This window comes from Algoriphagus aurantiacus, assembly GCF_035156405.1.
Taxonomy (GTDB): Bacteria; Bacteroidota; Bacteroidia; order Cytophagales; family Cyclobacteriaceae; genus Algoriphagus; species Algoriphagus aurantiacus.
Window position 1 is genome coordinate 1 of sequence record NZ_JAXRUT010000013.1, and the last position, 161,939, is coordinate 161,939.

Below are 161,939 nucleotides of genomic sequence, written 5' to 3' on the forward strand. Positions count from 1 at the left end.
CAAAATCTAATTAAAAGCGGGATTTACCAAATCGGTAGTTCCGCTTTTTTCATTTTGTACTATTCTAAGATTGCTGTTCTACCCTTGGTTTTTTACCCGGATGCCAGTAATAAAGAATTACAAAATTCTATAACAGCTAATTGTTTGAGCAGTCAGAAGTTAAATCAAAAATTGAATTCCACGATTTATTTGTATTTGCAACCCAAAACACAATTAAATACTATCTAGTTGATTTTTAGACTCTTAATAGAGTATCAGAAAGAAAGACAGCAAATCCAATTTTGACCCTATTTTTAAAATTATTACATAAAAATTCATGACATCTATTTTATTTAAACCCACGATTTGATAGTTTAACAGAAATTATTCAAATCAATTGGAAAATTTAAACCGACTTTTACTAATTACTATTTTTAGAGTTCAATTATAAGTAAAAGACCCATGTCCGAAAAAGTGTTAAACGACCAGGAGATCCTAGATAGAATCAAAAATGATGATCAATCCGCATTTATTGAAGTTTACGACCTTTTCTGGAAACGTCTGTTCAACTTTGGCTACAAAAAACTCGGTAAAAAGGAGATCGTGGAAGGAATCGTTCAAGAGGTATTTATTGATTTATGGACCAAGAGGACAAAACTCGAAATTCACACCTCACTTTCCTCCTATTTATTCACAGCAGTGAATTACCGGATTATCAACCAATTCAAATCTCAAAGTATTCGCGATAAATATTCAGAACAGGAAAAAACCAAAGGAGAACAAAACAGCTCATCAGTTGAAGAGATGGTCCTTTATAAGGACTTGAAATTAAACATCAAAAAAGTAGTTGGGGGATTTCCCCCACAGCGTAAAAAAGTCTATCAACTCCGCTTCAACAAAGGCCTGAGCTATATAGAAATCTCCCAAAATCTGGAAATATCTGTTAGCACTGTTGAGAAACATCTAATGCGAGCGCTAAAAGACATTCGGATCAGCCTGAGAGAGCTCACACTTTCAGCATTCACCTACATAGGGTTAGACTCAATTTTTGAAATACTAATTACAACCTCTTATTTCAACTAACCCTACCCCACCAAGCTTATTACACCTTATAGAACTAAGAGTGTTTCCTTGAGTAACTTTCGTAGAGTCATTTATTGCAAAAAATAAAATAGCAGGGTATAAAAAGAGACTATTTTTAACAAAATTATGCAGAAAATAAAAAAACTGGTTTTTTTTCAGTTTGCAATGGAGGATAATTCCACCTGAATTGACATATACAGTATAACACAGAAGTTATGACCGAAAACAATTCCAACTTATTTCAAGAAGAGAACACAGAGTCACATTCTGGGCTTAAAGAACCTTACGAACCTGACTTTATCGATCACCTCGGTAATGAAGATCAGCAAGCCTTGAAGAAAAAAATATTCACAGGAATAAAGTCAGGAATTAGAAAGAATGAGAAAAGAGCTAGAAGGAAAAAGAAGATTCTTCACCATGCAAAAATCGCCGCCTCCATTCTCTTAATACTTGCAGTAAATGTTGGGCTTTGGCAAATGATCAAAATCAAAGAATATAACTATCAAACTGGACCAAACGAAACACTACAAATAGAGCTACTTGATGGATCGACTGTCTTATTGAATTCCAATTCCACCTTGACCTTTTCCCAGACCTGGGCTTTAGGATTTGAGAGAAAAGTGGCGTTAATCGGAGAGGCATATTTTGACATAGCAAAAGATTCAGATGCCAAACGATTTGTAATCAATGAAGGAAAAGTAATGGAAGTAGAAGTCTATGGAACTGAGTTCAATTTAAAAAACCAGCATCCAATTCATAAACTTACTTTAATAGAAGGCAGCGTGAAATTAGGCTATCTAGATGAAGAAGGGAGCACCAACCGCATGGTGGTACCTGGAGAAACGATAAAACTTAATGTAGATAACAATCAAATAGAATCTAAAACTTTAACCGACCCTGAAAGGCTTCTTGCCTGGCAAGACAGAAAACTACGAATGCATAATGAAAGTCTTGAGGAGGTTTTAGGAATAGTCACTGAACTATATGATTTAGAAATAATTGATCAAAAAATACCATCAACCTACCAACTAATTTCAGGAAGCTTACCACTAACCGATAATCCACATGATGTGATCAATAATATCGAAGTACTATTCGATACGGAGATCAATCTAGAACAGAATTCAATTCGAGTACAATAGATTACCGCTTGCCTTTCGGCCGGATCGCAAGCAAAAGCTTTAACCATAGTAAAATTAGTTCGAGCAAAAAGCTCTGGTAAAGTCACCAGCAGCTAAAACATTACACTAGTGAGGTCTGGCTATCTACCATATTCAGACCTAGAATGATTAACAATTTGCCCAAAATAAACGCGAGTTATCATTCTAACCACTAACCTGTTAATCTATGCTCATCAAATTTACCCGTTATCTATTGGTTGCCGGGGTAACTGGAGTGCTAGCACTCCCAATCTCCGCAAAAGGCCAAAATTTCACACAAATTGCCAAAGGACCGACTTCCGGTGAGAAGTTGGATAGAAAAAATCTGGAATCCACTCTAAAAGAGCTGGAAGACTTATATGCAATATCCATTGCATATCCTTCTTCCCTAGTAGATTCTGAAACAAAAATCCCTGCTGCTATTAATTCCAAACTTACTGCAGAAGAGAACCTGCAACGGATTCTAAATGGAAGCCAGATTAATTATAGAAAAGGCGCTGGAGCCTTTTATATGTTGGAACAGTCAGAAACTAAAACAGCAACAGCTCCTGCTACGAATAACTTTACCTATCAAATACCAACTCCAACTGTTCAGAAAATAGAGCGGACCATTCAAGGAGTTGTATTAGACGAAGTCCAAGTTCCCATTCCAGGTGCTAGTATCTTGATTAAAGGGACGATGAATGGAACTGTCACCGACATCGATGGTAAATTCTCCCTAACACTCGATGATGAAAGTGCCGATGCAATCCTGGTCGTCTCCTTCATAGGATTCACCACTTACGAGACCAAAGTTGGCACAAACTCAATGTTCACTATCGAATTAGCTTCATCCGATTTGGCATTGAACGAAGTCGTGGTAACTGCATTTGGTCTTGAGCGGGATAAAAAAGCGCTTGGCTATTCCACACAAAGTGTAGATGGAAGCGCCCTTACAGAATCACGTCCGACTAACGTAGCCAATAGCCTTTCAGGAAGAGTGGCCGGTGTTCAAGTCACCGGAAACTCCATGCCGGGCAGTGGTGCTCATGTAGTAATTAGAGGATCATCATCAGTGGCTGGAAACAACCAGCCTCTTGTAGTCGTGGATGGCGTCCCTTTGGAACAAACCTCCAGTAGACAATATGGAAACGGTCTCTCTGAGATAAGTCCTGACAACATCAAGGAAATGACTATTCTGAAAGGTGCTACAGCAGCAGCCCTCTATGGTTCACGAGCTGCAAATGGAGTCATAATGGTGACTACAAAAAATGGCGCTGGGACCAAAGGACTAGGTATAGAGCTCAACAGCAACATGACTTTTGACAACCCGCTTGTTACTCCCGACTTCCAAAATACTTATGGAGGAGGCGCTGGCTATAGAACATGGTATGTGGATGGAAGAAATGGCTTTGACGCAGATGGCATCCGGGGAACTGCGGGTGTGGATGAAAGCTGGGGAGCACCGATGGATGGCAGAATGGTGCCGCTTTGGTATTCAGCTCCTGAGAAAGTCGCGCTGCTACCTCAGTCAGATAACTACGCTGATTTCTGGGAGACAGGTCAAAGCTTTTCCAATACAATCGCACTTTCTGGAGGAAATGAGCAAGGCAATTTCCGTGTAGCTATCGGTAGATTGGATCAGACCAGTATCATGGCTGATAACGATTATTTCCGAAACAATTTTAAGATAAACACCTCCTACAAATTTGTACCAAAGCTTCAAATGAGTGTAAATGCTGAGTATGTCAAATCAGGCTCGGACAATAGAGGGTTTACAGGCAGCCAAGATTTTATTTGGGCTCACAGACACACAGATTACACCAAGCTCAAAAACTGGGAGGACTATTATGATATCCAAAGACAAACATTCAGACCTGGTGATGATTATCCATATGCGAACTGGCAACACGAATACTTTTCAAATCCGTTTTTCAACCAAAAGTATTTGCCCAATTCTAACGAGAAAGACCGCTTAGTAGGAAGTATTGCTCTGAATTATGATATAAATGAGTATTTCAGCATCATGGCAAGATCTGGTACTGATTATTGGTCAGATACACGAATAAACATCAATAGCGCAGAAAGCTTTAAAAACAATGTCAAAAGATTTGGTTCATACTCAGAATCAGTTCTAAACAGCCAAGAAACAAATAGTGATGTAATTCTGACTTTTGACAAGGACTTATTGCCCAATCTTTCTCTTAAAATACAAGCCGGGGCCAATAACAGAGTCAACAACTATAAAAGCACCTCAGTCAATGTAGGCCAACTTACCATAGACGGACTATATAATTTAGGCAACTACGCTAGCCCAGTTACCCCTTCAAGTACCATTAGAAAGCAAGAAGTGAATAGTGTATTCGGTTCAGCACAATTCGGATATAACAACTACTTATTTCTGGATGTGACTGGTAGAAATGATTGGTCAAGTACCCTGCCTACTAACGACAATTCATTCTTCTATCCATCAGTGGCCTTGAGTGCTGTACTGACAGATATATTCGATGTACAGTCAGATTTCCTTTCATTTGCTAAAATTAGAGGAAGTATAGCACAAGTGGGTAACGATGCAGATCCATACTTGCTAAATCAAGTTTATTCTTCTGAAGGACTATGGGCGGGAACCACTCCTACTTACGCAGAATCGAATGAAATTGCCAATAGGTCTCTAAAGCCAGAGATCACTACGGGTAAAGAAGTTGGTTTGGACTTGAGGTTTTTTGAAGGCCGTGCAGGGATAGACTTTACTTATTATCACCAATCCACTGTAAATCAAATTCTAGCAGTATCTATTTCTACAGCATCAGGATATAGTAGTCAAATCCTAAATGCAGGTGAAATCACAAACCAGGGAATTGAGCTGACAATTAATGCCACACCTATTAATACTGCATCAGGATTTAGCTGGTACACTGCATTGAATTTTGCAAGAAACAGGAATAAGGTAGTAGAGTTGGCTGAAGGCTTGGAAAACTACATTTTAGGCACTCAAAACTCACTCACTTCAGAAGCACGTGTAGGCCAGCCTTATGGCTCTCTATATGGCAGAAGATACTTAAGAAGTCCTGAAGGAGAACTCGTTTACAACAATGGGCTTCCGGTATTAGAAGAAGGCACTTATACATTAGGCAATATTCAGCCTGACTGGATAGGCGGCTGGACTAACTCATTTACTTATAAAGGTCTTGAGCTTAACACCTTGATTGATGTAAAAATGGGTGGAGACATATTCGATGTGGGAACTGGTCTTGCCAGAAAAACCGGTCAATATGCTGAGACTGCAATTGGACGGGAAGAAGGAGTAATAGGCCAAGGAGTAATGAATGTAGGTACAGCAGAAGAACCGGTGTATGTACCAAACGATGTGATAGCAAATGCTGACACATTCTGGAATACTCAAAATCCACGTACTTATCATGAATCTGGAATTTTTGATGGCACGTTTGTGAAGCTTCGCGAACTGTCTTTAGGATATGTATTTCCAAAAAGCTTCTTCGGCAATAAGTTCATCCAAACCATGAAACTCTCTTTCGTGGGACGTAATCTGGCTATTCTCTATAAAAACCATCCTCACATGGATCCGGAAGTGGATATGAAAGGCGGCAACGGACAAGGATTTGCCTACGGACAAATGCCCACTACACGTAATCTGGGATTCAATCTTAACGTGACATTCTGATCTAATCTTCTACCTATTAAGAACTTATCATGAAAAGACTATACAAATCCACCATCGCAATACTCCTTTTGACATTCGGTACAATAACTTCTTGTACTAATGACTTTGAGGAAATCAATACTGATCCGAACAACCCAGTCTCTATTTCTCCTTCCCTGCTATTACCTAATGCAATTCAAGTTGTCGTGGATAGATATTGGGGGCATAGCACACGATATCAGCGCCTAAATATAGATGCAGCCATGTGCTGGATTCAGCATCTTTCCCGAAACATATACATCAATGCTGAGGGAGATAGTTATGAAATACCGCTCACGATCTCTTCAGGCACTTGGAACAACCTCTACAATGAATCACTGATCAATTTCGAAAGGGTCAAGATCTTGTCTGCACCTGGAGCAGCCTACGAAAATTCAAACTATGTCGGGATTGCAATGGTCATGCAGTCATTTACCTATGCTTATTTGACTGATGTTTTTGGGCCTATACCCTACTCCGAAGCATTGAAAGGTACTGATGAAGAAGCCATAAACTCTCCTAAATACGATTCTATGGAGGAAGTATATGCAGGAATTCTGGCTGATCTGATGGAAGCAAATGACAACCTTTCAACCAGTGGACCAGCAGTGGTCGGAGACATTATGTTCAATGGTGACATCATGAAATGGAAGCGCTTTGCCAATTCATTGGCATTGAGAATTGCTAATAGACAGGCAGCTAAAAAGCCAGCAGAATCGAAGGCGATAATGACTCAAATACTTTCTGACCCTGCAAAGTACCCGATTATAGAAAGTAACGACCAAGCGGCAGAGTTGATCCATTTTGATGTAATAGGCAGCAGAAACAAGATGTTTGATGTGTTTTCAACTCGATCAGATTGGAATATCAGCACTACGCTAATCGACAAACTGCTAGCTCTTGATGATGAGCGAATCACAGTGTATGCACAGCCATTGGAAGATGGTACCTACGCAGGCCTTCCTAACGGACTGACAGATGCGGCAGCCGGAAATTACAACGCTTCGAGAATTGGTCTTAAATATCTGGACCCTACTGCTCCAAGTGTTTTGATGACCTATTCGGAAGTAGAATTCATTAAAGCTGAAGCAGCATTAGACGGAGATATTGACGGTGATGCGGAAGAATTCCTTGAAAGTGCTATCAAAGCTTCATTTGAACAACAGGGTCTTAGTATGCCAAGTGATTACCTAAGCCGATTAGGTGGAGTGACGAAGGAAAGTATCATGACTCAAAAATGGATTGCTCTTTTCGGACAGGGAGTTGAAGCTTGGAATGAGTATCGACGCACAGGATATCCTGTGATGCCTGCTCCCAACCCAAACTCTGTGTTTTCGAATGACGGCATTCTTCCAACCAGAATTGAATATCCCACTTCGGAATATTCTCTTAACAAAGTAAATCTGGACGATGGTGTCAGCAAACTCGGTGGCTCCGACAATATGAGAACTCCACTTTGGTGGGTAGAATAATCAAAATCAAACTCCAATCATTCAACTGAAATTTATGAAAAAATCATTCAATATATACTTAGCTCTGGCAGCCTTCGCCACAATTGCTTTCACACAATCCTGTGTGGAAGCTGAAGACTTGGTTACACCAAATGTGGCCTCACCAGTTTTGGTTTTGCTTGAAGGGAACTCCTTCAGCGCAGCCGCATCCGTGACTGTAGGTTCCCAGTTTCTGGAATTAGACAAAACCTACATTCTTGACCATACCAAAGGAATAGACTCTATCCCAGTACCTAACCTTAACATTGCTGTCTTCATCAACAATACAAATGAAGTAGCAAAGTTGGTGACAGACTCAGAAGGAAGTGCTGACTTGGTCATTTCTTGGGCTGATCTAGGTTTACCTGAAGCAAAAAAAGGGGACCAAGTCCGGTTAGAATTCGCAGGTACCCATAAAAACGTGGCCTTTCGAAAATATCACACTGTCCGGGTTAATTAACACAGATCATTAATTATAAACATTAAAAAAATCCTCTAAAACTTTCTACAACCTTATTTAAAATAGCTATGAATCATTCAATTAACAGAAGAAATTGGATCAAATCCAGCCTTATGGCAGTGGGAACTATGGCAGTAGCTCCTGCTTTTGCCCTGCCAAAAAACAAAGCACTGGCTGCTTACCAGCCAGACTCTATTCTAAATGAGCACATCCCAGCTTTTCGATACGATGAGGCTCGTTTAGTAGCAAAACTAAATGCAAATGAGAATCCATATGGTCCTTCTCCAAAAGTGATCAAAGCCATTTCAGACTCCATTTCATTGGGTAACAGATATGGTCATGGCGAGGCTAAGGTGCTTATCGATATAATCGCCGAAAAAGAAGGTGTAAGCGCAGATCACATCATGCTATCTCCCGGATCATCGGATATTCTAGAAAAGACGGCATTTGTGCAATTTATGAACGGAGGCAATGTGGTATCAGCAGATCCATCTTACATGTCCTTAATGAATACCGCTCAAAAACTTGGGGCGACTTGGAAGCCTGTTTTATTGACAGGAGATTATCAGCATGATCTGGATGGAATGGCTAAAGCTGTGGACTCAGAGACTAACCTGGTTTACATATGCAATCCAAACAACCCTACTGGCTCTATTACTGATGCGAAGAAATTAAGAGCTTTTTGCTCTTCAGTTTCAGAAAAAACTCCAGTATTCGTAGATGAAGCCTACTTGGAATTCATGGAAAAACCAGAAGAAAGCTCAATGGTGGGTTTGGTAGCAGAGGGCAAAGATGTGATGATAGCCAGAACATTCTCTAAAGTCCACGGAATGGCGGGGCTTAGAATCGGATATTTAGTAGCACTTCCAGAGCGAATTGAAAGCATCACTTCTAAGGTAAGAAGCACCATGGGACTTTGCGTCACCTCATTAAACGGCGCTATAGCAAGCATGAAAGATCCTGGATTCATCACCAGCTGCAGAAATATGAATACCGAATGTAGGGAATATACCAAAGGTGAAGTCGCTTCTCTTGGGTACGACATCATCCCTTCCCATACAAGTTTCATGATTTTCCCACTTCGCATGGAAGGACAGCCATTTATGAAAGGCATGTACGACAGCGGGGTTGGTATCCGGGTATTCAATATTGACAAGAAACCTTGGTGCCGAGTGAGTATGGGTACCATGGACGAAATGGAAATTTTCGTCGACGCCTTCAAAAAAGTGACCGCCTAGTAAGTAGAGATTCGTATGAGTATTGCACTTCAGAAGACCCTATCGCTGCTTCTCTTGATAGTTATCGGGATATTTCTCCAGAAAAAACTACAAAATGAGGATCAGAAAAAGGGGTTAAAAACCATAATTCTAACCATAGCCTTACCGGCAATGATCTTTGTCGCTTTGTTGAAAATCGAAATCAATCCAGATCTACTGATTCTTCCGGTTTTGGCTTTGATATTTAATATTGTGATGATTGTCCTTACCAAGTTCTCCCTGCCATTCTTTGGCATCAAGGCAGATACTCCGGCTATGCGAACACTGATGTTGCTTCTCCCTTCTCTGGCTCCAGGATTGACATGCTTCCCGTTTATAGTAGAATACCTGGGAGATGATGTGCTAGCATGGGCAGCGCTTGCTGACATTGGAAATAAGCTATTTGTATTGGTTTTAGCCTATTTACTTGCCATGTCTTGGTATTACAAAAACCAAAAGATCAAAGCTAAATCCAATGGCCAGAAAGTAAAAGAACTGCTGATAGCCATGGTGAGTGAACCAATAAACCTTGTGATTTTAGTCGCAATAGTTCTGCTCAGCTTTGGATTCAACATGGAAAGTATGCCAGGATTCCTAAGCTCATCTATTCTAATGATGAAGGATATGATGACTCCCTTGGTTTTGCTTTTCATAGGGATAGCTGTGATTTTCAAATGGGATCAGCTACGTATGATTGCTTCAATTCTCACATTCCGAGCAGGATTTACCTTTCTGCTTAGCGGTCTATTTATCTGGCTTGTACCCATGCCCTCAGAAGCAGCAATACTACTTGCTGTGGTTTTCCCACAGAGTGCAGTGAGCTTCTGGCCATTTGCGCATATGTCAGCAATACGGAAGTTTGAATATGAAAATGACGCTCAGAAAGACAATCCAACCTTTGATCTTGAATTGGGAATCAATGTACTAGCCGTGTCCATGCCGTTTAGCACATTATTAGTTCTAGGTGTATTTACCTCTGGCAGCTATTTCACTTCACCCCTTCATGTTTTATCAGTCGGAGGACTATTAATAGGAGCAGCTTTAGTGCCTAAAGTTATACAGTGGATTAAAAGCTCTGATTTCAGCTTTGACGACTTGAGTGAAAAAGAGCTTAAAGACAGCTCAGTAGAATAATACACAGTAGGTTATTTGAATAACCGATAGGTCTGATCAGTTGAAAATGCCCGAGCGTTATGCTTGGGCTTTTTTCTGCAAGCTCCCTTGGAAGTCCCCGTGAGCTTATCACTCATGGAAAAGGGTTTATTGAAGATCAGTTTGCGAATATTCGCCTGCCGCCATCAGGTACGGAATAACGTATAACAGCCATAAACCTTGGCTGACGATTACTTTTTCATCTGTTTATAATTTGATTTTCAATGGTCATAACCTGTCCCGTCCCGATAGTTATCGGGATCGATTCGGTACCTGCCTACCGTCAGGCAGGGAATCTCTCATAGCAGATAATCATTTCTCCGTGTGTTGCTTTCAACATGCTCGATTTCATGTACATTTAGTCCTAATTCATGAATACTTTTTAGAAAAATATTGAAATCATCGAATTGGGTAAAACTCAATTTCCTTTTAAATTGAACATTCAAACTCTTTGCACTATGCACAAACTCAATTTTGTTTTTACGACTTTAGGACTTCTATTCTTAATTTCCTGCCAAACTAAGGTAGAAAAACGTCTTCCTGAGCTTTCTCCTGAATTCACTTCCATATTAGAAGCGCATGGCGACTGGCAAAAATGGTATAATGCCAAGGCAGAAAGCTATGCAATGATCCATGAAGGCGTCATGACTGAGGAGGATGCGTTTATCAATCTGGACAGTAGAAAAATCCGGCTTTCCACCTCAGAATTTGAGATTGGTTTTGATGGTAATCAAACTTGGATCAGCCCCAATAGAGATGCCTATAAAGGCAACTCTGTGAAGTTTTACCACAATTTGTATTTCTATTTTTTTAATATTCCTTATGTATTTACAGATTCGGGAGTAACCGTAGAGAAAGTAGCCGATAAATCCCTGAACGGTAAAAAGTATCCAACTTACCAAGCAAAATTTGACTCCAGCACTGGTTCCAGTCCAAATGATCAATATTTCATGTTGATCAATCCAGAAACTAATAGACTTGAATATTTACTTTATACAGTGACTTACTTCGGAAATGAAAACCCTCCTATTAGCGCCTTGAAATATGAAGACTATCGGAACTCTGACGGAGTCTATTTCCCACGCATTCTAACTGGTTACATCTTCGAAAACGACTCCACAAAGAATGTAAAGTACCAAGTCACCTTTGCAGATGCCTTACTTCTGGACGAAGAGTTTGATGCAGAAATCTTTGAAAAACCCGAAGATGGAGTTTTCGCTGATTAATCGATCCAGAATGTACCCCTATCCATTCTGAGTTTGACTTTGAGTTTGAGTTTGAATTACCTGATTATCTCTAATGGTGAAGAAGTTAGAATCAACTAAATTTGATATATCATTAATTTTTAATTGAAGGTTATCAAGGTATTCGTGTAGTCCAAATCCAATAATCTCCCCTACCTCGGCAAATTCCAATCTTGAGCGTAGCTCACCCATAGCTTTTTCGGATGAGTTCATATAGCCACTTCCCAAGTTACCTGAGATATTGTGGAGGCATTTTTCGGCTTCTTTAATACAGTAGTAAATAGATCTAGGAAAATATTTATTCAAAACCAGAAACTCCACCACACAGGCAGAATCAATATTCCCATATAATCTTCGGTACGTATTAAAAGCTGTTACAGATTTCAGTAACGCCATCCAATGAAGAAAATCCAGCGGAGTTCCAACTTGCTGGTCAGATGGCAATAAGATATGATATTTCACATCCAATATCCTAGAAGTCTTGTCCGCACGTTCTAAATACTGACCAAGTTGCCTGAAGTACCAGCCCTCTATTCTAGCTACACTGCTATCAGCAATACCATAGATCAATAGAATCTGGTTTTTCACCTTTTCAAAAAACGGTCTCGGATCTTCTTTCTTCCAAACTTTCTTTTCCAAACCATCCTGCATCATATAATAGAGTTCATTGACTTTCTCCCAAGTCTCCTTATTTAGATTTTCACGGATGATTCGTGCATTTTCCCTAGCATTTTTGATAGTACATAGCATAGAGTTCGGGTTTTCAGCATCAAATCCCAAAAAGAATAAAACCTGATTTCTCTCATAGCCTTTACATCTTGATTCGTAAAGCTTCAAGTCTCCCGTAGCGGCAATCAAAGGATGCCACTGCTCTTTAAGATCTACTGGTAAATCCTGCATCAAGTTAAAATTCACATCTATAAACCGGGCGTAATTCTCTGCACGCTCAAGATATCTTCCCAACCAATAAATACTATTCGCTACTCTACTTAGCATATTCTTTCTGTTTATTAATATAAAACCCAAGTATCCTTACTTCCTCCACCCTGGGAGCTGTTCACTACCAGTGAGCCTTTCTTTAGTGCCACTCGGGTCAATGCACCAGGAATTACTTCTATTTCCTTTCCATACAATATGTAAGGTCTCAAATCCACATGCCTGCCACTTATACCTTCATCAGTCAAAGTTGGGACGGTTGAGAGCGACAAAGTAGGCTGAGCTATGTAATTAGTTGGATTGTTTTTGACAAGCTCTCTGAATTTAGAATGCTCTTCTGGGGTGGCTTTCGGGCCAATAAGCATCCCATAACCTCCAGCCGCATTGGTTTCCTTCACTACCAACTCTTCAATGTGATCCAGTACATATTGTCTGTCCTTCTCTTCTCTACAGAGATAGGTCGGGACATTGTTCAAAATTGGTTCCTCGCCAAGGTAATACTTGATAATCTGTGGAACATAAGCATAGACTGCCTTATCATCAGCCACTCCAGTTCCTGGTGCATTTGCCAAGGCAATATTTCCGGCTTTGTAGGCTTCAAACAAGCCAGGCACGCCGAGCATGGAATCCGGATTGAATGTCTCCGGATCAAGGAAAGTATCATCAATCCTGCGATAAAGCACATCTATTTGCTGCAGTCCTTTAGTGGTCTGCATATAAACCTTTTTATTCTCAACGATCAAATCCACACCATTTACCAGTTCCACACCCATTTGCAAAGCAAGATAGGAATGCTCGTAATAAGCAGAATTGTAAATCCCTGGAGTCAGAACTCCTACCACTGGTTTTGGTTTATCCGAAAGATTCTGAAGCATGCGTAGCAGCTTCGTGGGATAATCGGATACCGGCATGACGCCATTTTGATTGAAAACATCAGGGTACACTCGCTTGATAATCTCTCGACTTTCCAGCATATAAGATACGCCAGAAGGACATCGGAGATTATCTTCCAAAATGTAGTATTCTCCATCTTTGCTTTTCACCAGATCAGTACCTGTAATATGGCACCAAATACCCTTTGGAGGTGTAAGGCCAATGCAAGGCGCTAGATAATCCTTACTTTTCAGGATAAGTTCTGAGGGAATAATTCCATCATTTAGGATCTTTCGCTCATTATAAATATCCTGAAGGAAAAGATTAAGTGCCTGAGTCCGTTGCTTTAATCCAGCTTCGAGTTTCTGCCATTCTGAATTGGGAATAATCCTGGGAATAATATCCAAATGCAGAATCTTCTCCAAGCCCTGATTGTCATGATAGACATTAAATGTCATACCCATTGATCGCTGCGTCTGGTTTGCAGAATGCTGAAGCTGGTTCATCTTTCTAGAGCTCGTCTTTTTCAGATGATGATAAAATTCATTGTAATGTTCTCTAATCTCTCCATGTTCAGAGATCATCTCGTCATAATGTTCTCCTGCGTTGTATCCTTCGGTCTTCATAAATTTATCTAACTAAAACAAGCCTCAAAAAGATAGATGAAAAAGTGTAATTGTCAAAAAAAATAATAGAATAGGTTCATATTTTTATCCAAATCTATATTTTGAGTGCACATAATCAAAAATACGATTCAATAATTACCAATTCTTCAATTTGATCAAGAATTATTTCACCCCTCTCTTCCCTCTTAAGGTAAGTATTTATTCTTGGGCTAGAAAAATTTATAAACAGAACAGTTGATTAAAAACCTCTATTTTCGACCCATGGTTAAGCGTCTATTAAAAATACAGGATCACTCACTAATAAAAAGAATTACGATTTGGAGACAAATCAAAGATGGGCTTTTCATCGCGATTGGTGTAGTGATGGCTAGTATTGGCCTTAAAGGATTTCTATTGCCAAATGGATTCTTTGATGGAGGCGCTATGGGCATGTCCCTGCTCTTGGAAATGCTCACTCCAGTCAATCTTTCTGTATTGATTATCCTAGTCAATTTGCCTTTCATCCTTTTGGGAGCTAAGCAGGTCTCTGTACCATTCGCCATCAAAAGTACAATTGCTATTTTCGGCTTGGCCCTTATGGTACACTTTATAACAGTCCCAGCAATTACTGCTGACAAATTGCTGATTGCTGTCTTTGGAGGATTCTTTCTTGGAAGTGGTATTGGGTTTGCAATTAGAGGAGGCGCTGTGATCGATGGTACTGAAGTCCTGGCGATTTCTGTCAGTAGGAAATCAAGCTTGACTGTAGGAGATTTCATCACTGTATTCAATGTGTGTTTGTTTATAGTAGCAGCGATTTTCGTGGATTTAGAAACAGCCATGTACTCCATGCTGACTTATTTTTCTGCTTCCAAAACAGTGGATTTTATCATCAATGGAGTCGAAGAATACCTTGGCGTAATGATCATGTCTTCGTATAATGAGGAAATCAAGCAAATGATTTCCTTTGATTTAGGGCGTGGTGTAACAGTCTTAAAATCCGATGGTGGCTATGGAGACAAAGCCAATCAGCTTCCAGACAGAAAAGTTCTATTTTGCGTAATCACCAGACTTGAAGTCACCAAAATGCTGGTAGAAATCGAAAAAATTGATTCAAAAGCCTTCGTGATCCAATACCCAATCAAGGATACTAAAGGCGGGATGATTAAGAAGAGACCGTTGCATTAGAATAATCAATGGACAATTATCAATTTGCAATATTCAAGGTGTGCTCTTACTTGATCTTTGAAACTTGAATTTGACCTTTGATGATTTATTGATTCATATTTTTCTTGGTATTGAAGATAATCTTCCCAAAAATTGCACAAAGCTCTTCAGGTTCCTTTAATAGCAATGCTCTATGAATAGCATTCCCGAATTCAGAATAAGTCAATATTTTCAATGTTGACCGGGATTCTTTTAACTCTTTTAGAACAATACCATTTTTGTGCACAAAATCTTTTTTACTCTCAGCACCTTGCGCTTCTCCATAATTAAGGCAGGCACCAGTAGAAGACCTGATCAATTGATTTCTCAAGTGATTTTCAGCAAAAGTATCTCCTAAAGAATTGCAAAACTTTATCGTCTCCCCTGCAAAACGCACCAGACGTTCTTCAAAATCATATTTCTTATCCATAAATCTCTTAAAAAAGCCCAATCGAATTTAATCCAATTGGGCTAACAGTTAAAAATCAACTCTCAATTTCCAAGTAGAGAGTTCCTTCACTTGATAATTGAACCTTGAATTTGAGTATTGAAAATTATGATATTGTCGATCCATTCGCAGTGCCTTCATGCGGTACCATCAGCTTGAGCTTTCCATCTTTGTCTTCAGCCATTAGGATCATGCCTTCAGAGTCTATGCCCATCATCTTACGCGGAGCAAGGTTGATCAACATCGTCACTTGCTTACCAATCAAAAACTCAGGCTCGAAGTGCTCAGCTACACCGCTAAGAACAGTTCTCTCACCTAAGCCTGTATCCACTTTCAGCTTCAGCAACTTCTTGGATTTCGGCATTTTCTCCGCATCCAAAATCGTCACCACGCGCATATCTAGCTTTGCAAAATCATCGTAAGTAATGATCTCTTTCATCACAGGAACGGGTGCATTTTCAGCTTCATTCATTTTCTTGGCATCAAATAGTTTTTGTACTTGTTTTTCTACAGTTTCATCTTCGATTTTATCGAAAAGTAACCCCATCTCTCCAAGTGAGGTACCAGCTTTCAATAGCTCTACCTCCCCAGCATCTGACCAGTCTATCTTATTCATCCCAAATAAATCCACCAGTTTCCTAGCAGTAAAAGGTAAAAAAGGCTCGGATACAATTGCAAGATTTGCTGCAATATTCAAGGCGACATTAAGGATGGTTCCCGTGCGGGTTTCATCAGTTTTGATGACTTTCCAAGGCTCCGTATCAGCTAGGTATTTATTTCCCAATCGAGCCAATTCCATCACTATACTAAGCGCCTCTCGGAATCTGTATCGCTCGATTGATGCGGCGATTTTCTCTGGAAATTCTGCCAAAGTATCCAATATCTCCTGATCATACCCAGTCAATTCACCTCGCTGAGGAATAATTCCCTGATAGTATTTATGAGTCAAAACCACCGCACGATTCACGAAATTCCCGTAGATCGCAACCAGCTCTGAGTTATTTCTTGTCTGGAAATCTTTCCAGGTAAAGTCATTGTCCTTAGTCTCAGGAGCATTAGCCGTCAGCACGTATCGAAGTACATCCTGCTTGCCAGGAAACTCTTCCAAATACTCATGAAGCCAAACTGCCCAGTTTCTTGAAGTAGAAATCTTGTCTCCTTCCAAGTTCAAAAACTCATTGGCAGGTACATTATCCGGAAGGATGAAATCACCATGAGTTTTCAGAATTGCCGGGAAAATGATACAGTGGAATACGATATTATCTTTGCCTATGAAATGAACCAACTTGGTGTCCTGATCTTTCCAGTAAGGTTCCCAATCTATACCTTTCTCGGCAGCCCATTCTTTAGTAGAAGAGATGTAGCCAATCGGCGCATCAAACCAAACATAAAGCACTTTACCCTCAGCATCCTGTAAAGGCACTTTTATTCCCCAATCCAAATCCCGAGTCATCGATCTAGCTTGCAGGCCCTCACCGGCTTCCAGCCAAGAGCGACATTGCCCTAGCACATTGTTTTTCCAATCCTCAGCATGATCCTCCAGAATCCATTTTTTCAGGAAATTCTGGTATTTCGCCAAATCCAAAAACCAATGCTTAGTCTCTTTCAAAACAGGAGTTCTTCCGCTCAGTTTTGACTTGGGATTGATGAGTTCTGTAGGGCTAAGAGAGCTTCCGCATTTCTCACATTGATCACCATAGGCATGCTCGTTGCCACATATAGGACAGGTTCCTTCTATATATCTATCCGCTAAAAATTGATTTGCTTCTTCATCATAATACTGCTCAGTACTTTGCTCTAGAAATTCACCTTTTTCATAGAGGTCCATGAAAAGGCCTTGGGCAGTCTCATGATGAATAGGCGCCGATGTACGGGAATAATGATCAAAGCTGATCCCAAATTCCTGAAAACTTCCTTTCATCATTTCATGGTATTGATCCACCACTTCCTGAGGAGTCTTTCCTTCCTTCTTTGCTTTGATGGTAATCGCTACCCCATGCTCATCGCTACCACAAATGTATGCTACATCCTTACCGTTGCTCCTCAAATAGCGAACATAAATATCTGAGGGAATGTAACATCCGGCCAGATGACCAATGTGAAGCGGCCCATTGGCATAGGGAAGGGCGGAAGTGACTGTATATCTTTTAAAATTTTTATGACTCATATGAGTGGAACTATTCGGGTTTTTGAAAGGTGATTTTCTACTGAAATGCGTTCAATATTGGCTGCAAAGATAGGAAAAACAGCTGAAGCAGGGGTTAGCCATTCGCAAATTCATTGCGTGCATCCTCTGTCAAAATTCCATTGTATATAATAGTGATCGCCTGATCGTAGATATCGGCGGGTGAAATCTTCATTCCCTTCTGTATGGGCTCTGGAAACTGCCTGGTGAATTTAGGATCCATAAGTGATTGTACCGCGGTGGCATAAAGCATGACCACCAAATTGATATTGACGGATGGCTTGACTAAACCCTCGCTTATACCCTGCTCTAGCAATTTCTTAAAACGTGTGTATGCAGATTCTTTGATGTACTGCTCCAGGTCTACCCAGATTTCGGGGGCATATTCCCTGAGGTCTTCAAAAAGTTCAGGATTGATCGGCCCCAGCAGGGAAGCCATTACGGTCAAAGTAGACTTCAATTTGAGGGGAAAAGAAATATACCGGTTCTCTAAGACAGCCTCAACTTTAGCTGTAAGCTTGGTTTTAGTCACTTCAAAAGAAGCCGCAAGCAATTCCAGTTTGCCTGGGTAATATTTGTAAAGTGTCTTTTTGCTCATGCCAAGGATTTGGGCAATATCATCCATGGTGGTATGACGGTAGCCTTTCTGTAGAAAAAGTTTGTATGCTGCATCCAAAATCTTGCTTTCAACACTCGCTTTTTTACTCATAGGAATTTAGGGAAATGGGGAAAACAAAGATTTAAAATAATGGGAGGATATACAATGAAAATAGTTCACGCAGCGGTGCGGTGGTGCAAAGTCGCAGTTTTGCTTACACATTAGAATCGATAGAATAAAAGAAAACTTTACAGCTTTCTCAGCGGAATCTTTGCTGCTTTGCGGTAAGTCCCTTTTTCGGCAATGAGATTATGTGATAGAATCTATGGAGACCTCAGAGAATTGATTATAATAAACTTTCATAAACTCTTACTGCATGTGAGAACATGTCCACTGAGGGTAAAAGTGCAAGAATACCAGACGAATTCTATAAACATTCGCTTACCGGATAGATTGGTTGTAGGAAATTGCTATTTTGGGACTAAGACTTTATTCAACAAATTAATACCCCCTATTTAAAGGTAAATGACAGTAACAGGTAAATTAAATAAGGTAAACTCAATTGTAATTCCTGTATTGATTATTTTTTTTCTTGGCGCAATGGCCTATTTCGTGGGCTTCCTTTCTTTCCTAGAAGTAGACAATGGGAAGGTGGATTCCATTTATAAAACACCAATCTACGGCAGCCTTATTCTAATTGTAGCAATTATCCCGACGGCCATATACTACATGAAAATGTTTAAAACCATTCATATAGACAGCAAAGGGATAAAGCTCAGCAACATATTCAAGACTGAATTCATCAAGTGGAGCGAAATTCAAAGGATAGAATTGATTGGTAAGAGTCAGGGTACAGCATCACCAAGTGACTCAGCAAACCTTATACTTCATAGCGGAAGGCATATTGACCTTATAGCTTCCTATTATGAGAACATGCCAACCATTAGAAAATCACTTGAACAAATAATTGAGTGTGTCCATTCCGGTAAACCGATCGAACTGAACCCAGAGATCGAAATGCCGAAAGTTGATCCTACTGGCTTTGTGAACCTCAGTGGAATGACGAAATACAGTGGCAATCATTTTCTATCCTTGAATGGACTAATGATTTATCTCTGGACTGCCTTCTCTATTTACTTATTGATGACCATCCACGTAAGCTCGTTCAATTCACTCCTAGGAATGATACTTGTGCTAATAGGTATGTTCGGGATCTTTTATGGCTTTTTAGGCTTTCAGCTTCATTATTTTTATGCAGACAGTAAATATCTGGTAATCAAGAACCATGTCTGGCCATGGAAAAAACATGTATACAGAATTGAAAACATCAAACAAGTTGTTATTGAAACGCCTTACAAAAGGTCAACTTCACTAAGAGTCATTACTAAAGACTACCACTCAAGGCTTTATCCAAGCGGAAGTTTAAGAGGTGGAACTTGGAAAGATTTAGTACAGGGGCTGGAAAACCTGAAGGTTAGCATTAGGACTGAAACTGCTTTTTGATTTTCAGTCACGAAGTAATCAACAGCACCACAATAATCACTTCGCCCCTTTCTTTGCGACCTCTGCGACTTTGCGGTAAGTATCTATTATTTTTACATACCCTAAATTTTTCTAAAAGACCATGAACCCACAGGAAGCCGAAAATCGAATTGCCCAACTACGCCAGGAAATCAACCACCACAACAACCTGTATTATCAGGAAAGCAATCCCGAAATCTCTGACTATGAGTTCGATCAATTGTTGGAGGAACTGATCCGATTGGAAACGGCATTTCCTGATTTGCTTGATCCTGACAGCCCAAGTCAGCGCGTGGGCGGGACGATCACCAAGGAATTCCAGACAGTGGAGCATGAGACCCGCATGCTTTCTTTGGGCAATACCTATTCTGTGGAAGAGCTTATCGCCTTTGATGAGCGTGTCGAAAAAGGTCTTGGGCATACGAATTACGAATATTTCTGTGAAATGAAATTCGATGGAGTGGCCATCAGTTTAGTTTATGAACACGGGAAATTGATTAGGGCTGTCACCCGTGGAGACGGAACCCGAGGAGATGATGTCACCGCCAATGTGCGAACGATCAGAAACATTCCTCTATACATCCAAGGCGATGAAGTCCCAGCCAGATTCGAAGTGCGTGGAGAGATCTTTTTGCCTTTGAAAGAATTCCTGAAAATCAATGCTGCGCGTGAAGAAGCTGGAGATGCTCTGCTAGCCAATCCAAGAAATGCAGCTTCCGGAACACTGAAGATGCAAGACTCTTCTGTCGTAGCCAAACGAAGATTGAATTGTTATTTCTACCAGTTGCTAGGGGATGAACTCAGTGTAAACACACATTCGGAGTCCATGTCACTGTTAGAAAAATGGGGCTTCAATGTCTCCCAAACCTATAGAAAAGTTGAAAATATCCAGGAAGTAATCCAATACATAGAAGACTGGAAAGAAAAGCGATTCTCGCTACCTGTAGATACCGATGGGATAGTTTTGAAAGTCAATAATTACGATCAGCGTGAGGAGCTGGGCTTTACCGCAAAAAATCCCCGCTGGGCTATTGCATACAAATACAAAGCAGAAAGCGCAGAGACGGAATTACTATCTGTGACTTATCAGGTTGGACGGACAGGTGCGATCACGCCTGTGGCTAACCTTTCTCCTGTGAGTTTGGCTGGTACGACCGTGAAGCGGGCTTCCCTACACAATGCCAACGAGATTGAGCGTCTGGATCTGTACGAAGGTGATTTTGTTTTTGTGGAAAAGGGCGGGGAAATCATCCCTAAAATAACAGCAGTAAATCCCGAAAGGAGAAGTTCAGATACCAAACCTATTGCCTATATCACGCACTGCCCGGAATGCGGATCAGTGCTTGAGCGAAAAGAAAGCGAAGCCAAACATTATTGCCCAAACGCAGAATCATGCCCACCTCAGGTATTGGGGAGAATTGAGCATTTTGTACATAAGCGAGCAATGGATATAGACTCCATGGGGACAGAGCGGATCAGAGCTCTAATCGATCAGGGATTTATATCCAATCCAGCCGATATTTATGAACTGGAAGCCAAAAAGGATGAACTTTTAGGATTAGAAATGTCTCAGGATCAGTACGAAACTGAAGGAGACGGTCTGCTTTATATCACCTTGGAAAAGGCACTTTTTGCATTAACTGAAGGGCTAACATTTAAGCAGGTTCATGATTTCCTAGCTGAAAACACTGAATTACCATTAGCACAAGTGCTCAAAGCTTTCCAGGATCAAATCAGAAAATGGAAGAAAAAAGTCCCTTCCAATACTGGGATGATCGATTACCTAATTTCGAACCTTAAAGATCACAACCTACCCAAACTTGAAGACTACGTACCTGTAGCGGTGGTATTGGATCTTTTTCTAAGCAGAAAAGTTGATTTCCAGCAGGTGCTTGAAGTCAGCAAAAAGGGAGGGACGGTGCATGGAATTCTTCTGAAACTTAATCTTGATCTCAACCAGGAATTAACTGACCGCATCAAAAAACTCAAAGTAAATACATTTCAAGACGGCGTGATTAAAAACATGATGGAAGGAATAGCAGCCTCAAAAAATCAGCCTTTCGAGAAAGTGCTTTTCGCTTTGGGAATTAGAAATATTGGAGAGAACACGGCTCAATTGCTAGCAAGACATTTTGGAACAATAGAAAAACTCGAAGCTGCCACTTCAGAACAATTACTGGATATTAATGGCGTAGGCGAAACACTAGTCTATAGCATTCATGACTTTTTTACGCAGCAAAAAAACCAAGAGATCATCACAAGACTGAAAGGTTTCGGATTGAAATTCGAGGTGGATGAAAGTGAATCAAAGCAGCTGGGCAATTCCTTAGAAGGCAAACGAATTTTGGCCAGCGGGAAATTGATGCATTTCAAGAGAGATGAGATCAAGGATGCTGTGATAGCACATGGTGGACAGTATATTTCTACAGTTTCCAAAAATCTTGACTTCATCATTGAGGGTGAAGACATGGGTCCAAGTAAAAAAGAGAAAGCCCAGAAACTGGGAGTTCCAATGATTTCTGAGGAAGAGTTTTTGAGGATGATTGGTGTTTAGGATTTACAGTCTTCAGTCTCAGTCTCAGTTAGTGGAATTTCCCAACTGAGACTGATCACTGTGACTGTTCACTGGATCTTACCTCATTTTTTTCCAAAACAGAATGTCAATTCCTCTCATCCCATTATCTTTAGCCTCCCAAACCTTATTACCATGCACCAACTTAAAGGAACCGGCGTAGCCCTTGTCACGCCATTTCACGATGATTACTCCATTGATTTCGAAGGACTAAAACGTCTTGTCAATCATGTGATCAATGGTGGAGTGGATTATTTGGTGGTTTTGGGTACGACTGGGGAGACGGTGACGCTTTCAACTTCTGAGAAAAAACAGGTACTAAACGCCTGTCTAGAATATAATGCAGGCCGAGTACCTGTAGTCTACGGAATAGGTGGTAATAATACCATGTCTGTGCTTAATGATATCGCAAATACAGATTTCACTGGAATTACAGCGATTCTTTCCGTCAGTCCATACTATAACAAACCTGCACAAGCAGGGATTATTGCACACTATAAAGCGATTGCCGATGCCTGTCCAGTGCCTGTGATTTTGTACAATATCCCAGGCAGAACTATGTCTAATATCACAGCGGAAACTACCCTAAGTCTTGCCGGGCATTCTAATATTATTGGAATGAAAGAGGCGAGTGGGAATCTGGAGCAATGCATGCAAATCGCTGCGAAAATGCCAAAAGACTTCTTGTTGGTCTCTGGTGATGATTTGATGACCAAAGCATTGTATAGTATCGGCGGATCAGGAATTATTTCTGTGATGGCAAATGCAATTCCTGCAACTTTCAAGTCCTTATGCCATGGCTCAGAAGAGGAAAGTCTGAATGCAGCCTTCTCACTTTTGCCATTGAATCACCTTATGTATGAAGAAAGCAATCCTGTAGGTATCAAAAATCTGCTTTGCCACATGGGAATCTGTGACGATCAAGTTAGACTCCCTATGCTTCGTGCAAGCCTAGGATTGAACCAAAAGATCAAGGCGGAATTCCAAAAACTGTAATAATGCAAAATGCCCGATCAATATCCGAACTCAACCGGCTGATCCAACAAGCCTTGGAGACGGAACTTGATCCGGTGATTTGGGTGATCGGTGAGATTGCAGATTTCCGACAGGCACCTCAGGGACATGCCTATTTTGAACTGGTAGAAAAGCAAGGGAATCAGGTTCAGGCAAAGATCAAGGCAAACCTCTGGTCTTTTGCCTATAGGTCTGTGGCAGCAAGATTTGAATCTGTCACTGGCTCCAGCATCAAAAACGGCATGAAAGTATTAGCCCAAGTGGCTGTAAACTTTCATCCTGTATATGGCCTAAGCATCAATGTGAAAGACATCGATCCTTCTTTTTCTTTGGGAGAAAGAGCTCGAATCCGGCAAGAAACCATCGATAGACTTACACAAGAAGGTTTATTACGTCTCAACGCCCGACACCTACTTCCAGCAGTCATCCAGAAAATCGCCATCATCAGCAGCCCTACAGCGGCAGGCTATGGTGATTTTATCAATCAAGTAGAAAATAACGCCTACGGATATCAGGTATATCACAAGCTATTTCCCTCGGTGATGCAGGGAAATGAGGCAGTTACTTCCCTAATCAAAAGTCTCGATCAGATCGAATCTATAAAAAATGAATTGGGAATAGAAGCGGTGGTGATGATACGGGGAGGAGGAGCCCAATTGGACTTAGATTGCTTTGATGACTATAGGCTTGCATCCAAAATCGCGAATTTCACCTTGCCTGTTCTCACAGGAATCGGCCATGAACGGGATGAAAGTATAGCTGATTTGGTAGCTCATACCCGATTGAAAACTCCAACAGCAGTGGCTGAATTCTTATTATCCGGGTTTAGAGAATTTGAGGAAAATCTGGGATTAGCAATGCTAAGGCTGGATCGGGCTACTCGCCAAAAACTCAGCGAAGAGCAAACCAAAATACACCAAATTGCACATCAGGTAAAAGCAATTGCAGAAAGCCGTCTGAAGCTGGAGGCTGAGAAATTGAATTCTTCGATTAGCCGAATTCGTATTTCGAGCAAAAACATCCTACAGATTCAGAAAAACAGCTTGGCTTCTTTGGAGAAAAATATGATTCGGGGATTGCATGGCTTTTTGCAAAATCAAAAACAGAACCTAGACTCTAAGGAATTACTTTTGTCTCAATTGAATCCTGAGGTGATTTTAGCCAGAGGCTATACTCGGACGGAACTCAATGGTAAGCCTATCAATGCAGCAAAAATCCAACTTGGAGATGAGTTGCTGACACACACTTCCAAGCAAAAAATCAGCAGTACAATTACACAAATTGAGGAAAAATGAGCGCAATAAAGTACAATGAAGCGATGAGCCGATTGGAAACAATTTTGGCAGAATTAGAAGAAGGAAAAAAAAGCGTGGATGAGCTTTCTGAATTGGTCAAGGAAGCTGCAGAGCTGGTAAAATCCTGCAGAAGTAAGCTAAAATCTACTGAGGAAGATATTATAAAGGCTTTTGAAGGAGCATGATTTTTTGCATTAGCTATACTAATTGTGGCATTTTTCTGTTTTAAATATAATTCCATGCAAAGCATTGGCATATTTGTTGCCAAAATTGCAAACAAGTCCTACCCTAAGGCCAATTTACCTAATTAGGATACGCAATTATGTCAAAAAAAATCAACTTCTCCATATTAGTTTTCCTCCTTTTTGCAAGCATGAATTTGTCTGCCCAAAGTTTTTATAAAGAAAAACAATCAAGAGACAATATATTCAGCATTGGTGTAGGTCCATCCTTCGCCTATATAGACAACGGAGGACAGTACAGATCAATAAATTTTAAAATAAAGCCATCTGTTTCTGCTTCATTGACCAAACGACTAACTGACAGATTAGAGCTAAGAGCTACTGGTGGAGTCCAGTGGATCTCCAATGGTGGAAACCCTAGCACTACTGTTACAAACATTTGGACTGCAAACAACTCCTCGTTTACTGCAAAAGGATCTGTTTACTATTTTGATGTGATGCCAAGCATGTACATCATCCCATTTGGAAATCACATGAACAGAAGCATATTTAATTTCTACGGTGGATTAGGTTTAGGCGTAATGCATGCAATTACTGAGCAGACCAAATCCTTCAGTAAGGATGAAATACCGAATAGTGAAAAAATCACCACAGGATATGTGCCAATCAGAGCAGGAGTAAGCTATACATTAGGTCCATTTTCTGATATCGCATTAGAAGGCACTATGCTTGCTACTTTCACTGATAACCTCGAAGGAAATGTGGGTTTCAATAAGTTTGGAGACCACCTGGTACAAGGTCAATTAGTCTATAGAAGATATTTTTTCTCCAAGTTTAAGGACTAAGTAATATTTGTGTTCGAATGAATGCAGATACTATGATTATTTCTGATCTGATTGCCTGAACCGTCCTAGAATGAGTTTACTCAATACGTAAACCATGAGCAGAATAAAAATAAGAACCGTCTGATCCAGAGAATCCCTAGTTGAAGTCAATAATTAATTAGTTACCTCCAAGAATTTTCGTGGGACAGAAATTAAAAGATTCTGATAGATACCGGGAATTCTGATAAGAAAATAATCCTGATTTCCCTTCTCAATAACTTCTCCTGTCATGTGCTGAAGTGGACCACCGATTACCTTTACTTTTTCACCTGGATCTATAGTCGATCCGTCAGACTCTACTCCTACTCCAGTTTCGATGACACGCTTGATAATATCCAGATCTTCTTCCCGAATAGTGGCATGTTGCCCTGAAAAGTGCACAAACTTTACTGCTCCAGGAACCTGCAGGCATTCCCAAAGTTGATTGCGGCGAGTTTTAACAAAAACATACCCATTAAACATAGCCCGTTTCACTTTTTTCTTTCGATCTGACCACTGACGAAGCTCCTCAATCATCGGTAAGTAAACTTCCAAACCTCTTTCGATCAAACGATCAGCCACTTTCTTTTCAGATCGTGAAGTTGTGTACATCACAAACCACTTTAATTCTTCCATTGTACTCGTATAATTTCGGGATGGCGAAATTACAAATTCCATGCTGTAAAGAGAAAAATAGTTCCTCTAAATACAAAAAACCTCCGAGACATTGTCCCGGAGGTTTTAACAAAAAAAACCACCAACCTTTATCCAATCAAGATTTCAGTTTGCTGATTCTCATATTGAGTTTATCTGCTAACAAATACATGACTGGTACGATGACTAACGTAAGGAAGGTCGCAAAGGTTAGCCCGAATATTACAGTCCAAGCCATTGGTCCCCAGAATGCAGCATTGTCTCCTCCAACATAAAACTGGGGATCAAAAGAACTTAGTAAAGTCCCAAAATTAATATTCATTCCTATAGCCAAAGGAATCAATCCAAGTACAGTAGTGATGGCAGTCAGCAATACTGGGCGTAATCTTGTCTTACCTGACTCCACAATACTTGCTATCAGCAGAGGGAAAGGCAAGTGGTCCTTTGGACCCATTCCTAGCTCATCTCTTTTTCTCTCACGAACTAAATTGGTATAATCAATCAACACTATCGCATTGTTTACCACTACGCCGGCAAGGGATATTATCCCTATACCTGTCATGATGATCACGAAATCCATATTGAAAATTACAAGCCCTAAGAATACGCCAATCGTACTCAAGACCACAGAAGCCATGATAATAAAGGGAGTCGTGACTGAGTTAAACTGCGCTACTATGATCAGGAAAATCAAGGAAACTGCGATACCCAATGCGCCCATTAAAAACTCCATAGATTTCTGCTGCTCTTCTTGCTCTCCTGTGTATTTTACAGAGATTCCATCTGGCACTTCATAGTTCTGAAGAGCTGCCTGTATCTGTGCATTTACTGCTGTTGCATTAAAACCATCTAGGACGTTGGAATATATAGTGATCGCTTTTTCAAGATCTTTTCTTTTCACAGAACCATAGGTAGAACCATATTTCACTTCAGCTACCGCTGAGATAGGAACTTCTCTTTTATCTCCAAACTTATCTCTAAAGCCAATTTTCTTATTGACTAGCGTGTTGATATCGTATCTGAAACCTTCCTTCAATCTCAACTGGATAGGATAATCATCCTCCCCCTCTTTGTATTTGGAAACTTCCATACCAAAAAGCGCCGTACGAAGATCTGTAGCAATTTCTGAGGTAGAAAGCCCAAACCTTCTTGCCTTATCACGGTCTATGTCTAAGATTACTTCAGGATTACCCAATGACAAATCAGACTTCAATTCCTCAACACCAGGAACATTTTGGTCATTTAAGTATTCTCGTGTTTGATTGACAAAAGTGATCAACTGATCGTAGTCTTCGCCTACAAACTCTAAGTTAATGGCCTTGCCCACAGGAGGTCCATTACTTTGCTTATCTACAGTAACCAGTACTCCTGGATATTTCACTGCCAATTCACGAATTGCCTCCATCGCTCCATTGGTGTTGACTCCCTGCCTATCGATATAATCCACAAATCCAATGGTGATCTTAGCTTTATGTGGAGTAGGCTGGTTACTCGGCCCTTCCATAGGGTCGCCTGTCCCTTCACCTACTTGCGAGATTACCGACTCCAATATACCCTTGTAATCATCAAGCGCGACCATAAGCTCATCTTCCATCCCATCCACAAATTCATTTGTCGCTTCTATGTCCGTTCCTATTGGGAATTCAATAAATACATTAATCAACTGTGGTTGGTTATCAGGGAAAAAGAGTACCTCCGGGGCTCTTACAGCCAGTAGCATTAGCGATAGCACAAGTAAAAGTACTGTACCACCAAGGAAACCATAGGGCTTTTTCCCATTTAGTGCGTATGTCAATGTTGACTCGTACATATTTTCCAATTTGACCAAAAAGACCGTTTGGAACCAGCGAATCGCTTTTCTCAATACAAATATGTTGAACACTGTCAGCACACAGGCGACCAGCATCAAGGAACCAAAAGCTGTCCATCCAACTAGGTAAAATAAAGTTGAGAAAATCAGCAATATACCCGCCACAATAATTGATTTTTGCTTTGGCTTATCTTTTCTCATATCCTCCACCTTCATGTAAAGTGCAGTCAAAACTGGATTGATAACCAGTGCTACAAAAAGAGAAGAAGAAAGTACGATGATCAATGTGATTGGGAGGAATTTCATAAACTCTCCAACCGTATCCTGCCAAAAAGCCAATGGTAGGAAGGCTGCCAACGTAGTCGCTGTAGATGTAATAATCGGCCAAGCCACTTCGCCAACCCCTTCTTTCGCAGCTTGTACGGCAGTTTTCCCTTCAGACATCAATCGGTAGATATTCTCTACCACCACGATACCGTTATCCACCAGCATACCAAGTGCAAGGATCAGGGAGAAAAGAACCATAAGGTTTAGTGTGATTCCGAAGGCATTAAGCACCAAGAATGATATAAACATCGATAGTGGAATCGCTATACCAACGAATAATGCATTTCTAAATCCTAAGAAAAACATTAAAACCAATACCACTAAGATTACCCCAAAGATGATAGAATTTTCTAAGTCACTCACTTGAAGTCTAGTTGCTTTAGACTGATCATTTGTAATGGTGATCTCTAAGTCCGGAGGAAAACGATTAGCCTTTGTTTTATCGATGATCTCCTTGATTTTATCCGCTGCATAAAGCAAATTCTCTCCACTCCGCTTCACCACATTGATCGTAACTACAGGCAGATTTTTACTTCTCGCGTAGCTAGTCCTCTCCTTATAAGTATCTTTTACCTCTGCTACATCTCTGAGATAAACTATTTTTTGATTATCCGTTTTGATGATGATATTCAAAATATTCATCGGATCAGTAAATTCACCATCGATTCGTAGTGTACGCTGGAAATCTCCTGAGCGAATATTACCCCCCGAAATAGTCACATTTTCTGTTTGAATGGCAGTCGCGATATCGCCAAAACTTACTCCAACGGCTTCCATTTTATATGGATCAGCATTGATTTGAATCTCTCTTTCTACTGTTCCGGCTAGGTCAGCCTTAGATATCTCAGGAAGTTTCTCGATTTCATCCTCTAGGTATTCACCAAACTTTTTAAGTTCCGCTTCAGAATAATTCCCAGAGATATTCACATTCATAATCGGGAAATCGGAAGTATTTACTTCCAACACATTAGGATCCTGATCCAAATCTGTAGGCAATTCACTTTTGGATTTGTCTACAGCATCCTTCACATCCTGAATCGCTTTAGAAATCTCCACTCCAGGATTAAACTCAATCACAATAGATGAAAAATCCTGAACTGAAGTTGAAGTGATGTCTTTCACATCATTAATAGACTTGAGTTCCTTTTCAATTGGTCTAGTGATCAAGTTCTCCATATCCACCGGTGAGTTACCAGGATAAGGGGTACCCACATACACTGTAGGGATGACAATCTCAGGAAAACTCTCCTTTGGCATATTGCGATAAGCACTTAAACCAAGGAAGGTTATTATCAGCGTAAGGATCACGACAGAGGTGGAATTATCCACACTCATGCTGGATAATCCGAACTCGCGCGTTTTTATAGTTTTTTTATTTTCCTCCATCTTATTACAACTGAGCTATGTTCACGTTGAAATTATCTCCCACTTCACGGAAGCCTTTGTCCACAAGTACTTCGTTCCCTTCCAACCCTTTTAAGATTTCCGTTTCACTATCAAACGTCTTACCTCTTTCCACATATTTTTTCTTTGCAATTCCATCCTGAACTACAAAAATGTAGTCTCCTCTGTTGTCGCTAAGAATTAAATGGCTCGGTACAGTTACTGCCTGATTGTTTTCATAATCCTGAATCTTCAGAACAGAAATCATATTAGGCTTCACCAAGGAAATTTTTGGAAGATATACTTCCACCTTAAATGTCCTGTTGTTAGGATTGATGATCGCTCCTACAGAAGACACCTTAGTTTGGATTTCCTGATCGATGGAAGGAAAGCTCACATCCACAGAATCTCCTTTTGCAAGCACTCCCACATAGGATTCTGAGATATCGGCTTCTATAAACAAATCGCTATCTCCTACAAACTGAAACATCGCTGCACCCGGCTGCACCAATTCTCCCAATCTCACTTGCACCGTTTCAATAGTTCCTGAGAAAGGAGCACGAATCACTCCTTTAGCGAGTTCCGTTTTTACAGAGGCTAGATTTCTCTCAAGGCCTTCTTTTCTGCTTTTGGCTTCCAAATACTGTACTTCGGTACCAATCTGCTGCTTCCAAAGTCTTTCTTGCTTTTCGAACATGGTATTGGCTAGCTCCATTGTATTCTCTAACTCCTCGATAGATCTCTGAATGGATTCTGTGTCAATTCTCGCCAACACTTGCCCTTTAGATACTCTCATGCCTTCTATTGCAGGCACTTCAAGGATTCTTCCGGAAGTTTCAGCGCTTATGCTTACATTTTTCTTGGAAAGCACCGATCCTGTCACTTCTACATAGTGTTCAAACCTCCCCTTCTTAGCCTGAGCCGTAGTGATCAGAATAGACTTACTGTTTTGCTTCGCAAATTCAGGGTCGAGCCTGATCAACTCAGCCTCCAACTCCCTTATTTGACTGTTGATTTCGCTTGACTCGGTTTTGAGTTTTTCCAATTCAGCTTTTTTAGCCTCCACTCCATCTTCTGTAGCACAGGAAATAGCGACAAAGGCAAGTGCGATTAGTGGTAAAAATTTATAGGTTGCTTTCATCTGTTTATAATTGATTTTTTGTGGTCATATGGAATCTCGCAGGATTTATATCCATCCCTCTGTGTGACGCTTTCGTCATGCTCGATTTCATGATTTGTTAAGTAGTCGTTATTAAATAGTTCCCTTGTCCCAGGATCAAAATGTTAAATTATTCGATGATTCCTTCCTTCAAAATCCCCAGTGCTTTTTCTAGGTCCACTTTGGAAATCAAACCATCATAAAGAGCCCCGAGGTAATTGATTTCTGATTCTATCAATGCTGCGTCAGCTTCTACTACTTCTAAGTTGGAGCCTACACCTTCATTGTATTTGATCTTCGAAATATCATATACTTCCTGAGCTAGTACCATACTTTCCCGCTGTACAGCTAGCACTTCCAGATCATTTGCCAAATTCTGCTTTGCCTGATAGATCTCCAATTGGATATTCTGACCTAGATAAAATTTCTGGTTCTCTAACTGCTGCAATTGAATTCTGTTTCGCTGAATTCTTGCACTTTTAGAAAGCCCGTCAAAAATCGGGATGTTAAGTGTGACACCAATCATGGAAGAGCTGAACCAGTTTACTGATTTAAATAAGGTACTAAATGAATCTCCGGCTCCTGACCTATTATAACTAGCACTTAAATCAAGTGTGGGCATATACTGAGAAGTATTGTATTTGAGATCCAGTTGGGTCAATTCTAGATTAGTCTCCAACTGATCCATTTCCACACGATGAATACCTTCCATAGCCTGCAGTGCCGCCAGTTCCTCTTCAGGGTTCAGCTCAGCTAGTGTTTCGGTAATTTCGATGTCGTAATTCTTTGGTAGTCCCAGTTGAATTTTCAACAGCTGCTTCGAAATATCATAGGCTGTAATGCTTCTCTTCAATTGTGAAAAGGTGTTATTACGCTGAACTTGGATTCTAGACACTTCTATTTTCTCAGAAAATCCCGCCTCATTCATGGCCTTGGTTTCTTCCAGAAGTGAATCAATTCTAGTCAAGTTTGCCTGAGAAAGCTTGATTCGCTCTGCATTTACCAAAACTCCGAAATAAGCCTTTTTGACGTTTTCTATTACATCATTTTCCACCTTGGTTTTGTCGTACTCAGTCAAGGCTTTGTATGTTTTGGCAGCTCTTAGACCTACAAAGAAGGAACCGTCAAAGATCATCTGGGTCATATTTACTCCTGCATTTGCCGAGTTTTTGACACCGAACCTAGCCGGAATCACATCGGAAGGATTGTTAGGATCACCGAATGGAGGCTCATTTGGTAAAAAAACAACCTGTACCAATGGATTATGAGTTATGCCTACAGTTCCGTTGATCTGAGGCAAGCCTGCTGCCGTTTCCTCTTTTATTGTAGTCTGAGAAACCATTACCTCCAGCTTGGCATTTTTGGCATCCACATTATTTTCCAGAGCGTACTCCAAGGTCTCCTTGAGGTTAAGTTGAAGAGTCTCCAAAGGTGGCGTTTCTTGTGCACTAGCCTCTAGCTTAAAAAAGCCCAAGACTATCAGGACTATTAAATAAATCTTCGATCTAAACATGATATTATTCTAAAAAGGATCTGTTCTCTTTTAATTGTTAGCATTTAGCGGTTAAAATACACTGCACTGATTAGGCTGAATTACGTTTTTGCATATAAGCTTGCCTGCCTTTTTCGGTAAATAAACCATGTAAAAAATGATCCAGCATCTCTAGGTGTAGAGTTAATAAACTGAAATCTCTTCTCTCATGATTAGACGGGTTCATAGCATTACTGATTTGATCAACCCGCATATTTGCCAATATCTTGGCATTAATTTCAGGACGAAAATAGCCAAGTGCTTTGCCTTTTTCTATAACATTGACGATATCTGTCACAATAATTTTTTCCTTAAATTCAATAAACATCTCCCAAACCTCCGGGAAGTACTTTTGGACCTCAAGCAAAGCCATGGGATTTAATTCAGCTAAGCGCTCTCGAACCATTTTGGAAGTGTATACCAAGTGCTCAATTACGCCGTCCTCCCCTTCCATAATTTTGTTGAGTCTATCTTGATCTTCCTTCATTGCCTTAGAAAATGCCTCTTTGACTAACTGCTTTTTATCTTTGAATTCTTGATAAATAGTCTTCTTAGAAACCCCTGCCAAACGTGCAATATCCTCCATGGTAATGGCCCTAACTCCAAACTTGCTAAACTGCTCACTGGCAATCCATAGAATCTTATCTCTCATTTACGCTAATCATAATAAATTTAGGGTTCAAAACTACGGAAACTTTAAGCAATTCAAAAGTTTCCGTCGTATCAAAAGCGAACATTATTTGGCCTTAACAATAAAATAACACAGAAAAGTGCTCGATTTTGAACAGTTGGCTGTCTTTTTAAAATTTAAACTTGGAGGATTATTAGTTGAAAGAAGTTAGAATCAAGACCTACACTGGTTCAAGTCCCATGACTTGGACCTATTTAAATGCAGTCTGATGACTGCCAATTAACCAAGATAAAAACTGATTAGTTATACCATTTTATAAGTAGCTAGTAGTATATAATAGTAGATAGAGCCAAGAAATTTAGAAACAAGAGCCGAGAATTTTAATCCTATTACTGGTTCTCATGACTTGGCCCCATACCAACGAAGTCTCCAGACTTCAATTAAGAATATTCTCGACACCGCAGTCTGAAGACTGCATTTAGCAAGGCACAAGCCTGCCTGACCGGTAGGCAGGTCTGAAGACTTGCGCCAACCTTATTAGTTGTAAGAAGCTAGAATCAAGTGTTAAGCACCGCTATAATGAAGTGGAAAACGACGTAGTGACTGATTTTGAAGCAATTACTGGTCGCAATAGAATTGCTCAGTGATCGCAGGCTGCTCTAGTTCAAGTCTTCAGACTTGGACTTAACTTGCTGCAGTCTCCCGACTGCATTTAACCCAGAAGAAAAAATTAGTATACTATTCGATTAGAAGCACATCAATCATCTTTTCTGGTAATCCTGCATAGTTTGAAGCACTGCTATAAATATAATCCTCTGCTGAATAAACCAATCCGGCGACTACTGGATTCTGGTGTATGTAATTAAGGCATCTGCTGATCTTTTCATTTGTATTTAGCTCAATAGGATGATTATGTTGCTGCCATACTTGAAAAATCGTGTTGTTTGAGTTCTTAGCTCCAGCTTTCCTAAAGTGATTAAGCAAAAACTCTTTTCTGCTTTCATCTTGGCTTGTCTGGATAGTTTTAAGTATTTCGGTCGAAGTAAATTTTTTGAAATCCCGGATAATTGCCTCAATGTTCGGTTCGCTATTTCTGCCAATGATCAAATGAATATGGCTTGACATGATGCAAAAGGCGCATAAGTCCAATCCTCTATTGCTTTGGCAGTATTTTAAAGAATCTATCAGGATATCTCTGTAGTGTTTTCGGGTGAATAGATCGATCCATTCTACAATTGTGAAAGTCACGAAGTATAGTCTCTCCTCATCTCTGATTTTGTATTTTCTACTCATTTAAAAAGTCATTAGGTCACTAATAGTAAGTTACTTAAAAGTGAAATGATTTTTCATGGATTAGTTAAAAATTAGGCAGTCTGGTTCAAGTCTGGTTCTTCAGACCTGCCTGACCGGTAGGCAGGCTTGGACCTACGATAATGAAGTCTCCTGACTTCTGGTTCATTTTCATCATATAGCAGTCTGAAGACTGCATTGAAAAGGGCACAAGTCTGAAGACTTGCGCCAATCCTTAGTCTAACCAAAGTATTACTTAGTCTGGTTCAAGTCTTCATACTTGGACCACAATAATGAAGTCTCTTGACTTCTATTGCAATTTCACAACATAGCAGTCTGAAGACTGCATTTAGAAAGGCACAAGTCATGAGACTTGCGCCAACCCCAGAGCAGGCTCTTCCCACTGTGTAGTGCCGAATATTGAATACCGAAATCTAAACGCTAATTTTTCAAACTCCCCCCCAAATGCTTATCTTTGCATCTTACCAGCCAAAGGACATGATTTTCTTCTTTGAATCCCCTCTCAAAACCGTTTACGCTGTACAATCCCCACAACCTTTCGCTCCAGAAGACATCCAAAAGCTGACCTGGCTTTTTGGCGGAGCTACAGCTATCAGCAGCCCATCACTTACCGGAACATACTCAGGCCCCCGCAAGGAAATGATTACCCCATGGTCAACCAACGCGGTGGAAATCACTGCAAACATGGGCGTTCCGGGGATCATCCGGATTGAGGAGTTTTTCCCTCTAAATGATGGAGACAGCATAGACCCTATGCTTCAGCATAAGTTTGATGGATTGGATCAGGATATTTTTGATATACACCTACAGCCGGAAGCAATCGTAGCGGTCAGCGATATCGCTGCATATAATAAGGAGAACGGATTGGCACTTAGCCAAGAAGAAGTCGATTACCTGGATAATGTCTCAAAGCAATTAGAGCGGCCATTGACGGATTCTGAGGTTTTTGGATTTTCCCAAGTGAACTCAGAGCACTGCCGTCACAAGATTTTCAACGGTACGTTTATTATCGACGGTGTAGAAAAGCCTCAGACGCTTTTTCAACTTATCAAAGAAACTTCCAAGTTACACCCTAACCGTATCGCTTCAGCTTACAAGGATAATGTAGCTTTTGTTGGCGGACCAAAAGCCCAACAATTCGCACCTAAAACCCAGCATCAAGCCGACTTCTTCGAAACCCGTGAGATCGATACGGTTATTTCTCTAAAAGCTGAAACCCACAACTTCCCAACTACCGTGGAGCCTTTCAACGGCGCTGCCACAGGAGCGGGAGGAGAAATCAGAGACCGTCTTGCTGGCGGCACGGCATCCATTCCTCTTGCAGGAACGGCTGTTTACATGACTTCTTACCCTAGATCTGAGAAAGGAAGAAGCTGGGAAAGCAAGCTCAATGAACGTCCTTGGCTGTACCAAACACCTATGGACATTCTGATCAAAGCTTCCAACGGAGCTTCTGACTTTGGAAATAAATTTGGTCAACCGTTGATCTCCGGATCACTTTTGACATTCGAGCATGAGGAAGACGGCAAGCATCACGGATTTGATAAAGTAATTATGTTGGCAGGTGGTGTGGGATTCACCAATGCCAAATACACAAAGAAAAACGAACCAAAAGCCGGTGATCAGATCGTGATCATGGGCGGTGACAACTATAGAATCGGTATGGGCGGTTCGGCGGTTTCTTCATTGAATACAGGAGAACTCTCCAATGCCATCGAACTGAATGCCATCCAGCGCTCCAACCCTGAGATGCAAAAGCGGGTTTCCAATGTGATACGCGCAATGGCCGAGAACGAAAACAATCCAATTATTTCCATCCATGATCATGGAGCCGGCGGACATTTAAACTGCCTATCTGAATTGGTAGAAAATACCGGAGGCACGATTCACATTGACAAATTGCCGGTGGGAGACCCTACCCTTTCCGCCAAGGAAATCATCGGAAACGAATCTCAGGAGCGAATGGGCTTGGTGATTGGCAAAGAGAACGTGGACACCTTACATCAAATCTCCGACCGTGAGCGCGCGCCATTCTATGTGGTAGGTGAGACGACCGGAGATATGCATTTCAAATTTGAAAATGGGAAAACCGGTGAAAAACCTGTGGACTGGAACTTGAGCTACATGTTCGGTTCTTCGCCAAAGACCATTTTAGAAGACAAAACCACCAACGCATCCTTTGCGGAAGCAACCTATGAAGCAGATCTGATACAGGCTTACATCCGCGACGTACTGCAACTGGAGGCTGTGGCTTGTAAAGACTGGTTGACCAATAAGGTCGATAGATCGGTGACTGGTCGTGTGGCAACACAGCAGACTGTCGGCGAAATCCAACTTCCGCTAAATGACGTGGCCGTGATGGCTTTGGACTTCACCGGAAACAAAGGCATCGCAACGTCCATCGGACATGCGCCTGTGGCAGCTTTAGCAGATCCTGAGGCAGGAAGCCGATTGGCTATAGCAGAGGCGATGACCAACTTGATTTTCGCCCATATTCAGGACGGCTTGCAGGGTATTTCCCTTTCTGCCAACTGGATGTGGCCTGCCAAAAACGAAGGTGAAAACGACAGATTATATAGAGCCGTCGAAGCTGTTTCTGAGTTTGCCATTGATTTGGGAGTGAATATTCCTACAGGAAAAGACTCCCTTTCCATGACTCAGAAGTACCCTGACGGCAAAACGGTGTACTCCCCTGGAACGGTAATTATCTCCACCGTGGGAGAATGCTCAGATGTCAAGAAAACCGTGAAAACTGCCCTGAAACCAATCATGGGAAGTAGAATTCTATACATAGACTTTTCGAAAGACGACTTCAAACTGGCTGGCTCCAGCTTCTATCAGGCGCTGAATAAAGTAGGAACAGAAACGCCGGACATTAAAAACCCACTATATTTTGCACAGGCATTTACAGCTATTCAGGATCTAATCGATCAAACCTGGATTCTTGCAGGGCATGATATCTCTTCAGGTGGATTGGTCACAGCACTTTTGGAAATGTGTTTCCCTGTGCAGAATATTGGTTTGAAAGTGAAGTTAGATCGCTTGCATGAGCCGGATATGGTGAAAGCATTATTTGCCGAAAATCCGGGAATCCTGATTCAGGTGGATGATGAGCATGCGGTAGAAGCTTTATTGGTAGAAGCAGATGTAGATTATGTGGAACTGGCGAAAGTCACTGATTCCGGAAATATTGAATTTGCAGGAAAAGACCTCACGCTAGACATCGCTGAGCTTCGTGATGTTTGGTTCAGATCTTCTTACTTGTTGGACAAAAGACAGAGTGGAGAGCAACTAGCCAAAGACCGTTTTGATAACTATAAAAATCAACCCTTGGCTTTTGAATTTGCAGAAGGCTGGAAAGGTGACTTTGCGGCAGCAGGTCTGGATCCTTTCAGAAGCAATAAATCTAAAGCGAAAGCAGCGATCATCCGTGAGAAAGGTGTAAATGGCGACCGGGAAATGGCTTACTCGCTTTGGTTGGCTGGCTTCGAAGTGAAGGACATTCACATGACCGATCTGATTGCAGGACGTGAAAATCTGGAAGATGTGCAGATGATCGTATTCGTAGGTGGATTCTCCAACTCCGATGTGCTAGGTTCGGCTAAGGGCTGGGCAGGTGCCTTCCTCTACAATCCTAAGGCTAAGCAAGCACTGGACAACTTCTACGCAAGACCCGACACCTTGAGCTTGGGTGTATGTAACGGTTGCCAACTTATGGTGGAATTGGGCTTGGTCACTCCAGATCATGCAGATAAGCCAAAGATGCTACACAATGCATCCCATAAGTTTGAATCCACTTTCGTGAATGTGACCATTCCACAAAATGAGTCTGTGATGTTAGGTTCGCTAAGCGGTCAGAGACTAGGCGTATGGGTAGCGCATGGAGAAGGGAAATTCCACCTTCCTCAGGCAGAAAGCGATTACAACTTCACAATGAAATTCAGCTACGAAGCTTACCCAGGCAACCCTAACGGCTCCGATCATGCTACCGCAGGTATCGCTTCCGCAGATGGTCGTCATTTGGCGATCATGCCACATATCGAGCGAAGCCTGAAGCCTTGGAATTGGGCGCACTATCCAGCTGATAGAAATGATGACTTCACTCCTTGGATGGAGGCGTTTGTGAATGCGAGGAAATGGGTTGATTCTCATTCCTAATATTGCAACTTCATTATTCGACACTTGCCTGCCGTAGGCAGGTTCAGAGTTCAACATTCGGAATTAAAACTTACGAATTACGATTTTGGATTTACGGGATTTAACTGAACTTCAATCGTTATTTATAATTCTTAGATTTCAGATCTGGAATTTCAGACCTCAATCACACAAAATCCCTTGGAGCAATCTGAGGGATTTTTTATGAGTCAACCCCCAACAGGCAAATAGACGCGCAAAAGACGAATAAACAAGTAGTCAATTATGAAATATGAAAAAACAATAACTGGAATTGGCAAACTCTATTCGCCACTATCCATCGAATGCCAGCAAGATCTTATTGTCAACTCAAAAATCAGCACATTTAAAAGAGGGGAGATTGTCGTTCGTGAAGGCCAATTTTCGGAAAAAGCGTATTTAATTGTACAAGGTTGTGCAAGGGCATATTATTTGAAAGACGGAAAAGATATTTCTGATTGGTTTGCTTTTGAAAATCAGTTTATGGCCTCAATTGTCAGCTTTTTTAGTGAGAAACCTAGTCCTCATTATATTGAGTTTGTGGAAGATTCAATTGTTTTGGAGTTTTCAAGAGACACATTTGACAGCCTTTCCCACAAGTATCATGATTTTGAACGCTTCATCAGCAAAGTGGTGACTGAAACCATGTTAGGCCTGTGTGAAAGACTATACACAATTCAATTCAATAAAGCAGATGAAAGGTATAAGCACTTGATAAGTATCCATCCTGATATCACAAACAGAATTCCACTTACCCATATTGCCTCCTATCTAGGGATAACACTTGAGACTTTGAGTAGAATAAGAAATCCTAAAAACCGGACTTGATCTATATCAAATGATAACTCTTCCATTAGAATGATCTTTGTCAAAAGACTCAAAAAATGGAAGAAAACAACAAACAACCCAGATCAATTTGGGGGAAATGGTGGGAACCAATCAGAAAATGGTTTTATCCAGGCTGGCTACTATATGAAACGTCAGTTCGTTTTTATGATTACACACAATCAGTTCATCATTATTTTATAAGGCAGCAAGATTCCATCACATTTTATATTGGGAAATTTGGCACTCAAACTTTAGCTATTTTATGCAGTGTAGCCACCTTCGCTGTTTGTACAGCCTTTTTAACAATACCTGCTTGTTTTGTTCTCTATAAATTCTTCAAAACAGAAAATTTGACAGGGACTCCATTTGAAGAAAAATTGAAAACTATATTTTAAAGAATATGAAATCGAGCATGACTAAAAAGTCACACACTGGGATGATTATAATGCATGCGAGATTCCATCCCGATTTTCGGGACAGGTAATGACCATTAAAAACAAATTATAAACAGATGAAAAAAATATTGATTATAAACGGTCACCCCGATAAGGAAAGTTTCAACTTTGCTCTATCGGAAGCCTATAAGAAAGGTGCGGGACAATTGGATACTGAAATCAAGGAAATTAATATCAGAGAATTGGATTTCAACCCGAACCTTCAATTTGGATATAGAAAGCGAACTGAACTGGAACCCGATTTATTGGAAGCGCAAGACAAATTAAAATGGGCTGACCACCTTGTTTGGATATATCCGGTTTGGTGGGGTTCTGTGCCTGCCATGATGAAAGGTTTTTTAGACAGAGTCTTACTCCCGGGATTTGCGTTTAACAAAAGAGAAGATTCCTTGTGGTGGGACAAGTGTTTTACCGGAAAAACGGCAAGAATAATTTGCACATTGGATCAACCCACATGGTATTACAGATGGGTTTATGGAAGCCCAAGCCATAATGCCATGAAAAAGGTAACAATGAATTATATAGGAGTAAATAAAGTGCGGATTACAGCTATCGGCCCCATAAGGCTCTCTAAAGAAGAATTTAGAGCAAAATGGCTGAAAAAAGTCGAAACTCTGGGTCAAATAACGAAGTAATACCTGCTCCATTGAGCGAAGAATAAGCGTGAAGTTAGGCGGAGTTCCGTACAGCAATCGGAAGTAACTACGCCTTTCTTTCAAAACGAATTTGTAATTCGCTCAAAAAAGTACGGTCAGAATCCCAGTTATTAAACCAATTACAAATTGGTTAGAATATTAGGGTGTATTTGCAAACTCACCCAGCGTCCCGATGACCTTCTGAGCAAAAAGAAGTAGTCTACCTTAGGCGTAGTCTACACCCCCTCTGAGTGTGTTATTGAAGAAATCCTCGAACTTTGAGTCTTAGACCAATCCAATACACCACTATGCTAATTATACCTGAAGAGAAAATCAGTGGATACCTAGATTACACAGAACTGATTGAAGCGCTTCGTCAAATTTTCCAGTCTGATTATACCATGCCATTAAGGCACCATCATTTTTATAAAACACCGAAGGGAGATGACAACACCCTGATTCTCATGCCAGTTTGGAACAGCGAATACATGGGCATGAAGCAGGTCACTGTAGCACCGGCAAATGCCAAGGATAATATGCCTTCTATTTTTGCTCAGTATATTCTTAGTGATTCCAAAACGGGACGACCCTTGGCTTTGATGAATGCCACTGAGCTAACCGCCCGGAGAACGGCTTGCACTTCCGCACTTGCCGCTTCTTACCTATGCAGAGAAGATGCAGAAAATCTGCTGATCGTAGGTGGTGGGAAAGTGGCTCAACATCTAGTTCAGACTCATTTGGCTGTAAGAAAATTTAAGAAGGTTAGTGTATGGATGCGTAATACTGCCAAAATGGAAGAATTCGTAGCCAGTTTGAACACTCAGGGAATTCATACGGAAGCGGTAACTAACTTAGAAGAATCAGCTCGTAAGGCAGACCTCATCGCTTGTGCCACGCTTTCCAAAACTCCAATTATTAAAGGAGAGTGGATCAAACCCGGAACACACTTAGATATGATCGGTTCTCATAAACCAGACACTCGTGAAACCGACGATGACGCAATTCGTAAGAGCTCAATCTTTGTTGATTCACGTATGGGTGCACTTCATGAAACTGGTGAACTTGCACTGCCTATCGCTGACGGGATCATCAACGAAAGAGATGTCAAAGCTGACATAGTTGAACTGATCAAAGGCATTCACCCCGGAAGAACCTCGGATGAAGAGATAACTCTTTTCAAGTCTGCCGGCTTAGCCATCGAAGACCTTGCAGCCGCTCTACTTGTTTATAAAAGCTATAATCCCACTGTCTAAGAGCAGGGCTGTTCATCCCCACTCAGTGTAGCCAGATAGCTGGTGGGAGACTGGGTTGAGGGATATTCCTCTTAAACTTCGAAATTCATCATTTGAAACTTGCCTATCTACCACAGGTTCGACACTAGTCCGCCGTGGCGGAATTAAAACTTACGAATTACGATGTTGGATTTACGGGATTGAACTGAACTTCAATCGTTATTTATAATTCTTAGATTTCAGATCTGAAATTTCAGACCTCAATCACACAAAATCCCTTAGAGCAATCTGAGGGATTTTTTATGAGCCTGCTTTTGAGTATTTTAAAGAAACTTTTCAATTAGGCTGATGAAGACGATTTTTACCTGAATGGAAAATGGAACAGACCGGCTGTATATTTAGGAGCTTCTGGGACATAACTCAAGTAAAAACACTGACACTTGTACGTCAAAAAGCCCTTCAAAAGATTAAGAGTCAATTTGATGATCTATAATAACAAACCCAGAGAAAACAGCAATTTATGGCTACTATCGAAGCAGACTAAGGAACTAAAAGCCAAAAATTGGCTAAAACAAATAAGTTAGCGGAAACCACAAAAACCCAACATTATGGAAAAAATCAGAAATGAAATTTCAATGTTAATGGCTGATTTAGATACAAATATTTTAAAATATGATAAACTCGCCTCAGCAAAATATACTACTTGGAAAGCGCTACAACTGATAACTATTGTGACTGGATTTACAACATCAATTGTTGTGATAATTTCTTTAGTCACAAAATGGACAGATATTGCCAAAATAATTTGTGTCTTTTTACCATTTTTAGGATCATTTGCTGCGTCTTTAATTAGTTATTTAAAACCTCTAGAATTATATATTCAAAAAGTAAACGCTAAAATTGAATTTAAAAATTTACTAGTATCCAGCAAAATTCAGTTTGCAAAATGTAGTTCATTAGATGATTATCAAAATTTGCTGGAACTTATAATCCAGAAAATAGGTGAAATTGAAAATCTTCAGGATAAAAAATTCTAAAGCTTCCGCTAACAACTTGGTATTTGTGGAGCTTGCAAAGCCATGGATGAAACCGCTGTCACTGCCTGCCCCGATTCTTTCGGGGGAGCCGAGTTCTCAGGGGAGATTTCTAAAGGCTAATATCAGAAAGCTGAAAATTAACTAAATCCCTTGGAGAAATCTGAGGGATTTTTTTTTGTTCAGGATTAAGTTATATCTTGACTTAGCATTTTTCGCAAGATGAAGTCAGCAAATTTCAAAAATAGCGTGGTTTTAGCCCTGGGGAAACAGATGATTTCGGCTACAATGTGGTCAAAGACCCAGTATCTGTGCACGACCTAAGGCCACCATGCTGCACCTCTTCGGAATCGACCACGAGCGGCTCACCTTTAAGCATCTGGATAGAAGATACCAACTGACGGATGTGGAAGGAGAAATGATAAAGTGGATTTTAGGCTGTTTGGAAAGGAATTTTAGAAATATACCCTGTACTGGGTATTGTGAAGAAAGGGTTTAGTTGGGATATTTTAACAAAATATGATTACAAAAAATCAGCGTCAGGAATATCATTAATATCCTTTAAAGAATCCCTCTTTAAGCAACATAAGAAAAATGGCCAGAAGACCACTAAGTATCCCTGAAGAGGTTAAAGTGAAAATAAGAGAACATATATCAGAGAGTTATAAAAATGCTCTAGATGGATATTATTCAGCTAATGAAGAGGAAGATGCCTTGACAGGTGATTTAGGAGCTACATTAAGAGTTAAAAATCAAAAAGTAATTGTTAAAAGTGAAAAACAATCTGGAACATGGACTTGGTCAATTAACTACCACAAGTTTAGAGGACGTGGGCCTGGAGCCACTGAAAGCCTTTTAGGTGCGGATGGAATTTTTGAATTATCTTTAAAAGAAGGTAATTACATTCAAAAAAAGAATTTACTCTTTCAATCAAAAATGAATTGGAAAGACGATCCGAACTTAATTCAACAAACATTAAAATTAACAACATGGAGGGAGGCCGCCTTTGTATTAAATTTTACACCAGATGTTTTCGAAGCCATAGATCTTGATACCGTTATTTCATCTAGAGGAAAGAGACTTGAGTTGACAAAAACAAAAAAACTAGATGAGTTTTTGGGCCATGATTTCTTGAACTGCCATGTTGGAGATATGGATTTGAAATATGACGGAAAAGCAAGAAAATTAATTTGGCGAACAAATAAAGGTGAAACAGTTGCTACAAAATTTTCAATACCTCATCGAATAGCGGTAGAAGTGAAAGCTCCAACTAGAACTCATGGAAATGACATGAACTATGACAGAGAAATACCACACGATGAAATTTACAAAAATAGAATGGAAGCATCTAAAGAAGACATACTATCTCTTGAATATAATGCTACACTTAAAGAACTGAAAAAAGCAAGGATCGGAAAAGCATTAATTTACCATAGTGATAAATTTACTTTTAAAGATGATTTATTAAATGAAATAATGAAAACGAGAATGCACGAGGTAAATCAGGCTCATGATTCACTCAAACAAAAATTTAAAAAGTAGCTGCTTTATTTAAATTCATTCTGAAAAATCAACTCTTACTATTAAATAATAATTTAATTAATCAGACATAAAACAAGTTACAGCCTTTATTAAATGATATTTATAATTAAATGTTAATAGAAATTACTAGCATAAAAGAATACTCATTCAATAAACCCACATACCCTTCAATATAAATTTAAATGGCAACTAAACTAGACACAAGTACAATAATAATCAAAAAAATTATTGTACACAGTATTCCTAGGCACAAAAAAGGTGATCTTACAATTGAACCTCAATATAGCGAACAAGAAAGCTCCCTGCCAGATGGTTTACGCGTGTTTTTCAAGGATAAAATAATCAATTCATTGCAGAGCAATAAAGAATTAAGAGTTTGCTACAATACTGATGACGTTTCTCCTGTATCAACTTATATAAATAAAATCCTAAATTCAAACGGAAAAGATTTTATAGAACAATCAAAATTAATAACAAAATATCTTTTTGAAATACAAGATGGACAAAACGCCTCAGGGATATTAGTAGTTATATATGGAAAGATAAATGATAAGAACACTTGCATTATCATCAAATTAGAAAGGGATGAAGGTGCCCAATTAGAACTTAATCCAAAGACGAAATCTTTTAACATTAAAGATGTAAAAGACTTAATGCTAACTAGAAGAACTAAAATATATAAAGTAGGCTTATTCGTAAACAAATCTGAGTTTAAGATAAAATTTGATGGTAGTACAGCAGACTTACAAATTGACCCAAAATCAAAGAAAGAAGTAACCACTTGGTTTATAGAAAAATTTCTTGGTTGTGTCCCACTTTTAGACCCAAGGACAACAACTAAAAAATTCTACGATCTCACAACAACCTTTATACAAACTATAGATGAGCCAATTAAAAAAGCAAAGTATACTCAAGACTTAAATTCATACCTTCAGAAAAATTCATCTAGAATAAGTGCGAATGAATTTGCAGATGATTATATGGAAACAAATGAAAAAGATAATTATAATCAATATTTGAAAGAAAAGAATTTCAGAATGTCAGAGTTCCCAAAAGACAATTCCTTTATTGAAAGGAAAATCAAAACCATAACAATGCTACTTACAAATGACATAGCAGTAATTGGAAAAAAAGGGACCTTTGAGAACAATGTGAAATTAGAAAAACAAAATGATGGAAATACCAAAATAGAAATAATCTCTAAAGTGAAAAGCATTAAATAATGAGTGAGCTTAAAGAAATTATTGAATTATGGAATAAAGAGCAACCATTATACGAAAATTTAGGTAAAAAAGTTTGCGAATTTATAAAACAAAAAATTACTGACTACGAACTTTTGCCTGAAATTCAATACAGAACAAAAGAACTTTTAAGCTTAATTAAAAAGATTAAGAAAAAACAAAATGAAAAAGAATATACATATCATCATTTAAAAGATAAATTAGGAATACGAATAATCTGTACCTTTCAAGAAGACATGATCATCATTGACAAACTTATAAGAGATACATTTAAAATTATTAGTATTGAGTACAAGCAAGAAAATTTGGATTTTAATAAATTAGATTATGTATCAAATCACTATGACGTTAAAATCAAACAAAACATCAAAGAGTTTAAAAATTATAAAGAACAAAGAGATTTCTTATTTGAGATTCAAGTAAGAACATTAAATCAGCATGCATGGTCTAATACTTCACATTCACTTTCTTATAAGCAAGAAAAAGAATTGCCACAAAAACTAAAACGCAAGGTTTATAGATTGCTAACTTTATACGAGTTAGCTGATGATGAATTTTCGAGTGTAAATAAAGCTCTAAAAGATTATAGAGATAATCAATCGTATACATTATTGAGAAAACTTGAAGGGAAATTCTACAAATACGCCAAAATTGATTTTGATAGAGAAATATCTTTGAGTACACTTGATATATTATTAGGATACTTAGAAGAAAAAATGATTGAAAAGGTAATAAATGAGATTGACACATTTATAATAATTAATGAGAAGAAAATTGGAAGAATATATAACGATAATAGAGGTCGATTTTATGAGATACTATATTTATCTCAACCTGAAATATTTGTTATTTGGTATTTAATTCAACACAATCCATATACGATTAAAGATAATTGGGGAAATAATTTTGAATATGAGGATCTTGAGCAAATTCATACACTTTGGGGAAGCGAAATTTAATTTTGAAATATGTTAGATTTTATTAATTGTAATATTAAAAATGTAATTGCCCATCAAGTTGGTAATCAAACAAATGATGAAGATCTAATCCTTTCTGAATCCTTATTGGACATTGACGATTTACGACTAAGAGAACTTCTTATTAAATTCTTTCTATACCCATTCAAAAACACAGAAGAATATTACCGCTTTAACTTTTCAGATGGAGATTTAACACTAAACCCACTATACCAATATTCAAACAGTATCTTTTCAAACATTGATAGCTTTAAAGATAAAAGCGATAGTATTGCACTACTATTATATGAAATAGCCATTCATCCCAATATAAAATCAGGTGACTTGTTCGTGACTACCTTTGAGAATATAAAAATTGAAGATAAATCAGTAAATGCTTTAGGGATTTTTAAATCTGAGAAAAGGCATGAGTTCCTGAAATTAAATAAAAAGACTAAGGGATTTTCTTTGAAATATGATGATGGAATAAACATAGATGACCTTGATAAGGGTTGTTTAATATTTAACACTGAGAAGGAAAATGGCAATATTTTGTGTATCGTAGATAAATCAAATAAATCCAGTGAAGCACATTATTGGAAAGATTTATTTTTAAAAGCATCTCCTATTCGAACTAATTATCATGAGACAAATCAATTTCTAGGAATTACAAAACATTTTGTATCAAAACAATTAGTTAACAATTCAGAAATTTCAAAATCAGAGCAAATTGACTTACTAAATCGTTCAGTAAATTACTTTAAAACTCATGAAGAATTTAATAAAGGTGAATTTGAAAGAGATGTTCTTTCTGACGAAAAAATAATTACATCTTTTAGAGAATTTGACAAGAAATTTCGAATTGAAAATGAAATAGAATTAAATGATAGATTTGAAATCTCTTCACAAGCGGTAAAAAAACAAGCAAGGGCTTTTAAGCGTGTACTCAAGCTTGATGAAAATTTTGATATCCATATAAAAGGTGACAAAAAATTAATTGAAAAAGGAGTAGATACAGATGGACGTAAATATTATAAAATCTACTATAATGAAGAAAAATAGATTAAATAAGCGTATTCAATATATTCTTACATCCCAATAATAATTCGCTAGTTAGTTAGTCTACCCTAATCATTGTCTAGTGGATAAAACCTTCAGTAAATTATTTTCCAACAAATTGCTCTTGACTCTTACCAAAACCAATCTGTTTGTAATCAAAATAAAACTTAGATTATAACAACTACGACATAACTCCCGATTCCTGAAGTTGCTTATATAGATCAGGATTCGTTTCTTTGAGTTGATTAAATTTCAGTTTTTGCTCCAGAAGTTTTTTTTCTGCCTTTGATTTTTTATCAATTTCTTTTTTCCAATTCTCCACAGATTCCAAAATTTCGGTTTTAAGACTATTCAATAAGTGAACTTGATTTTCGTAATAAAAAATAGGTAACACCGAATCAAATCTTTCCCAATGTTCAAACATCGAATATTCCTCTTCATTTTTTAATAATATAGGGATTACGGGCACAGAAGGAAAAGAGGGGATTATAACTGACAACTCTTGTGGAATACTCTTTGCATCAGTAAGATCAGCAATTACGAATTTTGACAAATTTGCCAATAGCTGAACTGTTTCTGTAAAGTCGCGATTGTCTGAAGGTTCAAAGTCAAAAATAATTGGAGCTAAATCATTTTTTTTTAATTCATCCCTTAGCGCATCTAAAACATCCTTTCTTTCTTTATAAAATCGTCCTAGAATTAGAACAGCTTTAGAAGTTACAGTATGAATCACATTCCTAATCTCTTTATTTGTTAATAACAGATAAACAAATTGTGCCATTTTTAAATCATCTACTGTTACTTGCGGTTCTCTATCTCTGGTAATAACGAGTCCAGATTGATTTGCAGGTATTCCTTCCAAATTCCATGTGGAGATACCATGGACTAAAGCTTTATGGAATGATGCACCTTCTATCTTGGTCTGAGAAAAAAGGGACATCTGGAGATTAGAATGACTTAAATCTGCTCCTCTTAAGTCAGCACGACCTAAATACACTCTATCTAAATCTGCTTCTGTAAGATTTGCGTTTGTGAGATTTACTCCATTCATGTTTGCCCTGTAAAGTTGGGCTCCCTTAAGATTTGCCGACGTAAGATTTACTTCTCTTAAATTCATTCGGCGTAAATCCGCATTATGCAGATCTGCACCCGACAAATCCATTTGAAATAAATCAGCAGATTTCAGATCAATTTCTTCTTTAGGATTGTCTTCCCGCCAACTATTCCATTCTTTTACATTCTTTTTGAGTAAATCAAGCTGTTTTTGTATGGCCATTTCGCTTTTATTATTACCTCATTAAGTTACGTAAAATGATAATTTTAGAGACCCCGACTGGGTGTAGTCAGGTAGTTTGTCTAGGTGTGTTTTGAAGCTACGCCTTACTTTTTTAACCAATTTCCAATTGTTCTAAACGTGCTATTTATCAATAATCCACTTTAATCTGACCATTCAATCCTGAGTAATTCTGGCACTGGCGATCAGTGAACACTTCTCTAAAAGTCCATATTATTTAAATTAGTTATTTCCTTTTTTCCTCTCTATAATGCGATCTTTTGCGCTCTCAATTTCATTTTCAGTGTTTATATTATTTTGGACTTTACGGTCATTTGCCAATTTTTGCTCTTCATCAGTATTATATAATTTTATAGAACCAATTTTATTTGTTAGCCCTTCATCACTGTAAACTTCGGCAATTTGTTCACTAAATGAATAGCTGAATTCCTGCTCTTGGGTGTCTTGTGGAGTGTTCTGGGACGCTAATGTTCTTCTCTTTTTAACAGGTTCCATCTTCACTTTTCTCACCATAAATACAACAATATTATTAGGGCTTCCACCATAATAAGATAATTCTTCTTTTAGACTTTCTGCTTTATCCGGGCTAATTTCTAATAACAATTTTGCATATCCCAACTGAGGTTCTTCGTTTACATTAAATTCAAATTCATTTTGCCCAACATGAGTTCCGAAAACATCTTTTCTTATATCTCCCTTAAATTTGGAATCTAAAGAAATCGAATTAATGTCGATATGACTGGCGCCTTCTTTAAGAACAATAGCATAACCTTGTTTTTCAAAATCATAGTTATCAAGAGTGCATGCATTAACATAATAAAATTCTAATTGGTCATCTGGCAAAAAGGAATTACTCCAATTTATTAAATGATCTAAGTTGTTTTTGGTAAATTCCTTATATATTTCCAAGACTCTAAATTCATCGGCGTCTCTACCGCCCCAAGTTATAGCACTACCACCATAGCCAGCATTAGTATTTACAAAATATTTTTCTTTTCCTTTTTCACTTAATGTATTATAAGAGATGTCTTGTAAATAAGTCTGGATACCATATTGATCCAATTTGTATTGCTTTTCAGGTTCATTTTGGGGGTAAAACTTTTTATAAAGTATATTTTTATCGATTCCTTTTAATGCATCTGACTTGTATTTGGCACGTACCATTTGAAAATATAAACGTTGGTGTCTTTCAAATTCATTAATTCTTTCAACCATTTCTTTATTATAATCATAATTTCTAGAAGTATATTTTCCAAAAGAATTTATGGCACCAATTCGAGGCAATCCATTGTGCTTTTGAATATTAATGACCTGAAAATCGTCTGATTCTGATTGCAAAACGACAAAGTCTTCAGGATTTAGCTTTGGAAGGTAATCTTCTTCATTGTCTTTTGAGGGTTTTTTATTTCCGGATGAAATTCTTTGTTTTATTTTTTCAGCCGATAATTTTTCAACTGAATTAATAACCTCCTTTGCTGAATTCTTCAATTTTTCCCCTAATTTTTGCGCATTAGCTTTAGGTAAAAAGATAAAAGCCAATGTTGCTATTATTATTGATGCTAGTATATTCTTCATACTTTAATTGTTTTTAGTAAAAAATCAAATCGTCATAGTCCAGTTCTCCTATTTTTTGTGTTAATGCGATGTCCTTATATAATTCAATTCTTGGACTTGCTATGTTAAAAGTAAAATCTTGATAAAATTTAATTTTCCTTACAACATATACTAAACTTTCATCTTGCAAGATTGGATTTGCCATTTCTGGGCTAATTTCATAAAAAACAACAAATGCCTCTGAGGAAAGTATCCTTTCATAATTGGTTTTCGGTTTATAGATAAGATCACCCAATACTGAGGTATTAGGGCTCTCAGGAGTTAAAAAAGCCCCTGACAGCGCATTTTTGTAAGGTTTTATCCTGTCGTAATTTAATTCCAGATTATGAATGATTCTTTCAACAGACCAATTATATATGTTTTTAACGTTACTGAAATCCAGACTTATTAATAGACCTTGGTTCTCTAAATCATACATTACCTTGCTTAAAGTTACATAATAAGCTTCATCTTCTTCATTTGGAAAAAATTCTTCTGTCCACTTTTTTAAATCATTAAGATTATCTGTTACGAGTGAGCGACGCTTTCTGTTCTTATCAAATATATCATCATCTCTATTTTCATAATATTTTGAATACCCTTCTTTTGTCATTAGCTTTTTTGAAATAATGCTAAATACACTAAAAGACGAACTAACCTCAGCACTAAAAGGGTCTTTGTTATTTATGTCCATTAAAGGGTCATCCCATCCTAAAAGCTGTTCATTTTTAAAATCAAGTATGTTTTTATAATTCCCATAAGAAATATAAACATCGGTCATAAGTTGGTCTGATGTGTCCAACACGCCAAATCGAGTTAATCCATGAAAGGCCTGTAATTCAATATCATTGAAATTTTCATTTGGGGCTTTATATGTGATTTTATAAGAATTTTTATCGATTAATCCTTGAGAAAAAACTGATGTTTTTACCAAAAAAATTACCAAAATCAATAAAAAATATATTTTTATATGAGGCATTATTTAATTATTCATTTTCAAATATTAAATCCTCCAGATCGATATCACCTATTTTTTTTGTAAGCTCAAAATCTTCATATACTTCCACCAAAGGACTTATCACATTGTATAATAATTCCAATTTCGGGTTATACCTGAATGAATTGTCTTCAATCCTATCATTTATACCTCTATACATCCTGATTTCTAGAACCATGTAAGCATTTCGATCTCTGTCCCCATAATTATTTTTGCTAAAACTTTCCTCCAGTATTTTGGCATCGGATTCAGACATTTCAAATAATATATTTCCCTTGTTAGTAAGTATATCCGCTACGTCTCTATTATAGTCAGATTTGGGCTTAAATTTTATATCAAAGTTTATAGGGGGTCTAGGGCCTAATGTAAAAGCGTTTTGATTTTCACCTAGACTTAAAAAATAACCTTTTCCCTCAAAGTTATATTTGCCAAGAATAACCTCAACTACTCTATATCCTATTAATTCATTATTTGCCCAAAGTGTGCTTGCCCATGCACTTAAGTCAACATATTCTGTTTTCAAAAATTCTTTATAATCTGCGACTCTGTCAATACTTGTTGCTGGACTTCCATCACTATTCCAAGGGTGAAAGAATTTGTTTTCAATTCGAGTAGTTCTCAATGCTTGAACAACTAAAGCTAGATGGTTTTCGGCAAAAAGAGGGATTTTTAAATTATCAGGAACATTAATGGTAGAAGACAATTTTAAACTGGCAGGCATATTCTCATCAAGTGTTTTATAGTATTCAGCTAAATATCTCAACTCAAGCAAATAGAAATATTTGTTGATTTCGACGCCATCTTCATTATTATTAACATTGATTTTCTGGAATGTTCCGGGGTTAAATCTAATTTGTTGAAAAACACCAAATTTAGGTAAGCCGTTAAAAGTAGGTATTTCTATTCTAGAATAATGGTTGTTCGTTGGGGAATAGATTATTCTATTTTCTTGAGCAAGGGAAAAATAATTAGGGACAAGTAAAAAAAAGAAAATTAGTTTACTAAAAGAATTCATTTCACTGAAAAATTAGATTAATAGAAAACCAAACATAATTAAAAAAATTTGGAAAATGATAAAATTAAGTTCTAAAATATTTACTTTTATTTTAAATTATTATGATTTACTAGGTAAATGTTAGAGTGTAATTGGGATAGACAACTACCAGTCTTGGTGTAGTAGATAGTACTCGGCATTGGTTGTAGTTTTTCTGCCCTACTCCCGACAACTGTCTGGGATTGGCCCAAGGCTAGAAATACCCCTGCAGCGGGTTGTTTTTTAACGCCTTGTCCTACCCAAATATCCTAACCAATTTGCAATTGCTTTAGCAAAATCAATCACCAATAATCCACATCAATCAACCCTTCCAAACCAGCGTACCTGCCGTGGTGGGATTTCTTGCACTAGAATGCAGATAATCCTCTGGATTTTCCACAATCCCAGCTCTGATAGGATTATCGTGAATATATTTCATCCTACCCCATTCTTCTAAAGAAACTATTTTCTTTGTTTTCTAATCCAATTCCATCCTTGGTCTGGTAAGTAGCCATTAGAATTATTAAGATCTACTCCCGCTCGGCGTATTCAGAACTCTGTTTGTAACAATCAACCAGAAGTCATGGTCAATTAAAACTCTAGAGATTTTGCTGAAATGCCCCAAAAGCCTTAATTTAGACTAATAGGTTAATATTTTAAACAAAACACCGGATTATGGTACATGCTCAGCGAATTATGAGAATACTAAGAGAATCCAATGATTATTCTCAAGAATATGTTGCTAATGTTCTTAACATTGCTCAAAAGACCTATTCCAGTTTGGAATCTGGGAAAACAAAAATCACATTAAACAGAATTCGAGAGCTTGCTGATCTTTATAAAGTCAAACCGGAATATTTTTTATCAGAGGATTTACCTGTAGTAAATTACAATACAGGAACTTATAGCCGATCAGTGATTGCAAAAAATTCCTATGAAGAAAAAAATGATGCTCAATCTCAACAATTGTATGAAAGAATCATTAAAGAAAAAGAAATTCATATTTCACATCTGGTCGAAGAACTGGCGCAACTAAAGAAGGAAAAAATGGAGATCTTTGAATTACTGAGAGCTAACCTATCCAAAACAAAGCAATAGATGAAGAATTCAATTTTGAAAAGACTCAGAGAAGAGTTCAAATACGATGTGGATATTCTATCTGCAAAAATTGATTCCTCACCCCAGGAGTATTTGGAAATAGAAAATGGACTTCGTAGGCTTGATTTATTACAAGCTGCTCAACTAGGTGAGCTTTATGAGGTAGATCCAAGACATTTGCTGGAAATGGCTGAAAGTATTAATTATAATATTGGAACATACAGTAGGACTATATATACCACTAACTATTTTGAGGGTAAAGAAAAATCAGAGTTTGACTGATTATAATCCTCCGCTCAATTGCGGGAATTTTAAACCATCAACAAATAATGGCGCAAAAAAGAAATACTACTCAAGCACCAAAGCAGACTGCAGTGCTTACTATCAGCAATTCTGATTTTGTAAGCAAATTGGAAAAACGAATTGAAATAGGTGAAGAATTATCTGGACGTATCATTTCTAATCAAGCCGACCTAGCTATTGCCAAATCTGCCTTCAATTTATGGTCAGACTATAACAGTGAAATGCTCAAACAAGTGTTCAATTTTGAAACTAATGATTACATGGCTTCATATAGTCAAGCTGGCTACTCGTTTATAGGACAAATGGGGGAAGTCCAAGGCAATCCTATACAGACTTTTAAAAATTTGGTTACTTATAAAGTAGATAATCTGAAAAGTTTACTATCAAGAGCTGAATTGCTAAAATCTGAAGTAAATATTGATGCCCTAATTTCAGTTCCGGTACCCATAAAATCTCTTTCTAAAACAGAAGTATTTATCGTTCACGGACATGACGAAGCAGCGAAAAACAAAACAGCACGCTTTATTGAAAAATTAGGTTTAAGACCAATTATACTTCATGAGCAAGCAAGTGGGAGCAAGACTGTAATTGAAAAAATTGAAGCGTATTCAAATGTAGGTTTCGGGATCGTACTGTACACACCATGCGACATTGGTGCTAAAAGTGAAGATAAACCTAATTTGAAAAATCGGGCAAGACAAAATGTTATTTTTGAGCATGGCTTTTTAATAGGAAAAATTGGAAGAGAAAATGTATGTGCCTTAGTTAAAGATGAAATTGAAACCCCTAATGACATTTCAGGAGTTGTTTATGTAAAAATGGATAATGACGATGCTTGGCATCTAAAGGTTGCTCGCGAACTGCGAAACTCTGGTTATGAAATTGATATGAATAAATTATAAGCTATAATTCACTTCGGTGGAGTCAAATCGTAAATTTTGCCCCCGTCTGGGGGGAGTCGTTCGCCTAAGCGTAATTTGTAACTACGCTTTCATATTCTAATCAATTTGAAATTGATCAAAACGAGCTATCCTCAATACTGTAAATACCATACGTCAACTAAAATATTCCCTGTGTCAATATTTTTTATGGTATTTGTGTTGATAGAAGAATACTATTTCTATTTTTATTATTTTAGTCAAAATTAGTAACTAAAAAAGATTGGAGTGAATATCACTTTAAAGAATAGTTGGTTCTATAGGTACAAACTATATCATCTTCCCTTTTGGGCATTATATCATTATTTATGGCTAACCTATTACGAAGAGAATATTACTGCATTTACCAATTTTTCTTTTCCGCCCTTGGCGATCAATTTTTTGTTTTTTGTAATATTTCAGGCCTTGGGTGTATATTTTTGCCTGTATTTTCTAATACCCCGGTTACTTGAAAAAGACCGTCTTTTATTATTTCTGATTTCTGTTTTTTTAACAATTTTAGTTGTTTCATTGATCCTCATGTCAGGCTACTTCATTGGAACCGAATTGTTTGGATATGATCCTTACGAAGTTCACTTTAAAAATAAATCACCTTGGGTTATTTTTAAAAACAGTGCCTTACCTTCTACTGTTTCAACAATGACATTTGGAATGAGTATTAAGTTAGCAAAAAGCTGGTTAATTTCTCAGAGCAGGAGGCGGGAACTGGAAAAAGAAAAACTGGAAACAGAACTTAAATTCCTGAAGTCACAGTTCAATCCCCATTTTCTGTTCAATACAATTAATTCCATCTTTGTTTTAATAGATAAAAATACAGCGATGGCGTCAGAATCCCTTGCGAAATTCTCCGGATTGTTGCGTTATCAGCTTTACGAATGTAATGAATCACAGATCCCTCTTGAAAGAGAGATAGCTTATATTCAAAGTTTTATTGAATTAGAAGAATTACGGCAAAACGCAAATTTTGAGTTGCAAACAGATTTGGCAAAAAACACAAACAACCTTGCTATAGCACCTTTTATACTTATGCCCTTTATAGAAAATGCATTCAAACATGTGGCAAAAGATGGTAAGGATACTAAAAACTGGATTAAAATAGTAATGCATATAGAGAATAATCAAATGGCGTTCAGCGTGAAGAATAATGTATGCAAAAACGGAATATCTGAAGTCGATGTGGTAAAGTATAATGGATTGGGATTAAAAAATGTGCAAAGAAGACTGGATTTATTGTATCCGGATGCGCATAAAATGGAAATAATAGAAGCAAATGATGTTTTTGAAGTGAGCCTTCTGTTGCATTTAAAAGAAAATCAGAAATTTGAAAAAGCAGTAAATGATTAAATGTATAGTCATAGATGATGAGCCTTTGGCCAGGGAATGCATTGTAAATTATATCAATGAAGTTGATTTTTTACAAGTGGCAGGACAAGGCAGTACTCCCCTGGAACTCACCGAAATTTTAGATAAAACGGTGATGGACCTCCTATTTTTGGATATTCAGATGCCGCAAATGAACGGTATTGAATTTTTGAAAATTTCCGAAAGCCTGCCCATGGTTATTTTAACTACGGCATACCCCAGTTATGCCTTAGAAGGCTATGAACTTAATGTGCTCGATTATTTATTAAAACCCATAACTTTCAACCGCTTTTTTAAAAGTGCTTTAAAGGCAAAAGAACAATACATGCTGCAAAATCAAACACTCAATACGCAGCAAACCCTGATTACAGATATTTATTTCTTTATCAAATGCAATGGAAAATATGAAAAGGTTTATTTCGATGCTATTCTATTTATACAAGCCATGCAGAATTATGTGATTATATATACAAGAGAACAAAAATTTATCACACTCCTTAATTTAAAGTCCGTTGCCCAATACCTGGATGCGAATATGTTTTTGCAGGTTCACAAGTCATACATCGTTTCTGTTCCGAAAATAGATAGGCTTGAAAGTCATGAGATTATGATACATGACCATAAAATACCTATAAGCCGAAACTTCAGAAAAGAAGTTGTGGAACAGATAGTAGGAAATAAGCTGTGGAAAAATAATCATTAATTTTTCTTTTTCATGCACTTCAAAGGTTCCACGGATTGTATAGTTTCAGGCCTGCTTATTTTCCTCGTTCATATGAAAAAAGCCAATTACCCAGCTCTTTTTCTTGGGATACATTTTCCCAACTGTTGTGTTTTACCCCCGGATATTCAGTGTATTTTACTTTCTTACCTCCCAATTTCACAATTTCGTTATATATCTCCCTTGAGAATCTGACAGGAACAACATCATCCATTTCCCCATGAAATATCCATAGTGGTGTAGATAGCATTTTATCTGCCACATTTATACTTGAACCACCACAAACAGCATAAGCAGCTGCAAATTTCTCTGGGTAATTGGATAATACAGAGAAAACACCAAATGCTCCCATTGATATGCCGTAGATGTAAAGCCTGCTAGTATTGATATTATATTGTTCCACTAATATATCTACTAATTCCATAACCTTCTTTTGTGCATCACCATTGGTATTATTCCATGTATCACCCCAACCCAGATTAGCTTCTGTTGTTTTGGGGCTTAAGACAAAAGAGGGATTTATACTCTGAATAGATTCTTTGTACCATAGAATATCCCGGGATACAGTATCAGTGCTTCCGTGCAGGTAAACAATAAGAGGATAGGATATATCAGGATTATAATTTACCGGCTTAAACAGGCCATACGGCATTCCTTTATACACACGTTGTTCATAACCCTCATATTTATCAGAGAGTTGGGCTTTCATAGACTGCATAGAAAGTGCTGAAATCATTATAAATAAAACCCCAGTTTTCCAAAGACTTTTGTTATAGGTTTTTGATTGTATTTTCATTAGTGATATTTTTATAATTGATCTGATTTCTATCCTCACTAATTATTTTGTATCTATTCTGACAAATGTACCTCCGTAGAAATAGCCCGTTGCTTCGTTTTTGTCATTATACTGTATAGATTTCAAATCATATTCATTTTCTGAAATCCACTTGTAGGTATATAGTCTGTAGGTTCCTTCTGCCTCGTCAGCAAACGATATTTTTAAGGTGACGTCACCATTTTCGTTTACTTTTCCTTTTCCAACACCTGCTCTCGTTGTTCCAAAACTTGACAAATGATCTACTTCCTTTTTCACTGGATTGTAGGACCAAAAAATGTGTCCGTATGGAGGAGTCCCATCAATTACCGCAAGGAGGCTGTTATCTGTATTAAGTTCCTTGCACACGGTATGATGATTTGGAATTCTTATGTTTTCTGTTCCGTTTCCCCAGTTTTGAGACCAATTGTCATCCTTTAATGTCCATTCTCCAATAAATTTATTGAAAGGGTTTTTCGTTTTTTGTTGCAACCTTCCTGAAGCCATCATATCGTTAGAAACCAAGGTGGTCTCTTGTGAATAACCACTATTAGATAAAAAAATTAACAGAAGGAGAAAGTTAAATTTTACAGGTATATATTGCATTTTGCTTTTAAGGAAAAAGAGATTATTCATAGATAAAGGGGACTTGGTATTATGATACATGCTATTATTACCTAATATTGTGCTTTGTCTCTATTGCCTATTTGCCGGTGCATTAGGAGGACACCATTTTCATTTCTTTTCATAAGATTTGACATCTTACCTTGAAAATTTCCGCCCTGTACTGAATCTCCTAGCCCACCTTTATAATGCCCATTAATAAACACATAATCCCCTAGATCATATATTCTACTATAGGTATGGTTAACAATATAGGGGGTGGCTGGAGTATAGGTCTTCAACATTTTTGGACGTATTACTTCCATCCCTACACGAATAGAATCGAAATTTGACATAAGGACTGCATCTTTTGTAAATCCGTTAGCTCTTGCATTACCATCCCCTTCAGCTACAGCTTTCAATAATAAAGCATCATTTTCTTCGATTTCTCTTAGCAGTTCTTTTTTAATATTTTGGTGGTTTGGTACAAAATTACTTTCTTGAACATGAACAGATGCATAGGGTACTGCCTCAGGTTCAATATATGTATCCGCACCAAAAGTTTCTGATACAATTGTTAATTTTCCTTTTATATCTTTTTCCCACAAGATCATGTATTTGCCTGTAAATTCAGCCGGTGATTCGTTAGCGGATAAATAATCTAATCTGAATGTGCCAATTTCAAGGAGATGGTCTGAGTATGCTTCAACCATAAATATTTTTTTCTTGTATGCCTTTACATCCCCTGCTTTAAACCAGTCATTAAAGAAATTTTTAAGTTTTTCTTTTTCAAATATGGCTGGTTTGTACTCTGGAAAATAGGCAAGCTGTTTTGAATACAACTCCATCAAAGATTTTGTATTTTCAGCTTTGTATAATTGCTCTATTCTACTGTTTATCTCTTCTATTTCAGTTTTATAATCCTCCACGTTTTTTTGTATTATACTTTGACCATTGGAAGCATAATTTATTGTACTGAATAGTAGGATTGTGATTAGGGTTATCTTTATACTATTTTTCATAAATTTATTGGGTTGAGTTATTATATAAAGTGGGTTTTTAAATTAATCTTCAAACACTAGGTTTCTCGCCAAAAATGGAAGTACACGGGCATAGAACCGACCGTTTTCTGTCCAGTTTCTATTGTATTGATTGCCGTTGTACTCCTCCGCCTCATGTTCTATACCCAAATCCTCAAGCTTTTGGCTGAACGCTCTATTGGAAAGTACATGAGCCTTTGTTGGATCAAAGCGGCCCCAATCGAAAGCAATGCCCCGCATAGTTCTTAGGTTGGAAGCATATTTATCAAGAGTCTCATCAAGGAGGAATCCCACCTGCGCTTTCCTTGTATTTACAGGATGAGGCTTTGGTTCATTGTTCTCAAATTCTACCCAAAAGTCGCAGTAAAATGGTGGCCGGTTTGGGTTTGGTAGGAAAGCCTGTGCCATGGAAACAAATATTTGTTCTCGACCATTAGGTAGGTCTGCCCAGGATTTAGCCTGATGGATTTTCTTCCAATCTACCGGAATTGACCCCCAAGGTTGGGGGCCGGAGCCAGTAGCCACCGGATGTAATGCATACGATACACTAAAAATATCAGCATGCATCATGGCAAGTTTTAATGCCCCGTAGCCGCCAAAAAAGTCTCCTGCAAGGGCACGGCTGTTTCGGTTAGGGAGGGTACGGAATTTACTGTCAATAAAAGGCACAAGCTCCTCAATTATAAAGTCCATCCATCGTCCGCTAGTTTGGGAATTTCCGTAAATACTTCCCGTTGTTGGAGTGCTGAAATCTGCCGCCACGAGTATAAATTCCTTTACAACTTCATTTGAAAAGCCCCTTTCTAAAAAGCTTACGAGGTTACCATCTTCAAACATTTGTGCTGGACTCCAGAAAATATTATGAAGATAATACACAACTGGGTAGGACCTGCGAGATCCGGTGTAGCCCGGTGGCAGGTAAATTTTGATACTGCGGTTTGGATCCAGGCCGATACGGTTTTCCTGGAGTATGGTAGAAACAAGGGTCTCTGTAACTACCGAACCATGTTTTACTTCCTGCGCAAATACATTTGAATGGTTGCTTATAAATGCTGTGAATAGAAGCATCCATATTAATTTTGTTTGGGTCATAAAGCTATGTTTAGAGCATTAAAATTTAGGATTTGTAGCATCAAAAGTTTTATTCCACGTAATCATGTGAGCCTGCATGCCTGAATATTTTAAGGGATTTATTGGGTTGTCTTTTCCAAAGCTTTATGCCTTTTCCGGCTGCGCTGCCAGCGTAAGTATCTGTGCTCCATTTCACATTGAATGTTCCATATTCCAATACATAATCCTCAGAATATTCATAGTATAAGGTTCCAAGGGAAATGGAGTCAATGTTAACCTCTCCACGACTGGTATATTCAATAAAATAAGGTTTGATCTTTTCAATTCCGCTTACTATGGGTTCTGCGAAAGGCATAAACTTTGCATCCTGTGTGTATAAATCAGATTTTAAACTTCCTGCCCTGCGTCTAACATACATTTCATCCAGGGCTTTAAAAGCTCGTAATTCTACAGGAATTTCATGTTCTGAATAAGGTGCTGTTTTATCTGAATTTGATTTTTTGATTTTCACTGTCAAGGAAGCTGGGTTTTCGACCTGATGAAAAGAACCAAATAGTTCGCCTTTTAGCTTAAAGCCGCCATCAGGTTGAAGAGCCCATATATTCCAATACTTGCCATTTTGAGTTAAAAGAGAATCATCATTTGTATTGGTGTATTCCTTTGTAAAAGTTCCTATTTCAATAATGGTAGAGTCAAGTTCTATTATTTCATTGGCCGTTCTATGGTAATTTTTGATGCTTTGCCTTTGAAATATTTCTTTATAAAATGACTCAATTTCTCCAACGCCCATTAGTGGCGGCTGGTATTCAGGCATACTTATGGCATTTTTGGTATAGACGTTAAGGAAGGTTTTCAAATCATCATTTTTCTCAGCTTTGGTTAACGTATTTGTTAATTCCTGAAGTTGCTGAGCAATATTTTCCTGGTTGGTGGTCTCTTGTGTTTTTTCTTGAGTGCATGAAGCGAACAGAAAGAGATATATGATTAAATTACTTATTAGACTGATTTTCTTCATGTATGTTAAGCGTTTATTAAAGATTGTTATGGTGGAAATTATGAGATTACTCAGATTCTTAATTGTAACAGTTCCAAAAGTATAGTTCGAATAATTACATAAAAAAAGATATTGACCACCTACAGGTACCCATGTACCAAATGCATCCTTAAATTGATAACAAGCAAAAACATTTCAGTTTCTGTTTGGCAATCTATTACCAGTCCTCTCACAGACCTTGATTTATTTGACACTGGATTGGAATAACGGTTTGGAATATCTGTTGAAGAATTTCTCCCCATGATCCTGGCTGAATTTGCTGTGGTGGAAGGGGGGTAATTGAGGGTGATTCTATAATCATTACAGACCGGATAATGAAGAATGGTTTCGTGGACTTTTAGAGGATAAAAACGAAATATTTGGTTTGGCACTGAGGCTGGCATCCTTCAAAACGAGAAACCGAGGGAGGTGTGTGGCGTTACGATGGGAAAACCTTTAAAAACTTTTCAGAGAAAGATGGTTTGATCCAAGACGGTGTTTTGAGTATTTTAGAAGACAAGCTGGAAATTTATGGGTAGGCACGAGGAACACTGGCTTGAGCGGATTTTATGGAAAAACATTTACCAGTTTATCGGAATAAGAGATATTGGAAAAGGATCAAATGAAATTGCGTTAAGAAATGAAGAAACCGGTGGATATGGAGGGATTTTGATAAGAAGCGTATTTGATTCTAAGACAAATAAACTTTACAAGGGACGTATGGTGTGTGCGATGATACTATTCAGTGGCACAAGTGCATTTGAATCCACAATCCCGACATCAATAATTCAATATACTTTTGAAAAGAAGGATATTAATCTTAACGCACGAATTGGTATAGGCCAAAATGGAGAAGTAAATGGAGCAGATAAGCATGCATATCAGTTCTTCATAGCACCAATCAGCAAATAATACCCCCACTGAGCGGAGATTTGGCGTTGAGCTAGGAAACAATTATTATTTATGAAAGACAACTTTTCAACACAGTCAGACAAATATGCCAAATACAGGCCGACATATCCGTCAGACTTATTTTCATATCTAAACTCAATCATTCAGAACAAACAATCTGCTTGGGACTGCGGTACTGGAAACGGACAAGTTGCTTATGAATTAGCAAAAACTTTTGATAACGTTTATGCAACCGACATTAGCCAGTCGCAAATTGACAATGCTTTACAAGCAGACTATATTTCATATTCAGTTCAGCCTGCCGAGAAAACCAATTTTGATAATAGCTCATTTGACTTGATTGTCGTCGCGCAAGCCATTCATTGGTTTGACTTTGAACACTTTTATAATGAAGTAAGACGAACAGCAAAAGAGAATGCGTTGCTTTGTGTGGTAGGCTATGGCAAAGTTGAAGTTTCCGAACAAATTGACGTCTTAATCGGGGACTTTTACGAAAATGTTATTGGCGAATATTGGGACAAAGAACGAAAGTATATTGACGAAAACTATAAAAGCATTCCGTTCCCATTCAATGAAATCCAAACACCAGATTTTGTAAATACACAACATTGGACCTTAGGTCATTTGATTGGATATCTGAATACTTGGTCAGCTGTAAAACATTTTATCCGACAAAACAACTATAATCCAATTGACAAATTAAAAGCAGAAATTGAGCAACTATGGGACAACGACCAAACTAAAGAAGTCCGTTTTCCTATATTGCTGCGGCTAGGAAAAATTACATAATAAACAAGAGAATAAGCGTTGAGCTCGGTGTAGTTCCGTACAACAGTCGGAAGCAATTACACCTTTCTATCCTAATCAATTTGAAATTGATATTGATAGTAGGGACTCAGACGCTAGCATTTACCATCAATCCTGCTTTGGCTCCAATTACCCAGTCTGTGACTCGCAGAATAGAATAATCATCATAAGTTTGCTCTTTGAGGACGCAGACCACAGGTGCTCACAATACAATCAATAATGAAAAGACTGCTAATCATACTATTATTTGCACCCATATCGCTATTTGCTCAGAATACTGATTTTGGTAATTGGTGGATTTATTTTGGGGACAAAAAAATCAATGACAAATTCAATTGGCACCACGAAGTTCAGTATCGTAACTTCAATTTTATAGGCGACACAGAGCAGCTGCTCTTGAGAACGGGTTTAGGATATAACCTTTCGGAAAACAACAATAATATTCTTCTGGGATATGGTTTTGTTTATAGTGAACCTTATATCCAGAACACGGATGAAAAAACCAGTTTTAACGAACACCGGATTTATCAGCAATTCATTACCCGGCAAACGTTTGGACGCTTTGCTCTGCAACACCGCTACAGATTTGAGCAACGATTTATTGAAGATGACTTCAAACTTAGGCTAAGATATTTTCTTGCCCTTAATGTGGCATTAAACAAAAAACAACTCGCAGACAAAACCCTTTATCTGTCCACATATAATGAAATATTCATGAATACAGAACAAACATTTTTCGACAGAAACAGGCTTTATGGCGGACTTGGATATAGATTTTCAAAAAACGTTAGAACAGAAATTGGCATTATGAACCAATCCGCCAATAGTACTTCTCGAAATCAATTGAATATTATCACGTTTCTAAATTTTTAAATGAAAACTGGCTAATGTCGAATAGACGGGTGTATCCTAAACATCCAAAATATGGCTCCCCTTTTCCCCTATACGCTGTAAAGTTTCTTCTGTTATATACTTTTTTTGGTCTATCTGTTGGGGTTGCTCTCTTGTGCAAAAATAACTATGGATACTCCTACGTACACGGTCAGTTTGATTAGTTGTGCCGCCATGCCAAACGTGCGAGTTGAAAATAAACACCGACCCTGCGGGAGCTATAATCCGGATTTCGTCTGGATGTTTGTCAAGTGGGTCTGCCATCACTTCATCGGGCAAGGTGCTTAATTTATGTGATTCAGGCACGATTCGGGTAGAACCATTATAGGCTGTAAAATCGTCCAAAAGCCAAATACTATTGCATACTTTATACGAGCCATTCACGAACGTATTTTTCCAATCCACATGAAGTTTTTGAAGCCCTTGTTTAGGCTTTGCTGCCCGATAATTAAGCGAGGATAATTTGTATTCCTTTCCTAAAACCGCCTCAATACCCGCTAACACACGAGGATGCGTATAAAAAACATCGAAAATAGCGCCTTTATTGACCAAATTAGCCAAGCGGTCTGCCCCTTCTTCTTTGGGATGGCGGATGTATTTTGACTCTGCTAATTCTGCCCCTGCATCTTCACCTTCTGACTGCATCAATTCGTCAATCCTTACATTCACTTGTTTGACTTGCTCAGCAGTCAATAATTGACCTAAATCAACATAACCATAGGTATCTAAAAATTCGATTTCTTGTTTGGTAAGCATGTCCAGATATTTTTAGTCGTTAAATTATTGGAAGGTTGTAATGCGTCATGACCTTAGCAGGAAGTTACGAACTTCACTCAGTCTAAACCACAAACTAGTTATTAGACCGATAATTGTGGCGTTGATAGTTAAACCCGCATTACTCATTTGCATTTCTATTACGGACTTTAATTGCTTTAAACAATCCTATGAAATCGAGAATGACTAAAGCGCCACACAGGTGGATGATTATAGCCCAGCATCCACCGCATCAGTAGATTTGTTTGTGGTTAGGGCGCGCAGAGCCTGTCCCGATAACGCAGTGAATCGGGAGGTGACGCAGCAGCAGTCTTGTCCGGCGAAGGAGGAAGCCAGGCGGCTGTCCCGATAGTTATCGGGATGCGGGGAGAAGCTTTGCTGGCGTCTTGGCCTTTTGCCTGCCTGTCCGGTAGGCAGGGTTCTTTTGGGCCAAGCCAAAAGAACATAGAAATCGAGAATGAAGGAAGCGACACACAGAGGGATGTTTATCCTCCAGGCGAGATTCCATCTTACCATTAAAAAACAAATTATCAGCAGATGAAAAACAGAATTGGAACAATCTCCCTAGCCGTTGCACTTATCGGTTTAATATTTTTTGAAGTGATGTTACGTATGGGGGTCCTATCCCATCAGGGCTGGAAGGTAGTATTGGCAGGTTTTGAGGCAGCAGCAATCGGAGGATTTGCAGATTGGTTTGCCGTAAGTGCGCTGTTCCGTGAGATCCCCATTCCATATTTCAGAAGACACACCAATATCATTGCCAAAAACAGGGGGAAGCTGACTGAAGGCATCGTCGATTTGGTGACCAACCAATGGCTTTCTCCAGAAGTGATTTCGGAGAAAATGAGCGAAATAGATCCTGCACAGACTATGCTATCCTTTCTGAAAAAGCCCCTTAACCAACAAAAAACTATTGCCGTGGTGAAGACAATCGTGGTAAAATTGGCGGACGAGTTAGACAATCCAAAAATGGCTGCTACACTCAAAACTACACTCTACGAACAGATCAACGAACTGGATCTGGCCCCAACGCTTGGGGAATGGCTTGAGAAATCGATTAAAAATGGCGAACATAACCAGCTTTGGGAGCTGATGATTGAGGCAAGTTCCACCGCAATACACAGCCCTGACACCAGAAAACTTCTGCTCGACAAATTGGAATATGCAGCAGCTGAATACGGAAATAAAAGCCTAATAAAAGGACTTACCCTTTCCTTGGCAAAGTCTATCGGAGGTATTGATCTGAATGTACTTGCTGATGATCTTCTCAGGGAAGCAGAGGAATTTTTAGCTGAAGCCAAAGCAAATCCTTCCCATCCGATCCGTTCCAAATTTGATCATTGGATGTTGGATTTTGCGCAGCAACTTACTTCTGGGGATGCGGAAAGCAGGAAAATGGTCTATGATTTCATCCAGGGATTTACACAACATGCAGATGCCGAAAAGATCATTCAAAACCTATTGGCAGGCTTCAGGCAAACAATCGGTCAACAACTTTCAACTAATGAGACACCACTCATGCAATTTGTGATTTCCAAGTTGAATAAGATGATTCTTGATGTGGAAAATGATCTCGAAGTAAAAGGCAAAATCAATCGATGGATAAGAGATACTGTCTCTCAGTTAATCAGCCAATTTCATTCAGAAATCGGCAATATGGTTCGCAACAGTCTCAGCAAGCTGGACAATGAGGAGTTAGTCGCTCAAATTGAAGAAAAAGTTGGAAGCGATCTGCAATACATTCGTCTTAACGGAGCCGTGGTAGGTGGTTTGGTGGGTATCCTTATTGCCTTAGCGAAATTGATCTAAGGTAATTTTATGCCAAATATACCTGAGTGCCCCCCTTCTCGGTGTAGTCAGAAAGCTAGTATTCTTGATTTACGAATTACGATTGACGAGCTACTATTGAACTTCAATCACTATTTATAATTCATAAACCTTAGATTTCAATTTGAAATTTCAAACCTGTGGGATTTTTTATAAGCCAGTTTTTGAGTATTTTGATGATACTTTTCAACTAAGGCTGATGAAAACAATTTTTATCCGAAATGGGAAGATCAAGAAGAAACAGGTAGTGCTGCTGGAATTCCTATTTGACGATAAGTGAATAGATCTAGTCAAGAATTCCCTTCGTCGGTATGGTCTTGTATGCTTTCTATGATCTCTAAAAAAAGTGAACAAAAGTGTATTGGAGCAAAACTGGCAAATAGATTCACGAATGGAATATAAATCAACAGTTCGCCTACTATGCAATGACGCACCCTCAAAAACAAAATTATGATTAAGGTAGATTTAAGCCCGGATATTTTTATAAGCACACTCACTGAAAAGCAAGTCGATATGGCTTATTTAGACTCAGAAATATCTAAAATAATGGCTAATGAACCCCGAGTCCTTTGGCAAGGAAAGTTCTGGGGAGGCAGTGAACAAAGCATAATTGGTTATGGAGACTTGAACTATGTCAGGCCCAAAAAAGCAGTGGTTGAGTGGTTCAAAATAGGATTAGCAGCCCAGAAAAATTATATCAGCATTTATGTTAATGCTGTTGAGGACAAGCAATATCTAACTGAAAAATATGCAGACAAATTAGGTAAAGTGAAAGTCGGAAAAAGCAGCATTACTTTTAAGAAAGTAGAGGATATAAACTTAGAAAATTTCATTGAACTTATCAGAAAAGCTAAACAACTTATGTCAAACCATTAAAAAAATGAAAAATAAAATTGGAACAAAAGACAAACCAATGGCATTAAAAACACCACCATTGTCAAGTGAATATACAATGCACGTTGACCAAAAAGATGGTGACGAAGTTTTGGTTTGTACAGTTGGTAAAACAGTATTGCTTTATAACATCAGCATTATTGACGATATGCATAAGATGCTTAAAAAGCACGGTGACTGGATGGAACTTGGAAGTGCAGATGAACAAAAATCAGCAAAAGAAGGAACTGTCGAGGCTTGGGGACGTTCTGAAAATAATCCCGTTGGCGGCTGGTATGGGCTTAAAAAAGGACTTCGTGGACGAGTGGGCATGTATATTCCACCTCTTATGGAAGCACTTGGACTTGCAGAAGTGACACACGATGCAAGAGGAAATAAAATAAAGGCAAAATAGCACAGCTGGTAAAAGCAGCCCTAAAACGGAGATTCAGTGGTTAAACCAAGATTTCCCGCTTAAGCTGTTGTACTTGACTGACAGTGAAGTGCTACTAAATCCGCTTCTTTGCCAAGCGCAAATACGTTAGCGGTCATTGTACCGCCTGCCTCGGTCAAACAACAGGAACAACATCAAAAAAAGATAGAATGAAAATCATAAATACTTACAGACCATCTATATTTTGGGTAAACATCATTTTCCTTTTTCTTTCATTTGCAATACCAACAGTAGTAAGTGGCCAAACTGAAATTGACAATAAAAAATCAACCCTAAACACTAAAATTTCTGAGGAAAATTTTATTTTAATTAATGGTATAGAACAATGGGTAACAATCAAAGGGGATAGTTCAAAACCAATAATTCTTTTTCTACACGGAGGTCCAGGCAGTCCGTTAAGCCCATACTCAGACAAACTCTACAAAGAGTTGGAAAAGGATTTTATAATAGTTCAATGGGATCAACGAGGTACAGGAAAAACCTTTGGTAAATATGCACCAGAAGAACTAACACCTGAATATTTAAAAGAAAACCCATTATCAATCGACATTATGACAAATGATGGAATTGAATTATCAGAATATCTTTTAAACTATTTAGACAAACAAAAAATCATTCTATTCGGTACTTCTTGGGGTTCAGCACTTGGAGTAAAAATGGCAGCAAAGCGACCAGAACTTTATTACGCATACATTGGACACTCTCAAATTGTCAATCCTACCATTGACATTGATTTTTACAATAAAATTTACAAAATGGCAGAGACCAAAAATGACCAAGATGCTTTAGAAGTATTAAACACAATCGGCAAACCTCCTTATGACAGGGCAAAAAATGTAGGTCTTTTATTTCGGGTTTTAAAAAAATATGAGGGTATGAATTCAACTCCAGCTCCTGAGAATTGGTTTGTGCCTTCTCCAGAATATAATAACGATAAAGACAATCAGGATCGAAGCAATGGAGACGACTTTTCGTTTGTAAATTATACAGGAGATACTCAATTGGACGTGCAATCAATGAGTGCAGACATTAACTTAATGAAAGACAATTTAGATTTTCAAATTCCTGTTTACTTAATACAGGGCAATGAGGACATATTAACATCAAAAGAAGAAACCAAAAAATATTTCAATAAAATTAAAGCCCCTAAAAAGAAATATTATTTATTGCCCAAAACTGCACACGGATTTAATTTATTAGTTTTAGAAACACAATACAAAATTTTTAAGCGTATTAAAACATTGTGAAGTGAAACGAAAAACAATGAACCGCTAGTCGTAGACGGCCGTGAGCCATAAGCTCACAGCCTGTTCCGCTCAAGCGGGAGTGTGCCTTCGCCATGATGCACATAAGAATGAAGAGTAAATCGTCACATAAAAAGACAGCCGAGGTTGTCAAAACACCAGCGTTTGTAGCCCGCTTCCACATCATCAAAATTTGAATTGTTTGTACTCCGTAATCGACTACTAATTATACCCGTTATCTCTCATCTAAAACAGAACTATGAAATTTGTACTAACATTTTTACTGCTTGTTTTCGTGAATTCTTTCTGCAATGCACAATGTAGCCCTGAGTTAAAAAAGTATGCTGCCAGTTTTGATAGCTTAAAAGCAAATTCATTTACATTTCTTGATAGCCAATTAACAGACGTCCGAATTGTCGGCTATGGAGAAGATACTCACGGAACATCTGAATTCACTGTTCTTGCGAAGGAATTAATGGAATACCTATCCGACAAGCACGGATTTAAAATTTTCATCCTCGAAACGGGTTTTGGAGAAGGGGTATATTTAGATGATTACATTCAGGGAGTAAGAGATGATTTAAAAATCATTTTGGATGAGCATAACTCTACCTGGAGATATAAAACAGAAGAGTTCTATCAGTTAATGAATTGGCTGAGAGCCTACAATCAAAATAATTCAGAAAAAATTCACTTATATGGCTGTGAAATGCAGTACGTAATTTCAGACGTCAATCGTATCCAAGACTATTTAAAAACAGTGGACTCTGATTACAAAATAGAAGGATTTGAAAAACACTTATGGCAACCTATCGAAGAAAGTGAAAAATCAGATTATTATTTATCATACATAAAGTTGAAAAAATACTTTATAGATAATTTCGAAACTTTCAAAAGCAAAACATCAGAAGAGTCATTTAATCTAGCATACCATCATATTGAAGTTTTGGGTCAGTTTGTTACTGCAATTAACCAAAATGCGGAACAGAGAAAACACGACTTTCGGGATATCTATATGGGTGAAAACATTCAATGGATTTTAGATTTTCAAGGGCAGCAATCAAAAGCATTTTATTGGGCACATAATGCTCACGTGGGCGATTGGGTTGATAACGGAATCGTGGATGTTGCAGGACACCAATTGAGAAAAATTTATGGGGAATCCTATTTCAATATCGCAACTGATTTTGGGTTTGGCGAGTTTTTAGCTTTTTCAAGTGATTGGAAAATGGAACCCTTCAGTTATGACCAAATTGTGGAAAACACCTTTACCGAATGCTTAAAAAGCTTTGGAAATCCCAATGCTTTTTTAAACATCCGTGAAGCACGAAAAGACAAAAGCTTGCATGAGTTATTAAATATGCCACTAACCACAATGAGTGGTGCTGGCGCACAGGTAAGAACTAGTCAAACTGAAACGCAAGAAATCGGAAAAGCATTTGACGCAATAATATACCTCGACCGAACAACCAAAATTAGTTGGGCAAAATAAAATTGAGTGATGACATCGGTTTAGTAAAATTGATCTAAGAGCATGATGATTTTAAGACCCGCTTCAATAAATGATCTTGAATTACTCAAGTATTGGGACACAAAGCAACATGTAATTGACTGTGATCCTGATGACGATTGGAATTGGGAAATGGAATTGAGCCGTAATCCAGAATGGAGAGAGCAATTGGTTGCCGAACTTGATCAAAAACCCATCGGCTTTATACAAATAATTGACCCCTACTTGGAGGAGACTCACTATTGGGGGAAGGTAGAACCGAATAAAAGAGCAATCGATATTTGGATTGGAGAAGAAAACAATCTTAATAAGGGATACGGAACCATTATGATGGAACTTGCAATTCAAAGGTGCTTTAAAAATCCTTCAATCGATGGAATTCTGATTGACCCTTTGAAATCCAACAGCAAAGCACATAGATTTTATGAAAGACTTGGATTTGAATTTGTAGAAGAAAGAGCGTTTGATGAAACTGCTTGTTATGTCTACGAATTGAAAAAATGAATTCGTAAGTGCCGCCGCAGGGCACAACTTCATATATTATAGCTAGAAACGCTTTTCAGTTCAAAAGGATTTCATTTTTAATGATTGACGGCAATTACGCCAGACAGCTAAATTTCTTTGTTTAAGGAGCTGGAAGACGGAAGAACCTCACTTGCTAAAGGTAGGGTGAACTTGAAATTACTTCCTTGTCCCTCTACACTTTCAACCCAAAGATGCCCATCAAGTCTTTTCACAAACTCTCTGCAAAGTACTAGACCTAAGCCAGTACCACCTTCGTTATTAGTACCTCGGGATGTCATGGTAGTGGATGGGTCAAAAATCTTACGAATGGTCTCTTCGCTCATTCCTACTCCATTGTCGCAAATAGAAATCTCCACCTCATCCTCGCTTGTAGTCGCTAAGATATCAATGCACCCTCCTTGATTTGTGAATTTTATTGCGTTCGAAATTAGATTTCGCAAAATAGTCCCTAAAATATTTCTGTCTGTATATAATACGATATCACTCGATGGTGCATAATTCAAAGAAATATTTTTAGCCTTTGCAAGCGATTCTTTAAGCCAGAGTATCTCAGTTATGACTCTGGACAGTCTGATTTTCTCTGGGATAAAACTTAATTCCCCCGTTTGTGATTTTGCCCAACTCAACAAGTTATCGAGCAAATTAAGGGTGTTTCTTGCAGTAGAATTAATTAGATCAATATATTCTACAGATTCTACTTCACCCATATCGCTTTCTTTGAGGAGCTCAGAAAGGCCTATAATATTGTTAAATGGATTTCTTAGATCATGTGCAATGATGGAAAATAACTTATTTTGGGTTAGGTGTAATTCTTCTAGTTTAAGCTTACTCTGTTGTATTATTATATTTTTTTCAAGTATGGTTTTTTGATCAATCTCCTTTAAAAGCATAATGAAACCTATACAGGAACCACTTATGACAAATAGTGAAATTATCAGAAACCAATTACCAATCGTTGAATTAGTTGTAAAAATATAAGATTGATTTAATTGGTAAATATAAAAAGCCCTGCTCAGCTGGAACACAGAATAGATCAAAAGCACTCCACTTATCAGTAAAGCGGATTTGTACTTATTCTTATTGGTAAAAAGATAATAGGAGCCAACTCCAAAGAAAAATGAAGAGGATGCTATCCGTATTACATTGAGAATTGTGTTGTTTTCTTCGACAATTAAACTGCAGGAAAAACTCAGAAAAACGGCAGTAATGAAAACCCACATGAGCTTTTTTCGAATTTTACCATCGAAAGAAAGAAGGCCAAATGAAGTCAGTGCAAAACTGGAAATCATAAGGAAATTGCTTATCCGGATTGAAAATAAAGGGGGAAAATGATCTCTAAAATTAAACAGAACGATAGCGATTACCTGAAACGCAATCCCCAGTGCAACTAACAGCAAATACCATCGCTTGTGATGGTAAAAATATTGATAGATGAATAAAGCAATAATGAATAAATTATTGAGTGCTAAAAAAAACAATACTGAAGGGTAATCTAGGGTCATATTATTTTCCTCTATTCATTGGAGTATGATAAAGATTAAAAAATTCACTCAATAATCTGGCTTTTAAGTGTGTTTTTAGAAACGTAAAACTTCATCTTAAAACGGTTCCCCTCTAAGCGTGGAATAGGCATTGAGCTAGGCGTAGTTTGTAACTACGCCTTTCTATTAAAAACAATTTGTAATTGAATAGAGAACAGTCTATTCAATTACAAATTGATCCTAATACTAGGGTGAAGTTGCAAACTTCACCCAGCCAGCCCCCAACCCTCCTCCTATGAGTAGCAAGATCATTCACTTTCACCTCCTATTCCTTCCTTATAAGCTGCACAGCATCCAATCGAACTCTTGCTTTTTTTATCAGGGCTGATAAGGTGTTCCGCTCTTCCTTCGCTGCCTGAATTTCATCAGCCCTAATGTCTTTGTTCTTTTTTTGTAAGGCGGTAAGACGATTGATTTCATGATCCAGTGTGAGTTTCATTCGCTCTAAACCCTTTTTTATTTCTTGCTCTCCTATTTCCTCAGCGATTGCTGTGGCGGATGAAATCATATTGGGCAATAGAGTATCTACGAATGCTTCATTTTCAAGTAAGGGGTCTATCCTACCGGGTACTAAGTTTTTGTTGAGCATTGGTACAGAATAGCTATCTGTTACTTCTTTTGCCGTATGGTCTACTACAATTCTTAGCGGTGTATCAGGAAGGAAGCGGTCTATATCAATACTTTGTTTGCCCGCTGTTTCAAGGATAAAGATTAATTCAAGTAATAGACCGGGATTGCCAGTTCCCCGAATCAATCCACAGCTGGCACTTCCTAAGCTTGAACTTAGCATCCTGTCGATAGCGCCTGTCGCCATGGGATGATCCCAGGTAAGAAAGCTTACATCCTCTCTGCTGAGCGCCCGTTTTCTATCGAATGTCACCTGTATTCCTTCCCGTGGAATGGACGGAAACACCTCAGCGCTAAATGAAGCTGGATGTAATAAGTAAGTCCGGGCAGCAAGATCTTCCATCTCTATGTCAAAATGCCGGAAGACTTTCGTTAGATAAGTTTCCAGTGCGCTATCATTATCTTCCTTCTGGATTTGCTCAATCAACCTTTTTGCTACTTTCGGACGAAATGAATTCATTTCCAGCAATTTATCACGTCCTTCAGCAAGGTTTTTCTTAAGCTCTTTTTGATATTCAGCTGATTCTGCAATCAATACTTCCAGTTTGGACTCGGCCTCTTCAAATGATGATATTTTGGCAATGTTGAGTAATCGCCCACTGAATAATTTAGAAATAATATTTCCTCCTTCAAGATTGGAATTAAAAGCATCCAACGCTTCATGGAACCACCTGACAATGAGTTGTTGTGGGCTGCCAACCAGATACGGAATATAAATAGTAATGTCCTTTTTTTGTCCTATTCGGTCAAGGCGGCCTATACGCTGCTCCAGCAATTCTGGATGGAAGGGCATGTCAAAAAGAATGAGATGATGGGCGAATTGAAAATTCCGGCCTTCACTCCCTATTTCTGAGCAGAGGAGTATTTGGGCACCCTCAGGCTCAGCAAACCATGCTGCGTTTCTATCCCGTTGTACAAGCGTGAGTTCTTCGTGAAAAACGTTTGCTGTAAACTCCGTGAACTTACTTAAGGCCGATTCTAATGACAGAACCTTTTCTTTGGAAGTGCATATCAACAGCATCTTTTCAGGATGTATTTCCTCCATTTTCATTAGAAGCCACTCCACCCGCGGATCTTCATCAAACCAAAATTCCTGCTCAGGTTTTGTTTCAGATCCTCTTTCCATATCCAAGGTGAACTCATTTCTTAGGCGTTCAATCCAAAGGCTATGATTTTCTCGTTTCTGAAGGGGAACTAGATGGGCTATACGCCTAGGGAATCCACTCATGGCCAATCGGGTATTTCGAAATAGAACTCTACCCGGACCATGCTGATCTAGCAAATCTTCAATTAAGTTGTGCTTTGTTAGTTCATCTTTATTGGCTAGCAAGGCGATTCTATCTTTAGAAAAAATACTTTCTAATAGCGACGTTTCTTTCTTTTTTAAGTCTTCCCCTGACGACAGTTTTTCGACAATACCAGCAATGTCTTTATTGCCTTCAGATTCGTTGATAAAATCATTGTAATTGTTATACCGGTTGGGATCAAGTAACCGAAGTCGTGCAAAATGACTTTCTACCCCTAATTGTTCCGGTGTAGCAGTAAGGAGTAGCAACCCTTTTGCTACCTGACTCAACAATTCTACAATACTATATTCCGGGCTTACCTCGTCAACGGACCATTCGAGGTGATGGGCTTCGTCAACAACCAGCATGTCCCAGCTGGCAGAAATGGCCTGCTGAGTTCGCTTCTTTGAACTTGCCAAAAACTCAATGCTACAAATAACAAGCTGATCATCGAGAAATGGATTTCCTTCGGGTGCACCTTTTTCAAGAGCCGCACAACGTTCTTCATCGAAAATATTAAACCAAAGGTTAAACCTTCGCAAGATCTCCACAAACCACTGGTGGATCAAGGATTCGGGAACAAGGATAAGTGCCCTTGATATTCTACCAGTCACCAACAAACGGTGCAGAATCAAGCAGGCCTCAATGGTTTTTCCCAGTCCAACCTGATCGGATAGCAAAACACGGGGCGCAAACCGCGAACTCACCTCATGAGCGATATACAATTGATGCGGAATCAAATCTATTTTTCCCCCAACAAATCCATGCACCGGAGATATTCTTCTTTGATAATTGTGATCAAGCGTTTCTCTGCGCAGTGCAAACAGTTCAGGCGAATCAACATCTCCTGCAAATAGCCGATCATCCACCGTATGCGAAGTAAATACATCACCAAGATCGGCCTCACCCAACTCTATGCCGTCTCCATAGTACACATAAAGCCCATCTTCGAATTTAACTTCTTCAATCAACATAGCATGTCCTTGTTGATCTACGATGGTATGCCCTGGTTTAAAAATAGTTCTTAGCAAAGGAGCACTTTCTATGGAATACAGTCTCACCTCATCTGACACCGGAAAGGATATCCGCACCTTTCCCTTGCTGACTTCTGTCACTATGCCCACTCCGAGTTCAGGTTCTCCGGAACTGGTATATCGTTGGTTTAGAAAAAATTCTCCCATGTATAAGGATTCTTATTTAGATGATTAAAGCAATTCCCAACCTATATCCTGTTCTTTTTTGGGTAAAAAAGCTGATCGATTTGTCAGGCGCCCCTATCCCACCGAGTTGTAACTTATTGTTGGTCAGGATCTTTTATATAACAAACAGCAGATTTGTGTTTATCATTTTTTGGATGGAAACAAAGATAGCAGAAAGTGCCAAGCTTTTGGTTTCGCAGACCTGCTACCTTGGACTGTTTCCCGCACCGGAACAATAAATATGTTGTCGCCTGTCAGAATACAAACCACTGTCCAGCTTAAACGGAGATTATGTCGGTATTTTTGAGCGAATGGAAATACTTCTACCGTAGGATTGACTTTAACCAACAAGAATTTTTTTCTTAATTGTAACTACTATTCAAAAAAAAAAAAATAACTATTCTATTTCTTGAATAGTAAAAATCAATAATTAATACGGAATGACACATTAGATTAATTGATAATCACTTATAAATAAAATAAATAACAATAATCACTATTTTAAACTAAAATAGAATTAAATAATCTGAAAAAAATAAATTAACAAGCTATTTCTTGACTTAAATTTATATCAATTATCGAGCATTTCGAAGAACGACACACAGCGGGATGATTATTCACAGTGCGAGATGACCTTTGAAAGAAAAATATAAACACATGAAAGCATAACAGGAGATGCAGTTCTATACTACACCTGTTTTTTTAAGAACTTTCACTATAATATCTTTTTCAGGAAAGTTATACATCTCGTTTAAGGAAACGATTCTCCACTAATGAATTGAAAGCAAACCAACTTTTTTTACTTGAAAAAATAAGCATATTGAGTTAATATAATAAATTATGATTATCTGTATTAATGCCAGTAGACATATTTCCTTTGTTTTACTGGCTGGAAGACCGATGACGTCCCGATAGCTATCGGCAGACCGAAGTGGCCTTGACGCTAGTGTTTTCCGAATCCTATAATGCTTTTATCGCTTTACAGGTACAAAATCGGATATACATATAATAAATAATGTATCGAATAACAGCCTCGATACTACACCTTAATTTTGCATTTTGAAATTTATAGATTAAAGCAACTATAGAAAAGGAAAATTTTTATTCACTTTTAAAACTAAGAAAGGAGCACATTATGGCTAATGAAAAAAACGTTTTAGTAGAACTAACACGTGATGAAATTTTAACTACCAATTCCTCAATTGAAATCAATGTATCTCGGGATGCTGATACGAATTCTGTCATTAAAAGCATTGGGGTAGAAGGAGTAAATGGAAGAGTAACTCCAACAAGAAAGAGCGGGAACTTTGTATGGAGTGCAGAAAATGGACTTCCACCAGGAAAACACAAACTGACTATAGAACCAATTGTTAATTCAAAATCTCAAAAATTGAGTGATACAATTGTCATCCCCTTTACTGTCATTGCTACAAATTCAAAAGTCGATAGTAATGTATTGATAGGAAGTTTTGTCAGATTAAAACTTGATGAAAATGGTGTGGAGAGATTACCAAATGATAAGATTACCGATGAAGGGTTTATTGAATTTTATAAAGCAATTGATCGAAAAAGTGGTTTACCTATCTCATTTGAATTTGATCAAAATGGAAGAAAAGTGGATGGGGAAAAGATCTTAGAAAGTCATCGTAGTAAGCTGAATTCAAAATTTGGAAAGATCCACCCTACACTTTTTTCACTCATCAATTCTGAAAAGCCCCCAAAAACGGTGTTGGTAGATATTTGGTATGAATTTGAAGAACCTGAAGCCATGTCCTCTGACCGTGCACTTAATGATTGTGAAAAAGAATCAGTCAGTAAAAGAGATCAGGAGCAAAGACTAGAAATGCAGGAACGCTCTGAGAAATTTGCCAAATCAATTGAAGGTAAATTAAAGATTTTGAAAGTTGATGATATCGCACCTTTGATTACTGTACAGGTGGAAACTTCGAGAATCCGCGAGTTGGCTGCCAATAAAGAAATCGCCGGAATACTTTTACATGAAACTGAAGGAATTGAAGATCTGGATAATTCTATTGCAATTGCCGGGTCTGACGTAGTCCATTCTGGCGGAGAAAAAGGTTCTGGAATAAAAGCAGCTGTCTGGGAAGGAGGACCTTCAAGTAATGCTGATTTAGTAATTGCAGGAAAGTTCAAGTCTAGCCCCTCCTCAACTTCAGACCATTCTCAAAACGTACATGCAATCATTCGAAATAAAGAATCAGGAACACCCAATGGACATGCACCGGAATGTAGCTTGTTTTCTGCTAACGATTTCGACAGAGATGCATTAACCTGGGCTGTTAAAGAGAAAGGCTGTACAGTCATTAATCAAAGTTTTCACAGGGCTAGCGAGCCCGGTTCAGGTGCATTGTCAGGAGATGATGTTTATGGCGATTATCTTGCTACAAAGCATCCATACCCTCTAATCGTTCATGCAGCTGGAAATTTCTGGAATGGTGATCCTGACAACATAAATCCCCCAAGCAGCGAATACGTCAACCATAAAGGCTATAATACTATTTCAGTTGGAAATCACGATGACACAGCTTCCACCATGTCAAACTCTTCAGTTTTTCGAAATCCAACTTCTTCTCATGGAGACCGGGAATTACCAGAAATATGTGCAAATGGCGTTGGTGTAACTGCAGATGGGATCACAAAAAGTGGTACAAGTATGGCTTCGCCGGCAGTAGTTGGAGTATCTGCTTTACTTCAGGGGACAAATTCCACGTTAAAGCATTGGCCTGAAGGCTGCAGAGCGATTCTATTGGCGAGTGCAACCAAAAATGTCACAGGAAATACCTGGTGGCAGGATGTAAGTAATGGGGTCGATGCAAAAGATGGTGCCGGAGCTGTCAATGCAAATGAAGGATGTAAAATTGCTAAAAACAGAAGATGGCGCAATGCTCCGGCAACTTTAAGAGGCTGGGATATTGGATTACTAAGTTCTTCAGATTTTGGATCTGATAAACTTTCGACTTTTGAATATAAAGTATCAGTCCCAAATTCCTTTTATGGACCAAGAAAAGTAAAAGTAGCCTTGGCATGGACTTCAAAAGCTACAAAAACATCCATCCTATTTTTTAGCTGGTATATGTCTCAATTAAAAGTTGACTTAGATCTTATCATTTATGATGAAAATGGTGCTGTAGTCGGATATAGTGGATCTTGGGATAACAGTTATGAGATTGCAGAATTCACTGGCCAACCTGGAAAAACCTATACCATAAAGATCCGACGCTGGTCTGGCACAGATTCTACCTGGTTTGGTATTGCCTGGACTGTAACAGGAGGTCTTAGTATTACTCTAAATCCAGAACTGCTTCAAGCAAGTCGTATATTCAGTGAGTTTTAGACCTTAGAAATATGTAAAAGGCTATCTATAAATTTGTAGATAGCCTTTTTTATCATCTCAGACTGTATTTAAAAAAAAGTACTTGGGATAAAACACCATTCCAAAAATTGAGAGGACATTCAATAACTATCTTATTAATGATTCTTTTTTACTTTAGGGATATTCATTTTTTCCTTAACCAAAGGTAAAGTAACCAACTACATTTTTCCTATTTTCCAACTAAGGGAGGTCTTAATTTAATTAGTGGAATTAAACTACCTCCACGCTTCTTTTAGATTTTCTGTAAATATAATTTGGGTAAATAGCCCGCTTTGCAAAACGGTTTAGCTTATCGCTATTGATCATTTTATGATAGACTTGCGGGGTCACGCCAAAGTATTCGTAAGTAGATCCATCAAGAAATGTGATTTCCAATACTAGGCCTTTGTGGTGATAATCTGCAATCCCAGCATTGTTAATCGTTTCAGTGTAGACCTCCAAATTAGTCTCCAACGTTTCTGGCGCTATACTCACCAAAAAATGGTACCCATCAATAATCCTTCTGCTTTGTATATCAGCCTCTACCTGTAAAGGATCTCCACTTTGAAATTTGTCAGGATGCCACTCCTTTACTAAATCGCGGTAACTCTTTTTCAAGGTCTTCAAATCGATTTCCTTTTCAACTCCAAAGAGTTTCTTGTATTCATTGATGCGCTTCATGTCGTATTTTCTTTGCGGGCGCAAAGGTATGCCTTAAATGACGGTAATTACTATCGGGTCTTTGCTTTATGTGGACGAAACTTGCTTAGCCTTGGAACAGCCTATCTCGAGAATTGGGATTCTCCCCTCGCTTAAAGACCTACTTTACAAAGAATGTATTGATCGTATTTATGAATACTTCGTCTTTCACCCGTTGGAATGGCTCTCTTTTTGGTCTAAATTAACTAACAAAAGCACACTAAATATATAAACGTACTACTAGTGGTTCAGCATTTAAATAAAGCTTGGCGCTCCTTCAAAATTTGTGTCCGCCCGAGGTGGATATAGTGCATAAAAATCGCTGCCTTCGGATGGCTATAACGCTGTGTGAATTAAATCTCAGTTAACGGTAATTTGGCTTCAACTGATACTTAATAGGCTTTTAATCAGTATTTTGACGTTAAATCATAAAATTATAAGGAGACAAGTTAGATTTTTAGAATCAATATAAGTGATGGATTAAGAATGTCCCGGAATTAACACTTAATTATATTTTAGTTGATATATAAATGAAAAAAAACAGTAAAACCGAAAAGCAGGATAAAATTACCCAGGTCGTGGTAGTAGGTACTTCTGCCGGGGGGCTAAGTGCATTGAAAAAACTTATAAGCCAATTGCCCAAAGATTTTCCCTTGCCTGTATTGATTGTCCGACATATTTCTCCTGATGCTACGGGAAATGTACTATTGGATGAGCTTAATAAGCTGAATACCTTGAAATGTCAGCACGCTAAAAGTGGAAATAACCTGAAACCCGGTTATTTATACCTAGCGCCTTCAGATCATCACCTGTTGATTGGGGAAAACCTGAAAATGCTGGTGACCAAAGGAGCCCACGAAAACAGGTCACGTCCTGCTATTGATCCGTTATTTCGATCAGCTGCGGTAGCGTTTGGGGCTGGTGTTATCGGAATATTGCTGACTGGTTATCTTGATGATGGAACAGCAGGAATGAAAGCTATTAAAAGATGCGGAGGAACCTGTATTGTACAGGATCCTGACGAAGCCGAGTATCCTGATATGCCAAGAAATGCCTTGAATAACATAAAAGTAGACTATAGCCTGCCTATTGCTGAAATGGGAGCCCTACTTCACAAGATTATTCCACTGAAATTAAAAAAGCAGAAATCTATTCCGGAAGATGTTTTAATAGAGGCTAAAATTGCAGAACGTGTGTTAAGCGATTTGTCTTCAGTAAATAAACTTGGTGATCAGGTTCCATTTAACTGTCCGGGTTGCGGTGGTGTTTTATGGAAAGTAGGAAAAGATAGCAACCTACGGTTTCGTTGCCATACCGGTCATTCATATACGGCAGCTTTCCTTTTAGCTGAACAGACAAACAAGATTGAAGAAACTATGTGGACTGCACTTCGGATGTTTGAGGAGCATAAAAACCTACTAACTGAAATAGCACGAGGTCAACAAGGCGCTGGTTCCCGTTCAGCTCTTGAAAGGGCACAAGCGTCCCAGGTTCATATAGATAGGATTAGAGCGATTTTGAAATCAGCTGATAATGATAGTGGGGATGATATCCCTTCCTAATAAGAACTTAGGCCTAAATAAATTAACAAAATCCGGGACAGGTGGTGCCAGCTTACACTACTTTTATTTGACTGTTAGCAGACATTGTTTAAGATAGAATTCGTAACAACGAATAAATTCAATAGTATGGCAACAAATAAGACAACATATACAGAAGAAAACGTAATCGATTTTATTAATTCATTTGTGGATAATGAACAAAAAAAGGCTGATAGTTTTCACTTGATTGAATTAATGAAGGAATGGTCTGGATTTGAACCAAAAATGTGGGGCCCGACGATTATCGGATTCGGAAATTACCATTATAAATATGCCAGCGGACATGAAGGCGAAGCTCCTATAATTGCATTCTCTCCGAGAAAAGCAGCGTTTTCACTTTACGTATTTTCATCGACGGAAAAAAGTAAAAAATTACTGGAGAACTTAGGTAAGTTCAAAATGGGAAAAGCTTGTATTTACATTAGTAAGCTTTCAGACATCAACATTTCTTCATTAGAGGAACTCAGCAAAGAAGCAATTACACATGTGAATGAGCATCATCAATAAGGGTAAGTATGTAAACGTCCGCCAGTTGAGTAAGTAAATCTACTGCACGTAATCTTCTTGATTCATGCTGCCTGTCTCACTTGTTCGCCTTACTATACTCCTCTTTCCTAAAATGAAAACAAGTTTATGGATAGGTTCTCCTCTTTTGCGGTAGCTTTTTGGGATATGCAAAAGAAAATGAAGAGCAAGTTTTTTTCCCTTCAGACCCGTTTTTTAGAAGGATAGGGACATGATTAATTGCATCCTGAACTTGGGCAAAAATCGTACACCGAGATTATTGCCGAATTCAAAAAACATGACTTCAAAGTCAAAAGCGAGGTAAGAATAGGAAATGTAATGCTAGATAGTACGCTGCACACATACTAAACTAAATTATCAGCTTACTTGCCTATGGAATTGAGCCAAGAAAAATCACCACAATTGGCACCAATGTTGGATACTTTGTTCAATACATTACATTCCTACTCTGGCAATTAAGCCAGATTTGAATGTTGTGTTTATAGCTAGTTTTCGTGATAGCGAATTTCAGGTTATTCCAGAAATCAATGTATGCGAAAATATTCTTACCATTTATGAAAGTCTAACCCATTCGGAGTCTTTGAATTGAACAAAATCCAAACCCCAAGCTGTGAGATCAAATTGAATACGGGAATGGGACACGGATTTTAGTTCAAGCCCTTAAAAGAATGGATGGATCTGGCCCTAGACGCTATAACATAACCACTAATATAAATCAAATGGAAAATACACAAAAAAAACCGAAAATTAAGAAAAACACATATATACCAACTGCTGAGTTCTATAGCCAAATAATTGACAGTCTACAAGATTACTCAATATTTACATTAGATAATGATTTCAACATAAACAGCTGGAGTTCTGGCTCTGCAAAAATATTTGGTTATAAGACGGAGGAAGTTATTGGAAAACCTTTCGATATAATATTCACAGAGGAGGATTTAGAAAATGGCATTCAGAAAAACGAAATTAAAACAGCTTTAAAAGAAGGCAGAGCAACAGATAATAGATGGCACATTGCTAAAGACAAGAGCTTGTTCTATGCTTATGGGGTAGTTTTTCCTCTTATTGGTTCAGACGGAGACATATTGGGTTTTGTTAAAATTTTGCGTGACTTGACAGAAAGGAAAAAATTGGAAGATTCTATAAAAAAATATATCAAAGATTTGGAAGGTCTTAATAGTCATAAAGAGAGTGTTCTGGCAATACTTTCACACGACTTAAGAACTCCTCTGGCGAATATTATTCAAACCGCAGATTATTTGAAAGAATATCATCATACCATGAAACCCGATGAAGTTCAGGAAATGATCAATATACTTTATAATTCAGCAACGGATGAATTAGAGATGTTAGACTATTTAGTAGAATGGGCAAGAATAAAATACGCCTCGGATGTCTTTTCTCCAACAAAAATAAAATTAGCCGAGTACATTAATAAGGTTTTTGAAAATTTAAAAGAAACTGCTTCAATAAGCACAATAGTTCTTCATCAAGAAATTGAAGCGGATGCTTCTGTATTCGCTGATAGAAAAATGTTAATTTCCATTATTCAAAATATCGTTGCAAATGCGATAAATCATACAGGAAAAGGAGGGACCATATCAGTTTCATCAAAAATCAAAGATGATAAAATTATTGTTCAGGTTAAGGACACTGGAGTTGGAATGTCCAAAAAGATATTGGATAACCTTTTTAAGCCAAAAATGAAAGCAATTGCCGAAGCAAAGAAGAAAAATAAAGGGGCTGGAATTGGATTATTATTGGTGAAAGGATTTTTAGAAAAAAATGGTGGTGAAATATGGGTAGAAAGTGTTGTAGGTAAAGGTTCCTCTTTTTATTTTACATTACCCATTGAGAAACCTATAAAAGAAATAGAAAGTACAGACGAAATTATGTTTGATGAAAGCTCATAATATCAAGTATGAATTTAGGCTATCACTTAATGATAAAATAATTAATGGATCACCTCAGCCATCGAACATATATATTAAAGTACTAATTATCAAATACGCAACTTAAATAAATTGAACTCATACATAAAAAATCCATTAGATATATCTAGGGGATGTTAGGTTAAATATTAAGGAATAATAATGTAAATAGACCTTAATAGCACAGGTAATTAAACTGACTTCTTAAGCTATCAAGACAAGCAATCATTTTGTGTTTTTGTCCTTTTCTTCATTATCGACCGTCTCTCCCTGAGGTTCATCGTGTCGCTCATTTTCCTCTTCTATCTCTTCGAAATCTTTCTTTTTGGGAGGCCTAGCTCCTCCGGAATCTCCAGGAGTTTTACGCGTGGTTCCTGTATCTACATCGCCATTCTTTTTACCGAAAAGAAGAGATGGAGATAAGCTGGCAATATGATTGGTTAGTGACAACATGCTGATAGTATTTTTTAATTGACTTTTTTAAAGGCAGATGGAATACGCTCTCCACCTATTTCCATTTAGATATCGAAACCTTCAATTTCATCTATTGGTACACGCTTGATAAACTCATCGTAATACTGATTATCTTCATCAGAATAGGTTCCATAAGCATTTAAAAGAAATCCTTTCTCAGAATCGCTATGCAGCAAGTAAATCACTGCCATGTCCGCTGGATCAGATTCTCCTTCGAATCTGTACACTTTAATGATTTTTAGTTGTTCCGGTGTGTAAATAACTGAGGAATCATCAAAACTTGCACCTGCCCTTTTAATGTTTAATTCCTTCCCATATCCCTTAGCAGGCAGTAGGTTTAGCACCTGAGAATAGGTCGTCATTGATTTAGATGTGCTCATGATTATACAGGTTAATGAAAAATAAACGGGCACTTCCCGCTAACCTTAAATCTACAAGCCAGAGACCATTAGCGCATTTTTTACTTTTTAATTTGAAAAACAACCAATAACTGTCTTCAAAGCTCCTATTCCTTAGTTGCCATTCGGGATAAAACAAAGATCTTCCATATAAATAGTGGAGGAATTACCCCCAAATGGGGAGGGATTAAATGATATCCACCGGATATTTTCTTTCTCCTTAGCCTACTCAGAGCAAGTGTGGTAAAAGCTATTGGCATAATCACTTTGCTTAGGGATTAGTCTGTTCCCCTTTATTTCCGAAACCCTATCGCTTAAAAGTCTTTATTCACGAAGAATTTGTATTGATAGTATTGATGAATACTTCGCATTTCGACCGCTAGACCGATCCTCTTTTTATTCCAGATTAATCATTAAAGACACAGGCAGCTTTTAAGCTTTTGTCGGAGAAAGCAAAATCTAAGGTTTAGGAATTTAAGTAGGATTGGTGAAAGCCAAGGGTGAAATAATTCAAAATGCCCCAGTTCCTGAATCCTCATCAGAACCCTTTGATATGGATCCCCCTGCAAATTCGCAGTCAGCGGTGCTTATTCTTGCTCAGTGATAGACAATCTAGGAAACAAAAATATATGCGGTTTCCTGACGAGTTAGGTTTTAACCTTTCTAAACAGATTTTTTTTAATCAATTATCTGAATTCACTATGAAATTGGCTCTTCAAAAAATGTAAGTCTCTGTAAATTAATCAGTTTACCTTTGATCACATGAAATAAAAAGATAAATTTCAAATCATAAAGCATTTCATAAAAAACTTGAATCTCGTTACGACATATTGTGAAATACCTAATAGCAATATTAATATTTGTTTCATTTACTGGGGATCTTTATGCGCAAAAACCAACGGCACAAAAAACAAAGTTTATAATAGGACTTTCAGGTCCCGAACTTCTTCATGCTGGTGTAACATATAGAGTAGCTAATAGTAGTCAACTAGGAATAAGTTTGGGTGTAGGGCCTTCCTGGGGCACCATATGGCCTACAATAAATTTAGAACATCGCTTATATTTTGGGGAAAATTCGGAAGAAACTAATCAGAAAACATGGTTTTTCCGCCAAGGAACAACTTTTTTCCCTTCCGCAGATCCTCCTCAAAAATTCACATTGAATTTAACCGTCGGGAAAGACTTGCTATTTAAAAAAGCAGGGAATGGAATTACTATTGATGCCGGGGTTTTCTATTTACCAGATAGTGAAAACTCATCCATTATCTTGGTGAGTTCATTAAATCTCTGGCCTGCTTTGCGTTTTGAATTTTTCTTTTAAAAAAGGAATTACAAACGCTACCAACTAGTTTTTTTCTGCGCAGCGCTAAAACACCTTACCAAGATCCGCAATTAATAGCCAATTAAGTGAAATGAATTATTGGCTATTTCACCTTCTTTGTGATCTTATCTACTACCAAGGCAATCGCTCCATCTCCCGTTACATTACAAGCTGTACCGAAACTGTCCATAGCTATATATAGTGCGATCATTAAGCCGATCATTTCTTCACTGAACCCTAGCATGGACTGTAAAACTCCAATGGCTGCCATAATCGCGCCTCCAGGTACTCCCGGAGCTGCCACCATCGCAATTCCCAGCATAAAAATAAATCCAACAAACATCCCGAAATTATATGGAACTCCTTCTAATATCATCAAAGCCATTGCGCAGGCAGTTATTTTCATGATACTTCCAGATAAATGAATGGTTGCACAAAGAGGAATCACAAAGCCAGCAATTTTAGGGGACACCCCATTCTTTTCAGCCTGCTCCAGCGTCACTGGAATTGTGGCTGCAGAGGATTGAGTACCCAAGGCCGTAAAATAAGCAGGCATCATGGTGGCCAACAAGCGAAAGGGATTTTTCTTGACGATCGCTCCAGTGATTACATATTGCAGTAAAAGCAAGAAAATATGCATGGCAAATATGACCCCAATGATATTTATAAATACAGAGAGAATGGAATACACCTGACCACTGAAGGCCATATTCGCAAAAATACCTAGGATGAAAATTGGTAAAAGTGGAACAATCACATTCTCGATCACTTGCATGATGATTGTCTCAAAATTTTTGACCACGTTTTTTAATGTAGAGTTTTCCTGATAAGACAGCCCCAAGCCTATTACAAAAGCCAACACCAGAGCAGACATCACATCTATCACAGCAGGAATGGTAATACTGAAATAGGGTTCTAAATCCTTCCCTCCTTCTGAGATCTCAGCAGCTTCACTAACATGTGAAGCAAGAAGAGAAGGGAAAATAGTTGAAGAGGTGAAATAACTCATAAATCCAGAAAAAAGCGTGGATCCATAGGCAATTGCAGCTGTAATCAGCAATAATTTACCCGCTCCTTTTCCCAAGTCGGAAATGGCTGGCATGATTAATCCGAGTATAATCAGTGGAATGGCAAAATTCAGAAACTGTCCAAAAAACGCATTGAAAGTAGCGAAAATCCTATTGATAGATTCGGGTAAATAGAGACCGAAAACAATACCTAAGACAATGGCAATAAATACTTTAAACAGGAGATTGGAAAATATACTCTTCATTTATATCTGGGATTCTTATAGGAAAAGCTAATCGCCTTTTAATTTTTTGAATTGCTAAGATATAAGAATAGGATTTTAGAAATGAACTGATTGAAATTTATTCAATAACCCAACTTTCAAATAGCCTTAAGCCTAAGATTTTTGGATTCTGACTTTAGTGAGTAAACCCTAACTATTACTCGCTACATCAGGACAGTTGAACCAATTCCTTTTGGCATCTTACTAGAACTAAAAAGCCAAATAACCTTTCAACCTATGAAAATATATCTAGCACTCTTGATTTTTCTAGCAGTCAACTTTTTTGCTTTCTCTCAAACGCAAGAGCCCCCAAAGCTTGTTGCAGGTTTTCCTGTCAATTATGATGAAGATGCCATCCCTCCTTATACTCTGCCGGACCTACTAACGTTGGAAAATGGTCTAAAAGTAAAGGATTCAGCGACCTGGATGAAAGATAGAAGACCAGAACTTTTGAAGTTTATTGCTGAGCTTCAGTATGGAAAAACCCCTCCTGCCCCAAAATCAATCGTGTTTGAAGTTTTTGACAAAGAAAGCGATGCTTTAAATGGCAAAGCAATCCGAAGACAAGTCCGAATTTATTTAACGGAGAACAGCAAAGCTCATCCTATGGATTTGCTGATTTATTTACCCAAGAATTCACCAAAGAAAACCCCAGTTTTCTTCACCATTTCCTTTACTGCAAATTCTCAAACAGTGGATGATCCAGGAGTGCGGGTTGGAGAAATCTGGAACAGAGAAGGCAAAAAAGTTAAGGCAGATCAAGCAAGTGCTTTCCGAGCTACAAATGTTGAGCAATTTATAGACGCTGGATATGGCTTTGCCACAGTTTATTATGGCGATATAGATCCGGATTTCAAAAAAGGTTTTGAGCATGGAATACGGAAGGAATTTCTCAAACCCGGCGAGACTATACCCAAAGAAAATGAGTGGGGAACAATCTCAGCGTGGTCATGGGGACTGAGTAGAGCCATGGATTATTTTGAAAAAGATGATCAAATAGATGCCACTTGCATTGCGCTAATGGGAGTTTCCCGCTTGGGAAAAACAGTACTTTGGACAGGTATAAGAGACACACGTTTTAAAATGATCATCGCAAGTTGCTCTGGCGAAGGAGGAGCTGCAATTGCTAGAAGAGATTACGGGGAAAACATCAAGCACATGTCTGACACCTCTCGGTATTATTATCAGTTTGCACCGAATTATCACGAATATTCCACACATGTTGATGATTTCCCTTTTGATGCACATACGCTGGTAGCGATGATTGCTCCAAGACCGCTACTGCTCCAAACTGGAAATACTGATTATTGGTCTGATCCTAAAGGCGAGTTTATAGCAGCTCAAGAGGCTAGCAAAGTTTACCAGCTCTTTGGCGAAAATGGTCCCGAAAAAAATGAAATGCCTGCCGCGGGAGACACTTCATTGCTAGAAAACAAACTTGGATATTATATGCATGACGGAGGTCATGGAACTATTCCTTCTGATTATGCCGTCTTTATTCAGTTTATGAAGAGGTTCTTATGATTGATTACTAGTAAGAAATAGAGATTTCAATCCTAGTCTGATCCCATCCCATTCGTACCATAGCAATTTTAATTCCCAGCTCATCAAATTGAATCGAGAATGCTGCCAACTTCAATGATAGATTTCGAAGAAGCTTCGCTTAAAGACTAATTCAATTCCAAATTGCAAAACTGTACCTAAATTTCTCAATTTTCACTTCTTCATATCTCCAATCCTAATTAATCAAATTAAACAGAAACATTTTAAATTTTTATATCATTGATAATCAATAATTTGATCATATCGAGTCTTTGGAACTCAATGAAATTAAGCTCAATTTTGAAATGTTATCAAAGCAGATAGCATCCATTTCTCACATTCAAACGTGATCATTTCAACACTCCATTATTCTGGAGGATCTGGATAATCATTTTATTTTTCAGTAATCGGAGGAAGCCGAAAATCCATTTTTAGAGTAGGCGATATTAAATATTTTATAATCATGGCAACTAAAACTTTTTCCGTAGACAGGTATGTAGCTCAAATGGGCTTCAAAAGTGGTGCTTCATGGAATGGAGTCTCAATTACTATTCAAGGATACCTAACCTGCTACGGTGCAGACGGGTATAGATTTATCGTATATGGATTACATCCAACCAGCCAGGTCCCTGGGCCAGTCTATATTGAGGCAAATAAAGTTGGGGCCATTTTCATCCCTTTTAGTGATCTCTCAAATTATATAGATCTTGTAAGAAATGAAAAACCAATTTATGCCTATATGAATTCATCATCACCTAACTCAAACAGTCTGCGAACCAGCTCAGAACCTGTAGGTGAAGAAGAAGGAAACTAAACTAAACCAACTGATCTCCTTTAGTTATCTAGAGGAGATTTTTTAAAAATCATATAATGTTGGATAGGAAGGAATTTTCCATTTTCCACTAATTCAAATCCATTGGCATTCAATTCTTTTTTCGCCTGTTTTTCAGTCATTTTATGGAGTGGTTTGATATTGATGCTTGGGTCCTCGCCTTTATATTCTAGCAATAAAATTTTTCCATCTGGTTTTAGAGATTTATAAATAGAACTGAGCATTTCTTGTGGATAAGACAGTTCATGATACACGTCGACCATAATGACCAGATCTACTTCGCCCTCAGGTAGGTTTGGAGATTTCTCTGTTCCTTTAATCGGAAATACATTATCAATATCCAGCTCCTCACTCCGATTTTTGATGTAAGCTACTGCGTCATCCTGAATATCCACAGCATATATTTTTCCTTCAGTTACTAGCGGTGAAATCCTGAAAGTATAGTATCCAGAACCAGCTCCAATGTCTGCAACTATGCTTTTTGAATTGATGGGTAAATTTTCCAATGCAGCTGCTATACCTTCCTCTCGCTCCCTTTCCGCTCTCTCTAGCCAGTCTTTTCCAACAAAACCCATCACTTGGGAAATTTCTCTTCCCAAATAGACTTTGCCTGTTCCATCCCAGCTTGGATCTTTAAAGGTATATGGATCATCAGCAGTTGACTGCGCCTGACATGAATAATTAATACTAACTATGGAAATGAGTAGAAAGAAAATGGCTGACTTTTTCATGTGTTTATAATTTGATTTTCAAAGGCCACATGGAATCTCGCATGCATTATAATTATCCCAGTGTGTGGCACTTGAGTCATGCTCGATTTCATGTGTTTATAATTGTTTTCTAATGGTCATTACCTGTCCCGAAAATCGGGATGGAATCTCGCTTGGAAGATAATCATCCCTCTGTGTGTCGTCTTCGACATGCTCGATTTCATCTGTTTATAATTTGATTTTTATCGGCCATCCCGATAGCTACCTTAGATGCTGGAGTAGCTGCTGGCCTTGGCTATCAGCTCCAAGCGGGTAAAGGAAAACAATTGGAGCCAAGTATTATTATGGTTTTGTAGATGTTTATAAAGAGAAATCAGGAACTAAGAACAACTCTCTGTTTTTAAAAGTAAATATCCCTATCGGAGCTGCCAAAGCCGATACGAATTAGGCCTGTCCTGCATACTTCATATTTTACCTGCTGGAACGACCATGCTTTTGGACTATATTCACCTAGGTATCGTGTGCGCATACTTTTGTAAATTCCCACCAATATTCTTGCTGGGGTTAACTAGCAAAGTAAACTGCTAACTTAGGAAACGACTCACTGCCAAATCGTTAACAAAAAATCCCGACTCCTTTCAGAATCGGGATTTTGCTTTTATTACAACTGCCCTGGACTGTGCCTGCCTGCCTGCCTGCCTGCCTGCCGACCACAGGTGGGCCTGACCGTAGATACGTCTCCACAGATCAGAAATATGATTGTGAGAACAAGTGGTCTGGGAGGATACTTACCCCTGTCTTTGAACTTGATGCTTCTGAAAAAAATGAAAGAGGTCTTGATCAGATTGACAGCAACTTTATTTATTGAAATGATATCTTTGATACGATCATAAATCCCTCTTACGACATTTCAATTAGTTAGTATTGTAATATTTCGAAACCAAGAATCAGAAAACTGGGATAGGTCATTTTTAGCTAAGTCTCTAGCGAATATTAAAAAGAAGTCATGAAAAACAGAAAAGCACTATTAGTTATTGACATGCAGAAAGGATCATTCACTTCAAATTCCCCTAGATTTGATACAGAAGGGGTTGTACGACGAATAAATGAACTTGCAGAATTGTTCCGAAAAATGGAAAATCCTGTAATTTATATTCAGCACGACGGAACGGGCAGTGGAAATTTTGAAAAAAATTCAGAGGATTGGGAAAATTTAGATGATCTTATAGTTGAACCCACTGATGTTAGAATTGATAAATATGTGAACGATGTTTTTTACAAATCTAAACTGCATTCAAAATTGATTCAGCTGAATGTAAACGAGTTATTTATTACGGGCTGCGCAACTGATTTTTGCGTAGAATCAACAATTCAATCAGCATTGACGAAGGAATATCAAATTACAGTTGTGGAAGATGGACATACAACTGGGGAAAGACCATCTCTAAAAGCAAAACAGGTTATTGACCATTACAATTGGGTTTGGAAAAATATGGTACCAATAAATGGACAAATTAAGGTTGAGAAAACTGAGCATATAATGACAAACTTCCGATACACCATGTAATTCTATAAAAGGAGCGCATACCGAAGTCGCTAGTAACTAAAATCCCGATTCCTTTCAGAATCGGGATTTTAGTTTTAGCAAGCTTTACTTAAATTTAACAGCCCCGGTCTGTGTCTCCACAGACCGGAACTTCGAAGTTTTTACTTACCTCATTTTCTTATAGGCATTGATCAAGCCATTCGTAGATCCATCGTGAGCAGTGATTTCTTCATCCCCGTGAAGTTCAGGAAGAATACCATTGGCAAGGACTTTACCTAACTCCACTCCCCACTGATCAAAGCTGAAAATATCCCAGATCACGCCCTGCACGAAGATTTTGTGCTCGTACATCGCGATCAATGCTCCAAGAGTATAAGGATTAATTTCTTTTACCAAAATAGAATTCGTAGGTCGATTACCTTCAAAAACCCGGTGCGGAGCTATTTTTTCAATTTGCTCATCTGACTTACCAGCTGCCTTCATTTCTGCTTTCACATCCTTCAGAGATTTTCCTTTCATCAAGGCTTCTGTCTGCGCGAAGAAGTTGGACAGCAATTTCTGGTGATGATCGCCGATAGGATTATGAGACACCGCCGGAGCGATAAAATCACAAGGAATCAAATGCGTCCCTTGATGGATCAATTGATAGAAAGCATGCTGCCCGTTGGTTCCTGGTTCTCCCCAGATAATTGGGCCTGTGGTATAATTCACTTTTTCTCCTGAGCGACTTACGTATTTGCCATTGCTTTCCATGTTTCCCTGCTGGAAGTATGCTGCAAAACGATGCATGTACTGATCGTAAGGTAAAATAGCTTCCGAACTCGCACCAAGGAAATTGGTGTTCCAGATACCAATCATCGCTAAGACAACCGGGATATTTCGGTCAAACTGAGAATGACGGAAATGATTATCCATCGCATGGGCACCGGCAAGCAGTTTCTCGAAATTATCGAATCCTATCGTACAAGCTATCGGCAGACCGATCGCGGACCACAGCGAATATCTACCTCCCACCCAGTCCCAGAACTCAAACATGTTATTAGTGTCAATTCCAAATTCCGATACGGATTTTGCATTGGTAGATAAGGCTACAAAATGCTTGGCAACAGCAGTGTCTATTTTCGCATGTTCCAAAAACCAGTCCCGCGCAGTATGCGCATTGGTCATGGTTTCCTGGGTTGTAAAAGTCTTTGATGCGATAAAGAAAAGGGTCGTCTCCGGATCTACCTTCTTCAGCGTTTCGGCGATGTGAGTTCCATCCACATTAGACACAAAGAAACATTCAATGTCAGGATTCTGATAAGGCTTCAATGCTTCGGTCACCATCACTGGGCCAAGGTCAGATCCACCTATACCAATATTGACCAGCGATTTAATAGGTTTCCCAGTATAACCAAGCCACTGCTTTTTTTGGATTTTATCTGCAAAAGATTTCATCTTTTTTAAAACAGCCATGATATCCTCTGTGATATTGTGCCCATCAAGAAAAGCTGCCTTATCAGCAGGATTCCTCAGTGCCGTATGCAATACAGCTCTCCCTTCCGTTACATTGATAGGCTTTCCTGTAAACATATCTTCAATAGCCACATGGAGTTTACACTCCCTCGCCAGATCAAAAAGTGCGTCTAGAATATCTGGGTTCAACCTGTTTTTAGAAAAATCAACCAAGATATCTTCCATGGTAATACTCAGTCTATCAAAGCGCTCCCGCTCATCGAATTGAGAAAGGATGGTCATATCTTTATGATCTTCAGCAAGTTTCTGTAATCTTGCCCAGGCTGGGGTGGTCGTAGGATTAATTGCGTTCATTGGTTTGTTTTAATAGGAATGAGCCACAAAAATAAGGTTTATCTTGAGGGATAAAAGGGTTTTATACTAAAGCAAAGAATAGCTAAATGGCAATACGAATATCTACTGGAAAGCTTGGGGTAGTTCAATAAAAGTTTTCCAAAAGTCAAATGTTAATTTCAATTCAATCTATGAAAATATTATTCAGCTTTTTCATCCTTTTGATTGTTGCCTATCCGTTGCCCGGCCAGCAGATTCTTCATCAAAGGTTCAAAAGTGATATCCTCAAAAATGATCGGGACGTATGGATTTGTCTACCTGCAAACTTTAATCCAGACAAAGAATATCCCATTCTCTATATGATGGATGGGCAAAATCTACTATACGATTCTCTGGCTTATGCTGGCACTTGGCAGATTTCTTCCAAGCTTCAGGAATTGAGCCGTGAAGAATTAGACCTTATCATCGTCGCTGTAGCCAATGCTGGAAGTGGGAGAGGCAGAAGTAAAGAATACAGTTGGTTCGAAAGCAAAGGAAATCCATCAGGCAAGGGCGAAGACTTCCTGAGATTTATGTGTGAAGAACTTATCCCTGAACTCGAAGTCAACTACAAGATTATATCCGAAAAGCGAGGAATTATAGGAAGCAGCCTCGGTGGATTGATTTCAATACAGGCAATGATCGAGTATCCAAACATATTTCAATTGGGAGGAGTATTCTCAGCTTCCTTTTGGTTTAATCCTGAATCCATGGAAGAAAGCTATTTAAGCAGAATTCAAGATAATCAAAGAATCTATCTAGTCATCGGGGAAAGTGAGGGCGGAGACATCCCTATGGCTAATGATCAGCGAAAAGCTAGCGCTACACTCAGCAGATATCTGCCAAAAGATAACATTCATGCAGAGGTCGTCCCGGATGGGGAGCATAAAGAATGGTTTTGGGCAAGGGAGTTTGTACCTGCTATAAAGTTTTTGTATAATTAAACTCAACTATTAGTCCACTATAATGAATAGCACGATTGTATTTAAATTTTTAATAGTTCTGATTCTTTCAAGTGGATTTGTTAACCATCAATCCCTAGCTCAAGAAAGAGTAATCATAAAATTAGACGGAGGTATGAAGCCAGTTCTCAATGAGAACTTTGGAACACATAAATACAATCAAATTCTAACTACCGGTAAAGACAGCTCATCCATTTCCAAAATATACGATCTCAAAAATCGGTTAATTAGGCAGACCAAAGAGAAATACAACGAGGAATTGGGTTACAATGAGGCTATTATCTCCCGGTATGATACACTCCAGAACCTAATTTCCAGTGAACTTAAAAATGTGGACAATGGGAGCTTCGTAAGGGTGTTCTTGGATAAAGAAACCGTAGTTTCTCGGTTACAGTTTACTAAAGGAGATAGTAATGGAGAATACTTTAAATTCTATATGGGAGATTCAGAAACACCAATTGCTACAGGTTCGACCAATCCAATGGATCCTTCCCCTTCTTTTGAACAAGATGAATTTTTCAAATTTCTTTCTCAAATACTGGAGTATCCAAATCAGGCGCGTGCTGAAAGGGAAACAGGAACAGCAATAGTGGCGATTGAGGTAAATAAAAATGGAGAAGTAATAGATTATCAATGTGTCAATAAGGACTTGATTCATCCTTCCTTTGCCAAAGAAGCAATTCGAGTAATTAAAAAATTCGACCCCAAATTTAATCCAGCTTATGGTATTTTTGGCGAGCCAGTAGCAGGTACATTTAAAATTCCCATTAGGTTTAAATTAAGCTAGCTGGAATAACATCTTCTAAGTCAAATAATAGTTCAGAATTTCAATCATCTTAAATAGTTTCAAGTGAAATTAAAATCAATTATTCTTTTTATCATTTTCAACACCGTTTTAAGCTTAAGTCTTCTTGCGCAGGGAAGGGAAATAACAAAGCTTGACAAATATTACCGAACATTGACTGAAGGACAGGATTCATTGCATGTCTATAATAGAATCTCTACTATTGGAAAGGATAGTAGCACAATCGAGAAGATCTATGACCTTCAAAACCGAATGCTCCAAAGTTCAAAAGTCAGCTTCAATAAAGAAGTAGGCTATAATGAACTTGTAGAAGAGCGATTTGACACTACTAAAAACAGGAAGAGTATCAAGTACTTCAATTTGGATAATGGCAAATTTTTCAGCTATTACTTTAAGAATGGTGAACAAGCGTCTTCCTTGGAATTTGATGGAGAAAAGACCTACAAACTTTTAGGAAAAGACATGAAAGAACCATTAATAACAGAATACGATCCACTTACATTAACCCCCAAATTCACTGTAGCAGATCGCAATGATTATTATTTACAAAATCTAAAATATCCCTCCCAAGCAAGGATGAGAGGAGAGCAGGGAGTTGTAAAATTACTTCACCAAATAGATGTAAATGGAAATGTAAAGAGTCGTGAAATTCTTGATCCAGAGCAAACATCATCAATTCTTCATGATGAAGCAATAAGATTATCAAAACTTTTTGACCCGCAATTTTATCCACTCTATGACGTCTATGGTGATCCCAAAGAAGGGGTATTTGTAATGCCTACCGTATTTAGATTATCCAGGAGCAGGACAGTTTTTTGATTAAAAAACCCGCCATTTCTGACGGGTTTTGTTTAGTTAGGGCATGCTGAAAAACGCCAGTAATAGCTCAAAAGCTATCATTTTGAATGATTAACCCATTTTTCATACGAACGGTTTTTCAGCAAGTGCAAGCTTATTGATGACAATAGGTCTTTATCCATGCATCAGAAAATCTCAAAATCGTGATTTTCAAGCTAGCCTCAGCCATACCATCTTCTACGTTGGCCTCATTCGAGGTATAAGCATACATCTTCACTCGGCCGCCTTGAACCTGGCATACCTGAGACTTTTTCAGCAAGCCCTAGTTAAAGGCCAAATTAAAAGCCGATAGACAATGAGATTGCTTCGTACCTCGCAATGACGTAACCACAGCTCAACTCTAGCGGCACCCTGCATCGGTCACCCCACATCGGACATCCAACACTTTAATCCTTCAAGAAATCCCTTAGCACATAATTCAATATCCCTCCATGCTTATAATAAGCGATCTCTACCTCAGAATCAAGTCTTGAAAGTACTTCGATTTTCTTCTCTTGAGAATCTGAGGTTACGATTACTTCGAATTTCTGCGATGGTCTCAATCCCATCTCAATTCCTACAATGCTGAATTCCTCTTTTCCAGTTAAGCCCAAACTCTCGGCTGTTTCTCCAGGTAAAAATTGCAGTGGAAGTACGCCCATCCCCACCAAGTTGCTTCGGTGAATACGCTCGTAACTTTCTGCAATCACTGCTTTGATACCCAATAAATTGGTGCCTTTTGCCGCCCAGTCACGGGAAGATCCCGATCCGTATTCTTTGCCTGCCAAAACTACTAACGGCACATTTGCAGCTTGATATTTCTCAGAAGCTTCAAATACGCTCATTTCCTCATTGCCTGGAATGTAAGTCGTAAACCCTCCCTCTTGGGTGCTGAGTTGATTTTTGATCCGAACGTTGGCGAAGGTTCCCCGTACCATTACCTCATCATTTCCTCTTCTGGAGCCATAGGAGTTGAAGTTAGGTCTTTCTACACCTCTGCCATTTAAGTATTTACCCGCAGGGGAATCCGGACGGAAAGATCCGGCCGGAGAAATATGATCTGTGGTAATAGAATCCCCCAATTTCAAGAGAACTCTTGCATTGGTAATGTTTTTTGGTTCTGGCACATCTACAGATATTCCTTTGAAAAATGGTGCTTCCTTGATGTACGTACTGCTATCGTCCCAAGGATAGATCTCTCCTTCACCGGACTGCAACTCTCTCCAGATATCATTCCCTTCAAAGATCTCTCCGTAGCTCTTCTTGTAATCATCCGGAGTAAGGACTTTTCGCGCCACCTCAGCTATTTCTTCATTAGTTGGCCAAATGTCCTTCATGTAAACGGGCTCCAGATTCGGATCGTAACCCACAGGCTCATTATACAAATCCACATCTACACGTCCCACCAGTGCATATACGACCACGAGCATCGGAGACATGAGGTAGTTCATTTTCACCTGTGGATGCACTCTTGCTTCAAAGTTTCTATTTCCTGAAAGTACTGAGGCTACGACCAAGTCATTATCTTCTACTGCCTGTGCAATATGCCTTGGAAGAGGCCCTGAATTCCCAATACATGAAGTACAACCATAGCCTACCGTGTGGAATTTCAAAGCTTCAAGGTCTTCCAACAGATTTGATTTCTCCAAGTAATCAGTTACTACTTTCGATCCCGGTGCCAAAGAAGTCTTTACCCATGGTTTCACATCCAAACCTCTTTCCCGTGCTTTCTTGGCCACCAAACCGGCACCTAGCATCACAGAAGGATTGGAAGTGTTGGTACAGGATGTGATTGCTGCAATAACTATAGATCCATCGTATAGCTCAAATTTATCGTTGTGGAGTGTCACTGAAACTGTCTTCAAACCATCTTTGATTTTGGTTTTGATTTCGGTCTCAGCAGGTGCTTGTGCATCAGACTGATCCTCCGTCTGTCCTCCTCCTTCTTCCAAGAAGCGAGCAACTTCCTCTCTCTTATCAATTGGTATATATTGGCGTCCATGAACGGACTCAAGCAATTCTCCAAATTTCGGCTTGAAATTTCTCACCAAGATCTTATCCTGAGGACGCTTAGGTCCAGAGACGGTAGCTTCTACAGTTCCCAAATCCAATTCTACTACCGAGCTATACTTGATCAAATCTTCATCTTTTCTCCAAAGCATATTGGCCTTGCAATATTCTTCCACCAATCTGATCTGCTCTTCAGATCTATTGGTTTTACCCATGTAATCGAGCGTGCGATCATCTATTGGGAAATAAGTTACTGTACAGCCAAATTCTGGAGACATATTGGAAATCGTAGCTCTATCCGGAACAGATAGGTGATCTAGACCTGGACCAAAGACCTCCACAAACTTCCCTACTACGCTATTTCTTCTCAATAATTCGGTAATCGTAAGCACCATATCGGTAGCGGTCGTTCCTGCTGGAAGTTTACCTGTCAGCTTTAGGCCAACGACTTCGGGCATGATGAAATAAATCGGCTGACCAAGAATAGCAGCCTCCGCTTCTATTCCTCCAACTCCCCAACCTACTACTCCGATCCCATTCACCATAGGGGTATGAGAATCTGTCCCTACTAGCGTATCAGGAAACACCGATCCGTCCCGTTTGATTACGCCTTGAGCTAAATATTCCAGGTTGACTTGGTGGCAAATCCCCATTCCTGGAGGAACCACCGAAAAATTATCAAAAGTCTTCTGTGCCCATTTCAAAAATTTATAGCGCTCAGAGTTTCGCTCGTACTCCACCTCTACATTTCGCTGGTAACTGTAATTCGTACCAAAGTAATCCACTTGCACCGAATGATCAATCACCAAATCCACGGGAATCAAAGGATTGATAGCGCTGGGGTTTTTACCTTTTCTCTTAGCTTCAGATCTTAAGGAAGCAATATCCACTACTGCTGGGACGCCTGTAAAATCCTGCATCAAGACTCGGGCTGGTTTAAAAGGAATATCTTTATCAGAGGGTTGCGGTGACCAATTCAATATAGTTTCCAGATGCTCTTTTGTGATTGCAAAGTCATCGAAATTCCTAAGGGCATTCTCCAATAAAATCCGAATAGAAAATGGTAGATGTTTTACTTTCTGACCATTTGCTTCAAGTTTCTCCAAACTCCAGTAAGTATGATCTCCGTCTGAAGTTTTTAGCGTAGTTTTAATTTGGTATGGGTCTTGGCTCATGATTTATAGAGGCTATGGTTAAAAAAAGGATTCATAGATGTAACTCAAAATCCCTACTTAGGATTCCATCTTCTCAAATAGAGTCCCAAAGTCTTGCCATTATTCGGGCAGATTTATCAACTTTAATTTAACTTAAGAAAATCAAATTATTACATGGGCTACATTCTGCTTAGAATATTTAGTGCATTCTTCTTATTTGCTGCATTTTTCCCATTAGTCAAGCTGGACTATTGGTGGGTTCGGATTTTCGATTACCCTAGACTTCAAAAACTAGTGATCACCCTGGCACTGATTATTTGTTGGACATTAACATTGGACATAGAGTCAAATCTAGAGCCCTATCTCTGGATTTCTGCATTGACAATAACTTCTATTTACCTGATTACCAAAGTATGGCCGTTCACTCCTCTGGGTAAGAAAATGATCGAAACGGTTCCTTATGCTGAGGAAACGGGGATTCATATCCTGGTTGGAAATGTATATCAGTATAACACAAACTATGGCAAAGTCGTGTCTCTGGTCAAATCTATCGATCCGGACTTGGTATTCTTTGTTGAGACGGATAAAGCGTGGGAAAATGGACTTGCTGAAATAGAAAAGGGCTATCCAACACAAATAAAAATCCCAATGGACAACACCTACGGGCTGCTGCTATACACCCGAATGGAAATAATCCGGCAGAAAGTAAATTATCTGGTTGATGATGAAGTCCCCTCCTTAGAAATAGATGTGAAGTTGCGAAATGGGGAAGTAATTACCATTTATGCGATTCACCCCACACCTCCAGTGCCTGGAGAAAATGACAAAAGCACCGAAAGAGATGCAGAAATTTTGCTTGTTGGAAAAAAATCAAAAGAAAACAACAAGCCTTCTTTAGTCATAGGAGATCTAAACGATGTAGCCTGGAGTTACACTACAGAATTGTTTTTAAAAAACTCGGAAATGGCAGATCCCCGACGTGGCAGAGGGCTTTTCAATACCTTCCATGCGAAAGTCCCTCTTTTCCGATGGCCGCTGGATCATATCTTTTTGAGTAAGCACTTCGGCTTAGCTAGCCTCAAAGTCCAAAGGGGGATAGATTCAGACCATTTCCCCATATCTATCAAAGCCGTATTGACACCGACAAACGATACGGACACAATCAAAGCCAACGGGGATGAAAAAGAAGAAGCCCGCGAGAAGATTTCCCGCGGGCTCAATGATGAAGATTAATAGCTATTAGTTGTTTTCTTTTTCTTCAGCCTTTTGCTTACGCTTGAAACCTTTGTTGAACGGCCAAGTATATTCTAGGGCTTCCATACCGCGATTCAAATTATACGTGGCTGAATCTGCATTTTCAAGCGTACTCTTAAGGCTTTGAGCAAACTCAGGATCATTTAAAAGCATTCCCATAGAATTGTCAGTATCGTTGAACTTGTCTGTGATTGTACTTAGCTTTTGAGTCATTTCCTCAGAATTAGCCGCAGCTTCTTTTAGGCTTTCCATGGATTGTTTCAGATCAGCAGCCATAGTGGTATCAGTGACAAGATCATTGAAGAGATTGCCTTTTTGATTCAATTTGGAAGTAAAGCTGTTCAATTCATCAATCATACGATTACTATTGATTGAAGCCTGATTAAGGTTATTCACAATGGCACGGAAGCTTTCTGCAAGGAGTGAATCAGTTAGTGCAGCTCCTACCATCCCTTCGCCTTGAGCAAGTTTGCTTGTAAGGTTTTTTAGGTTTCCTGTGATTTCCACCAGGTTTTCATTATTCACCTGTAAGGTTTCCATCATCTGATCCGTATCCAATGGCATCACAGACTCCAGTCTATCTCCATCTTCTACAGGAGGTGCCAAGGTAGTTCCGCCATAGATCACGATGATCTTGTTGCCAATCAAACCATCGGAGCTAATAGTAGCCTTCGAGTCCTTACGAATGAACTCTACTACTTCTTGCTCCACGTTCATTTCTATTTCTACCTGAGCATCTCCGTAGAAATTGATTTTACGGACGGTCCCGATTTTAACGCCAGAAAACCAGACGTTATTCCCAGTCTGAAGTCCTCCGATATCATCGAATACGGCCTTTAGCTGAATTGACTTTACAAATTTTTTCTGTTGGCCACCAAGTGTCAAGACACCTGCCACCAGAATTGCGATGCCTAGGAAGACGAATATGCCTACTATGACTGTTCTTTTATTTTCCCCTCTCATGAGTTGATGAAATTATAATCGTAAAATGATTTTATGCGTTTATCTTCTGCGTGAGGAAAAACCTCTTCAAAAGTCCCGACAGCGTCGAACTGTCCATCCAGCAACACTGCCATACGATCACCTGTCTCTTTGGCACAGGTCAAATCGTGCGTAATGACGATGGATGAGGTATTGTACTCTTCCCGTACTTGCTTGATCAGCGTGTTGATCTCTCCGCATGTAATCGGATCCAATCCCGCCGTAGGCTCATCATAAAGCATTATTTCAGGCTCCAAAATCAACGTACGCGCCACACCAATTCTTTTCTTTTGACCTCCGGAAAGCTCAGAAGGCATCTGGTCGATAGACTGGGGTAGTCCCACACTATCCAGCAAACCTTCTATTTTCATGGTGATCTCCTTCCTTGTCAGATTCTTAATGTTTCTCACCAAGGGAAATTCCATATTCTCCCGAACAGTCATACTATCGTAAAGTGCTGAGTTTTGGAAAGAAAACCCAATTCTCAAGCGTAATGCATTCAATTCTCTAGTTTTAAGTGTGGAAACTTCTTTGCCCAACACATTCATTGATCCCGAATCTTGCTTCAAGAGGCCAACCATGATCTTAATCAGTACAGACTTTCCAGAACCTGATTTTCCTAGAACAACCAGATTCTCACCTTTGTGCAAATCAAGATCTACCCCTTTTAAAACATCCAAGTCTCCAAAAGACTTCTCCAAACCGCGAATTACTACAACCTTCTCTTCCATGATTAAAATGTTCGGATTAAGTTTACGATTTGAAGAACCAGCAATTCTTCAATAAATATCAAGAACATAGCCATAACCACGGCAGCATTTGCCGCACGGCCTACTCCTTCTGTTCCTTTGGACGAATTGTAACCTTTATAACAGCCTACAATACCAATAGTGAAGCCAAACAACAATGCCTTAAGTACTGAGGAATTAATATCCAGGAAACTGATCGCTCCAAAAACTTCTACAAAGAAGGTGACTAAACTTACATTCTCATTAGCATTCACACTGAGAAATGATCCCATTAATGCTACAAAATCGGTGAACATCACCAGCACAGGCAACATAAATGTAGTCGCTAACACCCTGCTAACTACCAGGAATTTGAAAGGATTGGTAGCAGAAACTTCCATAGCGTCGATCTGCTCAGTTACTTTCATAGAACCTATCTCAGCCCCTATACTAGACCCAACCTTACCTGCTGCAATCAAAGCCGTAACCAAAGGGCCCATGGCACGAACTACTGCAATGGAAATAAGGGAAGGAAGCCAAGAAGTAGCTCCGAAGTTGGCCAGAGAAGGTCTGGATTGATTGGTAAATACAATCCCTACAATAAAGCCAGTCAATGCAATTAATGGCAATGACTCTACACCTATACGGTAGCACTGATGAATAACTTCCCTAAATTCATAAGGTGGAACAAATACCTCTTTGAAGAATCGCTTCACAAAGTTCCAAGCATCCGCCAATCCGATAAAAAACTTATCTATTTTCTTTGAAAGCAGGGGCTTTCTGTCTTCTGCTTTATCAGTCATACATTCTTGTTGATGGCTCGAAATTACTTAAATAATTCAAAAGGATAGTTCTAATATTCTTTAAAGTCCGAGTATTAATCTCAAGTCAGAATCACTTAATGGCTTTTCATAAATCCTGCTGATTCTTTTATCCGAATTTGCCCGCTGAATTTCTTCATTATAGACGGACCCAGACTGCAGAATTATCTTCGAATTTGGACTCACTTTTTCTACCTCATGTACAAAATCCCATCCACTCATTTCAGGCAAATTCAAATCTACTAAAAGTAAATCTACAGTTTCCGATTTAAGATAATCCAATGCTTTACTCGGTGTGTCAAAATAAACAAATTCGATTCCCGAATTAATTTTCAAAAGCCTCTTTTCATATAATATTCCTTGAATTCTATCGTCGTCGAGAAGTAAGATTTTTTTGATATCAATATATTTCATTCTGGGAAATTCAATGGTGTTAGCTTGACTTGAGATTACTAAGATTAAAAAAATCTGAGTTATATGTTAATACCTGCCCAACGCTGTCGCTGCCAATACAGTTCGATACCCATTTGAGATAAACTACCTGCTCGCAAATCCCACTATCAACTAATCCCTAAGCTCATCAGGTCTTATTTCTGTTTCACTACTACTTGTCTTCATTTTTAGCCAAGACTAATCTTTTTAGTCTACCCAAATTAAGCGATGACTAAACCATACTTAATAATCATATATTCAGATAGTTAGTTAATATTTTATAAAGTGAAGCTTCTTAGTTCAGGTTATGGTTTAATAGGTTTTGTAAAAAGGGCAGCAAAGCAACCCTTTTCATCAACAGTAGATTGTTCTGCAAATAAAATAGCAGTATCCTACCACAAAACAGGATTGTATTTTAGTTATTTTGCCAAGATTTATTTTCAGGAAGATGATAGAAGAAGTTAAGCCAAGAAAAAAACGAAGTAATCAATTAATCCGATTTCTGCTTTATATCAGAGATCGTTTTGACTTACATGAGGGCAAAGAAGATGAGCTGGAGACGATAGAATACATCAGGAAAAACGTGGAGTTTAAAGGTGCAAATCTTTGGATTTTGATCTTCGCGATTCTTGTTGCCTCAGTAGGATTGAATGTAAATTCTACTGCAGTCATCATTGGAGCCATGCTCATTTCGCCCCTCATGGGTCCCATTATGGGGATCGGAATGGCAGCAGGAATCAACGATTTTGAGTTGCTCAAACGTTCGCTGAGAAACCTCGGAGTAGCCGTTTTTATAGCAATTTTAACCTCCTCGATTTACTTTACATTTACACCACTGAACGACGCCCAATCCGAGCTGTTAGCACGTACCGAACCGACGATTTGGGATGTGCTGATTGCACTCTTCGGAGGCCTCGCCGGGATCATTGCCGGCTCGCGCAAAGAGAAGAGTAATGCCATTCCAGGTGTGGCAATTGCCACTGCCCTGATGCCTCCACTTTGTACCGCCGGATATGGACTCGCTACCATGAATCTTTACTATTTCTTCGGTGCATTTTACCTCTTTTTCATCAACTCGGTTTTCATATCGCTATCAACTTATTTGATTGTGCGATTTATGAAATACCCCAAAAAGGAATTTCTGGATGAGAAGAAAGAAAAGCGGGTGCAGACCTATATTACCATTTTCACCATACTCACGATTGTGCCAAGTGTGTACCTCGCCTATGGAATTGTAGTGCGGTCAATTTGGGAGGAGCAGGCAAAAACTTTCGTTCAAAATGAATTCGTATATCCAAAAACCCAAGTTCTCAATTCAGAGTATTTTTACCATCAAGCTCCAAAAATGATTCAAATCAACTTAATCGGTGAGTCCCTGCCCGATTCTGAAATAGACAAACTTCAAGAACAGGTGAAAGCCCAAGGTTTTGAAAACACCGAACTGAGGATCAATCAAAGCGGAAGTGGACAGACGGATATGAACTTACTGAGATCCGATATTCTGAAAGACCTCTATGAGCGAAACGAGCGATTGATTCAGAATAAAGATGAGAAAATAGCCTTGCTGGAAAACGAAGTAGCCAACTATGGGCAGGTACGGGTGCTCGGAAATGAAATAGCCATGGAAGCCAAAATCAACCATCCAGGATTACGGAAATTCACACTGAACCGCTCCATGGTCAGTGATCTGGAAAATAAAACCACTGATACATTGCTTGTAGCCTATGCTGAATTTGCCAAAAAACCTACTTCAGAAGAAACAAACAAATTAACAGAATGGCTAAAACTAAGGACCAAATCCGATACTGTAGCCTTAATTCTTCATTAGGCCTCTGATCGGCCATAAAGCTGAATTACAGTACCCAATGCTGCAATTCGGCTTTTTTTTGAAATCAAGTTAAGCCCTCTTACTTTGTAGATGACCTCTTCCAGTTACCCGTATTGATACCATACCCCACAAAGGCGCCAAAATAACTACCTCTTGTGACTTGTGTGACCGTTCCTATCTGAGTTTGATCGGAGATCAATGGGTTGGTATATCGGTTCATGTCCGTTAGTCCTTGCTGATATCTTAGTCCCACTACAATGTAGTTATCCTTCTTAGTCATGAATTTAGTACCTACATCCACCCTGAAGGCCAGTGCTACTTTATTGGATTGCTCTAGCAATGATGAGCCTGAGGGAGAATTGAACTCATTCTCTGCACCAAGAGAACTGCTGGTAGAAAGTACCAAACCAGGCTGCACGAAGAATTGCTGATTCTTTATTTTGAAATTGTACCTAGCACCTAATGAAAATGACGGGATCACCCTAGGTATCTGCGCTGGAGGATAAAACACACCAAAATCAGTGTTAGAAGTATTAATCCCATTTCGAAGAGCATTAGGATAAAAACCAACTTCCGAATACAGTTGCCAATCCCTAGAAATGGGAAACAAGACACTTAAGCCAGCATTTGGGGCCATTCTGGATTGCGTAGGCATATTTCCGCCATCTACAGAATTTGTGGCTTTTGAGAAGGCACTTGCTGCCCCAGCTGTGATTTCTATGGCAACACTTTCCTGAGCCCTCAGTGCAGTTGACATCAAAAGAAATAGAGAGAATAATAGAAGATTTTTCATAATGAAAGAAGTTAGGTAGAACCAGAAGAAGTAATAGCTTAAAAATACCTAAGGCATTCATTTGAGATTAATTACCTATCTAAAATTTTCTTAATCAGTTAGTTAAAAAATCTTATACGCTTATTCGCTTTAACACTAATAGCCCGTAGTACCGCCAATAGCCTTGGCTATTCATGATATCGTATCCCAGATTCTCCAAATTCTCTATACTTTTATTAGTCAAATGAAAACCTTGCGATACTATGAAAAAGCCAAATTGCAGCTTTAGATGCTGAAATTCGGCTTTTTCTTTTTTTGAGATCTAATTAAGTACTACTTCTTTTTAGATGATCTCCAACAAAAACTCCCGAACGATTATTGTAAGACGCCGATAAATAAGCGTATTACAAATTACATCATAGGTAGAAAATTAGAAACATTCATTTTATAAATCTTGAGGAACGTGTTCTAACAGATCTCCAGGTTGACATTCCAATATTTCACATATGCTATTTAATGTGTTGAATCGAATACCTTTCACTTTACCAGTTTTTAGTAAAGAAAGGTTAGTCTCAGATAAGCCAATAATCTCCGCTAGTTCTTTTAGCTTCATTTTACGCTTGACCAGCATTACGTCTAAGTTCACCACTATACTCATACAATAGAATCCTTATCCTCTTGTAGGAGTTGTCCTTCTTTAAAAATTTCACTGAGGCCTAGACTTACCAGGGATAAAGCTATCCAAACTACCGGAAATCCTACTTCCAAGCCAATACCTCTTTGTCCCTCATCAATGAAATTAAAGATTCCTATTATGAAGATGGCAAAGGTATATTTAGCTATTTGTCTGAAATGCAACTTATTTTGATTATAGAAAGTCTTATAATCTTTTACCGATTTCCAAATTTTGATCCCTTCATGTTGAATTAATATAAGAAAAATCAAAAGAGCAGAAAAGTGCAAGAGCATCCAGGCTTTTATTAATCCACTAACCTCAGAAAGAGAGATACTATTTGAGGCCCTTTCGCATTCAGAACAATAATCAAAGTTAAAACTTAACGTATTACCGTCATTCAGAATTTGAAAATCAGAATAAAATTCCGGGGAAATAATTGAATGGACTATTGCAAAAACAAATGCTGTCAATAGAACTATAAAAAACCAAAAAGAGAATTTGCTAATTGCCAGTGTGGCTTGAATTATTTTATTTCTTTTCATAAGTATCAAATTTTATTTAATTCAAACATAAAAAAATTTATGTAAAACATAATATTTTTTTCGTAAAAATTTTAAATCCAACTTATGAAATGCAAATAATATTACAGTGCATAAGACTTAATGCCGTACAACTATTCGAACTTGTGCCTGGTGAGAAGGTACTTGCTACACCAGCGGTGATTTCTATTGCGACATTCTCCTGAGCCCTCAGCGCAGTTGACATCTAGAGAAATAGAGAGAATAATAGAAGGTTTTTCATATTGAAAAGAATTAGGTAGAACCAGAAAGAACTAATAGCCCAAAAATACCTAAGGCATTCATTTGAAAATTAAATTCCAATCTAAAATTCTCTTAATCAGCTAGTTAAAAAATCTTATGAGCATATTCGCTTTAATACCACTAGGCCTTATTTATCAAAATGGTCTTAGCTAATCATGAAATCTTATCCCAGTTTCTCCAAATTCTATATACTTTTAGTAGTCAAATAATAATTCCACGATACTATGAAAAAGCTGTTTTTCCTGTTAATACTCACGTTATCCGCTCCCTCTTATTCTTTTGCCCAAAATGAAACCTATGACGAAACTATGGCCAAAGAAGTCGGTGCGGATGATTATGGAATGAGAAAATACGTTATTGCTTTCCTGTACCGGGGAGAGCGTGTAAGTGAATACACAGATCAGCAACGGTCAGATATCCAAGCTGGACATATGGCTAATATCAATCAATTGGTTGAAGAAGGGCAACTAGTCATGGCAGGACCTTTCTTCGGAAATGAGGAATTGCGCGGACTGTTCATTTTTGCAGTAGAAAGTCTGGAAGAAGCGGAAAAGCTCACGGCAACTGATCCAGCTGTAAAGGCTGGCGTGCTGAGAATGGAGCTGAAAGAATGGTATGGCTCCGCTGCCTTGATGCTGATGGCGGATATGCACTCAAAAATCGCTAAAATTAACATCTAGCCCAATCTCACCATCGTTCTGACTATAGATTACCATCCTTCGGTTTAAAGTATGCAGCAATCACTTGTATGAGGGCTATCAATTTTAAAATAAGGAGAATGCCAATTTATCTGTCAAAAGCTCTAAGGCTCTAATCGCCTTGACAGAATTCCCTTTCTCATTTAACTCAGGACTCCAAACAGCAATACTAAACTTATGTGGCATCACGGCGGCCACTCCTCCTCCTACCCCACTTTTACCGGGCAGTCCAACTCTATAAGCGAATTCTCCTGCTTCATCATAAAACCCACAGGTCAACATCAGCGCATTAATGCGTCGCGCGTGACTTTCTGATAAAATCTCCCGATTGGCAAAAATCGAAAACCCGTCATTAGCTAGAAAGGAGAAGGACTTAGCTAGATCTACACAATTCATTTCTATAGCGCATTGCGAAAAATAAACATCAAGCACCTCATCGATGGGATTATTGAAATTTTTGTATGATTTAAGAAAATAGGCCAATGCTGTATTTCTCTCTCCATTATTCTTCTCCGAATTCTTAACATCAGGATTTATTTTCACACAATTCTCACCTGAAAGCTCATTGATAAACTCTGAAATCTGATTGATCGGATTTTCAAATTTGCTACATAGTGCATCAGTGATCACTAAGGCTCCAGCATTGATAAAAGGATTTCTAGGAATTCCTTTTTCGTATTCTAATTGCGCGATAGAGTTAAAAGGATCACCACTAGGTTCAACATTCACCCGGGACCAAAGTTTTGAATTGAATGATTGGAAAACCATCGTAAGTGTATGGACCTTGCTGATACTTTGAATAGAAAATGGAACCTTGTGATCCCCTACCCCAAACACATTCCCTTTGAGATCCACCAAGGCTATCCCAAATTGATCTGGGTTTACTGAGGCTATTTCTGGAATATAGTCGGCGACTTTCCCTTTAAGATTTTCCTCCTGTACCTCTTGGTACACTTCTTCAATAAGTTGCTGGTAGTCCATCGTAGAAAATTGCGGAAATTTGGCAGGGATTAAAAGCTTTTTCTAAGAATTAATGAATAGACACAGTAATGTTTGAAGGTTAACCTTGATTCATATGCATGAAGGCGGGAGACCGAAGACGGAAGCGCACTTCGGTCTCCCGTCTTCGGTCTTCCAACGTAGTTGTCAACAGTAATAGCAGAAAACAGTCAGCTTTCATTTTTTTTTCATGGTAGAAATAAAACTACATACCTAAAATACTTATGCATATATTTTTTTTATATATTTGGCTAAGCTAGGTAATGTAGCACGATCATGTCGAACAATAATCTAATTAAAGGCTCGCTTCAAACCATCATTCTCAAACTTCTGGAAGAGAATGAAAAAATGTATGGTTATGAGATTACCCAGCGGGTAAAGGAACTGACCGCCGGTGAAATCAAAATCACGGAAGGCGCCCTCTACCCTGCCTTGCACAAGCTGGAAGCGGAGGGATTGCTCAGTACCGAGATTCAGCAAGTGGACAACCGTGTTCGCAAGTACTACAGCCTAACTCAAACCGGCCAAAAAGAAGTAACCAGCAAAATGTCTGAGTTGCAAGGCTTCGTGGAGAACTTACAGCGGATCTTGACTCCAGACCTTAAACCGGGATTTAACATCTGATTTTTTAATTGCAACAGCTATGAGAAAACTTACAGAACAGGAATTTGATCAGGTAAAAAAAACCATCGCAGCCAAGAATTTGACGTCGGCGGAAATCTTAGTGGAAATTTATGATCACTATGTAAGTCATCTGGAGGGTTTTGAGGAAGCTGATTTTGAAAAGGAATTGTTTGAGTTGGAGCAGAAGTTCACCTATAGCTATTGCCATTCGCTTCAGACAAAATTCATCAAAGCTTCAAAAAAAGAAGTCGGAAAAATGCACTGGAAAGTGATCCAAAGAAATTTACACTTACCCAGAATCATATATATTCTTGCGTGTATATCCGTTTGTTCACATTTACTTCTTTATAAATTCAAGCTTACGGATCGCAAAAATTAAACAGTCGATTAACCAAAGAAACACTCTTCAATCAGCATTGTTCTATCCTCTCTCTGAAAGAATGTATTTACCGTTAATGATTATTTATTCTATAGTTTGCTTGTGCGATATGATATTTGACATCCAAGATTTCTCCAACCAAGCTCCCCAAATAGCCTCAACATTCTCTATTCTCCTTTTAATTTATGTGATTTCACTATTGGAGGTTTGGAAGATCAAATCTAAAACTGCACTGATATGAGACAGCTTTCAGAACAGGAACTTGAATGGATTCATACACGACTTAAAAGTATTCATATCCAATACACGGAATTGTATGAGGAAGTTTTTGACCACCATCACAGTGCGCTTGAGGAATGCACAGAATCGAACTCTAAAACCAAACTCCATTCAAGTTGAAACTCTCCCCTTCCCAAATCTCCACCCTGAAAAAACTAATTTCCTACAAAGGCTATCCGGAGATTGATCTGCAATACGAGATCCTGGATCATGTGGCGTGTAAAGTGGAAGTGCTTTTAGAGGAGAATCCGGGTATGACGCTTGACGATGCTTTTCGCAAAGTCCATAGTGAATTTGGGATTTTTGGGTTTTCTGATTTGGCAGAATCTTATACCAAAAGCATAGAGAGACGCTATCGCCGTTTTTTCTGGGAAGAAATAAAATCGCTTTTTACAAGCCATAGAATAATTTACCCAACAGCTATGGCATTTGTTCTTTATTGGCTGAGTGTGTACACAAGACCTTTCGGATATGAACTGAGCTTGCCTGTTTGGGCTGTGATATTCTTTTTTGTAGGCTTAGTATATATTGTTTTCAACTATCATAGAGTTGACAAAAGCCTCAAAAATTATGTGGCTTTTAAGAGCACTAACAATTTTATGGTAATCCTGAATCTATTTATGCAAGTCAATTTTTATGGATTAAAATATTTAGAAAACCCAAACTATACTTTTGAATTCACTTTTAAAGGCATCATGATGGGTTTAGGGCTAGCCCTTATTGCAATGTCTTTCTTTTCAATCTTTCTCCTCCCTAGCGTACTCAAGAGATCCATCGAAGAAACTAGAAAGCTGCAAGCGATTTATGAGGGGTAATTCAAAACGCTTCCAAACCCAAGGTTTTTAGTTATACCTCGACTTAGACTTTGTTGTTAGATTCTGAGCGAATTTTTTCCATTGGTAATCAAAAACTTTTAAAGGCAATTTATACCCCAATTCCATCATAAAACCATTGATGTTCCCTACACTTTCAATGTGTACCTGAGTGCCATCAATGAGGTAATCAGCCTTGATCTTTACAAAATCAGGAGAGCCGAAATTCCTGGAAATCTTAAAGGTGAGAAAACTGGAATTAAATACAGAAGCTTCCACAAACAGCCCCGCATTAAAAACAAATCTGCTGTGAGTCAATTCGCGGTCAGAATAGGCATTGCCAGCGTAATAATACCTATGATTGACTGTGCCGTTACTTCCAGAAAAGCTTGAAGTAAACCATGAATTACTTTGGTTCTTCAAAGCGAAGAAAGTACTAAAACTTGGCCCGAATCTTATGGTCTGGGAATCATTGATGGGAATATGGTATTTCAAAGTAATCGGCACCACAGACATGTCATACTTCTCCCAATTCATGATCAAGGCATTTACTCCGTCAAAATCAATCTGATAATTGGCATTGTAGCTGAAATTACCATAACCGGATTCTATCGAAAACCGTCCATAATTATATCCTACGACTGCCTGAAAATTACCACTGGTGTTGGAGTAAATAAAATCATAGGAAAGTGGATTTTCTCTTCTTCTTAGTCCTCCATACAGCATAAAATACAATCCATCTTCCATAGCAAGATTATGTTTCAGTAGTTTTTGCTCACTGAAATATTGCCTAGAAGACCAATTGCTTGAATTCCTAATATTTTGGCCCAAAATCCCATAACCTAAAAACAATCCGATATAAGAACCTCTGCTTTTAGCAGAAAGTACATGTTCTATTTTTTCGGAATATCGAACAGGGGCATTCATTTCGTCCATGAGGATCAAACCTTGTTGATACCGTAAGCCCCCAAAGAAATAATTACCTCTTCGGTTGTAGATTTTTAATCCACTTTCGAATCTCAGCCCAAGACCTAAATTAGAATGTGATCTAACCCCTAACGTTATCCCTTTCCATGCTTCGGTACTCTCATAGATATTTATAGTCCTAGGACTTTTCATAACACTAAGACTTGGCTGTATATAAATATTACCCCAGCTTTTTCTCGCCCCTATTGCCAACAAGGGAATGCCTTCTGTAGAATATCCAGTAATCTGAATTGAGTCAATGGAGGAGGAGACTGCATAAGTCCCAAGCTCTCTTTTAAAAAATTCAGCTTGAGCACTTATTTGCCAATCATTTTTCAAACCCCAAAGGAATGTGGTACCGAAATGATATCTTAATTCATTGCTGGGTTTCACCAAATCATTATTGGGAATAATTTTATGAGTAAGGAAGGACTGGGACGGACCAGCATATAATTCCCATGCGAACTTGTCCTGAGAAAAAACTGGAGACTTACAGAGAAGAAAAAGCCATATCAAAAGGCAAAAAGAATTTTTCATATTCTTCAATAAATAAAAACCACTTATATTAAACATAAATATTAGTCAAACCAGTATAGTTTGACCAATGTTTTTTCACGTTTCGCGGTCTTTGTCACAGACAATTTATATCTCCCTAAGAGGACACATTCCAAGGTTGCTTATCTTAATCCGTCACCACTTCTATTTTCCCGCCTCTTCTGAACAAGTCATGGTCCACATAATATCCGTTTATTGCTTCTCCATTGACTTTGATCTCCTGTAGATTTCTCCCCCTATTTGGATTCACAATTACCAGGTCGTTACCATTATCCACTTTCCAAGTCACCTCATCAAAAAGCGGTACCGTCACCAGATAGTCAGCATCAGCCGGAGACATGGGATACAAACCCACAGCCGCAGCCACAAACCAAGAGGACATCTCACCTGCATCGTCCATTCCCGAAAGCGCTAAGCCTTCCGGGCCAATCCCGTAGAGTTCGGTCATAATTTTATCCAGAATCACCTGTGATTTCTCGGGTTTTCCTACATAATAATATGCAAATGGCGCTTCGTGATCAGGTTGATTACCCTGACAATACTGCCCAATGAACGTGGAAATATTTCTGGCAATATGGTTTGGATTCCATGGCTTAGTGAAAAACTCATCCAGTTTTGCCTCGAACTTATCATCTCCCCCATATAACTTTACCAATCCCGGCATGTCGTGCGGAGCATAGAAGGAAACTTGCCAAGCATTGGCCTCGCGATACATGTACTCGTAATAGGGATATTCCGGATCAAAAGGGGTGATCCAATCGCCGTTTGCCAATCTACCCCGCATAAAGTTGACTGATGGATCAAAGACATTCTTATAGTTCTGTGAACGCCTCATCAAATCCTCATAGTTCTCCTGATCGTCCAACGTATCTGCCAAAATGGCCAAGGAATAATCATCATAAGCATATTCCAAGGTTTTGGACACCCCAGCCTGTGCTTTCGTCTCCACATGGGGATTGGCTACATCAGGATCAGAGATAAAACCCTTTTCTATATATTCATCCACTAAAGCCCTTGGACCCTCGCTATTATATGCATTATTCAAAAGATAGGTATAGGCCTTTCTGACATCGAAATTGCGAATCCCCCTTTTATAAGAACCAGCAATAAAAGGTGCTCCATGATCCCCATGAAAAAATGTCGGTACAAAACCGGTGTTCTCAGCTCTACTGATCAAGGAAGAAATCACATCCCCAGTCACCTCAGGAGATAGAATACTCAACAGCACCAGTTTGTTTCTATAGGTATCCCAAAGTGATGGAATGGTGTAATACTTGAAGTCCTGACGCTGGGTATTGCCTGTCTCATCTGTAAACTCCCCATTCACATCACTTCGCAAGGCCGGCCAAAGGAAAGTCCGATATAATGACGTGTAAAACATCTCCTTATCCCGATGAGAATTGCTTTTCACGGAAATCTTTGAAAGCAACGTATTCCATTCTAAGACGGCAGCCATCTGAACTTCTTCAAAAGTCGCATCGATAGATTCCCTTTCCAGGTTCTCTTTTGCATTGGTGATACTCACATAGGACAGGCCGATTTTCATAATGACAGCTCCGGCATTGTCATCGGAAAGCAATAGAATTGCATAGCCATCTTTCTCACCCTTTTTCTCAAGTGTGAGTTCCGATACCTCATGATTGAGTGTTGCATAGAAATGGACTTTATCCCTTCCCACTCGCTGAAACCCACTTACACTTTTCCCATCCACCATTTCAATCTCCCAATCGGAGACATCATTATTTGCTTTACCCAAGCCAAATAGTATTCTTCGACCTTTTGGATTATCAAATTTATATTCGTGGATTCCTGTCCGTAGCGTCGAAGTCAATTTCACTGCAACTTTATAACCCTCCAAATACACATCATAATAACCGGGGGAAGCATTTTCCTTTGCATGGGAGAAAGAAGATTGGAAAGGAGCTGTGGCATCTGTAGAAATCGGCAACACAGGTAGATTGCACAGATTCCAGTGGCCTTTATTTGTATGGGCAAAACCCAGAATAGCTGTATCCTCATATTCGTAGCCAGCCCCTGAGCCCCATTTGGTAATTGGACTTAGTTGCACCATCGCATTCGGTAAGGCACTACCAGGAAAAGTCAACCCCGCCCATACACGCCAATCTTGCGGAGGAGTATAGCCAATAATGGCTGGATCAGTGAGAGGAGCTGTCCCAATAAGTGGATTCACCAGATCTGAAGGTTTCTCCTGAGAAAAGGAAAAGTGAAAAGTGAAAACGAATAAAAGGAGACAAAAGAATTTCAGGATCAATTTCATATCTTCTAAGGCTTGATATTTTAAATAGTTACTATTCAGATAATTATGAAATAGCAAAATGTAACTGCACTGCTAACCAAACGCTTCCCATGTTCAAATGGAATTATGATTAAAGGATAGCATTCTTTGAGCCTGAAAAATCACACTTTCAGTATTAACATCCTATAATTCAGGCAAACTTCACAAAGTCATAACCTTACTCCAAAATTTTATTTGTACTTTTGCGCCTTCAATCAGGCAAACCATGCAGAATATTCGGAATATCGCGATTATCGCACACGTTGACCACGGCAAGACTACACTCGTGGACAAAATCATTCACGCTTCTCAAATTTTCAGAGAGAACCAGCAATTTCAGGATTTAATTCTTGACAATAACGACCTGGAACGTGAAAGAGGAATTACCATTCTTTCAAAGAACGTATCCGTTCGCTATAAAGACGCTAAAATCAACATTATCGATACCCCTGGTCACGCCGATTTCGGTGGTGAAGTAGAGCGCGTACTGAAGATGGCTGATGGCGTAATCCTTTTGGTGGATGCTTTCGAAGGCCCTATGCCTCAGACCCGATTTGTATTGGGCAAAGCATTGGATCTTGGATTGACTCCTATCGTAGTAGTAAACAAAGTAGATAAGGAAAACTGTCGTCCTGACGAAGTGCATGAGTCAGTATTCGATTTGATGTTCAATTTGGACGCTACCGAAGAGCAACTGGAATTCCAGACGCTTTACGGATCAGCTAAGCAAAACTGGATGGGTCCTGATTGGAAAAACCCTACAGATACTATCTTCCCTCTTTTGGATGCTATTTTGGAACATATCCCAGCTCCAAAAATCGAGGAAGGTACACTTCAGATGCAAATCACCTCACTGGATTATTCCAGCTTCGTAGGTAGAATTGCTATCGGTCGTGTAAAAAGAGGCACAATTAAAGAAAATCAGCAAATCGCCTTGATGAAAGGCGATGGCACGATCAAAAAAATGAAGGTAAAAGAACTTCATTCGTTTGAAGGGCTAGGAAAACTAAGAGTAACTGAAGTAGCTGCAGGTGATATCTGTGCAGTGACAGGTATAGAAGATTTTGAAATCGGTGATACGATTGCTGATGCTGAGAATCCAGAGGTTCTTGCTAGAATCTCTATCGATGAGCCTACGATGAATATGCTCTTCACTATCAACAACTCTCCTTTCTTCGGAAGAGAAGGCAAATTTGTGACTTCCCGTCACTTGAGAGACCGTTTGATGAAAGAGACTGAGAAAAACTTGGCACTTCGTGTAGAATCAACTGATTCTGAAGACAAATTCCTGGTTTACGGTCGTGGTATTCTTCACTTGTCTATTTTGATCGAAACGATGAGAAGAGAAGGTTATGAACTTCAGGTAGGTCAGCCGCAGGTGATCTTCAAAGAAATCGACGGTGTGAAATGTGAGCCTATCGAAACCTTGTTTGTAGATGTTCCTCAGGAAACTGCCGGTAAGGTGATCGAACTAGCAACCCAGCGTAAAGGTGAATTGCTTGTAATGGAGCCAAAAGGTGATCTTCAGCACTTGGAATTCAACATTCCTTCCAGAGGATTGATCGGTTTGAGAAATAACATGCTTACCGCTACTCAGGGTGAAGCAATCATGAACCACAGATTTACTTCTTATGAGCCGTTCAAAGGCGTAATGCCAGGTCGTACTAACGGTTCATTGATCTCTATGGATGGCGGGCAGTGTACTGCTTACGCTATTGATAAACTTCAGGACAGAGGCACATTCTTCGTAGATCCAGGAGACGAGCTTTACACCGGTCAGGTGATTGGCGAAAACTCCCGTGACAATGATATCGTGGTAAACGTGCAGAAAGGCAAGAAATTGACCAACATGCGTGCTTCAGGTTCTGATGACAACGTGAGAATCGTACCAGCTAAGAAGTTCTCTCTTGAGGAGTCTATGGAATACATCCAAAAAGATGAATACCTAGAGATCACTCCTAAGTCTATCCGAATGAGAAAAATCTTTTTGGATGAGGGCGAAAGAACAAGAAACGCAAAGAAAGACTCTTAATAAATTAGAGAATCAAAACTCTAAAGTCAAAACTATAATGAATCCCTCCGGCGAAAGTCGGGGGGATTTTTTGCTTTCTACCAAAGATGGTGAACCTCCTCCCGGATATGGTTATCATACACTTTTTTCACTGCTTGCATTTGCACTGGGGTGATTTCAGGAAGTTGTCCCGCCTTTACATTTGACTCCAATTGAGACAATTTGGAGGATCCGGGAATTACAACACTCACCTCATCAAACATCAATATCCAGCGAAGTGCTATCTCCGCCAAAGTTCCATTTCCTTCAAAAATACGCTTTAACTCCTCGAGAGCTGGAAATGCTATATCCAATGGTACTCCAGAGAATGTTTCTCCCTTGTCAAATGCCTTTCCTTCACGATTAAAGTGTCGGTGATCATCTTTGGAAAAAGTAGTTTCCGGGGTGATTTTTCCTGAAAGTAATCCACTTGCCAAGGGAACACGAATAATTAACCCTATATTTTTGGAAGCTGCTAGCTTAAAAAGCTCTTCTGAGGGTTTCTGTCGAAACAAATTGAAAATCACCTGAACACTAGAAACAATGTCATATTCCATAGCTAATTTGGCTTCCTCAACTTTCTCCACACTCACGCCCATTGCAGCTATTTTACCTTCCGACTTCATCTTTTCAAATAAGGTGAAGATTTCATCACGGTGATAGACAGCGGTAGGCGGACAATGCAGCTGAATCAAATCCAATCGATTCAGTCCTGTATTGCTTAAACTATCCTCTACATGGCGACGAAGCTTCTCGATAGTGTAAGTTTCATTGATATGAGGTTGGATTCGCCTGCCACATTTGGTAGCCACGTAGATTTTCTCGGATCTTTGTCTTACCGCTTCGCCGACAGCTGCCTCACTTAGTCCAGCATCATAGACATCCGCAGTATCTACAAAGTTTATCCCATGGTCAAACGCGGAATGCAATATTTCTTCGGCGATTTTTTGGTCAAAAGGCTTTCCCCATCCGCCACCTATTTGCCAGGTGCCAAGACCTACTTCAGAAATTTTCCATCCGGTTTTTCCAAGAGTTCTGTACTTCATTCTACCGCAGATTTATATTAAAAAGAAAATAAGGATTTAAAAGGAAGGCTAAAAACTGCCTGATTATCTAAAAGTAATTTAAATTTTTATCTTTAGAATCACGGTTCGAACTGATATTTGTCCGTTAGAAAAAACCTATTATCTCTCTGGCCTAAAACCAATACAAATGAAATCAAGAAGACAATTTATCAAAACCATCGGCGTGGCAGGTGCCACCGCTGTCTTACCAATATCCTCAATCGCTAAAGAAATGGCAAAACAAAAAATGATTCATCAAGTTTATTTTTGGCTACATGATACTGCCAATACACAAGAATTCCTTACCGAAGCTGTTCCGATGCTTGGCCGCTGTAAGACAGTAGGCAAATTCATCGCGGGTACACCTGCAGCCACGGAAGACAGAGACGTAGTGGATCATAGCTTCCAAGTAGCATGTACGGCTTTCTTTGATAGTTTAGAGGATCAATTGGTCTATCAAACAGATCCTACCCACTTGGAGTTTATCGAAAAGTATTCTCACATGTGGAAAAAAGTACAAGTTTACGATATCGCGATCTAATCTTGATCTAAAAGCACCTCTCACTCGTAGTTAACTACAGCTAAGTCTGATAATTATGAATAACTCAAAATGGATTTACTGTATGTTAATTTTGCTCATCTGGTCATGTAATCCAAAAGATGAGATAATTCCAGACCCACAATCTGCAAAAGTGAGAGGTGCTATTCTTGAATCCATGGAGGAATGGTATTACTGGACCGCAGAACTGCCAGCTGCCATCAAGACCTCCGACTATAGCACCAATCAAGAGCTCTTAGATGCGCTTATTTTTAAACCTCTAGATCGATTCTCATACCTGACTACACAGGAAGCATTCAACAAAGCATTTGTAGGCAAGAATGCGGGACATGGGTTTGGGTTTGCCTTCGATGCTACTGAGAGACTGTATCTTACTTTTGTTTATGATGAGTCCCCTGCGGGAAAAGACGGCTGGAAACGTGGCTGGGAGATTATTGAAATCAATGGAAAGGCCATCTCAGATTACAGAAATTCTTCTGGAGGATATGATTTTCAATTAGGAACCTCAGATCCAGGAATCACAAATTCCTTCACTTTCAAATTGCCTGACGGTACCAATACCACGCGTACAAATGTAAAAGAAGAGTACCAGTCAAACTCAGTTTTGCATCAGGAAATAATCACCCTTGCTGACAAAAAAGTTGGGTATTGGGTGTTTCAGAGTTTCAAAGCTACAGCCGGACAATCACCAACCAAAAGCCTAGAGGTGGATGAATCCATGAAATTTTTCGAAGAGGCTGGAGTAGATGAATTGATAATAGACCTGAGATACAATGGTGGTGGCTCGGTAGCCGTAGCAGAGCAAATCAACAATTACCTGATTCAAGCTTCGAATTCCAACAAACTGATGTACACTAATAAACTGAATTCCTTGAAAACGGATATTCAGAAAAGTGTGGATTTCAAAAAGGCAGGAAGTTTAAACCTTGACAAGCTGATTTTCATCACTTCACGTGGTACAGCTTCAGCTTCGGAATTAGTGATCAATTCGCTAGCTCCTTATTCTGACATCACATTAGTTGGGGATAACACCTATGGCAAACCAGTTGGCTCATTTCCCCTTTCTAGCTACAATGAAACCTTAAAGGACAACAATGTAGAGTTAGTTCCTATCACTTTTGCCACTGCTAATTCTGAAGGAAAAGCAGAATATTTTGATGGTTTTCCAGCTGACTTCGCTGTCGGAGATACTCCCCAATTCAATTGGGGAAATCCTAATGACCTGCGCCTAGCTGCTGCTCTGAATGTTGTTGAAAATGGTTTTGTCAGTGGGAGGCTTTTAGATACTTTCTACAGACCAAAGTGGGAAATGATCGATCAATTCAAAGGTTTGCAGCAGGAATTCCCTGCTTATTGAGGTAGCCTTTGATTTTCAGGATTCTATTTCTTCCTGTGTCTATCGATTAGTACATCCATTACTTCATCCAGCTCATAACCTTTAGCTTCAAGCAACACTAAATAGTGATAAAGCAGATCAGCTGCTTCCCCCATAAATAGCTCTTTGTTGTCATCCTTAGCCTCGATCACTATTTCCACAGCTTCCTCTCCTACTTTCTGAGCAACCTTATTGATGCCTTTGGCAAAAAGTGAAGCAGTATAGGACTTATCTGTGGGATTGTTTTTACGGTCCTTGATAATGGTTCTCAATTGATCGATAAAGCCTGTTTTTGAAGTATTGATCTCATCAAAGCACGTATCTGCTCCTGTGTGACAAACCGGTCCACGAGGATTCGCTTTCACCAAAATAGCATCTCCGTCACAATCCACTGCGATTGAAACCAACTCCATAAAGTTACCGGAAGTCTCGCCTTTGGTCCACAGCCGATTTTTACTACGGCTGAAAAAAGTCACCATCCCAGACTCATTGGTTTTAGCTACCGCCTCCTCGTTCATATAGCCCTGCATCAGGACTTTCCCACTTATAGAATCCTGCACAATTGCCGGAACCAAACCATCCATTTTCTTAAAATCTATGTTCATTGTCTAACCTTTGAGGTTTTCAAAACCTCGAAGGTTTTGACTATTTTCAACTATTTTGTCCTTTTAAAGTTTATATACTTTTAAGGAAATACTCTAAAATCATTATAAACCTTCGAGGTCCCCCCGATAGCTTTCGGTATAGATCTCAAAGGTTCTTTCACTTTCTAATACTTATTCCTTCACTTCCCAAATATCCTTTCAATTCGGGGATACTTATTTCTTTAAAGTGAAAGATACTTGCCGCCAATGCAGCATCCGCTTTGCCAAAGTTAAACACATCTTTGAAATGTGGCATCGTTCCCGCACCGCCTGAAGCAATCACCGGAATGGAAAGTGCAGATGAAATCTCTGCCAAAAGCTCATTGGAGAAACCCGCCTTCGTGCCGTCATGATCCATGGAAGTAAGCAAGATCTCTCCTGCTCCCCGATCACAGACCTCCTGAGCCCAAGCCTGTGTTTTCAGCAAAGTTGCCTTTCTTCCGCCATGCGTATGTACAAAGTCAATTCCATCCACATTTCTAGTATCAATGGCGACCACGATGCATTGGGAGCCGAATTCAGCCGCCATTTCATTGATGATCTGAGGATTTTTTACCGCTGATGAATTAATGGAGATTTTATCTGCTCCGGCATTTAGTAATACTTTCACATCTTCCACCGTAGAAATCCCTCCACCAACTGTAAAAGGGATATTGATCGCTTTAGCCACTTTGGTCACGAGTTCGGCCAATGTTTTACGTTTGTCCACCGTAGCTGTGATATCCAAAAACACCAGTTCGTCCGCTCCTTCATCAGAGTAGATTTTTGCAAGCTCCACTGGATCACCTGCATCCCTTAGCTCCACAAAGTTGACTCCTTTGACAGTACGTCCCTCTTTGATGTCTAGGCAGGGGATTATTCGTTTAGTAAGCATTATTTAACTTCACCTTTAAATACTTCATTATTCAGCATTCTAAATTACGAGTTACGATATTGGATGTACGGCATTGATTTGAACCCCAATCGACATTCTGTAATCTATATATTTTTAAATTGGTTGGATTGAAAAGTGAGAGTAGCATTGGCGAAAATCTCGTAAATCGTAATTCTAAAATCGTAAATATCAATATGATCTTTTCATAACACGAAAGCAGCCAGTTCCTCCAGCGTCACTCTTCCCTCATAATATGCTTTTCCTACAATCGTCCCATATACTCCAATTTTCTCCAAATCTTCCAAATCTTTGACTGAGGAAACTCCCCCACTGGCAATCAATTTAACACCAGGAATTTCTTCTAAAATCTCCTTGTACAAATCGACAGAAGGCCCTTGTAATAACCCATCTTTCGCGACATCGGTACAAATCACATAGTGAATTCCTTTGGTAACATAGTCTTTGATAAAAGGAATCAAATCAACTGTTGTAGTCTCTTCCCAACCTCCCACAGCAATTTTTTTATTCTTGGCATCTGCTCCAAGGATGATTTTCTCAGAACCATACTTGGTAATCCATGCTTCAAACAGCGCAGCATTCTTCACAGCAATACTTCCTCCTGTCACTTGCTTAGCTCCCAATGTAAAGGCTTTCTCAATTTCCTCATCCGCTTGAATGCCTCCACCAAAATCAACCTGCAAACTTGTGCCGGCACTGATCCGCTGCAAAACATCCGCATTCACAATCTTTTTGGCTTTGGCACCATCCAAATCCACCAAATGTAGACGACGAATACCCACTCCTTCAAAGCGCTTGGCCATTTCCAATGGATCGTCATGGTATTCTTTTTTGCTGCTGTAATCGCCCTGACTTAGTCGGACACATTTGCCTCCGATGAGGTCGATAGCTGGGATTATTTCCATTCTGTAAGTAGTTAGAGTCAAGACACAAGATTCAAGACTTTCACAGTTTAAGGTTTGAGTTATAATTGAGCCAACTCCCTCCGCCGCGGCGGAGGGCGAGGGGATTTATTTAGATTGAGAGAAAGTTCTCTAATAATTTTTCGCCTACCAATCCACTTTTCTCCGGGTGAGCCTGAATGGCATAATAATTATCCCGATGGAGTATGGCGGAAAAATCATGGATATAATGCGTCTGGGCAATGGTCAAATCGCTCAACTCGGCAAAGAAGCTATGCACATAATATACAAATGGCTCAGCCGGAAGATCTTTTAAGAGTGGATTATCAACCATGTTTTCCAACTCATTCCAGCCCACATGCGGCACTTTGAATTCCTGAGAATTTTCCGGCACAAATCGCTTCACCTTAACAGGGAAAATCCCCAAACATTCGGTATCATTTTCCTCTGAATGCTCACATAGGAGTTGCAAGCCCAAACAAACACCCAAAAATGGTTGTTTGATTTCAGAAATCAATTGATCAAGCTTTCGCTCTTTTAAGTATCTCATGGCAGAACTTGCCTCTCCCTGACCGGGAAAGATCACTTTATCAGCGGCACGGATTTTTTCAGGATCATCGGTCAATTCAGCTTCCACTCCCAATCGCTCCATTGCATAGAGCACCGACTGCACATTGCCGGAATTATATTTAATAACTGCTATTTTCATGTATTGTCCGATGTCCGATGTCCGATGTCCGATGAGTCTGCACCGGTCATCGGTCACCCGACTTTTTACTTTTCACTTCTTACAAACTTTACTCTTCTTTCCCCACCAGCATCTCCTCCAGCACTTCCTCAATTTCCGGTAGCGACTCGTAAAGCTGCTCATAATTCTCAATCACAAAGTATTTATCCTGAAAGCGATCTTTCCAGTATTCCTGATTCAGAATCTTACGCACATCGTAATCGAAATGGGCAGGTTCATTTGAAAGGCTGAATTTAGTCTCTCCAGCCGAACTTAGGATGCCTGCACCGTATATTTTTAACTCACCTTCTTCTTTTATTAGTCCAAACTCGATAGTAAACCAGTAAATCCTACTCAGCAACTGGATTGCCCAAGGATTGTCTATATGCTTTAGGGCAATTCCAGAGAGGTCTTCCAAAAAGTCCACATAGGGCTGATTTGTTAGCAGTGGCATGTGTGCAAAAGCGTCATGAAACATATCGGGTTCCTCCAGATAATCCAGCTGCTCCATGGTACGAAGCCAAGTGGAAGAAGGAAACCGTCTGTTATTCAACAGTCCAAAAAACAAGTCATCGTCAATCAGCCCCGGAACTACATGCACTTCCCAACCTGTACTTTTCGCCAAAACTTGGTTCAACTGTTCAAAGTTGGCGATTCTATCAGCCGTAAACTTTACCAGCTTCACTCCTTCCAGATAAGCTTTGGACGCAGCTTTCGGCAAATTAGGCATTTGACGTTCGAAGAGAATCTTCCAGACTTTAAAATCCTCCTCCGTGTACAATTCATACTCCTGCCTTAGTTTTTGGAGTCTCGGGTCGGTAAAGACCCAGTTTTTTTGTTTTGTGTTCATGTTCATGGTATTTGGGTATATTCTGCTTTTTTATTCACTCTTGTCCGTTGTCCTGCTTCTACAGAAGCAGGATTGATTTTCAATACTTACTTCATATCTCGCCGTGGTTTGTGTCCCCACAAACCACATGATCCCAATCCTTATTATTCTTGCTCCCCGGTTGTCCTGCTTCTTCTGAAGCTAAACTTTGTCCGTTGTCCTGCTTCTACAGAAGCAGGATTGATTTTCAATACTTACTTCATATCTCGCCGTGGTTTGTGTCCCCACAAACCACATGATCCCAATCCTTATTATTCTTGCTCCCCGGTTGTCCTGCTTCTTCTGAAGCTAAACTTTGTCCGTTGTCCTGCTTCTCCCGAAGCTGGACTGACTATCAAACCAGGCTTGATCTCTGCTGCTTCTGGAGAAGCAGCAGAACTATCAGATTAAGTCTAGCTCCCCATTTATGATCCGGCTTATTTCTACTGCTTTATCTACAATCATAAAATGTTCTCCACTTTCAACCACTATCGAATTTTCATTCTTAGCCGGGGGTATAAGTTTATCTCGTGCTCCTTCAATTTTTAATACGCTATTCAGTCTTTCTTCATTATTCCAATTCAATAGCTCATTTATAGCCCACTTTGTGAAACTCAAATTAGTATCATTCAAAATTTCGTATAGCAAAGTCCTGTTTTTTGCTCCAAAAAGGTAAGACGTCAACCTCCTTGGAGGATTAAAGAACCTAGTCGGTAATAGCTTTATAACCCCAGTTTGACCAATAGTTTTAAAAATTGGCCTTAAATCTTTGTATGTCTCTGCAGAAGAAATGAGAATAGTTACTACTGGGTTTAAGTACTTACTTATTTCAACAGCAACGAGGCCTCCAAAACTTACCCCCAAAACACCAAACTCTTCATTTTCATCTATTTTGCCTGAAAGCCTTAAAGCATATAATTCAATTGACTCATCTATATATGGCTCTATCCAATCAAGTGCAATAAATTGAGCATTGAGGGTTAAATTTTCAAATACCCTTTTATCTGCTCCCAATCCACTTATTCCATAAATTTTCACTTCATTATAATTTGATTAAATTAAGGATCGATACGTTTTTCACTTGTCCTGCTTCTCCAGAAGCTGGACTGATTTTCAATACTTACTAAATATCTCACATTTTCATTCTGCTTCTGGAGAAGCAGCGTAGCGCTAGAAACAAAAAGGCCTATCCCGGAAGGAATAGGCCTCTATATTTTTTACCAAAAAACCATAGCAATCCTACCCCTTCATCGAAGATGGTGGTAAGAATGATGCACATAGGTTCTTGGAGTTGGATTCACTTGGAATATTACTCTTATAAATGGTATAGTAGAATGCTTATTAGCATTTCATTCCACTAATTTAATGATGCTTTTCTTGAAAACAATCTTTTACAACAAATCAAATCCCTATTCATAGTAAAACCTGCTCTGATCCAAGCGATCAGCTTTGCTGGGTGGACAAACTGATTTTCCTCCAAAAAAAACTATATTTTGTAAGGCATACAAAAAAGTAGAGCCCCCGAACGCTCGGAGGCTCCTGCAAGCAAAGAGTGAAGATTAAATTTATACCCAAAATTACCATTTCCCTCGAATGATAAAAATCATCCAAGCAATATTTACCATTTACTCCATTGTGCTTTTTTTCACACTGCTCCTGATCCTAGGGCTTTTTATAGTCATCCCTTTGAGCATCAGTCCAACAGGAGGTAAACTATCTTTTTTATTTATTCGAATTTGGGCACGAGTTTGGTCTTTTGGCTCAGGGATACGCTATGAATTCCATGGACGAGATATTATTGATCGCACCCAACCATACATCTATATCTTTAACCATCGCTCATTCTTAGACGCTGCAATAATCCCGCTTGCCATTCCTCAGCCAGTAAGAGCATTGGGAAAGAAAGAATTATCCAAAATCCCATTCTTTGGTTGGGTGGTGGGTAAAGTAGCCATCTGGGTAGATAGAACAGATGCCGAATCAAGAAGGAAAAGCATAGGTCGGTTGGTGACTTTTCTTAATCAAGGAATCTCAGCAGTCGTTGCTCCTGAGGGTACACGAAATGATAGTGAATCCGCTCTCCTTCCATTCAAATCCGGGGCATTTCGACTTTCAATAGAAACAAGAATTCCTATCCTGCCGATAGCCGTGATCGGCGCAAATAAAATCATGAAAAAGGGATCACTTTTGATCAGTCCGGGCAAAGTCAAAATTTATTATTCTAAGCCTATTTATCCTCCTTCCACATCTGATAATGCAGTCAACGAACTCTTAGAGAAATGCCAATCGAGACTGGAAGCTATGCTTCTCACACATGAATGATATTATCCTTCGATTCCTCCACAGCATCAATAGTCAGCTCTTCAAAAAGAATATAAACAGCAAGATAAGTCATTGGAATCGTTACGAAGATCCCAACAATCAGAAAGAGTAATCCTGCAATATTGAGCGCCAATAATGCTAGACCAAACAGAAAAAATTTCAGCCAGTTCGTATGAACTAGTTTACGACTCAGCTCCATAGAAGTCCAGAAATCAAACCCTCCAAAAATCACAAATAGAAGGCAAAACATGTAGCCAATGAGTAAATAAATTCCTGGTACCACAAAGCATATAATCCCGAGTACAATCACAATGGAGCTAATGAGGTTAGCAGACATTAGATTCCACCAGTATTTGAAACCATCAAAGTAATTCTGAAAATCAATATATTCTTTTTGGCTTTGGCGGTTTGCCACTAAGTAAAATCCACAGACTAGTGGCGGAGCCAAAAAGATAGTGTAGAGAAATGTGAAATCTTCTAAGTAAACAGTGAATCCAGCCTGAACTGCCCCTATCAAAACCATATATCCCACATGGAACAAAGCCCGGGATTTAAACATCTCCCAGGCTTTGCTGAATATTTCTCCAATATTAAAATCTACTCCCGAATCGATGATTCGTAGAATTTTACCTTGATCCATTCAATTAATTTACTTTGTAAAAGCTTCTAATATATCATGCTTAGTAATGATGTGAATCTGATTTTGCACATCACGCACGAGTACCGCCTTTTCTTTTTCTACCATAGATGAAAGCACATCCAGCGTACTATCCAGAGCCACAAAATGCATGGAATCTTCCATGACATCAGCAACATTTGCATCTTTCAGAGATGGGTTATCTATGATTCTTGCCAACAATTTATTATCTGTCAGGCTTCCAACTACTTCTCCATTTTCCATCACAGGGATCTGGGAGACACTTGTCTTATTCATCAAACCGATTGCTTCCTTCACTGAGTCGGTTTTCAACGATGAAACCAACGTATATGCTCCATTCCGCTGCGCAATGATATCTCTTGCCGTAGAGAAAGTCTTGTCTTCCAAGAAACCATGATTCCTCATCCACTCGTCGTTGTAAACTTTGCCTAAATAGCGAGTACCATGATCAGGAAGAATTATTACCATCTGATCACCTTCTTTCAAATTGTCCTTTGCCCATTCCAAAGCTCCATGTACGGCCGATCCACAAGACCAACCTACAAATAAGCCTTCTTCCCTAGCCAATCGACGTGTCATCACAGCCGAATCCTTGTCTGTCACTTTCACAAAGTGGTCGATCATATCAAAGTCTACATTCTTTGGAAGAATGTCCTCACCAATCCCTTCAGTCAGGTATGGATAGACTTCTTTCTCGTCAAATATCCCAGTCTCTTTATACTTTTTGAAAACCGAACCATAAGTATCAATTCCCACAGTCACCACATTTGAATTCTGCTCTTTCAAATATTTCGCTGCTCCACACATAGATCCACCGGTTCCTACACCAGCTGCATAATGCGTGATTTTGCCATCAGTATCATTCCAGATTTCAGGCCCAGTCGTCTCGTAATGAGCGGCTGTATTGGATAGATTGTCGTATTGATTTGGGTAAAAAGAATTCGGAATATCCTGATTCAATTTCTTTGCAATGGAATAATATGACCGTGGATCTTCTGGGGATACGTTTGTCGGACAAACGATCACTTCCGCCCCTACAGCCTTGAGAATGTCTATTTTCTCCTTTGACTGCTTATCCGCCATGGTAAAAATACACTTATAACCTTTGGCAATTGCCGCCAAGGCCAAACCCATACCAGTATTTCCAGAAGTCCCTTCTATGATCGTTCCTCCTGGCTTTAACAAACCTTCTTTTTCGGCATCCTCCACCATTTTGATCGCCATACGATCCTTCATGGAGTTCCCAGGGTTGAAGTATTCTACCTTAACCAAAACCTCTCCTTTGATGTGTTTGGCAAGTTTATTCAAGCGGATCATCGGGGTGTTTCCGATGGTATCGATTATTGAGTTGTAGATCATAGTCGGTTAAAATTGGTAACATAAACCTGAAATATGCATTAGAAAATCTACTCCGGCTTCAATCTGCTTCAAAATCAGCCGAACTTTTCGATCTTACCGTATCCGCCTCGGCGGACTCGATCTCCAAAGTGACTGATTTTCTTGCTGTTTGAAACCTCGCTACGAATCCTAATGCATAATCCAGGTTAAAATTACAGGAATTTTCTTGCTGATGCGACTACTGAAAAGTTAAAACAGAATAAAATTCGGCTTTTCTAATTCAAAAGCTGAGAAGATGTCAGACTACTTTCTAAGGTTTCCGCTAGCTATTGACACTTCTCTGGGACTTGTTTAGTTCAAGTCTCCTGACTCGAACCTATGTCAATGCAGTCTCGACACTGCCCTAGAAAAACCTTCATGAAGATGGACTTTCTAGAAAAAAGCCATTCGTGCGACACGAACGGCGGCGATGGAAAAACTTTCATTTAGGTGAACTTCCTTCCTGAAAGAGAGGCACAAACAGAGAATAAAAGTTCAAATTGGATCCAGCTTCTGGAGAAGCAGGATAACATGGCTGAGCACTGCAAACTGCGACTGAATACAGTCAACTGCGACTTCTACATCTCCTTGAATTCCAGTCGCTTCAATACATCCAGCGTCACATGCATGAGTATAGCAGCTACGAAAAACATCCCAAATGTTCCTCCAAAAAGCGCCCAGACGAATTGTTTGGAAACTATAAATGCGACAATACTAAAAGCAAATGCAGGCACAAAACCAAAAAGAATAATCCCTCCTATCATAAATGGTTTGATCAACTTCCTGTCCCAGCCCTCATCTAAGGCTATTTGAGGTATTATATTAATACCGAAGCCGATGAGATACACTTCCAGTGTTGCAAACAAGAAAAGTGGAATGATATACAAGTTTAATCCTGCTATCAGCACAGAAGGAATAATCAATGCCAAGCAAAACAAGCCAATCTGAAGGATATCCAGCTTAATCATATTCCAAAACTTAGATGGCCAGGAAGCAGGAACCAATATGAAAAAGGGTTTTTTCAGGTCTCCTACATTTGCTCTGCCTATTCCCGCAAAGAAATATATAAACAGCATTATCAGTAGATATCCATACAAGAAGTAGTGTGAAAACCATTCAAATATAGAAAGTACAGACAGCACTACTCCTACCCCAACCATTATCAAAGAATACAGCCCAAAAAGCGGATGAAAATCCTGCCGTGAGCTATGCACATAATTCCTCCAGTAAAAAGCCTTGGCTCCCGTTCCAAAGTCTGGAAGCGCAAGTTTCTTTTTTGAATTCAGACTGTAGGAGCTCTCCTCAACGTGCTTTTTACCTTTAACTTTCTCAAGCTTTTCTTCATTAGACTTGGTCGCCTCCAGCACGTCTTCGTAATAATAGCCTGCAAAGCGAATGACCAACTTTAAAATAACAAAGTAAGAAATGCCATAAAGGAATATAAAACCTATAGACAAAATCAGATTGTCATGAGAAAGATAACTTGCAATTCCGCGACTCCATCCCACGATAGGAAAGAAATCAAACCAAGGAGAGGTAATCCAAGCAAACATTCCCTGCCAAAATTTTTCTGCCAATAGGCCTGGAATAATAATCATCCCAGAGAGTAAAACCGCCAATACTATCACTCCAGTCCGGATGTATTCCATTACATCGTACTTGCTATTCAGCGTGTAAACCAGAAATTTGATAGGAGAAACAATAAAAAAGAACAAGGCAAAAGCCAGTGTCAGGAATACAAAATTCGCGACAGTCAAGTCAAACGTGTCGATAGCCTGGCTGGACGCATAAGCCACAAAGATGATTGCACCACCCAAAGAAGGCAATATAGACCGTCCCATGTAATAAATCAGGATATTTTCCGGCTTAACGGGCGCGGTAAAAAGCAGATTCACATCAGCCATTTTAAAAAAGCTAACATTGTTTTTTGTAGCTCTAAAAAGCTGGTAAATAAGAATAACCAAGGCCAGTATTGTCACTCCACCGACTATATTTTGCATCGCAAAATTCACTTCAGGAATGCCATTGATATCCAATGCTGGCATTTCCTGAGCAGACTCATCCTCATCTCTGTTCTTTAGACGTAGGTAATACATAAAAAATATATAGCCTGCAATACCTGCATACGGTAAAAGCCGAAGAGGATTTCTGAGTATTAGCTTAATATTATTGATCAGGATGAAAATATCCTTCCTGAATAATAGTCGGATTTCATTCATCTTTAGTCATTTCTAAAAACAAGTCTTCTAATGAAGTCCCTTCTTCTTGTACAAATTGCTGCTTAAGGTTCGAAATCGTGTCATTGCCTACTATGTTGCCGTTTTTCAGAATCATCACTCTGTCTGCTATTGACTCTACACTATCAATCAAATGAGTGCTGACTAGAATTGTCTTTCCAGCTTCCTTTAACTCTCTAAAAATCTTTTTGGTGTTTTTGATAGCTTTAGGATCCAAACCAATCATCGGTTCATCGAAAAACAATACCTGAGGATCAGGAAGTAAAGCACAGCAAATGGATACCTTTTGGCGCATGCCTTTAGATAAGTCTCGCCCGAGTTTGTCTTTTTTATCTGCCAACTCAAATATCTCTAAATACTCATCGGCTTTCTGCCTCCACTCTTTCACTCCATAAGCCTGAGCTATGAACTGCATATGCTCATGCACCGTTAGCAGATCATAGACATAAGGCGTCTCTGGAATGTAACTAAAAAGCCGCTTTGCCTCCACACTCAAATGATCATGTCCTCCTAAAGTAATCTCTCCTGAGGTCTTGCGAAGCAAGCCCACAATGCATTTCATTGTCGTACTTTTGCCTGCTCCATTTGGTCCCAATAGCCCTACTACCTCTCCTCCTTGCAGTTCAAATGAAATGTCGTTGACAGCGTTCTGCTTGCCATAGGTTTTTATGAGATTGATTACGCTTAGCATAAAAGTGAATTTGAAGCCAAAACTAACCTGCTTAGTGATAGGTTACGAATTTTTGGAATCTTTTTTGAAGTGAGTTTTTAAATGAATTCATCTCCTTAATCGCTCACCTATGAAAAAGATTTTTGCATTGCTCCTTTTCATTGCAATTTCAGGAGCCTCAATGGCTCAGCAATCCGGCAGGTTCAGAATTGATCTGGAAGCAGGCCCAGCTATCCCAAAAGGAGGGGGAATTGGTGTTTTATTTAATGTTGAACCAAAAATCAATGTAGCCGATAATGTGTCAGTGGGAGTTAGATTCGGAACAACAGCCTTGGCAAAGGATGTCACTTACTATAACATATCTGAAGATTATGAAGGAGAGATAGCTGGAAACATTTCTGTATCAGGCACTTTTGATTACTTTTTTCATAGAGAAGGAAGCAACCTTGCTCCCTTCATCGGTGCTGGTTATGGTTATTATGCACTAAGCAATATTGAGGTAAATAGCGATGACTTTAACTCTCCGGATAATTTCGGCGACTTGGAGGCTAATTTCAAATGGGCACCAATGGTAAGGGCAGGAATAGAACTTGGAAAATTCAGAATGGGAGCTGAATATAACTTCATACCTGCTAGTAATTTGCAAAATGCCTCTGGTGAAATAATCGGTGAGGCTATCAATCAATACTTTGGATTTACCTTCGGCGCATTTATCGGTGGAGGTAGATGGAGGTAAATGATATTAGATTTGGGATGTCAGATCTATGATTTGAAATCCAAATCATCTTATCCTTTAGTTCCTGCAAGTAAGTAAAGTACAGCCATTCTGACTGCTACTCCATTTTGCACTTGCTCTAGGATGATAGAGTGTTCCGAATCGGCCACATCCGAGCTTAGTTCCACACCACGATTGATCGGACCGGGATGCATGATTACAATTTCCTTATCCAACTGGCTCAATAGCTTCTTATTGATTCCGTAATAGAGTGAGTACTCCCGTAAACTTGGGAAATACTTGATTTGTTGTCTTTCTAGCTGAATTCGAAGGACGTTAGCCACATCGCACCATTGCAGTGCTTTTTTTACATCCAGTTCTACTTTCACCCCAAGACTGGCTATGTATTTTGGGAGCAAGGTAATAGGCCCGCACACCATCACTTCAGCTCCTAGTTTTTGCAGACAAAATATATTAGAAAGTGCAACCCTGGAGTGCAGTATATCTCCAATAATTGCGACTTTCTTTCCTGCCACGTCTCCTAGCTTTTCTTTGATAGAGAAAGAGTCAAGCAGCGCCTGAGTTGGATGCTCGTGAGTCCCATCTCCAGCATTGATAATATTTGCATTTACATTTCGTGAAAGAAAATGTGGTGCGCCAGGACTAGAATGTCTCATCACCACCATGTCAACTTTCATGGAAAGGATGTTATTCACTGTATCAACTAGTGTTTCCCCCTTTTTCACCGAACTATTTGATGAGGAAAAATTCACTACATCCGCCGAAAGCCTTTTTTCGGCAAGCTCAAAAGAGAGTCTTGTTCGGGTGGAATTCTCAAAAAACACATTGGCAATGGTGATATCACGAAGAGATGGTACTTTTTTGATCGGGCGATTGATCACTTCTTTAAAATTTGCCGCTGTGTCAAGAATAAGCTGGAGATCATCTTCTGTCAGATTCTTGATTCCAAGTAGATGTTTCGTACTGAGTTGCGACATGGTTAAGCTTTAACTTTCTCTGTGATCCAAATTGCGTCTTTTTCATTCCCATTCTCAGCCCATTCCACTAGCACATATTGGCTTTCCAGCGTATGCACACGAATACCATAATAATCTGGCATGATAGGATAATCCCGGGTGAGTTTTCTGTCAACCAGCACCATAAGCTCTACTTTCTGAGGTCTGCCAAAAGCAATCATCGCATCCATCGCAGCACGGACTGACCTGCCTTTGTACAGTACATCATCGACCAAGATTACTTTTTTACCTTCAACCAGAAAGTTGATTTTGGTTTCATTTGCTTTGAGCGGAAAATCTCTCCTGCGAAAGTCGTCTCTGTGAAACGTAGCGTCGAGATATCCTGAAGGAACTTTCACCCCGGATATTTCTTCCAGAAGATTTACGATTTGATCCAACAATATTGGTCCTCTAGGCTGTAAACCTAAAAGTACGGTGTTGTCAAAATCATCGTGATTTTCTATCAGTTGATGACAGAACCGTCTGAGTATGATCTTAATCTGTCCTTCGTCTAAGACTAGCCTTTTTTGCATGGGGTAGATTTGCGGGTAAATATAAAAAGAAAATCTAGTCTGGTAGACCTTCTGGCTTATACAAATCCCCATCTACCACTATTTTGGTAAGAAAGTAAACCCCTCTGGTCTCATCAGTACCTGCCTCATTTAAGAATCGGACGCGCTGTGTACCAGATAGCAAATAGTATCTGTCGTACCAATGAATCAATTTCAAGCTCTCCTCATTGGTATCTCTAATTCGTTCATTTTTATCGACCAAACCCAATTCAAACTCCTGATTTTCAAATATCCTTTCTCCATTTCTGAAAAAACTCAGCCTGATAGTCTCGTTTTCTACAAACATGTGATACAAATCCTCTCCCACTACTGCCACTTCTCCGAATGCTTCAGGATAGTTAGTTACCATTTCATTATAAGAAATAGCATTGTCCCAAAGCACCTGACCTGTCTTGGCTACTTTCGCAAAGTGCGCAGAAATATATCTGTACTCAGGAACTGTTTGGTAATTACTAGACATTGGGAAGCGATTAGCCAAATATGGATCATTGTAGATAGTCGTTCCCATTCTGCTCCACCTGTCGTATCGGTAGCCTCCTGTAGGCGAATACCTCCCGTTTTGGTATCCAGACCGACTATTGGATACCGTATATTGATCAAAGTAAACGTAGTAGGCATTAGGGGTTTGGCGTACATCGCGGATTGAGTACAGGCTATTAATGCCTGGGATCTTCTCTCTATCTAATTCCTTTTGGATTTCATTATCTCTTTTTCCTTTCGACTTTTCGTTGAGGTAATTGTAGAAATTTGGAAAATCCTTCAGGGTGTAAAGTTTGAAATCAAACTCTCCAAATTCATTGATATCCATAATGTACATGCCTTGATAGGTGTTTCTTCGGTCCAGTCCAAATGCCCCTATCATTGCTTCTTGATAGCTCCCCGTGGACAATAAAATCCCATCCATAATCTCCTGCCCCTGATCGGCAAATTGATCAACTTTCACTTCCTGAATGACATTCCCCAACATATCATAGGAATTGATAATCAAATCACGATTTCTATACGCTCCCTTCCTGCTCAATACCACTTCCAATGATTTTGTTTCTGGCTTTTTACGTATTTGAAGAATCTGCGTGTCGTTCCCATAAATTCCTTGCAGAGTATGGACACTTTTGGTTACCAAATCATGAATCTGCAAAACCGGTCTACTATCCGAAGTCCCCATGAAAATAGCTTTTTGATCCTGAACCAAAAATTCCACCAACTCCATATTTAGTACATTATCGACTACAGATTCTAATCCTTTTTTGGTTTCCAAATCCACTTGAAGCAAATACTTTTCTGAATTCATAGCGTATCCTTTAGTGAAAAGAATAAACAGATGGTTCTTATCAGTATCATAGCCCAACATATCATACCCTTCCTTTACAGGAAATTCTATCAAGCCATCCGCTGAATTCAGCGAAGAGTCTACGACAAAATATTGAAATACCCGTCTCAAATTCAGCCCTTTCTCTGGAAGAGTCCGAAAGCTAACCAATCCAGATTCTGAGTCAATCATCTCAAACAAGGGATCATTCAGATCAGAGGTCACTTCATAGCGCTCAATGAATCTGAGCTGCGCAAATACCTGCTGTCCAAGAATAAAAAGAAATAAAATTAGAACTGCTTTTTTCATCTGTTTATAATTGTTTTTCAATGGTCATATAGCCTGTCCCGAACTTGATTCGGGAGAATCTCGCAGGGCAATAATAATACCTACCATTGACGTTCTTAGTCATGCTCGATTTCATGAACCCATTTTTATAAGTATTTCAAACTCTTCTTTACTAACTGGTGATACTGACAAGCGGGATTGCTTCAGCATAGGTAAATTGGAAAGCCTGTCCTCGGCTTTGATTGCTGCTAAGGGAATAGTCTTTTTCAACTGGCTTTTCACTTTCAATTTTACTGCCGTCCAAGCTTCATCTGCTGGGTCAGGAAACTGCTCTTGACTCACTTCAGCTATACCTACAATGGCCTTTTCTTTTCCGCTGTGATAAAAAAACACCAAGTCTCTTAACTGCATTTCCCGAAGAAAGTTCCGAGCCTGATAATTCCTCACACCATCCCACACATCTTCATCTTTTGCAACGAAATCATCCCAGGAATACGATTCTGGCTCAGACTTGACCATCCAATAGTTCATACTATTTGTTATTTAAAAGTTACAAGCAATTGATTCACATAAGGTAAATACATTCTCTCAATTCAAAAGCCCTGAATAGGAGAATGGATCCTGCTCCATTCCAGCATTTTGCAAATATTGGCTTATGGAAAATCAAATTTCAATTTTAAGTTAAGCCTTAGCCCCTTAAATTGAAACATTATTTCAAGACATTTGTCTGAATACATTCACACAACCCAAGAAATTTTGGATCACAAGACTCTTCTGAAAAAAATAAAACTCAGCATTCAGCTGATGGAACTTCACGACGAAAACCCTTTCAAAATCCGAAGCTACCAAAGTGCGCTCATTTCTTTGGAACGTGGAGATCAGGACATCATGATGTTGAGTGCTACAGAACTTGCAACGATTCAAGGAGTAGGGAGAAGTATGTTGGAAGCAATCCAGCAGCTGAAAGAAACAGATACTTTCCCACTACTTGAGGAGTTATTGGCAAAAACTCCTGAAGGAATTCTGGAAGTTCTGCAAATCAAAGGCTTGGGACCAAAGAAGGTCAAAATACTCTGGGAAGAACTTGGCATTACCTCTACGCATGAGTTGATGGAAGCCTGTCAATCAGGAAAAGTAGCCCAAATCAAAGGCTTCGGAGAAAAAACCCAGACCACTATCATCCAAAATCTGGAATTCACAGCTTCTAACTCTGGTAAATGGCTTTACGCCGAAATTGTCAAATTGATGGGTCAACTGGAAGAAACATTTCAGGAATTGGCTCCAGAGGCAGATTTGGCAATTGTGGGTGATTTTGCGCGAAAGCTGGAAATCATCACCGAAGCTGAATTTCTATTTGCATCAGATGAACTGCCTGCTATAAAATCCACAATCAAAGCAATGGACTCCATTGAGTGGATTTTGCTCGAATCCGGTCCCAGAACGCTTAGAGGGAAATTGAAAGGAATAGACCTTCGAGTGAGCATTCACTTTTGCTCTAAAGAGGATTTCCTCTGGAAGAAGCTCTCGCTAATAGCTTCACCGCTTCACTTGGAAACCCTAGTGGATGAGAAGGAAAGCGTAGCTCAAAAGCTTCAGAAAAAGAATTATTCAAGCGAAATTGAGTTTTTTAGTATCAATAGCCTTCAATATATCCCTGCTGAAATGCGTGAGGGATTTGGAGAAGTAGCCCTAGCTAAAGGGAACAAAATCCCTGAACTGCTGACCGAAAAAGATCTCAAAGGTATCCTTCATAATCACTCCACCTATAGTGATGGTAAGCATAGCCTGAGGCAAATGGCTGAGTATTGTAGAGAATTGGGATATGAATACTTAGGGATCTCGGATCATAGCAAAACAGCTTTTTATGCCGGAGGATTGGAAGTGGAAAAAATCCTAAAACAACATCAGGAAATTGATGCACTCAATAAAGAAATGGCTCCTTTCCGGATTTTCAAAGGAATAGAAAGCGACATACTTTCTGACGGAAAACTGGATTACGAGGACGATGTGTTGGCAAGTTTTGATTTCATCGTTTCTTCTGTTCACTCTATTCTGAATATGGATATCCAGCGAGCGACAACTAGGTTAATAACTGCTATTGAAAATCCTTATACCACTATTTTGGGTCATCCTACAGGAAGATTGCTTCTTCGCCGACAGGGCTACCCGATAGATCATAAGGCGATCATAGACGCCTGTGCAACAAATAATGTGGTCATCGAAATCAATGCCAATCCGTGGAGACTCGATCTGGATTGGAGATGGGTACGGTACGCAATAGATCAAGGCGTGATGCTTTCTATCAATCCCGATGCCCACGAAATGGATGGCTATGCAGATATGAAATATGGTGTTCTTGTGGGTAGAAAAGGCGGACTTACCAAAGAAATGACGTTGAATGCGATGACTTTAAATGAAATAGGCAACTATTTCGATTCAAGGTTGGAGCAATTGAAAGTTAAAAAGTGAAAGCATGTCTGAGGTAATGTCAGTAGTGGGAAGTCTTGTATCTTGCGCCTAAATTATTGAATCAGAAAAAATGAAATGGACTGACCATTCAGACAAGACACTACTTCAGCGTTCTTTTTTATTCGGAATCACTGGCATTGTGATGTGTATACTTGCTCTTTTAAATAGCTATTTCCAAGTGTTGGATGCTCCAATGGGACCGTTGAACGGCGTTGGATTAGCTCTTCAATTAGTCGGTTTGAGCTTAGCTGTATTGGTGATCCGAAAGCGAAAGCTGGCCCCCGAGATCAAAGAGAAGGCACAAAAAATGATTTTGGTTTTAGGGGTAGGTCTGTTGTTTTTTATCCTTTCGATATAGTCCTCATGAAATCGAGCATGACTCAAGCGTCACACACTGGGATGATTATCTGTAATGCGAGATTCTTCCGAATCAATCCCGATAACTATCGGGACGGGACAGGCTATGTGAACTACTAAAAACCAAATTATAAACACATGAAAGCGAGACCAATCTTATCTGTAGCTTTTTTGGCCTATTTCCTGGTTTTTCAGGTAGCCTGTCATCATCAGACTGATTTCGTTTGGCAGGAAGGGGATATTCTCTTCCAAGATGGAGATTGTGGTGATTTCTGTGATGCTATCCGTGCAGTGACTTCAGGATATGAGGGAAGAGATTTTTCACACAATGGATTTCTGATTCAGGAAAATAACGAATGGTATGTATTGGAGGCAATCTCCAAAGGCGTATCAAAGACTCCCATCGATAGTTTTCTCAACCGTCACTTGGACGACAACCAAAAGCCAAAAGTTGCGGTGGGCAGACTGAAACCTGAATTCCGGCATCTGCTACCTACCGCTCTGCTGGAAGCAGAAAAGCTACTTGGTCAACCGTATGATTCAGGTTTTGATTTATCCAATGATTCTTATTATTGTTCAGAACTCATCCATTTATCGCTTCAAAAGGCAAACCTTGGACAACCTGTATTCCAAATCCAGCCAATGACTTTTAAAGATCCTCAATCAAAGGGTTTTTTTCCGGTTTGGGAAGTATATTTCGAGAAATTGGGAATGGAAATCCCTGAAGGCAAGCCTGGCCTGAATCCAGGAGGGATGTCGTTGGATCCAGCTCTTGTGATGATCTATGATTTTCAGAAATAATTGACCGACAACAGCCTATGAATTCAGATCAGTTTGCTCCACCTCATCCATTCGTTTAACAAATATTTTCACTTTTTACATTTAGACCAAAACACATCATGTACAAAGCTCTAATTATCTTTCTAGTAAGCGTGGCCTCGTTAGGCCAATTAAAGGCGCAGGAAACATCCAAGGCTTCCCAACAGGAATTTAAAATTGTCACAGTGGTAGAGTCTATCGTTCCGATGGGAATTGGTAGATCCCGGATTATCGACTCGCAAACCAAGGTAGATGCTTCCGGATTTGCCACAGCAAGAACAGATGGCACTACAAGTGACCAAAAAGAAATCAGTCGGAAGGACATTAAAATTGATGAGCTGGAAGAAACCAAATTGCTAAACTTCTTTTCTGCGACCGGGATCAACTTTCAAAACATCGCCTCCAATGACGCTATGATCTCATCAAAGATCAATAGCATGATCAGCGAGGGCTGGAACCTTACTTACGTCACCTCCGGTGTAGAAAGCAATGCGGGGGTAGATGATGGTCAAGGGATTTTTATCACCCGTCTATTTTTCTCACGAGATTTGACTGGAGTACAAAACTAGCATCCCTAAAAATGCCGGTCACTTTGGCCGGCATTTTTAGAATTTTCTTTTTATAGTCTTTATGAGCCATCCCTCATAAAGAGCTAATCATTGATTTCTCCGTATTCGTTGATCTGAACAAGCATTTCTTGTGCCTTCATGATAGGAGTCCATTCATAGCTGCCAAAGAGAAATTTGAACCAGCGCTTGTCCCTATTTTCATAGCTAATATTAATAAACAACCAGATAGAAAGTCCAGCAAATATTAATGTAACCAAGCTTTGGATTAACCAGAACATAGTACCCCCCGATCCAATCAATGCAGAATTAAGAAAAAATGTAGTCCAAAATGGCAGCTGTAGCATAAGAATACGTGTGACCCACAGCGTAGAAGTCACCATTCCAGCAATCTTTTTCTGAGTGCTCATCACTGGAGCATTAATGTTGACTACGGAAATTAGGATTAACTGATAGGCATAGATCCCAACAGCAACTTTATTTACCAAAGAAATAAATCCTATTGAGAACAGAAAGAATAGGTTGCCCACTTGAAGAGAATTAATTAACAAAACATCCATAAATAAAACCCAAAGGACACCTACCAAAACCGTAAAGATTTTGATCGGAAGCATAGAAGTCAATTCACTTTTTATCTTCATCTTGGTAATATCTGAGGCGTTTTTTCGATTGAAGACCAGTTGTTCTTGGAGTCTTGTATCGTAAGACTTCCAGAGTTGTTGTAGTTCGATATCTTCCATGATTATGCTTATTGTGCTGTGAATTTCTTTTTCAAGTGTAGTTTGATACGAGAAAGTTTGGTTGACACATTACTTTCCGAGAGCCCTAATACTTCTCCAATCTCAGGATATAAATAGCCTTCGAGGTAAAGAAGAATTAACGCCCGATCTATTTCCTTAAGCTCTTTGATCAAGGATTGTAACAGATCCCGATTGTCATTCGCTTCACTTTTATCCTCTTCTAAATAAATCGCAGTTTCGGATAATGGCGTAATAACCAGCCTGCGCTTGCTAGCCTTCCTGTAAGCCGAAATAGCTACATTCAAGGCAATTCTATACATCCATGTACTCAGCTTGTAATCCGGTTTGAAACTTGGAAATGCTTTCCAGAGCTGTAGAATAATTTCCTGGATTAGATCCTCCCGGTCATCCATATCCTTACAATAGGAATTGGCCACTTTATATATGATCCCTTTATTGGATTCTATACTGGAAAGGAAATATTCTTTTTCTCTAGACAAAGATTAGCAGGTTGCTTTTAAAACTCTTTGATACTATAAATCGCAGATCTTCCAAAAAAATCACAGTCTTGAAAATAAACTTATAAAAAAAGCAATAAAAAAGCCCCGAACTCATCGCTCAGGGCTTTCAATCTATTTTAAATGCTAACTGTTAATCAGCTTTTTCTTTCTTTTTCACAGCAATGGTAAGCTCTGTGCCTTCACCAAGATAATCAGCAGTGATTATGTCACCTTCCGAAAGGTCTCCTTTAAGGATTTCCTCAGCAATTGCATCTTCCAGATATTTCTGAATAGCCCTGTTTAACGGTCGCGCACCATATTGCTGATCGTAACCTTTTTCAGCTAGGAATTCCTTGGCTTTTTCTGTCAGTTCTATCTTGTACCCTAAGTCAGTGATTCTTGAAAACAACTTGCCTAAACTGATATCAATAATCTTAAAGATATGTTCTTTGGTTAGAGAGTTGAAGACAACCACATCATCCAATCTATTCAAGAATTCTGGGCTGAACGCCTTTTTCAACGCAGACTGAATAGTCGACTTCATCACTTCATCCATATTGTCAGCCTTTGTTTGGCTAGCAAAACCAATTCCTGCTCCGAAATCTTTCAAGTCACGCACTCCTATATTCGAAGTCATGATGATGATGGTGTTTCTGAAATCGACTTTTCTACCCAAACCATCAGTCAAGATACCGTCATCCAACACTTGAAGTAGAATATTAAACACATCTGGGTGAGCTTTCTCTATCTCATCAAGCAAGACTACAGAATATGGTTTTCTTCTGACTTTTTCGGTCAGCTGTCCGCCTTCTTCATATCCCACATAACCTGGAGGCGCTCCTACCAATCTCGATACGGAGAATTTCTCCATATATTCCGACATATCAATTCTGATTAAGGAATCGTCTTTATCGAATAGATAAGTCGCCAACATCTTGGCTAATTCAGTCTTACCTACACCCGTTGGGCCTAGGAAAATAAAAGAACCTATTGGCTTTTTAGGATCTTTTAATCCCACTCTAGTTCTCTGAATAGCTTTGGTTAATTTCTTGATAGCTTCATCCTGACCGATTACCTTACCTGATAAATCAACACTCATATTCAAAAGCTTAGCGCCTTCTTTCTGAGCGATTCTCTTTGCAGGTATACCAGTCATCATCGCGATCACTTCAGCTACATTGTCTTCCTCAACAGTAAATCGTTTAGACTTACTTTCTTCTTCCCATCTATTTTTAGCTGTTTCCAATTGCTCAAGCAATTTCTTCTCCTTATCTCTAAGCTGAGCAGCTTCTTCATATTTCTGAGATTTCACCACGCGGTTTTTCTCAGTTTTGATATCTTCTACTTCAGCTTCTAGCTTTAGAATATCTTCCGGAACATGGATATTATTGATATGGACTCTAGCTCCTGCTTCATCCAAAATATCTATAGCCTTATCTGGTAAGAATCTATCAGAAATATATCGATCAGAAAGTTTCACACAGGCAATTATAGCCTCGTCTGTATAATTGACATTATGGTGATCTTCGTACTTGTCTTTGATATTATTCAGGATCTGTATAGTTTCCTCTGGAGTAGTAGCATCTACCATCACCATCTGGAATCTACGAGCCAAAGCTCCATCCTTCTCAATATATTGACGGTACTCATCCAACGTGGTAGCTCCGATACATTGGATTTCTCCACGTGCCAATGCTGGTTTGAACATATTGGACGCATCCAAAGAACCGGAAGCACCACCTGCTCCTACTATGGTATGAAGCTCATCGATGAAAAGAATGACATTCGGAGATTTCTCCAGCTCGTTCATAACGGCTTTCATTCTTTCCTCAAACTGTCCTCTATATTTCGTACCCGCTACCAAAGAAGCCAGATCTAAAGTCACTACTCGCTTGTTGAAAAGTACACGGGATACTTTTTTCTGAATAATTCTTAGTGCTAAACCTTCGGCAATAGCTGTCTTACCTACACCAGGTTCACCGATCAAAATCGGATTGTTTTTCTTTCTTCTGGAAAGAATCTGAGCAACGCGTTCGATTTCTTTCTCACGACCAATAATAGGATCAAGCTTATCATCCTCGGCCATTTTGGTCAGATCCCGTCCGAAATTATCCAAAACGGGAGTTCTTGACTTCTCTGCTCCAGGCTTAGATGCACCAGAACCACTTCCAGTAGAACCGAAAAGCTTAGATCCATCATCATCTCCGTCTTCCGCCTCAGCTTTAGATCGAGGAGGAGTATCGGATGACATTTCCAGCATTTCTTTTACCGAATCGTAATTGATTTCAAATTTATTAAGTATTTGAGTAGCTATATTGTCTTCATCTCTCAAAATTGATAGGAGCAAATGCTCAGTACCAATCAATTGACTTTTAAATATTTTTGCCTCCAAATAAGTAATTTTCAACACCTTCTCTGACTGTCTAGTCAGAGGGATATTTGCCATATTCTTTACGTTGTGATTTGCGGTACCTTTTACAGCGCGTTCTATTGCATTACGCAATTCGTCCATCGGCACTCCCAATTTCTTAAGAATGGAAACAGCAACACCTTCCCCTTCACGAATCATCCCCAGCAAGAGGTGCTCTGTGCCAATGTAATCATGTCCCAGGCGAAGGGCTTCTTCGCGGCTAAGAGAGATCACCTCTTTAACTCTGTTCGAAAATTTTGCTTCCATTGAATTCCTATCTGATAGTTTAATAATCCTGTACGTATGTTACCGAATTTGTTTTAAAAACACAATCCTTTTGCAGATTGTTCATTGTTTTTTTACAGACTTTAAGACTATGCTTTTAGATGCAGGTCCTTCGCAAAACAACAAATCCAGAATACTCAGGTTAGGATCAAAGTCTAAGCCAAAAAGTTGGAAATAATGTTCTGGCTGATAGTATTCACGCCCCAGAAATGATACTGATGGCATTAATTGCCCTCTTATATCCTCAGTCCACGTTTGATCTTGCCCTTCACCCTGTACCCGCATCTTGGCAGGCAACCCTAATAACTTGAGACAGATTGTCAGCATTTGCCAATTTAAGTCCCAGAGGCATTCCAAATTCTCCTGGAAAACTTTTTCAAAATACGGAAAATAATATTCATAAAACGGTGCCTTTCCATAAGCACTCTGAATACCTCTCAAATGAATTTTCACCCAATTTTGAGTAGTATCAATCTTGATCTGCTTCTGTGAAATTCTAGGTCTACGCCCTTGAATCGGCACACTAAGCGTTCCTACCTTATTAGCTAAGCGTATTTGAGCACGATTGAAGTAGGATTGTCGTTGATAGATTTCATCCGGGAAAAAGACCAACTCATCTGCATCCACGATAGCTGCAAAAAACTCAAGATTTGGAAAATAGTGCAGATCAACTGCAATGCTCTTCATCATTCTATTCTAAATCTTCCAGTTTCCCCAAGCCTTCTCTAAGAACTTCCACCTCATCTCCTGTACAGTCTAGTACCGTGGAAGCGATATTTTGTCCATATCCACCATCAATAACTATATCTACTAGATGCTGATATTTTTCGAAAATCAATTCCGGATCAGTACTGTATTCTATTACTTCGTCTTCATCATTGATCGAAGTAGTGAGAATAGGGTGCCCCAATTCTTCCACCAGCATACGCGGCACATTATGATCGGGCACTCTGATTCCGAGCGTTTTCTTTTTACTGTGCAATATCTTAGGCACATGATTGCTCGCTTCCAATATGAATGTAAATGGTCCAGGGAATCCTTTTTTCATCATCTTGAAAACCGGCTTGCTGATCACCTTGGTGAAATGAGAAATATTGCTCAGATCAGCACATATGATAGAGAAATTATGCTTTTTAGGATTAATACCCTTGATTTTGCAAATACGCTCAACCGCACGCAAATTCATTATATCGCAACCCATCCCGTAGACGGTATCTGTGGGATAAATCACTACACCTCCATCACGAAGCGTGGCAGCAATCTGCCTGATCTTATCTGGATCAGGATTTTCCTCATATAATCGAATCAATTCAGCAGGCATATCTTAAATTTCTGTATTATAATCAACTAGTTGTTTCTGAATATTGTTCCAATTGTCAAAAAGGTCATTAACTATAGGTATATCAGCAGGTGCCCAATTAAGAGAATTTAATTCATCCCTACTAAGCCATTTTACTTCTTGATGTTCTAGCAAATTAATTTCTCCGCTTTCCCATCTACAAATAAATGGCATCAACTGTATCACTTTTCCTTTTGAATAAGAATGCTTATTTAGTCTTAATGAGCTGATTACTCTGATAGAAATCGCTAATTCCTCTTTGATCTCACGAATTAGACAAGCTTCCGGACTTTCATCTTCTTCAATTTTTCCACCAGGAAACTCCCACAACCCAGGGAGAGGCATTGTCTCAGATCTTTGAGCACACAGCACTTTATTGTCTAATATGATTAGCGCACATGTGACAGAGACTACTTTGGTCATATTTATTGGATGGAGAGTTGAATAGCATGGGAGATAACTCCTAGATTGATTTGAAGACCAAGATAGCAACTTCATCAAAAGTACAATTCCTCAGGTTACCGCAAGGAGAAAACCTTCCCTGTAAAACTCTAGCTATAATTGATGGAATGACAGTCCTAGTGTCTTAGGCATTGAATATTGGTATTAACATATCAGTTTGCGATTCTCTTGTCTCTTTTCCCTATTTTTGGCACCAGTATGCTAAGCGAAAAAAGAAAATACGTCTATCTCGTCCTAGTCATTGCTTTTTCAGTAATGGCTATCTCCCTAAGTTTCTACTTCTACCAGATTTTTTTCAGCCCGAATGTGCTGATAGAATCCGACCGGAATTACATGTTGAAAATTGGGAGCAATGACACTTTCAAAACAGTTTCCAGCAAGTTATATGACGATCATGTGGTTAATGACTTGGTGAGTTTTGGCTTTCTAGCCAAAGTAATGGACTATCAAGAAAACGTAAAACCGGGACTTTACACCATTGAGCCAAAAATGACTAATCTAGAATTAGTCAGATTACTTCGCTCAGGAAAGCAAACTCCCATTCGGGTCACATTTAACAATGTGAGGACAAAGGAAGATCTGGCTGAAAAAATCACCTCCAATATGGAGATTTCTAAAGATCAATTTCTAGAGCTGATTCAAGACTCAGTCTATATCCGAAAGTTTGATTTTGATGAAGAAACGATCATGAGCATGTTCATCCCCAATACTTACGAATTTTGGTGGAATACTAGCGCAGAAGCTCTCTTTGACAGAATGCATCGAGAATACCAAAGCTTCTGGACTGATGAGCGAAAGCAGAAAGCAAGCTTACTTGGCTTAAACCCAAAAGAAGTTAGCACCTTGGCAAGTATAGTGCAGGCAGAGAGTCAAAAAGCTGATGAGCGCCCGAAAATCGCAGGAGTTTATCTTAACCGTTTGCGGTTAAATATGCCACTTCAAGCTGACCCAACATTGGTTTTTGCCTTGGGCGATTTTGAATTAAAACGAGTGCTGAACGTCCACAAAGAAACCGATAGCCCATACAACACTTATATGTACGCAGGGCTTCCTCCAGGCCCAATTAACCTTCCAGACATCAACTCATTGGATGCCGTGTTGAATGCAGAAGATCATGAGTATCTATACTTCTGTGCCAAGGAAGATTTCTCGGGCTATCATGCATTTGCCACCAATTTGGCTCAGCACAATGCTAATGCTAGAAGGTATCAGGCGGCGCTTAATGCTGCGAAGATTTATTAAGCATGTTCAGAGCAGAAACCCAAATCAGAGTTCGATACGCTGAAACTGACCAGATGAGTTATGTCTATTACGGCAACTACGCGATGTACTTCGAAGTAGCCAGAGTGGAAGCCATGCGAAGTATTGGGTTTTCGTACAAGGAAATGGAAGATGAGGGCGTGATGATGCCGGTACTGGAAAGTCATTTCCGCTATTTAAAGCCTGGTAAATACGATGAATTGCTCACCATCAAAACTGTGATCCCTAACATTCCAGGCGTCCGGATTCGATTTGAATACGAGGTCTTTAACGCACAAGAGGAATTGATTACAGAAGGCTGGACTGTTCTAACCTTTCTCAAAAAAGACAGCCATCGTCCGACCAGACCTCCACATAATTTATTAGCTTTATTGAAAGCGTATTTTCAAGAAGTAGGATAAAGTGATCAAAACAAAAATCCTTAGGTTAGAAGTCAGGTTACTTTGGCAAGCTAGAAGGCTTAAGAAAATCCATTTCGGAGATCCCGACAAAAATCTCTACGATCTTGGGAGGATTTTTTTAATTCAGCTGCAGAAGGACGATATCCTAGAGCGTGCTGGATCCATGGCATTTAGCTACACCCTAGCTCTTTTCCCAATGATCCTTTTTTTGCTGAATCTTATTCCTTATCTGCAGGACATCTTTCCTTATATCACCACTCAAAAAATCCTGACTTTCATACAAGAAATCCTTCCGGAGGAGATTTATACCCAATCCAAAGGAACCATTATGGATATTGTATCCAGGCCAAGGCAAAGCTTGCTCTCACTCGGTTTTTTCTTCTCCTTGTTTGCTTCGACGCAGGGAGTGGTCTCCATGATGAATTCATTTAACTCCGTTTATCAGACCAAGGATAACAGGGGCTTTTTTCAAAGTAGAGGAATAGCAGTCAGTATTGTATTTACACTGGCTTTGACAGTGATAACTGCAAGTTTGGTTATGATCCTAGGAGAAATAGTCATCCGCCGACTTGATGAGATGCAAGTTTTCAATTCAGGCTTTATGATTTTCTTATTCACCAGTCTGAAATTCCTCATTCTACTTTTCATGTTCTATATCACTACAGCCTTCATTTTCAGGTTTGCACCGGCAGTCCATGACAAGTGGAAGTTCTTTTCGGCAGGTGCAAAACTAGCTGGACTACTTACCACTTTAGGTTTTTATGGCTTCACTTTTTACCTAAATAATTTCGCTAGCTATAATAGACTGTATGGCTCCATCGGGACATTGATTGCTTTGATGCTTTGGCTTCTTATCACCTCTATCATCATCCTTGTGTGTTTTGAAGTGAATGTGAGTTTGGATTTGGTGGAGGAGAACAAAAAACGAAAAAGAAATACAGATGTTGAGGATTTGTTAGAAAAAGAGAGAAAAATTCTAGCCAAATAAGGCTGGTCTTTCTGTTTAGTCCAAACTATAACTAAGTTGATATTTCAATTTAAACAAGCAAATAACCATTCTTCTGAATCGTTTTGGAAGAGAAAGATAATCTCTAAATAGCTGAAAGAACCGCTCAACACGGATAGAAATCCTACTCATTCAAAAATTAATCCCTAAGCAATCAGAATGTTAGGAGAAAAAGGCAAGATCTGTTTTGCAAAAGTTTACTTTTATCCTACTTTTGCAAACCTAATCAGGAACAAAACCTGATAACGACCTAGAGGAATGGCAGAGCGGTCGAATGCGGCGGTCTTGAAAACCGTTGTACCGTGAGGTACCGGGGGTTCGAATCCCTCTTCCTCTGCTGAGTACCTTGTTGAAAAAGGCAGCAAGCTTCTTGAAAAAAGACTTAAAAAGTCACTTTAAGAAAGGATAAAAGTAAAACACTGATAATCAGCATATTAAAAATCAGTTTTTCACTTCATTCAACTCAACAGATTCAAAAAAAGCCTGTAAAGAAATTCTTTACAGGCTTTTTTTATGGTCAAAAACCCATAAAATCTTCACAATTGCCTGTAATTCCAGTGCGTCATTCGTGTAGTCCTCTACCTGAAAAAAAAAGACGCACTGGGAGTGTTATATTAATTTGATTATCAACATGTTCAATAAGTGAACATCTTGTGATTTAGAGCTTGTATTCCGAATTTTATTCAACCTAACTAATCAAATCATGTTAGAAAAAAGCTTCGGATTGCTCTTCTTTTTGAAACAGTCCAAAAAATCCACAAAAAAAGAGAGGTATGTATACCTCAGAATTACCGTCGATGGGATTTCTAAAGAAATTTCTACCAAGAGACTTTGGAACCCTTCAAGATGGAATGCTTCAGCCGGAAGAGCCGAAGGAAACAAAGAGGACAGCAGGACATTAAACGCATTTCTGGATACTCTTTCCTACAAAGCGCTACAGGCAAAAAAACAACTGATTGAATCGGACAGAGAAGTCACCTCAGAAGCTTTAAAGAATGTCCTTCTTGGAGTCGGTGAAAAGAAAAAGATGATACTGGAGATTTTCAGGGAGCACAATGAACAGGTCGAAGCGTTGTTGGGAAAAGAATTTGCTCCCGGTACCCTGCAGCGATACAGAACCTCATTGGATCATACCCGCTCATTTATCCAATGGAAATATGGATCAGATGACATGGACATCCAACTTCTGGATTATGAATTTATTTCAGGATATTCTTTTTGGCTAAGGTCAGTACAGAACTGCAGTCACAATACCACAGTGAAATACCTTTCCAATTTTAAAAAAATTGTACTGATCTGTATAAAAAACGGATGGTTGATCAGAAATCCCTTTGTTCAGTTCAAGATGGTCAAAAAAGAAGTCAATCGGGACTTTTTATCATGGATTGAAATCCAAAAGATATCTGAAAAACAATTCGCAACTGAACGGCTAAACCATGTCAGGGATATTTTTCTATTCAGTTGCTATACTGGCCTTGCTTACATTGATGTGAAAAACCTTAGAAAAAATCAAATAGCAACAGGTATTGACGGAGAGCAATGGATCTATACTCAGAGGCAAAAAACGGATTCTCCTACCCGTTTGCCCTTATTGCCAAAAGCATTACAGTTAATCGAAAAGTACCAAAACCATCCACAATGCCAGGATGGCACCCATTTGCTTCCTGTATTGAGTAACCAAAAGATGAATTCCTATCTGAAAGAAATCGCGGATGTATGTGGGATCAACAAACCGCTCACTTTTCATATTGCACGGCACACATTTGCGACAACCATTACCTTGGCCAATGGAGTCCCAATTGAAACCGTATCCAAAATGCTTGGACACAAATCACTGAAGCAGACGCAGCATTATGCCAAAATCCTAGACACCAAAATAAGCCACGATATGGGTATGTTAAGAGAGAAACTAAAATAAAACGAGAATGACTTCTTTTTTAATGAAGAGCCTGAAACTCATAAATGAAACTTAAATTGAACTGTAACAATGGAAAGTAAAATCGAAATATACCAAGAAGCAAATGGCCAGACTCAAATTGAGGTAAGATTTGAGCAAGAAACCGTATGGCTATCTCAAGTTCAGATGGCAACTCTATTCAATCAAACTAAACAAAACATCAGTTTACACATCAATAACTGTTATAAGGAAGGTGAGTTGGAACCAGAGGCAACTGTCAAGGAATCCTTGACAGTTCAAAATGAAGGTAAAAGAAAAATCGAGCGTAAAATAAAACAATACAATCTGGACGTCATTATTTCTGTTGGCTATCGGGTCAAATCACAACATGGTACTAGATTCCGTCAATGGGCAACCCAAAGGCTCAAAGATTTCCTTGTTCAAGGCTATGCTATCAATGAGACGAGACTATCTCAGAAACAACAAGAAGTACAGACTCTTAAAGACGGAATTCGAATCCTAAGCCGTGCTATTGAACGAAAGGCACTGGATCAAAATTTGGACTGGCTCAATCAATTTGCAAAAGGGCTTGAGTTGCTTGATGATTATGATCATGAGAATTTAGACAAAAAAGGGTTAAATAAAAGGCCTGCACACTATCCAGAGATAGCAGAATACAAAGAAGTTATCCAGACAATGAGGTCGGATTTTGAATCCAGTGTATTTGGTAAGGAAAAAGACGGCAGTTTTGAAAGTGCAATTGTGCAGATTAGTAAAGGTTTTGGTGACGAGGATTTCTATCCGACCCTTGAAGAAAAAGCCGCTACGCTTCTATATCTAATTGTCAAAAATCACGGGTTCGTCGATGGCAACAAACGGATAGCCGCAGCTTGCTTCCTTCTCTTTTTGCAGTCAAATGATCTATTGCATAATGGTGAGGGCCGCTCAATCATCAGCAATGATGCACTGGCCAGTCTGACCTTGTTTATTGCTTCCAGCAAACCGGATGAGATGGACACTGTTAAGAAATTGGTGATAAGTGTTTTGAATAGGAACTACTAAATCCTCAAAATTATACTACTATGGAGGGGTAGGCTCAGTCTGCCCCTTCTTTTTGAATAGAAAACTTCAAGCACCGATGCGCTATTGGCCTATAAAGGAGAAGAAGTTTCAAAAAACGGTCATTTTCTAGGTTAGGAGACATTGATCTTTGACATGAGTATCTGAGACAAATTTTGAGCTATTTTTTGCCCAAGATTGAAATTTAATACTGTCCCAAAAAAGGTCGATTATTGTGACAATACTGAAAACAAAATTATATAAAAAGTGGATATTTCTAGTGATCACCTCCTTTTAAACATGAACAAAAAAATCACATTCACATTCATCAAAAGCAAAACTCCTTGTTTAAAAAATACCCCCCCTTACCGCTACTCCTTTAAACCTACTAGATGGTTATCAAGCTTCCATACTAGATAAAATCCCAAGAGTTTCTCATCTATATAAAATTCGTGAATGAAAATCATATTTGTGTGAAAATCGTCAAATCTATCAACTTCATAAAAATCAAACCATTCTCGTTCATACCCCATTCTTGACCATTTGTTCCAATTTTCAAATCTAGAATCTGATAATACCGGGATACCCTTTTTATGAAACCATGGCTTTTCTCTTTCTCCCATCTTATGGCTAAAGTTTCTGGAATAATTAAATTCAATTGTTTCTTAAAACCACCAAAATACAAATGCAAAATCGAATTCTGTCCACTAAAACATTAGCAATAATAAATTTGATGTGCTCTAATTAATTAAAAGCAAAGCATCCCAGGTTCATCACCTTAGATAAAATCCAAAATATTTCTTGAAAACTTCAGCCCATATTCCTGAAGGATTTTGATGTGCTCACTCATCTCCTCAAAAGAACCTGATTCTAAATGCATCATAGATTTTTTCAGATGCAGCTTGATTTCATTCAATCTATCCAGACGTTTTGCGGAAGTTTTTTGATTCTCAAAATGCGCTAACTTTCCTGTTATACTGGTGAGCAGCTTGTTTAATTCTTTGGTTTGCCTTCCGCGTAATTTATCTTCATTATCGACACTCATATGGTAAGGTAAAAATGATTCTCAAGATCGAAAAAAAATATTTTAAATACAATTCTATACACTTAAATAGTTAATGTTCTGTATACTACAATTGTCAACTAACAATATGTTTTGCAGATACTTAATAAAAAACCATGAAAGCCTTTAATTTTTTGGCATTTTTAGCCGTATTGGCCTTTTGTCTTCAATCTTGTAATGATCTGGATCACGATATTCCTGAATTTAATGAACTTTTACTCTCATGTCAGACATCTGATCCAATTAATGAGCTACAGTGGCTAACCACTCTCGCAGAAAAATACTAAAAGGAAAATTTGATGTATCGAATTAGAGTGGTAGAATTTGAAAATAAAAGATATTTCCTAATTAAGACAGTGTCAATTCCTGCCCAATGTGTACCATATTTAATTGTCAAGGAAATATTGCTCTTGACACCACTCTCAATGGTATTCATTATAATGAGTTTATAGAAAACATTAGGACAATTAAAGTTCTTGAATCTAAAAATTGGCCATGAAAAACTTTTACGCTCTTTTATTTTCATCACACTAATTTTCAGTCACCTTTAAGGACAAAAAATTTAAGTTGAAAAAGCTACTTTGGCTCCAACTAGTTCATATTTGCAGTAAAATCAAACATAAACACAAATGGATGCTTTTGATGAAAGCTGTTGATGACAGAGATATGCCCAACTGCTGTGATAATTGTAAATGTAAGTAATGCCTATAATTGTCGGCTATGCTTGGAACATGTATCCTTCAAATGGAACGCAAGAAGGGCTTCAAGAAGCCGGATCAAGTGGTGGCGCCTGCTAGTTATTACCAGTGCATTTTGCATCCCACATGACGCACACACAAATAGATAACGGAACAATTTCATACAGCATCTATCTATCATTTCAAGGCAAGCACCGAGGGCACACCAGATCAATGAGTATGGTGCTTCACACACCATATATATATATATATATATATATATATATATATATATATATATATATATATATATATATATATATATATATATATATATATATATATATATATATATATATATATATATATATATATATATATATATATATATATATATATATATATATATATATATATATATATATATATATATATATATATATATATATATATATATATATATANTATATCAGCAGGACGCTATAAAATTGTAACCATGAGTAATGGATGCACTGTTCCTTCAGCCCTAAGTCTATATATATATGATCCACCTAGGCATCAATGATGATTTATCCAGCCCCAACTGATGACGAATTACTATTCATCGCCGATTTAGAAGAAAAGCTTATATATGGAGGATATGACTCCTGAAGGAGAAGGTTTGTTTTTACCTGTTTTAGTTGAAGCCTTTAATGGAAATAATAACCCTATTTAATTATAATTCGAAACCTCCAAATTCAAAAAAACACATTATTTTGCCCGCTTTATTGCCCTCTTTTACATTTAATGATTTCAAAAATAGGCTCATAATGTAACTATGTTCCCACTACAAAAAGAATCGTTCTAATATCAATCACCCCTTCCTTATCACCAAATGAACCTGCGCAGGATCATTCAGAAGCCTATCCATTTCAGCCAGAATAATATCCCGCACATCCTGCTTGATCTGCAGGTAGTTTCGCTGAACGATTGTATTGTCAAGCTTTCGGATTTCAGGGATGGGTACATAGTTTTCCTGCTCTTTTTTGAGGGCATTTTGGTCGTTGATAATCTCCGCATGAAAAGCTTTCAGAGTCATTTTACAGTCCGGGTTATCGGCTACCATTCCGACAAATTCACCCGAGGAAAGAGAGGATATCGTAGAAGCAGGTACCGCTGATTCCAGTTGTTTTGATTTGTTTATTGAAGTGTCTGCACTGTTGATCGAAAGGCTCTGCCTGTCCTGCATAATCTTCCCTATCCTATCTGATAATTGCTTTGCCGAATCACCTGTCACCTGCCCCGAAACAATGTTACCAACAATACCCATGATCACATCGGCTAGCTCCCTTCCATAGTCTTTTCTTAACTGACTAAGATCCTGAAGTCCCAAAGTGGTTGCCACTTTATTACTCCTAGCCGTAGCTATCAGACTGTCCATTCCATTTAAATAGATCGTTGGAAACTCATCGAATATTAGGCTGCTTTTTAGCTTTCCCTTTTGGTTTACCAGCTTAACCAGACGGTTTACATACAGTGAAAGTACGGCTCCATAAATCTGTATTTTCTGGGGATTGTTTCCCATACAAACCAACTTTGGCTCTTTAGGATTATTGATATCCAGCGTAAAATCATTACCGGAAAGCACATAGTATAACTGTGCAGAAGACAGCCTTGCCATAGATATTTTGGCAGATGCTATCTGTCCTTCCAGCTGCTCCATCACATCGTTCAAGTAGGCATTTACAAAAGGATTGATCAGCACATCAATGTCCTTTTCGGTTTGCAATACGGTAAACAACTCATCGTATTCCGCTTGCATCAATTCAATGACATGAGGTAAAGTACAAAACTCACCATCGTTGTATTTTCGCAGAAACCAGATGATGGCAGTCAGAAAATTGATCGGTGATTCCACAAAAAAGCCTCCCTGCTTTTTGATCCATTCCCTGTTCAACCCCATCAAAATAGTCCGTGCCGACTCTGCTGCATCGGTAATATCCAACATGGTTTCAGGTGCCAATGGATTGCAGCGATGGCTCCGGGTGAGGTCATCAAAATTGATCACATAGAACTCGGGAACTACTTTATAACTAGCCTTATTTTTTAACCAGGTATTGTAGACAATAGCCGATAGATCATCGAATTTGAAGTCATACACAAACATGGAAAATCCCTTTTTGATATGCTGGGTTATCACGTGACGGATGACAAAATAGCTCTTCCCGGAACCCGGAGTTCCCAATACCATCAAGCCACGAAAGGGATTGATGATATTGATCCAGCTGTTTCGAATCTTACCTTTCAGATTATATTTTGCCGGTAGATTTACCGAGAATTCATTCTCAATCAGCCGTTCTTCCTGCGGAAAAGTCTCATTTTCTGTATTGAATACATCGCTGCTTAGTTTGGCATGGATAATTCTGGAAAGCTTTGTTCCTCCTGAAAGAATAAGCAAAAAACCCAATGAAGTTACCGTCATATAGGCAATTGAAATCCATTCTAAGCTAGCTTGAAACTGTAGTATAAAATAGCTCGCAAAGTAAATCCCGAACCCTAATCCGCCATATAAAAAAGCAGTCTTTGTGCCCAACTTCTCACTCTTTCTACCCTTTGTTCCCAGCAGGGGAATTCCTAGCATCGCCAATGCTATCAATTTCGAAGTATGGAAATCCAGAAACAGACCCGTCCTATAAATATTCCTCAGAACCCTGTCTGTCAGATCCGATCCCAGCCCCCAATCGTTGAAGGTAGCATAGCAGAAGAAATAAAAATGCAGCCCCAAAACCCCGATCCCCATCAACCGGGTCATATCCAAAATCTTGCGCAATCCCTGTTCGTTTTCGCCTGTCTGCATTCCCATCTTCCCTTGGTTTAAGTACTTATTTTGTTACTTTTTTCTTCCTCTTCCTCTTCTTTTTCCGCCACTCAAAAGGCAGGTAGCTATAGGTTTCTTCAGGCGAAACCACTGTTTCCAACAGACCCCTCGAATCGTTTAATGCATGTTGTGTTTGTCCGATCTCTCCTATCGTAATTTCTGGCTGACCTTCTTGCTTACCCCCCATTTGCCTGCCTGTCTTTGTCAGTGATTCCGGACTAAACCCACTCTTTTCTGATTGAATAGCTGTTCTATCCATCAACCCTTTTGCGCTATAATTTTTACCCAATGCACTTCCGTTAAAGACACATTTGGTCCGATGATCGACAAAGGTGATCCCATACAGTCTCCCCTCTTGGTTCTCTCTTTTTATGGTGACTATCCCCTGTTTTTCCAGACTTTTTATCACCTCATCGAGACTCTTTTCAGACATCTTTACCAACGTTAGATCAATCGCAGAACGGATGGATTTAATATGGTTCTTACGCTTCATTTCATTGGATTCGAATTTGGATTCAATGGAATTCAGTGTTGCTTTGAAATAAAAACTACTTGCTTTGATCGGCACCCCGACATTGTTTCCCTGCTCATCCATCACCCGATAAACCAATCCCCTTTTTTTGAAAATCCGTGACTCTTCTCTTCCCCTATCGGCAACTATCCTGTATTGGTTAAGAACTGCGTTCAGCTCAGGCAGAGAAGTGAATTTGTAACTCTTCAGCACATGCTGAAGCACATTTCCAATGGCCCGCTTGGTCTCTGATTTACCGTAATCTAATCTTGAAATCGAAACAGGTTTGGGAATAAAAAGTCCTTGCTTTTGTGACTCAGCTGGCACCAACCCAAACTCCTTTTCGATAGCTTTCCTGGTCGGTTCAGACTTAAGCCTACCGATGTTATGCAATGGAATTCGCTTCCCGTCCAGCGCAATATTGGTTGTCACAATATGTAGATGTGGGTGACCTGCATCGGTATGTCTATACACCAGATAGGGTTGATTTTCAAAGCCAATCCCCTTCATGTATTCCCTTGAAATGTGCTGCAGTTTCTTGGTTTCAAACTCTTCTCCAGGAGCAAAATTCAACGAAATATGCACTGCATTTACTCCGGTTCTGGGGTTCAAACTTGCCAGCTTAAGGAGGTATTTCAGCCGCAATTCAGCAGTCTGTTCTGCATTCTTTATAGGATAGTTCTGTGCAAAAAGTAACTCTGCAACACCCTGCTTTATCTTATTTTCATTGTAATGAAAAGGTCTTCTCAGCGAAGTGCTGGTCTTTATGATTGCAACCATTTCTCCGCCGTTTGATTGATAAAACGATTCACCGATTCCAGTGAAACCTCAATCTCCTGCTGCAAATTCTTTCTATGGGAAAGGTGAACTTCTACCTCATTTCCTGCAGATGAATTTATCTTTTTTACCAGTTGATTGTAGTTGGTGGCGATTCCATGCAGATCTCTTCTGAGGAATGTCAACTCAGCCAAAAGCTCCTGCATTCCGGTATCTTTATACCTGCCGATGACAGGCTTTTTCAGCAGTAATTTTCTTGCATAATCACTCAGGCTATCCTGAACTGTTTGTCCAAATGCAGTTTGGATTTGATCATATTCTTGATGTGTCAGCCTTACATGAAGCCATTTGCTTCTATTATTATCTTCCTTCATCACGGTTCATTTTCACAGTTCAAAAGCATTACAAATCCAAACCCCACGACTTCGGAGTTAGGGGTTTCAAGATCCGGTTGTGATACAACCGTACATCTTGCCGATTTCGGAGGACACAGGAAATCCCGTTAACTTATTGAAAGCTCATAAAGCTTTGGAAATACCTCTGATCCATTTCATAATCCCTGTCGTTCAGGTGATACAATAATAAAAAGTGCTTCTGACACTTGCCTATCCTGATCAATTTCTAAATAGGCCTATTCCAGTCGTTCAAAGTAATTTTAGCCTTGTAATATTTCTAATCTAAAACCATTGAAGCTATGGCTATCTCATCACTTGAAACCATTTACGACACTCTGCTTGCCGTTCCCGGAATGCATGACACAGTAAAAATCGATCTAAAAATCCCACGCAAAACCGTATTGCTGTTAACTGAAGTAATTACCAGAGGAATGGAACAAAAATCAGAATCCGGAAAAGCCGCAATTCAGATCTCCAAAGAGTCGGAAGAAGAACTGAATTCCATTATCTCCGATAGCTTGGAAAAAGCGGGACTTACCACCCTAAGCACCAAACTTAAAGGGTTAACAAGTCAAGTTTAAATTACACTTTAAAACAAATCAATGTATGATATGGGAACAAACGGATAAGCTAAACAGGGAGGAAAAAATTGATCCAGATGCTAATCCCCTAACCTCATTTGGGCGGGACGATGATTTTACAAATGAGCTGATCAAAGCTGTATGCAAAACAAACTATTCAGAATCGAGGTATTCTAAAGATAGTTTCAACCTACAAGAATACAGGAAAACAGCTCAAGGAACAGGTAAGGTGGTAACAAACACAAGGTTACCTACTACTAAAAAAATCATTCTATTCGACAATGCCAGAAAAACTTAGGAAAACAGGTGAATTTTCAAAATTACCATAAACTCGAATGTCTTGATAAAAAAAACCCTTTTGATTTTTATCGTAAATAATTTCAACTGAAGTTGAATCACCAGGTTCTGTTGGCATAAAACTAACAACACCTTGAGTACAATGACAAGAAGTTTCAATCCTATCAATTACTAAAGGATGATGACCTGTATTAATAAAAGTAAAATTAGCATTTGCGACATCAGTGGCCGCCACGGTACCAATTTTAATCTCATCATTTACTACAAATATCTCAGTTCTATTTATATTCTTATTATTAAAATAACCATACAAATTATTTTTATATTTAACTAAAATAGAAACTATCAATAATATAATTGGTATATAGATTATAGCTTTATTTTTCATAAGAATCGACTAAATCAAATTCAATTAAAATCGGATTGTCTTCGGGTTCTAAATATTTAAGATCATTTAAATCACCCAGGTTAATGGATTGATCAATTTTTATACTTTTTAAGCTTTCATTATAGGACCATGAATAGAATAAAGAATTCATCCTAGAGAAAGAAGGTACTACACCTGGCCGAAAGAAGAGCGATGAAAACCAGCTTCCCTGAATCCCCGATTTAAGGTTATCATGATTAAATAATTGACCTGATTTAAGTCTAACAGCAGTACTTACAAATTTTTTATTGCTTTTATCAAAATTGTAAGAGAAAAAACCTTTATCATCCTTTTCATTTATTGAAAAATCTCTTAAAATATTCTTTTGTTCTTTGAAATCAATTTTCAAATACCCAACATGGTCAAATATTTTCTCTTTTGGCAACCCATTTTCCAAATTAACTATATAAAATAATGAATCAGGAGCATCCAAGCTCCCAATCTTGTATATTTCGGAAGATAAGGGATAGGAATATAAACCATTTTTCAGAAAACCAGAGTAAGCGAAAGGAAAGTATTCTCCCTCTTTAGGGAATTTCATTTTTTTACCAACGACCTTTCCAGATTTAGGGTCTAACACTTGTATATTAAACTCATCATCTCTTTTATGATTCATATCCATATAGAACGCAATTTTCCCATCGTCAATTAAATTAATATAAGAAGCGAAAATATTAGTCGAAATTAACTTTTCAAAGTTTAACAATTCATCAAACACATAAATTGATCTATTACTCCTTGAATAGATATAAATCAACTTATTATTAGTATCAACAGTAAAATCAGTTACTTCAATATATTGCCCAGGACCTTCACCTTTAGAGCCAACTGTTGAAATAAAACTCCCCTGAGAATCAAAACAAACTAAAACTTTCTTGTTTTTCTCTAATATTAAAATATAATCAATCCATCTTTCAACTTTTTTAATATCAGTTATAAAGAATTTACTCTCATCATTCAATTTTGTCACAGTTTTAATTTTTATCAAATCAGAAAGTTCGACTTTATCCCCGATTTCACTTACTGAATCAAAATCCAATTCAATGGTTTCATTTTCATATATCATCAAATTTTCAGACGGAGATGAACACGAAAAAACAAAAATCAAGAATAATGTTTTTCTCATAATACAAAATAATTAAAAGTATTTTAGCTTCTAAAGAAGAATTAAATTTTTAAGGAAAACTCACAATTTTAAAAATAATTTAAAACTAATAAGGATTAATTTCATGTAACTAAAAGGCAGCAAGTCTAGTGTCATAAAATTAATATCAAGACACGAAAATCTCTAAGGAATAAAACTTATTTAAAACTATGCATACTCCATTAACTGAATTATAATTTCATAAATAATGATAATTCGTCTTAAGAAAGATAAATTCGAGGTTGATATACACTCAACCTCGAATTTTGCATTAAGCAGGATCTACAAACCTGCTACAGTCATTGTCATTACAGTTGGAAGTACCCGGTGTACAATCATTTGATGGACCTAGAACTTCACCAGTAGCTTCAATAACACATTCAGTTGGGACATAATCCATACCTGGTTCTGTGGCTTCAGAATTTTCTATAGTTAGAAAATTTAAAGCAGCAATTAGCGTAATTACCAATGAGGCAAATAACATTGATTTCCTATTTTTTTCCATAATTGTTATTGGTTATGTTGTGAAAAATAATTTGATAGGTGATTTTAGTAAATAAAAATTACAAACACAAACAACTCTCAATCAATCACTTATATCAAACTAAATAATTGTATTATTTCCAGCGCAGATAACAGAACAATCTACTGAATTCTTCGTCTCCCCCCCCCTAATAATCATCTAATTTATTCGTTAATAATATAAAATCCAGTAGANGTATTATTTCCAGCGCAGATAACAGAACAATCTACTGAATTCTTCGTCTCCCCCCCCCTAATAATCATCTAATTTATTCGTTAATAATATAAAATCCAGTAGAATCTACTTATTTCAAACTATTTTTCACTTCTTTAAAAAATACAACTAGTATTTTAAGAAAATGTAAAGTTTATCTACTGCTCATTTAGACAACCTCCTGATTTCTAATTGATCAAATGCTCATCTTACAGGTAAGGCACAACCTTTAAATTGTAAAATAATTTATTATCGCTTCCCAATTCCATTAATTAATGTAATCTAGAATAGCTTGAAAAAGTCAACCTTACTATAATACCATAATAGCATAAAGACAGCTCAGACTCTTTTGGATTTCTCAACTTCTTTGTGCCAAAGCCCTTTTCCGCCGGAACAAGGAAGTGGGCTGTGGTTTCTGCTTTACATTCCGTATTATTTTTCACAGCATTTTTATTTCTTGATAAAACAATCTCTCTCACATACATCCACCAAAATGCTAAGAGGAATATACCTCCCAGTATAATGGGAATGCTTAACAAATTGGCAATCCTTTCAATAGCAGTAACAATAAGTGCTTTAGAATAGCTGGAATAATGTTGTAGTCCTCCTGGCCCTCTTCGCTTGAAACGACGATTCCCAACCCAATACCGAATTGCAAATCCGGAAAGTACCAACACAACACCCAAAATAGAAACAACTAAATCCTGTGACGTCATATGATCTGATTTTCTTGTTTATTGATAGCCCATATCCGTATCGTCCATC

At 38.7% G+C, this 161,939-nt stretch carries 146 protein-coding genes, 1 tRNA gene and 1 pseudogene; 78 read left to right on the forward strand and 70 right to left on the reverse strand.

What is annotated here, in order from left to right; translation table 11 throughout:
• Positions 1 to 441 precede the first annotated feature (441 nt).
• The 8 genes from SYJ56_RS13585 to SYJ56_RS13620 all read left to right on the forward strand — a co-directional run bounded on the left by SYJ56_RS13585 (position 442) and on the right by SYJ56_RS13620 (position 11,485).
• Positions 442 to 1,062: an RNA polymerase sigma factor gene (locus SYJ56_RS13585; RefSeq protein WP_323834936.1), complete on the forward strand. Its 621-nt coding sequence runs from the start codon at positions 442 to 444 to the stop codon at positions 1,060 to 1,062.
• Between the two features lie 215 nt (positions 1,063 to 1,277).
• Positions 1,278 to 2,204 (forward strand): FecR family protein, encoded by a 927-nt coding sequence (locus SYJ56_RS13590; RefSeq protein WP_323834938.1) that lies wholly within the window; start codon positions 1,278 to 1,280, stop codon positions 2,202 to 2,204.
• Positions 2,205 to 2,409: 205 nt separating this feature from the next.
• The gene (locus SYJ56_RS13595; RefSeq protein ID WP_323834941.1) at positions 2,410 to 5,883 is read left to right on the forward strand and encodes a SusC/RagA family TonB-linked outer membrane protein; all 3,474 of its coding nucleotides are present in this window, start codon (positions 2,410 to 2,412) and stop codon (positions 5,881 to 5,883) included.
• Between the two features lie 29 nt (positions 5,884 to 5,912).
• Positions 5,913 to 7,373 carry a SusD/RagB family nutrient-binding outer membrane lipoprotein gene (locus tag SYJ56_RS13600; RefSeq protein WP_323834943.1) on the forward strand — a complete coding sequence of 487 codons (1,461 nt, stop codon included), beginning with the start codon at positions 5,913 to 5,915 and terminating at the stop codon, positions 7,371 to 7,373.
• Between the two features lie 34 nt (positions 7,374 to 7,407).
• A complete protein-coding gene (locus SYJ56_RS13605) occupies positions 7,408 to 7,851 on the forward strand; it encodes a hypothetical protein (RefSeq protein WP_323834945.1) in 444 nt (147 codons plus the stop codon).
• A gap of 68 nt (positions 7,852 to 7,919) precedes the next feature.
• Complete coding sequence (locus SYJ56_RS13610) at positions 7,920 to 9,089, forward strand: pyridoxal phosphate-dependent aminotransferase (RefSeq protein ID WP_323834947.1); 1,170 nt, start codon at positions 7,920 to 7,922, stop codon at positions 9,087 to 9,089.
• A 15-nt stretch (positions 9,090 to 9,104) separates the two neighbouring features.
• A complete protein-coding gene (locus tag SYJ56_RS13615) occupies positions 9,105 to 10,241 on the forward strand; it encodes an AEC family transporter (protein WP_323834949.1) in 1,137 nt (378 codons plus the stop codon).
• 476 nt (positions 10,242 to 10,717) lie between these two features.
• The gene (locus tag SYJ56_RS13620; protein ID WP_323834951.1) at positions 10,718 to 11,485 is read left to right on the forward strand and encodes a DUF6503 family protein; all 768 of its coding nucleotides are present in this window, start codon (positions 10,718 to 10,720) and stop codon (positions 11,483 to 11,485) included.
• Positions 11,486 to 11,503: 18 nt separating this feature from the next.
• Here the strand turns inward: SYJ56_RS13620 and SYJ56_RS13625 are convergent, their stop codons facing one another.
• Positions 11,504 to 12,499 carry an alpha-E domain-containing protein gene (locus tag SYJ56_RS13625; RefSeq protein WP_323834953.1) on the reverse strand — a complete coding sequence of 332 codons (996 nt, stop codon included), beginning with the start codon at positions 12,497 to 12,499 and terminating at the stop codon, positions 11,504 to 11,506.
• 14 nt (positions 12,500 to 12,513) lie between these two features.
• A complete protein-coding gene (locus SYJ56_RS13630) occupies positions 12,514 to 13,938 on the reverse strand; it encodes a circularly permuted type 2 ATP-grasp protein (RefSeq protein ID WP_323834955.1) in 1,425 nt (474 codons plus the stop codon).
• Positions 13,939 to 14,199: 261 nt separating this feature from the next.
• Between SYJ56_RS13630 and SYJ56_RS13635 the strand changes: the two genes are divergently transcribed.
• Positions 14,200 to 15,105 (forward strand): YitT family protein, encoded by a 906-nt coding sequence (locus SYJ56_RS13635; RefSeq protein ID WP_323834957.1) that lies wholly within the window; start codon positions 14,200 to 14,202, stop codon positions 15,103 to 15,105.
• An 85-nt stretch (positions 15,106 to 15,190) separates the two neighbouring features.
• Here SYJ56_RS13635 and SYJ56_RS13640 read toward each other — a convergent pair whose 3' ends face one another.
• From SYJ56_RS13640 to SYJ56_RS13650, 3 genes are all read right to left on the reverse strand, one after another.
• Positions 15,191 to 15,553: a four helix bundle protein gene (locus SYJ56_RS13640; protein ID WP_323834959.1), complete on the reverse strand. Its 363-nt coding sequence runs from the start codon at positions 15,551 to 15,553 to the stop codon at positions 15,191 to 15,193.
• Positions 15,554 to 15,677: 124 nt separating this feature from the next.
• Positions 15,678 to 17,738 carry a methionine--tRNA ligase gene (gene metG, locus SYJ56_RS13645; protein ID WP_323834961.1) on the reverse strand — a complete coding sequence of 687 codons (2,061 nt, stop codon included), beginning with the start codon at positions 17,736 to 17,738 and terminating at the stop codon, positions 15,678 to 15,680.
• A gap of 94 nt (positions 17,739 to 17,832) precedes the next feature.
• Complete coding sequence (locus SYJ56_RS13650; protein ID WP_323834962.1) at positions 17,833 to 18,465, reverse strand: TetR/AcrR family transcriptional regulator; 633 nt, start codon at positions 18,463 to 18,465, stop codon at positions 17,833 to 17,835.
• Between the two features lie 414 nt (positions 18,466 to 18,879).
• Here SYJ56_RS13650 and SYJ56_RS13655 point away from each other — a divergent pair, with 414 nt between their 5' ends.
• The 6 genes from SYJ56_RS13655 (at position 18,880) to SYJ56_RS13680 (ending at position 25,783) form a co-directional block, all read left to right on the forward strand.
• On the forward strand, positions 18,880 to 19,857 hold the full coding sequence (locus SYJ56_RS13655) for a hypothetical protein (RefSeq protein WP_323834963.1): 978 nt from the start codon (positions 18,880 to 18,882) through the stop codon (positions 19,855 to 19,857).
• Between the two features lie 121 nt (positions 19,858 to 19,978).
• Complete coding sequence (gene ligA / locus SYJ56_RS13660; protein WP_323834965.1) at positions 19,979 to 22,429, forward strand: NAD-dependent DNA ligase LigA; 2,451 nt, start codon at positions 19,979 to 19,981, stop codon at positions 22,427 to 22,429.
• A 153-nt stretch (positions 22,430 to 22,582) separates the two neighbouring features.
• Entirely contained in the window at positions 22,583 to 23,443 is an 861-nt protein-coding gene (dapA, locus tag SYJ56_RS13665) for a 4-hydroxy-tetrahydrodipicolinate synthase (protein ID WP_323834967.1), read from the forward strand.
• 2 nt (positions 23,444 to 23,445) lie between these two features.
• Entirely contained in the window at positions 23,446 to 24,756 is a 1,311-nt protein-coding gene (gene xseA / locus SYJ56_RS13670) for an exodeoxyribonuclease VII large subunit (protein WP_323834969.1), read from the forward strand.
• Positions 24,753 to 24,941, forward strand: coding sequence for an exodeoxyribonuclease VII small subunit (gene xseB, locus SYJ56_RS13675; protein ID WP_323834971.1), 189 nt, complete (start codon positions 24,753 to 24,755; stop codon positions 24,939 to 24,941). Before xseA ends, xseB begins: the two co-directional genes overlap by 4 nt.
• A 137-nt stretch (positions 24,942 to 25,078) precedes the next feature.
• Positions 25,079 to 25,783 carry a hypothetical protein gene (locus SYJ56_RS13680; protein WP_323834973.1) on the forward strand — a complete coding sequence of 235 codons (705 nt, stop codon included), beginning with the start codon at positions 25,079 to 25,081 and terminating at the stop codon, positions 25,781 to 25,783.
• Between the two features lie 153 nt (positions 25,784 to 25,936).
• Here SYJ56_RS13680 and SYJ56_RS13685 read toward each other — a convergent pair whose 3' ends face one another.
• From SYJ56_RS13685 to SYJ56_RS13710, 6 genes are all read right to left on the reverse strand, one after another.
• Entirely contained in the window at positions 25,937 to 26,437 is a 501-nt protein-coding gene (locus SYJ56_RS13685) for a UpxY family transcription antiterminator (RefSeq protein ID WP_323834975.1), read from the reverse strand.
• A gap of 136 nt (positions 26,438 to 26,573) precedes the next feature.
• Entirely contained in the window at positions 26,574 to 29,978 is a 3,405-nt protein-coding gene (locus SYJ56_RS13690) for an efflux RND transporter permease subunit (protein ID WP_323834977.1), read from the reverse strand.
• Positions 29,979 to 29,982: 4 nt separating this feature from the next.
• Positions 29,983 to 31,116, reverse strand: coding sequence for an efflux RND transporter periplasmic adaptor subunit (locus SYJ56_RS13695; protein WP_323834979.1), 1,134 nt, complete (start codon positions 31,114 to 31,116; stop codon positions 29,983 to 29,985).
• Positions 31,117 to 31,264: 148 nt separating this feature from the next.
• Positions 31,265 to 32,647 (reverse strand): TolC family protein, encoded by a 1,383-nt coding sequence (locus SYJ56_RS13700; protein ID WP_323834981.1) that lies wholly within the window; start codon positions 32,645 to 32,647, stop codon positions 31,265 to 31,267.
• A 70-nt stretch (positions 32,648 to 32,717) separates the two neighbouring features.
• The gene (locus SYJ56_RS13705; protein WP_323834983.1) at positions 32,718 to 33,317 is read right to left on the reverse strand and encodes a TetR/AcrR family transcriptional regulator; all 600 of its coding nucleotides are present in this window, start codon (positions 33,315 to 33,317) and stop codon (positions 32,718 to 32,720) included.
• A 717-nt stretch (positions 33,318 to 34,034) separates the two neighbouring features.
• Positions 34,035 to 34,589 (reverse strand): REP-associated tyrosine transposase, encoded by a 555-nt coding sequence (locus SYJ56_RS13710; protein WP_323834985.1) that lies wholly within the window; start codon positions 34,587 to 34,589, stop codon positions 34,035 to 34,037.
• Between the two features lie 495 nt (positions 34,590 to 35,084).
• On the opposite strand from SYJ56_RS13710, the gene purL reads away from it, so the two are divergent.
• From purL to SYJ56_RS13765, 11 genes and pseudogenes are all read left to right on the forward strand, one after another.
• Positions 35,085 to 38,765 carry a phosphoribosylformylglycinamidine synthase gene (purL, locus tag SYJ56_RS13715; RefSeq protein ID WP_323835201.1) on the forward strand — a complete coding sequence of 1,227 codons (3,681 nt, stop codon included), beginning with the start codon at positions 35,085 to 35,087 and terminating at the stop codon, positions 38,763 to 38,765.
• A gap of 261 nt (positions 38,766 to 39,026) precedes the next feature.
• Positions 39,027 to 39,608, forward strand: coding sequence for a Crp/Fnr family transcriptional regulator (locus tag SYJ56_RS13720; protein ID WP_323834987.1), 582 nt, complete (start codon positions 39,027 to 39,029; stop codon positions 39,606 to 39,608).
• 56 nt (positions 39,609 to 39,664) lie between these two features.
• Entirely contained in the window at positions 39,665 to 40,003 is a 339-nt protein-coding gene (locus SYJ56_RS13725; protein WP_323834988.1) for a hypothetical protein, read from the forward strand.
• Between the two features lie 116 nt (positions 40,004 to 40,119).
• Positions 40,120 to 40,698: an NAD(P)H-dependent oxidoreductase gene (locus tag SYJ56_RS13730; RefSeq protein WP_323834990.1), complete on the forward strand. Its 579-nt coding sequence runs from the start codon at positions 40,120 to 40,122 to the stop codon at positions 40,696 to 40,698.
• A gap of 308 nt (positions 40,699 to 41,006) precedes the next feature.
• A complete protein-coding gene (gene lhpI, locus SYJ56_RS13735; RefSeq protein ID WP_323834992.1) occupies positions 41,007 to 41,951 on the forward strand; it encodes a bifunctional Delta(1)-pyrroline-2-carboxylate/Delta(1)-piperideine-2-carboxylate reductase in 945 nt (314 codons plus the stop codon).
• A 587-nt stretch (positions 41,952 to 42,538) separates the two neighbouring features.
• Positions 42,539 to 42,967, forward strand: coding sequence for a hypothetical protein (locus tag SYJ56_RS13740; RefSeq protein WP_323834993.1), 429 nt, complete (start codon positions 42,539 to 42,541; stop codon positions 42,965 to 42,967).
• A 248-nt stretch (positions 42,968 to 43,215) separates the two neighbouring features.
• Positions 43,216 to 43,400: pseudogene (locus SYJ56_RS13745) on the forward strand (DUF1501 domain-containing protein); the annotation flags it as partial.
• 158 nt (positions 43,401 to 43,558) lie between these two features.
• Positions 43,559 to 44,506, forward strand: a complete 948-nt coding sequence (locus tag SYJ56_RS13750; RefSeq protein ID WP_323834995.1) for a J domain-containing protein — start codon at positions 43,559 to 43,561, stop codon at positions 44,504 to 44,506.
• 182 nt (positions 44,507 to 44,688) lie between these two features.
• Positions 44,689 to 45,729: a nucleoid-associated protein gene (locus SYJ56_RS13755; RefSeq protein ID WP_323834997.1), complete on the forward strand. Its 1,041-nt coding sequence runs from the start codon at positions 44,689 to 44,691 to the stop codon at positions 45,727 to 45,729.
• Entirely contained in the window at positions 45,729 to 46,706 is a 978-nt protein-coding gene (locus SYJ56_RS13760) for a GTP pyrophosphokinase (RefSeq protein ID WP_323834999.1), read from the forward strand. Before SYJ56_RS13755 ends, SYJ56_RS13760 begins: the two co-directional genes overlap by 1 nt.
• 9 nt (positions 46,707 to 46,715) lie before the next feature.
• Positions 46,716 to 47,765, forward strand: a complete 1,050-nt coding sequence (locus tag SYJ56_RS13765; RefSeq protein WP_323835002.1) for a nucleoid-associated protein — start codon at positions 46,716 to 46,718, stop codon at positions 47,763 to 47,765.
• Positions 47,766 to 47,943: 178 nt separating this feature from the next.
• Here the strand turns inward: SYJ56_RS13765 and SYJ56_RS13770 are convergent, their stop codons facing one another.
• The 4 genes from SYJ56_RS13770 to SYJ56_RS13785 all read right to left on the reverse strand — a co-directional run bounded on the left by SYJ56_RS13770 (position 47,944) and on the right by SYJ56_RS13785 (position 52,661).
• Positions 47,944 to 49,038: a pentapeptide repeat-containing protein gene (locus SYJ56_RS13770; protein ID WP_323835004.1), complete on the reverse strand. Its 1,095-nt coding sequence runs from the start codon at positions 49,036 to 49,038 to the stop codon at positions 47,944 to 47,946.
• Between the two features lie 240 nt (positions 49,039 to 49,278).
• On the reverse strand, positions 49,279 to 50,631 hold the full coding sequence (locus SYJ56_RS13775) for a hypothetical protein (RefSeq protein ID WP_323835006.1): 1,353 nt from the start codon (positions 50,629 to 50,631) through the stop codon (positions 49,279 to 49,281).
• Between the two features lie 13 nt (positions 50,632 to 50,644).
• Positions 50,645 to 51,628: a hypothetical protein gene (locus tag SYJ56_RS13780; protein ID WP_323835008.1), complete on the reverse strand. Its 984-nt coding sequence runs from the start codon at positions 51,626 to 51,628 to the stop codon at positions 50,645 to 50,647.
• Positions 51,629 to 51,635: 7 nt separating this feature from the next.
• Positions 51,636 to 52,661: a hypothetical protein gene (locus tag SYJ56_RS13785; protein WP_323835009.1), complete on the reverse strand. Its 1,026-nt coding sequence runs from the start codon at positions 52,659 to 52,661 to the stop codon at positions 51,636 to 51,638.
• A gap of 714 nt (positions 52,662 to 53,375) precedes the next feature.
• On the opposite strand from SYJ56_RS13785, the gene SYJ56_RS13790 reads away from it, so the two are divergent.
• From SYJ56_RS13790 to SYJ56_RS13810, 5 genes are all read left to right on the forward strand, one after another.
• On the forward strand, positions 53,376 to 53,777 hold the full coding sequence (locus SYJ56_RS13790; protein WP_323835011.1) for a helix-turn-helix domain-containing protein: 402 nt from the start codon (positions 53,376 to 53,378) through the stop codon (positions 53,775 to 53,777).
• On the forward strand, positions 53,778 to 54,059 hold the full coding sequence (locus SYJ56_RS13795) for a helix-turn-helix domain-containing protein (protein WP_323835013.1): 282 nt from the start codon (positions 53,778 to 53,780) through the stop codon (positions 54,057 to 54,059).
• Positions 54,060 to 54,106: 47 nt separating this feature from the next.
• Positions 54,107 to 54,982 (forward strand): nucleotide-binding protein, encoded by an 876-nt coding sequence (locus tag SYJ56_RS13800; protein ID WP_323835015.1) that lies wholly within the window; start codon positions 54,107 to 54,109, stop codon positions 54,980 to 54,982.
• Positions 54,983 to 55,246: 264 nt separating this feature from the next.
• Positions 55,247 to 56,362, forward strand: a complete 1,116-nt coding sequence (locus tag SYJ56_RS13805) for a sensor histidine kinase (RefSeq protein ID WP_323835017.1) — start codon at positions 55,247 to 55,249, stop codon at positions 56,360 to 56,362.
• Positions 56,355 to 57,083, forward strand: a complete 729-nt coding sequence (locus SYJ56_RS13810) for a LytR/AlgR family response regulator transcription factor (RefSeq protein ID WP_323835019.1) — start codon at positions 56,355 to 56,357, stop codon at positions 57,081 to 57,083. The genes SYJ56_RS13805 and SYJ56_RS13810 overlap by 8 nt, the downstream gene beginning before the upstream one ends.
• A gap of 55 nt (positions 57,084 to 57,138) precedes the next feature.
• Here SYJ56_RS13810 and SYJ56_RS13815 read toward each other — a convergent pair whose 3' ends face one another.
• The 5 genes from SYJ56_RS13815 to SYJ56_RS13835 are packed head-to-tail and all read right to left on the reverse strand — an operon-like array spanning position 57,139 to position 61,644.
• On the reverse strand, positions 57,139 to 57,897 hold the full coding sequence (locus SYJ56_RS13815) for a carboxylesterase family protein (protein WP_323835021.1): 759 nt from the start codon (positions 57,895 to 57,897) through the stop codon (positions 57,139 to 57,141).
• A gap of 42 nt (positions 57,898 to 57,939) precedes the next feature.
• Entirely contained in the window at positions 57,940 to 58,551 is a 612-nt protein-coding gene (locus SYJ56_RS13820; RefSeq protein ID WP_323835023.1) for a hypothetical protein, read from the reverse strand.
• 41 nt (positions 58,552 to 58,592) lie between these two features.
• Positions 58,593 to 59,540, reverse strand: a complete 948-nt coding sequence (locus tag SYJ56_RS13825; RefSeq protein ID WP_323835025.1) for a Cif family virulence factor — start codon at positions 59,538 to 59,540, stop codon at positions 58,593 to 58,595.
• Positions 59,541 to 59,582: 42 nt separating this feature from the next.
• A complete protein-coding gene (locus SYJ56_RS13830; protein WP_323835027.1) occupies positions 59,583 to 60,650 on the reverse strand; it encodes an alpha/beta hydrolase-fold protein in 1,068 nt (355 codons plus the stop codon).
• A gap of 49 nt (positions 60,651 to 60,699) precedes the next feature.
• Complete coding sequence (locus SYJ56_RS13835) at positions 60,700 to 61,644, reverse strand: hypothetical protein (RefSeq protein WP_323835029.1); 945 nt, start codon at positions 61,642 to 61,644, stop codon at positions 60,700 to 60,702.
• 549 nt (positions 61,645 to 62,193) lie between these two features.
• Here SYJ56_RS13835 and SYJ56_RS13840 point away from each other — a divergent pair.
• The 3 genes from SYJ56_RS13840 (at position 62,194) to SYJ56_RS13850 (ending at position 64,254) form a co-directional block, all read left to right on the forward strand.
• Positions 62,194 to 62,574, forward strand: coding sequence for a hypothetical protein (locus SYJ56_RS13840; protein WP_323835031.1), 381 nt, complete (start codon positions 62,194 to 62,196; stop codon positions 62,572 to 62,574).
• A gap of 51 nt (positions 62,575 to 62,625) precedes the next feature.
• Positions 62,626 to 63,363, forward strand: a complete 738-nt coding sequence (locus SYJ56_RS13845; RefSeq protein ID WP_323835033.1) for a class I SAM-dependent methyltransferase — start codon at positions 62,626 to 62,628, stop codon at positions 63,361 to 63,363.
• Positions 63,364 to 63,600: 237 nt separating this feature from the next.
• Complete coding sequence (locus SYJ56_RS13850; RefSeq protein ID WP_323835035.1) at positions 63,601 to 64,254, forward strand: DUF2490 domain-containing protein; 654 nt, start codon at positions 63,601 to 63,603, stop codon at positions 64,252 to 64,254.
• 36 nt (positions 64,255 to 64,290) lie between these two features.
• On the opposite strand, the gene SYJ56_RS13855 is transcribed toward SYJ56_RS13850, so the two are convergent.
• Positions 64,291 to 65,028 (reverse strand): phytanoyl-CoA dioxygenase family protein, encoded by a 738-nt coding sequence (locus SYJ56_RS13855; protein WP_323835037.1) that lies wholly within the window; start codon positions 65,026 to 65,028, stop codon positions 64,291 to 64,293.
• 555 nt (positions 65,029 to 65,583) lie between these two features.
• Between SYJ56_RS13855 and SYJ56_RS13860 the strand changes: the two genes are divergently transcribed.
• The 6 genes from SYJ56_RS13860 (at position 65,584) to SYJ56_RS13885 (ending at position 71,458) form a co-directional block, all read left to right on the forward strand.
• Positions 65,584 to 66,855, forward strand: a complete 1,272-nt coding sequence (locus tag SYJ56_RS13860) for a DUF445 domain-containing protein (protein WP_323835038.1) — start codon at positions 65,584 to 65,586, stop codon at positions 66,853 to 66,855.
• Between the two features lie 468 nt (positions 66,856 to 67,323).
• Positions 67,324 to 67,749: a DUF1801 domain-containing protein gene (locus SYJ56_RS13865; protein WP_323835040.1), complete on the forward strand. Its 426-nt coding sequence runs from the start codon at positions 67,324 to 67,326 to the stop codon at positions 67,747 to 67,749.
• 4 nt (positions 67,750 to 67,753) lie between these two features.
• The gene (locus tag SYJ56_RS13870) at positions 67,754 to 68,161 is read left to right on the forward strand and encodes a DUF6855 family protein (RefSeq protein ID WP_323835042.1); all 408 of its coding nucleotides are present in this window, start codon (positions 67,754 to 67,756) and stop codon (positions 68,159 to 68,161) included.
• 188 nt (positions 68,162 to 68,349) lie between these two features.
• Positions 68,350 to 69,447, forward strand: coding sequence for an alpha/beta hydrolase (locus SYJ56_RS13875; RefSeq protein ID WP_323835044.1), 1,098 nt, complete (start codon positions 68,350 to 68,352; stop codon positions 69,445 to 69,447).
• Between the two features lie 256 nt (positions 69,448 to 69,703).
• Entirely contained in the window at positions 69,704 to 70,936 is a 1,233-nt protein-coding gene (locus SYJ56_RS13880) for an erythromycin esterase family protein (protein WP_323835046.1), read from the forward strand.
• Between the two features lie 42 nt (positions 70,937 to 70,978).
• Positions 70,979 to 71,458: a GNAT family N-acetyltransferase gene (locus SYJ56_RS13885; protein ID WP_323835048.1), complete on the forward strand. Its 480-nt coding sequence runs from the start codon at positions 70,979 to 70,981 to the stop codon at positions 71,456 to 71,458.
• A gap of 107 nt (positions 71,459 to 71,565) precedes the next feature.
• Here SYJ56_RS13885 and SYJ56_RS13890 read toward each other — a convergent pair whose 3' ends face one another.
• Positions 71,566 to 72,768, reverse strand: a complete 1,203-nt coding sequence (locus tag SYJ56_RS13890; RefSeq protein ID WP_323835050.1) for a sensor histidine kinase — start codon at positions 72,766 to 72,768, stop codon at positions 71,566 to 71,568.
• Between the two features lie 517 nt (positions 72,769 to 73,285).
• Positions 73,286 to 76,114, reverse strand: a complete 2,829-nt coding sequence (gene rapA / locus SYJ56_RS13895; protein WP_323835052.1) for an RNA polymerase-associated protein RapA — start codon at positions 76,112 to 76,114, stop codon at positions 73,286 to 73,288.
• A 1,153-nt stretch (positions 76,115 to 77,267) separates the two neighbouring features.
• Here rapA and SYJ56_RS13900 point away from each other — a divergent pair.
• A complete protein-coding gene (locus SYJ56_RS13900) occupies positions 77,268 to 79,487 on the forward strand; it encodes a S8/S53 family peptidase (RefSeq protein WP_323835054.1) in 2,220 nt (739 codons plus the stop codon).
• A gap of 249 nt (positions 79,488 to 79,736) precedes the next feature.
• Here SYJ56_RS13900 and SYJ56_RS13905 read toward each other — a convergent pair whose 3' ends face one another.
• Positions 79,737 to 80,186: a KTSC domain-containing protein gene (locus SYJ56_RS13905; protein ID WP_323835056.1), complete on the reverse strand. Its 450-nt coding sequence runs from the start codon at positions 80,184 to 80,186 to the stop codon at positions 79,737 to 79,739.
• A 548-nt stretch (positions 80,187 to 80,734) separates the two neighbouring features.
• Here SYJ56_RS13905 and SYJ56_RS13910 point away from each other — a divergent pair.
• From SYJ56_RS13910 to SYJ56_RS13920, 3 genes are all read left to right on the forward strand, one after another.
• Positions 80,735 to 81,766 carry a chemotaxis protein CheB gene (locus SYJ56_RS13910; RefSeq protein ID WP_323835058.1) on the forward strand — a complete coding sequence of 344 codons (1,032 nt, stop codon included), beginning with the start codon at positions 80,735 to 80,737 and terminating at the stop codon, positions 81,764 to 81,766.
• 126 nt (positions 81,767 to 81,892) lie between these two features.
• On the forward strand, positions 81,893 to 82,312 hold the full coding sequence (locus SYJ56_RS13915) for a DUF1801 domain-containing protein (RefSeq protein WP_323835060.1): 420 nt from the start codon (positions 81,893 to 81,895) through the stop codon (positions 82,310 to 82,312).
• Positions 82,313 to 83,049: 737 nt separating this feature from the next.
• On the forward strand, positions 83,050 to 84,246 hold the full coding sequence (locus SYJ56_RS13920; protein WP_323835062.1) for a PAS domain-containing sensor histidine kinase: 1,197 nt from the start codon (positions 83,050 to 83,052) through the stop codon (positions 84,244 to 84,246).
• A 243-nt stretch (positions 84,247 to 84,489) separates the two neighbouring features.
• Here the strand turns inward: SYJ56_RS13920 and SYJ56_RS13925 are convergent, their stop codons facing one another.
• Positions 84,490 to 84,717 carry a hypothetical protein gene (locus SYJ56_RS13925; RefSeq protein ID WP_323835064.1) on the reverse strand — a complete coding sequence of 76 codons (228 nt, stop codon included), beginning with the start codon at positions 84,715 to 84,717 and terminating at the stop codon, positions 84,490 to 84,492.
• A 65-nt stretch (positions 84,718 to 84,782) separates the two neighbouring features.
• The gene (locus SYJ56_RS13930; RefSeq protein WP_323835065.1) at positions 84,783 to 85,118 is read right to left on the reverse strand and encodes a hypothetical protein; all 336 of its coding nucleotides are present in this window, start codon (positions 85,116 to 85,118) and stop codon (positions 84,783 to 84,785) included.
• 850 nt (positions 85,119 to 85,968) lie between these two features.
• On the opposite strand from SYJ56_RS13930, the gene SYJ56_RS13935 reads away from it, so the two are divergent.
• Positions 85,969 to 86,457, forward strand: coding sequence for a hypothetical protein (locus tag SYJ56_RS13935; RefSeq protein ID WP_323835066.1), 489 nt, complete (start codon positions 85,969 to 85,971; stop codon positions 86,455 to 86,457).
• A gap of 103 nt (positions 86,458 to 86,560) precedes the next feature.
• On the opposite strand, the gene SYJ56_RS13940 is transcribed toward SYJ56_RS13935, so the two are convergent.
• Positions 86,561 to 87,730: a dicarboxylate/amino acid:cation symporter gene (locus SYJ56_RS13940; RefSeq protein WP_323835067.1), complete on the reverse strand. Its 1,170-nt coding sequence runs from the start codon at positions 87,728 to 87,730 to the stop codon at positions 86,561 to 86,563.
• A 255-nt stretch (positions 87,731 to 87,985) separates the two neighbouring features.
• Between SYJ56_RS13940 and SYJ56_RS13945 the strand changes: the two genes are divergently transcribed.
• A complete protein-coding gene (locus tag SYJ56_RS13945) occupies positions 87,986 to 89,272 on the forward strand; it encodes a glucuronyl esterase domain-containing protein (RefSeq protein ID WP_323835069.1) in 1,287 nt (428 codons plus the stop codon).
• A gap of 481 nt (positions 89,273 to 89,753) precedes the next feature.
• Positions 89,754 to 90,104, forward strand: coding sequence for a hypothetical protein (locus SYJ56_RS13950; RefSeq protein WP_323835071.1), 351 nt, complete (start codon positions 89,754 to 89,756; stop codon positions 90,102 to 90,104).
• 20 nt (positions 90,105 to 90,124) lie between these two features.
• Here the strand turns inward: SYJ56_RS13950 and SYJ56_RS13955 are convergent, their stop codons facing one another.
• Entirely contained in the window at positions 90,125 to 90,853 is a 729-nt protein-coding gene (locus SYJ56_RS13955; RefSeq protein WP_323835072.1) for a class I SAM-dependent methyltransferase, read from the reverse strand.
• A 631-nt stretch (positions 90,854 to 91,484) separates the two neighbouring features.
• On the opposite strand from SYJ56_RS13955, the gene SYJ56_RS13960 reads away from it, so the two are divergent.
• Both SYJ56_RS13960 and SYJ56_RS13965 read left to right on the forward strand, forming a co-directional pair.
• A complete protein-coding gene (locus SYJ56_RS13960; RefSeq protein ID WP_323835074.1) occupies positions 91,485 to 91,700 on the forward strand; it encodes a hypothetical protein in 216 nt (71 codons plus the stop codon).
• Between the two features lie 138 nt (positions 91,701 to 91,838).
• On the forward strand, positions 91,839 to 92,399 hold the full coding sequence (locus SYJ56_RS13965; RefSeq protein ID WP_323835076.1) for an isochorismatase family protein: 561 nt from the start codon (positions 91,839 to 91,841) through the stop codon (positions 92,397 to 92,399).
• 144 nt (positions 92,400 to 92,543) lie between these two features.
• Here SYJ56_RS13965 and pgi read toward each other — a convergent pair whose 3' ends face one another.
• Positions 92,544 to 94,187: a glucose-6-phosphate isomerase gene (gene pgi / locus SYJ56_RS13970; protein ID WP_323835078.1), complete on the reverse strand. Its 1,644-nt coding sequence runs from the start codon at positions 94,185 to 94,187 to the stop codon at positions 92,544 to 92,546.
• A 170-nt stretch (positions 94,188 to 94,357) separates the two neighbouring features.
• Here pgi and SYJ56_RS13975 point away from each other — a divergent pair, with 170 nt between their 5' ends.
• The 3 genes from SYJ56_RS13975 (at position 94,358) to SYJ56_RS13985 (ending at position 96,791) form a co-directional block, all read left to right on the forward strand.
• Positions 94,358 to 95,149, forward strand: a complete 792-nt coding sequence (locus tag SYJ56_RS13975; protein WP_323835079.1) for an alpha/beta hydrolase — start codon at positions 94,358 to 94,360, stop codon at positions 95,147 to 95,149.
• Positions 95,150 to 95,282: 133 nt separating this feature from the next.
• Positions 95,283 to 95,954 (forward strand): energy transducer TonB, encoded by a 672-nt coding sequence (locus tag SYJ56_RS13980; protein WP_323835081.1) that lies wholly within the window; start codon positions 95,283 to 95,285, stop codon positions 95,952 to 95,954.
• Positions 95,955 to 96,017: 63 nt separating this feature from the next.
• Positions 96,018 to 96,791 (forward strand): TonB family protein, encoded by a 774-nt coding sequence (locus SYJ56_RS13985; RefSeq protein WP_323835083.1) that lies wholly within the window; start codon positions 96,018 to 96,020, stop codon positions 96,789 to 96,791.
• Positions 96,792 to 97,216: 425 nt separating this feature from the next.
• On the opposite strand, the gene acnA is transcribed toward SYJ56_RS13985, so the two are convergent.
• Positions 97,217 to 99,994: an aconitate hydratase AcnA gene (gene acnA, locus SYJ56_RS13990; RefSeq protein ID WP_323835085.1), complete on the reverse strand. Its 2,778-nt coding sequence runs from the start codon at positions 99,992 to 99,994 to the stop codon at positions 97,217 to 97,219.
• Positions 99,995 to 100,147: 153 nt separating this feature from the next.
• On the opposite strand from acnA, the gene SYJ56_RS13995 reads away from it, so the two are divergent.
• Positions 100,148 to 101,206: an endonuclease/exonuclease/phosphatase family protein gene (locus tag SYJ56_RS13995; RefSeq protein ID WP_323835087.1), complete on the forward strand. Its 1,059-nt coding sequence runs from the start codon at positions 100,148 to 100,150 to the stop codon at positions 101,204 to 101,206.
• A 6-nt stretch (positions 101,207 to 101,212) separates the two neighbouring features.
• Here SYJ56_RS13995 and SYJ56_RS14000 read toward each other — a convergent pair whose 3' ends face one another.
• From SYJ56_RS14000 to SYJ56_RS14015, 4 genes are read right to left on the reverse strand one after another with little or no spacing between them, the layout of a single operon-like run.
• The gene (locus SYJ56_RS14000) at positions 101,213 to 102,190 is read right to left on the reverse strand and encodes an MlaD family protein (RefSeq protein ID WP_323835089.1); all 978 of its coding nucleotides are present in this window, start codon (positions 102,188 to 102,190) and stop codon (positions 101,213 to 101,215) included.
• Positions 102,187 to 102,939, reverse strand: coding sequence for an ABC transporter ATP-binding protein (locus tag SYJ56_RS14005; protein WP_323835090.1), 753 nt, complete (start codon positions 102,937 to 102,939; stop codon positions 102,187 to 102,189). Before SYJ56_RS14005 ends, SYJ56_RS14000 begins: the two co-directional genes overlap by 4 nt.
• 2 nt (positions 102,940 to 102,941) lie before the next feature.
• Positions 102,942 to 103,739: an MlaE family ABC transporter permease gene (locus SYJ56_RS14010; RefSeq protein WP_323835091.1), complete on the reverse strand. Its 798-nt coding sequence runs from the start codon at positions 103,737 to 103,739 to the stop codon at positions 102,942 to 102,944.
• Between the two features lie 60 nt (positions 103,740 to 103,799).
• The gene (locus tag SYJ56_RS14015) at positions 103,800 to 104,171 is read right to left on the reverse strand and encodes a response regulator (RefSeq protein WP_323835092.1); all 372 of its coding nucleotides are present in this window, start codon (positions 104,169 to 104,171) and stop codon (positions 103,800 to 103,802) included.
• Between the two features lie 466 nt (positions 104,172 to 104,637).
• Between SYJ56_RS14015 and SYJ56_RS14020 the strand changes: the two genes are divergently transcribed.
• Positions 104,638 to 106,017, forward strand: a complete 1,380-nt coding sequence (locus SYJ56_RS14020) for a TIGR00341 family protein (protein ID WP_323835094.1) — start codon at positions 104,638 to 104,640, stop codon at positions 106,015 to 106,017.
• Positions 106,018 to 106,096: 79 nt separating this feature from the next.
• Here SYJ56_RS14020 and SYJ56_RS14025 read toward each other — a convergent pair whose 3' ends face one another.
• From SYJ56_RS14025 to SYJ56_RS14035, 3 genes are all read right to left on the reverse strand, one after another.
• Positions 106,097 to 106,810, reverse strand: coding sequence for a porin family protein (locus SYJ56_RS14025; RefSeq protein ID WP_323835096.1), 714 nt, complete (start codon positions 106,808 to 106,810; stop codon positions 106,097 to 106,099).
• A gap of 424 nt (positions 106,811 to 107,234) precedes the next feature.
• Complete coding sequence (locus tag SYJ56_RS14030; protein ID WP_323835097.1) at positions 107,235 to 107,447, reverse strand: helix-turn-helix domain-containing protein; 213 nt, start codon at positions 107,445 to 107,447, stop codon at positions 107,235 to 107,237.
• Entirely contained in the window at positions 107,444 to 108,007 is a 564-nt protein-coding gene (locus SYJ56_RS14035) for a hypothetical protein (protein WP_323835098.1), read from the reverse strand. The genes SYJ56_RS14030 and SYJ56_RS14035 overlap by 4 nt, the downstream gene beginning before the upstream one ends.
• 503 nt (positions 108,008 to 108,510) lie before the next feature.
• Here SYJ56_RS14035 and SYJ56_RS14040 point away from each other — a divergent pair.
• Positions 108,511 to 108,966 carry a YciI family protein gene (locus SYJ56_RS14040; protein WP_323835100.1) on the forward strand — a complete coding sequence of 152 codons (456 nt, stop codon included), beginning with the start codon at positions 108,511 to 108,513 and terminating at the stop codon, positions 108,964 to 108,966.
• A gap of 84 nt (positions 108,967 to 109,050) precedes the next feature.
• On the opposite strand, the gene SYJ56_RS14045 is transcribed toward SYJ56_RS14040, so the two are convergent.
• On the reverse strand, positions 109,051 to 109,965 hold the full coding sequence (locus SYJ56_RS14045) for a glutaminase (protein WP_323835101.1): 915 nt from the start codon (positions 109,963 to 109,965) through the stop codon (positions 109,051 to 109,053).
• 294 nt (positions 109,966 to 110,259) lie between these two features.
• On the opposite strand from SYJ56_RS14045, the gene SYJ56_RS14050 reads away from it, so the two are divergent.
• From SYJ56_RS14050 to SYJ56_RS14065, 4 genes are all read left to right on the forward strand, one after another.
• Positions 110,260 to 110,607: a PadR family transcriptional regulator gene (locus tag SYJ56_RS14050; RefSeq protein ID WP_323835102.1), complete on the forward strand. Its 348-nt coding sequence runs from the start codon at positions 110,260 to 110,262 to the stop codon at positions 110,605 to 110,607.
• Between the two features lie 19 nt (positions 110,608 to 110,626).
• Positions 110,627 to 110,986, forward strand: coding sequence for a hypothetical protein (locus SYJ56_RS14055; protein WP_323835103.1), 360 nt, complete (start codon positions 110,627 to 110,629; stop codon positions 110,984 to 110,986).
• 237 nt (positions 110,987 to 111,223) lie between these two features.
• Positions 111,224 to 111,385 carry a hypothetical protein gene (locus tag SYJ56_RS14060; RefSeq protein ID WP_323835104.1) on the forward strand — a complete coding sequence of 54 codons (162 nt, stop codon included), beginning with the start codon at positions 111,224 to 111,226 and terminating at the stop codon, positions 111,383 to 111,385.
• A complete protein-coding gene (locus SYJ56_RS14065) occupies positions 111,382 to 112,080 on the forward strand; it encodes a hypothetical protein (protein ID WP_323835105.1) in 699 nt (232 codons plus the stop codon). The genes SYJ56_RS14060 and SYJ56_RS14065 overlap by 4 nt, the downstream gene beginning before the upstream one ends.
• A 27-nt stretch (positions 112,081 to 112,107) precedes the next feature.
• Here the strand turns inward: SYJ56_RS14065 and SYJ56_RS14070 are convergent, their stop codons facing one another.
• Positions 112,108 to 113,580, reverse strand: coding sequence for a hypothetical protein (locus SYJ56_RS14070; protein ID WP_323835106.1), 1,473 nt, complete (start codon positions 113,578 to 113,580; stop codon positions 112,108 to 112,110).
• A 145-nt stretch (positions 113,581 to 113,725) separates the two neighbouring features.
• The gene (locus SYJ56_RS14075; protein ID WP_323835108.1) at positions 113,726 to 115,876 is read right to left on the reverse strand and encodes a GH92 family glycosyl hydrolase; all 2,151 of its coding nucleotides are present in this window, start codon (positions 115,874 to 115,876) and stop codon (positions 113,726 to 113,728) included.
• A 244-nt stretch (positions 115,877 to 116,120) separates the two neighbouring features.
• Here SYJ56_RS14075 and typA point away from each other — a divergent pair, with 244 nt between their 5' ends.
• On the forward strand, positions 116,121 to 117,926 hold the full coding sequence (gene typA / locus SYJ56_RS14080; protein ID WP_323835110.1) for a translational GTPase TypA: 1,806 nt from the start codon (positions 116,121 to 116,123) through the stop codon (positions 117,924 to 117,926).
• A 77-nt stretch (positions 117,927 to 118,003) separates the two neighbouring features.
• Here the strand turns inward: typA and SYJ56_RS14085 are convergent, their stop codons facing one another.
• Positions 118,004 to 118,990, reverse strand: a complete 987-nt coding sequence (locus tag SYJ56_RS14085; protein WP_323835112.1) for an aldo/keto reductase — start codon at positions 118,988 to 118,990, stop codon at positions 118,004 to 118,006.
• Positions 118,991 to 119,156: 166 nt separating this feature from the next.
• Between SYJ56_RS14085 and SYJ56_RS14090 the strand changes: the two genes are divergently transcribed.
• A complete protein-coding gene (locus SYJ56_RS14090; protein ID WP_323835114.1) occupies positions 119,157 to 119,549 on the forward strand; it encodes a Dabb family protein in 393 nt (130 codons plus the stop codon).
• Between the two features lie 55 nt (positions 119,550 to 119,604).
• Complete coding sequence (locus SYJ56_RS14095) at positions 119,605 to 120,924, forward strand: S41 family peptidase (protein ID WP_323835116.1); 1,320 nt, start codon at positions 119,605 to 119,607, stop codon at positions 120,922 to 120,924.
• A gap of 23 nt (positions 120,925 to 120,947) precedes the next feature.
• Here the strand turns inward: SYJ56_RS14095 and hisIE are convergent, their stop codons facing one another.
• The 5 genes from hisIE to SYJ56_RS14120 form a co-directional block, all read right to left on the reverse strand.
• Entirely contained in the window at positions 120,948 to 121,547 is a 600-nt protein-coding gene (gene hisIE, locus SYJ56_RS14100) for a bifunctional phosphoribosyl-AMP cyclohydrolase/phosphoribosyl-ATP diphosphatase HisIE (protein WP_323835118.1), read from the reverse strand.
• 157 nt (positions 121,548 to 121,704) lie between these two features.
• A complete protein-coding gene (gene hisF, locus SYJ56_RS14105; protein ID WP_323835120.1) occupies positions 121,705 to 122,460 on the reverse strand; it encodes an imidazole glycerol phosphate synthase subunit HisF in 756 nt (251 codons plus the stop codon).
• A gap of 203 nt (positions 122,461 to 122,663) precedes the next feature.
• Positions 122,664 to 123,383, reverse strand: a complete 720-nt coding sequence (gene hisA / locus SYJ56_RS14110; protein WP_323835121.1) for a 1-(5-phosphoribosyl)-5-[(5-phosphoribosylamino)methylideneamino]imidazole-4-carboxamide isomerase — start codon at positions 123,381 to 123,383, stop codon at positions 122,664 to 122,666.
• Between the two features lie 109 nt (positions 123,384 to 123,492).
• Entirely contained in the window at positions 123,493 to 124,089 is a 597-nt protein-coding gene (gene hisH, locus SYJ56_RS14115; RefSeq protein ID WP_323835123.1) for an imidazole glycerol phosphate synthase subunit HisH, read from the reverse strand.
• Positions 124,090 to 124,177: 88 nt separating this feature from the next.
• The gene (locus SYJ56_RS14120) at positions 124,178 to 124,957 is read right to left on the reverse strand and encodes a phenylalanine 4-monooxygenase (protein WP_323835125.1); all 780 of its coding nucleotides are present in this window, start codon (positions 124,955 to 124,957) and stop codon (positions 124,178 to 124,180) included.
• 108 nt (positions 124,958 to 125,065) lie between these two features.
• On the opposite strand from SYJ56_RS14120, the gene SYJ56_RS14125 reads away from it, so the two are divergent.
• Positions 125,066 to 125,386, forward strand: coding sequence for a hypothetical protein (locus tag SYJ56_RS14125; protein ID WP_323835127.1), 321 nt, complete (start codon positions 125,066 to 125,068; stop codon positions 125,384 to 125,386).
• Here SYJ56_RS14125 and SYJ56_RS14130 read toward each other — a convergent pair.
• Positions 125,378 to 126,013 (reverse strand): alpha/beta hydrolase, encoded by a 636-nt coding sequence (locus SYJ56_RS14130; protein ID WP_323835129.1) that lies wholly within the window; start codon positions 126,011 to 126,013, stop codon positions 125,378 to 125,380. The genes SYJ56_RS14125 and SYJ56_RS14130 overlap by 9 nt on opposite strands.
• Before the next feature lie 555 nt (positions 126,014 to 126,568).
• On the opposite strand from SYJ56_RS14130, the gene SYJ56_RS14135 reads away from it, so the two are divergent.
• Positions 126,569 to 127,297: a lysophospholipid acyltransferase family protein gene (locus SYJ56_RS14135; protein ID WP_323835131.1), complete on the forward strand. Its 729-nt coding sequence runs from the start codon at positions 126,569 to 126,571 to the stop codon at positions 127,295 to 127,297.
• Here the strand turns inward: SYJ56_RS14135 and SYJ56_RS14140 are convergent.
• The 4 genes from SYJ56_RS14140 to SYJ56_RS14155 form a co-directional block, all read right to left on the reverse strand.
• Positions 127,284 to 127,937, reverse strand: coding sequence for a hypothetical protein (locus SYJ56_RS14140; protein ID WP_323835133.1), 654 nt, complete (start codon positions 127,935 to 127,937; stop codon positions 127,284 to 127,286). The genes SYJ56_RS14135 and SYJ56_RS14140 overlap by 14 nt on opposite strands.
• A gap of 9 nt (positions 127,938 to 127,946) precedes the next feature.
• A complete protein-coding gene (locus SYJ56_RS14145) occupies positions 127,947 to 129,314 on the reverse strand; it encodes a pyridoxal-phosphate dependent enzyme (protein WP_323835135.1) in 1,368 nt (455 codons plus the stop codon).
• Between the two features lie 596 nt (positions 129,315 to 129,910).
• Positions 129,911 to 131,551 (reverse strand): putative ABC exporter domain-containing protein, encoded by a 1,641-nt coding sequence (locus SYJ56_RS14150; protein ID WP_323835137.1) that lies wholly within the window; start codon positions 131,549 to 131,551, stop codon positions 129,911 to 129,913.
• A complete protein-coding gene (locus SYJ56_RS14155; protein WP_323835139.1) occupies positions 131,544 to 132,260 on the reverse strand; it encodes an ABC transporter ATP-binding protein in 717 nt (238 codons plus the stop codon). Before SYJ56_RS14155 ends, SYJ56_RS14150 begins: the two co-directional genes overlap by 8 nt.
• A 109-nt stretch (positions 132,261 to 132,369) precedes the next feature.
• On the opposite strand from SYJ56_RS14155, the gene SYJ56_RS14160 reads away from it, so the two are divergent.
• Positions 132,370 to 132,975, forward strand: a complete 606-nt coding sequence (locus tag SYJ56_RS14160; protein ID WP_323835141.1) for an outer membrane beta-barrel protein — start codon at positions 132,370 to 132,372, stop codon at positions 132,973 to 132,975.
• A gap of 50 nt (positions 132,976 to 133,025) precedes the next feature.
• On the opposite strand, the gene SYJ56_RS14165 is transcribed toward SYJ56_RS14160, so the two are convergent.
• The 4 genes from SYJ56_RS14165 to SYJ56_RS14180 all read right to left on the reverse strand — a co-directional run bounded on the left by SYJ56_RS14165 (position 133,026) and on the right by SYJ56_RS14180 (position 136,670).
• Positions 133,026 to 133,952 carry an aspartate carbamoyltransferase catalytic subunit gene (locus tag SYJ56_RS14165; RefSeq protein WP_323835143.1) on the reverse strand — a complete coding sequence of 309 codons (927 nt, stop codon included), beginning with the start codon at positions 133,950 to 133,952 and terminating at the stop codon, positions 133,026 to 133,028.
• 2 nt (positions 133,953 to 133,954) lie between these two features.
• Positions 133,955 to 134,503 (reverse strand): bifunctional pyr operon transcriptional regulator/uracil phosphoribosyltransferase PyrR, encoded by a 549-nt coding sequence (pyrR, locus tag SYJ56_RS14170; RefSeq protein ID WP_323835145.1) that lies wholly within the window; start codon positions 134,501 to 134,503, stop codon positions 133,955 to 133,957.
• A 34-nt stretch (positions 134,504 to 134,537) separates the two neighbouring features.
• The gene (locus SYJ56_RS14175; protein WP_323835147.1) at positions 134,538 to 136,160 is read right to left on the reverse strand and encodes a transcriptional regulator; all 1,623 of its coding nucleotides are present in this window, start codon (positions 136,158 to 136,160) and stop codon (positions 134,538 to 134,540) included.
• Positions 136,161 to 136,271: 111 nt separating this feature from the next.
• The gene (locus SYJ56_RS14180) at positions 136,272 to 136,670 is read right to left on the reverse strand and encodes an EVE domain-containing protein (RefSeq protein ID WP_323835149.1); all 399 of its coding nucleotides are present in this window, start codon (positions 136,668 to 136,670) and stop codon (positions 136,272 to 136,274) included.
• 273 nt (positions 136,671 to 136,943) lie between these two features.
• On the opposite strand from SYJ56_RS14180, the gene SYJ56_RS14185 reads away from it, so the two are divergent.
• The 4 genes from SYJ56_RS14185 to SYJ56_RS14200 all read left to right on the forward strand — a co-directional run bounded on the left by SYJ56_RS14185 (position 136,944) and on the right by SYJ56_RS14200 (position 140,353).
• A complete protein-coding gene (locus SYJ56_RS14185; RefSeq protein ID WP_416377802.1) occupies positions 136,944 to 138,608 on the forward strand; it encodes a helix-hairpin-helix domain-containing protein in 1,665 nt (554 codons plus the stop codon).
• Positions 138,609 to 138,678: 70 nt separating this feature from the next.
• Positions 138,679 to 138,966: a hypothetical protein gene (locus SYJ56_RS14190; protein WP_323835153.1), complete on the forward strand. Its 288-nt coding sequence runs from the start codon at positions 138,679 to 138,681 to the stop codon at positions 138,964 to 138,966.
• 137 nt (positions 138,967 to 139,103) lie between these two features.
• Positions 139,104 to 139,766, forward strand: coding sequence for a YiiX/YebB-like N1pC/P60 family cysteine hydrolase (locus tag SYJ56_RS14195; RefSeq protein ID WP_323835155.1), 663 nt, complete (start codon positions 139,104 to 139,106; stop codon positions 139,764 to 139,766).
• A gap of 98 nt (positions 139,767 to 139,864) precedes the next feature.
• Positions 139,865 to 140,353 (forward strand): hypothetical protein, encoded by a 489-nt coding sequence (locus tag SYJ56_RS14200; RefSeq protein WP_323835156.1) that lies wholly within the window; start codon positions 139,865 to 139,867, stop codon positions 140,351 to 140,353.
• Between the two features lie 83 nt (positions 140,354 to 140,436).
• Here SYJ56_RS14200 and SYJ56_RS14205 read toward each other — a convergent pair whose 3' ends face one another.
• From SYJ56_RS14205 to SYJ56_RS14230, 6 genes are all read right to left on the reverse strand, one after another.
• Positions 140,437 to 141,090 (reverse strand): hypothetical protein, encoded by a 654-nt coding sequence (locus SYJ56_RS14205; protein ID WP_323835157.1) that lies wholly within the window; start codon positions 141,088 to 141,090, stop codon positions 140,437 to 140,439.
• A gap of 8 nt (positions 141,091 to 141,098) precedes the next feature.
• A complete protein-coding gene (locus SYJ56_RS14210; protein WP_323835159.1) occupies positions 141,099 to 141,590 on the reverse strand; it encodes an RNA polymerase sigma factor in 492 nt (163 codons plus the stop codon).
• A gap of 151 nt (positions 141,591 to 141,741) precedes the next feature.
• The gene (locus SYJ56_RS14215; RefSeq protein WP_323835161.1) at positions 141,742 to 144,267 is read right to left on the reverse strand and encodes an ATP-dependent Clp protease ATP-binding subunit; all 2,526 of its coding nucleotides are present in this window, start codon (positions 144,265 to 144,267) and stop codon (positions 141,742 to 141,744) included.
• An 81-nt stretch (positions 144,268 to 144,348) separates the two neighbouring features.
• Entirely contained in the window at positions 144,349 to 144,975 is a 627-nt protein-coding gene (locus SYJ56_RS14220; protein ID WP_323835163.1) for a WbqC family protein, read from the reverse strand.
• Between the two features lies 1 nt (position 144,976).
• On the reverse strand, positions 144,977 to 145,606 hold the full coding sequence (locus SYJ56_RS14225; RefSeq protein ID WP_323835165.1) for an L-threonylcarbamoyladenylate synthase: 630 nt from the start codon (positions 145,604 to 145,606) through the stop codon (positions 144,977 to 144,979).
• A gap of 3 nt (positions 145,607 to 145,609) precedes the next feature.
• Complete coding sequence (locus SYJ56_RS14230; protein ID WP_323835168.1) at positions 145,610 to 146,047, reverse strand: (deoxy)nucleoside triphosphate pyrophosphohydrolase; 438 nt, start codon at positions 146,045 to 146,047, stop codon at positions 145,610 to 145,612.
• 237 nt (positions 146,048 to 146,284) lie between these two features.
• Here SYJ56_RS14230 and mltG point away from each other — a divergent pair, with 237 nt between their 5' ends.
• From mltG to rhuM, 6 genes are all read left to right on the forward strand, one after another.
• Positions 146,285 to 147,328, forward strand: a complete 1,044-nt coding sequence (gene mltG, locus SYJ56_RS14235) for an endolytic transglycosylase MltG (protein WP_323835170.1) — start codon at positions 146,285 to 146,287, stop codon at positions 147,326 to 147,328.
• Between the two features lie 2 nt (positions 147,329 to 147,330).
• A complete protein-coding gene (locus tag SYJ56_RS14240) occupies positions 147,331 to 147,747 on the forward strand; it encodes an acyl-CoA thioesterase (RefSeq protein ID WP_323835172.1) in 417 nt (138 codons plus the stop codon).
• A gap of 4 nt (positions 147,748 to 147,751) precedes the next feature.
• Entirely contained in the window at positions 147,752 to 148,735 is a 984-nt protein-coding gene (locus SYJ56_RS14245; RefSeq protein WP_323835203.1) for a YihY/virulence factor BrkB family protein, read from the forward strand.
• A 270-nt stretch (positions 148,736 to 149,005) separates the two neighbouring features.
• Positions 149,006 to 149,090: transfer RNA gene (locus SYJ56_RS14250), tRNA-Ser, on the forward strand.
• A 366-nt stretch (positions 149,091 to 149,456) separates the two neighbouring features.
• Entirely contained in the window at positions 149,457 to 150,671 is a 1,215-nt protein-coding gene (locus tag SYJ56_RS14255; protein WP_323835174.1) for a site-specific integrase, read from the forward strand.
• Between the two features lie 69 nt (positions 150,672 to 150,740).
• On the forward strand, positions 150,741 to 151,712 hold the full coding sequence (gene rhuM / locus SYJ56_RS14260) for a RhuM family protein (RefSeq protein ID WP_323835176.1): 972 nt from the start codon (positions 150,741 to 150,743) through the stop codon (positions 151,710 to 151,712).
• A 368-nt stretch (positions 151,713 to 152,080) separates the two neighbouring features.
• Here rhuM and SYJ56_RS14265 read toward each other — a convergent pair whose 3' ends face one another.
• Positions 152,081 to 152,332 (reverse strand): hypothetical protein, encoded by a 252-nt coding sequence (locus SYJ56_RS14265; RefSeq protein ID WP_323835178.1) that lies wholly within the window; start codon positions 152,330 to 152,332, stop codon positions 152,081 to 152,083.
• A gap of 155 nt (positions 152,333 to 152,487) precedes the next feature.
• Positions 152,488 to 152,754, reverse strand: coding sequence for a hypothetical protein (locus tag SYJ56_RS14270; RefSeq protein ID WP_323835180.1), 267 nt, complete (start codon positions 152,752 to 152,754; stop codon positions 152,488 to 152,490).
• A gap of 134 nt (positions 152,755 to 152,888) precedes the next feature.
• Here SYJ56_RS14270 and SYJ56_RS14275 point away from each other — a divergent pair, with 134 nt between their 5' ends.
• On the forward strand, positions 152,889 to 153,059 hold the full coding sequence (locus SYJ56_RS14275; protein ID WP_323835182.1) for a hypothetical protein: 171 nt from the start codon (positions 152,889 to 152,891) through the stop codon (positions 153,057 to 153,059).
• A 1,243-nt stretch (positions 153,060 to 154,302) separates the two neighbouring features.
• Here the strand turns inward: SYJ56_RS14275 and mobC are convergent.
• The 3 genes from mobC to SYJ56_RS14290 are packed head-to-tail and all read right to left on the reverse strand — an operon-like array spanning position 154,303 to position 157,968.
• Positions 154,303 to 156,291: a conjugal transfer protein MobC gene (mobC, locus tag SYJ56_RS14280; RefSeq protein WP_323835184.1), complete on the reverse strand. Its 1,989-nt coding sequence runs from the start codon at positions 156,289 to 156,291 to the stop codon at positions 154,303 to 154,305.
• A 19-nt stretch (positions 156,292 to 156,310) separates the two neighbouring features.
• Positions 156,311 to 157,597: a relaxase/mobilization nuclease domain-containing protein gene (locus SYJ56_RS14285; protein ID WP_323835186.1), complete on the reverse strand. Its 1,287-nt coding sequence runs from the start codon at positions 157,595 to 157,597 to the stop codon at positions 156,311 to 156,313.
• The gene (locus SYJ56_RS14290) at positions 157,582 to 157,968 is read right to left on the reverse strand and encodes a plasmid mobilization protein (protein ID WP_323835188.1); all 387 of its coding nucleotides are present in this window, start codon (positions 157,966 to 157,968) and stop codon (positions 157,582 to 157,584) included. The genes SYJ56_RS14285 and SYJ56_RS14290 overlap by 16 nt, the downstream gene beginning before the upstream one ends.
• Positions 157,969 to 158,288: 320 nt before the next feature.
• Here SYJ56_RS14290 and SYJ56_RS14295 point away from each other — a divergent pair, with 320 nt between their 5' ends.
• Together SYJ56_RS14295 and SYJ56_RS14300 are read left to right on the forward strand one after the other, a co-directional pair.
• Entirely contained in the window at positions 158,289 to 158,570 is a 282-nt protein-coding gene (locus SYJ56_RS14295; RefSeq protein ID WP_323835190.1) for a hypothetical protein, read from the forward strand.
• Between the two features lie 25 nt (positions 158,571 to 158,595).
• Positions 158,596 to 158,868, forward strand: a complete 273-nt coding sequence (locus SYJ56_RS14300) for a hypothetical protein (RefSeq protein ID WP_323835191.1) — start codon at positions 158,596 to 158,598, stop codon at positions 158,866 to 158,868.
• On the opposite strand, the gene SYJ56_RS14305 is transcribed toward SYJ56_RS14300, so the two are convergent.
• The 4 genes from SYJ56_RS14305 to SYJ56_RS14320 form a co-directional block, all read right to left on the reverse strand.
• The gene (locus SYJ56_RS14305) at positions 158,842 to 159,255 is read right to left on the reverse strand and encodes a DUF1573 domain-containing protein (RefSeq protein WP_323835193.1); all 414 of its coding nucleotides are present in this window, start codon (positions 159,253 to 159,255) and stop codon (positions 158,842 to 158,844) included. The two genes, SYJ56_RS14300 and SYJ56_RS14305, sit on opposite strands and share 27 nt — an antisense overlap.
• Positions 159,245 to 160,420, reverse strand: a complete 1,176-nt coding sequence (locus tag SYJ56_RS14310; protein ID WP_323835195.1) for a 6-bladed beta-propeller — start codon at positions 160,418 to 160,420, stop codon at positions 159,245 to 159,247. The genes SYJ56_RS14305 and SYJ56_RS14310 overlap by 11 nt, the downstream gene beginning before the upstream one ends.
• 289 nt (positions 160,421 to 160,709) lie before the next feature.
• Positions 160,710 to 160,943, reverse strand: a complete 234-nt coding sequence (locus SYJ56_RS14315; RefSeq protein ID WP_323835197.1) for a hypothetical protein — start codon at positions 160,941 to 160,943, stop codon at positions 160,710 to 160,712.
• A 503-nt stretch (positions 160,944 to 161,446) separates the two neighbouring features.
• On the reverse strand, positions 161,447 to 161,890 hold the full coding sequence (locus tag SYJ56_RS14320; protein WP_323835199.1) for a hypothetical protein: 444 nt from the start codon (positions 161,888 to 161,890) through the stop codon (positions 161,447 to 161,449).
• Positions 161,891 to 161,939 lie beyond the last annotated feature (49 nt).

What these genes read in the sequence shown, in the direction of transcription:
- metG (WP_323834961.1), bottom strand. Translation starts at nt 17,738, where the DNA reads ATGAGTCATAAAAATTTTAAAAGATATACAGTCACTTCCGCCCTTCCC.
- SYJ56_RS14220 (WP_323835163.1), bottom strand. Translation starts at nt 144,975, where the DNA reads ATGATGAAGAGCATTGCAGTTGATCTGCACTATTTTCCAAATCTTGAG.
- SYJ56_RS14175 (WP_323835147.1), bottom strand. Translation starts at nt 136,160, where the DNA reads ATGAAAAAAGCAGTTCTAATTTTATTTCTTTTTATTCTTGGACAGCAG.
- SYJ56_RS13615 (WP_323834949.1), top strand. Translation starts at nt 9,105, where the DNA reads ATGAGTATTGCACTTCAGAAGACCCTATCGCTGCTTCTCTTGATAGTT.
- SYJ56_RS13600 (WP_323834943.1), top strand. Translation starts at nt 5,913, where the DNA reads ATGAAAAGACTATACAAATCCACCATCGCAATACTCCTTTTGACATTC.
- SYJ56_RS13680 (WP_323834973.1), top strand. Translation starts at nt 25,079, where the DNA reads ATGTCAAAAAAAATCAACTTCTCCATATTAGTTTTCCTCCTTTTTGCA.
- SYJ56_RS13995 (WP_323835087.1), top strand. Translation starts at nt 100,148, where the DNA reads ATGGGCTACATTCTGCTTAGAATATTTAGTGCATTCTTCTTATTTGCT.
- pyrR (WP_323835145.1), bottom strand. Translation starts at nt 134,503, where the DNA reads ATGCAAAAAAGGCTAGTCTTAGACGAAGGACAGATTAAGATCATACTC.
- SYJ56_RS13585 (WP_323834936.1), top strand. Translation starts at nt 442, where the DNA reads ATGTCCGAAAAAGTGTTAAACGACCAGGAGATCCTAGATAGAATCAAA.
- SYJ56_RS13965 (WP_323835076.1), top strand. Translation starts at nt 91,839, where the DNA reads ATGAAAAACAGAAAAGCACTATTAGTTATTGACATGCAGAAAGGATCA.
- rapA (WP_323835052.1), bottom strand. Translation starts at nt 76,114, where the DNA reads ATGGGAGAATTTTTTCTAAACCAACGATATACCAGTTCCGGAGAACCT.
- SYJ56_RS14265 (WP_323835178.1), bottom strand. Translation starts at nt 152,332, where the DNA reads ATGGGAGAAAGAGAAAAGCCATGGTTTCATAAAAAGGGTATCCCGGTA.
- SYJ56_RS13810 (WP_323835019.1), top strand. Translation starts at nt 56,355, where the DNA reads ATGATTAAATGTATAGTCATAGATGATGAGCCTTTGGCCAGGGAATGC.
- rhuM (WP_323835176.1), top strand. Translation starts at nt 150,741, where the DNA reads ATGGAAAGTAAAATCGAAATATACCAAGAAGCAAATGGCCAGACTCAA.
- SYJ56_RS13920 (WP_323835062.1), top strand. Translation starts at nt 83,050, where the DNA reads ATGGAAAATACACAAAAAAAACCGAAAATTAAGAAAAACACATATATA.
- SYJ56_RS13980 (WP_323835081.1), top strand. Translation starts at nt 95,283, where the DNA reads ATGAAGCCAGTTCTCAATGAGAACTTTGGAACACATAAATACAATCAA.
- SYJ56_RS13635 (WP_323834957.1), top strand. Translation starts at nt 14,200, where the DNA reads ATGGTTAAGCGTCTATTAAAAATACAGGATCACTCACTAATAAAAAGA.
- SYJ56_RS13655 (WP_323834963.1), top strand. Translation starts at nt 18,880, where the DNA reads ATGACAGTAACAGGTAAATTAAATAAGGTAAACTCAATTGTAATTCCT.
- SYJ56_RS13885 (WP_323835048.1), top strand. Translation starts at nt 70,979, where the DNA reads ATGATGATTTTAAGACCCGCTTCAATAAATGATCTTGAATTACTCAAG.
- SYJ56_RS14255 (WP_323835174.1), top strand. Translation starts at nt 149,457, where the DNA reads ATGTTAGAAAAAAGCTTCGGATTGCTCTTCTTTTTGAAACAGTCCAAA.
- hisA (WP_323835121.1), bottom strand. Translation starts at nt 123,383, where the DNA reads ATGGAAATAATCCCAGCTATCGACCTCATCGGAGGCAAATGTGTCCGA.
- SYJ56_RS13860 (WP_323835038.1), top strand. Translation starts at nt 65,584, where the DNA reads ATGAAAAACAGAATTGGAACAATCTCCCTAGCCGTTGCACTTATCGGT.
- SYJ56_RS13780 (WP_323835008.1), bottom strand. Translation starts at nt 51,628, where the DNA reads ATGCCTCATATAAAAATATATTTTTTATTGATTTTGGTAATTTTTTTG.
- hisIE (WP_323835118.1), bottom strand. Translation starts at nt 121,547, where the DNA reads ATGAACATAGATTTTAAGAAAATGGATGGTTTGGTTCCGGCAATTGTG.
- lhpI (WP_323834992.1), top strand. Translation starts at nt 41,007, where the DNA reads ATGCTAATTATACCTGAAGAGAAAATCAGTGGATACCTAGATTACACA.
- SYJ56_RS13910 (WP_323835058.1), top strand. Translation starts at nt 80,735, where the DNA reads ATGAAAAAAAACAGTAAAACCGAAAAGCAGGATAAAATTACCCAGGTC.
- SYJ56_RS13590 (WP_323834938.1), top strand. Translation starts at nt 1,278, where the DNA reads ATGACCGAAAACAATTCCAACTTATTTCAAGAAGAGAACACAGAGTCA.
- SYJ56_RS13830 (WP_323835027.1), bottom strand. Translation starts at nt 60,650, where the DNA reads ATGACCCAAACAAAATTAATATGGATGCTTCTATTCACAGCATTTATA.
- SYJ56_RS13605 (WP_323834945.1), top strand. Translation starts at nt 7,408, where the DNA reads ATGAAAAAATCATTCAATATATACTTAGCTCTGGCAGCCTTCGCCACA.
- SYJ56_RS14165 (WP_323835143.1), bottom strand. Translation starts at nt 133,952, where the DNA reads ATGTCGCAACTCAGTACGAAACATCTACTTGGAATCAAGAATCTGACA.
- SYJ56_RS13700 (WP_323834981.1), bottom strand. Translation starts at nt 32,647, where the DNA reads ATGTTTAGATCGAAGATTTATTTAATAGTCCTGATAGTCTTGGGCTTT.
- ligA (WP_323834965.1), top strand. Translation starts at nt 19,979, where the DNA reads ATGAACCCACAGGAAGCCGAAAATCGAATTGCCCAACTACGCCAGGAA.
- SYJ56_RS14035 (WP_323835098.1), bottom strand. Translation starts at nt 108,007, where the DNA reads ATGAAAAGAAATAAAATAATTCAAGCCACACTGGCAATTAGCAAATTC.
- SYJ56_RS14205 (WP_323835157.1), bottom strand. Translation starts at nt 141,090, where the DNA reads ATGGAAGATATCGAACTACAACAACTCTGGAAGTCTTACGATACAAGA.
- SYJ56_RS14040 (WP_323835100.1), top strand. Translation starts at nt 108,511, where the DNA reads ATGAAAAAGCTGTTTTTCCTGTTAATACTCACGTTATCCGCTCCCTCT.
- SYJ56_RS13790 (WP_323835011.1), top strand. Translation starts at nt 53,376, where the DNA reads ATGAGAATACTAAGAGAATCCAATGATTATTCTCAAGAATATGTTGCT.
- SYJ56_RS13620 (WP_323834951.1), top strand. Translation starts at nt 10,718, where the DNA reads ATGCACAAACTCAATTTTGTTTTTACGACTTTAGGACTTCTATTCTTA.
- SYJ56_RS14020 (WP_323835094.1), top strand. Translation starts at nt 104,638, where the DNA reads ATGATAGAAGAAGTTAAGCCAAGAAAAAAACGAAGTAATCAATTAATC.
- SYJ56_RS13730 (WP_323834990.1), top strand. Translation starts at nt 40,120, where the DNA reads ATGAAAAAAATATTGATTATAAACGGTCACCCCGATAAGGAAAGTTTC.
- SYJ56_RS13870 (WP_323835042.1), top strand. Translation starts at nt 67,754, where the DNA reads ATGAAAAATAAAATTGGAACAAAAGACAAACCAATGGCATTAAAAACA.
- SYJ56_RS14270 (WP_323835180.1), bottom strand. Translation starts at nt 152,754, where the DNA reads ATGAGTGTCGATAATGAAGATAAATTACGCGGAAGGCAAACCAAAGAA.
- mltG (WP_323835170.1), top strand. Translation starts at nt 146,285, where the DNA reads ATGCTAAGCGAAAAAAGAAAATACGTCTATCTCGTCCTAGTCATTGCT.
- SYJ56_RS14090 (WP_323835114.1), top strand. Translation starts at nt 119,157, where the DNA reads ATGAAATCAAGAAGACAATTTATCAAAACCATCGGCGTGGCAGGTGCC.
- dapA (WP_323834967.1), top strand. Translation starts at nt 22,583, where the DNA reads ATGCACCAACTTAAAGGAACCGGCGTAGCCCTTGTCACGCCATTTCAC.
- SYJ56_RS13640 (WP_323834959.1), bottom strand. Translation starts at nt 15,553, where the DNA reads ATGGATAAGAAATATGATTTTGAAGAACGTCTGGTGCGTTTTGCAGGG.
- SYJ56_RS14010 (WP_323835091.1), bottom strand. Translation starts at nt 103,739, where the DNA reads ATGACTGATAAAGCAGAAGACAGAAAGCCCCTGCTTTCAAAGAAAATA.
- SYJ56_RS13785 (WP_323835009.1), bottom strand. Translation starts at nt 52,661, where the DNA reads ATGAATTCTTTTAGTAAACTAATTTTCTTTTTTTTACTTGTCCCTAAT.
- SYJ56_RS13795 (WP_323835013.1), top strand. Translation starts at nt 53,778, where the DNA reads ATGAAGAATTCAATTTTGAAAAGACTCAGAGAAGAGTTCAAATACGAT.
- SYJ56_RS14000 (WP_323835089.1), bottom strand. Translation starts at nt 102,190, where the DNA reads ATGAGAGGGGAAAATAAAAGAACAGTCATAGTAGGCATATTCGTCTTC.
- SYJ56_RS14190 (WP_323835153.1), top strand. Translation starts at nt 138,679, where the DNA reads ATGAAATGGACTGACCATTCAGACAAGACACTACTTCAGCGTTCTTTT.
- SYJ56_RS13720 (WP_323834987.1), top strand. Translation starts at nt 39,027, where the DNA reads ATGAAATATGAAAAAACAATAACTGGAATTGGCAAACTCTATTCGCCA.
- SYJ56_RS14150 (WP_323835137.1), bottom strand. Translation starts at nt 131,551, where the DNA reads ATGAATGAAATCCGACTATTATTCAGGAAGGATATTTTCATCCTGATC.
- SYJ56_RS13930 (WP_323835065.1), bottom strand. Translation starts at nt 85,118, where the DNA reads ATGAGCACATCTAAATCAATGACGACCTATTCTCAGGTGCTAAACCTA.
- SYJ56_RS13850 (WP_323835035.1), top strand. Translation starts at nt 63,601, where the DNA reads ATGAAAAGACTGCTAATCATACTATTATTTGCACCCATATCGCTATTT.
- SYJ56_RS13840 (WP_323835031.1), top strand. Translation starts at nt 62,194, where the DNA reads ATGGGTAGGCACGAGGAACACTGGCTTGAGCGGATTTTATGGAAAAAC.
- SYJ56_RS14135 (WP_323835131.1), top strand. Translation starts at nt 126,569, where the DNA reads ATGATAAAAATCATCCAAGCAATATTTACCATTTACTCCATTGTGCTT.
- SYJ56_RS13925 (WP_323835064.1), bottom strand. Translation starts at nt 84,717, where the DNA reads ATGTTGTCACTAACCAATCATATTGCCAGCTTATCTCCATCTCTTCTT.
- SYJ56_RS14200 (WP_323835156.1), top strand. Translation starts at nt 139,865, where the DNA reads ATGTACAAAGCTCTAATTATCTTTCTAGTAAGCGTGGCCTCGTTAGGC.
- pgi (WP_323835078.1), bottom strand. Translation starts at nt 94,187, where the DNA reads ATGAACGCAATTAATCCTACGACCACCCCAGCCTGGGCAAGATTACAG.
- SYJ56_RS13695 (WP_323834979.1), bottom strand. Translation starts at nt 31,116, where the DNA reads ATGAAAGCAACCTATAAATTTTTACCACTAATCGCACTTGCCTTTGTC.
- SYJ56_RS14005 (WP_323835090.1), bottom strand. Translation starts at nt 102,939, where the DNA reads ATGGAAGAGAAGGTTGTAGTAATTCGCGGTTTGGAGAAGTCTTTTGGA.
- SYJ56_RS13855 (WP_323835037.1), bottom strand. Translation starts at nt 65,028, where the DNA reads ATGCTTACCAAACAAGAAATCGAATTTTTAGATACCTATGGTTATGTT.
- SYJ56_RS14145 (WP_323835135.1), bottom strand. Translation starts at nt 129,314, where the DNA reads ATGATCTACAACTCAATAATCGATACCATCGGAAACACCCCGATGATC.
- SYJ56_RS14315 (WP_323835197.1), bottom strand. Translation starts at nt 160,943, where the DNA reads ATGGAAAAAAATAGGAAATCAATGTTATTTGCCTCATTGGTAATTACG.
- SYJ56_RS14140 (WP_323835133.1), bottom strand. Translation starts at nt 127,937, where the DNA reads ATGGATCAAGGTAAAATTCTACGAATCATCGATTCGGGAGTAGATTTT.
- SYJ56_RS14310 (WP_323835195.1), bottom strand. Translation starts at nt 160,420, where the DNA reads ATGAGAAAAACATTATTCTTGATTTTTGTTTTTTCGTGTTCATCTCCG.
- SYJ56_RS13705 (WP_323834983.1), bottom strand. Translation starts at nt 33,317, where the DNA reads ATGAGAGATAAGATTCTATGGATTGCCAGTGAGCAGTTTAGCAAGTTT.
- SYJ56_RS13690 (WP_323834977.1), bottom strand. Translation starts at nt 29,978, where the DNA reads ATGGAGGAAAATAAAAAAACTATAAAAACGCGCGAGTTCGGATTATCC.
- SYJ56_RS13880 (WP_323835046.1), top strand. Translation starts at nt 69,704, where the DNA reads ATGAAATTTGTACTAACATTTTTACTGCTTGTTTTCGTGAATTCTTTC.
- SYJ56_RS14160 (WP_323835141.1), top strand. Translation starts at nt 132,370, where the DNA reads ATGAAAAAGATTTTTGCATTGCTCCTTTTCATTGCAATTTCAGGAGCC.
- SYJ56_RS14290 (WP_323835188.1), bottom strand. Translation starts at nt 157,968, where the DNA reads ATGAAGGAAGATAATAATAGAAGCAAATGGCTTCATGTAAGGCTGACA.
- SYJ56_RS14305 (WP_323835193.1), bottom strand. Translation starts at nt 159,255, where the DNA reads ATGAAAAATAAAGCTATAATCTATATACCAATTATATTATTGATAGTT.
- SYJ56_RS13625 (WP_323834953.1), bottom strand. Translation starts at nt 12,499, where the DNA reads ATGCTAAGTAGAGTAGCGAATAGTATTTATTGGTTGGGAAGATATCTT.
- SYJ56_RS14095 (WP_323835116.1), top strand. Translation starts at nt 119,605, where the DNA reads ATGAATAACTCAAAATGGATTTACTGTATGTTAATTTTGCTCATCTGG.
- SYJ56_RS14215 (WP_323835161.1), bottom strand. Translation starts at nt 144,267, where the DNA reads ATGGAAGCAAAATTTTCGAACAGAGTTAAAGAGGTGATCTCTCTTAGC.
- SYJ56_RS13915 (WP_323835060.1), top strand. Translation starts at nt 81,893, where the DNA reads ATGGCAACAAATAAGACAACATATACAGAAGAAAACGTAATCGATTTT.
- SYJ56_RS13825 (WP_323835025.1), bottom strand. Translation starts at nt 59,540, where the DNA reads ATGAAAAATAGTATAAAGATAACCCTAATCACAATCCTACTATTCAGT.
- SYJ56_RS13900 (WP_323835054.1), top strand. Translation starts at nt 77,268, where the DNA reads ATGGCTAATGAAAAAAACGTTTTAGTAGAACTAACACGTGATGAAATT.
- SYJ56_RS14075 (WP_323835108.1), bottom strand. Translation starts at nt 115,876, where the DNA reads ATGAAATTGATCCTGAAATTCTTTTGTCTCCTTTTATTCGTTTTCACT.
- SYJ56_RS14225 (WP_323835165.1), bottom strand. Translation starts at nt 145,606, where the DNA reads ATGCCTGCTGAATTGATTCGATTATATGAGGAAAATCCTGATCCAGAT.
- SYJ56_RS14155 (WP_323835139.1), bottom strand. Translation starts at nt 132,260, where the DNA reads ATGCTAAGCGTAATCAATCTCATAAAAACCTATGGCAAGCAGAACGCT.
- SYJ56_RS13820 (WP_323835023.1), bottom strand. Translation starts at nt 58,551, where the DNA reads ATGAATAATCTCTTTTTCCTTAAAAGCAAAATGCAATATATACCTGTA.
- SYJ56_RS14275 (WP_323835182.1), top strand. Translation starts at nt 152,889, where the DNA reads ATGAAAGCCTTTAATTTTTTGGCATTTTTAGCCGTATTGGCCTTTTGT.
- hisF (WP_323835120.1), bottom strand. Translation starts at nt 122,460, where the DNA reads ATGCTTACTAAACGAATAATCCCCTGCCTAGACATCAAAGAGGGACGT.
- SYJ56_RS14230 (WP_323835168.1), bottom strand. Translation starts at nt 146,047, where the DNA reads ATGACCAAAGTAGTCTCTGTCACATGTGCGCTAATCATATTAGACAAT.
- mobC (WP_323835184.1), bottom strand. Translation starts at nt 156,291, where the DNA reads ATGGGAATGCAGACAGGCGAAAACGAACAGGGATTGCGCAAGATTTTG.
- SYJ56_RS13865 (WP_323835040.1), top strand. Translation starts at nt 67,324, where the DNA reads ATGATTAAGGTAGATTTAAGCCCGGATATTTTTATAAGCACACTCACT.
- SYJ56_RS13815 (WP_323835021.1), bottom strand. Translation starts at nt 57,897, where the DNA reads ATGAAAATACAATCAAAAACCTATAACAAAAGTCTTTGGAAAACTGGG.
- SYJ56_RS13765 (WP_323835002.1), top strand. Translation starts at nt 46,716, where the DNA reads ATGTTAGATTTTATTAATTGTAATATTAAAAATGTAATTGCCCATCAA.
- SYJ56_RS13610 (WP_323834947.1), top strand. Translation starts at nt 7,920, where the DNA reads ATGAATCATTCAATTAACAGAAGAAATTGGATCAAATCCAGCCTTATG.
- SYJ56_RS13905 (WP_323835056.1), bottom strand. Translation starts at nt 80,186, where the DNA reads ATGAAGCGCATCAATGAATACAAGAAACTCTTTGGAGTTGAAAAGGAA.
- hisH (WP_323835123.1), bottom strand. Translation starts at nt 124,089, where the DNA reads ATGAAAATAGCAGTTATTAAATATAATTCCGGCAATGTGCAGTCGGTG.
- SYJ56_RS14030 (WP_323835097.1), bottom strand. Translation starts at nt 107,447, where the DNA reads ATGAGTATAGTGGTGAACTTAGACGTAATGCTGGTCAAGCGTAAAATG.
- SYJ56_RS13725 (WP_323834988.1), top strand. Translation starts at nt 39,665, where the DNA reads ATGGAAGAAAACAACAAACAACCCAGATCAATTTGGGGGAAATGGTGG.
- SYJ56_RS14295 (WP_323835190.1), top strand. Translation starts at nt 158,289, where the DNA reads ATGGCTATCTCATCACTTGAAACCATTTACGACACTCTGCTTGCCGTT.
- SYJ56_RS14060 (WP_323835104.1), top strand. Translation starts at nt 111,224, where the DNA reads ATGAGACAGCTTTCAGAACAGGAACTTGAATGGATTCATACACGACTT.
- SYJ56_RS13955 (WP_323835072.1), bottom strand. Translation starts at nt 90,853, where the DNA reads ATGAAAAAGTCAGCCATTTTCTTTCTACTCATTTCCATAGTTAGTATT.
- SYJ56_RS13775 (WP_323835006.1), bottom strand. Translation starts at nt 50,631, where the DNA reads ATGAAGAATATACTAGCATCAATAATAATAGCAACATTGGCTTTTATC.
- SYJ56_RS13740 (WP_323834993.1), top strand. Translation starts at nt 42,539, where the DNA reads ATGGAAAAAATCAGAAATGAAATTTCAATGTTAATGGCTGATTTAGAT.
- acnA (WP_323835085.1), bottom strand. Translation starts at nt 99,994, where the DNA reads ATGAGCCAAGACCCATACCAAATTAAAACTACGCTAAAAACTTCAGAC.
- SYJ56_RS13975 (WP_323835079.1), top strand. Translation starts at nt 94,358, where the DNA reads ATGAAAATATTATTCAGCTTTTTCATCCTTTTGATTGTTGCCTATCCG.
- SYJ56_RS13950 (WP_323835071.1), top strand. Translation starts at nt 89,754, where the DNA reads ATGGCAACTAAAACTTTTTCCGTAGACAGGTATGTAGCTCAAATGGGC.
- SYJ56_RS13875 (WP_323835044.1), top strand. Translation starts at nt 68,350, where the DNA reads ATGAAAATCATAAATACTTACAGACCATCTATATTTTGGGTAAACATC.
- SYJ56_RS14285 (WP_323835186.1), bottom strand. Translation starts at nt 157,597, where the DNA reads ATGGTTGCAATCATAAAGACCAGCACTTCGCTGAGAAGACCTTTTCAT.
- SYJ56_RS14300 (WP_323835191.1), top strand. Translation starts at nt 158,596, where the DNA reads ATGATATGGGAACAAACGGATAAGCTAAACAGGGAGGAAAAAATTGAT.
- SYJ56_RS13945 (WP_323835069.1), top strand. Translation starts at nt 87,986, where the DNA reads ATGAAAATATATCTAGCACTCTTGATTTTTCTAGCAGTCAACTTTTTT.
- SYJ56_RS14120 (WP_323835125.1), bottom strand. Translation starts at nt 124,957, where the DNA reads ATGAACACAAAACAAAAAAACTGGGTCTTTACCGACCCGAGACTCCAA.
- SYJ56_RS14045 (WP_323835101.1), bottom strand. Translation starts at nt 109,965, where the DNA reads ATGGACTACCAGCAACTTATTGAAGAAGTGTACCAAGAGGTACAGGAG.
- SYJ56_RS13650 (WP_323834962.1), bottom strand. Translation starts at nt 18,465, where the DNA reads ATGAGTAAAAAAGCGAGTGTTGAAAGCAAGATTTTGGATGCAGCATAC.
- SYJ56_RS13890 (WP_323835050.1), bottom strand. Translation starts at nt 72,768, where the DNA reads ATGATTTCCAGTTTTGCACTGACTTCATTTGGCCTTCTTTCTTTCGAT.
- SYJ56_RS14050 (WP_323835102.1), top strand. Translation starts at nt 110,260, where the DNA reads ATGTCGAACAATAATCTAATTAAAGGCTCGCTTCAAACCATCATTCTC.
- SYJ56_RS14320 (WP_323835199.1), bottom strand. Translation starts at nt 161,890, where the DNA reads ATGACGTCACAGGATTTAGTTGTTTCTATTTTGGGTGTTGTGTTGGTA.
- SYJ56_RS13800 (WP_323835015.1), top strand. Translation starts at nt 54,107, where the DNA reads ATGGCGCAAAAAAGAAATACTACTCAAGCACCAAAGCAGACTGCAGTG.
- SYJ56_RS14240 (WP_323835172.1), top strand. Translation starts at nt 147,331, where the DNA reads ATGTTCAGAGCAGAAACCCAAATCAGAGTTCGATACGCTGAAACTGAC.
- SYJ56_RS13835 (WP_323835029.1), bottom strand. Translation starts at nt 61,644, where the DNA reads ATGAAGAAAATCAGTCTAATAAGTAATTTAATCATATATCTCTTTCTG.
- SYJ56_RS13845 (WP_323835033.1), top strand. Translation starts at nt 62,626, where the DNA reads ATGAAAGACAACTTTTCAACACAGTCAGACAAATATGCCAAATACAGG.
- purL (WP_323835201.1), top strand. Translation starts at nt 35,085, where the DNA reads ATGATTTTCTTCTTTGAATCCCCTCTCAAAACCGTTTACGCTGTACAA.
- SYJ56_RS14085 (WP_323835112.1), bottom strand. Translation starts at nt 118,990, where the DNA reads ATGAAGTACAGAACTCTTGGAAAAACCGGATGGAAAATTTCTGAAGTA.
- xseA (WP_323834969.1), top strand. Translation starts at nt 23,446, where the DNA reads ATGCAAAATGCCCGATCAATATCCGAACTCAACCGGCTGATCCAACAA.
- SYJ56_RS13940 (WP_323835067.1), bottom strand. Translation starts at nt 87,730, where the DNA reads ATGAAGAGTATATTTTCCAATCTCCTGTTTAAAGTATTTATTGCCATT.
- xseB (WP_323834971.1), top strand. Translation starts at nt 24,753, where the DNA reads ATGAGCGCAATAAAGTACAATGAAGCGATGAGCCGATTGGAAACAATT.
- SYJ56_RS13685 (WP_323834975.1), bottom strand. Translation starts at nt 26,437, where the DNA reads ATGGAAGAATTAAAGTGGTTTGTGATGTACACAACTTCACGATCTGAA.
- SYJ56_RS14015 (WP_323835092.1), bottom strand. Translation starts at nt 104,171, where the DNA reads ATGAAATATATTGATATCAAAAAAATCTTACTTCTCGACGACGATAGA.
- SYJ56_RS13755 (WP_323834997.1), top strand. Translation starts at nt 44,689, where the DNA reads ATGGCAACTAAACTAGACACAAGTACAATAATAATCAAAAAAATTATT.
- SYJ56_RS13760 (WP_323834999.1), top strand. Translation starts at nt 45,729, where the DNA reads ATGAGTGAGCTTAAAGAAATTATTGAATTATGGAATAAAGAGCAACCA.
- SYJ56_RS14185 (WP_416377802.1), top strand. Translation starts at nt 136,944, where the DNA reads ATGGAACTTCACGACGAAAACCCTTTCAAAATCCGAAGCTACCAAAGT.
- SYJ56_RS13710 (WP_323834985.1), bottom strand. Translation starts at nt 34,589, where the DNA reads ATGAGTAGAAAATACAAAATCAGAGATGAGGAGAGACTATACTTCGTG.
- SYJ56_RS14070 (WP_323835106.1), bottom strand. Translation starts at nt 113,580, where the DNA reads ATGAAAAATTCTTTTTGCCTTTTGATATGGCTTTTTCTTCTCTGTAAG.
- SYJ56_RS14055 (WP_323835103.1), top strand. Translation starts at nt 110,627, where the DNA reads ATGAGAAAACTTACAGAACAGGAATTTGATCAGGTAAAAAAAACCATC.
- SYJ56_RS13750 (WP_323834995.1), top strand. Translation starts at nt 43,559, where the DNA reads ATGGCCAGAAGACCACTAAGTATCCCTGAAGAGGTTAAAGTGAAAATA.
- SYJ56_RS14180 (WP_323835149.1), bottom strand. Translation starts at nt 136,670, where the DNA reads ATGAACTATTGGATGGTCAAGTCTGAGCCAGAATCGTATTCCTGGGAT.
- SYJ56_RS14195 (WP_323835155.1), top strand. Translation starts at nt 139,104, where the DNA reads ATGAAAGCGAGACCAATCTTATCTGTAGCTTTTTTGGCCTATTTCCTG.
- SYJ56_RS13630 (WP_323834955.1), bottom strand. Translation starts at nt 13,938, where the DNA reads ATGAAGACCGAAGGATACAACGCAGGAGAACATTATGACGAGATGATC.
- SYJ56_RS13595 (WP_323834941.1), top strand. Translation starts at nt 2,410, where the DNA reads ATGCTCATCAAATTTACCCGTTATCTATTGGTTGCCGGGGTAACTGGA.
- SYJ56_RS13770 (WP_323835004.1), bottom strand. Translation starts at nt 49,038, where the DNA reads ATGGCCATACAAAAACAGCTTGATTTACTCAAAAAGAATGTAAAAGAA.
- SYJ56_RS14025 (WP_323835096.1), bottom strand. Translation starts at nt 106,810, where the DNA reads ATGAAAAATCTTCTATTATTCTCTCTATTTCTTTTGATGTCAACTGCA.
- typA (WP_323835110.1), top strand. Translation starts at nt 116,121, where the DNA reads ATGCAGAATATTCGGAATATCGCGATTATCGCACACGTTGACCACGGC.